This is a genomic window from Niastella sp. sgz303648, from assembly GCF_059587045.1.
In genome coordinates this window covers 1-230,686 of sequence record NZ_JCAPSW010000011.1, presented here as the reverse complement: position 1 = coordinate 230,686, position 230,686 = coordinate 1, and the positions used below count along the sequence as shown (strand labels likewise).

Below are 230,686 nucleotides of genomic sequence, written 5' to 3'. Positions count from 1 at the left end.
GGGCATTTTGGTTTTCGCTTATATAGATACAGCAGGCAAGGAAATTGTCAGATTCGATGCGAAGAAGTATTCTTCCATAGCCAATCCTACCACTAAAAAAGCGGCTTTTGCTATAACCTCATTGAAAAACTTCATTCCTTTTAGTGAAGACCTAACGCCAATAAAATCGGACGAAAAAGACAAATATGGATTTATCAATAAAGGATTAAAAGTTGTAATACCAATTGCGTATAAGGGTGTTTCTCCCTTTTCAGAAGGGCTTGCTGCTGTGCAGAATAACGACGGAAACTGGGGATATATAAATACTAATGGTGTTCTCGTAATTCCATATAGCTATTCGAGACGCCCATCCAGATTCAGCTCCGGAGTCGCAAAAGTTGAAAACAGTGAGGGATTATTTGGTTATATAAACAAATCAATTAAGGTAGTCATACCAACCCGCTATAAAATTGCCACTCATTTTTACAAGGGATATGCTCTTGTTCAGGAAAATTATGATAGCCCTGCTCAATTAATCGATACGGCAGGATCTATCATTGCAACATTTCCCAAAGGCGCCAGCTTTAAAAACAATGATAAACCTGAAGCTGGAATTTTTGGTGGAGAAAATCCGGAATATCCATTTTATATTTCTGAGACTCTTCGGCAGCTTGTTGATGAAGGGAAAGGCATTTTCGAGAAAGGCCTTTATTACGCTCTGATAGATAATAAAGGTAACATAGTACTGGATTTCAAGTACAAATACCTTTCAGATTATCATGAGGGAAAATTGTTCGCACATAAATCAGAGTATATTAATAATTCGACTCAAAATAATTATGGAGTTATTGATGAAAAAGGAGAATTTGTAATCAATATCGTTAAGCCAGAATTTTAATAATCTTCGAAATGCAAACTACTGATGCAAGCCTGACAAAAATTTTACAACAATGCTTGTTCATCATGGTATGCGGCCAAAATCACAATTATATCCTTTGACCTTGCCGGTGTGGGTGACTTAATTCATCATCATAAATTTGCTGTACAAGGCTTTTTGTTGTTTGTTGAATACTGGCCTTATGGTCAATATCTACCAAACGATTGCCTTTATCGAACACATAAATGGTATTTTTATTTGGAGCTGCTTCTATTGTGTACTTTACCGGCATTTGATTAATGATTAATGTCACTTCCCTTTTGCTTCCCCTCTTTAAAGCATCAATAATAGCCTGGTACTTATTACAATGTTCCCTTTCTTTAATTGGAAGGTGGGATAACTTTTCATCCAGATTGAAAGGAACCTCGGTTAAGCGGTTCGTTTCCGGGTGAATCATCAGCCACTTGTCTTCACCATCCCAAAACCGGCAAACGCCTTTTCCATTGACCAAATTGGCCGCTTCCATTGCGTTGATCTTTAGCTCACCATTTACATGGAATGTTTGCCTGCAACAAATAGGGTCATTGTTCAAAAGTGAATCCAGGGAAGGCCGTGCTATTGCCTCAAACTTTTCAAAATAGTACAGGTCGGTGTGAGGAATTTTTTTGAAGTGAACCACATAATGGGCACCAGGATTTTCAACATCTGCATAACGCAAATGAAACTCGGGAAGATTCAAATTGATCATTCGCTTTACGCTACCTTCCATCTCAAGAGTAAAGCCAGCTTTTTTCAATTCAGCAGATAAGTTTTGCAGGTTAAGCTGCTGAATGAGTTCCTTTTCTAAATTACCCGTTGCTCTTTGATAATAACTTACTGCGTCATTTTCGCCTCTGATTCTATCTTTAATTGCTTCAATCAGCTTTGAATAAAAAAAACGGTTGAACCATGTCGGCTTTAGACTTGCTTCTAACTTCCTGATTTGATGCCGAACATATTTTAAAGCCTGTTTCTCAGAAGGATTTTTAGATTTCCGAAATTCCATCAAAATACTCCGGTATTGATTTAACTTCAACTTTATATCAAACGTGTCTTTTGTTGTCAAAACCGGATTATTGATTTTTAATTTGGCGTCTTGCTCAGCATACAGCAAAATTGCCTCCCCTACCCGATTTTGGTTTTCGGGAATAAACTGACTTTTCAGAGATGCCATATTAAATAGATTTTGCTTTTAGCAAGTGGCGATTTTTGATGCGAAGAGATATATTTCTTCCACCATTGCGCTCGTACATTTCAAATAAAAATTCCTTTTTATCTGGTATCGTGAATTTAGGTACAACCATCACAAAATCTTTCGTAGTCTGCCCAGGTAAACAACTCAAAGTATCCACCTTTATCGGTATCAATTCCCGCTGCTGAAATGACGATCGTTTTGCTCTATTACGGTCTCTTATATAAAAATGGGTAAAATCAATATCATAATCCAGACTGGAAAAATTAGAAGCTGAGAAAGAAAAGAACAACCGATCGTTTAAAAAATAAATCCCATTCAATCGAATTTTTAATTCAAATCGCCCGGTTGATTTGGACAGGAACGGCTCTGACGCTCTCACCGTTTGCATTGACTCTTCTAACTGCGTTTCATTTAAGGATTCATCGGCAAAGGAAATATCCGCAGAATAACGCTGCAAATGCTGATCTAATCTCCGCAAGTCATATGTGGCATGAATTGGATTCTCAGCATATGTAACATTGAACGTATACAATTTACCATCCAATGTAAAAACATGCAAATTGGTAGGTTCAAAATTTCTTTTAGCAGCTTTTATTAGTAAAATATTTTCTATCTGTGGCACTTGCATTGCCATGATATCCTTATATCCCCAATAAGCTTTTTTAATGGTTCCCGGAAATGCTATAGCAGTATTGTAGTTATAACCAATTTCCAAATTAAAGGGAATTACTGTCGTTGCAGCGGGAAGATCATTGGCATTCACCTGGGCCCGTATTGAATACGAAATCGTAAAAAATAGCAATAAGAAAAATAATGGTTTCATGATACAATTTTTGAAGTGAATAAAGATGTTATAAGGATTGAACAGGTTTAAGAATGACGATGTGGCCCGCCTTTACATTGGCAGTAATCCTTTTTATTTTTTTGCTTAGGAGATTTTTAACGGTTTGAATACCAGATGCGGCTGCCTGAATACCTACTGAAGAAGTCATAGCATTTAATTGCATCTGCTGAATCATCTGGTCGATTCCCGTCTTTGTAACTTCTTCTGTAACATCACCCTGAATACTGATGCCCTCCATGCCATCTGATTGATCATGGACAAGGAACTGCACCGGAAATACCCGGTTGTTATAGGCTATTTCCTGAATTGACACTTTTACACGTGCCTCTGTAATCTGACATTTACCAAATAGAAATTGTCCTTTGGGAATTAGAATATTATCAATAAAGACATCCTGCAGGAGGCGAAACCTGATCGTTTGATTATCGTGAATCTTTTGATTTTCATGAACGGCAGCCAAAAGAATAGGTGCATTACTATTAACACCAGTAACATGTGAAGCTAAACCCCAAAAGGCATTTTCTGTGGTCATGCCGCCAAAGAAATCAGAATCCATATAAGAAGGATTACCAGTGATGTGATAGCGTAAAGTATCTGTGGCTGGATTTTGTTTCTGTATCGCCCAACGCTCTTTCACCCGCTCGGGATGCTGAATATCGAGAATCTTATCGAGCATTATTTCCAGCTGTTTCATCTCAGGACTGCCGTTACTGGTATCGCCGTTTTGCAATGCCACCAACAGTTTTTCAAAATTTTCAATTTCAGTGTTTTTTTTTATTAAAGCATTTTCTACCGATGCATTTGTACCATTGAGATTATCAGTGGAGCTGCCATTTAGGGCCGTCATTAATTTATCAATGCGGTCGTTAACTTTTTTTTCGTTGTCATCAACAGACGAATTGGGTTTGTGGTAATTTGTAACAGGAGGTAAATCTTCTTCGACTTCTACATTCCGGGAAAGTGAGGGAGCATACATTTTTTTGACGTAGGGATCGGCGTTTTCCTGTTCGCGTAGCCTGGCGGAATCCTGCTGCGCCTGCATATAAATCTCGAATTTATTGCGTCCTGAGTCTTTAATATTGGCGGCCGGCAGCTTGGCATTGAAGGCGTTTTGATTGCCTGCATCACTGGCTCCTGCTTTTCTGCCGGTATTTACCATAAGCCAAAAAACGACCATTGGTAACAGGAAAATAAATCCTAACAATAAAAGTTTTTTCTTTTTGTTTGCGATTTCCATATATTTTATTTTTCTGAGTGAATAGAGTCCCTTTGTTGTTGTGCTTTTCGCAACTTGTAGAGTTCCCGTAAATAGTCAAGATTAAGGGAGTCTGGTAGACGTACATCTTCAGGAAATATGGCGACAGGCGGCTTTAACCAGGAAGATGGATTATCTTTTTTTACGAATATTCCACGGTACAGAAAAAAGAGGGCTATTAGACCGAATCCAAAACAGAACACCATTAAAGCCTGCTTTTTTTGCTTTATAGTCAGCTTTCGTTCTTTTGTGCTCAACCAGTTGGTCCATATTACCTGTACATGCAGGAATGCCTTTGCAATCAGTGTGGCCGCTTTATCAGCTACCGGATAATGCCTCTGCTCCTGCTTTGCCTTACTATGAAAAAGTTTCAACATAGTTTAGCGTTTTTCGAATTTCAGGTCATTATTTTCAAGGATTTTCCATCCCTCAATCAGGAATCCATGTATGTTGTTATCACTGATCTGGTTCAAAATGCGGATGAAGCCTTCGGTTACAATGGACCGGGTAACTATACTGGTCGTTCGGATGACTTTGAGCTTACCGTAGTATTTGAACGAATACGGAACATGGTTAAGGTTAACAATGATGCTATCAGGATCTTCTACACGTTGTGTAACATTGGCTGCCACGAGGTTGGAATAATAGCCTCGTTCATTAAGGTTGTCATATTCTGCTTTCGCTGTTCCATCACATAAATACAAAGCTTTCGTGATCTGTTTCTTAATGACTGCATCGTCAGGGTCCAGATCGTAAAACCGGTAATGAAAGGTTTTAACATGATCACGGATTTCAACAGAAAGCGAATCGCTTCGGTTAATACCGATTGCATCCATAAGTTTACTATTGGCCAATATATAAACCCGGTTCTTGTTTTGCTGGTTATCCATCCTTGTTGTGTAGAGTACATAGAAACAGACGACACAATTGGCTACCAAAAAGAGCAGGGAAAACCAACGTATATGCTTGAAAGCGGTATCAATATTTTTGAATTGCTGAAACATAATTCACTTTTTACAGTATACTAATTAACTTCCTGTCAAATTGTTACGCTGATAGCCATTGGGATAAGGTTCTGAGTTAGCGGCATCGGCCATGCTGTACATCCTATTATCAGAGCCCTGCATGTCTCCCACCACACTTCCGGCAGCAACGCCGGCCGATCCACCCGATATTCCACCTACGGCCATAGAAGCGCCACCAACCACAATATTGTTTATTTTGCTTAAGATGGCGTTGGCCCCAGACGCATGTACAACATAATTCGCAATTGAGGGTATAGAGAAATAACCAAAAGCAGCAATAAATAAAAAGATTAGGTAAGCCATATCCGTAGGACCAAAACCGATGAGATCACCCTGTGCATTTTGATTGATATCTAATTGTAGCATGCCTTGTTGAATCCGGCCGATAAGCGCACCAAACAGATTGCTGATAGGCAGCCAAAGATAGATATTGATATACCTGCCTAACCAAACGGTGAGTGTATGTTGAAAGCCATCATACATACTCAGACATAAGACAAAGGGACCTAATATACCCAGGATCAGCATATGAAAAGTGCGCATTGTATCAATACATAGAGCTGCCGCATAATACAAAAGCTGTAGCACAAGGGAGATCAATCCTTTGAGCATGAATCCAAGCGTATTGGTAAAGAGGCTAAAGGAAAAAGCAAGTGCTTTTCCGAAACTTAATCCATTATTATCTGTTCTTCCCTCCGGGTCCTGGTATTTATACCATTCTTTATTGTCCTCATAGCCGAGTCCTCCAATTAAAGATTGCCATTCTTGTCCATCTGTAATAGATTTAGCACGTGCGGCCAACATCCGGTTGGTAGCTTCATTGGAATTTTTAACCATCCCGTTCGTAGCCAACACTATTGGTTTTAAAAGACCGTTGAACATTGTCAATATTTGCGGGTATAGCGTAATCAAAATGGCCAGTACGAACGGTTTGAACAAAGGGAAAAAATCAATCGCCTCTGCATTCGAGAGATGTTTATACACACGGTACCCGATATACCATAATGCGCCGAATGCTCCTACTGCCCGTGCCACATCAGTCAACTGGGCGCAAAGGGGAATCATTTCATTATAAAGGTTTTCGAGTACAGTATGCAGCTTCTGAATACCGGTTGATTGTGCTTGCACCAGGCATGGAAATAGCAGCCCGGCCATCATAGCCAGGATCAACTTATTATTGTACTTCATGACTAATCTTTTAATCCATAAATACGCAGAAGGTCTTTCGTTTCCTTTTTGGCTTTGATGCGTTGATAAGCCATTACCGTGGTCTTATCATTAAAATGACGCAAAAATTGCAGTTTATCCAGCATGTCCTCATGGATGCGATCCACAGATGACATTCTTTCGGCATCATTCATACGGAGTTGCCCGGACGTGGTTACCATGACCAACTCGTCAAGGTTTTTGAGGGAACGGTCTACCAGGTTATCATAAACATTGCCCACGTACCCGAGTTCTTTATTATTAAAAACGTCAATTGACAGATACTGCTTATAAGCAGCTTTGTATTCTGTTACCAGCTGGCGCTGTAAAGCAATAATGTCAAAAATTCTCTTATAATTCCGTACCGTTGGGCTAACTTCCAGCAGGCCGTCCAGAAAAACCTTGTGCAGGTCAAAATTTCCTTCGGCGAGGTCTTTAATTGTATTATATCCTTTTGTAAGTATCTGATAGCCCTTATACATATTATCCAGAATAGCCCGTAGCTGATTAAGCTTTTCAATATTTAAAATCAGCTGCTCTATTTCAGCCTGCTGTGCTTTGGCCGGCTTTATCAGGATGATAAAAAAGTTGATTGAGGCCAGTAAAAGGATTTTCAGTTTCATGGCACATAAAAATTTTGAAGTGTTTCTAAATCGTTCAATTCCGTTTGTCGCTGCCGGAGTAGCATTTGGATTTTGCTCATCAGGTCGAACAGCGAAGTATATTTTTGCGAAACCAATTCATGCAGCTGGTCAATACGTTTTAAACGCTCACTATCGTTCATCTCCAGGCGGCCAGCTGTTATTACATCCATCAATTGGTCCTTATCTTCCCCTACTTTATCAAGTATGCTTGTGAACAGCTTGTATAGAAAATCTATTTCGTTTGCAGACAGACCTTCCGCCTGTCTGAGCTTTTTTGAAATGGTTTTATATGCATCAACCATTTTGATGTACATACGAAGAATATCAGCGGACTTTTTATAGTGGCGAACTGTCGGACTTACCTGTTTCAAATGATCAAAGAACATGCTGTGCAGGTTGAGGTCCCCGGCTTTAAGATCGCTGATCACATTCATGCCGGTATTCACAATATCATATCCTTTTTTCAGGTAGCCCAGGTGAACTTGCAATTTAGCAATCTGTTCCAGCAAGTACTTCCGCTGTGTTTTGTTTTGCCTGAACCATTCGTCCCAGGTTTGGGCATTGGCTCCGAATGTGCAGACCACCCAAACCAAAACGACCACATATTTTTTTCTTTTCATTGCAACTCCTTTATGACAATTATTAAATTTGACTCACATTCCTTTTCTAAAAGAGATGCGTTTAGCATCCGGCGTCATACGCTTGACTACTGACCGCGCATGTTGCAATTGGTTCGCTTGATTCAATTCCTGAAAAATGTTTTGAAGTGTAAAAGCGGCCTCCGTAGGAAAATACTTTTTCTCGGCTGCTCCTACTCTCGCAGTCAAAGATTCCAATTGCAATGTTATCCTTACAGGATCAAACGAGTAATAAAACATACAATGCATAGAACACTGTTGACCCAGGTGAATATTGCGAGCAATGGAAACGTATTGATTTCCGGTTTCGTAAAGCTTATTTTGCAGAATGCCATCCAGCTCTCTTTCAATAAAATTGGAATCATTGGTAAAATGTGTCCTATAGTAACCAATGGCCCCTAAAAGATCTTCCTGTTCCCGTAACAGCAGCTTGACCTGTTCTTTTGGATAAATGATTTGTGCCTTACTTTCCTTTAATCCTCTGCTAAACATATTCCAAATAGCAACTGCGGACGGTAAATCGTTAAGCTCGTCCAAAGAATAGTGGATTCTCTTTTCTCTGTGATCTGCCAGCAGTGCATTCAGGATAAGCTTCTTTTCACTTTGATCTACGGCATAGAATAAACCAAAACTCAGTTCTTCGCTCCCGTTGTTAAAGAAACCTTTTGTTCTGATAACAAACTCCTGAGTCTGATTCTGATCAAAAATTTTTTTTAACAAACGAGCTTCCAGCTTTTTAAACAGAAAATTATTATGGTACGGAAAATGTGCCTTGTCCGTATAACCTTTTGCAGCCAGCAGGGTTTGGTGTTCAGCAAGCGTTTTCTCGTATAGATGGTGTACATGATTTTCTTCAATAAACGGGGCAAGCAAAACGGGCTCACTCATTTCCTGTTCCTGCACTTTTGAAAGCAGAGTTACCAGCTTATTAGCATATGGTAGTTCATGTATCCCCCGCTCAAAGTGAAACTCCCGGGAAACACCTTCCATATTCGCTTTCATGAATTTAAGATCGAATACTTTTGTGGTTGGGTCAAGTTCGTAACCGAACAAAAACCTAATCATGTTTTGCTCTTTATTAAAAAAACCAACTGCCTGTAGTTCAAACGAACGAATACTTTTCTTCAAAAACGATTCTTTCAGGTGATAGGAAATGGCTCTTTCCAACTGTTTTACAAATAAACCAGGTTCCTCCTCTGTACCCAGCCCGATGTCACTATATCCTTTTTCCCTGAGCAGGGAACAATGTTCTTCCAATATGTCGATCAGGTCAGTCATGTGTTTATTTTTTCAATCGTCGATACCATACAGTTTTTTAATACGGTTGATTTCATCCAGATTACTGGCCCTTTGCAGGCTTAACCGGGTATTCTGATCGGTGAATCTTCGCAAATCGCTGACATAAGATTCTATTTCGTCAGCAGACCGGTTCAAAAGTTCCAGTCTTTGCGCATCGGACATTTGAACTGAAAAGGATTCCAGCAGTATCAGTATTTGATCGAGGCTTTCAGCACTTTTTTCAATAATCCCGGTATAAACACTCCGGATATACTCAATTTCATTCTCTGTAAAATGATTATCGCTTCGAATTAAAGCATAGGCCCTTTTGTATTCACTAATTAGCTGCTTCTCCCTGCCAATGATTTCGGTAATCCGTTTGTAATAAGAAATAATGGATTTCACTCTCCATAATTCATCGAAGTAATCTTCATAGAGTTTTTTTTGCTTTCCTGTCCAATCTGCGATTTCCTGAAGTTTTAGCCTGGAAAGGGTATTCTCTACCTGCTTTTGAATGTTCTGCAGATCGATCGTTTTGTTTTGTAATCGCTGAATCTGCAAGTCAATGGCCTTAATTACTTTAATTACAGCCTGCCTGATCGCTTCGGTAATAGGATCCTGAGCAAAGCTCCTTGCCGGCATTATCGAAAAAACTATCATCAGCAATAAAGGCAATGAAATTTTAAGTATAATTTTCATAACGCTGATTTGTCCATGTTTTCGCGGATATGATTGGCGAGCATAGCAATACCCCGCTTTATGCTGCCGTATTTTTTAGCGTAAGCCTGCACCTTGATCTTTTCCTTTTCTTCCGTTGTATAACAGAGGTATTCCTCGAGTGAAACCTCTGTACGGTACACCTTACTGATCATTCCACCCAGGCTGATAAACACCTCCTTGTACTTCCGTTTAGGATCGTTTGCTTTATTCATGGAAAGGATCAATGCTTTTTCTTTATCTGTCAAACCGAGCAGTTCCTGTATCTGCTGGAATTTATTAGTGTATTTTGATTGATCAAGTAATATTTTGCAATCACTATTATTGATAATCGCATCTTTTATAATATTCGAATTGGTGATATCATCTACTTCCTGCGTAACTATAATTGGTTCACCATAGAATTTCCTCATTGTCTTAAAAAGGTATTTTATGTACTCAGCCATCCCTTGTTTCATGATCGCTTTCCAGGCCTCTTCAATTAGCACGATTTTCCGGACTCCTTTCAACTTACGCATTTTATTTAATACCGTTTCCATAACCGTAATGGCCACGGCACTAAAGAGAATCGCATTGTCTTTGATGTTATCCAACTCAAATACAATAAATTTCTGTTGTAACAGATCGATGTTTTTTTGTGCATTGAGCAGATAATCGTATTCGCCGCCTGTATAAAAAGGCCTTAACACATACAGGAAATTATCGACATCGAAATCTTTTTCTTTAATTCCTTCAGCCCTAAGTTTATTAACAAAAACGTCTTTTAAAAATTCATAGAACGAATTAAAACAAGGAAATATCTGTGGATTTGATTTGATGTAACTGAAATATTCCTGAAGAGCATTTGAAAGCGACACATATTCACTTCTGGAAAAGCTTTCATCGTCCTTTTTCCATAAAGCGAGCAATAAAGTTTTAATACTTTCTTTTTTCTCTATGTCCAGCTCTTCTTCATTCAGAACAAAAGGATTAAACTGAATTGGCTCTTTTTCGGAATAAGTGAAATAATAGCCATCGAGCAGTTCACAAAGTCCCCTATAGCTATGGCCCACATCTACTACCACCGCATGGCTGCCCTGCTCTACATATGAGCGAAGGAGTAAATTTGTAAAGAAGCTCTTTCCGCTGCCTGAAGGACCTAAGATGAATTTCGACCGGTTCGTACAAATTCCCCGGGCCATCGGCTCATCTGAAAGATCCACATGAACCGGGAACCCGCTGATACGATCGGCCAGCCGGATTCCCACCGGGGATAAGGAACTCCGGTAATTGGTTTCCATATTGAAAAAGCAGGTAGCTTGCTCGCAAAAAGTGTCGAAGGTTTCGTTAGCGGGCAGGTCGCCGGCGTTTCCTGGAATGCAGGACCAATAAATCTGAGCTGCACCCACAGTTTCATGCTTCGTGCGAGCATCCATCTGCGCGATTGCCGCAGAAACCTTGTTGCGGATGTCTTTAGCCTTTTCTTTATCATCGGACCACACAAAAAGATTAAAATGTGCCTTAACCGGCAGGCGTTGTTGCGAAATCGCTTCATTTAAAAATTGGTTGACTGCTTCCCTGCTGATGGCATTTTCCCTGGAATAAGAGCTTAGTGATTGCAGGCGCAGACGCCGGCTTTCCAGCTTTTTCAATGTAGCCGGTGCATCGTCAATTACAATAAACTGGTTGTAAATGTGATTGCAATCCAGCATTTGTGCCAGCGGTGTAGCAAAGCTTACACTGAATTTAGTTTTGTCTGTACTATACCGGTCATAGTTGATCCGCGGACCACATAAAGCGGGTAAATCTGATACGTCAGCAAGGGTAAACAGACTACAATAAAAATCACCAACTTTGATCGCATCCTGCGTGATACCCAGATCACGGATCACCGGCGTTTCATTCTCCTGCAACAGAAAACAATATTGCTCGATTAAGCCTGCACGCTGTTCTGTACCTGCCAGATCATCGCTTGTTAACCGGCGCAAATTTACATAGCCGCTATCCTGAAGGATTTTGGCAAATTGCCCTGCCTTGTCCACAAAGCTTTCCATAATTTTGCTATCAATCGTCTGTAGCGGTACGATAGTAGGTCGAATCAAATTGGAAAAGAGCGAATTGGGGAAACGTTTACCCTCGGATTTTTTAGTCAAAAACAGAAAACAGCGGTGATTGAGGTAAGGTCTTTCATGAAAATGGCGTTCACTGCGTTGAGACAGAAAACTTTTACTGGCTTTGGAAAAATCTGCGGAGTATTTTGCTTCAGTAAACCAATCCTGTTTGTGCACTACTGAGTTTTTAGGGAGAAGCCGGATGGCCCTGATCCAGGTATGATGAAGAGCTTCAAAATCATTTGCAGCCAGGGTAAAAATTTCCGGAAGTTCCACCTGAAAGACGATAGTTATGTCTCCGGCTTTTGACAAAATGCAATCCTGCTCTACTTTATATATCGGAAATAGCTGTTCCAATTGCTTTATCTTCTTCATATTATTTTTTACTTAGCTGAATGAATGTTTCTCTTGATCGTGACTGAATAGCTTTTGGCAAACGTCTTTGCGCAACTTTTTTCATCAGGCCATGTTCACCGTACTTGTTACTTAGATGTTGGATGGTTATAAAAAGAGCAAATCCCATTAGCAGAATGATACTGATGCACACATAACTGTTAACCCCGGCAATAAAAAGAATGGCAAACAGCAAAAGGAGAATCACCAGACCTATTGCCAAATAAATGATGTATTGTGCTTTGATGCCTTTAAATTCTAAAGCACGATTAACCCCGCGATTTATTTCGTACACACTGGCCATAAAACTGCTGAATAGGATTACCAAAAAGACGAACGGAGCGTCGCAACGAAAGCTTAATAGCGTTACCGGCCCTGACCTCATACTTTTACAACCCAAAAAACGCCCTCAACGCCGTGGCTACTACTACCAGAAACAAGCAGGCGCCGAACCAGGCAGCCGCTGTTTTATTCGCATCCTGCTCACCATGCGACATCTTGTTATACACTTTAACTGCACCTACTATCCCAACGACCCCGCCAACTGCGTATAACAACTTGAGGCCTGTACCAAAGTATTTCTTTACTAAGTCGGCGGCATCAGTAAGACCTTTTTCGCCATCTTGCGCAGATAAGGCAGAAGCTAATAACAGGCAACCAATCGTTATTAATGAAATTTTGACAATACAAATTCCAGCAGTTTTATTCTTGCGCTTCATAAAACGTTAATATTTTAAAGTAGAAGGATGGTATTGTTACAACAAATAACCTTTAAGGATAAGCGGTGGAAGATGTTTTTTAATTCCACAGATTGAGCAGTTGGTCTTTTGTCACCGACAGGCCGCAATCGCGTTCTACGCTGACTGCTATAAAACTGTTGATGGCGTCGAAGTATTCGGTATCCCTGAAAATTGTGTAGGGATTGACAATGGCCTTTAATTTTGATAATACTTCTTCAAGGTTGGGCGAATTTGAAGCCATATTATCCAGAGCATTTTGAATTTTTTCTACCACAATTTCAGCAGCCTTCAATATGAACGATTCCTGATCGTCAACAGCAACTAAATGAGATTCCAATGCAAAATCTTTATCGATTGTGATTTCGGCGGCATCAGACAATTCCAATAAAGGCCGGTCAATGAGTGCAGGCGGGAAATTTGACTCCCCGGATTGAACAATGTTAAAAGAATTGGGTTGCCCTTTAAATAATGCGGGTTGTGGCTTCTTCCGGTCCCAAACTATTACTATCGTACAAACAAGTGCAATCAGCCAACAGATTCCAAAAAGTATGACAGAATCATTGCTAAACATAAAAGTTGCTTTTGAAGTGAAAAAATCGCTAATTCATTCCTGTGAGAACAAAAATCGGATGGCGGGAAAGCGATTTTTCAGAGTGCGAGTTGAGGCTCAGGAAGATTTATTTTGTTAGTAAAGCATTATTATTAAGAAATAACGAAAGACAGCTTTAATTGAAATGTGACCGGACTGAAGTCAGGTATGCAGACCTCTGCCTATTCTATTGCTCGTGTACAGAACCTGTAGAAAACCTTTTCCTTCGTTAAAATGCTCTGGATAAGATTGTCCGTACTTGTTTACCACGTTGCACAGAGTATGATTGACGATTTTGGTGGATATATACTTATAATTATCGTATACACTGTGGTCGTAATGCTAGTTACCGATGCAGGAATCAGTTCAGGGCAGCGGTACTATTCTTAGCTTTTTCCCGCTCAATGTATTGCCCGCATTTTGGGCAAGTTCGTCTTGGATACAGTAATGTGATATATGAACACTCACTCTGAACAGTAAGCTATTCGTTTTTTCAGCTTCGGCCCGGCCTTTAATCATACCTACTTAGGATCCATACGAGTTCAGTTTCAACTGTAGTATTTGCAGGTAACAGATCATTAGCATTGCCACGAAATATTCAAAGTTGGAAGAAACTCGAAATTCGTCATTTGTCAAGCAAGATTTTTACTGGATCGCCTATCAAAGTATTCAAAAGCTTACGACAAATCTGGGTTTGAATTTATCAGCTGGAAACAGAAGGTGAACTGGGATATAACTAATGATGTAAAACGTGTCCTCACGTATGACACGCCATTGCCTATGATCGTAAACAGGAGCAGAAATGACAAGGATCAAAAGAACTATAACCATTTGCCTATTCCATGATCAGCACGGCAGCGCCCTGAATGCTTCCTTTCCGAAACTCGTTCAACGCTTTATTGGCCTGCGGCAATGGATATAAATGCGTTTCAGTATGGATTCTGGTTTTTGCCACCTGTTCAAAAAAATCCACTCCATCTTTACGGGTAAGATTGGCAACGGAGCGGATCATTCTTTCCTGCCAAAGCCATTTATAGGGAAAGGACGGGATATCACTCATATGAATACCACCACAAATTACGATGCCGCCCTTATCAGTATCCTGCAACGCTTTTGGCACCAATTCCCCTGCCGGTGCAAAGATGATAGCGGCATCCAATAGCTCAGGAGAAGCTTGTGATGAATCACCTACCCATTGAGCACCGAGTCTGGCCGCAAATTTTTGTGCATCTACATCCCCAATGCGGGTAAAGGCAAATATTTTTTTCCCCTGGGAAATGGCCAGCTGTATAAGTATATGCGCTGCTGCACCAAATCCATAAATGCCGATTTTCTCTGCATGATCCCCTATCATCCCATAAGACCGGTAACCTATCAATCCGGCGCAAAGTAAAGGAGTACTTTGCGCATTGGCATATTCCGGTGGAAGCAAAAAGCAATACCGGTGATCAGCTACCGTATATTCTGCATATCCTCCATCAATGGTGTAGCCGGTAAACCCAGCTTGTGTACACAGGTTCTCCTGCCCCTTCAAACAATAACGACACTTACCGCACGTATATCCCAGCCAGGGAATGCCTACCACATCGCCTTCCTGTAGTTTTGTTACTTCTTTGCCGGTCTTTACAACAGTCCCTATAATTTCATGCCCCGGAATAAGCGGAAGTTTGGGATGTTTAAGTTCTCCATCAAATATATGAAGATCAGTGCGACATATACCACAGGCTATAATTTTTACCAATACCTGCTGTGCTGAAGGAACAGGCAAAGGTAAAGTTCTATATAATAATGGTTGCCCGATACTTTCAAGCACCATGGCATACATGTTATTAGGCAAATTCATAAAAAGTAGTGTTACAGCATAAATTATACTTAAACATGAGTCAGTTATCATAGCCTTAGTCAAAATTGAAACATCAGGGCATATTAAAAAACGATCTTTATCATTACAGTGCATGATTAGTTTCAGGAATGCAAACATGATTAGCCATACCTTATTTGTCACATGATCAGTATCATATTTGCTGCTCATATACGTCATATCAATACCACAAAACATGAATATCTTTATGCAAACGAAAGCTAATGAACCATATAATCAATAAAATTGGCTTTTGGTCAGGCATTGCAGCATTTACGTTTACGATTGCCTACTGCATTGTCCAAATCCTGCAGCTTTATGATATTATCACTTATCCTACCGATGAAAGGCTTGTTTACGGAACATCGCTTTGCATTGTAGTCCCTTTTGTTCTGGAGATTCTTGCACTTCATTTTATCACACCAGAAAAGAAAAAGTTTTGGAGCCATGCCGCATTAATTTTTACAACATTATATGCGGTGTTCGTAAGTGCAAATTATGTTGTTCAATTAGCAACAGTAATTCCAATGACACTGAAAGGATATTTAAATGAGGTTCGTATTCTTCAACAAACGCCCCACTCATTGTTCTGGGATTTTGATGCTATAGGCTACATATTTATGGGTTTAGCCACTTTAATAGCCATACCTGCTTTCGAGAAAAAAGGCTTTCAAAAATGGGTACGCCTGGCGTTCATTGCCAATGCACTTGTAACCCCTTTGATTACTATTGTGTATTTCTATCCTACTTATTCTTATAATTTATTGCTTCTTGGTTTTCCATGGGCTATAACAGCTCCACTGTTTATGTTAATGCTTGCAATCTTGTTTAAAAAGAAGAACGGGAATAACAACATTACTCCACTCCCATAATACGTTTATCTGAAATTCCTTTATTTTTCGAACAAGCAGGATACCAGAGTGGCTTGTATCAATATTGCTTAAACAGGAGTTTTCATTTCAGGGATTAATTCTTTATTAATCGCACGGTTGCCCAATATCTTTTCCAGATCATCTTTAAATATAACCTCTTTTTGCAGCAGCAATTCAGCTACCCTCATAAGCGATTCTTTATTCTGTAAAAGAATGCTTTTTGTCTGCTGAAAAGCATTATCTACCAGTTTGCGCACTTCTTCATCGATCAGCTTACCGGTTTCTTCGCTATAGGGTTTTTGAAACCCCGAATCCCGTTGCCCCGATGAATCGTAAAAGCTAACATTTCCTATCCTTTCATTAAATCCATAATATGCAACCATCATGTAAGCTTCTTTGGTTACTTTTTCCAGGTCATCCAGTGCACCGGACGACACTTCACCGAATATTATTTCTTCTGCCGCACGGCCGCCCAATGTTGCACATAAATGTTCAAAAAAAGCTGTGCTGGTCCTTAACTGTTTTTCATCAGGTAAGTACCAGGCTGCCCCTAATGTTTTGCCTCTTGGTATAATGGAAACTTTTACAAGTGGATCAACACTTTTTAATAACCAGCTTGTTACTGCATGGCCTGCTTCGTGGTAAGCTATTATTTTCTTTTCTTCGGGAGAAATAATCTTACTTTTTCTTTCAAGACCAGCTACAATTCGATCAATAGCATCCAGGAAATCGGACCGCCCCACTTTTTCTTTTTTCCTGCGGGCTGCAATAAGAGCTGCTTCATTACATATATTGGCAATATCCGCACCCGAAAAACCGGGTGTTTGCGAAGTTAGGAAGTGAATATCAATAGTATCATCTAATACAAGTGGCCGTATATGCACCTTAAATATAGCTTCACGTTCTTTTAAGTTAGGAAGCTCCAAATATATATGCCTGTCGAACCGGCCGGGACGAAGCAATGCGGGATCAAGCATATCAGCACGGTTGGTTGCAGCCAGTACAATAACACCGGTGTTGGTTCCAAATCCATCCATTTCGGTAAGAAGTTGGTTTAATGTGCTTTCCCTTTCATCATTCGCGCCGCTAAAAAATGTATTACGGCTTCTTGATCGTCCTATTGCATCAATCTCATCTATAAAAACAATGCAGTGCGCTTTTTCTTTAGCTCTTTTGAATAAATCGCGTACCCTCGATGCGCCAACACCTACGAACATTTCAACAAATTCAGAACCCGAAATACTGAAAAAAGGTACCTGTGCCTCCCCTGCCACCGCTTTTGCAAGCAGCGTTTTACCTGTTCCCGGCGGACCGACCAATATAACCCCTTTTGGAATCTTTGCTCCCAACCGGGTGAAATCCTGCGGGCTTTTTAAGAAATCAACGATTTCTTTTACTTCCATTTCCGCTTCATCAAGGCCGGCTACATCATCGAAAGTTATTGTGCTTTTGTTTTCTTTATCAAGCAGTGTGGCGGTAGATTTACCAAAACTAAAAACCGAAGAACCACCGGTACCTCTCATACTTTTACGTAAAAGATATTGCCATATAAAAAACATCACAATAAAAGGCCATATCCAACTCATTATGTTCCGGAATCCGCTTGCTTTTTTGAAATATGTTACAGGGATGTTTTCTTTTCCAAACAACTTTTGCTCGGCTGCATTTAATTTTTGTTCAAAAGTTTCAACTGAACCAATAGTCATCGTATAATGAGGCCCGGGGTTGGGCTCTTTTCCGATCAGTGGTTTAAACGCCTTTTTAAACGAAGTATCGCTCTTAAATTCTTTTTTTATGTATATCTCAACATAATCCTGGTTTATAACCACCATTTTTTCTACAGCACCTTTACTTAAAATTTTCGTCTCAAAATCCAGCCAGCTTATGTCCTGTACAGGATTGGTTGTCCATGTAAACAACAACGGGAATAGTATTATTCCAATAAGTAGTAGCACGGCCCATAATAAAGGGATTCTTTTTGAAGAAGATTTCCGGCGGGATTTCTTTTCATTGTTATTATTAGCCGGTTGCATAAGGTGTGTTTATTGTATCAAAATTGATGTATCCCACCAGGCAAAAATATGACCGTAGTCACCAATTTGCATGATTAGCTTCAGGCAACGAAAAGGCCTTTAATCATACGTGTCGCTGAACCTTCTCATTTGAAACCGCCTGTTCGAAAAGCTAATATTGTGATGTTGTTTTGAACACTAATTTTAAAACTTTTAGTATGACACCCCAATATTTCAACAATGATTTTGCGAGGCAATTCAGGCATGATTACATTGTATACCCATGTACTGAAGAATATGAATATAAAAATCTGCTTTTAAGACAGTTTTCCGGTAACGACAAAGAAATGCCTCTCCTTGGGGAATACCTGGATGAAAAATTTCATAATGCCGGCCTGGTTTACCGAATCATTATTAAACTGGAAAATGAAGAAATACCTCATTCGCGCAGTTTATTCAACCTGGCCCGGCAAATTAACACCCAATTCAATGTTTATATGACGGAAGAATCTAATACGGCATATTATTATAAGGAGGTAATTGCTATGCTCAATTCATTTTGCGAACTGGCTGATACTTTACAGGAAGATATAAGAGAATGTTTATGCGGTAACCTTAAAAAAATTTATTGTGGTGATACTGAACAGAAAAGCTGCATCGATATCGACAGCTCATATACATATAAAGTTATAGACTCTATAGATTTTTACCTGAATGAACTACAAACCTATTACAACTATTTCAATACTACCTTGCAAAAAGAAGTAAATAATACTAATGGAATTGGGGTTACAACACATGTGGCAGAATGCCTGTTACAACTGATCGCATGCAACGAACAGGTAATCGCAGATATTGAATGTACACGGAATGTGCTGTTGGAATGGGAAACAGAAATGGATAACAAAGAACAACAGGAATTGTATAACTGATATGATATAGATCACTTTGCCAAAACCATTCAACCAATCAAATTCAGGAATTTTTTTTCATCAATAATTTTGAGTTGATCTTCTTTCCTCGCCTGTTCCAATTTCGATCCGGGGTCTTTACCTGCTACCAGATAATTCACTTTGGATGAAATATTGTCAACAGTTCGTCCACCCAAATGCTCCACGATATTTCTGGCCTCCTCACGGCTATATTTTTTCAATTCGCCCGTAAACACAAAGGTGAGCCCGGATAATTTTCCTTTAATGCTTTTCTTTTTTTTGTCATTGCAGATGTTGACGCCCGCTTTTTTTAATTGTTTGATCATTTGTACATTTTCCTTTTGGTGAAAAAATGCATGAATACTGGCAGCTACCGTTTCTCCTATATCTGGTAGTGCAGCCAGTTCTTCTTTTTTCATTTCTGCAATATCAGTAAGGCATGATACAGTATCCGCAAGCGTTCGGGCAGTTCGTTCGCCTATATAATGAATACCTAGTCCATTGATCAGGCGCGGCAGCGGTCGTTTTTTGGAAGCATCCACTGCATGCTGCAGATTGGCTGCTGATTGCCGGCCGAATCCTGGCAGTTTACTGATTTTACCAAAATCCATTTGATAAATGTCGGGAATGGAATGAATAATATGCGCTTCAAAAAGGCGATTTACCGTTTTTGAACCCATTCCCTCTATATTTATAGCATTCTTTGATGCAAAATGCTGAATGCGTCTCTTTACCTGGGCAGGGCAATTAACGTTTATGCATCGCCATATACTTTCTCCTTCCGGCCTTATCAGTTCAGCGTGGCAGCAGGGACAATTTTTGGGGAATGCTATTTTGCGGGTATTTTTCGACCGGTTTTCTATTACTGGTTTTACTACATATGGGATTACATCACCGGCCCTTTCCACAATGACAGTATCACGCAACCGAATATCCTTGTCACGTATATAATCTTCATTATGTAAAGAAGCCGAAGCAATAGTAACGCCACCTATATGAACCGGTTCAAGTTCGGCCACCGGTGTAATAGCGCCCGTTCTGCCTACCTGAAAATGTATACCTGTTAGTACGGTTGTACCTTGCCTGGCTTCAAATTTAAAAGCCATTGCCCACCGTGGATGATGGGCGGTGAAACCAAGCTTTTTGTATAGTGAAAAGTCATTTACTTTAATAACCACTCCATCGATCTCATACAAAAAATCGTCTCTTACTTTGATCCAATGATCACATATTGACAAAAGATCCTTCAGCGAGTTGGCCTTTTGCAGTTCCCCGAAGGGTGTTTTGAAACCTACCGAGTGTAGTATGTCAATCGCATTTTGCTGTTTTTTAATCCGGCTTACCATAACATCATTGCCACCTTTGTCTACTGCATAGCTTATCTGGTATAGCCATGCAATTAAATCCCGCTTTGCAACTACTTTTGGATCCTGCAGGCGTAACGATCCCGCTGCAGCATTCCTGGGGTTGGCAAACAATAGTAGGCCCTGCTTTTTTCTTAACCGGTTGAGCTCTTTGAAGCCCCCCTTTTTGATGATCACTTCCCCCCTTATTTCTACTTTATGGATATTAAACTTTGAAAAAGCAGCTTTCAGCGGAATAGATCTTAACGTTCTGAGATTACCGGTAATATCTTCTCCTATTATTCCATCACCCCTGGTAGTGCCTCTTACAAAACAATCGCCTTCGTATATTAATGAAATGCCGGTACCATCCAGTTTAGGTTCGATGGTATAAGTGACAGATGTTACTTTTGACATTTCTTTCACCCGTGTATCAAAATCTTCGAGGTCACTCTTTTTATAAGAGTTGTCGAGCGAAAGCATTGGGGTCAGATGTGCTGCTTCGGGAAACTCCCCGGTCAACTTCTCTCCTATTCGCTGCGTAGGCGATGTGGGCGTAACAAGTTCCGGCCACTTCTTTTCAATTTCCTTTAATAAATCAATGAGTTTGTCATATCCGGAATCAGAAATAACAGGATCATTCAGAACGTAGTACCGATGGTCGTGGTAAGAAATAGACTCATGTAACCGGTGAACATATTTCTGTGCATCTTTTTTGTTTTTGATACTGTTTATTGAAACAGTCAAAAGCTGATTCGTATTCTTCTCAGCAATTTTCACGGTTATTTTTATTTGGCTTCATTAAAAATCGCCCAAAATTTATCAATTCTGCATGTATATATTAATGACCTTGATCAACCGGCATAATGACAAACTGCATTCTTATACTGTCACACGATGAAATGTTCCCCAAAAAGCGGGAAAAAAGCGAATTAAAAAAAGTTGAGGTTCTGCACCGGCTTTTTGCATATTATCTGTGAATGCAGCGGCATCAGAAACAGCTTCCTTATGTTGGTCATTGAAATGCTTCACCGGAAAATTTTCAGATCACTACGTATTGAACGGCATTTCCCATAAACCTGCTTTTTTTTAGCGCTGCGGCGATCCTTTCTTATCCGTTCTATTTCGCTGTCAATGTATGATTGTGACACTCCTTCATGAGGAATAACAAAGAACCCGGTAAGGCTTACAGCGCCAATATCACAAACGGCATTTATTTTTAAAGAATACAGTGAATAATTAAAAGGCAAGATATAAATGAATATTTGCCAGGAAAATAAGGGCGAAAATCACTAACACTGCGAATGTGGTCAAAGCTCCTAATCCCAGTGCTTTCCCTACTTTTGCAGAAAGTCTCTTTTTCGTTCCCTCTGTTAGTGCATGCTTTCCAAAAACAATGGCTAAAATGCCCAGTGGAATTACCAGTAACAGCGTATAGGTTGGGATGAACAGGAAAACGACGGAAGCAATCCCCAACCATAAAGAAGCTGTGGCGTTTTTGTCGGCATTGACAGTGTTGTCTTGTAAGAGGTGCTGCCTGGATAATTTTTTCAGGTACATCCGGAGGAATATTCTTAAAAATCCTGGTCTGCCAGCATGCAGAGCAGATGCTGTCACGGAGGCCCCATCCGATCGTTCCTTTACCGCTACAGATTCCAGTGAGGAATATGCTTTAACGGACATCAGGACAATACAAATACCCATTAAAAGAGCAGAAAATCTGAAGTAGTTCATAGCTGCTTATTTGAGGTTTTATAATTACACATATATACTGTTTATAAATATGACAATTTCGATATGTGCGTATATTGGATGGTTTTGGTTTTTACAAGAAGTATTAATGCTACATAACGCTTTTTTACTAAGTCGTTTTTTTATGTAAGCGTTGTTGCTTAAGTTGTCTGAATTGCTGAACCTCTTTCCATGCACAGGTATTCAGAATATTTTCCTTTTTGCACCATCCCCGGCGGGCAACCGAAACGCCTGATTGCATAAAATCAAATTGCGACAAGGCATGCGAATCGGTGCTTATAGTGATTATAGCTCCGTTTTCAATGGCATCTTTAACCAGGTTATCCCGTAAGTCGAGCCGGTCGGGCTGGGCATTGATCTCAATAGAAGTACCGGTAAATGCCGCTTTCTCTATTAGTTTTTTCCAATCAAGTGCATATGGTTCCCTTTTGTTGATCAATCGGCCACTGGGGTGACCGATACAATTCACATACCTGTTGTCGCAGGCTTTGAGCAGTCGTTCTGTATTGTCTTTTGTGAAACCGCTGTGAATAGAAGCAACTACCCACTCAAACTGGTGCAAAATATCATCAGGCAAATCAAGCGAGCCATTGGCCAGGATATCTACTTCAACCCCTTTCTTTACGAAGTCTTTTCCCAGCTTTTTATTGACCCTATCAATCTCTTTAAATTGTTGAATAAAGTCTTCGGGCTGCAACCCATGGGCCACCCTTTCACTGGGAGAATGGTCGGTAAGAACAATGTATTCGTAGTTTGGAAATTCTTTACAAACATACCGCGCAATGGTTTCAATTTCATCGGCGCCATCGCTCCAGGTACTATGCATCTGCAAATCGCCCCTGATATCTTTTAACGCTACCAGTTTAGGCAACTGGTGTTTTCGGGCTTTTTCAATTTCACCTCTTTGTTCGCGTAATTCGGGCGGTATAAACTGCATGCCAAACAACCGGTAAATTTCATCTTCGGTAGCACCAGCCAGGCGTTTATCGCTTTCTGCGTCGAACACACCGTACTCATTCACCTTCCATCCTTTTCCTTTAGCCCAGGTGCGCAATTCGATATTGTGTTCTTTTGAACCGGTAAAATATAATAAAGCCGCCCCATATTCATAATCATGCACCAGCCGAAGGTCTACCTGTAAATTCGATTTTTTTAAAACAATAGCAGCCCTTGTTTCTCCGCTGGCCAGGGTTCTTGCTGCCTGTGGCAAGGCAATGAATTTATTAACTATCTTTTTCCAATCTTTTTTATCGGCCGTAGCAATAACATCAATATCGCCAATGGTTTCTTTTTTCCTCCGTAAACTGCCGGCCAGTTCGGCTTTTTTAACCCCCGGCATGGCCAATACTTCCTGCAATATTTCGCTTCCGGCACGCAAAGCATCCCACAACAACATTCGGGTATGCGCTTCTTTGAAAAGCTTTAACCCGCGCTTCATGTTCTCGATTTTCTTTGTGCCAAAACCTCTCAGTCCTTCCAGCTTACCTGCTTCAATGGCTTTGATCAATTGTTCCCGGTTATTGACGTGCACCTTCTGATGCAGAATTTTTACAGTGGCCGGTCCAAAGCCATTAATATCCATCAACTCTAATAAACCCTCCGGTACTTTCTTTTTAAGTTGTTCAAAGGTTTTGATCTTATTGGTATTCAGGTATTCGATTATTTTCTCACCTATACTTTCACCAATGCCATGCAATTCATGTAAAGCGTCTTTATCTTTTACGTATTCCGAAATGTCATTTTTCAGGTTACTTAGTGTACGGGTTGCCCCATCATAAGCCATAACCCTGAACCGGTGTTTAGCGCCCAGGTACCGGTAACAGGATGCCATCTGATGAAAAATAGCAGCCAGATCGGCATTGTGCTGCACCCCCGGCTTTTTAACAGTTGCTACCCTCATAAAATAATTTTATCAAATAAACATCGAAAGAGCCGGTAAATACAATGAGGGCGGTCAAAATGCAGAATGATGATGGTCAGCAGAAGACGATTTTATTTATTGAATTACATGATGCCTGTCATTGTATGCAAAGGCCGTAATGTGCTAATTTGATAATCAATAAAAAAACAATTGTTATGGCAACAGATGTCGTGAAAGGAAATGAATAGCTGAAAATGCTGGCCGACGACCTTCAGGTTCCGGATCACAAAGCATGCCGTATACTGAGGACGGTGTTGCACGCGATCCGGAACCATTTAACTGTTGAGGAATCGATACATCTGATAGCGCAATTACCTATGATGGTAAAAGCAGTGTATGTAGAACAATGGCATACACCACAACATGCACAACGCATTCATCATGTAACACAGTTTTTAGATGAAATACGCCGGTGTGATGGCGAACAGGCAGGATACGACTTTGGAAATGATGAATTGGCCGCTAAAGCAGTGAAAGGGGTATTGAGAACGCTGAATTATTATGAGTCAAACGAAGAATTTGAAGATATCATCGCTGTGTTGCCGGAGGAAATAAAAGTATTTATTCGTGGAAGCATGGGGAATGGCCGGATGGCGCTATAAAAATGACAATTCCGGCATGGCTTTAACTGACCGTTCTCATCTGTACCTATGATGGCGATCCATGGAAAATATACCTGCTTCCGTTAAATTCAATATACCATTTTTTAATAACCCAAAAAATAAAGGAGGCTTTATGAGTAGAGCATTGACAAAACGAAGCGAATTGTTCCCTTCAGTATTTGATGAATTTTTCAGGCCATGGGGCGACTGGTTTGGAAATGAAAGAACAATGACTGTACCAGCTGTGAATGTTACCGAAAATAAAGACGATTACATGATTTCGGTCGCCGCACCCGGATTGAAAAAAAATGATTTTAACATTGATGTGGAAGGCAATATGCTTACTTTAAGTTGCGAAAAGGAAGAAAGCAAAGAAGAAAAAGACGAAAAGTACTCACGTACAGAATACAATTATTCTTCGTTCAGCCGAAGTTTTACTTTGCCAGAGGAAGTTATTAAAGACAAAATTGAAGCTGTTTACGAAGATGGGATATTGCGGTTAACGCTACCTAAAACCGAACAGGCTAAAAAAGCAGCTTTGTCGAAACACATTGCTGTTAAATAATTTCATTCGGCTTTCCATGGTCCCGCTGGTGGTTGGCGGGACTATTTAACTTAAAAACTTACCCCTTATGCGTGGCGCTTATAAATTATTGAGCATCCGGGGGATTAATATATTTATTCACTGGACTTTTTTGCTACTGATTGCCTGGGTGCTGCTCGTAAATGCAAGTATGGGAAATAATATTGAGCAAATTACGTGGTCGGTATTGTTTATACTGGCAGTTTTTGCCTGTGTTACCCTGCATGAATTAGGTCATGCGTTAATGGCTGCCCGTTTTGGCATTAAGGCAAAAAACATTGTGCTGTTGCCTATTGGCGGCATAGCCAGTTTAGAAAAATTTCCTGATAATCCCCGGCAGGAGCTGGCAATTAGCATTGCCGGTCCGGCAGTGAATATCATTATAGCCGTTTTATTGTGGCTTTTATTGTTACCGCATACCAGCTTCTGGCAGGCGCCGGAAAATGCCAGTATAATGCATGGCCACGATTTTTTATATAACCTGCGTGTCTTAAATATTGGACTGGTTATATTTAATTTAATTCCGGCATTCCCAATGGACGGTGGCAGAATCCTTCGCGCCCTGCTGGGTTTTAAATTAAACTACATTCAGGCTACTGCTATTGCCGCCACCGTGGGCAAAATCATTGCCGTTATTTTTATTGCTTTAGGAATACTTTTAATAAACCCCTTTTTACCGGTCATCGGTATTTTCATCATTTTCTCTGCCGGAGTGGAAGAATATTATTTACGATTGAAATCACTGGTAAAAGGAATAAAACTAAATGAGGTATTGATGTATGATTACAACAGTTTGCAAACAAACATGACCGTGCAGGAAGCCGCCAACGTACTGATGACTAACCATAGTAAATATTTTGTGCTGATGGATGGCGTCACTCCTGTAGGCTCCATTAACCGGCTTGAAATTGTAAAAGCCATTGCCGAAATGAATTACAACGAACCACTCAAAAAACTGGTAAAGGAAGGACTGGACTACCTGAATGGCGACACAGAGGTAGAAACAGTGCTTGAAAAGCTGGCTCATAATGACGAACGCATTTACCCTGTAATGGATAATAGTCATCTTATAGGAGTCGTAAATCTCAATCACATCATTGAATACCTGCTTTTGAATAAAGTCGATACAAAAGAATATGACAGAATTAAGTCTTTGGTTGGATTATTACGATGACATTTACTCTGATTTCGATTCACGGCATTATGTAAAACGAAGAATTTCGGAAGATTTTTTGTTTGAATTGAGAAATGCCTTGAAATACAAAAAGGAAAGAGTGTACGATTTGGTGTTATTGCTTCCTGAACAAAAACGCAACGAGCATAATGAAAATATAATCATCGGTAGCCTGAAAGATTTCTTTAGAGACCAGTTCCGTATCAATGCTGATAAATGTCAAAGGAAATTAAACCATGGTGTAGTGTTGGGTATAACAGGTGTTATGATCATGATACTCAACTCAGTTATTGGTTTTTCAGGTGCACACTCTCTCCTGTTGACAGTTTTAAAGGTGATTTTGGAACCGGGTGGCTGGTTTCTGCTATGGGCCTCCCTGGATTTCCTATTTTATGACTGGAAAGAATTAAAAAAAGAAAGGGAATTTTTTAAGGAACTGGCAGAAGCAAATATTCACTTTAAATCTTCATAGGTCGCTTATCAGAAAGGCCTTAAACAAACAAGTGATCATTATTTCATGCACAAGTGACGCCCATCATAGAATCCCTGCTTTGCTTTTGTTAAATTGCCTGTAACATAATATAAACATATGAACAGAATACAATTAATGCTCTGTGTATCGTTTCTGTTCCTGCTTGCATGTTCATCTTCCCGGATCACCCATTCATGGAAATCAGAAATTACCCCGGCAAAAAAATACAACAAGATACTGGTCATTACCCTGAACGAAGAAAAACATATGGAGGCAAGACAACAAATGGAAAACCATCTTGTGGGCGATTTAAAAAACCTGGGACACAATGCAGTTTCCGCTCTGAACGAATATGGCCCGAAAGAGTTCAGGAAAATGAGTGAAGAGGCCGTTCTTGAAAAATTGCAAAATAGCGGAATAGATGCCGTTATCACAATTGTTTTACTGGATAAAACAAAGGAAAGGTATTACGTTCCCGGAAATATATACTATTCGCCATATGCTCCTTATTACAGGCATTTCTGGGGTTACTATACAACTATGTATAATCGTGTTTATGCACCCGGCTATTATGTTATTGATACCCGCTATTTCTGGGAAAGCAACTTGTTTGATATAGCCAGTAAAGAGCTGTTATATTCAGTACAAACAGAATCATTCGATCCCGCATCATCAGAAAACCTGGCACATGAATATGGACAATTGATTGTGAAAGACATGGTAAAAAAACATGTATTAAACAAGCAGGAAGTATTGGTAAAAGAGGGTAAATAAGTTAATGTCGTTTTTATACCAGTTTCCAGACAAACAATTTATGCAGGTAAAGTATTTGTTATTATTCACTGCTGTTTTGGCTGCCTCATCTGTTGTATCACAGGATGCCACATCTATTGTAAAAAAAGCAGATGAAAAAATGCGAGGCAGCACTTCACAGGCAACCATTTTAATAAAAACCATCCGGCCCGCCTGGAACCGGGAAATGGAAGTACGAACATGGATGAAAGGTAATGAACTGGCAATGATCCTTATTCAGCTTCCGGTAAAAGACAAGGGCGTTGTGTTTTTAAAACGCGGAAAAGAAGTGTGGAACTGGATGCCTGCCCTGGAAAGAACCATTAAGCTTCCGCCTTCCATGATGAGCCAGTCGTGGATGGGAACCGATTTTACCAACGATGACCTGGTGAAGGAATCTTCTGTTGTAAACGATTACACCCATAGTATTATCGGAGATACGGTAATTAATAATCGTAGTTGTTATACAATCCGAATGATTCCCAAACCCGAAGCAGCTATTGTATGGGGCAAACTAATTGTTTGTATTGACAAGAAAGATTTCATGGAACTGCACACACGTTTTTATGATGAAGATGAAAGGCTTATCAATACAATGAACGCTTTCGATGAAAAGATAATGGATGGACGTTTGATACCTACCCGTTTAGAAATGATGCCGGCTGATAAAAAGAACCAGAAAACAGTAATGATTTATAAAAGCATTCAATATAACAAACCGATCGACGATGGCTTTTTTACAACAGAACGAATGAAGGTGGCTGGCAGGTGATACATTTTAAAAATCTAAATCTGCAATTATAATGTGGCTGTTGAAATTGGCGTGGAAAAATATCTGGCGCAACCGAAACCGCACCATTATTACAATGGCAGCTATTTTCTTTGCTGTTATTCTTTCTGTTATTACGGGCAGCCTGCAGGATGGGATTTTTGACAACCTTGTTAAAAATATGGTGAGCTTTTATTCGGGTTATATACAGGTGCATAAAACGGGATATTGGGATGAACAGATATTGGACAATAGTTTTGCAAGGACCAATTCCACTGAACAAACCATTCTTCAACACGAAAATATAACCAGTGTTACCCCGCGACTTGAATCTTTTGCTTTAGCCTCATCAGAAAACCTCACAAAAGGCTGCATGGTGGTGGGCATAGACCCTGAAAAAGAAAACAGCATCACTTCCCTCAAAGATAAAATAGTAGCCGGAACCTATCTGGCAAATACAGATAAAGGTGTTTTATTATCAAAGGGACTGGCCCGGCGATTACAACTGAATACAGGCGACACCATCATATTGATTGGTCAGGGTTATCACGGCGCCACTGCAGCGGGTAAGTATCCCGTGAAAGGTATTGTTCAATTCGGTTCACCAGAGCTGAATGAAAAGGTTTTATTTATGCCATTGCCGGCCGCATGGGAGTTATACAGTGCCGAAGGAATGCTCACATCGTTTGTAGTATCACTTCGCAATCCCGATGCATTGCCGGTTACTGCTGCATCACTAAAGAAGGCGGTTGGTAATACCTTACAGGTAATGACATGGGAAGAAATGATGCCTGATGTAAAACAGCATATCCGTACCGATTCAAATAACATGAAAATCATACAAGGCATTTTATACCTGCTGATATGTTTTGGCATTTTTGGCACATTGCTGATGATGATGGTAGAAAGAAAATTTGAAATGGGTATGCTGGTAGCTATTGGTATGAAAAAAATAAAACTCATGGGTCTGTTACTGGCCGAATTGGTGTTTACTGTATTGTGCGGTTGCGTACTGGGAATCATGTTCAGTATACCGCTGGTTTTTTATCTTAACCGGCACCCGATACGAATATGTGGAGAAACGGCGGAAGTATATAAGCGGTTTGGCTTTGAACCTATCTTCCCTACTTCAACAGATACTGTTCATTTTATTAGCCAGGGGTTGATTGTGCTAATCATTGGCCTGGTATTATCCCTCTATCCCCTATACAAAACAATGCGGCTGAATGTAGTAACAGCGATGAGAAAGTAAGGTGGATGACCGATTCACCATTCACGAAAAAATAAAAAAATGCTTTTTGTAATTGCATTTCGCAACATCTGGCGCAACAGGGCGCGAAGCATAATCATTATGTCGTCGGTGGCAATTGGCCTACTGGCGGGAATAGCTGTTATGGCTTTGTATAAAGGCATGTTGCGAAGCCGTGTACGAACAGTAATAGAGGCCGAAACCGGGCACATTCAACTACATGCCATACATTTTAAAAATGATTATGAACCCTTTCTGGTTTTGCCCAACAGCAGCCAAATGTTACAACAGGTTCGTTTAATACCGGGGGTAAAACTGGCAGCCCCCCGAAGTATCACACAGGGTATGTTATCTACAGCTACCGGTAGTTCGGGCGTTCAGATCAATGGCGTTGAACCGGAAACAGAATACAGCGTTTCGCAGCTTAAAAAGAAAATACTGGAAGGAAAAGAATTTAGCGCCGGTAAAAAGAACGAAATCATCATTGGTAAAAAACTGGCAGTTAAAATGAAATTGAAACCAGGCGCCAAACTCGTGCTCACCTTTACAGATACGGCAGAAAATATTGTGGCAGGTGCTTTTCGCGTTACCGCTATTTACCAGTCGGACAATGCGCCTTTGGATGAAAAAAATGTATATGTTTTAATGAGCGACCTGAATAAATTACTGGGTATAGGATCTTCATTTCATGAAATTACTCTTTTGCTTGACAATGATGATAAATTAAAACAGGTTCAACACACACTTCAACAAAAATTTACCGGCTACGAAATTGAATCATGGAAAGAAATATCTCCTGAAACAGAATTAATGGTAAACACAATAGATGAGTATTCCTTTATAATCCTGATAATTATTATGGTGGCATTAGCCTTCGGAATAATAAATACCATGCTAATGGCAATACTTGAACGAACAAGGGAAATTGGAATGATGGTAGCGTTGGGCATGAATCGTATAAGGTTGTTTATATTGATTTTACTGGAAACGCTTTTTTTAACACTGGCGGGAGCACCTGTTGGATTGTTTACAGGCTGGGTGCTGACGCTTCACTACAATAAAAAAGGATTAGACCTTTCAGTATTGGGAAAAGAGATGCTGTCGAGTTTTGGATATAGTACGATCGTGTATCCTGAATTTCCCTGGGACCGGTTAGCAGGGGTGCTGATCATTGTAAGTGGAACTGCGTTGCTATCCTGTTTATTTCCCGCCATGAAAGCCCTGCGGCTACAGCCTGTTGAAGCATTACAAAGATAAAAGTACAAGTATGAACAACACGGTGATAGATGCACATAATGTAAGTAAGGTATACAACCCGGAAACTATCCCGGTATATGCCATCAACAATGTGCACCTGCATTTGGGAAAAGGTGAATTTACTGCACTGGTGGGACCTTCGGGTTCAGGGAAAACCACTCTGTTGAACCTGATCGGCGGATTAGATAAACCCAACAATGGCCATATCATTATTAATGGAAAAGACATCACCGGTTTACGGGCAAATGAATTAATAGATTTTCGTTTGCATAATATCGGCTTTGTATTTCAATCTTTCAACCTGATACCGGTTTTAACCGCCCGTGAAAATGTTGAGTTCATAATGCTTTTACAAAAAATAAAAAGAAAGGAAAGAGATAAACGGGTAATACAACTGTTTAAACAGATTGGCCTGGAAGATAAAATGAACAGCCGCCCTGTACAACTTTCGGGCGGGCAGCAACAACGGGTAGCCGTAGCAAGGGCGCTTGCATCGAAGCCGCAATTTGTGTTGGCAGACGAACCAACGGCTAACCTGGATTCTGTTTCAGCCTTTAACCTGCTTGATATTATGGCTAAACTGAATAAAGAAGAAAACATCACCTTCATTTTCTCAACGCATGATCAACGTGTGATTGAAAGAGCCAGGCGGGTGATTACACTGGTAGATGGTAAAATAACCGCCGATACGGCAGCCATCCCCTTAACAAACCATGAACATACAATTACCTGATAACAGTGAAAACGATATATGTCATATTTTGGATTCTCGCAGCCTTTGCAACAGCACGGGCGCAGGATAGTGCAGTAATAAAAAAGAAATGGGAACTGAACGGATATATAAAAGATATGCAATCACTCAGTTTTGATAAAAACTTTAATAACGGGGTTACCGGTAACCTGGTGCATAACCGTATTAATGTAAAATGGAAGCCTTCTGAACAATTTACAGGAGCCATTGAAGTAAGAAACCGGTTATTTTGGGGAGATGAAGTGCGAAACACACCCCGTTTTACCAGTTTTTTAAGAAATGAAAATGAATGGGTGAATGCATCGGCTGTATGGATCAGCAAAAGCAATTTTGTTTTGCATAGTAATGTAGAAAGACTCTGGGCGGAGTTCCGGCAACCAAAATGGAATGTGCGCGTAGGACGGCAGCGTATCAACTGGGGCATTACAACAACATGGAACCCCAATGATATTTTTAACACGTACAACTTTCTTGATTTCGATTATGAAGAACGTCCCGGCAGCGATGCGGTGAAATACCAGTACCAGTTTAACGATTTTTCAAACATCGAAGTAGCAGTAAGTCCATCAAATGATATCAATAAAAGCATTGCCGCTACGCGATATTTTATAAACCGCTGGGGTTACGACATACAGATGTTGGCAGGTATGTATCAACATAAATTCACGGCCGGCTTTGGATGGGCCGGGAGCCTGGGTAATTTGGGGTATAAAGGAGAAGGACAAGCGTTTATTGCTGAAAAAGATTCAGCCAACAGTTTTAACTATGCCCTGGAACTGGATTATGCATTTAAGAAAGGCTGGTATATCAGCGGATCAGTATTACATAATACACGCGGCATTGATGAACCGGTTAACGACTGGTCAAAAATAAACTTCCGGTTCTCTCCATTAAACCTGATGCCCGCACGATGGAGTTTTATTACCACTACATCAAAAGAATTTACACCTCTGTTCAGTGGTAACATGACCCTTGTTTATTCACCACAGGTAAACCTGTTTATTGTTTACCCCTCCTTTAAATATAATGTGGCAACTAATCTTGATGCGGATCTCGTATGGCAAACATTCTTCCTTGAACTGGAAAACCGGTTCCAGGCAACCAGTCAGCGTGTTTTTTTACGACTTAAATGGAGTTTCTGATGGGGAAATAATATACTAAATAACCCACCTCTTTTTTTTACATAATTGTATCAGCAAAAGCGAAATAAACGACGCAACAATCACAATCGTCCAGTCCTGCCAGCTATACATTGTTACCTCCAGCACTTTCCTGACAGGAATAATCCAATAAGAAAACATTGTTATTAATATACAGGCAGCCATTGCAATCCATACAAATTTGTTACGGAACACTTCTGTTTTAAAAAAAGATATTCCTTTTTCAAACGACATGTTAAATACATGTAGGATCTGGGAAAAAATGAGGGTATAGAAAAGTGTATTATTGCAAAGTTCAGGATTCCATCTTTCTGCACCATGCAACCATTCGTGACTGGTTAGTACCGCACTCATAGTTGTAATAGAAATAATTGCTGAATAAACAAAAATGGCTGTCCATCTTTTTTTGTCAATGATAGCGATATTGGATGAATAAGGCCTTCGCTGCATTATGTGGGGTGCAGATTTGGTTACACCGAGTGCCAATGCAGGAAGTACATCTGTAACCAGGTTGATAAACAAAATCTGCAATGGAAAAAGCTGGAAATGCAAATTCAGAACGGAAGCTGTTGCAATAATTAATAATTCACTCAGGTTGCACGACAACAAAAAGATTACAAACTTCCGAATATTATCAAAAATCGTCCTACCCTGTTTAATCGCCAGTACTATTGATGAAAAAGCATCATCTTTCAATATCATATCTGCTACTTCCTGGGCTACCTGGGTTCCTCTGAGTCCCATAGCTATTCCTATATCTGCTTTTTTTAGTGCCGGTGCATCATTTACACCATCACCAGTCATACCCACCACCATTTTCTTTTCCTGAAACAAAGTCACGAGATCTAATTTCTGCCTGGGATTTACTCGTGCAAAAACGGAAGCTTTTAACCATTCGGTTTTATCTTCTTCTGATAAGTCTTTATAGGGGTTCATCGAGTGGCCATGAATTACATCATCGTTCTGATTAGCCAACCCTAATTGCTGTGCGATATTTTGGGCAGTAGCAGGATGATCACCGGTAATCATAACTACCTTAATACCAGCTGCCTTACATTCTTCAATGGCAGCCGGTACTTCAGGTCTTGGCGGATCAATAAACCCTATCACCCCTGCTAATGTTAAGTGGTGCAGGAAATCTTTTTCTTTTTCATTGGTGGTCCTGAACGCAAAAGCCAGCATTCGTAATCCCGATTGGGCCTGGTTTTCCGCCGATATAAGCCATTGTTTCTTTTTTTCTTCAGTAAATTCAATAATATTATTTCCTTCCAACACTGATGTGCATTGTGCCAGCAATTCTTCTGCCGCGCCTTTGGCAGCTATGTAATAGTTCTGATTACTTGTACGATGCAAAGTGGCCATTACCTTTGTTTCGGATGAAAATGGAATTTCATCTACTTTAGGAAATTGATGACGATATTCTTCGACTGATTTTCCTGAAGCATATACCATTTTCAACAATCCTACTTCCAGTGGATCACCAGATTCTTTCTCAATATTATTTTCATATTGGTAAGACGCAGTATTACACAATGCAGCTACCCGGTGCAGGTGCTCAAAGGCTGCTTGGCTGGCGATACTTGCATCATCAACCCACCGTATGGAAATATTCGGTATATCTACATCAATCCTTGACGCAGCGCCATTCACCTGAATAAAAGAAGTTTGAATTTTGTTTTGTGTGAGGGTGCCGGTTTTATCAGTACAAATTACGTTTGCACCACCCAGCGTTTCAACAGATGACAGTTTCTTTACGATAACATTGTTCCTGGCCATGCGAAGCATCCCAAATGCAAGGGCCAACGTAGCTACAATAGGCAATCCTTCCGGTATAGCTGCTACTGCCAGTGCAATGGATGTTTCAAGCATAGCCACTAATTCATGACCGTTTATTAACCCCGTAATAAAAATGATGATTACCAGCGCTACGGTTACCCATATCAATTTTTTGCTGAATGATGTGATCTTTTTTTCCAGCGGCGTTGCAGTTTGTTCTGAACCTTGCACCATTTTAGCTATTGAACCCAATTCTGTCGACATGCCGGTATTGGTTACTACTGCATACCCATTCCCTTTTGATGTAAATGTCCCTTTATATAACATGTTTGCCCGTTCAGCCAATTGGGTATCTGACGGTAAAATGGATATATATTTTTCTACAGGTAGCGATTCCCCGGTAAGAGCGGATTCATCTGTTTGCAATTGTGAAGTTTTAATTAACCTTGCATCTGCAGTAATCATGTCGCCGCCTTCTGTAAATAGCATGTCGCCAGGGACCAGGTCTTCTGAAGGCACTTCCACCAGTTTTCCATTACGCATTACTCTTGCCTGAACAGAGGTGAGCTTCCTGAGCGCTTCCATTGAACGCTCAGCCTGGAATTCCATCAAAAAACCAATAACCGCATTTAAAAATATAACTATTATTATAGCGATCCCGTCCAGCCATTCTTTGAAGAAAAAAGAAAGTCCTGCGGCAATGGCCAATAACAATACAAAAGGACTTACAAATTGTTTTATCAAAATAATCAGGGGCGATACTTTTTTACCAGACTCAATTTTATTGGGGCCCGCGATATCCAGTCTTCTGGCTGCTTCAGTTGAAGACAATCCAATTTCTGCATCAGTGCATAATTTTTCTATTACACCAATGTGATCAATGGACCACGCAGCTTTCACATCTTCAATATCCGGAAAAATCATAAGTAACTAATGTTTTATAAGATGCTTTAAAACCAGTTTTGCATTGCTCTCTATTTACATTTTCATCCCTTCCATACCTGCTCCTTTTTTTAATACCCAAGCGCTGTTTAACAAATAAGCGCCATTGGTTACAATCAATTCTCCTTCTTTCAGTCCGCTGAGCACTTCTACTTCTTTTTTATTTTGAATACCCAATTTTATCAACCGGTTCTCATACATACCATCACCCGTCTTTACCCAGGCTGTAATCATGTTACCAATCAGGATGGAGGATTTGGGTATAACTAAAGTTTTCTTTTCATTTCGCTTTATGTTTACATAAGCCATCATACCCGGCTTCAATGAATGACTGCGATTGGTTAGCAGGAACCGCACCAGACTAATTTTCTGATCTGCCTCCACTGTAGGATTATCAAATACCGGAACCACAGTAAATGTTTCACCGGGATACGCATCAAACTCAACTGTAATCGAAGGTTTTTCATTCAACCATTTTAACTCGCTGGAGTACATTTGTGCCTCTATCCAAAGCTGCGATAAGTCGGCAATACGAAATAGTGGGGTGCCGACTTCCACATATTGGCCTTCGCTTACCGAAAGTTCAATCAGCGTACCTGAAACAGGGCCGTAAAAAGTAACCAGCGGAGAAGCCTCGCGGCTTTTTTCCAATACTGATATTTGTTCATTGGTAAGTCCCCACAGCAGCAATTTTTTCCTTGCCCCTTCTACCAATTGATCCACCACCTGTTTCATACTGCTGAATTGTGCCTGTTGCTGTAATACATTTAACAATTCGTTTTCATATGATAATAACTCCTCGCTGTAAATAGCATATAGTGGCTTGCCCACTGCAACCCACTGCTGTGGGTTACGAACAAATAATTTATCCAGCCTTCCCCGTATACGTGATGTAATAACCGTTATTTTTCTTTCGTCAAAACTGGTAATACCTGGAAGTGTCGTGTATTCTCCCATTGTTTTTATTTTCACGGTATCTACAAGAATGTTAGCGTATTGCTCATCCCGTTGGGTAAGAGTGATCATGTTCATAGTAGAATCAATGGCTGCAGGGGCAATATGACTTTCATGTTCCAACTTTTGGGTTGGTGCTTTTTTATCAGTGCATGCTGTTATATAAAATAAAACAGCACAACAACCGACAACAATTGTTATGATTTTATTTTTCATAATTTGCGCTGTTTTTAATATTGAATAATAGTTTCACGGTCAGCGAGGTAACCGGCATCTTTAGCTATTTTTTCATTTTGTGCCAACCCATCCAATATTTCTACATTATCGTCATTACGGTGACCAGTTTTTACCACCCTTGATTGAAAAACGGGACTGCCTTCTTTGCTAACACCAACCTGTACCCATACTATTGTCGTTTTTCCCAGGTAATAAACACTGGTTGCCGGTACCATTAATGATTTAACCGGAACAGATACAGTAGCGGTAATTAATGAATTTTGTTTAAGCACTTTAGATGTATTAGGGATATACACTCTTGCCTGTGTGAATTTTTGTTCACCCTGGTACACCTGTTCAATTACCTGAATAGAGGTATGAACCGGCCGATCGGGCAGCAGTAGTTCACTGTTTATTGTTACCGGCTGTCCTCTGTGAATATATTTTTCATTTTCTTTGGTGAATGCAATAATGCCCCAGGCTTCTTTGAAATCATTTACCCAAAAAAGGGTTTGATTGGCGCTTACATACATGCCTTCCCGGATGCTGTTGTCGGATAATACCGAGCCCTGAAAAGAAGGTGATGAATAATTTGCACCGCCCATGCCGCTACCCATATTGCCGGAAGGATTACCAGTGTTTCCCATACCTGAAGAAGCAGAAGGATTAAACAATACGTAGCCTTCAAACGGGCTATATATAGGTACGGTCAAAGATGCCTTGCCCGTTTGATCAATCTGTCGTACCTGCGCCGATGTAAGACCTAATAATATTAGTTTTTGTTTTGCCCTGTTTTGTAGTATAGTATCATTGGTTTGCTTTAGCACATAGAGATATTCTTCTATGTAAGTATTTAATTCCGGACTGTATAATTCAAGAATTTTTTCTCCTTTCCTCACATATTGGTAATTATATTTCACAAACAACCGTTCAATCCGACCACCCACTCTTATCGGTACTTTACGGTTACGACGCGTATCAAAGGCAATATATCCATTACCTGTAATTGTAAAATTCATGCTACTGAAAACAGGTTCCACTACTTTTTGACGGGCAATCACCGTACGATTAGTCGGCAATGTATTCCAGTAAGTTTCGCCTATAGTTGTATCGGGTTGCATTACATTATCAGGTGCAGCATTATGTGAACTATGACTACTGCTGTCACCTGGCATATTTATGTTTTCGTCCTCCATCTTTTTATGCGAGGTATTATTCATATCCGGCATTGAATCATGCTGCAGGCTCCTGTCTAAACTAATCGATGAACCCGGTTGATGTTTATCATGTTTTTCCTCACCCTGGTTACAGGATGTAATTATTATCATCAATACCACAATAATTAACCAGGCATTACTTGTCAATCGCTCATTGTTCCTATATGGTATTTTTTCATTCATTGCTATTTAATCTCTCTTTGATATTCATATTCAGATTGTACAGTGAAAACCTGTCCCAGTTTATCAAAGCGTTCAAGCTCTTTCATCAGCAGCATATTCCAGGCATCCAGCAATACAAAAAAGTTTCCGGTGTTCTGCCGGTAAGCCAGCAGGTTGCTTTCAAGATTCTTACGATAAAAGGGCAACACGTTGTTATCGTAATTATCCAATTGCCTTTTTTCATACATCAGCATGGTAATTTTTTCACGAATCATCTGTCCGGCCATTAATTGCATGGTGGATTTTTCTTTTTGCATAGCCTCAATTTCAAAGCTCATTGACTCTACTTCTGATTTATACATTTTCGATGACCAGGGCACAATAGGAATTGTGATCATACCCATGATGGAAAACTGGTTTGGCATTCCAAACATCTGTCCGTGTGCAAGCTGGATACCGAAATCCGGTTTAGAGCCGGTAGCCATCAAGCGTTGATTTAACTTCATGGATTGAATCTGACTCTGAACCGATAGTATGTCATTTCTCAAAATTTGAGCGTTGTCCAATGCAGGCAAGTAATCGTTGCTGTAATCTTTTAACGTTAACAGCGTGTCAATCAATAACGGGGTATTTACTTGCCGGCTCATTAATGTATTAAGGCCAATATTACTTTCTGCCACCTGGGCAAATAACATTATCTCCATATTTCCCAGTTCACCCAGGGAGGCTTCTGCTTTGAAGATTGTAGCCAGATCTGCCTGGTTATAGGCATATTTATCTTTTGCTGTTTTGATGAGCAGGCTTAATAGTTCCCGGTATTCTTTTATCAGCTTCAGTTTTTGTTCAGCAATATACTGGCGGTAATAGTAAAGCCTTGCTGTAAGATGCAGGGTATTCTTTTGCCATTCCAAATCGTTACGTTGCACATTTTCCAGGGATAAGATGTAATCTTTTTTCGCATTCAATTTTCCGGGGTTTGGAATCATTTGTTGCACCGATAACATAATGCCCGCCTGGTTATCAGGTATTTTTTCTTTTATCATCGAAACCCGATAAGGAAAACGGTCAAGGGCCAATGAAACGGTAGGCGGCATCCAGGCTTTTGCGCCTTCTGCCAGGGAGCGAACAGAAGCTATTTTAAGTTCATACAATTGCAATTGCGGATACGTTTTATCAATTACATTTAATACATCCTGTACGCTCAAACGGGTTGTATCCTGCGCATTTGCAATTATTCCCAGCAATTGCAGCATTACAAATGATATAATAAGTCTTCTTTTCATAATTTATTTACACCTATTCCTTGATTTCCAGAACCGCCAGCCAGCCGTGTTTTTTTAATTCCCATTCTTTTAAGAGATTATAAATTACCGGCAACACAATCAATACAAAGAGCGTGGACGTAATAAGGCCAAACACAAAAGGTATAGCAATGGGCTTCATAACATCACTGCCGGTACCTGTAGAAGCCAATACCGGAATTAGTCCGATTACATTAGCCAATACAGTCATCAGCAGCGGGCGCACGCGCTGGGTAGCACCAAATAAAAATGTCTCCTTCAGTTCATCATTGCTTATGTTTTGAGGGCCGTTGCCTCTTATCTCAACCAGTTTTTTTATAGAATCATTCAGATAAGCTATCATTAGAACTCCCGTTTCCACGGCTACACCAAACAGCGCAATAAACCCAACGGCAACTGCTACCGAGAAATTAACATGATAGTAATAAAGAGAATATACCCCACCCATCAGGGCAACAGGTATACTGATAAAAACAATCGCTACCGCTTTAAAAGAATGAAATGTGATGTATAAAATAAAAGCAATAACCAGCATTACAATCGGGATAATGATTTTCAACCGTTTTTGTGCCCTCACCTGGTTTTCATACTGTCCGCTCCAGTCTATATAATACCCTTGCGGTAATTGCTTAAATGTTTCTTCAATTTTTTGTTTTGCTTCATTTACCACACTGCCCATATCACGGCCACGTACATTGAATAGAACAGTACCGCGCAGCATGGCATTTTCAGAATTAATCATGGGCGGGCCTTCTGATACTTTTACATCTGACACTGCCGAAAGTGGAATAACGCCATACTTCATGGTTTGGATGGGTATGCGTTTGATCTCATCAATATCATTCCTGAATTCCTGAGCCAGCCGCAGGTTTACGCTAAAGCGTTCTCTTCCTTCCACAGTTGTCGTCAGAATCATGCCACCCAATGCACTTTCAATCACCATGTTCACATCATCAATATTTAACCCGTACCGGGCTGCATCATGGCGGCGGATTTTTATATCAAGATATTTTCCACCGGTGAGTTGTTCAACATATAAATCTTCCAGCCCTCTGATGCCTTTCAATGATGCTTCCACTTTTCTTGAAATCTCATAAATGCTGTCAAGATTTTTGCCATAAATTTTCACTCCTACATCTGTACGAATACCGGTTGAAAGCATATTGATCCGGTTAATAATAGGTTGTGTCCATCCTGTTACCACACCTGGTATCTGTACTTTTTCATTCATTTCTTTAATCAGTTTTTCTTTGGTCATACCGTCCCGCCAGTACTTTTTTTGCTTTAATACGATAATAGTTTCTATCATACTGATTGGCGCATTATCTGTGGCAGTGTATGCGCGGCCTGCTTTACCCAACACGTTTTCTACTTCAGGGAAGCCTTTAATGATTTTATCCTGCAATTGCATGATGCGTTTGGCTTCCGAGTTGGATACGTCTGGTAAGGTAACCGGCATCAATAACAAAGAACCTTCATCCAATGGCGGCATAAATTCAGTACCCAGGTTAATTACCAATGGCACACTGCCTGCTATTAAAACAAAACATACTGCGAGTACTGTTTTTCTCCATTTCAGGCAAAGCCTTGCAACCGGTTTGTAGATAGTTATAAAGAAATTGGACACAGGGTTTCTGCTTTCGGGTACCAGCTTACATTTCATAAAAGCACGCGTGAGCATGGGAGAAACGGTGATCGCCAGGATGGCTGCACCAATGAGCGAAAATGTTTTGGTAAGTACCAGCGGGGAGAACAATTTTCTTTCCTGGCCTGTCAAAAAAAGAATAGGCGCAAAAGAAATGATCATGATTATAACAGAAAAGAAAACCGACCTGCCAACTGTTCTGGAAGAATCTTCAATAATAGCAACCCTTTCATCTTCCGGAATTTCCCTGGTATGACCAATTCGTTCTTTAACTTTTATTTCTTTTTCTGCTGCCATACCCATTATTTTTTTTGAGTTTTGAGAACCCGGTTTGTCAGCGACCGGTAAGCATTTTCAGCCATTACAATGCCAGGGTCTACCACATCACCTATTGCTAATGCAATACCTCCGAGAGATAAGATATTTGCCGAAACCCCAAATAATTTCATTAACATAAATCCTATGAGTACAGAGAGAAGAATACAGAAAATAGCAACCAAACCGCTGCGAATGCTGAAAAGAAAAAGTATGACCACTATACAAACGATCAATACTTCCTGCCATAAAGCTACTTTCAATGTATCAATGGCTGCTGATATAAGGTCGCTTCTGTCATATGCTGCTTTGAATTTTACTCCCTGTGGCAATCCTTTTTCAATGTCTTTCATTTTTGCCTTTACCCTTTCAATTACATCTTTGGCATTTTCGCCAAAACGCATCACTACAATGCCTCCCACTACTTCTCCCTCTCCGTTTTCTTCTACTATACCTAAACGTAAATCAGAACCCATCTGAACTTCTGAAATATCGCTCAATGTGATGGGAATGGATTTATATGTTCCGATTGGAATTTCTTTTATGTCCTGAAGGCTGGTAATGTATCCCAAACTGCGAATAAGATACCCTGTAGCATTCATTTCATATAAACTGCCACCTACATCCCGGTTATTGGCTGCAACGGCACGGGTAACATCCATTAGGGGCACACCATAATACACCAGTTTGTGTGGATCAATCGTAACCTGGTAGCCTTTTTGGAATCCTCCAAAAGAAGCCACTTCGCTCACGCCTTCTACATTCTGAAGGGCAAATTTTACATACCAGTCCTGAAGGGCCCGAAGTTCACCAAGGTTATAATCCTTTGCATCGAGGGTGTACCAAAAAATGTGTCCCAGCCCTGTTCCATCCGGTCCCAGGCTGGGCGTTACACCCTGCGGTAAAAATTTCTGTGCATAATTAAGCCGCTCCATTACTCTTGTTCTTGCCCAATACACATCCACATCATCCCTGAATACCACGAAAATGAAGCTCATGCCAAACATCGATGCGGCGCGGATAGATTTGATACGTGGAATACCCTGCAGGTTAGATACAAGGGGATAGGTTATCTGATCTTCTATAATTTTTGGATTACGCCCCATGTATTCGGTAAAAATGATCACCTGGTTTTCAGAAAGATCAGGTAAGGCGTCCACAGGTGTTTCCCTGATTGCATAAAAACCGCCAATGGCGATCAGGATAATCCCTATCCACACAAAAAAGCGGTTATGAATTGACCAGGAAATAATTTTTTCAATCATAAAAAATCATTTAACCTCAGTTAACCCGAAACATGGTCAAATCCAACCTGATAAAATCAGCAAAAACATCCTGACAATGATTCTATGTTCTTCTTTTCCATGCACAGGCAGTAATAAATTTTTTGCCCTTCCTGTAAACGTCTTACAATACCTGCATTTTTAAGGATATTCAGATGACGGGATACCACCGGCTGTTGCAGTTGTAGCTTTTCGTAAATTGTTTTAACAGTGAGTTTTTCACCTTTTGTTTTACACAACAATTTCATTATGGCCAATCTGTGTGGGTGAGCCGCGGCTTTCAATATTTCAGCCAGATTTTGCATTTCGTTACTATCATTCGTCCTGTTGGCAATTTTCGCCATAGCATCCGTTTACCATTAAGTTCCATTAAATATCATAGAAAAATACTGATGGAGGTTGATGCTTCAACTGATTTTTGTCATATCGTTATCTGACTATACAGATATCTATATAACTCACAATGCCTGAGAATCATTAACCGCTTTAAGAATTAAGTTGGTTATCATTGAACTTCCTTCAGATCAAGCGTTTTCTTTGCATTATTCAGCATGTTGTTCAAACACCACCTGCAGTACCAATCACCCAAAAGAAAACATAGTATTTTATTAAGCACTCCCTCTGGCCGTTTATAACTAATGGATAAACAAGCGATAGTTTCATCCAAAGCCGGTTCAATATTTAAATTCATCTGAAACCATGAATAAAGGATTATACTGGCAGCACCAATGGTTTCCCATGTCTTTTCTTTGCCCCTGATCCACTTCGTTACTTCTACAGTAAAATCCAGTTTCCACCACAATACTTTCCCAGTCCAGTGATATCTTGTATGCAGACCTGTTTTATGTGTAGTCAAAAATTCCAATTCCATTTTTCCACCCATCATAGGCATTGATGATTCTGTCATGTGCATTCCGGTTACTCCTAAATCGTCAATACAATCAAAGACTGCTTCAGGGGATGCTTTGAAAGACATCATTTTTTGAATTGTTTTCATTTATTTCAATTATCCAGTTAACAATTAGATCACTTGCCTGATCAGGATTAGATAACATCCAAAACGCACCTCCGCTTACTTCCTGCAACTTTTTGTGCTTAACATTTAGCCGTGAAAAAAGGTTTCTAAAATAGGAAGGCATCAGCCCTCTGGTCGCGAGAATAAAAAATGTAGGAATAGTAAGCCTATCAATTGTGGCAGGTGGTTTTGTATTAACCAACGACATAACAGCTTTCAGAGGATAACTTTTGTCAAAGTCAGGATCATTATCATAAGCATGAACTATTCTTTGTTCTATTGCCTTGTTATTTTGATCGGTATCAATTAGTTCATGCCATGCCAAATAAGCCCTGATTGGAATGGGTAATGAAGGAAAAATATTTACCAGCCTCTTGAAAATGGGCAGCAATATAGTTCTTCGCATACCTGCTTTTCCATCTTCTTTCATTGCTTTATGGAACGCTGGTTCAGTTAAAATAGCAGGAGAATTTTCGCAGATAACACTTTTAACTTTTATACCTTGAATACACAAATAAAAAATAACAAGTCCGCCTAATCCTTCTCCATATAAGTGCAAATTATCTCCATACCTGGCTTTTAAATGATTCACGGCATCGGTATGCCTTACCATAAGTTCAGTTATGGTAAAACCTCCATGCCGAGTCATTACAAAAGCATTTAATCTCTTTTTATAAATTAAATATGCAAGCTCTGCAAACACAAAAGAATGCCCACCGGAACCAGGAGAAATCAGAATGCAAGGGGAAGTTGTATCATGCAAAAAACTTAGTAGTTCATACTGTTTTCCGGATGAATAAAAGGTTTCCCTGCTCATTGCATTCGCAATTTCCTGTGAATTGGTAATGACCGGATACCGCATCCAATAGTCAGGTTCTTTCATATTTATTTCATTTAGTGTTACCATTCAACGCTCCTTCTGGTGCATTAGTAAAATGCTATCTATGTGTACTTAAAGGTTTTTCAGGATAAATTCTACACGTTGTTCAGGAGGAAGTATGGGAACATGAACAATTGGAAAATGAAGGGAACTATACACTTCAGTAAGTAATTCATGAATCTTTTTTTATGCCGCTTCATCTTCCGTACGGGCATAATGTTTAACGAATGGAAGACAATCAAGAATAAAGATCTTCTTATACGAAACTGTACTAATTGCTTTCAATAACTTTTCATCTTCAGGAAGATTCAGAAAATGGTAGTATGCAAGTGCATCAGGAATTGCTCTGTCGAGAAACAGAAGATCATTGGGCGAAATTGATTTTTCCTGCTCAATCTGCATATCCAAAACGCCGGATTGAAATTCTTTCTGATGTTTTCTGACTTCTTCTACAGTTTGCCCGTTAATCAATTGAGTATCGAGATAATGCCTGGCATGTTCAATAGTTGTTTTATATCCTCTTGCCTTCAATAAATTGACGGTTGTGGTTTTACCGGCCCCCGGCCCGCCTGTAATGACGTACCAGTTTGTTTCTTTTCCTGACATTTTCCTTATGTTAAAAATATTTAGCCCCATTGCCAGATGCAACAGGGCTTATTTTTTTATGAATGCTGCTTTAAAAGCCAGTTCACTTTATATATTTTGTGGAAATCATCATAATTGGTCAATTCTTTATCTTCTTTAAAGGTTGCATCCAGTGCATCATGAAACGGATGATTATTGGGAAATGCCTTTTTCAGATTTTCCTTTGTAAGCGGTTGCAGTACATTGGAAGAACTGGTAGTAAAAAAATATTTGGGTGCATATTTTTCTGCTTCTTTAGGGGAATGTGCCCGGTGTACATACTTATAAATAATAATGGATTCACCCGCATTAATGACGGTGTATCCTTTTTCTTTAGTAGCTATTTTCGAAGTCACTTTTTCCTTTTGTGCTATCGAATGTTGTGTAACCAGCAGGCTACCTGCCAGTATCAGTAAAAAATATATCTTTTTCATTATTTAAATATTTTAATTGTGATGTTTTTGCCCTTTTAATATATCGAAATCAGGCAACCATTTTTCTTTGATTTGAAAAAAAGCATTTACAGGATAATATTATCCAGTCAGCATTTCATAGTAATAAAATGTCTCCCAAAATCAAATTCTGAAAGTTCTGTTGAGGAGAAAAATGGGTAGCGAAGTACTTCGTGGGGCACAATAAATGAATATTGCACTACCTAAACAGGGCCGGAAGAATAAGTCATAGGAATTCGGAAAATTCGCTTCAGTAGAGTAAATAACCTGATTATAAATGAGTGCAGCTTGGCCTGGTCGGTGATTGTCTGATTTCTGGTATTGCAGTTTATCTTTACAGCATTGCTTTGGCGTACTCAAAGGGTTACACTTGCAACCTTTCAGCTTATCAAAGCTCAGCAATGATATATTTGCCAGGCTTCCGTGACAATAATGATAATTAACAGCCACTCCAACCGCACTGCTTGAATAAATAGTAAGAAGAAATATGGCGAATAATTTGTTCACTGTGACAGTTTTAGGCTTACATAAAGCTATTTTAGCCGGCAACAGAAAAAGATGACTACCATTAGAAGTCATTATGACTTTAATCATACCTGGAAGGGAACAAATGACCGGAAAGTAGCTTGTGGCCTGAAGTATGCAGCTATCTACATTGCTTTATTTTAAACGCATTATGCTGTTTTTGCGATTTTCTCCATTATCATGTGACTATCTCCAAATTTGCACAGTGCATCGCAATGCTGTTTCAGATCAGAAAATAAAATGTATTTGATGGGAACACTATTACTCTTAATGGCTGGCCTCGTCAATTGAAGTTTGACATCTTTTTCCCGGCTACCCGGCACAATAAGGTAAAGTACTTCATCACCATCGGCTATAGTATAAGACAAATCCGTAAGGCGAAGAATACCTGAATAGATACTGGTACTTTTTTCTACTTCAAAAGCTGCTATTACGTTATTTGTTCCCTTCTGAAACCATAATACATCAATCAACTGAATCGTATTTAATACGTCCTTTTCACAGTTAACCGATGGAAAAGAAGGCAAACTGATGAAAGTGAAGCTTTGCCCATTACAGCTTTTAGACCTGTCATTGGAAGCTGCAATTACATCATAACCCAAAGCATGGCCAATTTTCAGTAAATGGTATTGCATTTCTGTATGTAAATCTTCTTCATCCTTTTCATTCTGAACTTCCTTGTGTCGTTTCTCCATTGCCTTTTCTAATTTTCTTCTTTCATCTTCAGAGAGGTATTCATCAGATCCCAATATCAATTTTTGTGAACCAATTTCAAACAACAAACCCGCAATAGCTCCCAAATCTGATGAAAGTTCCGAACGGTATTGATTGTTCGTATCAATTAATACTTCTCTTAATTTTAAATATTCGCACCAGCTACCTAATTTTTTTTTGTCTTTAAACAAAAAATTGAAGCCATTGATGATTGCCGTGTTAAAGGGTGGAATAATAGTTGGGTGCAGGAAATAAAGGATACTGGCTACCGCCGGACCAAGTCCTTTTATTTTATAACTATCCAGTCTGATTATTTCCCTAATAATCTGATCTTCTGTTTTTGCATTCAGGCAGTTTTCCAGGAATTGACCGAAAGCCTGTTTATTAGCGTCATTTTCATAAATATCCGGGATACGCAATTTCGGTTTCCAGTAAAAGGGATGGGCGGCTCCTTCAAACACCTGCTTTTGCTCTGTGATGCAGGAAAGGACAAATTCAAGAGAAGACCCTTTAAAATCATTCGGAAACCGCTTGCATTTTATGTCGTCTATTACCTGCATAACGCCTCTGCGAATAGAGCGAAACGCTTTAAGTCGATCATCGTTATTAATAAACCAGGTATTATACACTGATTCGTTGTCGGATTTGTATTGCTGAATGAGGGGTTGAAAATTGGTATTCATATTTTTGAAGGGATTGTATAACCGCTGCACAAATAAACAAAAAAGAGGCGGTTTTTAAAACCGGAAAATATCCCAACTTAATAGGACATAACAGGTAAGGGCCAATGTCAATCTATACCACGTAGCTAAGCATGACTCTCCCTTGCTCCGGAGCACTCTTTTAAATGATTGTCATCAATATTTTTAACAATGTTATTGAAACAGATATTGATGAATACCTTATCAGTTTATATACCTGCCAGATATTTTCTTTAGAGGCAATTGCTAAGTCTACTAAATAAATGGACAATGATCAAAATCAGTACCATACATACTTGTTCTCATTACCCATAATCGCATATGAGTATAGCTTCGGGCTCTTAAAGATCAAAATACTGTATGGTCAAACGTGTTCTTGCTTTATTAATACTCACTTATTTTATTTATTCTTTTCTTGTTTATTTCTACAGCAACCAATCAGAAATAAGGCCTCCGGCCGATGCATTAAAGGGTTTGGCAGTATGGCAATCTAATAACTGCCAGGAATGTCATCAATTATATGGATTGGGTGGATACATGGGGCCCGATCTTACCAATTTGATGTCTGATCCGGCTAAAAGGTCGATGTATGCTTATGCATTTATTAAAAATGGCACACAGAAAATGCCTAATCTCGGATTATCAGACAGCGACATTTCGTATATAATTGCCTTTTTAAAATGGGTTGATCAAAGTGGGAATACTAGGGTTCCCTTAGATAAAGTTACAGTCGTTGGAAACTATAAACTATAGAAAACTTAATATGGCTCTTAAATACAGGATTTTAACCGGTTTTGCTTTGACCTTGTTGTTTGTTTGCCTTCTTTTTGGTGTTATTTCAATGCTTTCATTCTGGGCCCCCGATACAGTGGGTCGTAGTTTACCCTTTCAGCAAGTGAGACCCATTCACGTTTCCGGCGGCTTATTCTGGATCATTACGGCTGCGGCTACCGGAATATATTATTACAAATCGAACTACTTTGCCAGCCAACAGAAAAATAATAAGCTGTTCTCCGGTTTCATAGTAATATGGATGATTACCATTGTAGCTATTTTCATTTCCTATTCGTTAAAAGAATTTGGTGGTCGTGAATACTGGGAGTTCCCCCCTATACTGAATATATTTTTATTGATCGCCTGGTTATTGTTAATAGCTGCTTTTTTTGGGGGCAGCCGTTTAACCGGACGGCAAACACCTGTTTACGTCTGGATGTGGTCGACGGGCATACTGTTTTTTCTTTTCACTTTCATTGAACAAAACCTATGGCATATACCCTGGTTCAGAGAATCGTTCACCAAAGAGATGACCGTACAATGGAAGTCGAACGGATCGATGGTAGGCGCCTGGAATCAGATGGTGTATGGAACAGCTATTTTTCTCATGGCGAAAATCAGTGCTAATGAAAAGATCGCTTACTCAGGGAAGGCTTATGCTTCTTATTTCCTGGGGCTCGCCAACCTTATCTTTAATTGGGGGCATCATATATACAATGTTCCTACGGCATCATGGGTGAGGGATATCGCTTATGGTATCAGCATGACAGAATGGGTGCTGGTGATCAGTATTCTCCGGAGCTTCCGCAAAAAACTGGAAGAGCACCTTAGGTTCCACCATCTCGCCACTTACAGGTTTTTATTAGCTTCTGAATGCTGGGTATTTCTAAACCTGGTGCTGGCTTTACTGATGTCAATTCCTGCCATTAACAGATATACCCATGGCACCCATGTCACCGTAGCGCATGCCATGGGAACGACCATTGGAATCAATACGATGATACTGCTGGCCAGTTTCAGTTATATGACCGGTTTATCTTTCAGGGATGATCAGCACAAGTACAATTGGTTCAATGCCGGGTACTGGATTTCGCAAGCCAGTCTGCTCATTTTCTGGGCATCACTCATTATCGCCGGATTGATTAAAGGTTTTAAAACGGCTTCTTCGGTTAAAACCTCTTTCGCCGAAATCATGGTGCCGGTTTACCCGATATTACGTGTGTTTATGTATTCAGGGTTTATATTGGCTGCTTCATTGGGTGAGATCGTGTTGATCATGTTTCTGCAAGTATGCAAGAGGCGCAAACAGGATTCGGGTATTTAACAAAACGAAAAAATATGTAAAGCACTAAAAGGAGCCGGATAGGTTTTGGCAAAACCCAGGTTGTTGGCATCGCTGGTGCTGAGGCCACTGAGTACGCCAACATAATTCTTAGTCCTAATATTTTCGAAAGTTTTCAGGCTTTAATTTTCAAAACAAATAAGGATGGAATAACCTTCAAGAGTAGGGTATAACGGTGTAGAAACATCGAAATATTGATCAAAATTATTTTGACTTTTTGATAATTATCAAATACCAATACCATTCTTTAATAATTTAAGAAAAGCAGCAAACCTGGCTAAAATAACAATAAATGGAAATACTTGGCTGAAAACAAGTGTTTTATATAACATGATGAAAATCATGTTATATAAACATATTTGGTTAAACAAAGATACGTTTTAGGCCAATTATGCAACATAATATCCCAACCAAATATCCTGACAGAGATTTGCGGAAAATTGAAGAAAGCATTCCTGCGGTTTTATTTCAATTTGCATACAACCCTCTATTTGAAATAAAATTCCAGTATGTAAGTGCCGGTATACAGCAACTACTGGAATTACCTTCGGAATGTTTATTAAAAGATGCGTCTCCATTTTTAACCCTACTGCGGCCTGGCAAATTGAAATTCTTTTGGCATACCCTGCAGTATTCTTTAGTTGATCAAACTGCCTGGTACTGGGAAGATTGTCTGGAGTTACCATCAGGAAAATATAAATGGATCTGTGGTCATGCAAAACCCTGGGTTGAAAACGGTGTAATGGTATTTCATGGTATGTTCATGGATATCACCGGGCATAAGGAAAATGAGGAAACCATAAAGAAGATCGCTATGGAAGAGGCCACCCAGGTTAAAACCCAATTCCTCTCTATTATGAGCCATGAGCTAAAAACTCCACTAAATGCGGTTATTGGGTTTGCTCACCTGTTGTTACAGAGCAATCCACGTCCTAACCAGCAGAAACATCTCAAAACTTTAGAGTATTCGGCTCAAAATCTTTTGACCCTTATTAATGATATAGTTGACTTCAGAAAAATAGAGGAAGGCAAAATAGCACTTGAAGAAGTTGAATTTAATATTAAGGACCTGTTAAAAAGTTTAACAGGGGCTTTTCTGCAAAAAGCAAACGAGAAAGGGATTCAACTAAAATTAGCAATAGATAATGATATTCCTGACTTTATAAAGGGTGATGCAGTACGTCTCGGCCAAATAATAACCAATCTGGTTAATAATGGTGTAAAGTTCACTTCGCGTGGTGAAGTGGTTATTTCGGTAAAACTTAACAAAAGGGAGAATAATACAACTATTCTTGATTTTGAAGTATCCGATACAGGTATTGGCATTCCAAAAGAAAAACAGCAATTAATTTTTGAGAGTTTTACCCAAGTCAGTTCTAATACGAACAGAAAATATGGTGGTGCCGGTTTGGGGTTAACCATTACAAAACGACTGATCGAATTACATGGAAGTACAATCTATTTGAAAAGTGAGGATGGAAAAGGGGCTGTTTTCTATTTTACACTATCGTTCAAAAATGGTTCAGAAAAAAAGGTAGATGAAATAAATCAATATCCTTATTCGGAGCAAGAAAGTTTAAGCGGCTTGAAAGCATTAATCGTTGATGATAATATATTCAACGTGGTATTAGTAAAAGAAATATTATCGCAATGGAAAGTAATTTGTGACGAAGCCGAAGATGGCGTTTCTGCCTTAGAAATGATTATGAATAATAACTATGATTTTGTATTAATGGATTTGGAGATGCCGAATATGGATGGATATTCAGCCACTGCTGAAACAAGAAAACTGGAAGGCAAAAGATTTAAACACCTTCCCATCATTGCTCTCACAGCATCAACTACAAAAGATATTAAAAACAAAGCCTTTGAAGCAGGAGTGAATGATTATTTGGATAAACCTTTTAATCAAGCTGAGTTATTTAAGAAAATTTCAGCCATTACCGGAAATAATAGGTGATAATTAGCTATGATAATGCCAATATAAACGCCTAAATATTATTTGCCGATTTGACGAACTCGTTAGCATCGGGTTATATACTCAACTCAACATATCAAACTGTTTTAAAAGTGTTTGCCATCATAGATATTTCCTAAACCTTAAACGCAAAAGAGTGGCATAAGACATTTGCAGCAGCTTTCGTTTCAGGCATAGCGCAGTGTTTCTTCCAACTTTTTGAATGCGGCCCAGAAGCACCGCTTCGGGATAACCATTAGCCGTTTGTAGTATCATATTTAACTGTTTTCCGGTACGGCTGTTTAATTGTAGTTTGAGCACGCAATTTCGGATTTTCCTCCATTCCAAGAACAACCTGCCAACTGCTTCAATTAAAGATTTTCTTTTCCTGAGCCAATAAAATGCAAATCAACTGCACCCTTCCCTGCATCTTTTAGTTTCAAATCCAACTATACCGGTTTAGGGTTATTTTTTGGAGAGGCACGTCTGTAAAATGCACTTATGTCTATAAGATGGTATGTAAGTAACCCGGAGCCGGATCGTCGCTTAATTTTGCATTGGTGGCATCACCGTATGCATCTCCCACATTGCTCATCTGGAATATAGCCGAAAAGCGGGTATCATTATAAGTGATCCCCATTCTATTTATGTAGTTTGCAGCCGCTTCAACGCGCTTACCTTTATATTCGTCACTTGCATAAGGGGTTTCACAAAAGCGAAAGAAAAAATCAACGGAACGTTCATTTTTTATCTGCAATGCACTATTCTAAATGGTTAAAGTTTGAAAATAAAAATCCCCCGCACAAAGCGGGGGACGATTTTTTTACATTTAAACCTCTCAACGTGTTTTCAATAGTTCACAGACATTGGATTAATTGATTTTCATAATTTATTTTTGATGTTGTAAAGATAGCAACATGGTGAGCCGAATAACAACTTTTTGATAAGCTATATTACCAACCTCCTTGCTTAACTTAATAGGTTATACCTAAAAACATGTAGCTATAATTGTATTTCATGGAGCATTTACTTGCAAAAATGTTTATTTAATATGTTAGTTAGAGTTATTTAACTATAATAAATATATTCCGCAATCCACTCCTTGCATCTCTCATTGAAATCAATCTATTATTGAAAAGCCATCTATATAATCACCCGCTCATGCAAACGCAAACTCCCTCTATTAATAAGCTACTGAATGCATTTATGGCTGAACTTACGATTAGCAATATCCTGAATCGTTATAGTGGCTTAACAGGTAGTATTCTTGATTCAAATGGATATCTTTTCAATGATTGATACAAATCAATTGATCAATAAACGATAATCAGATTACCCGGCTTTTTATACATACTTTCCATTAATTTCTACTTTTTAAATGTAAATAACCTTGAAGCATAAATGATAATAATGGTATAATTACACAGCATTTATAAAAGCAACGTCTCCAATTACGTACCATATCATATCTATTTACCCTAAACGAATAGTTTTTTAATTGCTTCTAATATTCCGGAGCAAATAACTACACTTAACCCCATTATTTTAATAAGTGTGATATGAAAAACCTAACCTCTAAATTATCAACTCCTGATTTTGGTAAATTATTCCAGTCAGCCCCCAATTTATACCTCGTATTGTCTCCGGAGTTAGAAATAGTTTCTGTTAGCAATGCTTACCTACGGGCCACTATGACACAGCGCGATGTCATTATGGGTAAAGGGATTTTTGAAGTGTTTCCTGATAACCCCGATGATCCTGCCGCTACCGGTGTTGGTAACCTGCGGGCATCTTTAAAAAGGGTACTTCAAAACAAAGCGTCGGATGCTATGGCGGTTCAGAAATATGATATCGCTCGCCCCGATTCGGAAGGAGGCGGTTTTGAAGAACGATACTGGAGCCCGCATAACTCCCCGGTATTGGATGCAAAGGGCGACGTTGAGTATATTATCCATCGTGTAGAAGATGTCACGGAATTTGTTCGTTTGAAAAAGCAGGGAACAGAGCAACACAAGCTCACTGAAGAATTGAAAACAAAGGCTGAACAGATGGAAACTGAGATATTTCTGCGGGCGCAACAGGTACAGGAAACCAATCAAAAGCTACGCGAAGCAGAACGTGTAAAAAATGATTTTTTTGCAAACGTATCTCATGAGTTACGTACCCCTTTGTCATTAATACTTGCTCCACTGGAATCAATTCTTTCCGGCAAATATGGAACGGTATCGCCCTTGCAATTACCCCTATTACATACTATTCACAATAACGCCATCCGGTTGTTGCAAATGGTTACAGGCCTGCTTGATTTTGCAAAATTTGAGGCCGGGAAAATGAAAGCGGACCGGGAGCCTATGCATCTTTCTTCACTCATAACTTCAGTGGTGCATGATTTTGAACCGTTGGCGAAGGAGAAAAATATTACGATCTCCTGTATGATGAATACTACTGAGCAATGGGTAATGATGGATCATTACCTGTTTGAACGAATTTTATTTAACCTCTTATCCAATGCAGTAAAATTCACTCCTTCAGCTGGGCAGGTAATGGTTGATATGAATATCAACAATGACCGGCTTTTATTGTCTGTACAGGATACCGGCATTGGCATTGCCGAAACTGATATACCTCACCTGTTTAAAAAATTTCGCCAGGTAGAAGGTTCGTCCACCCGCCGCTTTGAAGGCACCGGACTGGGGCTTGCAATGGTTAAGGAGTTTGCCGAATTATTAGGCGGTTCGGTTACGGTTGCCAGCAGCCCAGGCGAGGGAAGTACTTTTACCATTGAATGCCTGGCTCCCATTACTGAGGCTGCACCTCAAAAAAAGCATCAACCGGCAAAACCTCCTGCATTCATTCCACAATATTCCATTGCTGGTGTACATGACAGCGAATCTGAAGGCAAAGACGATAGCACCCTTTTAAAAGTGCTGGTATGTGAAGATAATGAGGAACTGGCTGCCTATATTGTTTCCTTACTGAGGGGTATTTGTCAAACCCAAATTGCAAAGAATGGCCTGGAAGGGCTTGGGTATGTAGAAACATGGTCGCCAGACCTGGTGATTTCCGATGTGATGATGCCCCAAAAAGACGGAATAGAGGTCTGCGAGGCTATTAAATCCAATCCTCAAACGGCTACCATTACCGTAGTGTTGCTTACTGCCCTCACACATCGGGAAGCAATGTTGAAAGGTTGGGAAGCAAAAGCAGATGAATATCTTTTTAAGCCTTTTCATCCTGATGAACTGGTCACCCGCGTCCGTTCATTACTATCGAATATAACAGAGCGCAGACGAGCAACTGAATTATTGGAGCAAAAAAACAAGGAACTGGCATATGCTCAGGCAGAAATGGAACAGAAAAAAAGGCTGGAAGAATATAACAGAAAACTGGAAAGTTCTAACAAACAATTGGAGGAGTTTGGTTATCTCTGTTCCCATGACATGAAATCACCCATTTCAAATCTGACTGGTATTATTAATTTAATGGACAGGCAAAAAGCCGTAAAAGAGGAATGCCTGGATTTATTTGTCCTGTTAAAAAAATCAACCTGGCAGATGCAAAAAACAAACAATGCCTTAAACCAGGTAATCGCATTCAGAAAGACACTGGAAATTCCAAAAGAGACATTAAACTTCGGGGAGGTTTTGGAAGAAGTCAAGATTGAGTTACATGAATTAATTAACACTTCGCAAGCAATTATTGAAGCGAACTTTACCGGTTGTCCATATATACGGTTCCCTTTTATTCACCTTAAAAGCATTCTTCAAAACCTGCTCACCAATGCCATTAAGTATAAAAAAGAAGGGCAGCCTCCTGTCATTGATATTCGAACGAGTCAGGAAAATCATTATTCCATTTTAATATTTAGCGACCAGGGATTGGGAATTAATATGAACACTTATAAAGATAAGCTGTTTGGATTATTTCAGCGATTTCATTCACCGCATTACTGTGAAGGCATGGGTATCGGGCTATATATAGTTCATTCAATCGTCAAATCTTACGAAGGAAAAATCATAGTCGAAAGCAAGGTTAACCAGGGAACAACTTTTAAAATCTATTTAGGCCATGCAACCCTTTAACAAAATTTTACTGGTAGATGATGATGAAGCTACCATTTATCTTTCTCAGGTTTTACTAACAGATATACAAGCTGCCAAAGAAATAGCTATAGCGGAAGATGGACTAATGGCCTGTGAGCGGTTGAGCGAAAAATGGTGTCCTGATATCATCTTTCTTGACATCCGCATGCCACGGATGGATGGTTTTGAATTTTTAGACAGCCTGGAGAAAATGAATGTCTGTAAAAAAGTAAAAATAGTAATGCTTAGTAGTTCCAGTAGGATCGAAGATAAGCAAAAAGCATTTGCTTATAAAAAGGTGATAGAATATTTTGAAAAGCCCCTGACAGAGGAAATGGTGAAGCAAGTGGCAAGGAATTATCATATAGGTGAGGCGTAAACAAAAATATAATTAACTCATTAGTTGAGTCAGGACGCTGATGAAACTTGTTCAAGAAATATATCTTGACATAGAACAATTAGGTAATAAAATTTACGCCGACTCTTTCCGTACCCTGTGATAATTTTCTATCCGTACCGGAAAATTACCGGTACTAATCTTAACCCTTTGGTGAGCAAATGGATTTCAAATCTTTCTTGACGGTATTTTACCGTGAAAAATATAGACGTTAGTGAAATCTTTAAAAGTAGTCAGATTGAAAATTATTTTAACAACAGTTCCGTTTTTATAATTTATAATTGAATTATAGTTATGAAAAACACATTAGCTGCTACCATTGCAATTGTAGATGATCATGAGTTAATACGCCAGACATTTAATTTTAGACTTACACTACTTGGATTTAAAGTGGTAATGGAGGCTGAAAATGGCAAAGTATTTCTTGCTAAAATAGCAGCATCTACCCCTCCTGACATTTGCCTGCTGGATATAAATATGCCAGTAATGGATGGATTTGAAACAGCTATACAACTGAAAAAAAACTGGCCCAACATAAAAATTTTGTTCTTTTCAATGCACATTGATCCAGCTTATATTAATAAAACTAAACAAATTGGGGCAGATGGATTTATAGCTAAAGATGCTCCTTCTGATGAAATAGTAAAAATATTATTTAAAGTTGCAAATAAAGGAATGATTACATCAAAGGGAATTCCAGGATAATCATTATATCTATTAAAATAATCCGGAACCCTGTTATAATAAACGGTGGGTGCCCATTGATTATTGGCATTGTTGCTTCTACTGAAATTAAAAACAGCCTCCGTTGCCAGATGCAAAAGGGCTGTTTTTTTATGAATGTTGTTTCAAAAGCCAGTTCACTATATACATTTTATGAAAACCATCATAAGTAATAAGTTCTTTATCTTCTTTAAAGGTAGCATCTAATGCATCGTGAAAAGGATGATTATTGGGGAATGCTTTTTCAGGTTATCTATCGTCAGAGGCTGTAATACATCAGAAGTACTGGTCGTAAAAAATACTTTGGTGCATATTTCTCCGCTTCTTTCGGTGCGTGTGCATGATGTATGTACTTATGGACAATAATGGTTTCGCCGGCATTAATGATGGAATATCCTTTGGCTTTAGTGGCTGATTTTGCATTCAGCCTGCCTTTATCCTGCGCGAAAGAAAGTTGTGTAAAGATTAACAAGCCAGCAGCCAACTAATAAAAAATATATCTTTTTCATTGTTAATTAATTTTAGTTGTGCCGATAAGTGAGTTTTTTCAGTTCACCATGTTTCCCAGTCTTTTCTCGTTCAGGATAGTTATCATTCCGTCTTTAATATCAATTAATTTTTCATTTCTAAACTCATTCAGCGTTCTTATCATTGATTCTGTAGCAGTTCCGGCAATGGCGGCAAGGTTCTGGCGACTTATATCAATACCTGCCTTATAAATTCTATATACACCGATCAACGCATCGGCTACTTTCTTGCGCAGTGAATTATAGGCCATTCCAATCAGCAGTTGTTCTTTTTGATATATATTTTGAGTAAGCATCATTGTAAATTTCTTCACAGCTTCCCGGCTGCAATTCAAGAGCTCCTGAAAATCTTCTTTTGGAATGATCGCCAGTTCAGCCTGTTCAATAGCTTCAGCCATTTCGCGGTAAACCGTGCCTTCCATTAATGGCACATAACCCAAAAAATCGCCTTCGTTATATAAGCCGGTTATCAACTGCTTTCCATCCTGGTTGGTTCTAAATGTTTTCACTTTCCCCTTTTTTATATAAAACAGGCGCAAGGGCCGGTTTCCTTCCGAATAAATGATCTGCTTCTTTTTATAAATATTGATATCCCTGTTTTCAACCAGCAATTGCATTACTTCTCTTTCATTATCGGCCCGCAGGAAGTCTGTTATATCTGTTTCGTCTGCAGAATCGTGTTTTGCCATATCTGCTTTTTTCAACCGGGTATCAATAGCATTCAGCAGTTCCGTTTCTTCAAAAGGTTTGGTTATATAATCGTCGGCGCCCAATTCCATACCCTTCCGCATTTCAGCCCTGTCTGCTTTCGCCGTTAAAAAAATAAATGGAGTATTACGTACAGCTATATTTTTTTTCAACAAATGCAATACCCCATATCCATCTAAAATCGGCATCATAATATCGCAAATGATCAAATCGGGATTTTCTTTAAAAGCAGTTTCAACGCCTGCTTTTCCGTCTCCTGCAGTGAATATTTTGTAATTTGCCAACACTAAGATTTCTGCTATATTTTCCAGCATCTGCATGTTGTCTTCGACAACCAAAATCTTTTTCATGTTTAAGAAGTTTAAGAATGAATAATTGGGTATGCCATAAGGTAAGACTGCATGGCTTCGGGGTAATAACTGAATTTAAACAGGAACGGATCCGGGAAAGATTCAACAAAGTTTATTTTTTACATTTCCTTAAAACATGATTTTTTTCAGGAGCTGATATGATTTTACCCCAAAAATTTAAATAAACAATGATAAGAGTCAATGAAGATGGCAATTGTGGTCATTTTTATAAGGGGCTCATTGCTGTACCTTCATACCAGATTTTAATACATATTAAAGTCGAGACTGGTTGACTATTTCGAAATTGTAAAAAGGTTTTGAAGTAGCATCCGGACGGAATAGCGGGGTTGAAAAATTCCGCTTTTCTTTTTTTTTACAAAATAATACAGGAGGCCCGGCCTTAAACATTAAGGCGGGAATTTCAAATAGAGAAGCCGTGTCACAAAATTATTTGATCTGAGGTAAGAAGTATGATTGTCTTACTTCTTACCTCAGACTTCCGGCTTCAGACTAAAAAGCAAAAGCTTCTTCTTCCATTACGAGGTTGTTTACCACACTGGCTACGCCTGGCGCCGACCAGGCGGCTTTTTCGGCATCTTCGCGTTCGGCAAAAGAGCGTACTGTTCCGTTGAGTGTCACTACTACCCCATCGGTTGTAACAGAAATTTTACCAGAATCTATGGTTGCACTACGTATAAATGCATCTGAAATTTTTTGTTTTATGTTACCGGGTCTTACAACCGGTTTTAATTTTATATAATTGTTTATACTTCGCACACCGGCCAGTTTTTCAACAGCACTTTCGGCTGAATTACGCTGATAATTCCATTCCACCTCCCCGTCGAGCGAAACTATACCATCTTCAACTTTTACTTTAATGGTTTGCTCAGGTATTGTGGTATTCCACTTTAATGCAAATACTACAGCTTCTGCAATTTCGGTATCTGTTTTGCGAAAGCTGGGAGAAACACCTACCTGAATATCTTCTGCAACAGCTTTTACACCGGCTACTTTTTTGGCAGCATCTTCTGCTGTAATTTTTTTTGAATAAGTATCTACTATACCCGAAAGCGTAACTATTCCGTTTTTAACAGCTACACCTATTTCCGCCGCATTTAAATCGGGTTCCCATTTAAGCTGATCAATCACATCGTTCTGAATCTGGATATCGTTTTTCATTGTGTAAATTTTTAAGGTTACAAATAAATTAGAAGCATCTTTTTTGCGAATGTTCTTCAAATGTGGAATTATAACCCAAAGCTTACAATATAGCCATGTAGAATTTATAGGGAGGGAAATATCATAATAATCGAATTTACTTAGTATGTTGAAACAAAAAAATGATCAAAATCAGCACCTGTACTGACTTTCAGAATTATGCCTTATTTACTAAGGGTTACACATTACATTCATTACACCGCATTTCAAAACCTGGTTTCTTTTAGAATTATAGCGGAATATAGTAATACCTTTTAATTTTTGACGCCAGGCTGCTTTATAAATGTGGTCAACGTCCTGTAATGTGGCCTTTTCCGGAAGGTTGATGGTTTTGGAAACAGCATTATCTGTATATTGCTGAAAAGCAACCTGATGCGCCAAATGCCATTCAGGTTTAATTTCAAGAGATGTTTTAAAAATATTTTTTACATCAGGTGATAAGTCTTTCAAATTTTTAGCAACACCTTCATTCATAACCTGTTCAATGATCCTGTCAGTATATAAATCATGTGCTTTTAAATAATTGATAAAGTGATGGTTCATTGAAACCAGGCTTTCCTCATTTAGTATGTGTTCCCTGCGATAAACCAATGCAAATAATGGTTCGATAGAAGAAGACGCATCGGCAATAATGGAAATTGTGCCTGTGGGGGCAATACTTATCAGGGTTGCGTTACGAATAGGTTTGTTTGGATAATAAATACTCCCTTCCCAGTTTTTGAAAACGCCCCGTTGCCTGGCCAGCCCGGCAGATGCTTCAAAACTTTTTTCATGTATAAAGTGTATTAATTTTCCGGCCAGTCTTATGGCTTCTTCCGTATCATAGGGAATTTCCAGCAATGCCAGCATGTCGGCCCAGCCCATTACGCCTAACCCGATCTTCCTGTTGCCCAGTACCATTGATTTTATTTCGGGAACGAAATAGTTATTGACTTCAATTACGTTGTCTAAAAACCGAATGGCAATTTTGATTACTCTTTCCATATCCGTCCAATTAACCTCATTGCCATCTTTTTGCTGTTGTACAAATTTTGGCAAATTAATTGAACCCAAATTACAAGCTTCATAAGGCAGCAATGGTACTTCACCACAGGGATTGGTGCCTTCTATCTGCCCTAAGCCTGGGGTAGGATTACAGGCATTTATAGTATCTAAAAAAATTAGTCCGGGATCTCCGCTGCCCCACGCGTTTTCAACAATAGCATCCCACAATTTCTTTGCAGGCATTACTTCTACCGTATTTTTATTAGCGGGATGCTTTAATTGCCAGTTTTCATCTTTTTCCACTGCTTTCATAAATGCATCAGTAATGCCTATTGAAATATTAAAGTTTCTTAGAACGCCTTCCTGCTGTTTACAATAAATAAATTCTTCAATATCAGGATGGTCGATATTGAGGATACCCATGTTAGCGCCTCTGCGTTTCCCACCCTGTCTGATATGTTCAGTTGCGGCATCAAAAATTTTCATAAATGAAATAGGACCGGAAGCAATGCCGCCTGTTGCCGAAACAAAATCGTTTCGCGGTCGCAGGTGTGAAAAATTAAAGCCCGTTCCTCCCCCGCTTTGTTGTATGAGAGCAGCTTGCTTCAAAGTGGTGAAAATGGCTTCCATCGAGTCCTCTACCGGCAATACAAAGCAGGCACTTAACTGTTTCAGATTTGTACCGGCATTCATCAAAGTAGGTGTATTCGGAAGAAATAAAAGCCGGCTTAATATATCGTAAAAAATATTTTCCCATTTAAATGCATCACCGGTAACATCCCAATATTTTTCTGCCCCTGCCACAGCTTTAGCAACCCTCCTGAACAAACCCGAAGGGGTTTCGGCAAATTCATCTCTATTAGTTTTTCGCAGATAGCGTTGCTGCAGCACTTTAAGTGCATTATCAGAAAGTATAATTGTATCCACTTTTTTATTATCAATTTGCATAGAAATCATTATAAAAACAATGATACCTGTTCATCCTGTATATGATTTTCATTCGTTTCGTGGCCTGTTTTTTTTAAAAAACTACGATATGAATCAAATCCCTTCATATTTTTTCAATATCTATTGTCATATGTTGTATTGATCACAGTCAGTAAAATAGGTTTGTTCATTCGATAACTTACAGGAGGGAGATGTCTGATCATTAAACCGGTTGATATAAAATGGATTAAAGCAGATTTATTTTTTTCAATAAAATTAAAAAAGAATCATTATGGCCAAGCAAATAGATTATGAACTCGATGCCCGTAAAAAATTAAAGAACGGGGTAGACAGGCTGGCAAAAGCCGTAATAATTACATTAGGCCCACGAGGAAAAAATGTGGTTTTTGAGAAAATGGATGGTTCGCCGCAAATGTCGTGCGATGGCGTAACCGTGGCCAAACAAATTGAACTTGAAGACCCCGTTGAAGAAATGGGTGTAAAGATGATACGGGATGCGGCGGTGCGTATTGCCGAAGCAGCTGGTGATGGTACAACCACCGCTACCCTATTGGCACAAACTATGATCGATGCGGGTTTGAAAAAAGTAGAAGCCGGAATTAATGCGATGGATATAAAAAAAGGTATAGATAAGGGGGTGCAACTGGTAAAATCCAAACTAAAAGAAATGGCTATTGCTGTAAGTACCGATAGTGCCCGTATTGAACAGGTGGCTACCATTTCGGCAGGTAATAACACCGAAATAGGAAAACTGATAGCCGATGCCATGCGTAAAGCCGGAAAAGAAGGAGTTATTACCATTGAAGAAGCCAAAGGTTTTGAAACCTATGTTGAAGTGGTGGAAGGAATGCAGTTTGACAGAGGTTATCTATCTCCCTATTTTATTACCAATCCCGAAAAAATGAATGTTGTTTATGAAAATCCATACATTCTTATCTACGATAAAAAAATATCGGGAATGAAAGAGATGTTACCCTTGCTGGATAAAATTTCTCAGGCCAATGAGCCATTGGTGATAATAGCCGAAGACCTGGAAGGAGAAGCATTGGCAGTACTCGTAGTAAACAAGCTCAGGGGAATTATAAAAGTGGCAGCCGTAAAAGCACCAGGGTTTGGTGAACACCGTAAAGAAATGCTGGAAGATATTGCCGTACTTACCGGAGGTACGGTAATAACCGAAGAGAAAGGCATAAAGCTCGAAAATGCCGATATCACACACCTTGGCAGATGCGCTAAAATAATTATAACAAAAGATAAAACTACTATTGTAGGAGGCGCAGGCGACAAAAAAAGTATTAACGCTGCTATTGCTATGATCAAAGAACAGTTAAAAACAACTACATCCGACTATGACAAAGAAAAATTGCATGAAAGGCTGGCAAAATTAGCAGGCGGCGTAGCGATAGTTTTTGTAGGCGCTTCTTCAGAAATTGAACTAAATATAAAAAAAGATATTGTAGATGATGCTTTAAATGCCACCAGGGCAGCTATGGAAGAAGGAATCGTACCAGGCGGCGGAGTAGCTTATTTACGCTGTTTACCCGAATTAGACAAAGCAGACTGTGCTAATGATGATGAAAGAACAGGGTTGGAAATTTTGCGCAAAGCCCTGGAAGAGCCACTGAAAAGAATTTTAATAAATGCAGAAATTGAACCCTCAGAGATCGTTCAGAAAGTGAAGTCGGGAGAAAATGATTATGGTTTTAATGCCAAAACCGAAAAATTTGAACAGTTACTTGAAACAGGTATTATTGATCCGGTAAAGGTAAGCCGCCTTGCTTTGGAATTTGCCGCTTCTGTTGCCGGCATGTTTATCACCACCGAATGTGTGATCGTAAAGAAACCCGAAAAGAAAGAAACAACGGTTATTGCAGCCACTCCCGAAATGTTGTAAAATCAGAGGAATGGTGAAGGTCAAAGGCGTTACCCCGCAATCCATCCACCATCCACCGGCATTGAATGTCCTGTAACAAATGAAGCAGCATCAGAGCATAACCATATCACCGCCTCGGCAACCTCTTGCGGATTCCCCATACGGCCTACCGGTTCCATACTGATATATTGTTTTTCTACCTCCTTATCCTTACCAGTTATACGATCGATCATATCAGTATGAATTACACCGGGACAAACAGCGTTAATGCGTATTCCCAGCTTAGCGTTTTCCAATGCAGCAGTTTTAGTTAATCCCACTACGCCGTGTTTACTCACCACGTAAGCCGGAAGACCCGGAAAACCGATAAGTCCGGCTACCGATGCGCAATTCACAATTGCCCCATTCCCTTGTTGAAGCATATGAGGAATTTCATGCTTCATACACAGCCATATTCCTTTCAGGTTAACGCCAATCGTTTTGTCCCAGTTCTCTTCAGTGCATTCCTGTGTGGTGGCGATCGCCCCTTCAATACCTGCATTGTTAAAAGCAAAATCCAGACTGCCAAATGTTTCGATCGTTTTATCTACCATCGCTTTTACATTGTTGTTTTGCGATACATCACATTGAATAAAAATTCCTTCCCCTCCCGCAGCTTTAATCAATTTTATGGTTTCATGCTCTTTATCTTCTATCTGGTCTGCAATAACTACTTTGGCTCCGCGAAGGGCAAAAGCAACCGCTGTAGCTCGTCCTATACCAAAGCTGCCACCGGTAACAATAGCAACTTTGCCGTTGAATATTTTTTCCATGATCACTCGCTTATAGGTTTATAATGACTATAAATTTACCAATAAGTAAAGAGATGAAAAACGACACCGGTCAGGCAAGTAAAACACCCAAAAGCTACCAGCTTTTCTTCTGCTGTATATATTTAACCAAATTTCCAAGCGTAGTAATTTTTCCGTAATCCTCTTCAGGTGTATCTATGCCAAAATGTTCATCCAATGCCACCACAAACTGCAATGCATCAAAAGAATCTATTTCAAGTGTATGCCTTATATCCTCATCGGGCTTTAAGTTCGCCGGTTCGGTATCCGGAGCAATCTTTTTTAATAATTCTATAACTACCTGTTTTATTTCCGTTTCTGTCATAACATATCCGGTTTTTGAAGATGATTATTTATTGCCATAAGCAACCGGCTGCCTGTTGTTCCGTCTGTTGCCCGATGATCACCAGAGAGCGTAACAGTAATTACCGGTCGAACATCGAGCATACCGTGTTCGGCCCAGGGTTGTTCTGTAATACTTCCAAAACCAACAATAGCAACCTGGGGCGGATAAATGACCCCATATACCAACTCTGCATTTCCTTCGCCAAGGCTGGTAATGGTAATTGTTGATTCGCTTAATTCAGAACTTTTCAGTTTCATAGCCCTTGCCCTGGGAATGATATCATTTAATGCTTCCATTAACTCATCCGGCGTTTTTTTATCGGTATTATGAATGGCCGGTATCATTACACCGCCTGTACGCAATGAAATGGCAAAGCCAATATTTATTTCACTTTTTTGTTGAAAACCATTTTCCCAATAGCCGTTTAATTCCGGCACTTCTGTTAATGCTTTTGCCACTGCTTTGATCAATAATACCACCGGTAACAATCGTTGTTTAACACGTCGCTGTTTATTTGCTTCACTAAGCCATACCAGCGATTTGCTCATATCTATTTTTGTTTGCAGATAATAATGTGGAATTTCCCGGTTCGATCTGCTCATGGCAGCTGCTACTGCCATGCGAATACTTTCTGTGGCTGTTGGTTTCTTTTCTGTAGTTAAAGGCCCTTTTGCTGCAATAAGCTTTTCAATATCTTCTTTTGTTATGGCGCCTCCTTCCCCGGTTCCTTTAACTGTTAGTAAATCAATTCCTTTTTCAGCCGCTATTCGCCTGGCAAGGGGTGAGGCTTTTACCGTGCGTAGTAAAGTAACCGTCGGTTGTATAGGTTGGGTAGTTTGCTCTTTTCCGTTTGCAATCAACGCCATAACAGTACCTACCGGAACTTTTTCATCTTCTTTAATCAATACCTTTTCAATGAAGCCCTCATCAAATACTTCAATATCAATTAGTCCTTTTTGCGTTTCAACAATGGCAATAATATCCCCGCGCTTCACTTTATCACCAGGCTTTACCAGCCATTCGCGAAGCGTTCCAGCTTCCATATCAGCGCCCAGGCTGGGCATGCTAAATTCTATCATGCTGCAGCATCTTTTTTACGTTACCAACAATATCTTCTTTCTGCGGCAGGGATGCATCTTCGAGATGTTTGGGATATGGCATGGGTACTTCCACTCCGCACAGCCGTTGTACCGGGGCATCCAGCTCATAAAAAATGTTTTCCATAATACGGGAGCTTACTTCTGCGGTAATATTTACCGAACCCCATGCTTCTTCCACCAGCAAGGCACGATGCGTTTTTTTAACTGAATCAAAAATTGTTTCTGCATCCAGGGGCCGAAGCACACGCAAATCAACCACTTCTGCTTCTATGCCCATCGTTGCTAATTCTATTGCCGCATCCAGGGCTTTATATACTCCGGCTCCATACGTTATAATGGAAATATCTTTTCCCTTATTTTTTATAGCGGCCTTTGAAATATTTACAATACCAGCATTGGCCTGAATTTCCTTCTCCATATTTAACATGGCTGTATATTCAAAAATAATAACCGGATCAGGGCTTTGCAATGCCATGAGCAGCATACCACGGGCATCTTCATGCGTACCGGCCGACAACACTCTAAGCCCAGGTATATGAGCAAATAAAGGCTCCCAGCTGTGAGAATGTTGCGCTGCCAGTTGCCGACCGGTGCCACAACTCATTCGTATTACAACAGGCACATTTAACTGACCGCCCGACATATGCAACAAGGTGGCCGCATTGTTTACAATCTGGTCCATGGCCAGCAAACTGAAATTCACTGTCATAACTTCCACAACAGGACGCATACCTCCAAGAGCGGCCCCTATACCGGCGCCTACAAATCCGTTTTCCGACAAAGGCACATCCATGATCCGTTCAGGACCGAACTCCTGCAGCAAACCTTTGCTAACCGCAAAAGCGCCTCCGTAGCGACCTACATCCTCGCCCATCAAAAAAACCTTTTCATCTTTTTGTAAAGCATCGCGGATACCCTGTTTAAGCGCTTCGCGATAAGTGATTTTTATAGTGCTGTTTCCATTGATCATATTGTACACTGTTTAAACAAGTGCCCTGCAAGCACAAAACATCAAAGAATTGATTCTTTATTACGCCACCGTTTTAAATACTGCAATCTGCTTACAGTCGTTTCTATTATATCTTCCGGTACTTTTTCCTTTTCCATTTGTTGAATAACATTTTCCTTCATTTTACGCCAGGTCATGCCGGGATCAGTAAATGCTCCCTGCTGGTAACAGTATTTGCAATACTCATTACTTTTTGAACCATCTTTTTCAATACCACGCAATTCAGGATCATCAAGCGGCATGCCGCAGCTCTGGCAATAATGTTTGTTTTCCATAATTTTTTATTTTTATTATGGGATATTGTTTCAATGTGCTTCTTTATCTTCCTGAAACAAACCAAAACGATTATTTTCAGTATCTGTGCATACTGCCAGCCATCCCCATCCCTGAACTGCCTGTTTTGGCCCTATGACTTTTCCGCCCATATTAATTACCCTTTTTATCATTTCATCAACAGATAAAACGCCAATAAAATTGACAATGCCGGTCTGTTGCGAATTTTCTCTTTTTGCTATTCCTCCTCCTACTCCTTTATTTCCAAACCAATCTTTTGTTTCGATCAGGTAATAATTCATGGGGCCGGGCAGCAATTGAATCTTCCATCCAAATAACGATTCATAAAACTTTTTTGCCCGTTCAGGATCATCGGCACTGATATCAAAATGAACAATTGTAGACATACATTTTCATTTTGTCTCACTATAAACAAATCTGGTTAACTCCGAAACCGGCTCCCATGTTCCGGCTTCTGCAAAATCAACAGCCCTTTGCACATCACTTTCAACTTTTTGATCAAGTTGTTTAAGATCATCTTGTGTTATCAACTGTAGTTCCATTAATTTTTTTTGCAAAGCAGGAATAGGATCTTTCTCTTTCCATTCATCTACCTCACTTTTTTCGCGGTATAGCTCAGCATCAAACATAGAGTGTGCACGAAACCGGTAGGTATTGCAAACAAGGAAAAAAGGCCGACCTGTTTTATGTATTTTTCCCACTGCCTCATGGGCAGCTTTTTCCACTTCCAGAACATCCATCCCATTTACAGCCACCGATTCGATACCATAGGCCGTTCCTTTTTTCTCAAGCTCCTTTACAGCGTGTGAATAGCGGATGGCTGTACCCATCGCATATAAATTATTTTCGCAAACCATCAGTAAGGGTACACTCCATAAAGCTGCCAGGTTCATCGTTTCATGAAACGCGCCTTCTGCAACAGCGCCATCACCAAAAATGCAGCAGGTAATATTGTTCTTATTTTGTTTTTTGGAAGCCAGGGCCATTCCAACAGCTATGGGTAGATGACCCGCCACAATCGCATTGCCCCCATAGAACTTTTTACCTGCATCGAATAAATGCATAGAACCACCCCTTCCGCGGCTACATCCTTCTACCCTTCCATACATTTCGGCCATAATTGCACCGGCATCAATACCCCGGGCAAGGGCATGACCATGTTCACGGTAGGTGCTAAAAATATTATCATCAGGTGTTAATGCCTGCATTATGCCTGCCGCTACGGCTTCTTCCCCAACATATAAATGCAGAAAGCCGCGTATTTTCATTTTGGTATATAACTCTGCAGCCTTTTCTTCAAATCGCCTGGCCAGCATCATCTGGGAAAGAAGATCCAGGCCATGCGAACGATCAATGATTGGTATAGATTGTATGGCGGATATATTTTCCATTATAGTCAGGATTGTTCAAGTGTTGAAATATCGCCTTCGGGCAAACCTAATTCTCTTGCTTTCAAAAGCCGGCGCAATATTTTACCACTTCGTGTTTTGGGTAATTCATCTGCAAAAGCAATTTCCTTAGGTGCTACAGCAGGTCCCAGTTTCTGCCGGGCATAACCAAGTATATCCAGTTGAACTTTTTCATTACCGGTGAAACCATGTTTCAGTACAATAAACGCCTTAACTATTTCGCCGATCACAGGATCGGGTTTGCCAATAACAGCTGCTTCGGCAACAGCCACATGCTCCATTAATGTGCTTTCCACTTCAAATGGGCCTACCATGTGACCGGATGTTTTAATAATGTCGTCTGAACGGCCCACAAACCAATAATAGCCATCAGCATCTTTTTTTGCCAGGTCGCCGGTGATGTACCATTCGCCCCTGAAACACTTTTTATATCGCTCCTCATCATGCAGATAGGCCCGGAACATAGAAGGCCAACCTTGTTTCAATACCAGATGCCCCTGTTTACCAGGCTCTGTAATAATGTTAATAGCTTCATCAGTCACTTCGGCAATAGCTGCTTCTGTGCCGGGTAACGGTTTACCCATCGAACCCGGCTTTACTTTCATAGATGGAAAATTGGCGATCATAATGCCCCCTGTTTCTGTTTGCCACCAGTTGTCGAGTATAGGCATGCCAAATGTTTTTTCGCCCCATAGCACAGCCTCTGCATGTAAAGGTTCTCCAACGCTGCAGATTAATTTAAGCGATTGCAGATTATAACTTTCACGTGGTTTTATATTCATACGCATCAGCCTGCGGATAGCTGTAGGAGCAGTATACCACACATTTACTTTATGTTTTTCCAAAATAGAATACCAGCGAACGGCATCAAACTCTTCTTCATCAATTATATTGGTTACACCACAAACCAATGGCGCAATAATTCCATATGAAGTTCCCGTTACCCATCCCGGATCAGCTGTACACCAAAAAATATCACCTTTTTGTAAATCGAGCACGTTTTTGCCGGTCATGTAATGCATTAGTACAGCATTATGCACATGCAGGGCGCCTTTGGGCATACCTGTGGTACCACTGGTGAAATGTAGTAATGCAGGGTCTTCAGGATCTGTAGCCGGAATAAAAAATTCATCATATGCTTCTTCCATTAACCAGGGAAGCGATAACACCTTTTTATCAATATGCCTTTCTTCATCGGTTAATAAAACAAATTGCAGGGAAGGTAATCTGAGTAGCAGTTGCTTCACCTTTTTTTCAAATAAGGCTCTGGTTGTTACCAGCACTTTTGCATCCCCCCTGCTCAACCGTTGAAATACAGGTTCAGGGCCAAACACCGAAAACAAAGGACAAAACACCGCAGTAGTCTTAAGTGTTCCCAATGCAGCAATGTACAATTCAGGAATACGTCCGGATAGTGTAAAAACCCTGTCGCTTTTTTTAATCCCTATATTCACCAACACATTCGCAAAGCGCGAGCTAAGTTGTTGTAAAGCGATATAAGAAAAATCCTGCGTGCTCAGGTCTTTGCGGATCCATCTTAGCGCAATTGTATTTGCCAGTTCATCTTTTGCATGACGTTCAACCGCTTCATAAGCTATGTTCAATCCTTTATTTTCAGGAAGGCCATTAAGATGATTTCTTTCATATTGCCAGTTAAATGAACGGCAACACGATTCATAATCCTGGAGGTTGTGTGCAATGGTACCCGGGCTGGTCAGTAATGCTGGTCCTATCATAAAAAAATTATATTCTCAATCTATCAAAATAAAAAGACAATGAAAATGATCCCTATCATAATGGCCTATGATATTTGCACATAAAACCGGTTGGGCGATCCCCGTTACCTGCTATGTAAAAAACACAAAAGGTGTATTTTAAAAAGATAGTTTCCGCCGAAGAATTTCCACTAAAATGCTTATTAATACTTTGAATTACAATTGAAACAATGGTTGTTAATAGAATCCGTAAAAAAAGAACAACGAATAATCATGATATTTTCTGTACCAACAAAAAAAGGGATCACCCTATCTTCCTGAACTTAATGCAATTTCCCTACCAGGCGGTTACTTAATGAGGTTTATCATATAGGGTAATGATGCCCATCATTGAAAGCCCCCTGTAATAGCTGGTAGCTTTGAAGAAAGCATATTATGAAAACCATTCTGGTTGCCACCGATTTTTCAGATGCTGCACATAATGCCACCTTATATGCAGCAGAGTTAGCCAAAGCATTTAATGCCCGGTTAATATTGTTCAGCGCTTATGAACAGATGCCTGTTCCGGTATCAGAAATTCCGGTGCTTACTTTGGAAGAAATGGGAATCCGGGTTCAGCGCCAACTGGAAGATGAAAAAAAGGCACTTACAGTGGGAAATGAAATATCTGTTGAAATCATTTCCAGGCCAGGTATTGCAGCCAGGTGCATTCTACAGGCCGTTAATGAAAATAAGGCCGATATCATAATTACCGGTATGAAAAAAACAGGCGCCGCTATTCGCCGTTTTTTTGGTAGTACAGTTACAGCATTGGTAAAAACGCTACCCGTTCCTTTGCTGGTAGTACCGGAAGAAACTTCATTTATCAATATATCGGCAATAGCATTGGCTAATGAAAGTGATGCAGCACCCAATAGTGATCCACATTTGCTGGATATATTACGTGAAATAGGAGAAAGATTTCATGCAAAGTTATACCTGGTGCGAATAACAAAAAACCAGTTCCAGGAAGCCTATGAAGTATTGAATCCTCCCTTTAAAATAAAAAGGATGGTACGAACACTTGACCCGGTGTATGAATGCATTGAAGGAAAAGATATACCTCAGGCATTAAATGATTTTATTGCCGGGTACAAAATAAACCTGCTGGCAATATTGCCTCACAAACATGCCTTGCTGGAAAGATGGTTTTATAAAAGTACAACCCGCTCTATGATTTTTGAAAGCCCGATCCCATTGCTGATTTTACCCGAACTGCATAAGCATACCGATAGTGACATTGAAGCCTGGTAAATCATTATAAAATTATGTATGGTATGAAAAAAGAAAAATTTACAGCAGACGAACTTCCTTTGTTACAAAAAGAAAAAGGGAATATTTGTATTTCTGTGATTGTTCCTACTCACAGACTTTCGCCCGATAGAAGAACCGATCCTTTACAACTGGAAAAAGCCTGAAGGAAGAGGGTTCAGGCTTTTGGTAGAAAAGGATCTTTCTGTTACAGGGTTTATTAAAAATAAAGATGACTATCAATTATACCTGCATCCTCCCAAAAAATCGCACCGTTTGGTGCCCGATGCAGTAAATTCCATTATAGCACTGGTACTGGAAAAAAACGGCGAAGTAGTAATAATAGAAAATGATATGTTGAAAGAATATGAACGAATGGCATTGATTACACGCTATTAATAAATAGCATCCTGAACATTACTTAACTTAATAACATCCCCATGTTTGTAAACCGAAAAGAAGCCGCTTTACAACTGGCTAAAGCGCTGGAAAAATATAAAAACAAAGAAGTGATTGTATTAGGTATTCCAAGGGGAGGCGCCGAAACTGCTTACTATATAGCCAAAAACCTGAATGCCGGATTATCGCTTTTAATTGTGCGCAAACTCGGCCACCCGTATAACACGGAGTATGCTTTCGGCGCTATTGCAGAAGATGGCTCTGTTTTTTATACCCCTTCTGCCAAATCAGAATTATCACAGGAAATGATGGATGAAATAGAGGACCAACAACGCCAGGAGATCGAGAGAAGAAAACAAACGCTCCGCAAAGGCCAGCCCCTGCCGGATATAAAAAACAAAATCGTCATTATTACAGATGATGGTATTGCCACCGGTGCTACAATTTTTGCTGCTATTAAAATGTGTAAAAAGAAAGAGGCAGCAAAAATTGTAGTGGCCGCACCGGTTGCAACTGAAAGCAAGGAAAAAGAATTGGAGCAGGAAGCCGATGAAGTGATCATTCTGGAAACACCTGCTCGTTTCTACGCTGTGTCGCAGGCATACGATTCATTCTATAATCTTACTGATAATGAAGCTCTGGATTTTTTGGAAAGATGGGAAATAGAACGAAGATTACTGAAACACTAATAAGAAGGTTCATTATTCAAACCCTTTTTGTGTATCCATTAGTTGTGTATGGTAATGTTCGGCCAGTTGCAGATAAGTATTAGCCTTTATTAGCCAGCAAGGAGTCAAACCGGTCGAGCATACCACCATGCCCCGGCAAAATAGTTCCTGAATCTTTCACATTAAGGCTTCGTTTCATAAGCGATTTGATCAAATCGCCATAAGTACCTGTAACTATTATAATTAAAACAACGACCAACCAGTTGATTGCGGATATGTTTGTAAAAAAATAAGAATCGACATAGGCAACGATAAGAGCACAAGTTAATCCGCCAAAGCTTCCTTCCCATGTTTTTTTAGGTGAAATTACGCTGAAACAAATGGTGCCTGCCAAAAGATTTTCCCGCACCTCCCAATACCACCAATGCACCATTGAGTTTTCTGAATCTAATACTGACCACCAACCCTGCAATAGCAATTATTATCGTTTTCCAATCTGTAAGGGAGGCTCTGCCCATCTCAATGCATACCGCTAAAATGATAGCAACAGAACGTTGTTTTTTAATAAGTAAATCAGCATCCCTAATAGGCCTGCACCAAAAAGTATATAAATTTCATTTATGCCAGCCAACACCAAAATGGCTGCTACAATACCTATAACGGCCAGCTCAACCGATTTGAGTGCTTTTCTGTCTAAAGAAATCATCAGCGAAACAATCACTCCAATAATGGCAGGTTTGATACCATAAACAAATGGTTCGACTTGTGGCAGTTTGCCATATTGCTGGTATAAATATGCAAACACAGCGGTAATGATAACAGCCGGAAGTATAAAGCAAATACCGGCCACTATAAGCCCTTTCATGCCCACAATGCATAGTCATTTCTGTAGAATTAGGGCCCGGGATTATATTGGTAGCTCCAACTAAATCCCAAAAATGTTCTTGTGAAAACCATTTCCGTTTTCTCACTACTTCTTCTTCCATCATGACAATGTGTACAGCCGGGCCACCGAAACCAATTGTTCCTAATTCCAGGAACAGTCGTGAATTTCGGATAGTGTTGACAACTGTATGCTTTTTTCTGTTCTACCGGACATCTATTTATTGGTAGATTTTTTAATGAACGATTTGATGATTGCCAGATATTAAATCAATAGAAAGACAGCATCGATAAGGGCGAAAACAGTGACAAATATAGCTGCATGATTAAACTTTTACAATAATAATCCAGCTGCAGGAGCATTCGTTGTTCATAACTCACTTTCCCGATGATTGATTTTCAAATCCAGTGACTTGTTTCATATAGCAGCTGTAATTTTAATAGCATTGTCATACAAATCCGTTCGGTATTCGTGCTCCATTGCCCAAAATCTTTTTCAACAGGATAGGCAGCCATTTGGTAGTGACACCAATTTATGAGCACGGCGGGATTCGAACCCGCAATTGTAGGTAACTCTTTAGCGGCACCATTCACAATGCAAACTTCCAGGGTTCTTCTTGAACGATACAATGTAGTTAAATCCGTTTTCGCATAATAAAGCTAACTCCCAATTTCGTTTTTTTTAAATCTTACCGAGCCTCAGTTTACACTCTGAGAGATTGCCCTACACTTGATTCATTTTTGTTGGGATAAATGAACAAAATATTCTAAAACCGCACACTATTGGAATGATGGACGATATTTTCGTAATTTTAATAGAATTATGAGAGTTGCAAATCACAACGAGGGCAATTTAGACAGTCAAAAGCCAAACCTCCCCAAATACCTTTTTTGGGATTGGGAATACAATGCAATTGACTGGCAAAATGGGTATCGGAGTATTATTGCCCGGGTACTTGAACGTGGCAATAAAGAAGAATGGCAGGAGATCATAAGATTTTACGGAGGTGACACAATTATTAATGCGCTGAAGACTGAAATCAAATACCTTCCTGATTATATCATTGACAAAGTGTGCGGCTATTTTAACCTTCAAGAGGGTGAATTAGCATGCTACACACGAAAACAGTCGCGAAGAGGACGCTGGATCTAATTAAAACGCTGATGTCCGATGATAAATTTCGGGATTTTAATTTGGTTGGAGGAACTGCCCTTTCTCTTCAAATTGGTCACCGCAAGTCAATTGACATTGATCTTTTCTCAATTACTTCATTCAATTCACAAGACGTTGCCGGGCATCTTGTCTTAAAATATGACGCCAAAGAGGTTCGCCATATAACAAATGCAGTTTTCTGCTTGATTGATAACATTAAAATTGACCTTATTTCTCATCAATACCCACTGGTCAATGGCATTAATATTGTCGATAACATCAGGATGATTTCTTTAGAGGACATTGGCGCAATGAAACTGAATGCTATTTATAGCAATGGTACCAGGTTAAAAGACTTTGTTGATATGTATACCTTACTGGAAAATTTTACGTTAAACCATTTGTTGCAGGCTTTTCAGAAAAAATACCCGGAAATTGATATTGAAATGGCAAAAAAGGCTTTAACATACTATGAGGATATTGATTTTGCCATGCCTATTATGTTAACGGATGCAAAATTTAGCTGGGCCGATATTTCTAAAAGGTTGAAAGCAGCCACAGAAAATCCGCATCTTTCCTTTGGAACACTTCAGGCCGCAAAAGACGTATTGAAGAAAATTGAAATGGCTAAAAGCAGAAAAAACAAAGGCCCCAGGCGATAATATTTTCCTTTCGATCGTAATGTATCATGAATATATCAACAAATTCATCTTCATAGACACATCCACAATTTTTATTTAAAAATTCAGCTTATTCAGCAACTCAATCTTACTCCCCACATCAACTTTCTTAAAAATGTTTTGCACATGCTTCTCCACAGTTCGATCAGAAATAAATAGATTAGTTCCTATGTCCTTGTAAGAACAGCCCTTTTCGATAAACTTTACAATTTCTATTTCCCGTTGAGTCAACCTGAACTGTATACAATTAAAGGTAAATCTTTCGTCAGGCGATGACTTTGGTTCAACATTGGTCTTTAAAATCCTATTTAAAAACAGTTCCTTTTTCTTGCCGGCCACATTTATAATTGATTCAATTTTTTGCATCAATTCGTTTATTGAGAATGGCTTCATAATAAAGTCTATAGCTCCCAACTTTAAGCCTTTCACTTTATCAGCCTTGTCTGATTTTGCAGTTAAAAATATAAATGGAATATGGTTATAATTCGGGTCCTTTGAAATAATTTCTCTGAACTGATACCCATCCATAGTATCCATCATAATATCACAAATAAATAATTCAGGCATTAATGTGCTTACCCTCAATTTCTTTATTGCTTCGCTTCCGTTTACGGCCACTAATACATTGTAATTTTTGCCACTTATCTTTGTCAAAAGATAGCTGAGCATATCCAGGTTATCTTCTATGATCATTATGGTTGGCTGATTATCATTAATAATTTTATCATTAACGACATTATTAATTACAACCTGATTAATACCATTCGGTTGCCTGGTGAGGGGAATTTCATTTTCTGATAAGTGTTGACTCAATAATATTTTAATTTCTGTTCCCAGAGGTATTGAAGGAACACTTAGTATTTCAATTGTACCATCTAATTCTTCAACTACATTCTTTACTATTGACAACCCTAGCCCCATTCCTTGCCTATTACTTTTATGATTCGAAATTGTGAAATATGGCTCAAATATTTTCTTTAAGCGATCAGGATGGATGCCTATACCAAAGTCTTTTACAATGAAATGAACTTTTTCATCGCACACTTGCAGAGAAACTGCTATCTTGCCATTTTCATTAGAAAATTTTATCGCATTTTCAATAAGATTATTGATTATCCTATACAAAGCCATAGGATCTGCTTTAACATAAATATCTTCATCAACGTTGTATTCCAATTCCAGTTGTCGGTTTTGGGCATACTGTTTAAATAATAGCAAACTACTTTTTAGTAATTCACTAAAGTTGGAAAGTGTACTGTGATTATAAACGTTCAGTCCTTTGTTGAATTTTTCTATGTCAAACAAATTGAGCACATCTGATGAAAGTTTGTTGAGGCTGTTTTTGACGATTAATAACTCTTCAGACCCTTCAAGCTTTGAGCTATATTCTTCAAAGTAGTTTTTCATTAATGTCACCGGAGTCTTAATCTCATGAGCCAGATTGACAAAAGCATTTGCACGCTGATCACTTATCAACTTTATTTCCCGGGTTCTTTTTTCAACCTCCATCTGAAGATTAGCGTTCCAGTTTCTTAATTGCTGCTCTGACTCGATTAGTCTTTGGTGATCAGCCCTAAAAGCTTTTATATGTCTTTTAACATGGAATGAAAAAAGAAGTAAGAATCCAAAATTTGTTATTGTTGCTTCAACAACTTGCCCCAGGCTTAACCAAACTATTGCTGGCTCAAAAACCCATGGCGTTATGCTTAAGAACATAACAGCTATTTCCTCTCTTGATTCTTTCTTACTAAAACTGTGCTGATACTTAAACCTAACAGCATTGTAGAGAGAATAGACTACCCACGGCGCATAAAATACCGGGATTATCAAAACGTAGTTTGCTGCATTCAAATCATTTGTCACGCCAAGTACAATAACAAAGAATATATAAGGTATGATTAAAAAAATATAAACGCCTCTGAAAGCATGAAACCTCATTTTTTTTAAATCAAAAGCTTTATATACATAGTAAGGAAAATAAGTGGGGGCAATGAAACCTGAAGCATAGGCAATTGACTCCTGTACAAAGAATGATCCCATTAAATTAGGATCTGGGAGCAGACCGCTTGTCAGATTGAAAATAATTAATAAAAAGATCAGTGTAATGTTCAATATCGTCGTTTTGTCTCCAGGTCTTGATAATTTATATATTACCAGATAAAAGAATAAGACAGATTCAAAACACACAAACAGAAATGTTACAATATGCATTTGAGTTCCTGGTACCAGCATTATTTACACTTTTTTTAGAAGGAATAATGTATAGCCTAAATCCAATTCGCTAAAAATTTCAAACCCGTGCTTTTTGTACCAAGGAAGATTTGTCAGAGTAGAAGTCTCTAAATAAACAGGAATATCATCATTAATAACCTGTTCTAAAATTGCAGATCCTATTCCCTGATTTTGAACATCAGGACTAACGCCTATAAACCACAAATGCTTATATGGTTGCTTTGGGTGTAATGCCTTTATTTTGGATTCTCGTTTAAGGGCCTTACTAACATTCATAATACCACAACAGAAAATCGCTAGCCTTGCATCTAATAAAATGCTTCTCAATGTGGTTTTCTTTCTATGTGGAAATAGAATCAAAACACATCCCTTCTTATCATCAGATAGTATAATAGAACCAGATAAAAGGCAGACATCAAAGGCATATTCCATTAATTTCCGGATGCGAAAGAGTCTTTTTTTGTCCTGCTTAATAATATAATTTACACTCTTATTGTCACGAAATGAGTTAGCAAGTATATCAACAACAATTTCCTTATGTTCCTGCTTTGCTTGTATCATCCTACATCTTTTTATTATTATAATAAATTAATTACAATTTGATTAAATACATTTATCAAAGTAATTCGTATTGCTACTAATAATATAGGAAGCCAAATTTTTCAATTGGTTAACTCATAAGAAAAGATGAGGAGTTGCCATAATATTGAACCGAACATTCTGAGTAACTACAGCCGGAAACACAATTAATATTTCAGTTAATTATACTACAATTTAAAAAGACACTTTTAAATAACAAAAAAATAAAGAAATAAATAAAGACTATAATATAATATATGAATACGGTTGCCATTATACGTTACCAGCAAAAAAATTAGTATTGCGGTAATTGGATCGAGCATTGCGTCACACGAACGCAAACAAGAAAAAAGCTAATACAGAAATTCGTTAATTTGTTCATCTCCTTTCCCGTGTCTCTATATCTTCTATGTATTGGATATATCGTTCTTTTAATCCATCGAGATAAATTGAATACCCCATTTTTCTGCGTAAGATCTCCTGGAAGTCTCTTGTTGGATTGGTCAACTCTACTCCAAAAACTTTTTGAAAAACATCGGTAATATCCTTTAAAGTTGCCTTTCCATGATTAAACGAACCTTTCGCTTTGAAAGCATAGATAACTTCAATCAGGGCAGTTTTAGAATCGGTCCAGGTAATTTTGGGTACCTCAGCAGTTATATCGAAGACTGTGGGACCATTATCAGTTTGAGCGATTTTCTTATTTAAGAAGTTTACTAATTTTTCATTCGACAAATAAATTGCAACCAGAAGGTCAAAACCAGTCGAAAAATCCGGATCAACCTCTCTTAAAAACCCATTATAGATTACAGTACAATTGTTATTACGAATAAAATAATGCTGATCCTGATGGCATGCCCCCGATCTGAAATAAGCATAGAAATCCCGGTTCCTGTCAAAATTTTGATTGATTCTATTAGTTTCTGATAGATAATAATCTTTTATAGCCTGATTATTACCGGTAGGCCGTTTGAGCTCAATTTCCAAAACTTCAGAGTAATAGAACAAATGGTTGTAAAACATTGGTTTGTAATGTTTAAAAAAGCTAATTTCTTCACTTGAGGTTGCGAACTGTCTGGAAATGATATATTGGCGGAGCTTCTGAATGAAAGTCTTGCAAATAAGAATTGCATCTGTCAGTTTCTGATGAATTTGCTCGCCCTGGCTTTTTGAAAGTGCTTGAGTAAATTCTTGATACAAACTGGAAATCCACTCAAGATCGATAATTTTATCTGCAGTCTCCATAATATTGGCTTTGGTTTTAACGATTAAGCATAACTTAGAGTTAAACATGTAACAATAATACTAATCATTAGCCTTGCTTAATTACGGTTACTGGTATTTGTAAAAAAGCCGCCCGAAAATAGAGGCGATAGAAGAAAATGAATCCATGATAATGAGCGTACGAATTTCAGCAATGGAAACCGAATTGACAATACGTATTATGATGTATTTATGTAAGTATTTATGCGTAATTTGAACCGATTCCCTGGCTTATCCGAATTTTAATCAAACGAAATCTCCCTGACTAACTTTTATATAGATATAGCGAAGCGCAGAAAATACGTTTGAGCATTAATGTATGTAAGTGCCATGCACACATGGAGAAAACGCCGCTATGAGGCAGCGTTTTCTATAATAATTGTTTTAGCCAAGCTTCTGTTTACCGCCTTTCGACTCCTTTTTCCCGTTATTTACTGCATCCATGACCTGAATTGTAGCCTGGGTTACTCCGCCAGTAATGCTTTCGTTACCGACCACCTGCATATTAGCCGGTTTAATACCATTCACTTGATTGACTTCCTCAACACTTTGCATGGAATGAGCTTGAGAATTCGTATACTTTATTACCTTCCCTTCACTGTTTAAAATAGCCAATCCCCCTAACTGTGGTGCAACTTCAATTGAAATTCTTTGAATTCCTCCCTTTTCCTTTGTGCTGGCCGGTATCCTTTCACCAGACTTTAAATCCCGGATCGCATTTTGCCTTTCGTTTTTATCAGACCAAATAATATTGAGCTTATCGAGCTCTCTTTCAACATCCAGTTTGGTTACCCAATCAGGGTAGCTAATAATTGGGGCTTTCCCATTGTCATCAGGATTCGAAACATCCAACCTGTACCATTTCCCCTCTTTATCCTGCGCGTCGTTTTTGAACTCACGGTACACTGGTCGACCAGAAAGAAGATTTTCCATTTCCTGAATGGAAAATCCACTTTTTTTGAAAATTTTAAAATCGGCCGAAGCTATTACATTTTTGTTGCTGTCGTGAGCGGTGGCCATTATTGAATTGAGAAAATAATAATCCCCATATTCTTCGCTTTTACTTTTTGAAAGGTTGGGCGCATACCTTACATATTCACCATTAGGTTTTGCGTTATCACCCAAAAGCTTGATGTCGGGTAAGCCCAGCTCCATTTTGGCTTTAAGCTGATCATTAAAAAAATTCCCGAAGCCAAGATTAGCGAAAGTCTCTGTCAAATACTGGTAATTTCTCTGATTGATTTCTCTGCTCATAAAATTTACATTTAATTGTGATTAGATGTTTACATGCTCACATTTGATCTTTTTGATTTACTGCTTTTGTCGATCACATTTTTTAATTCCGGATCATTTTTTATTTTGTTCATTTCAGTTTCTATAAGTTGCTTTACCTCTTTCTTTATTTTATAATAATTTTGCATAATGATGTTTTGATCAATGTTTCTAATGAGAGGCAGTTCCTGGTATTCTGCCTCTTCTTTTCTTATGGCCTCATGATCATTTATAATTTCGCAATGAAAAGCCTTCAATTTAATTTTCTGTTGAGGATCATCGGCCACTGCGCCAACAAATTCTCCGGAACTTAAATTGCTGATTCGGGAGGGAGGGATAGCCGCTTCTAACTGTGTAGATCGACTAACGGACGTATCATTGGCGTTGATAGATACGGACTCCCTTTCCTGCATGATTTTGCCAATCCGATCGCTCAAGGTTTTTGCTGTGTCACCAATGACCTGACCGGCAATTACATTTCCACTTACATTAATTATTACCTCTGCTTGTTCTTTCCCGTAATTTTGCCTCAATTGAGAAAAATCCTGAATTCCTAACGTCGTCGCCACTTTGTTACTTCTGGCGGTGGCAATGAGATTATCAATATTATTGACATAAATTGTTGGAAACTCATCAAATACAAGGCTACTTTTCATTTGCCCTTTCCGGTTCACGAGCTTTAACATGCGCTCTATATAGAGAGAAAGGACGGCACCATAAATTTGCTGCTTGGAAGGGTTATTTCCTACGCACACTAGTTTTGGGTGGTCAGGTTTATTTACATCTAATGTGAAGTCATTGCCGCTTAACACATAATATAGTTGTGGCGAAGCCAACCTGGCCAGGCAAATTTTAGCACTTGCTATTTGTCCTTCCAATTGTTCGAGCGCAGAGTTAGCAAAAGCAGAAATAAACGGATTTATTAAGACCTCGATCTCCTGCTCGAGGGAAAGGACAGGAAAAAGTTCCTTGTATTCTATCATGGCCAGTTCAATTGCATGGGGAAGTGTGCAGTACCTACCATTTTCATATTTTCTAAGATACCAGAGGATTGCTGTGAAAAAGTTGATCGGTGATTCAACAAAAAAATCTCCCGTCTTTTTTATCCATTCACGGTTTAACCCCAGCATCATTGTTCTGCTTGATTCCGCTGCATCGGTTATATCTGTCATGGATTCGGGAAACAAGGGGTTACACCGGTGTGTTCGTGAAAGATCGTCGAAATTGATAATATACAGTCGTGGAGTAATCTCGTATTTATTATAATGTTTCAGTAAAGTATTGTAGGCAATGAGTGTAAGATCCGGGAATTTAAAATCATAGATAAAAAATGAAAACCCTTTCTGAATATGTTGTGTAATAACATGTCGGATGACAAAGTAACTTTTACCCGCCCCAGGTGTTCCAAGCACTATGAACGCGCGAAACGGATTTATTATATTGATCCAACTTCTTCGCATTTTTCCCTTCAGGTTATATTGGGCAGGAAGATTAATGGAATATTCGTTGCTCAAAAACCGTTCTTCCTGGGGAAATGTTTCATTCTTCTCGTTAAATACGTCTTCTTGGAATTTTAAGTAAAGTAACCGTGAAGCCTTTGCTCCCCCATGAAGAATCGATAAATATCCAATTGAAGTTATAGTTATGTACAGTAAGCCTATGAAAATTGGTTCGAAATTGAGGTAAAGAAACAATGACGAAATAAAATATAAAATCAGTCCTATACCGATTGTAAATAAAACTGGCCCTATTCTCAGCTTTTCATCTTTTTTACCTTTCCCTCCCAGTATTGATATAAAAAGAAGCAGCAACACAAAAAGCTTCGGTTTATTAATACCGCTTAAAAAACTTATTTGATGTGATAAATTAAAGATGATTCGGTTCAATAATGGAACAGCCAAATGCCATTCCTGAAATGCAGAAAAGCAGGCAGTGTAATAATGCATGAACAGCAAAAGGATACTCCCGAATCGAATAAAGTCGAGTATTTTTTGAAGGGCTTGTATGTTTTCAGAACTTTGCATAAAATGCTTGCCGAACCGTGGAATCGGGTCGAATGATATGGCCAAATATTTTCGTTGTTAGCGCTTTTTCTTTTTCCGTTTCTTTTTTAAGAATTCAGGAGAAATGTCAGGTTGATATTGATCTGATGAAAAAAGTGTCTTTATAATGAATTGCTGAAAAGTCGAAGATTGATGCTGAGTATTCGTGTGCTGTTGTACACTATCTTTTAAATTGGTCCCCGGATTAACTTGTAGGCTTTGCAAATAATTTATCTTGGGGAGCAAATTTGAAACAGAGATTCCAAAATCATCTGCGGTAAAAATTGTTTTGCAGGAATGATCAATGAAACTAATGTCTGCAATAGAACCGTTCGTATTATATTTAATACTGCAGGCAACATCCTGAATTTTCAATCGCTGAAGAAAATCAGCTGGTGACTTAACGTGAGCCAAAGCTTTTAGAACCTTACTTTTTACCCTTTCCTTATAGAGATGCTTTGATCTCCTATTTTTTTCAAACTTCTTTTCTAATGCACTTAAGGTAGGACTTTTGTAAACGGAGCTTGCTTTTATCGGTTTGCCAATTTTGTACCCGGCTGCATCGATACGGCAATAAATCAAACCTCCCTTTTGTTGCAAGAAGCTTCCGGGTTCACCGCTATCACCTATAATATTAAATTGCCGTAATATTCCATTTAATTCTTCCAGCGATGTGAATTTATACTCATTTACTACTCGACTGACAATATTGGAAACATCTTGGGAATTGCCCAGGTATTCAGCCTTCTTTCTTCCCTCAGCTTTTACCAACCCGTGTTCTATCTCGATCGCCTTCCTGGCCGGCTCCGATTTTCGCTTGGCCAAATTGTGTAAATAAATAGGCTTGCCATTAGATTGGATGGTTGTAGTTACAATATGTAAATGAGGATGCCCGGTATCTGAATGTTTATAAACTAAAAAGGGCTGATCGACAAAGCCAATCCGTTCCATATAATCAAAAGATATTTGTTGAAGCTTTTCATCCGTCAGTTGGTCTTCAGGCGAAAAGTTTAATGACAGATGAAGCGTATTGGTCTTTGTCTTTGTGTTCAGTTGGTTCAATTTTTCGAAACGCAACACCTTCTCTGAAAATCCCATTTCATTGACATCTCTGCCAAAATGCGAAGCCATGATCAATTCGGCAGTACCCTGCCGGATTTTCTGTTCGTTGTAGCTGAGCGCACCTTGTATGTTTTTACCCAAACTCATTCGGACAACCACTTTTCTGACAATTTGGTAATGATATTAAAAACCTGGTCGATTTTTTTATTTAGACTAATGTATTGGTCAAATGCAATCTTTGCATAGAATTCCTTTCTCTTAGGTTCAGGATAGGTATTGAAAAGCCGGACGACCTGATTGATATTAATTCCTATCGCCTTTATTTCACCCCTTAGCGAAGCAAGCTCTTCCATTACTTTATCCAGGGACTGGTCATACGTAAATACTTTTATGCGACGATTTTCAAGAATGTCCCGAACCAGGCTGCTCATATCGTAATCGGGCTTCTCTTCCAGTAAGCCTTGCAGTTTGCTGAACGTTGGCTCTGAAACCCTGGTTTTTACCTCATATTTTAGAACCTTATTATTATTCAATTTCCATCGTCCCATTATTTATTGATTTTTATTCCTCCGGTACAAAGCCATAGTTGTGCACAACTATACATCTTGCTGCGGACACCCAAAGTCCGCTCAGCAGATCAGGTGATATAGACCAGCTTGTTTCAATAATCATTTTCAGAACAAATTTGCAGTAGCAAAAAGCGATTTTATCAGAGTGTGAATTGAGGCTCGGAAAGAAAATCTTGGCCTTTTACAAAGAGACCGTGTACTTTAAAAAACGTGAAAAACAGCACGGAAACTTTTTTATAATTTGGCTACTATCATAGTTTATTTCAAAGGAGTAGCCATTGTCATTTCCACTATATGGAAAATTTTTCCATTAAAACGGCTTGCAAGCAACTTTTACATGTTTTCTCGCCCGCATACGCTAATTGGCTTTAACAGGATTATCTTCCGATTTCTTCGGAATTGAATTTTTATCGGCAATGGATAATTTCAGCAGTTTATTCGGCTGAATAGTATTTACTTCAATGGCCAGTAAAATTTTATTATCTTCCAACAATGAGGAAAATAACTTTTTTAAACACTCTACTTCCGTTTTCTCTAATTGCTTGCTGGTTTGTTTAGCACCATCATAAAGAAGCCACGATTCGGAAAATTTGCATATATAATACATAACTCAAATTTTTATTTTATCAATGTATATGCCGATTAAATAATTGGGGATTGTTCCTTATTAAGGATGTAATCCATTTATAAGCAGCCATTTTCCAGCTTTTAAAAATATTGCCCTTCCTGCTTATCCAGTTCCTTGAATCATAAAAAAAATAAAATTGGTCTGCCTGGGTTTCTGAAATACCTTTTTGCAAAAAATAAATCCTTACTTGTTCAATTTTTGGCGGCATTTGATTGGAATGAAAACTTCGCCTATTCATAAAGAATTTGATGTAATTATAAGTTATTATCAATTTTTCTTTTTTTACTTTCCAGGACCTTTTCAATGTCTGCCAAATTGTAATAAATTATTCCACCGATTTTGGTAAAAGGGAGGGTGCCATTTGTTCTTAAGTTTTGAAGCGTGCCAGCGGAAATGTTCATCAGCCTTTTAACTTCATAAGATTTAAGCCACTTTTTTCCAGCCTGTCTTCCCGTATCCGAAAGCAAATTTTTTATTGATAATAACAAATCCGTTTTGAATTTTTCTAAATCGGAAATGGTAACTAACTGATCTACTGTGACAGACCGACGTTTGCCAAAATTTAAGTCTTGAAAATTATCCATCTTGAAACTTGTTTAACACAACAAATTTCAATTGGTACAATAACTAAATATGTGAGTAAGATATGAGCCTCGGAAGTTTTTTTAAGAAAGGAATTAACTTGAAGTGTTTTGTAGCTTTATTTTATTTTAGAAGGAACCATAATTGATCCCAATACCATCAACAATCCGACAATAATAAGCGCATAGGCCAGTAATTTACCAATTCCCTCAATCCACCTGGTTATCCAGGAATGCTCATAAGAACGAAAAACCTGCATACCAGTTATACTACGCCGGTAAAACCTTCTTCTTGAAATTATGTAATTCAGGATCAAACCTATTACCAACATAATAATTCCGAGGATTCTGCTGAATAAAAAAAGCTTATCCATAATCATAAATTTGATAACAGAAAATGGAGAAACGATTTAGGGGGAGCGAAATAAAAATGAATAGATTGTAATTTAAATAATTTTTTGAATATAACTAATCGAAGTATTTGTCTTTTTGTTTTATTGAGTAAACACATTTCTTTGGGTATCGTTTTCTTCTGATTTTAGAGAAATATGGCTTTGGCTCCTCCATCAGAAATTTATTCCAATCCTTGTAACGTATATAGGTAATGCTTGCATTTCTATATTTATGGCAACTGGCTTGCGCCTCGGTGGTTTTCAAAATGCCTTGTTTATCTCGATCAAGGTGCAAATTGATGGCATGATGCTTTTCCATCAGGTTTCGACTTTTATTAAAAAATGAGAGAGAATTTAGAATCAGAAAATTTGATTGCAGCTGCTCCCAATTTTTAAGTATTGTCAGAAATGAAAGAAAGCTAAAAAATCCTTCAAAAACTTCAACTGAATTAAATCCTCTTTCAATGAAAGTTATTCCCTTAGGCTTTGAACAGGATTTAAAACCAGAGTTTCTTAATTCGAAACCGCCTCCGTCATTTTTGAAGCCAATAGCATAATAAGATTTTTGATATAGGCGGTATTGCACCTCACAGCAAAAAATATTTGCCAATCTTATGGGTATATGTCGCCGTTTTAAATATCCTAATAGAGGATAAGATAAAATCGGGCCGGCTGAACAAACTACGATTTTATTTTCATCATCATCTGACCATGATGAAGAAGAATAGTTTGTTTTTATTATTTCTGAATGCTGGTGAAAAGAAACAAAATTTTCCAGTTTTTGCAAAAATTCAGAAATGGTGATATTGTGGTAAGCGATCCCAAAATCGATAATTGTACCTCCCCTGCCCTCTCCGTGATCAAACCAGACATTTTTTTTTCGATTCACATGAAATGAGGGATTTCTTTCATTTCTAAATGGCGATAAATAATAATAGTCATTTCGGCTGACCTTTTGAGGTAAAAAGCCTAATTCGGCAAGGTACCTCACAATATCTATCTCTTTTGCCTTTATACTATTCATATTCAACCGGCTTTAAAATTACCTGGTTAAGCAGGCAAGTTTTAGCGGACCCTTAAATGAACTACTTTAAGGCCGGTAAAATTTTCCTGCGTTTGTTCCTGTGTTTCTGAATTTTCAGTTTTAAGATTGCCATCCTGATCAAAGAGTTTTTCTTTTACCATAGCCATGTTTTTGCTGATCTGCTTTTTATTGGGTCGTAAATATTTTTCCGTTGTGCGAATGGATTTTTGACCAGCTATTTTACCAGTGGTTTTTATAGGAACGCCATTGTTATCCAGGACTTCATTCACCATAAAGTACCTGGCCCGATGCGTTCCCTTTCTTTTTTCAGTAAGCAGTTTAAATCCAATTTCTACTCCCATTTCTTTTAGACAACGGTTAAATTGCTGATTTGATGGAACAGGGAGCAATCGATTCTTTCGAACACAAAGGGGATGATTCTTATATTTTTCAATAATCCGCTTAACTATAGGAAGTATAGGCAGCGTTTCTTCCTGCCCTGTTTTTTGGCGATTTCGGGTAATCCATTGTTCCTTGTCCATTCCAATATAGAGATCTTCAGGCTCAGCCCGGTGAATGTCTGTATATGCATAACCTAAAAACGACATAGCAACATATACATCTCTTACCTCATTATATTTTTCTTTGGAAAAATTGAATTCTGAGAAATGTACCATATCCTCGAAAGTCATCCAGTTCATTTGAGTTTCGCCATAGCTGCATTGAAAAGTTGTGAAGATATTGGCAGTAACCCATTTGTTGGAAACCGCCCGGTCCATTACTTCTTTGATACACTGGGCATATTTGGTGGCCGTGTTTTCTTCACAGTTATGATTTACCATGACATAAGTTTTCAGTTCGTCTAAAAACTTAAACTCCAGTTTTTCTAATGGAATATCCGAAATCTGAAACCTGTAGTTCAAAAACTGGAAATACCGTTTTTTCCTCCCAATCCATTTTTCAAGAGTATTTTCTGATCGTTCCCCAGCTACGGCTAATTGGATAAAATGGAGAAGATATTCATCGATTGCCAGCATGAGGGTTTTAATCCTATCTTTCTTATCAAAAAGGCTTTGGCCTTTCTTTGCGAGGGCTTTAATTCGGTTTTTGAGCGTAGCCTTCTTATGATCGAATATCTCCGCTTTCTCAGAGCTGTCCAGGCATCTTTCGATTTCCTGTTTTCTTTTTTTGTGAAGGTCAACGTATTCTTCAATTAATGCATCCAGCTCACAACTGAACTGGAAGTTTTCATTTTTTTGTTCTCTGAGATCATTACCATTAATCGGGGTTTGATAGCATTCAATGACAGCCTGAGGAGTAGCAAGGCCATTTTTTGCCTGCACAAGATTGAAATGTCGTTCCAGATCGACCTCAACCTGATGAATACTTTTTGTTACCGTTTTATAATTGGGCGCTTCCGGAAATACTGTTTTAGCTTCCGTATCCCAATCATCAGGTCTTATTTTTATACCGGTTGAAAACTCATCCTTTAACCCATCTATCGTTACCCGGCAGTAAAGGGTGGTTTGCCCTTTTTTATTGACTTTGGAATTTTTTGGAAAAAACAAGATGGAAAGGTTTTGTTTGACATTCATACTGCTGCATTTAAGGTTTTGAAATACCCTTTTCAAATCACCTCTGGGAATGTCACCTTAAGTGGTGACCATACAAATATGGTCACCGATATGGTCACCGCAATGGTCACCATTTAGTTTGAATTCGTTTAAATTCATTCAATACCGAAAATCATTGGAAATGCAGGCGGGACGTGCGTTTTAATAGAAAAAGCCCACTCTTTGAATGGGCTATAAGTGAACCGGATTGGATTCGAACCAATGACCTGCTGCTTAGAAGGCAGCTGCTCTATCCAACTGAGCTACCGGTCCTAATATTCAATGTTCTACCCCAAATTTCTTCAGGGGAGCGCAAAAATAGCCTTTTATCGGGAAATTTTAACACAGTCGCACAAGATTTCCTGCCAAAAACGCCTCATTTTCATGAATTACCGAATTATCAACAAAAAAACGGGTTCTCTATGAAATTAAAGTAACCGGTTATATTTTTATAATCTGTTTTAACCAACAACCATTTATCCCGGCCGGGGTACCGGTACTATACCTCATTCGTGCAAATGAAACCGCTTTTTTTGTATTCAACCATTATTCTAATAATATCAGCTTGCCAAAAACCGAATAATAGGGATACCGCCCGGGTAGCTTCAGATAAGAACATCACTTCCTTTACACTGAAACAAAGCGATAATCCCGGTTTACCGGCAGATATTATTGCAGTAATCGCGCAGGATTCTATCAAACTTACCTTACCGCCGGGAACCTCAGCAAATAACCTTACCCCTGTAATAACTTTTACCGGTAAGGATATTTCCCCTGCCAGCAAAGCACCTCAAAACTTTGCCAATCCGGTAACTTATATTGTAACAGCGGATGATGGAACCCAAAAAACCTACACTGCTGTAGCAAAAATATTGGCCGATAGCGCCCGGTCCATCACATCATTCGTATTCAAAACAGCCAATAATGCCGGCCTTACCGGCGATATTGCAGGGGTGATAGGGTCTGATTCTATAAAAGTATATGTGCCTTTCGGTACCAATGTTACCAGCCTTGTTCCTGCCATAACTTTTAATGGGGTTAGTATTTCACCGGCTGCCCTAAGCGCCCAAAATTTTTCAGGAGCAGTTACGTATACGGTAACGGCTCAGGATGGAGCCACCAGAAACTATCAGGTAGTTGTATATGTACAACCGCTTGCTGCATCATTATTTATAAGCTGTGGCAACTGGAACCCATCAACCGGAACCGGCTTTACCAGGATTTACGAAATAGATGCCAATACCGGTTCGGTGAACTGGAAATATACTTCTTCCGGCGCCGGGGCCGGATCAGGTCCCGCTTTTTCAAATGGTGTTTTATATACAAACCTCTCTACTAAGATCACCGCTTTTGATACCGCTACCAAAGCTGTTAAATGGCAGTATCCTACCGGCGACGTTGACCAGTCGTTCCCTACTGTAGTGAACGGCGTTGTTTACGTTAACTGCAATGATGGTACGCTATATGCCGTGGACGCTGCTTCGGGCAATTTAAATTGGAAATATGTGCAGTTTGCTCCAAACACATATTCACCGGGCAACCATTCGAGCCCCACAGTAGTTAACGGAGTGGTGTATTTTGGCAGCCGGGATGGTTACGTTTATGCCCTGGATGCGGGCACTGGCTCTTTAAAATGGAGAACCTACGATTCTGTTGGTTTTAATGCTGGCTTTTCTGCAAGCCCCAGTGTTGTAAATGGAGTTTTATATATCGGCGATCTATACCACAATTTAATGGCCCTTAATACCCAGGATGGAAGTACAAAATGGATATACACCGGCATTGGCTTCTTTGAGTCGAGCCCTACTGTAGCAGACGGTGTAGTTTATGTGGCATCAGTTGGTTATTCTCAAGCCAATTTGTATGCAATAGACGCCGGTTCAGGTACATTAAAATGGAATTTTGTTGCCGGTTCAACCCAAATGGATGCAAGTCCGATAGTATCTGACGGTGTTGTATACATTGCAACCGATGGACAAAATTCCGGAATCATTTATGCATTGAATGCAACCGACGGATCTTCCAAATGGATGTACATAACCGACCGCGGCTTTACAAGTCCCCTTGTGTACAATGGTACTTTGTACGTAGGTTCTTATGGCACTTTATCAGCAGTAAGCACAGCTACAGGCCAACTGAAATGGAAATTTACAGCCGACACCGATATCGGATATATTGACGAGATAGAAGCCTCCTGTATTGTTGATAAATCGGGTAATGTATACGTGAATTCAGTTTCGGGTGACAAAAATTAGTATACCGGCAACATGGCGACTACTTCCGGGGGTATACACCCCCGCCCTTTTGTCTAACCCACGTTTCAATTCGTCCACTTCACCGGATTATGCTTAGCCGGTCCCTTGTTATAATAGATTTTTGCGTCATCAAATAATTCAAAACAAACTATATGATGAACTCAAAAACCGCAAAAATTATTTATTGGACTGGCATTGCATTAACCTCCCTGTGGTTTGGAACGAGCGGCGTTTGTGAATTGACCAAAAATCCCATCGTATGGGACATCACCTTGCAATTGGGTTACCCTGCGCACTTTATTTACATTCTCGGTGTGGCTAAATTATCGGGCGTAACAGTGCTGTTAACACCAAACCGGTTACTTAAATTAAAAGAATGGGTTTTTGCCGGCGTATTTTTCGATATCATATTTGCCTTCTTTTCCAAATTAAGTGTACTTGGCTTTGCGGCAACCATCGATGCTATCATTGCTTTTACCATGGTATCGGTAACCTACATACTGTTCAGAAAATTATACCCGGCAACATATACTGTTGCTGCTGCAAACTAAACCGTATTGCGGCAGACAATTATTGAATCGCTTTATTTCAGCCCCGGTGATACACTTGGGGCTTTTTTATTTCGAAAACCCGTAGCGAATCATTATTGATGGCGGTTATAATCATTTTTTTGCCTTTGGCGGTTGATAACAAGGCCATGTCTTTGACGTCGCCGCAAATGTGCAAACCGCTTTGAGCAGAAGGAACAGGGATGAAAGTTTTGCCTTTACTGCCTCTTAAAAAACAACCGTACGAAGCATCATATCGTCCGGTCATTACTTCGGTTTGATATTCATTGCCGGCCAGTAGCAGATCGGTATATCCGTCGCCATCGAGGTCATTGATCACAATGCTATTTACCGGCGCAAACTGTGCTTCAACAGGCAGCCAGTGTTTGGTAAACCGGCCATTGCCCATATTCTCAAACCAACAACTATGGGTTTCTGAACAGGTTAATTGCAGCAGGGAGTCTTTGGGTTTGTCTTTAAAAATGTCGTCGAAAGTGGCCTGCGCATACTGGGCATGATGTAAAAACTGTTTCTTAATCGCAGGCACCTGGTCGGCAAACTGTCGCCGGTTGATGGCGGGGTACAAATGCTTTTTGCCTGAGTGATCTTTTATATAGTAAAATGGTATGGGATCGATGCTGCCGTTGCCATCGAGATCGGCTGCATATAACTCCATGGGCGTGGCGGGCGTTACCTGGTAATCGCAATTCAATCCGAGATTTCCGGCTACGAGGTCGGTATCGCCATCGCCATCTATATCGGCAGCGGCCAAGCTGCGCCATATACCGTGCATATCGGTAAGACCAGTGGAAGAAGTCACTTCCTGCAAATGGCCATGGTTGTTTTTGAAGAACCGAACAGGCATCCACTCCCCTGCTATGATCAGATCGGTTTGATGGTCGTTATCAAAATCGGTCCATACCGCAGAGGTGACCATGCCGGGTCGCTGCAATGGTGCGCATACCGTGGCGGTTACATCGGTAAACCGGCCTTTGTTGTTGTGTAAAATATAACTGCGGCCGGGCAACGGATAGCGTTTACTCACCCTGCTGCCAATAAACAGATCGGGTTGTCCGTCGCCATCGTAATCGCCTGTCTGCGCACATCCTGCAATCAGGCGTACGTTGGGCGGAATGGCCTGTGGCTGTAACTGAAATTGTCCTTTGCCGTTGTTGCTGTACAGGCGTGGAGTGTTGTACTCCGAATTTTCTTCAAACTGTACGTTGCCACTGGTGACCAGCAGGTCCTGGTCGCCATCGCCATCTGCATCGAAGAACAAACAATCCTCATCTTCCTGCATTTTTATACTGTCGGTTAGCGCATGTGATTGAAACTGTCCGTTTGGTTGTTGCATAAACAGTTTGCCAGAAAAATTAAAGGCGCCTCCTGCAAAAAAATCGGTTAACCCATCGTTATTGATATCTGCCGTAGCGATGAACGGCCCGAGCTGTGAATATTTCTGCGGCAGCAATCGCTGTACACCAAAATCGTTGAAATTACTTTCTGTATGCCGGTAACCGATATTCGTTTGTTGGGTAACGTCTGAAAAAAGGGTGCTGTGGTTAAATTCCTTCTGCCACTGCCCTGCCGGTTGGGGTGTTATTATAAGCGTGGTATCAGCCGTTACATTGCGTAATACCTGATACTCATTATCGGGCCATACGGTAATTATTGAATCGATGTGTGTGGCCGTCCCTAATCCAAACACCAGTTTGGTATCTACCGATGAAAAATAGCCTCTTACGGGGTTCTGCTCCTGCAGCTGCATGTGGCCGTTGCTGTATACAAACACTTTTGCGCCAAATGCATACCGGTTTGCGCCATTTAATTTTGGTTGTATACTTATATAATGTGTGGTTAGTGGTTTGTTCTTTTGATTCGTATTGTTGATGAATACAAACGCTTCTTTATTGATGTTGTTCACTACAATGTCAAGATCGCCATCGTTATCCAGATCGGCCCAGGCAGCGCCGTTGCTCATGGAGGGTTCATCAACCCCGGCCTGTTGCGCTATATTGCTGAAGGTATAATCGCCATTGTTATGGTATAAGTAATTGCTCAGTTCAACATGGTGTAGCGATGCCAGTTTGTTGTTGATGAGCGTGCGTTGCTTTTGTATATCATTCGTGCTAGACATTACCGTAGAGCTGAACTCCAGAAAATCGGCATTGATGAAATCGCGTCCGATGCCATTGGTAATATGTATGTCTTTGTAACCATCATTATCAAAATCGGCCATCAATACGCTCCAGCTCCAGTCGGTTGATGATATGCCCGCCAGCTGTCCTATTTCGCTGAAAAAAGGGGCCTCCCCCACTCCCTCTCCTTCAGGAGAGGGCCGGGGTGAGGTGGTACCATTGTTCAACTGCAACATGTTGCGCATGTATTCCGGCTCGTAGCCATAGTTTCGTTCTGCCTGATATCGCTCGTAGTTCATTACACTCCAGGTGAGCTTTCGGCGTTCGTTGTATTCGGGCATCATATCGAGCGTTACCACATCGGGCAATCCGTCGTTATTGATATCAGCGGCATCGGCTCCCATGCTGCTGTAGCTTTGATGCTGCAGCGATCGGGCAATGCAATTGGAAAAAGTGCCATTGCGGTTATTCAGCCACAATTCATCGTTCGATAAAAAATCATTGGCCACATATATATCGGGCCAGTTGTCGTTGTTAAAATCGCTTACTACCACCCCGAGCCCATATCCATCTTCTTTGATGTTGGCAGCAAGGGTTACATCGGTAAATACAGGATGTGCTGCATTTTCAACATACCCATCGTTGCGGTATAATTTATCATTGGCTAACGACCTGCCTGTGTTATCACGCGGATAAATGGTATTGGCATTGCCGCTGCTGAGCAAATAATTGGTGAGATACATATCGAGGTCGCCATCTTTATCGTAATCGAAAAAAACAGCCTGGGTCGAATAGCTGGTATCGGCCAGTCCGTATTCGGCGGCTGATTCTTTAAACGTTAAATCATGTTGGTTGATGAATAACAAATTGGGTGCGCGCTGCAGCAGGTTCTTTCCAAAAACCGAAACGTATATATCGTCGTACCCGTCGTTATTGATATCTACAATGCTTACACCGGTTGCCCATGAGCTGGTGGTGCAGCCTGCTTTTTGAGTAATATCTTCAAACCGGTTATTGCCTTTGTTGATATACAACCGGCTGCTTACCTGATTACCGGTGAAGAAAATATCTTTTAGTCCGTCGTTATTGAAATCGCCAATGCCTACCCCGCCGCCCATGTAACCAAATTCATCGATGAACGAATGGGTTGAATCGGTTTCGCTGACGTTGTTGCTGAAATCGATGCCGGTTACAGATGCTGGTAATTGTGTAAATAAAGTATGCTGCCTGCCGGGTTTGCAGGCAGCTATAAAAAGGAAAAGGAAGAAGGATAGAATTTGCCAGGTGCGCATTATTTAATCCGGTTTATAGTTTGTTGTTTATGGTTTGTGGTTCTTTCGGTGAATCTTGCCGTGCAATTTCGATCCTGTTACAATTTTAAGGTGCGGAGAGTTAATAATGAATTTCCAAATCGCGGCAGCAACCACAAACTTCAAACCCCGTCCGACCGGGTCATCCGGGCGGGCACAAAACCACAAACAAACTAAAAAGGTGCGCCACGCATTGGCCGGCAGATCCTTTATCAACCGTGGCACACCTGTTTTTGCTTAACCCCTGCAACATATACCATACCTCGCCCCTCCGGGACAATTTAGCTTTGAGGACATACGAAAGAAATTAGAAATTAGAAATGAAGAATTAAAAATGAGAAAGTAAGAAAACCGTCGCTTGGCAGAATCTAACTTTTTCATTTCACATTTCTAATTTTTCATTTTTCATTTATTTTAATAGCCTTTATTCTGCGCGCTAATGCCACCCTCAGCGAGCTTCGGATTGTTATCTATTTCCTGTTGCGGAATAGGCAACAATTCATCGCGGTTGGCCCTGAAATACGGCAACGGATCGGTGGTGAAATAGCCTTTCTTTCTCCAGCGCAGAATATCGCGGTTGCGAATTTCTTCATCACCCAGCTCTGCTGTTTTTTCATGCATAATGGCTTTGGTGATCTCATTTTTGCTACTTACCGGATATTGCGTTGTTGGATAAGGCGGCATATCTACACCGGCACGCGCACGTATTTCGTTCAGATATTCTATCGCACCTGCCGGATTGCTGAGCTCATTCTCACATTCTGCCAGCATCAGCAACACTTCGGCATACCTGATGATGCGTTGGTTGTTGCCGCCGCCGGCGCGATCGCCTCCTTTGCCATGTTTATAGATGATCATGAATTTGCGCCAGCTTATTTTTTTCGTTACACCATTTACTACCGATGAATTGCCGTTCTGGTCATCATCGGTTAATACAGAAGCGCCGTTATTATAGGTATCGCCGGTTTGGTATACCGCCATCCCAAACCTGGGATCTGTTTTGGTTGCTCCGGTAGCAGTGTTCTCAAATTCGTTCAGGAACCGGTTCGAGGGTATCAGGTTACGCCATGCAATAGGCGAATATTCCTGGTTGCGCACGGTTCCCTGCGCCTGGCTGGGATCATCGCCGGTACCGCCCCAGTTGAACTGGTTGGGTTTGTTTTCGAAGAATACCGCCTCCCAGATCGACTCGGGATTGAATTCTGTTTCTTCGCGATAATTATTCTCATACGGAATATTGATCGTATATAAGTTAGAATTCTTTACTGCCAGCAGCGCATTTTTGGCGCCGGCATAATCGCCTTTTTGCATCAACACCCGGCCCAGCATGGCATTGGCTGCACCTTTGGTAACACGCCCTCTGTCTTCATCGCCATAATTCGGTGGCAAACCGGCTGCTGCATCTGTAAGGTCTTTTACGATCTGATCATACACTGCTGATTCCGCAGCCCGTGGCTGAAACTGGTTCGATTCAGAAACCGGTTGCAGGTACACAGGTACAGGGCCCCACATGCTCACCAGTTCAAAAAGGGCCCATCCGCGAAAGAATTTCGCTTCTGCCAGGTTGCGGTCGCGCAAGGTAGTATTATCAGTTATCTGCGGTGCATATTTAATAACGGTATTGGCCCGGTGAATAACGGTGTACAATCCATTCCATACTGAGTTCATGACCGCATTATCGGGCGTAACCGATCCGTTTAATATTTGTGCACGGGGTACTTCGAGCTGTCCGCCACCGGATGATACATCATCGCTACGCAGATCATGTATAAAGAACCATTCGCGGCCTATCAGCGAACCCGAGTGCACAATGGAATAAATGGCATTGGTACCTTTCAGCAACTCATCACTGTTGCGGAAATACGTTTCGAGCGTTGGATAACTGGGATTGCTTTTGTTCAGGTCCTTTTCACAGGCAATGATCGTTACGCCTGTGATCAGCACCAGCGCTATGCTGTATTTATAAAGATTTTTTCGTTTCATATTAAGCAATTGTATATTCAAAAAAGAACAAAGTGTCTAATCCAATGGGGTTCCTATTCACCATTGACCATTGACCATTCACCGTTAAAATCCTACCTGCACACCAAACTGAAACGAGCGGGCGGCAGGATATTGTCCGTAATCGATGCCGTTAGTCAGCGTAGTGTTCTTCGACCCTATCTCAGGGTCCCATCCTTTATAATTCGTAAACGTCAACAGGTTCTGTGAAGCAACATATACCCTGAAGCTGCTCACGGCTCCTTTGCTGAGCGATTGCAACACGGTCGACGGCACAGTATATCCTATCATGATGTTCTTTAACCGCAGGTACGAACCGTTTTCGATCCAGCGGGTCGATGGCCGTACGTTCTGGTTGGGATCTCCGCTTACCGCTCTTGGCATACTGGTATGGGTATTGGTGGGCGTCCATGCATCGAGTACTCCTGTACCGGCGCCGAATAAACGCGCCATCCCTTCACTGATAATGCGGGCTGCATTGAAAATCTGATTTCCTTTTACCCCCTGGAAAAATATCGATACATCGAAGTTTTTATAGTTACCGCCGAAATTCAAAGAATATGAAAAGTCGGGTAAATAATTACCAAGGAATGTTCTGTCGGCAGCGGTAATTACTCCGTCGGGTTTGCCATCGGGACCGCTGATATCTTTGAACTTCAAATCGCCTGCTTTTGTTTTGGAGGTCTGAAACGGACTGCTGGCTACTTCGGCATCGCTTTGAAATATTCCGTCTACCACATAGCCGTAAAACGACTGAATGGCTTCACCGGCCATGGTGCGGGTAATGGGTGTACCACCGCCAAAATCCTGATCACCACCCTGATCGATCGTTGCATTGGGTGTATTCAAACTAATCACTTTATTGCGGATGAAACTGATGTTGCCGGTTACATCCCATTTAAAATCTCCTGTTTTTTTATTATAGGCCAGTTGCAGATCAAGCCCGTTGTTTTCCATCGATCCAACATTTGCCAATACACCACTGCCATTAAATCCAAATGATCCCGGCGTAGGCACATTCAGCATCAGGTTATCGGTCTTTCTGCGATAATAGTCGGCCGATAATGTGATGCGGTTATTCAGCAAACCGAGGTCAACACCAATGTTCAGCTGTTTTGTTTTTTCCCATTCGAGATTCATATTCGAAATAGCGTTATAAAAGGAAGCATTGCCGCCTGCGGGCATGGTATTATTGAATGGATAGATAGCGCCGTTTTGCGATACCACCGCCTGCCATGGATAATCATTCGCCAGTTGCGAATTGGGCAGCTTGCCAAAAATGCCTATACCATTTAACCCGGTTTCGCCATATCCTGCCCTGATCTTTAGTTCAGAAATATTTTTTGCATTGCGCATGAAAGATTCCTGATCAACCCGCCAGCCAACTGATGCAGATGGGAAATTGGCGAACTTGTTACCAGGCGCCCAAACCGACAGCCCATCGCGACGAATTGCCGCACTGAACAAATATTTGCCGGCAAATTCATAATTCAACCGGCCTACATATGAAATGAGCAGGTTTTCGCTTTTGGTACTGAAAGCACTTACATTGGTTGCCCCAAATAATGTTTCAATATCGTTGGTGCTTTGATTACCGATCTGTTGCTCGCCATATCCTCTGGTGCCCTGCTGCTCATATACTCCGGTAACTGTAATATGGTGATCGCCGAAGGTTTTATCAAAAGTGAGCTGTTCGGTAAACAACAGTGTAGTGAGCGAAGTACGCACGTCGTTTACGGTAGCCTGTTGTTCGCTTCGGCCTTTATCGTTATAGATGGGTTTAAACTGGTGCTGAAACAGGTTCATATGATCTACTCCAAACGTTGAGCGGAACTTTAACCAGTTGGTAATATTCGCTTCGGCATAAGCAGTGCCCAGTACTTTTAATGTTTTACGAACGGCATTGCCCAGCAATACAGCATCTTCAACCGGGTTGGTTGGGTCGGCGCCGTCTACACTGTTTTCGGCATTACGGTAACCGCCTAATGTAGTGGGATCATATACAGGCAGATAAGGCAAACTGCGAATAACATTTACCAGCCGCGTGCGGTTGCCATCGGTATTATCGTACCGTTGTTTTGAATACGATAAATACAGGTTTTCGCCAAAGGTGAATACTTTGCTGATCTTATGTTCTGAATTGATGCGGTAATTGCCTCTTTCATAATATACGCCTTTCGAAATACCATCCTGTTTAAAATAGCCGGCCGATGAATAAAAACGGCTCAAATCGTTTCCGCCGCTAACGGATAAATTATGTTGTGTTAAGATGCCGCTTTTAAAATATGCATCCTGCCAGTCGGTATTTGTTGCCGAAAACGTTTGCGTAGTACCGGCATAAATAGGCTGGTTAAAGTTGTTGGGCTGTAAACGGGGCGGATGGCCCACGCCACCGGCTTCATTCAACGCAAATTCATATTTCAGGTACTGTTCGGTATTCAGCAGATCGATCTTTTTCCAGGGGCTTTGTGTACCTACATAGGAGTCGAGCTGCACCCTGAGCTTCTTTTCGCGCTTACCTTTTTTAGTGGTGATAAGTATAACACCATTGGTAGCTCTTGACCCGTAAATGGCGGCCGCACTGGCATCTTTTAAAACTTCAACCGATTCAATATCGCGGCTGTCGAAATTCACGAGGTTGCCTGTAGGAAAACCATCAATTACATATAAGGGGTCCGAAGCAAAGTTAATAGAGCTTACGCCTCTGATTCGCACAATGGGCGAAGTGCCCGGCTCACCGTTATTGGTAACCGTAAGTCCTGCTACCCTGCCCTGCAATGCCTGTTCAACACTGGCAACCGGTAATTCAGTTATAGCTTTACTGTTTATTGATGAAATGGCGCCGGTTAATGAACTTCTGCGCTGGGTACCATACCCTACAATAACCACTTCGTTCATGTTGGCGGTTTCGGTCTGCAGTTTTACGTTGATGGAACTTTCCTCACCTACTCTTACTGCAGTTACCTTATAACCTACCATGGTAAATTCAAGTATTTCGCCCACATCGGCGCTGATACTGAACAAACCATTTTCATTGGTAGAAGTACCCCGGGTTGTTCCCCGCACCAGTACCGATACACCGGCCAGCGGTTCCCCGTTTTCGTTAGTTACTTTGCCGTTGACCGTTTTCACCGGCACTTCATTGTCGAACAGGTTTTTGCGTTGATCGTCGTTTATAAAATCCGAAAGGCTGAAATCTTCGCCTTTGCGCATCAGCACAATCTGTTTGCCCGATACGAAATACAGTATATTCAATGGCTGTAATAACGTTTGCAATACATTACCCAATCGTTCATTGCGTGCCACTACCGACACTTTTTGGCGGGCAGGAATACGTTGCGGACTATATACAAATTTGATATCGGTAATCCGGCTGATCTCATTCAGTACGGTTTTTACCTCTTTGTTATCGGCAACAAGACTGATCCTCTGGTCCAGAATTTCCTGCCCTTTTACAGGATGGGCATACATAACTCCGGCAAAACCAGTGATCAATAGTATAGGCAGCAATCCTATTCTCATAAACCCGTAGATTAACTGGTTAACGAGTTCTTTTTTCATAGTTTTGTACTATTATTTGGTTAAAGCAATCCGTTTTAATCAATGGCTGTCCTGCTCCCAACAAGTGGCAGGACAAAAATTTAGAGATACCCCGATATTGCTGCGAACAATATTGGGGTTCTTTTTTACCGGTTATCAGGGGGGTAATGAAAACATTTTAAATGTGTTTATATATTATTATTGATATTGATTATTTATTTCATTCGGCCTGAAGGCCAGAGCTATAGGTTCTCTTATTCACCATTGACCATTCACCATTCACCTACTTACATCCGGGGGCTTCCACCACCACCTGCCCGTCAATCAACTCATACCGGGCGCCGATGGCGCGGCAGATCAGGTCGAGCTTCTGAAAAAACGGTTCGTTCTTCAGATCGGCGGTAACAGTACATTTTTCAAGCGCATCGCTGTCGCATACTATATTAATGCCATAGGCCTTGCTCAGGTCGTTGAACACTTTTTCGAGTGGCGCTTCATCGTATACCATTGATTGTTCGCCAGTATGCGGCATTACCATTATGGGATTGCCGAGCAATTCTTTCCTGAAATTTTGTTGCGTTTTTTCGTATACGAGTTGCTGATTGGGGGTTAGAATAATTTCACTGTTTTTGCCGGCAGCCGATGTTTGCGGCAATGCATACACGCTCACTTTACCGGTTCGAACGGTTACACTGATAGCAGTATCTTTTTCAAAGGAACGGATCGTAAAGCTGGTACCTAATACCTTGGTAACAATTTCATTGGCAAATACCCTGAATGGACGATGAGGATTTTTAGTCACTTCAAAAAATGCTTCACCCAGCAAATACACATCCCTTGTAGAATCGGCGAACATACGGGCATAGCTAACGCGACTTTGAGGCGCCAGCGTAATGCGGCTTCCATCGGGTAGTGTTATTGTTTCGGGCGTTTGCGAACCATTGGCATGCTCAATCAGGTGTTTGTAGGCTGTTAAGGAAGCATAGGCAAAAGAAGGAGTCTTCGTTACAGTTTTATTAAAATACCATACGCCGGTTGTGCACAACAGTAATACCGCTGCTGCGGCATACCACCATTTGTATTTGAGTAAACCTATTTTGCCGCGCCGGGCACCCTGCTGCGGTTGTGCACCGATGATCTGCATTAATTTACTGATCTCCTGTTCTGTTACCTGTTCACCGGGTTCGGTATGTTTAGGCTGAATACACTCCACCACCCGCCGGGCTTCGGCTATAACCAGGTGTTTATCGGGATGTGCCTTTAACCAGCCTATCCAGAATTGTTCATCTTCTTCTCTTTTTTCCTGCACCCAACGTATAAAATCTTCATCCATTACAAAATCCGATATATCGTATAGCCTGAAATCCTTCATACCTGATTGTTATACCAGTAAGTTCCCTGCACCGTGAAAATCTACTGGTGAATCGGGCATTTTGTTAAAAAAATATCAGGATTGTGATGAAAAGTATCAGTTTGAATATCGAACAGAAGAATTTTGAATGATGAATGTCGAAGTAATGGCACTTTTTAGAATATCGAACAGAAGAATTATGAATTTTGAATATCGAAGTAAAGGCACTTCGACATTTGAAATTCGACATTCAATATTCAATATTCATTATTCATGTATTCAAGGTTTCGGCTCGCCACAAACTGCGCAGCTTTTGAATGGTTTCGTGTAACAGGTTATAAACCGACTGGCGGCTGAGGTTCATGAGCTCGGCGATCTGCGCATGATCGAGGTGCTGATAAAATTTGAGGTAAATAAGTTCGTGTTGTCGTTTCGACAATTGTTCCAGTGTTTTTTTCAGAATGGCAGCCTGCTCTTCGGATAACTGCTTATCGATGATCAGTTTTTCAACCGAAAACTCCTGAAAAAATTCGTATTCGTCACCGGTTTCAATGGAAAAAGTTTTTCGTCCGTGCCGGTGCAGTGATTTTAAAACTTTGTTTTTAACTGCGCGCAGTAAATAATAACGTACCGACAAAATACCGGCGGCGTTTTGCCGTCGCTGCCACAGACTTATAAAAACTTCCTGTATGCAGTCTTTAACAAGGGCTTCGTCACTGGTTAAGCGGCTTCCATAATCGTATAATGCGGAAAAATAATTTCGCATGAGGGAGGCAAGGGCCTGTTCATCGTTTTGTTGCAATCGTTGAAGCCAGGAGGCTTCTAACTGTGTGTCATGTTTCAACATCAGCAGTGAGGATAGGTTACACCATGCACCGGGTGCATAGCAAAATGTACAATATTAGCGCATATTCATAATACGATGCAAAAAAATATTAGCAGCACATGTGAGTTATTGTTATATGTTGTTAGTAGCGAGTAATTAGCAGGAGGTTTGCAGTTTAGAGGGTACCAGTTACAGGTTACAGGATACAGGGTACAGGTTTACATATTACAGGGAATAACTGTTTCTGAAGCCCTGAAACCTGCAACTTGAAACCTGTAACATAAAGCAATTCACCATTCTCCATTGACCATTCACCATGTGGCTCTTTGCCCGAAAACAATGATATTTGCCGCCATTGTTGATACCGGTTAACAATTCGAAACAAGGGGTAACCCTTTATTGGCGAATTGACCGGTTTGTTTATTTTTATTGAAAATATTAATTATCTGTATGGATGTTCAAATAGATGATAGCTGGAAAACGGTTTTAAAACCTGAGTTTGCCAAACCTTACTTCCTGAATATCGTTACTTTTTTGAAAACCGAAAAAATGGCGGGCAAAACCATCTATCCGCCCGGCTCTTTAATTTTTAATGCCTTTAATACAACCCACTTCGATAATGTGAAAGTGGTAATAATCGGCCAGGACCCTTATCACGGCCCGGGGCAGGCGCATGGATTGTGCTTTTCGGTATCGAACGGCGTAGTTCCGCCTCCCTCGCTGGTGAATATTTTTAAAGAACTGCACAGCGATACAGGTGTTCCCATTCCCGATCACGGCAATCTTACCAAATGGGCCGAACAGGGCGTATTGCTGCTGAATGCATCCTTAACGGTTCGCGCGGCCGAGCCCATGAGCCATGCACAGATCGGCTGGGCCGAGTTTACCAATAGTGTTATCAAAAAAATATCTGAACAAAAACAGCATGTGGTGTTTTTGCTGTGGGGAAAATTTGCACAGGAAAAACAGGTGCTGATTGATGAAACCAAACACCTTGTTCTGAAATCGGCCCACCCCTCGCCTTTATCGGCCCACGCGGGTTTCTTCGGCTGCCGGCATTTTTCAAAAGCAAACGAATACCTGATCAGAAACGGAATAGATCCTGTAAACTGGGCGCTGTGACCAATAGGCAATGGTCAGTAGGCAATAGGCAGTTGATGCCGCGCTTTTACTTTACTAACTATTTTTTGCACCCTGTAACTTGTAACCTGTAACCTGTAACATGAACCCTGTAACATGTAACTTGCAACTGATTCTTGATTTTTCAGTGCTTATTTCAATTACTTAAGTAACTTTTAGATGAAATTCATCAAAGAAATCGCGGGCCGCATCTTCGCCACCTGGGCGGTGCTGATGTTTGTTGCTACCATGCTCATTATGGTGATTCCATTTCTGTTATTCAGCTATTGGGCGAAATCTCCCAAAAATACATTGCGTTTTATCAAATATTCAAGGGTATGGATGGGTATTTATCTGCCGCTCATCGGCTGTCCGCTGGTTGTACGCGGAAGAAAAAATTTCGCACCCGGCGAAACCTATGTAGTTGTATGCAACCATAATTCCCTGATGGATGTACCTATTGTAACGCCCGCTATTCCCGGAGGTAATAAAACCATTGCCAAAATAGAAATGGCTAAGATCCCGATTTTTGGTTTAATGTATAGAACCGGTTCTGTACTGGTTGACAGACATAGCGAAAAGAGCCGTAAAGATAGTTACCTCGAAATGCGTAAAGTCTTTGATATGGGGTTGCACATGTGTCTTTACCCCGAAGGCACGCGTAACAAAACCGATCAGCCGTTAAAATCTTTTCACGATGGTGCTTTTCGCCTGAGTATCGACAGCGGCAAAGCCATTATACCAGGTATTATATTTAATACCAGAAAAGTATTGCCCGCCAGCAAAACATTTTACCTGATGCCCCATAAAATGGAAATGCATTTTTTACCGCCCATCGCCCCCCAACCCGGCGATACCACGCAAACGCTGAAAGAGAGGGTGTTTAAAGTGATGTGGGATTACTACGCTGCGAATAGTAAGTAGGGAGTAGCAAATCGTGAAACGGCAAACGTGAAACGGCAATTCGCTTAGTAAACTGTAAACCCGTTAACCTTTCAACCTGTTAACTTGTCAACTTACCAACCTGTCAACATACCAACTTGTCAACCTTTCAACTTAGTCAACTAATCAACTAATTATTATAGAAATACCTCGTACGGTTAATTCTCAAATCACGCAAAATGCCCGACTTGGGACTGATGGTAAAATTGAACGTACGGTATAAACCTATCGGCGTTACATTGATGCTTAACTGCCAGCAGTGCATTTCACGACTGATATAGAAAGTAAAATTCTGAATCGACGTTGTGGTAATATCATAATAGCCGTTCATGCCGAACTTCCATTTGGGCGTAAGGTTAAAATCGCCGTTCCAGCTCATGTTTGAAGTGGTTTTTGTTTGCCACCCCGAAAAATCGCTTTTAAAACTACGCGTAAAGCTGAACGAGTACGACAAACTCAACGACCAGGGAATATTAAAGTCGGCAAATTCAGCAGGATTCGAACGCGCATAGGCCAGCTGCGCCTGTTGCTCTTCGGCCGTTAATATAGCGCCCTGGTTTAATTGGTTTTCCTTTTGTTTCGCATTCTTCTGGTCTTTTCCTTTACTACTTTGGAAAGAAGTTGAAATGGCAATATTTCCGTTCGTTATACGGCCCAGGTTAGCGGGCGAAAACTTACGCCCCTGCCACATATACTTATTGACCCTGTACCCAAAACTATCAACCTGGTAAGGGTCCATCGTGGCGCCCGCAGTAATATTGATCTTTTCGAACAACGTACTTCGCAGATATAAACTAAAGGGCGATAATTTAAATGAGTCGGCAACAAAGTTGTAACTGCTGGTAAAACCAAAACCATCAATCAGCCTGATCTTTTTTAATCCGCCATTGGCAGTATCTTTTTTCGATCGAACCTTTGCTTCAATATTATTATCAATACCAAAACTTATACCGCCGAACGTTCCCTCAGAAAAAACGCCGTAAATGCTTCCATCGTAATAAGAGAATCGGGTAGTATGGCCGAGTGTATCAATTTGCTTTGGTTTATAATAATATTTACTGGCCAGGTCGGGTTTATAACTTACCGATAAAGTAGGACGGATCACGTGCCTGATGGCCGCGATCGGACTGTTTTTTCCAAACTTATCGAACTTGCCATATAAAGCAGTTGCAAGACCTAAACTAAACGATACATCATTGGCCCTGTACAAGCCTTTGGTAATAGTAGTATCAAGCTTTCTGGTAGCGTCATTCCAATCACGCTTCATTTTCTGCGAATACCATTTTTCCTGGTAACTGATACCCGGTGATATTTGTAAAGGGCCCAGTTGCGGTAACGACAACTGAATGGGTATCGAATGCTGGGCGCCCCATTGCATAGTATCAAGAATTTTGCGAACACTAAAATCCGGCTCCAGAAAGCTTGCCTGGTTGGCCAGCGTAGAGTTTAATCCAATTCCCAGTTTGTGATACCACTTTGCTTCGCCTGCAAACTCTTTCGGCTGAAACGGATAAAATGTATTGGCCGTAAATGATATATTCGGCAAATTCAAATTAATAACCCGCGTAAGGTTGTTCTGGTTGTGGTTGGCAGTAGCCGTAAGGTTATATTTACTGCCCCAGGTTTTGGAATAGCTGATTGATGAACTCAGCGTATTTTGATAATTGAGTGTTGAATTATTTGGAACAAGCGTATTGAATTTGGTAGAGGCAATATTTACGTTTGCCGAAAAAGAAGTTCCGGGGCGCGCACGGCTATCGACCGTATGGCTCCAGTTAATACTATATGTTTTTGTATTCGTAAATTCCTGTTTGGCCGTGCTTGATAATATGCGTGAATTCTGGTACACCAGGTTCATGGTACCATTATACCGGTAACGCACGCGGTAGGTAGGCGTCAGAAATAACGAATAGCCGCCATAGGAATACAAATTTGAGCGAAGCGTTACGTCGAAATTATCATTCAGCACTTTGTAATAGCCCAGTCCTTCGAGCCCCAAACCAAATTGTTCGCTGGCTGTAAACTGGGGCGGCAGCAAACCCGAATGGCGCCCCTGCGATAATGGGAAAAAGCCGAACGGAATATAAATAGGTACAGGTACGCCTTCAAATTCAGGATGAATAGGGCCCGAAACGGCCAGCTTTTGGCTAACCATTTTTAACTTTTGCGCCCTGAACGCAAAATGCGGCGTATCGAGGTTACAGGTAGTGAACTGTGCGCGGTATGCAAAAAAATCTTTTTCAGTGATCTTTTTAACTTTTTCGCCCTGCACATACATTTCACCCTGTTGTGTAATGGTATTTTCGGTGATCCCTTTTTGGGTTTGAAAGTTATATTTAATTACGTCCGACGACATTTTACTGTCGGCCTGTATCATCACCGGCTTGCCCACCATTTTACCGGCAGTATCTCTACGATAGGTGGCGGTTACCATTTGGGCGGCCTGATCGAGCTCGATGCTGTCGGCCGAGAGGTCCATATCTTTATGTTTTACATTGGCCTTGCTGAACAGGGTGATCTTTTTATCGGGCACGTTCAGCACCATCGAATCGGATGCTTTGTAAACCACCGGCGCATCCAGCGAATCTTTTGATAATTTTAAATTGAAAGTATCGGATTTGTTTATCAGACTATCCTTTCCGGGAATAGTATCGGTTAAAGGATTTATCTTTCCGGTTGCAGCAATGGTATCAGTTTTACCAATTACCACATTTTTTGAAGGTATGGTATCTTTTTTGCGGAAAAGGCTACCTTTCGAGGTGATGGAATCTTTGCGACCTGGTTTTGTAGTATCCTGAGAATTTGCCGTTAATGATTTGTAAAAATGAGGTGGGGTGAAGTAATTCGCCCAAATATCCGACGTTAATAGCAAAAGCCATATATATAAAATCAGGGCCGAACCATCTTTTAAATTATTTTTGCGTCCGTTCATCATAATGCAGGTGGTGGCAAAAATAGTCATTAATGCATTAAGAATATGTGAAGATTAAGGTCTCCTAAATTCTTGAACAGTAAATGAATAATAAAAAATTTCAACGTTTCGTCAAAAGCATTTTTGTTGCTGGGATATTATTTTTTGCCGGAAGCATGGCACAGGCGCAACAACGACCGGTACTTGGCACTATTATAGTAGATCCCGGCCACGGCGGTATTGACCCCGGCGCAAGCGGCCAGTTCTCGACCGAAGCAGCCGTAGCCCTGTCAATTTCTTTAAAGCTCGGCAAAGCCCTGGCCGAACAATTGCCCGAAAGCAAAGTGATCTTTACCCGCACCACCGATGAACTTCCCGGAGGCCTTGATAATATTCATGAGGCATTGCGTTACCGGGCCGATATGGCCAACCAGGCAAAAGGCGACCTGTTCATAGCCATTCACTGCAATGCCAACGGCTATAGGGCCGGCGGATGGTACGCCAAACGCATTGTAGGACATAAAAACCGCACGGTGACTGTGGGCAAAGGTTCAAAAAGACACAAGAAAACAATTCGTGAACCCATATACGAAAGTTATTGGCAAAAAAACAACGAACACGGCACCGAAACCTATATATGGGCGGCCGACCGTACCGGTTATAAAGGCGAAGCCATTAACTCGACCGGCGGCGAAAGCAGTGGTGAAAACGTTGAAGACAGCACCAACGAGCTTGACCTGAACTCGCCCGAAGCCATGATACGGGCGCAGTTGTATGAAAAAAAGTTTTTCGGTAAAAGTTTATCGCTGGCCACTATGGTAGAAGATGAATTTACAAAGCAGGGCCGGTTTAGCCGCGGGGTAAAACAAAGAAATGAAAAAGGTATCTGGGTGTTGCAGGCTACCGGTATGCCCAGTATTTTAGTTGAAACCGGATTTATTACCCAAACCGAAGAAGAAGAATATATTAACAGTGAAAAAGGCCAGGACGAAATAGTGGCCGCCATTATAACGGCTATAAAAAGATATAAATCCAGTCTGGAAGGGCTCGCCCCTCCTGCCCCTTCAAAATAGGCAGTAGGCAGTTGGCAATAGGCAATGGTGAAAAGCAAGTGGGAAGTGGCAAGTAGCGAGTGGGCTGGTGAATCATGTACCTTGTTTCCTGAAATTTTTTTAACTTTTTAACCTTCTTAACCTGTCAACTTTTCAACCTTCTACTGCCTGGTACCCACTGCCCATTGCCTTATTATTTAATATTAACGAATTGATAAGCCAACTGCAGCACTATCTTTGCGTTATTCCATCATATTTGATGGAATCTTAAAGCGACGGATACATGCCGCAAAAAATCTTTTATTACTTGCTGGGGGTTAGCCTCAGCATGATCGTTTCTTCTTATAACCCCGCTTCAGCCGGACGCAATCCCTCACCAGTGGGGCCTGCCCCCCGAAAGGCAGGCATCAAAACAATTATTATCGACGCCGGTCACGGCGGCCGCGACCGTGGCGCCCGGGGTGATTATTCGTTCGAAAAGGATGTTTGTTTGGCCATTGCCCTGAAACTGGGTAAAAAAATGGAGCAACAATTCCCCGATATAAAAATATTGTATACACGTACCGGTGATACATACCCTGCCATTAAAGCCAGGGCCGATTTTGCCAATTCGCATAAAGGCGATCTGTTTATTTCGATTCACGCCAATGCAGCTCCTAAAATCAAACATTCGCAATTTGCAGGATACAAAACACAGATTTATTATACCCGCAAAGGCAAAAAAAGGATCAAACATAGCCGCCGCGTAAAAAAATACAAAGTTTATTACACCGATAATCCATCGAAAGGCACCGAAACCTACATCTGGGCAGCCGACCGCAGCAAAATAAAAGGCGAATTTGTGGGAGAGCGTATGGCCGAAGAAGTGAACGATTCAACAGAATATGCACCCGACATCAATGATCCCGAATTCAGGGCCAAATCGCTTTTATGGACAAAACGCTTTTTTAATAAAAGTTTGTTACTGGCCAATTTGGTGCAACAGCAGGTAGCAAAAGAAGGTCGTTCAAACCGCGGGGTTAAACAACGTAACGAAAAAGGCATATGGGTTTTACAAGCCACGGCCATGCCCAGTATTCTGGTCGAAACCGGGTACATCACCCATCGTGCTGATGAAGATTATCTGAACAGCAAAAAAGGCCAGGAAGCAATGGCATCTGCCATAGCAAATGCTGTTAAACAATACCGTAATGAAACGCAATCAGCGGTTGCATCCAACTCCTTCAAAAACGGTATTTCCTCACGCAAATAAGAAACAAGGCACAAGGTTCAAGGCACAAGACGTTAAATTTTTATGAACCTGTGTGAACTTTAAGACCTTGTGCCTTGTTACTTGTACCTTGTAACTTGTGCTTGTTCCTTGTTAGTCAATTTTTTATACTTTTGCTGTCAAATTGCCGTTTAACAAAGGCAGAAAAACAAAGCACAAAAAAGATAGAAGGTACAGGAGGTATAGTTTCAGTGAATCTATTTAAACCGGAAGCCCTTGTACCTTGTAACTTGAATCTTGTGCCTTAAATATAGCATTCTGATGAAAATTTCTAATGAAACAAAAGTAGGCGCACTAACCGCTGTTGCGATTACCGTGTTAATACTTGGCTTTAATTTTTTAAAAGGAAAAGATATCTCCAAGGCCGTTAAAGTATATGCAGTTTTTCCGAATGTTGAAAAATTACAGGTTTCCAATCCTGTTATTATTAACGGGTTACAGGTGGGTAAAGTAGCCAGCCTGGTGGAAAAAGATAAAAACCTCAGCGGTATAGTTGTTACCATAAACATTACCAAAGACCTTAACATTCCACGCAACTCCGTTGCTACACTCTCCAGTGAACTGTTAAGCTCAGCCCAGGTAAATATTTTTCTTGGTAACGGCACCAACTATTTACAGGATGGCGATACATTACGCACCGAAAGATCCCTGGGATTGACCGACAGACTGCAAAAAAGCATTGACCCGGCTCTTGAAAATGTTAATAAAACCCTGCTTTCGCTGGATGAGGTGATTCAAAAACTGAATACCATTCTTGATCCCAATACGCGCAACAACCTGCAGGGCATTATTGCCAATCTGGCCACTTCAAGCAAATCGCTTGAACAATTGCTGAATACCGAAACAGGTATGCTGGCCAAATCGATCGGCAACCTGAATACCATCACCACAAACTTCGCCCGTAATGGCCCTAAAATAGATAGTACATTTACGAATCTGCAAACCGCTACCGATAAATTAGCACACGCAAAAATTGCCGAAGCAATTGAAAGCGTTCAAAAAACTATGGCACGGTTAGAGGCTGGCATTGGTAAAATCGACAGCAAAGAAGGCACGCTTGGACTGCTGTTAAATGATCGCCAATTGTACGATGAGGTCCGTCGCACCAATCGCAGTTTAACTATCTTGCTCGACGATTTAAGGGTTAATCCTAAACGCTACATAAACATTTCACTCTTCGGCCCTAAGGATAAAAAAGGACCTTTAAAAGCACCGCTTGATTCACTGAAATAACAAGGAAAGCAATATAAATGATACGATATGTGGTTTCGCCGTTGATGGTAACGCTGATAGTGTTATTATCGTTTGGCAAAGTACATTCTCAGGTAATTACCAACCGGCCCGGAGCAGATACTATGAAGTTAGTACACCTCATTAATGCCGACCGGCTTAGCTATAAACGTCCCGACTCATTGACCGATTTGCAGATGCTTGCCGGTAACGTACAGCTAAAGCAGGATAATACCTTATTTTATTGCGACAGTGCCGTGTTCAATAAAAATACACGCTTTCTTGAAGCATTTGGCAATGTGCATATCATAGATAATGATACGGTAAACATAAGGTCACAGTATCTGCAGTATTTCGTAGATACCAAGATGGCCAACTTAAAAAACAACGTATCATTAACCGACAATAAAAGCACCCTGCTCACCAATGAACTGCAATATGACCTGAACCTGAAAATTGGTGAATACCACAACGGCGGAAAACTGATCAACAAAGAATCGGTGCTTACCAGTAAAGAAGGTACTTATTACGAAGAGTTGAAGGATGTATATTTTAAAAAGAACGTTGACCTTAAAGATCCCAAATATACGCTCCGTACCGATTCATTATTATACAACACAACTACCCAGATAGCTACTTTTATTGCACCCACTACCATTATCGACAGTTCAAAACGTACCATCAAAACCAGCGATGGCTTTTACGATACACGCAACCGCAAAGCGTATTTTGGGAAACGGCCTGTTTTAAATGACGGAGCAGTAAAAATTATAGCCAACAGCATTGAAAGCGATGACAGTACCGGTATCAGCAAACTCCGCGGCAATGCGGTTTACATTGATACCGCGCAGGGTGTTTCGGTGCTGGCGAATTATATCGAGGCAAAGCGCGAAGATGGCACATTCTGGGCCACGCAGCACCCGCTGATGATCATCAAACAGGACAAAGATTCAATTTATATTACTGCCGATACGTTGTACTCCGGCCACTTAAGCAAACAGCCCTGGTACAATAAAACCGACAGCCTCAAAAACGATACTACCAAACGCGTTGGACCGGCTGTTAAAAAGCACGATGTAGCCATTTTAAAAGATTCAGCCGTTAGTACTGATTCGGTTGGCGGCAAAAACTTAGCTATTAGCAAAGACTCAACGGTTGGCAAAGATTCAGTTATCGGTAAAAACTTAGCCGTTAGCAAAGATTTAACTGTTAGCAAAGATTCAGTTGCCGGCAAAAACGTAGTCATTGGCAAAGAACCAACTGTTGTTAAAGATTCGGTTGTTGACAAAAAATCAGCCGCTGACAAAGAAAAAAAATCAGCCGTTGCCAAAAAGATTAATAAACCGAAAACGGAAACCGCTAAGCCGGCTGCAGTAAAACCCACAAATAGCGCTGATAACAAAAACGACAGTACCGACAGGTTTTTTCAGGCCTGGTACCATGTTCGCATATTCTCCGATTCGATGCAGGCTGTTTCGGATAGTCTTTTTTATTCGGGCAAAGATTCGACCTTTAAATTATTCACCAATCCCGTTATGTGGGCCAGCAACAGCCAGATAACAGGAGATACCATGTATTTATATACCAAAAACAAAAACCCCGACCGCCTGTACGTTTTTGAAAATGGTTTCGCTATTAATCAAAGCGACAAGGAAATGTACAACCAGATAAAAGGGAACCGGCTGAATGGTTATTTTAAAGATGGTTCAATAAATTATATGCGCGCCCAGGGAAGCGCCGAAAGCATTTACTACGTAAAAGACGACCATAATTATCTTGTAGGCGTAAATAATGCTACCAGCGATATTATCGACATGCGGTTTAAAAATAAAGAGCTGAATAAAGTGGTATTTATTAGTGAGGTGAACGGTACCCTGTATCCTATCAGACAGGCAACTGAACAAAATAAAATATTACGCAACTTTAAATGGCTCGAAGAAAAACGCCCCAAAACCAAATTTGAATTGTTTGCCGATGATAAACCGCCGGTAATTATCGACAGCACCAAAGAGATTGACAGTACCACCCAAAACGTCGATAGCGTCAAAAACGTACTACCTCCGGTGCCTGCCGCAACTTTACCAAAGCCGGCAGCGCCACAAAATAAAAACAATAAGGTTCCGAAATCAGACATGAAATTGCCAAAATCAGAGCTCTGATTCTGAAGTCGGAAGTCGGAAATCGGAAGTCCGATTATTTCTGCTTGTAAACTTAAATAAAAGATTGGGGAAACACAGAATGTCAGCATCAAGGACTCTTCTGACTTCTGACATCAGACTTCTGACTTCGTTTCTCCAGGGTTTAACACTATATTGCAATACCGTCAAAGCGGTAGTGTATAAACCGTTTCTATGTACCATTATCGAAAATTATCCTGCCTGCTGCTCCTGTTGGTTGCATCGCTTGCATCATTAAGCCAGCAAAGCTACCCCAATACACTATTATGGCGCATTTCGGGAAAAGGAATTACACACCCCTCCTACCTGTATGGCACCATGCATCTTACCGATAAAAGATTATTTCAATTTGGCGATTCGGTGTATCGTGCCATTGAAAAAACCGAAGGACTGGCCATTGAAGTCAATCCCGATGAAATGGGCGCTTATTATATAAATAAAGCAATGGATGAAGCCGAAGGCAAAAAACTTTCTGAAATCCTGAATCAAAAAGATTATAAAAAATACAGTATCGCACTGTCGAAAAAATTTAAAAAGAAAGCATCTGAGGTAACAACCAGTGATATTGTAAAGGAAAAAAACAAATGGCTGGCCGATTACCTCGAAAACGGCGAGATGCCCACTTTTGTTGATGCATACCTGTATAATATCGCACGCCGGCAGGGAAAGTGGCTGGGAGGCGTTGAAGATTTCAGCGATCAGAAAGGCCTGATCGATGAGCTGATTGATAAATCGGATATTGATTTTATGCTCGCAGGCGATTCGTCGCTGGTTAAACAAAGCAGTAATCGCATGCTCGAAGCGATGATCGATTTATATACCAGCCAGAATATTACGGGTATTGAATCACTTGCCATAACATCGGGCGAAGAAAAAGACCTGCTGCTCATTAAGCGAAATGTAAAAATGGCGCGGCGTATCGATAGCCTCATGGCCCTTAGAACCATGTTTGTTGCGGTTGGTGCGGCCCATCTTGCAGGCGACAGCGGCGTTATACATCTTTTACAACAACGGGGTTTTACCGTAGAACCGGTTTTTTCTTCCCAAAAAATAGATCCCAAAGATTATACTTTTAAAGAAGTTCACCTTCCCTGGACAGAAGTTCAGGACGAAAAAGGATTGTACAAAGTATCGTTACCCGGCAATGCCGGTACAGTAAAGCTTTTTGGATTTGTTGAAATGAAATTCCTGTTCGACATTTTCAACCTTTCCAATTACTCAACCATGGCTATTATCAATCCTGGTAATACGTTAAATAAAGACAGCCTGTTAAATGCCATGGCGCAACGCATGTTCAGGAGTAAAAAAGTGTTGCCTGCCAAAAAAATTGTAAACAACGGCATCGAGGGCAATGAATACCTGCAACAAATACAGGGACAAAACATACGGTTACAGGCGTTTATTTTCGAAAAGGTAATATATGTTGCTTTTGTAAATGCGGTGAAAAAAGAATCACTAACCTCTGCCGACGCCAATAAATTTTTCAGTTCATTCAGTATAAATAAATCACGGCCGGTATCATCGGGCAGTTATGTTTTTACCGATTCAATTATGGGCATCAGCTTTACGTCGCCGGCCGAAATGAGCTATAACCAAAAAGTAAGCGGCGATAAAGACGAAGCCTGGCATGTAAGCGGATTTACCGGTACCGATATGGCCAGCGGTTCTATTGTAATTTTATTTTCAAAAGATGTTAAACCGGGCCATTATATTACCAGCGACACGCTTATACACAGCCAGCTTGCACAACAGTTAAAAACCCAGTACTCGAACATACGCAAACAGGATATAAATATTCAGGGATATGCAGGCGTACGGTTAAGCGGCCGCAACATCCTTCAGCCTGATTTTTACATGGAAGCATTATCTGTTGTAAAAAATAACAGGAATATCGTGATGCTCGTAGTGAGCGATTCAATGCACCTGAAATCGCCCGAAACACAAAAAATATTCAGTTCGCTGCGCTTTATTCCACCACCGACAGTAAACTGGGCATTACATACCACCACCGATTCAGTGCTATCGGCCCGCGTACCCGGCGCATTCAGAACAATCGACAATGGCACCCGGCGCATTTTGTGTTCCTTTGATACAACTACCGCCTCATCGTACTACATCATTGCCGACACCCTGAACAAATACGCCTGGTACAAACACGACACCAGTTTTTGGAAAGAACGGATCGATTATTACTCAAACGGATTTTCGGTTGAAAAAGAAAGCGACATACAATTCAACGGCACACCGGGTAAGGAATTGCTGATCAAAAAAGATATCGTGTATAAAAGAATGCGGCTGGTTTTGCACGAGAACAAAATGTACGAAGTATTGGTATCGGGCAACAAACAATTTGTATATAACAGCGATGCTACCGAATTTCTTAACAGTTTTACAATAAACGCAACGGCAAAGTATACCAACTTTATTAATCAGCCCAAAGCAGCCATGTTGCTGCACGATCTGAGTGATAAAGATTCGGCGGTTCGGGCTGAGGCTTATAAAAGCATGTCGGCTCCCCTTTTCGAAAAAAGCGATCTGCCGCTCTTACACGAAGCTTTGCTGAAACAATATCTTTCTCCTTTTTCAATGGAGCAGGCCGATGCGATCAATTTGCGCATAGCCACTGTATTAAACCAGTTAAGCGATTCAACCACCATTGCTTTTATAAAAGAAAAATATCCTTCTTTACCCGAAAAGCAATCGTTTAAAAACATTGCTTTAACGGTGCTTGCACACATGCATACCAAAGAAAGCTATGCTACACTGGCACAGTTATTAGATCAATACGGCGCCTCGGCACAATGCATGAACTACTCATGCCTGACCGCATTTAAAGACAGTCTTGCCTTAACCGCCGGCATCATTTCAAGTTTGCAAAAGCTGGCAAAAGACAGTGCGCATACCTCTTTTATTGCACAGGTATTGGTAACGCTTAAAGACAGCGGCTTTTTACAACAGGAGCAGCTGGTAGCCGCGCAGAATGATTTTATACTAACTGCCCGCAAACTACTGCCGTCGGTAAAAAGTTCTGATAATTATAATTATGGAATGTTTCATATTGTGAAGCTGCTTGGCCGGTGCAATACCGTTGATGCGAATACTGTATTAAAAAGCTACCTCGGCGTAAAGGATAAATACCTGAAAAAAGAAGCGGTAAAAGAACTGGTAAAAAATAATCAGCGAGTGCCATCGCAGGTAATAACCGGTTTGGCTGCTGCGAAAGAAATCAGGTTTGAATTATACAATGATTTAAAAGACCTGAAAAAAACAGTCCTGTTCCCCAAACAATACCTTACACAGGCATATTTTGCCGAATCGGCCATTTATCAAAATGCCAGTGATGATGAGGAGCCGGAAAAAATCACTTTTCTATCGTCACAAACCACTTCATATAATGGCAAACAGTATGTTTTTTACCTGTACCGGGTAGTGTACGATGAACAGGACGAAACACCGGGCTACCTGGGCATTGCCGGCGGATTTAAACCGGGCAACAGGAACCTTGAACCCGAAAAAGACATAACCGGTATATACTGGGAGAAAAATTTCGATGCTGCCAAAATAAACACGTTGTTTAAAGAATACCTGAATAGTTTGCGTTCAGAATAAAGGCCAAACTGTTACAGTGAAGTCCTGAGCGTAGTCGAAGGGACGATTGGTACAAACCCTGAGCGTTGTCGAAGGATGCTTGGTACAAACCCTGAGCGTAGTCGAAGGATGATTGGTGCAGCCCTGAGCGTAGTCGAAGGGATGACCGGCTCCTCCGGAGCGAAGCCTGCCCGACTGCCGGTGGCCCGAAAGAATTCGTTAAAAAACAATAGCACTACTTTAACAGTCAGTTAATCAATACCTTTGGCACTATTTTCGTTTTTACCAAACGACCTTACGCACGATACGCATCCGATGGGTTACCCGAGATATAATTAGCATTTAAGCACCCATCTGATGCGTGTATACCATCCACCCTTAGCTGTAATGAATATTTCGTCACCTGAACAATCAAAAAATTGTTTTCATGAAAAGGATCTCCATAACCCTGCCTGTTATTCTTATCAGTTTGGTTTTATGTAACCGTGCTTCGGCACAAAGCTACCGGTTTGCGGCAGGTATACGGCTGAGCAACTCATCTCCTACTTTAAATAATTCAATTTCGGGTAAATTTTTCGCTACCGATAAAACCGCAATCGAAGGACTTATTTCATTCGGCAGCCGGTTTGGCATTGGTGGTTTGCTCGAAATTCATAACCAGTTCAGCTCACCCGGATTAAGCTGGTTTTATGGCGGTGGTGTATATGTGGGGTTTCAGGATGGCAATACCTATCTTGGTCCAACCGGCATCGTAGGCCTCGACTATAAATTTCCCAATTTACCTGTTAATCTTTCCATCGACTGGAAGCCTGAGTTAGACATCATTCCCGACATCAATTTTGTACCCGATGCGTTTGCTTTTACAATACGGTATGCGCTTAAGTAAAAGGTACAAGGCACAAGATTCAAGGCACAAGGCATAGCGCGCCAGGGTACAGGCTACCAACAGGCTTGTTGCATTAACCAGAGCATTACTCGATTATCACTGATATCAGATGTATACTTCAAATGAAAAGTGATTTAAGAAACTCGTTATACAAGAGTTATAGGGAACTTATAGAGGACTTATAGTAAACTTATAGGAATGTTACTCCCTGGGTACTCCCTGGGTACTCCTTACCTACTCCCTGCCAACTCCGTATCCTTCCCACAAGTCACTCATTCATGATGGCACAGAAAAATGCAACAAGGATCAACAACTATATTGCGGGTTTTTGAGATGATATAGCCGCTTTAGATTCCTGGCGCCTTACACGAAGCACAAAACCGCAAAACACTACCTCTTTTTTGCGAGTTTACGCATAATTATGCACCTTATATCCACTTTCAATGTTCAATATGCACTTTTGTGCAACATTTCATTTTATATTTGAGATGAAACCCAACCAAACTATGCTGAAAAAAGAACGGCAGGCATACATCCTGCATCAGGTAAATCTGCATAATAAAGTACTTTCATCCCTGCTTAGTCACGAAATACGTGTATCGGAAGATACCATTCGCCGCGATCTGCAGGAGCTGGCCGAAGAAGGCAAACTCATAAAAGTACATGGAGGCGCCCTGTCGCATTCTTTTAACGAAGTAAATTATTCGGTCAACAACGTTTACTCGCAGGATCAGAAAAAGATCATTGCCCAAAAAGCAGCCGCGCTTATCGAAAACGGCATGTTTGTATTGACCAGCGGCGGAACAACCATCATTGAAATGGCCCGCGCCCTGCCGCCCATGTTGAAGGCCACTTTTGTGTCGGGCAGCATACCAGCGATTCTCGAATACATGCAGCATCCCAATATTGATGTGATCATGATCGGCGACCGGGTTTCGAAAAATTCCAAGATCACCATCGGAGCCGAAGCGATCACAAAGATCAAAGACATCAATGCCGATCTGTGCTTTTTAGGCATCAATGCCATCGATATCAAACGGGGCACTACCGAAAACGACTGGGAAATTGCGCAGCTGAAAAAAAGTATGATCGACTCATCGCAGAAAATAGTTTGCTGTACCATTTCTGAAAAAATAAATACACTGCAACCTGTTCATGTATGCGATATTCAGGACATCGATATTCTGATCACCGAATTGCCACCCGATGCGCCTGTATTGAAGCCCTATGTTGATGCGGGGATCCAGGTGTTATAGGCATCCGATAGGTTTTCCGCGGAGATTAATATACTCAATTTACCTATGGGATGCCCTGTTTAATTAAAAAAAGCCGCATTTCTGCAGCTTTCGAAGCACCGTTTAAACTTACTACTAAAATCTTTATTTGTTTTGTTTGCTTTTCATTTTTTCCATTTCTTCGGTCAATGCTTTAATTTGTTTTTGCTGCTCAATCACGTATAGAGTAAGTTCTTCTATCTTCTTTAAAAGCGTAAGCTGGTTATCGCCCAGGTTCAATCCGTCTTTCACTATTTCAGCAGCAGAAGGAACTTCGGGCAGATGATGATATTGCTGAATGTATTGCTCTACCTCACTTAAAGGCCGTAACCGGTAGCTGGTATGAAAAACATAATCCGGCGGAGTTCTGGAAGCTGAAGCAACTATTGTATACACTCTCGCGTCTCCCTCTACCTGCAATTTATATTGCGGGTTATTGGTGCCGATGCCAACGTTGCCGTTATCCATCAGCACAAGGCGATGAGTACACATGTCTGCACAACTGTTAGCCCCGTATGCCCAAAACTGTAAACTGTTACCATAAGCACCCGTCATATTATAAATAGCCCATGCACGCGCTGTTCCACCGACTAATTTTCCCGGGTGAACTAATGTTATAGAACCACCAATTTGATTATTATCCATCTGACTCGAAATCCATAGCCTTCCCTGGTTAAAATTCATATAAAAATCACCAGCCTGCTCCAGATTGAAATTAAAGCTACCGGTCTGCTTCAGTATGAAATTCATATTACCAGGTGTTTCTTTTGTCAGGTTAAAACCACTCCCGTTATCTAAGCCCATCCAAACATGTCGATTACCACCTCTTTTAAATGCCATATATTGCCAGGCGTTATCCGGACTATTAAATGTGAGTACATTATCATCCGTTTCTATAAGTGTTTTGCCGGCAATATGTACTTTTTCCTGTGGCGCACTGGTGCCCAATCCTATTCTACCCGAACTTTTTACACTCACCTGGGCATTTAATCCCAAATGAAAAATAAGTAATACGGCCGTTAGGATCTTTTTTGAACTATACATGGGTGTTACTTTTAATGGTGCTTGTTTTTTATTACAGTTTTAACCTGTTTCAATTCCTGTTTTAAGTCTTTTATTTCTTTTTGCTGCTCAATAACATACAGGGTAAGCTCTTCAATCTTCTTTAATAACAGCGCCTGGTTATCGCCTACATCCAGACCGTCTTTTTCTACTTCTTTAGCAGAGGGAACCTCAGGCAGGTGATGATATTGTTTTATGTATTGTTCAACTTCGTTTAAAGGTCGCAGCTTGTAGCTGGCATGAAAAACATAATCGGCCCAGGGATAGGGCTTTACTTTCACTTTGGTAAAAATGGCATCGCCATTTACGGCAAAACGGTAGCCCTTTGTATCATTGGTGCCGATGCCTACAAAACCATTAGGCATAATGGCTATTCCGTTGGTGAACGAATTGCAACCCATATAGGCTATTCCGGCCTGGGCACCTGCAACAAAAGTCCCCTGAATATCAGAGCCCGTAACATAGATACTTCCTCCCCATACGTCGAGCTTACCACGTGGAGAAGTTGTTCCTATCGCCACATTGTTATCTACGGTAAAGTTGCTATTGCTTATTCTGAGCCCAAGGCCATTGTCATTGAGCGGTTCGTAGGTAATATAATTATCATTCCAGTCAAAAAAACCGCCATCATCTGCAATAGCTATTCCGGCGCCTGTTCTATTGCCTTCATTCACCATAATCGTTGGATATTTTATTCTTCCATGCGAATTCCACGCAGCCCCGTCTTTGTTAATAGTTAATGGATAATTAGGAGCTGTTGAGCCAATACCTATATTTCCAAAGTTGGTTATCATCAATCGGGTTTGCAATGTATTTTCGAGGGCCCCCGGTTGTTTACTTTGCAATTCAAGGCGGCATCCATAAGCGCCATCATCAGTGGCAAGAATCCTGCCCGCAGGTAACGAGCTTCCTGCATCATATGTTGATAAATCAATTGCGCATTGGGCGCCGGGCATACCGCCTCCGGTTAACCGTATTACCGGGCCTAAACCACCCTGAACAGAGTTTTTCACTTCCAGTAGTGTAACAGGACTTTGTGTTCCAATTCCTACATTACCTGTACCGGGATACCAGTTTTGTGCACGTGCAATGCCGGTTGTTATGCTGAATGCAAACAATATAGTTGCATTAATTAATAGCTGAGATTTCATATAAATTACTTGCAGGGTTATTTAAAAAAATTAAAAGCCGTAATAATTACAGAAGTGAATTAAATAAAGCATCTTTTACCCGGTAGCATGTCCGGTTCCGGTATAACCAATATGTTGAAGGAATTGCAGTTTTTTCGGTAAGAATAATGAAGGGTCCATATTCGATAAGGTTAGTTTTTGGCGGTTGAGTTATTTTCCCGAATACAATTGTTGTGTTTTATTGTAACTGGTAATAAAACGGTTTTAAAATTAATGTTCCATACAACATCACCCAATAAATTTAATAAGCGTGTTGTTTTAGGCCATAACCGTGTTGATTAGGCAAATAAGTGTGAAAGCAGTTTTATATTTCGCAACTAAAATACCCTTCCATTATACAACCAAAGCACATACATTTTTCAAAACGCATTCATGAATATGCTGCATCAGTTCAATAAGAATGTAAAGCGCATTGCGAATCAACAACGGCAAATCTTCAGTTTTTTGCTCACCGTACTACCAGCCTTCTATTATTTCAAATCATTTACCGCACAAAACAGCAAACAGGTAACTAAAATGCGGTTAATGCAGCATTTTAGCCCAATAAAATGTCTGCTTTATGCACTTTTATGCGTTATTGACCCTATATTTGTTTGAACCCTTACTAACGGTATATGCTTAAAAAAGAGCGTCAGGCCTATATATTACACCAGGTAAACCTGCACAACAAAGTTTTATCATCGTTGTTGAGCCAGGAAATACGCGTTTCTGAGGATACAATTCGCAGAGATTTGCTGGAACTTGCCGAAGAAGGCAAGATCATTAAGGTACATGGCGGCGCCCTGAGCCATTCATTTAACGAAGTTTATTATCCCACCGACAACGTTTATTCGCAGGACCACAAAAAGATCATTGCACAAAAAGCAGCCGCGCTTATCGAAAACGGCATGTTTGTACTGACCAGTGGAGGAACCACCATCATTGAACTGGCGCGCGCATTACCTCGCCAGTTAAAGGCCACTTTCATGTCGGGCAGCATTCCGGCCATTCTCGAATACATGCAGCACCCATACATCGACGTGATCATGATTGGTGACCGTGTTTCAAAAAGCTCAAAGATCACGATTGGCGCCGAAGCCATCGGCAAAATAAAACAAATCAATGCCGACCTGTGTTTGCTCGGCATTAATGCCATCGATCTGAAATACGGAACAACCGATAACGACTGGGACGTAGTGCAATTGAAAAAAGCCATGATACAATCTTCCCAAAAAACAGTTTGCCTCACCATATCTGAAAAGATTAACACATTACAACCTATCCACATCTGTGATATACAACACATCGATGTTCTTATCACAGAATTATCGCCTGATGATCCTAAGCTGAAACCATATATCGACTTAGGCATAAAGGTATTATAAAACTGCCGGGCAGCTATTTTTTATCGGGGCCTTATGAAAAAGTTTAATGATAACAGCTATAACCAAAAGTTGTAGCTGAACAATGGCTTTTTAACAATCATTCACAGATTAATTGAACCAAAAACACTGTCATGAGAAAATTCAGCAGGCTCCTGTTAGCAGGAATCTTTCTTCTATTAAGCGTCTGTGTTACAGCCCAGGAAAAAGTAATTTCCGGCACGGTAAAAGATGCAGACGACAACACGGTATTGCCGGGTGTATCAATCACTATTAAAGGCACTAACCGTGGTACCACAACCGATGTCCACGGTTCATTTTCACTGAAAGCCCAAAAAGGAGATGTACTGGTTATTTCTTCGGTGGGTTATGAAACGAACCAGATTCGTGTAGGCGATGCAGCGGCCATTTCGGTAAAAATAAAAAGCTCACAAAAACAAATGGGCGAAGTGGTGGTAACGGCCATGGACCAAAAAAGAAACCCGCGCGAGCTGGGCTACTCGGTTCAATCCGTTAAGGGAACCGACATTCAGCAAACGCAACGCGAAAATTTCATAAACAGTCTGCAGGGACGCGTAGCGGGCTTAACGGTTACCCCTACTTCGGGTGTTGCGGGCGCTTCGTCGAGTATTGTTTTAAGAGGGTTCAACACCTTATCGGGCAGCAACCAACCGTTGTTTATAGTAGATGGCGTGCTGATAGATAATACCACCTTAAATTCGAACTCATACAGTGGCACAGGTGTAGGGCTTGCTTCGGATTTAAACAACCGCAATAATGATTACACAAACCGTATTGCCGATTTGAACCCTAACGATATTGAATCGGTTACTGTTTTAAAAGGCCCCGAAGCAACCGCTTTATATGGCAGTCAGGCAAGCTCAGGCGCTATTGTAATAACTACAAAAAAAGCAAACAGTGCGGGAAAACTAATAGTTAATTATGATAACAATTTCCGTTTACAAAAAATAACCCGTTTTGTAGAACTCGAAAGCAGGTATGGCCCCGGTGTAAATGGCGTGCCTACTGCTCCGCCGCTTTCAGGACAATTCGCCAGCTTTGGCCCGGCCTGGCCAACAGATACAAAGATTTACGATAACGTTCATCATTTTTTTGAAACAGGGTTCTCTCAAACCCACAACATCGGCGTTGAATTTGGTACAAAGAATGCAGGTTTCAGGCTCTCGGGTACTTATTTCGATAATCAGGGAACAGTACCGTTCAACTCCTACACAAAATATAATTTAAAACTTTCGAACAACACCAAAATAGGCAAATACATAACCATCACCCCTTCGATCGCCTATATTAATTCCGACAATGTAAAACCCATCAAAGGCGTTTCGGGGTATTTGCTCGATCTGTATGCATGGCCTGCCAATAATGATATCACCAACTACCAGGATGCCAAAGGCAATAAATTGTTAATGTTTAACACCAATTATAACGTTGACTACGATAATCCTCTGTGGAGTGCAAAGAATAATAAAACCGGTGATAAAAACAGCCGCTGGGTGGCAACATTCGGAATAGATATCACTCCGTTTTCATGGCTCACTTTATCGGGCCGGTTTGGATACGATACCTATAAACAGGATGGGTACCTGTTTACCCATCCCCAATCGTACCTGTTAAGCGCTTCAACCGGCGGTACACTGGATAACTATTACAGAACATACGAAGGATATAATCATACGATTACAGCTACTGCAAAGAAAAAATTTGGCGACTGGAGCACAAGATTAATGGTAGGAACCATGTGGGAAGATTTTGAAACCCGCCAGTTTGGTGTTACCGGTAATCACTTAAAAGATTCAACAAGTACCGACAGCAGCAATACCCTCGAAGGCTCCAGAACACGCCTGCTTCGTAATTATTTCGGCTTACCCAACCTGAACACATTAAGAGAACTGGCTTATTTTGGTGAGGTTTCGGTAGGCTATAAAGACCTGGTATATCTTACGTATTCACATCGTTTCGAAAACGCTTCCCCGCTTCCAAAGCAAAACAACAAGTACAATTATCCCGGGGTTAGTTTGAGCGCGATTTTATCAGATATCATTCCGGCCATAAAAGGAAATATTCTGGAGTATGCAAAAATAAGAGCATCGCTGGCCGGCACGGCAAGGCTAAATGATCCATACTCGAACCAGTCGTTTTTTGTAAACAACCTGAACAGTTCGGCTATTAACCCCAGCTACACCTATGGCTATACGAAAGCCAATCCCGATCTGAAACCCGAAAGGCAGCATACCTATGAAATTGGTACAGAATTAAGATTTTTAAATAATGCCATTACGCTCGAAGCAGCTTATTATAATACACTTTGCATTGACCAGATAGTGCAGGGCTACAGAGCCAGCTATGCAACCGGAGCGGTTTTAAATACTGCCAATGCCGCATCATTACGTAACCAGGGGCTTGAACTATCATTGAACCTTAATCCTATCAGAAAAAAAGACTTAACCTGGAATGTGAGCTTCAACTTTAACCACATGTGGAGCAACGTTATTGACCTTCCGGCTTCTATAGGAAAGGATAATGATTTTTATAATTCCGATACTTACATTGGCGCACGTGGAGGTTTGGTACGCGGACATTCAACCGGAACAATCACCGGCACCAGTTATGCCCGAAACAATGCCGGCCAGATTCTTATTTCTCCTTTAACCGGCCTACCCGAGATAAATGGCACCTTTACTATCATAGGCGATCGCACACCCGATTTTACATTGGGAACCATAAACAGTTTCAGGTATAAAAACTGGAACCTCAGCTTTTTGTGGGATTTAAAAGTAGGCGGGGATATTTACAATGCAACCGATCAGGTAAATACCGGTATTGGTAAAAGCAAAAGAACATCCGACAGAACAACGCCAAGGGTAATAAACGGAGTACTTGACGATGGTTTGCAAAATACCGGCCACCCAACGCCCAATAACATTGTAGTGGTTCCTTATTATATAACCAACTATTATGCAAGTACAAGCACCTTCGCCACTACCCTGCCGCATGAAGAATTTATTCAGCATAATGTAAACTGGCTGAAATTAAGAGATATAACGCTTAACTATATACTGCCCGAAAAAGTTACCCATGCAATAAAAGGCATGAAAGCGTTAAGTGTTTTTGTAACAGGCAATGATTTAATACTGATCACCAATTACCAGGGCGCCGACCCGGCTGTAATTGCCAGCAATCCCGGCTCGGTAGGCGTAGGCTCATATGGATTTGATTTTGGTAGTCCGGCCACACCATTAAGTGTAAGCTTTGGATTACGTGCCCGTTTTTAACCTGATACATTACAAATGCAAATTCAAAAAAATTCTTATGCGAAATAAATTCTTACTTACCATATTTACCCTAACTGCCGGCGCTATAGGCATGCAGGGGTGCAGTAAAAAAATTGATGAAGCATACCTGAATCCCAATGCTCCTATTCGTGTACCCATTGAATCGATATTACCGGGAGTAATCGGCGGCATACAATATTTCTACTCATCGGCAGGTACTACCTTTGGCCTTCAGCTCGACGCTACTTTCATAGGCCGGTATGTACAATATTTTTCAACCCAAACCGACGTGGAGAACTATGCCGAAATGGGTGGAGTAACAGGCGTAAACGATAATACAGGTTCTATCTGGGGCGCTGTTTATTATGCACACGGAAAAAATGTAAACCGCATTATTGAATGGGGTACCGAAGAGCAGAAATGGGATTATGTGGGTGCAGCCTGGGCCATCAGGGCCTGGGGCTGGCTCGAATTAACCAATGAATACAACGACGGCATATTGAAAGAAGCATTCAATGAAAATTTATCACAGTTTCATTACGATACGTCACCTGAGTTTTATGACAGTTGCCGCGCCATTTGTTTCAGGGCGCTGAGCTTTTTAAACAGAACCGATGGCAACGTAAACAAAGAAAACTTTGCCAAAGGCGATGCATACTTTTTAGGAGGTGATGTAAACAAGTGGAAAAAATTTGTGTATGGCATCCTCGCACGTTCCTATATTGATCTGAGCGCTAAAAATCTTTTCGCAGCCAACAATTATGCATACGCCGATTCTGCCATCAAATATGCCGACCTGGCAATGACAACTAACGCCGATAATCCGTATGTACAATTAGCCGGTGGGTTACAAACCGGTACGAATAATTATTATGGTCCATACCGTGCAAACATCGGTACTTACAGACAATGTGCTTATATAGCCGATCTGATGTCGGGCCGTAATTCCACTGCATTTAATGGTGTAAGCGATCCCAGAGCATGGTATATGTTGCGTGAAAATAACTCCGGCAACTTTCAGGGGTTCCTTCCCTGGAGAGGCAGCAATACACCCGGCCTTACTTCAAGCTTATATCCTTTAAATTTCTGGGGACATGCAACCTATAATGCAACAACTGCCCCCGTCGTTGATACCAGCCGGTATCTTTTCCAAAACACATCTCCCTGGCCTGTTATGACCGCTTCGGAAATGCAATTCATAAAAGCAGAAGCGCTGTACAGAAAAGGTAAAAAAGCCGAGGCGCTCACGGCCTACACCAATGGCATCAGCCTTGACTTTGATATGCTAACCACCACCTATCCGCAACATATTCCGGCAGCCAATGTAATTACACCGGTTGTTAAAGCCGCCTATCTTGCCAACCCCGCCGTTGTACCGGCATTGGCAGATGATCTTACATTAACACACATCATGCTGCAAAAATACATTGCTCTGTATGTGTGGGGAACGCACCAAACCTGGATCGACATGCGCAAATTTCATTATGACGAGGTTCTTGACGAAGCAACCGGTAAACCGGTATATGCCGACTTCACACCGCCTTCGGGTCAATACCTGGTTGCAACCAACAATGGCAAAAAAGTATACCGGTGCAAACCAAGATATAATTCAGAATACCTGTACAATGTTCCTGAATTAACAAGGATCGGTGCATTTGATGCGGATTATATCACCAAAGAATGCTGGTTTTCACAAAAATAATTCTGGTACGCTTTACAGTAACAATAAAAAATTTCAGATGAGAAATAATATTCTGGTTGTTATTGCAATAGGTTTCACAATGTTTTTCATTGCAATCTCTTCGTGCAAAAGAGAATATTCGCCTGTTGCTTCATATGATACACCTGCAGGAACTGCATACCTGCGCATCGTTCATGCAGCGCCGTCTTTTGGTAAAATTTTTAATGTGCCTGATTCGTTTAATGTATTGGTAGGAGGCACCAAAGTGTCGGCATTTTTACCCGGCAGTAATCCATATTTGAGTTATGGAACCATCTACCCTGGCAGTTCAACATTGTATGGCTATGTTACTGTGCCTGCAGGAGAACAGGAAATTAAACTTTCTTCCGGCGTTTTAAACCCCGACTCTGTTACCATAAAGCGGTTTACAAAAGTGCTTGTTCCCAATGCGTATTATTCATTAATAGTAACCGACTCGATTACCTCTGACCGGGATGCCGCGCAGATATTTGTTCGCGACACCATTAACAAGCCAACTGTTGGTTATTTCAATTTACGGTTTATACATGCTGTATGGAATGATACTACCGGCAAATCGGTTGATATATGGTCTTCAAGAAATAACCGCTATCTGGCTACCAACATTAAACCAGGATATGTTACCACATTTGCGTCGTATGGCTATAATTCGCAGCTGAACGATACATTGTCTGTACGACGTTCAGGAACCGGTTATACACTGGCTACCTTTAACAACGTTGCATTTGGCAATCAAAGAACCTATACGTTGTATTATAAAGGAGATGGTACGTTAACCACAGGCACCCGGGCAAGAGGGCTTGCTACTTATGTGCATCAGTAAGGATCAGTAAATCAGATAAAAAAAGAAAAGGTGAGTCTACTGCCAGTTGGCGAAGAAGCTCACCTTTTTTCTTATAAAGGGTGAATCGACCGTTTACGCAGTCGTTCCAAAAAAGATATAGGCCAAAGTAATTGCAGTAAGAACGCCCACTAAATCGGCCAGCAGCATAGCGCCGATGGCATAACGGGTATTTTTGATCGAAACAGAGCCAAAGTATACAGCAATAACATAAAAAGTGGTATCGGCAGCACCCTGAAAAATGCCTGAGAGGCGGCTGGCAAACGAATCAGGGCCATTGGTGATCATGGTGCTTACCATCATACCCCGGGCAGCGCCGCCGCTTAACGGGCGTATTAACGCGGTGGGCAGTCCCTCCACAAATCGGGTGTCGGCCCCCAGTAAAGCAAAAAAGCTTTTTATACCATCCATGATCACGTCGAACGTACCACTGATGCGCAGCATGCTTACCGCAACCATAATGCCTACCAGGTAGGGAATGATGCGAATGGCTGTATCAAAACCATTTTTGGCCCCGTCGATAAAAGCATCAAAAAGGTCTATCTTTTTATAAATACCTCCCAACACGATCAGCAAAAACACCAGTAATATCAACCCGTTGCTCAATACACCCGAAAAAAACTGCACGCCGTTCGCATCCAGGGTAGTAATATACCACACCAGCAGAGCAACCACTGCAGAAATGCCCAATATCCATGTGATAATAACAGGCTGAAAAAGATTTATCTTTTGGCGAAATGATACAACGAACATGGCCGTTAGCGTACCCACAAACGTCACGATCATACAAGGCAGAAAAACATCGGTAGGGTCGCTGGCATTTTGGGTAGCCCTGATGGCAATAACGCTCACCGGAATAATATTAAAACCCGCCGCATGCAAACAGAGGAACATGATCTGCGCATTGGAGGCGACCTCTTTTTTCGGATTCAGCTCCTGCAGGCTTTGCATGGCCTTTAATCCGAATGGCGTTGACGCATTATCGAGCCCCAGTAAATTAGCAGAAAAATTCATGATCATATGTCCCATGGCCGGATGTCCTTTAGGCACTTCGGGGAACAGTTTTGAGAAGAACGGTCCTATGATCCGTGCCAGCAGGTTGATGCCCCCCGCCCTTTCAGCAATATTCATAAACCCGATAAACAAGGCCATCACACCTATCAATTTAAGGCATAATTCAACGGCATCCCAACAAGTGTCGATGATCCCGTTGGCAGCCTGAACCTTAACAGCAACCACCTTACCTGCTTCCTTACGGTAAATCAGGTCGCCCTGCTTCACCCGGCCAACAGTATCCAATGCCGCCGCCAGCGAAGGTTCAGCCGCAGAAACAGGCATTTCCTTCACCTGCACCGAATCACCGCGTTTACCCACCACCATCGAGCTGAATATCTGCTTTTGACCACCGGCGAGAAATTGAATACCAGCAACTAAAATAGAAACTATGATGAAGGCACTCCATATTCTGCTTAATGCCATAAGGGAATAAGATTAAGCGTTGAAGATAAAGGAATCCGGGCATACTATAATCACCCCGTAATACCCTATCTTTGCGCGCCGAAAACACGTTTTAAGTGGTAAGTAGTAAGTTATAAGTTTTTAACCGGCAAAGGCCTGAAACTCATTTACAGCTTACAACTTTTAACCTGGATTCCGGACTTACTACTTATAACTTATAACTTACAACTTAAGATGGCTTTACAAGCAGGAATAGTAGGATTACCGAACGTAGGAAAATCAACCTTATTTAACGCAGTGAGTAACAGCGCTAAAGCGCAGGCCAGCAATTACCGGTTCTGTACCATTGAACCGAATGTGGGCCTTGTAGATGTTCCGGATCCCCGTTTAAATAAACTGGCCGAACTGGTTCATCCCGACCGTATTGTGCCTACTCAGATCGAAATTGTGGATATAGCCGGACTGGTTCGCGGGGCCAGCAAGGGCGAAGGATTGGGCAATAAGTTCCTGGCTAATATTCGCGAGGTAGATGCCATCATTCATGTGATCCGCTGTTTTGAAGATGAAAATATTTTACGTGAAGAAGGCGCCATCAATCCCGTTAGCGATAAAGAGATCATCGATATAGAGCTGCAGCTGAAAGACCTGGATAGTGTGGAAAAAAAGATCAGCCGTACCGAGAAACAGGCCCGCCTCGATCCAAAGCTGAAAGCAGAATACGAAGTATTGGTTCGTTGTAAAGAACACCTTGAAAAAGGAAAGAGCATTCGTGAGCTGGGATTGGGTAAAGATGAGCTGCCAGCTATTGCCGACCTGTTTCTGCTTACCAATAAACCAGTACTGTATGTGGCCAATGTTGATGAGGCCAGTATGCATACCGGTAATAAATTTTCTGCCGCCTTACAGGAAGCCGTTAAAAACGAAAAGGCGCAGGTAATTGTAATGAATAACAACATCGAAGCGCAGATATCGGAGATGGAAGACCCCGCCGACCGCCAGATGTTTATGGAAGAATATAAAATGGAGGAACCGGCCCTGAACCGGCTCATTCATTCAAGCTATAAATTACTCAATCTGCAAACTTATTTTACAGCCGGTGTGCAGGAAGTGCGCGCCTGGACGATCCATGAAGGCTGGAAAGCCCCGCAGGCTGCTAGTGTAATACATACTGATTTTGAAAAAGGATTCATCAAAGCCGAAGTGATCGCTTACGACGACTTTGTTAGCTATGGCTCCGAAGCCGCCTGCCGCGAAGTTGGTAAGCTGCGCATTGAAGGAAAAGAATACATTGTTAAAGATGGTGATGTAATGCACTTCAGGTTTAATGTGTAGGGTGTGGTGGACCTCAGATTTTCTTACCTTTGCATTATGGTAGAAAATTACAGAGAATTATTGCCGGCTGACTTTGCGTCGGATTCGAGGGTATGGGTATATCAAAGCAGCCGCATGTTCATGCTAAGCGAAGCACTTCATGTTGAAGATCTGTTAAAGAATTTTACTGAAAACTGGCAGTCGCATGGCGCGCCGGTTAAAGGATATGGCAATTTGTTTTTCGGTCAGTTTATTGTATTAATGGCCGATGAACGGGCTACCGGCGTGAGTGGTTGCAGTACCGACAGCTCGGTGCGACTGATCAAACAGATTGAGCAGTTGTTTAAAGTTAATATGTTCGACAGGCAAAACCTGGCCTTTATGGTAAAAGATAAAATACAGTTATTACCAATGGCCCAGTTGCAATATGCCATCGATAACAATTTTATCTCCCCCGATACTACATACTTCAACAACCTGGTTCAAACCAAAGAAGAACTGGAAAATAACTGGCTGATGCCTGTGAAGGAAAGCTGGCTGGCGAAGCGAATAAAGATGATAAGTAGCGGGCAGTAACCGCCCATCTACCCTACTTCACCTCAATTGTTCGCTCAATAGCTTCGAGTGAAGCCTCTTCACCGATATCAAGGATAGCCAGTGCAGAGTATTTACCTTTAGGAACACTATCAGGAATAGCAAGCCGTACTGTTCGCCTGCCTTCGGGAAATACAGGAAACTCAACCCTGTCTAATTTTATTTCTTTGCCCGATTCAACATTTGTGAGTTCAAGGTGTGCTTTACACTGCAACATGGTTTCACCGGTGTTTTGCATATAAAAATCATATTCATTTTTTGTGCCGGTAACCGGCTGTAAAGTAAGGGCTTTGGCACTTATATGCGTTACGGTCACAGGCGTTTGATAAATATGAATGCCAACACGTAACAGCTCTTTTATTTGTGTATTGAATTGCTTGCTGTTACGACCAGCACTATCCTGCTCAGCGGCGCTTTGCAAAAACAGCATGGCCCATTTCATCTGGCTAAATGCGTTGGGGTCATCAGGACCCTGTAACCGAACTATCAGTTCTTCACTTTTGCCCGGTTCAATTTCAATAAAATTTTTATTCAGTTTGATCCAGGATGCGCACGACCGTTGCAACGTATCGGCTTTATAATAATGATGCGCTCCGGTTGAGTCGCGCAGCCAATCGGCCAGGTAGGCTTCAAAGCTTACTTTTTTATCAGACACATTACTGATCCTTATTACCTGCGACTCGGTAACGCCGGGCATTACATGAAATTCAAGAATAGATGGTTGTATACCTACTTTCTGCGCAGAAACACTTAGCGTTGTAAAAAAGTACAACAACAAGGCAAAGAGGGCGTATTTCATCTTTTGTTTTTGAGCGATTGAGAAAAATAAAATATATTGCTATGCGTTCAATCCTGATATTGTATGATAAATACAGGAAGAAAAATATTACTGCTTTCCGTTAGTAACGCAATTATGTTACTAATTGGTATATCCGGCGCTTACTGCCAGAATAAATTTAATTATCTGCAGGTCACCGGTTTTAACACGAGCTTTAATTTATCCGGTGCATCGACACTTACAACCCAACAGATTAATACAAATGCGTTTCAGCTGGCTGCGGCATCAAAAAGTAGTAATACCTTTAGTTTATATGCAAAGGTGTCGTCTTCAACCAGTAGTTCAGGTACACCTTTACCGGCTTCTATGCTGGCAGTGAAATTAAATTCTATGACCCCTACCCTTACAGCCAGTTATAACACCATTACACTCAACACCAATGATCAGCTGCTGCAGCAAATAACTACGCCACAGCAATTCTGGAATAACAATACTTCGATAACCTTCAACTACGATTTGCAGGCGGGCCCTGTAGGATACGACTATGCACCGGGCAATTATAGCTTAACCATATTATTTACCATGACGCAACCATAATCAATGAAAAGAACCTGGTTTTATATTCTACTGCTGTTTTGCGCAGGTACTGTTAAGGTTTCGGCACAGTTTTCATTCAATGGTAATATCACTTCCTCGGTCAGCATTCAGTCTGTTATGAGTTTTTCTATTACCAATAATTCATCAACGGCCATCACCCTCACCAATTCGCAATATTCCAGCGGATACACTGCATCAAACTTCAATACCATCAACATCAACAGTAACAACCCCTGGAACCTTTCTGTATCTTCTGTTACTCCTTTTTTTTCTGCATCAGGAACCTATTCATCTTCTAATATGCCTGCTTCGGTAATTGGCCTGGCCAAAAGCGGACAATCATTTGTGCAACTATCATCAACCGCCCAATTGCTCGCTTCGGGTAGCAGAGGCAGTAATACCAAAACGGGCAATTCGTTTAATATGGACCTTAATGCAAACCCCGGGTATAACTACGGGCCCGGCATATATTCAATTTCCATACTTTATACACTCACTGCACAATAGGTGTTACTATTTACTGTTAACCATTTTAAGCTGCAACAATTGTATATACCTTCAAAATTGCAGAACTTACCAACAGCAAATATCCATATCTGTGAAAACTCATTTTTTATTATCGTTTCTTGTCTTTGGTCAATTTTTTGCCCACGCACAAAGCCTGCATCACCAGGCGCAACAGATTATCAGCCTGAAACTATCTCCGGTTTCAGTTATAAATATGCCGGCAATAAAAGAAGTTGACAAAAATCAACCGCCCAACGCTCCCACAACTACTCCTGTTCCAAAGAAATGGCGTGTACAAAAGCAAAACATGGCCATTGCCGGTACAGATAAACAAACAACTCTATTGGTTCAGGCCGGGCCCAATACCCGCCGGATGGCAGGCAAACAGCATTTCACCAATGCAAATGAGTATATAGTATATACCATCTCTGGTTTATAAATAACTCCAGATCATACTCCCCTTTTTAAACCTGGCTACACAGCAACTGGTGTAAACACCTATTGTTGCACGCATGCATTCTACTATAAATGCACTGTGTTATTATTATATATACTATCACGGTTCACATTATTCGTTTTTAATATTGCGATTATATATAAACGTTCCCGTTACAGTAATTTTTTACTTTTTGGAAAATTATTCCGGCGAATGGAACAAATGAAGTGCATGCCAATTTTGTTACTATTTGGTTTTCAATTGATTGATGTAATGGCACGGCGATTGAAAATATATACCCGTAACAAAATTTAAAACATCTCTAAACAACAAAAACAAAACATCATGAAAAAAATTACAATTATCGCCGCTGCCCTCTTCGCTGGTTTCACTGCTGCTCATGCACAATCATCAGCTTCTGCCAGCCAAACTGTAACCTTAACACTGCAAAACTCTATCGACATTGCTTTCACTGCTGCCACCGGAACCAACTTTACTTTTTCAACAACCAGTGATTATCAGAACGGACTTACAAATGCCAATGCCTCTACCCTGCAGGTTAAATCAAACCGTCCCTGGGCTGTAGCTGTAGCTTCTGCAACTGCCAATTTCAGTGGTCCTTCTGCTCCTGCTCCGGCTATGCCTTCATCTGTTTTAGGTGTACGGTTAAATGGTGGTTCTTCATTCGGCGCATTGTCAACTACCAACGCTTCTTTAACCAGCGGATCAAGAGGTACCAGCAGCTTCAGCGTTGATTACAATGCCAACCCCGGTTTCAGCTATGATGCAGGCACCTATACTATCTCTGTAGTATACACTGCCACACAGCAATAAACCCCACCATACCATTTTATAAAAATGTCTGCCTTATTGATCCCAGGCTCTATGTTAAATCAAACAAAGTGAAAACCGCTCCCGGATATTATATTATTCACTCCCTTGCTGTAATGCTGTTGCTGCTTATGCAAATGTTTGCCTCGGCACAACAGGAAAGGTTACCGGAATCGATACAGTTTCATTTTTTAAAAGATTCCATACAGGTAGAAGAAAACGATTTTTCGTTCAATAATGTAAACATTTCAAACAGCAGCAACAGCACATTACACATTCAACTGTTGATTACAGCTCCGGATATTGCAGGGATCATTACCGGGAATGTTATAGAAGCAGAGATTCGAAAAGGCAGCAACCAGATAATACCCATCAGGTTTTCGCTGGTCAAAAAAACGGCCGCTGTAGTATGGTACCCGGTTCAGGTGCAAATACGAATTAAAGAACTGAACCAGGTTATTCAAACGGGATTTTTTATAAAACCCAAAGAAAATGTAAAATGGATAGCAATATTAAAGCAACCTGCAGTTGCCTTTATAGAATCTGATAAACAGGTTGCTTTTAATATTTATCTCGAAAATACCGGCAACAGTACAAACAGTTATAGTTTTGAATTTAATACCGGTCTTACCTTAAATATTCCTAAAAAGAATTACACAGTTTCTTTACAGGCAGGCGAAAGCCAGGTGATAGCGGTACAGGCATTGCTTTCGCCCAAAGATATTCAGCAGCTGAAAAAAGAAGAAGTTACCATATTCATAAAGAACAAACAGGGCGAAACCAAAATGCTGCAGCAGCAAATAAACCGCCTCGGGTTTATTTACAATGGCAATTCGTATAGCTGGAATACGATGCCGCTTACCCTTGAATTGAATTTGCAAAATCTTTACGGAAGTCAGCCCTTTGCTTCGTTTAATGCACGCGGGTACCTGAAGCTCGGCAGTCATGAACAACTGAACGTGTTATTGCAAACCAACAACTATTACCCGCATTTTGTATCAAACACCCAAAAAGCCACTGTTGAATATGAGAATGGCCCCTGGCGGCTTACTGCAGGCAGTATTCTCGATTTTAACAATTTTCTGGTCGATGGTACAGGTGGCCGGGTACAGTATCTCGACGATCACAACAGAAGCTATGAAGTAATGGGTGTAAAAAGCCGGTTTGGCAATACACAACAATGGAATGTAAAAATCAGCCGGCCGGTTTTCAAAAAGTTCATCTGGCATGCCAATGCCTTCATGAACAACGACCGGAACAAGGAACAAACCAGCTCATTGCTGTTAAACAAACTGGATTGGAATATCAATAACAATACCCGCCTTTCGGTTGAAGGCGGCAGCGGACAGGAAAAGATCAGCAGGTCGAAACTGGATACCTCGCTTATTGCCTGGCAAGCCGGTTATCATTTTGAAACGCAACAAAAACATTTTCAGTTCAGCTCAGCTATACACTGGTACTCCGAAAACTTTCCCGGTCTTAATAAAGGCTTTCACTATCAGTTGCACGAAGCCCGTTTACTATTGAATCATTTTTTTGCAGGGCCCTACTTTGAGATCAACAAAAGAGCTTACAACAACACCGGTGATTCGCTGGTAAATTACCTGTTTAACATTAATAACCGCGATTATGGTGTGCGCTTTGGATGGCAACGTAAAAAGTTTTCGCTGGTAATATCGCCCGGTATTTTAACCCAGGTGCAGGATAGTGCAACAGCCATACAGGCAAAAATGTATAAAGTATCTGTCAACGCAAACTGGCAACTGACCGATCACTGGTGGTTATCGGTTTTTTCAAATGCAGGAACCGTTCATCTTCCCTCATGGTTACCAGGCGGCAGATTTAACAGCTTTACCAATTTTATTAATGTGCAGTCAGAACGGTATGGCCTGCAATTCCGCTACGATAAAGGGCCATACTATTATTATGAAATTAAAGAGTATATTAAAAACCCGGTGGCCTATAACCGCATACAGGTATCTCCATTTGTAGAACTACCCTGGACGAAAAAAAATATATTTTTCCGCTTACAGGCCAATTACCTGAACGAACAGCAAACCGGTACCAGCTTTTTCTTATTATATAACAATATTCAGTATTCATCGCCCAAAACCGGTATCGATCTGGGACTTACCACGCAGGTAAACGTATCAAAGAAAGAAGAACCGCTGATCAACATTACCATTCGCAAAAGATTACAGATGCCGGTGTACCGCAACAAGGCATCGCGATCGTTTAAAATTGTTTTATTTCTTGATAAAAACAATAACAACTGGCCCGATGCCGGTGAAGAATGGGTAACAAATGCCAAAGTGCTTGTAAACAACGATCCGGTGATGAGTAACGGCAAAGGAGAAATAGAATTTAAAAACACCGATGACAATACGTTCACGATCGATTTCAGCGAAGCAGCCGGTATCAGGGGCTGGATGCCCAAACATGGCTTCAGACAACAATTGAAACCAGGCAGTGATCAAAAGGTGTATTTCATTCCTTTTAACCGCAGTAATGTGCTAAGCGGAAACCTGTTATTGATACGCGACGAGCAAAGCTCCGTTACCATGCCTCTCGATGGTGTTCGAATAATTGCTGCTGGTCAGAACGGGGAAGTATACAATACCTTAACCAATGCCAATGGAGAATTTTCTTTCAATTTGCCGGCCGGTAATTATATCGTAAGTATAAACCAGGCAGTGTTTGATGAAAACTTTCACCTCACCGAAACCAGTAAAACAGCCGACCTTACCATCAACGAAAAGCTACATCTGCAATTTGAGATCAGACAAAAGAAAAGGTTAATGAATATTCATAGGGAAAATTAAAAGATTTCCTTTACAGGATTGCCCCCGTCCGACCGGGATCATCCGGGCGGGCATTCACCATTGACCATTGACCATTCACCTTAAAATTGCATTATAAACGCGGTCCCCTGCCCTTCAATCGACTGCACCTGTATATTGCCTTTATGCAGCATCATAATTTGTTTACACAGGCTTAGTCCAATACCGCTGCCGCTTTTTTTGGTACTGAAAAATGGTATGAATATTTTATCAAGAATTTCTTCGGGCATGCCGGTGCCGTTATCGGCTACTTTAATAACCGTTTTATGATTGCTGGCATGCCAGGCCGATAATATTATTCGCGGTTCTTCGCGCTCCTTTACGGCTTCCATGGCATTTACCACCAGGTTTATCAATACCTGTTCTACAAGGTTTGTATCGGCTTCAAGTTCCAGATCGGGATCTTTCAATACAATTTCCAGTTCGATGTTCTTTTGTTCAAGCGTAGGCTGCATCAGATGATGCAAAGTCTCGAACAGATCGCGCACATAAACCCTCTTCAGGTTGAGTGTGGTGATCTTATTCAGGTTGCGATAGGTTTCGGCAAACTTCAACAACCCTTCACTTCTTCTTTTAATGGTATCTATTCCCAATTCAAGATCGTCCATGGAACCAGACTCAATATCAGGTCGTATGGCAAACTGTTGTAACCGGTATTTCAATGTTTCGGCCAGCGATGAAATGGGCGCAATCGAATTCATGATCTCATGCGTCATTACGCTCAGCAGTTTTTGCCATGCTCTCGACTCTGTTTCATCCAGCGCTTCGCTTACGTTCTGAAAAGCGATCAGCTTAAACTTATTACCCTCGGTTTGAAACGCGGTAGCCGATAACAATACTTTGAACGATGATTTTTCAAGATGGGCCGTTGCAATTTTTGTTTCACCGGGTTTTAACAAAGTAAGCTGCCGGTATAATTCATTATCGCGACGCGCCAGCGAATGAATGGTTTTAAGGTATGGCAACTGCAACATGCGTTTCAGCGATTCATTCATCCATACAACCTCGCCATTATGTTCGCGGTATGATAAAATACCCGTATCTACCAGCTCCAGTATTTTTTGCAGGTACTGGTATTGGGTTTCCTTTTCCTTACTGATTACCTTAAATGTGGTGTTGATTTCGTTAAAGCCTTTTCGCAACGGCTGCAATTCTACCGGTGCATGTTTAACATCAAAATAGCGTGAAAAATCGCGGTAATGTATCGATTCAACAAACTGGTCGAGCTCAGTATGCGCCTTACGTTGAAAACGGTAAAGCTCAATAATCGCATAACTTACCAGCGGTACCATTACGATCAGGTAAACATAATATCCTTTTACTACCAGAAAAGAAGAAATGGCCAGTGTTATAAATAAAAACAACACCTGTATTATAATGCGCCATTCAAATTTTTTATAAAACAAAGTAAAGTTTTAAGTAATAAGTTCTAAGTTCAGAGCTTTGCCTATTGCCCATTGCCTATTGCCCATTGCCTATTGTTTATTGCCTACTGCCTTCTTATATATCGTACTTACTCAACCTGCGGTACAACGCCGTACGGGTAAGTCCCAGTTCTTTGGCTGCCCGGGTAATATTGCCATTGTGTTTTTCAATTACATGCAATATAGTATTCTTTTCAACCGCACTCAGGTTCAGTTCATCGGGCTCTTTATCTATAACGGAGTTCGATTCAATGGGTGAAAATATCAGATCGCTGGCCTTTAGCACGTGGCCGTCTGACATAATCACAGCCCGTTCAATGGTATATTGTAATTCGCGGATGTTACCGGGAAAATGATAACCCAATAATTTTTCCAAAGCTTTTTCGTCGAATTCGATCGCCGGCTTAAGATATTTATTACTGTACATGGTACTGAAATGCTTTGCCAGCAGCACTGTATCATTGCCCCGTTTACGCAATGGCGGCACCATAATTTCCACTGTATTGATACGATAGATAAGATCTTTTCGAAAACGGTTTTCATTGGCCAGTTCGGGCAGCGGCAAATTGGTAGCGCAAATTAATCGTATATCAATCGATAAGGGATCGTTTGTTCCCAAACGAATCACCTGCCGGTTTTGCAAAACGCTTAACAGTTTCGCCTGCTGGTGCAACGAAATATTACCTATTTCATCCAAAAAAAGCGTTCCGCCATTGGCTGCTTCAAAGCGGCCTATCCGGTCTTCACGCGCATCGGTAAAGGCCCCCTTTTTGTGACCAAATAATTCGCTTTCGAACAACGATTCGGTAAGGGCGCCTACATCAACCTTTACATATGACTTATTGGCGCGTAGCGATTGCTGGTGAATGGCTTTTGCAATCAGGTCTTTACCGGTCCCGTTCTCGCCCAGTATCAGAATATTGGCATCGGTGGGAGCAATCTTTTCTATCTTATAAAAAATATCTTCCATTATTTCCGATTCGCCCAGCAATTCGGTGCCTATAATTGAATCGCTGCTGCGAATGGGCGGCGTTGCACTTTTGCTTTCTTTTCTTTTTAAAGCATCTTTAATGGTTATGATCAGTTTTTCGTTGTGCCAGGGCTTTACCACAAAATCGGCTGCACCTTCTTTCAATGAACGCACTGCCAGATCAATATCACCATACGCCGTGATCATAATTACGGCGGCTTCAGATTTAAACTCTTTTATTTTCTTCAGCCAGAATAATCCTTCGTTTCCTGTATTAATGGAGCTATTGAAATTCATGTCGAGCAGTATCACATCAAAGGGCTGTTTCGATAACAGCCACCGAAGGTTTTCGGGATTCTTTTCAGTTACTACTTCCTTCGTTTCTGTTTTCAGCAGCAATCGAACGGCAGTCAGCACGTCGGGATCATCGTCTATCACCAGTATTGAGGCATTCTTCAGCAACATAGAATTAATATAATTGTTTCATTGTTTAATTGTTCGATGGTTGAACTGTTTGTGTTTAAACCTGATGCCTGATTGCAGGCATTCCGAAAATCAGGCACATCAACAATCAAACAATCAAGCCATCAGGCAATTTTCGTAACTACAATTATACCATAATTACAAAGGCATGGCAAACAATTTTTTATGAGCGAATACTTCTATTATGCAACTGTATCAAAACCGTACACCCGGTGTATTAGTAACGAACAGCTTCGTACATTTAACAGGTCTAAACGACTGTAAATCACAGTTCTTATATTCTGGCATATTGTTATTGGCAGATGAGCAGCCAGATTTCTCATGATTGTTCAAAAAGTCGGAAAGACGGAAAGTCAGAAAAGTCCGGAAGACGGGAAGTACGAATGACAGAAAAGATTCCTGTTACGAATGGTACTTCTTCCCTACTCACTGACTTTCCAGATTTTCGATCAGTTTAGAAAGAACTGACATACGTATTTTCTTTCGGACTTAAATTAAAAAATATATAAACCGTGGACAGAGTCATTGCTAAAAAGAAATGGACCTCAAAGAAGATTTTAACCATTGCAGGTATAACAGCTATCGCTTTTTTGATTGCTGCCAGTTATTATTTCACATCGGGTAAAAGCCGTTTGAATGTAGATACGGAAAGAATTACCATCAGTGAAGTTAAACAGGGACCGTTTCAGGTAACAATTCCAATCAACGGCATTGTATTGCCTCAAACTTCTATTTACCTCGATGCACAGGAAGGCGGTCGTGTAGAACAAAAATTTGTTGAAGACGGCACCATCATGCAGGAGGGCCAGCCGATCATTCGCTTATCGAATCCCGACCTGGAACTGAGCCTTGCCAACCAGGAAACCAGCGTGTTTAACGTACTAACCCAAATGCAGATAGCCCGTAACAATGCGCAACAAAACACCGTGAACCGGTTGAACCAGATGGCGGAAGTAGACAATGCCCTGAAGGAAGCCGAACGGGTATATAAACTGGATAAAAAACTGTACGATCAAAAGGTGATCGGGTTACAGGAATACCAGCAGGCAGAAAATACCTATCAATACCAGTTGCGCCGGAAGAAGCTTACCGAAGATATTATGCAGCAGGATTCTTCGACCAATAAAATTCAGCTGCAGCAAAATGAACAGTCGTACCTGAACATGAAAAAGGCGCTGGAACTGATGAAGAAAAAAGTAGGCGACCTGGTTGTTAAAGCGCCTATCAGTGGTCAGCTTACTTCGTTTGATGCCGAAATTGGCCAGAACATCAGCGCCGGAACACGTTTGGGACAACTGGATGTAACTACCGGCTTTAAGATCAGGGCCGATATTGACGAACACTATATTTCGAATGTTTTTACCGGTTTAATTGGCAAGTTTACCTTAGTGAATAAAGAATATAAACTGAAAATTAAAAAAGTTTACACGCAGGTGGTGAATGGCCGTTTTCAGGTTGATATGGAATTTGTGGGAGAAGTACCGCAGGGCATTCGTCGCGGACAAACCCTGCAGATATTACTGGCCCTTAGCGATGAAACGCAGGCAACGCTGGTTGCTAAAGGAGGATTTTATCAAACAACCGGCGGCAACTGGATCTTTAAAGTAAGCGATGATGGCAAAACAGCCTACAAAGCCGATATTCAGTTAGGCCGTCAGAATCCCGATTACTATGAAGTGCTCGAAGGACTAAAACCCGGAGATAAAGTGGTAACCTCCAGCTACGAAAATTATGGCAATATGCAGGAGCTGGTGCTGAAGAAAGAATAAAGCAGTTACATGTTACAAGTTACAAGTTACAAGTTGCAGGTTGCAATGGCCCTTGTAACATGTAACCTGAAACCTGTAACAGTTCAAATATAAAAGCTCATCAAATGAAAAATAATATCATCTGTTTGCTAATGGTGCTCTTTTGCTGCAGCCTTGTTGCCTCGCCGCGCCGGTGTGCGTGCAACAATGTAACCTGCATAGAAAAAAAGCAGTCGAAGGTACAGGTAACAAAAGTTAAACCGGTGCTGATGATGTTAGATGAAACAGAGTTGTTGCCCATTCACCATTACCTGAACAATTTTTAAATAACTTTTCATTTCAAACCATACACACATGATTAAGATTCGGGATCTTGAAAAAATCTATCGCACAGAAGAGGTTGAAACAGTAGCGTTGAACAAATTATCGATCGACGTTAAGGAAGGCGAATTTGTAGCAATAATGGGACCATCGGGTTGCGGCAAATCGACCCTACTGAATATTCTCGGTCTGCTCGACGACCCCGATAACGGCAGTTTTGTATTTAACGGTATTGAAGTGGCTAAATTTAACGAACGGAAGCGGGCCGATTTACGCAAGCATAATATCGGGTTCGTTTTTCAGAGTTTTAATCTTATCGACGAACTGACCGTATTTGAGAATGTTGAATTACCATTGATATATACCGGTGTAAAATCGGGCGACCGCAAAAAACGTGTGGAAGATGTGCTCGACAAAATGCAGATCATGCACCGTCGCAATCACTATCCGCAACAACTGAGCGGTGGTCAGCAACAACGTGTGGCAGTAGCCCGCGCCGTGGTTAACAACCCCAAATTGATTTTGGCGGATGAGCCTACCGGTAACCTCGACTCGAGCAATGGTAATGAAGTGATGGCCCTGTTAACCGATTTGAACGAGCAGGGAACCACCATTGTAATGGTAACCCACTCCGAACACGATGCCCGCTATAGCCACCGCATCATTCGCATGCTCGACGGACAAACAGTATTGGAAAACATCATGGTGTAACAAATTTGAAAATGGCTAAATGGTTTGATGGTTTAATTGTATGAGGGCAAGGTGCTTAATATAATAAAGCATTTGTGAACTAAAGAACCGCAAACCACAAACCAGAAACCACAAACAGTTTTTATGCTCATCAACTATATAAAAATAGCAGTCAGAAATCTGCTCAAATACCGGTTTATTTCATTTATAAACCTGTTTGGCCTTACAGTAGGGTTAACCTGTTGCCTGCTGATTTTAACTTATATTATTCATGAGCTAAGCTTTGATAAATACAATAGTAAAGCAGCCAATATTTACCGCGTTACCCGCATTTTCAAAAGCCCCGAAACAGGGGCTGTGAATTTACATCTGGGAACCGTTGCCCCCCCGTTTGGCCCTTTGCTGCAAAACGATTTTAAGGAAATTAAATCCCTTACCCGGTTATTGGGTGTAAGCGTTCTACCACTCGCCTGGCAGGAAAAAAAATTTATTGAGCGAAATGTTTATTTCGCCGATGAACATTTGTTCGATGTTTTTGATGTAAAGGTTGTAAAGGGAAACCCCGCCAATGCATTGACCGATCCTTTTTCTGTTATGCTGTCGGAAGAAATGGCGAAAAAATATTTCGGCAATGCCGATCCGGTTAATCAGGTTATTAAAATGGATACACGCAGTAACCTGAAAGTGACCGGTGTTTATAAAGCCTTTCCCTCCAATGCGCATATGCATCCGGCCATGATGATTTCGTTCAATACATTGAAAGATTCGGCCATATATGGTGAAAAAAACCTGCGCACCAACTGGGGCAACAATTCCTTTTTCACTTATATGCTGTTGCCCAACAACTATGATCCCAAAAGACTTGAAGCTCAATTCCCTGCTTTTTTAAACCGGCATATCGTTGATGGAGGAAAATATAAAACCTCACAATGGACCAGCCTCACGCTGCAAAAACTAACCGACATACACCTGCATTCGCATCTCGATTATGAAGCAGAAGAAAATGGCGATATAAAACGTGTGTATGTGTTTTCGGCAATCGCGCTGTTTATTTTGCTCATTGCCTGTATCAACTACATGAATTTGAGTACAGCCCGTTCGGCACTGCGGGCACGCGAAATAGGCATTCGTAAAGTGGTGGGCGCCCGGCGAAAAGAAATCATTGCACAGTTTTTAAGTGAATCAATATTATTGTCGGCCTTTGCTTTATTACTGGCCATTGCCTGTACGGCCATGGCCCTGCCCTGGCTCAATGAAATATCGAACCAAACTTTATCGCTGAACACTTTACTAAAATGGTACATACTGGTGCCTGTACTTTTTGTTCCGGTGGTAACAGGACTTCTTTCAGGTATTTATCCTGCCCTGTTCATGTCGTCGTTTCAGCCGGTAAAAGTGTTAAAGGGATTGTTTAAAGCGGGCAGTGGCAACATATCTTTTCGGCAGGTGCTGGTTACCGCCCAGTTTGCCATTTCAATCATACTTATTATCAGTACAGGAGTTGTGTTTAAGCAATTGCGGTATATGCAACAAAAATCACTTGGCTTTGACCGCGAACACATTGTTACCCTGCAATACAATGGTGGTCTGAACAATAAATTCGAAGCATTTCGAAACGACCTGTTAGCCAACAGCGCCATTAAAGATGTAACCCGTTCGTCGCGCATTCCTACAGGCAGGCTACTCGATGCCATGGGGTCACAAATTATCAATAACGACACGGCAGTACCCGTATCGGCCGACATAAAATATGTGGCAGCAGACCAGCAATTTCTGTCAACATATGGTGTTCGTATTGTTGCCGGCCGCGGTTTGTCGAAAGAAATCACAACAGATACTTCTTCTTTTTTGATCAATGAAGCGGCAGTAAAAGCGCTTGGTTTTACCAATAACGAAAAAGTGCTCGGTAAAACCATGACCTACGGAGGCCGTCACGGTCAGGTTGTGGGCGTTATCAATGATTTTCATTTTGAATCGATGCATCAGAAAATCGTGCCGCTGATCTTACTCATGCCCGCTGATCCCAATGAATACGGGAGAGTTTCAGTAAAAATAGCCGGCAGTGCTATTCCATCGGCATTATCGCATATTCAGCAAACCTGGAACCGGTTTTTACCCGATGTTCCCTATGAGCACACGTTCATGGATGAAAACTTCGATAAGCTATATAAGTCAGAAGAAAGACAGGCCAACCTGTTTACCACTTTTGCCTGCATTGCCATTTTTATAGCCTGCCTGGGCCTTTTCGGATTAACTACTTTCACTATAACCCAACGCATAAAGGAAATAGGCATACGAAAAGTATTAGGCGCCAGCACGGGCAGCATTGTTAGCTTATTATCAAAAGACTTTCTGAAGCTGGTGCTCATTGCAGCCATTATTGCTTTCCCTGTTGCCTGGTATGCCATGAACAACTGGCTGCAGGACTTTGCCTACCGTACCCATATACAGTGGTGGATATTTTTTACAGCACTGGCCATTGCCGCATTCATTGCACTGGCAACCATTAGCATACAGGCCATTAAAGCAGCGCTTGCCAATCCTGTTACGTCGCTGAGAAGCGAGTAGGAAGTTGAATAGTTTACAGGTTGACAAGTTGAATACTTAACAGGTTAATGAGTTGACGGGTAACCGGAAACTATACGATTTGCCGTTTGCCGATTCACGATTCACCATTGACCATACCGAACCGAATCATATGATAAAAAATTATCTAAAGATCGCCTGGCGGCATTTGAAAAAAAATAAAGGCTATGCTATACTGAATATGGCTGGCCTGGCTATGGGAATGGCCTGCGCCATCCTTATCTTACTTTGGATAAACGACGAATGGCAATACAATAAATTTCATAAGAACTATAAACAGTTATACCAGGTATACGAACATCAAACATATGATGGCAAAACGTTTACGTTTGCCGCTATGCCCGGCCCATTTGTACCCGCCATTAAAAATGAAATACCCGAAATACAATACGCGAGCCGCGCCGACTGGGGTACCCGTACTTTATTTAAGCGGGGCGAAAAAGCTATATATGAAAAGGGCATGTACGTAGATACAGATTTTGTAAAAATGTTTTCGTTTAAACTGCTTAAAGGCGATGTCGCTACATTGCTGAAAGACCCTTCCTCGATCGTGATCACCGATGTAATGGCGAAAAAATTCTTTGGCAACAACGAAGCACTGGGTCAAACGCTCATCCTCGACAATAAAAATCCATTTACTGTAAACGGTATTATTGAAGAACCGCCCACCACAAGCACCTTACAGTTTTCGTGGCTCATAAATTATCAGGTATGTGAAGATGAAAATAAATGGCTCAAAGAATGGGACAATAATTCAATTCAAACATTTGTTCAGTTGAAAGAAGGCGCCGATCCCGCACAGGTAAATAAAAAGCTGTACAATTTTATTCAGCATAAAGATACTACCGCTGTAGCTCACCCTTTTTTATTTACGATAAAAGACTGGCGTTTACGAAATCATTTCAAAGAAGGCAAACAGGATGGCGGCCGAATTGAATATGTAAGGCTTTTTGCCATCATTGCATTGCTTATCATTGTTATTGCCTGCATCAATTTTATGAACCTGGCAACAGCCCGTTCAGAACAAAGGGCGCGTGAAGTAGGCGTTCGAAAAGTAATGGGCGCCGGAAAAGGCATTTTGATCAAACAGTTTTTTGGCGAATCTATCGTAATGTGTATAGCAGCCATGTTTATGGCCCTGTTAATGGTGTGGCTTTCGTTACCCGGTTTTAATCAACTGGTTGAAAAAAAATTAATTTTCGATGTAACCAATCCTGTTTTCTGGGTGGGAATGCCGTTGCTCACTTTAATATGCGGAGTACTTGCAGGTAGCTATCCATCACTGTACCTGTCTTCTTTTAACCCCGCCACTGTTTTTCGTGGCCTGCGGGCAGTAAAAGGTTCGGCTATTACCTATATCCGTAAAGGGTTGGTTGTTACCCAGTTTGCAGTATCCATTATTCTCATCATCAGCACCATCATCATTTATAACCAGATACAACATACTAAAGAAAGGAACCTTGGTTTCAGTAAAAACAATGTACTGTACACGGAATTGAGAGATATGGGCCCGCACATGCCTGCCATACGGCAGGACCTGCTGGCGACCGGTGTTGTAGAAGAAGCAGCGGTTAGTAACAGCAGAGTATTGAATATGAACAGCAGCTCGGGTGGTTTTATGTGGCCGGGCAAGCAAACATCAAAAGACGTATTGATTGCTAAAGAAGCCATCAATTCTCATTATTTGAGTACAATGCACATGCAGCTGGCGGCAGGCAGAAATTTTTATACCGATGCGGCAGCAGATTCATCATCAGTGATCATTAATGAAACATTTGCCCGCATCATGCAAAACAAAAACCCGGTTGGTGAAATCATCCGGTGGGATAACAAACAACTGCAAATTGTAGGCGTGGTGAAAGACTTTGTGTTTAACGACATATACCGGCAACCTGAGCCGCTTATATTTTTTTGTAAGCCCGACGAAGCCGCTTACGCATTAATTCGCATAAAAGACTATCAGCATATTTCTTCGGCCATTGCGAAAATAGAAGCGGTAATAAAAAAACATAGTCCCGCCTATCCTTTTGAATATAAATTTATCGATGAAGATTTCAATACCCTGTTCAAAAGCGAAATGCTCATCGGCAGATTATCGCGGCTGTTTGCTATGCTCACTATTTTAATTTCCTGTTTGGGGTTATTCGGACTGGCCGCGTATACTGCCGAACGCCGTACCCGTGAAATCGGCATACGCAAAGTGCTGGGTGCAACATTGGGCAATGTGGTTACTCTGCTATCGAAAGATTTTCTGCAGCTGGTAGCCATTGCATCGCTGGTGGCATTTCCGTTAGCCTGGTGGCTAATGCATCAATGGTTACAGGATTTTGCCTATCGTATCAATATCGAATGGTGGGTGTTTGCAGCAGCAGGATCACTGGCCGTGTTCATTGCCTTGTTTACCGTAAGTTTTCAGGCGCTTAAAGTGGCGCTTGCAAACCCTGTGAATTCGTTGCGAAGCGAGTAGTAACTTAAAACAAAACACATGTTCAGAAATTATTTCAGGATCGCTTTTCGAAGCATGATGCGAAACAAAAGCTTTTCGACAATCAACATATTGGGGTTGTCGATCGGTATTGCCGTGTGTTTTATTATTATATTGTTTGTGCAGGACGAGCTGAGTTACGACCGCTTTAATACTAATGCGAACAATATATACCGGATTATTTTTAAAGCCAGCATCAATGGCGGCAAAATAAGCGAAAGCAATGTAATGCCACCGGTTGCACGCACATTGAAACGCGATTATCCCGAAGTAAAAGAAGTTACGCGTTTACATACCATGGGTCATCCGCGAATTGACCTGAATGGAAAACTTTTCAGCGATGCATCACTGGCATTGGTTGATTCGAACTTCTTCAATGTTTTTACTATTCCATTTATACAGGGCGATGCCAAATCCGCCTTGCTTCAGCCGAATTGCGTTGTACTTTCAAAAGCAACCGCAAAACAGCTTTTTGGCAACGAAAATCCTATTGGTAAACTGATCCATTTTAAAAAAGAGAACAATGTACCACCGTTTATAGTTACCGGCGTATTTGATAAAATTCCATCTAATTCACATTTTCATTTCGACATGTTCGGCTCTCTTACATCTGATCCCGATGAAAAAAGCAACTCATGGATGTCGTCGAATTACTTTACCTACCTGGTATTACAGGATGGATATGATTACAAAAAATTAGAAGCTCAGCTACCGGGCATGGTAGAGAAATACATGGGGCCGCAGATACAGCAAGCGATGGGATTAAGTCTGGCGCAGTTTCGTACCCAGGGCAATGAACTGGGTTTTGCCCTGCAGCCATTAACAAGTATACATCTGCACTCGAATACCATTTCAGAATTTGAAGCAGGCGGCGATATAAAATATGTATACATTTTCAGCGCTGTGGCCATGTTTATGTTGCTGATAGCGTGTATCAACTTCATCAACCTCAGTACAGCCGGCGCTGCCAAACGGGCAAAAGAAGTAGGCGTAAGAAAAGTAATGGGTTCGCGAAAAGCCGATCTTGTTAAACAATTTTTATTGGAATCGGTATGTATAACCGCTATTGCCTTAATTATTGCTGCAGTGCTTATTCAGCTGGCACTGCCGGTATTTAATGAACTGTCGGGAAAAAATTTAACCTTCAGCTTCGGTATCAAACCACTGGCCGCATTAACCGGTTTGAGCGTTATGGTGGGCATACTGGCCGGATTGTATCCTGCCTTCTTTCTGTCGTCGTTTAAACCCATTGCAGCCCTCAAAGGCAAATTCACCACCGTTAACAAAAGTTATAGTTTAAGAAGCGGACTGGTGGTTTTTCAATTCTTTATTTCAGTTTGTTTAATTACAGGTACCATCGTTGTATATGAACAAATGCATTTTATTCAAAACAAAAAGATCGGTTATGATAAAGACCAGTTACTGGTGCTGAACAATACCTGGGCGCTTGGTAAAAATGAAACAGTATTCAAAAATCAATTGCTGAACGATCCGCGTGTGATCAATGCAACCATTTCGGGTTACAAGCCTGCCGGCCCCAGCTTTAACAATAATTCACTGGCCTGGCCCGAAGGCAGGGATAATGAATTAATGAAAACACTGGAATATAAAATTGATGAGCAATATATACCCACGCTGGGAATGGAAATAACAGCCGGCAGAAATTTTTCGGCCGCTATGCCAACCGATTCGCAGGCCATGATCATTAATGAAACGGCGGCAAAAGCTTTTGGCTGGGGAAACAACGCCGTGGGAAAAAGAATAATCAGAGAGCATACTGACAGAGGGCAGAATGTACCGTATACGGTGATCGGCGTGGTAAAAGATTTTCACTTCAGATCGTTACATGAAGCCATTACGCCTTTATTGATGGTACTGAAACCCGAAACAGGTTTAATTGTAAAGATCAAAACAAAAGACGTTGCGGGTTTGCTGGCGACCATAAAACAACAATGGGCGGCCTTTAATACCGAAGAACCGTTTTCGTATACTTTCATGAACGAGCTATATAACAAAACGTATGCGGCGGAACAAAAAACCGGTCGCATTCTGAATATTTTTGCCGCTTTAACCATATTGGTTGCCTGCATGGGTTTATTTGGGTTGGCCACCTACACCGCCGAACAACGCACCAAAGAAATCGGTATACGCAAAGTGCTGGGGGCAACAGCCACCCAAATCAATGCCATGCTGTCGAAACAATTTATAAAGCTGGTACTCATCGCCTGTATACTGGCATTTCCATTATCATACTGGGCCATGCACCAATGGCTGCAGGATTTTGCCTATCGCATTCGTTTAAATGGCTGGATTTTCATTGCAGCAGGCTGCATTGCTGTATTGGTTGCGTTGTTCACGATAAGTTTTAAGTCGATCAAAGCAGCGCTGGCTAATCCGGTCAAAGCTTTACGTAGTGAGTAACCTTCTTCCCTGCCCTATGTATCAAAACCGTACACAGGCTGTACCGTTAACGAACAACTTCGTAGATCACAATATAAAACTCGTTGACATTCAATTGCCGTGAACCCGGTATGCTTTCTGGTAAACCTTTCAGGCAATGATTTAAGAACTAAGAACCAGGAACTAAGAACAATGATCAAACACTACATCAAAATAGCGATCCGCAACCTGGCGCAGCAGAAGGTACTCACGGGCATCAATATCTTCGGCCTATCGATAGGCATTGCCTGTTTCAGCCTGTTTGTGTTGTATGCCGTGCATCAATTCAGCTACGACCGGTTTCATAAAAACAGCGATCGCATTTTTCGGGTAGTTGAATGGTGGCAGGGCAACGACAGAATACCAGGAGGCAGTGGCTCCATATGCACGCCGGCCGCCCCTGCCCTGAAAAAAGATTTTGCCGATGTGGAATATGCGGTCCGTTTGAAAAAAGAAAGCTGCCTTGCCAAAGCAGATGATAAAGTATTCAAGTCTTCCGTAACATTTGCCGATCCCGCTTTTTTCCATGTTTTTTCTTTTCCATTGTTATATGGAAATGCTTTTGCTGCATTAAACAACCCACACCAGGTGGTTCTTACAAAAGAAAAAGCCCTGCAATTGTTTGGCACCACCAATGTTACCGGCAAAACGATCAACATAAAAACCGACTCGGCATTTGAGCCCTTTACCATCAGCGCAGTTGCTGAAAATATACCGGTTAATTCTTCGGTACAATTCGAAATGCTTGCCAGCTTTGAGCATATCGCCAATACCCATTTTATTGCCGCCAGTAATACCGACTGGTATATGACCATTGGCCTGGAAGCATACGTACAGCTGAAAAAAGGCAGTAACCTTGCTCATGAACCGAAAAGACTGGCATTGTTTCGAAAAAAATATTATCCCGATGAAGACAAACCAGCCAAACCTGAAGAAAAATCGCCGGTTAAGGTAAGTTACCGGTTGCAACCCCTGCGTGATATACACCTGAACCCAGCTATTGAAGGAGGAAGAGACCCTAAAAATATCTGGATACTGATAACCATTGCTGCAGGTGTATTGCTGATTGCCTGCATCAACTTTACAACTTTGGCCATTGGCAGGTCGGCCGGGCGTGCCAAAGAAGTAGGTGTACGAAAAGTAATAGGCGGCCTGCGAAAACAACTCATTTATCAGTTTCTTTCCGAATCTGTCATTCTTAGTATACTCAGCACCGTAACAGGATTATTACTCGCCTACACCCTCCTTCCCTTTTTTAACCGGCTTTCAGGTGAAACCTTGTCATTTTCATTTAAACAATTCCCCGAAATGACCTGGTTGCTGACCGGTTTAACCTTATTGGTTGGATTGCTGGCCGGCAGTTATCCGGCGCTGGTATTATCGTCATTCAAACCCATTGAAGTATTAAAAAGTAAAATACGCGTTGGAGGTGCCAACCTGTTCACCAAATCGCTTGTTACATTGCAATTTGTGCTTTCCATCGGTTTAATCATTGCTACCATTGTCATTTTGCAGCAGGTATCGTATATGCGTTCAAAAAATATCGGGTTCAATAAAGAAAACGTGTTGGTGGTAAATGCCAAAGACATAAGCACGCAAAAGATATATCCACTGTTTAAACAGGCGGTTGAATCAAAAGCAGGAATCGCCGGCGTAACTGCAGGTGTAATGGGTTTGGGATCTAACGAGGGCTTAATGGGCGGGGGTTATCAGGATTATCATGGAAAAATTGCACCGGTATTTGAATACCCCGTTGATCATAATTTTCTGCCGGTAATGGGTATGCAGCTCATAGCCGGAAGAAATTTTAATCCTGCTCTTGCATCAGATACTGCTACCTCAGTAATTGTAAACGAAGCAGTGGTGCAGGAGGTGTTAGGTACTACCGTACAGGAGGCTGTGGGAATGAGGTTAACCATGATGAAACCCGAAAACCAAACCAAAATAATTATCGGGGTAGCACGCAATTTTAATTTTGAACCACTTACCCTGCATGTACGGCCGCAATTGTTTTATCAGCCTTCATCCTTTTTGCCTTCCCGCTTTTTTATTCGGTTGCAACCGGGTGATCCTGCCAACAAGCTGGCCGGCATACAAACGATATGGAAAAAACTGGCCACCGATGAGCCTTTTGAATACAGTTTTGTAGATGAAAAATTCGATAGCTTTTACAAAGCCGAAGAACGCTGGAGCGCCATTGTGGGCTGGGCCGGCGGTATATCAATATTCCTGGCTTGTTTGGGTTTGTTTGGACTTGCCGCACTGGCAGCCGTAAACCGTACCAAAGAAATCGGCATTCGAAAAATATTGGGCGCGTCTGTAACCCAGGTGGCCGGATTATTGTCTAAAGATTTTGTAAAGCTGATCATCATTGGGATGCTTATCGCTTCGCCGATTGCCTGGTATTTTATGAACGACTGGCTTCAATCGTACACCTATCGCATTTATTTGAGCTGGTGGGTATTTGCGCTGGCGGGTTTATTTACATTATTTATTGCCGTTATTACCATAAGCTTTCAGGCTGTTAAAGCGGCACTGGCCAATCCGGTCAAAGCCTTGCGTAGCGAATGAAACTTAAAATTTATAACTTAAAAGATAGCTATGAAACAAATATCAACCTTATTCATACTGCTCATCATAACTGTTGCAGTATATGCACAATCCGGTGAAAACAAAGAACCTTATATGACCCGGTCGTTGCGTAATGAATCTATAAAAGAAGCTGTTATTAATACTTCGGGAGGCAGCATTGCCGTTACCGGTGTGGCGGCCACAGAAGCACGTATTGAAGTGTATGTGCAGGCATCTAACGGCATTTTGGGCTCATTGTCGAAAGAGGAAATTCAAAAAAGGCTGAATGAAGATTATGAACTTACCATTTCTGTTAGTAATAATCAGCTAACCGCCATTGCCAAAACAAAAAAAGGTTTCAATAACTGGAAAAGAAGTTTAAGCATTTCTTTCAAAGCATACGTTCCGCAATCGGTGAATACCGATCTAAACACCAGCGGAGGCAGTATTCATTTAATAAAGCTAACCGGCAAACAAACATTTAAAACCAGCGGCGGCAGTCTTACCGTTGAACAGGTAAACGGAACCATAAATGGCAGAACATCCGGTGGCAGCATTACCGCAAAGAACTGCAGCAATTATATCGACCTTAGCACCAGTGGAGGAAGCATCAATGCCGAAAACTGTAATGGCACTATCGATTTGTCGACATCTGGTGGCTCATTGCATCTCGATAACCTGCAGGGAACAATCAAAGCAAACACATCGGGTGGTTCGGTAAACTGCAATAGCATCCGGGGTGAATTAGCGGCACATACATCGGGCGGCAGTGTATCGCTGAACGATTTTTCGGGCAGCGTTGAAACCTCAACCAGCGGAGGAAGCATCAATGCCAACATAAAAGAACTGGGGAAATATGTAACCATCAGCAATTCGGGCGGCAATATCAATCTTACGCTGCCCGAAAACAAAGGACTTAACCTGAAATTATACGCCAATAAAATCAAAACCGAAGGATTAAAGAATTTTACCGGCAAAGCCGATGAAGATGAAATTTCAGGAACGGTAAATGGCGGTGGCATTCCTGTTACCGTAAAGGCTTCGAGTGGAAGGTTAAGTATAAAAATGTAAGCTAAGAGCATCTCTTAGCGCAACTGCATCAGCGAAGCGCGTAGCGCGAGCAACCAGGAACTTAGAACTAAGACAGAAAAGATGTACAAAAACTATTTCAAAACGGCATTCAGAGCCATTGTAAAAAACAAAATATATACAACTATTAATACGCTCGGACTGGCCGTAGGTATCGCATGCTTTTTGCTTATAGCTGCGTATTTATACAATGAGTTTAGTTACGATTGTTTTCATACCAAAGCCGATCGTATTTGCCGTATTAAAATGCTATATAGGTATGGCGATGGTGAGTTAGCAAATACAGCTGTAACGCCTACCGCTGCCGTTCCTTCGTTTCGACGGGCATTCCCCGAAATTACAGCCGGAACAAGGATAAGGAGCGCAGACGGTCCCGTAGCCGTACAGTATGGAGATAATATTTTTAACGAAAAAAAGTTTCTGTATTCCGACGCTGATTTTTTTACCATCTTTAGTTTTCCTTTGTTACAGGGCAATCCGGCTTCTGCATTAAAAGATCCCAATACGATTGTAATCACTGCATCTGCTGCAAAAAAATATTTTGGCAATGGCAATGCTATTGGCAAAACACTGCGGGTAAACAACAAGCGCGATATGCTGATCACTGGCATAGCCGCTGATGTACCTGCCAACTCACAAGTTAAATTTGATTTTGTAGCGGCTTTTTCGTCTCTGGATGCCTCTAAAACCGAAGAATGGGGCAGCGCTAATTATTTTTCATACATTCTATTGCGAAATAAAAAAGATATACCGGTTGTTCAGCAAAAAATAGACTCATATATAAAACAGGCTTTTGCCGATGAAATTAAAATTGGCGGTTATACAAGGTTTGAACTGGAACCACTAAAACGGGTTCATTTATATACCACTGCCACTGATAACCCTGAACCTACGGGCAATGGAACTTCAGTTTATATACTGGGCGTAGTGGGCATTTTATTGCTGTTGATTGCCTGTATTAATTTTATGAACCTGGCAACAGCCCGTTCTTCAGAACGCGCTCAGGAAATAGGCATACGCAAAACCATCGGAGCCGCCAAAGGGCAGTTATTCTGGCAATTCATAACAGAATCATCTGTTATTACTTTCATTGCAGTTGTACTGGGCGTTTTACTCTCTTATCTGGCGCTACCTTTTTTCAACCAGCTTACCGAACGTTCACTACACCTGAATTTTAATGGCAATACCGGCTGGCTGATTATTTTATTATTTTCTTTATTTATAACCATTACCTTTCTGGCAGGCACCTACCCTGCCCTGTTTTTGTCGGCCTTTCAGCCACTGAAGGTGCTCAAAAAAAAGTCTTCATCAACCAAAGCGGGAGGCCTGGTTTTACGTAAATCGCTGATCGTTTTTCAGTTTGTAGTTTCTTCATTTTTTATTGTATGCACCATCGTGGTCGTTAAACAACGCACCTATATACAACATAAAGACCTTGGGCTCGACCGGTCGTTTGTAATGACAATGGATGTAAACGGAAAACTGAAGAACAATCTAAACGCTTTCAAAAACAACCTGCTCACCAACACCGCCATCCGTTCTGTTAGCGCCTCCTATAGTTCGCCTATAAATACAGGAAGCGGTTATATACTGGATAAAGCAGATGGAAAACCTTCAGGTTTTACCATGAATGTTGCCGCCATACCCATCGAAAAAGATTTTATCAGCACCATGGGCATTCATCTGGTGGCCGGAACAGATTTAACCGATGCAGATATACAACAGGTGCAGCCCGCAGAGGGAGACTTACCATTTGATAAACGCTACTATCATTTTGTATTGAATGAGTCGGCGATAAAGGCGTTGGGTTGGAAAGCCGGGGAAGCGATTGGTAAAAAAATAACCATGAATGGACGTTCGGGAGAAATTAAAGCAGTAGTGAAAGATTTCAATTTTGTTTCAATGCATCAGGCCATTGCGCCGATCATTCTGTTCCCTGAATACAATTATTTTAGCAAACTGCTGGTGAAAGTGTCGGGCAATAATATAAAAACAGCTGCTGCTCATTTGCAAACAGTATGGCATTCATTCTTTCCACAGATTCCGTTTGAATATCATTTTCTGGATGAGGAATTTGAACAACTGTATCAGGCAGAAGAAAAAACCAGTATGATTTTGAATGTATTTGCCATTATAACCATTTTCATATCCTGTTTGGGACTGCTTGGTCTTTCGGCTTTTACCGCGGAACAACGTACGCGTGAAATTGGTATTCGAAAAGTGCTGGGGGCCAGCGTTAACAGTATTGTACAACTGATATCAAAAGATTTTATAAAGCTGGTTATCGTTGCCACTATTATAGCAGCGCCATTGGCCTGGTGGGCCATGGATAGTTGGCTGCACCAGTTTGCCTACAGGATTGAAATCAGCTGGTGGATGTTTATTGAAGCCGGTTTGGCAGCCCTGCTCATTGCTATGTTTACCATAAGCTTTCAGGCAATAAAAGCGGCAATCGCAAATCCGGTGAATAGTTTGAAAAGTGGGGAATGAAAAAAGACAAACTGAACTCAGACCTTAAAACATGCTTAAAAACTATTTAAAAATCGCATGGCGCAATATTGTAAACAATAAAATTTACAGCGCCATTAACACGCTGGGGCTTGCTGCAGGCATGGCCGTTACCCTGATCATTGCATTATGGGTATATAAGGAATATAGCAGCAACCGGTTTTTGCCCGGTTATCAAAACGCCTATCAGGTAAAGCTGAACCATACTATTGAAGGATCGGTGCGTACCATGAATGGCACCAGTCTGCCGCTGGCCGATCTGTTACGCAAAGACATCCCCGAAATAAAATATGTTGCCGAAACCGACTGGTGCGATAAACACGGCCTGATGGTAGGTGATGCCAGATTATTCCTTCGCGGCATGCGGGTAGGCAATGATTTTTTAAAGATACTTCAGTATCCACTATTGAAAGGCAATGCCAATGCGGTGTTGAATGCCCCCTATTCTATCGTACTCACCGAAAGCACCGCCAAAGCATTGTTTGGTAATGATGACCCGCTTAACAAAACCGTTCGCTACGAAAACAAACACGAGCTTAAAGTAACCGGTATATTGAAAGATCTTCCCGATAATTCTTTTTTAAAGTTTAAATACCTGATACCCTTTAGCTACAGAGAACAAACAACAGACTGGATAAAAGAAGCCCGTCACCAATGGGGTAACAACTCCTTTCAGTTATTTGTAGCGCTTCAAACCAATATCGCCTATGCGCAGATAGAACCGAAGATCAGGGATCTCGTGAAAAAGAACAGTAACGCCATGAAGGCTACTGAGGTTATGATGCAACCGGCCAAAGACTGGGAATTGTATAACCGATTCGAGAATGGAAAAGTTGCCGGAGGCTTAATTGAGTATGTGCGCATGTTCAGTATTATAGGCATACTGGTTTTGATTATCGCCTGCATCAATTTCACCAATCTTTCAACGGCCCGTTCAGAAAAAAGGGCGCGTGAAGTTGGAGTACGAAAGGCCATCGGTTCGCAGCGCAGGCACCTTATTTTTCAGTTCCTGACCGAATCGACCCTCATCACATTATTTGCATTTGGTTTAGCGCTGCTGTTGGTACAGGTATCATTACCCTGGTTTAGTGAACTTACCAACAGCTGGCTCATCATTCCTTATACAAGCTCCCTGTTCTGGTGTATAATGACCGGATTTATAATTTTAACCAGTTTGCTGGCTGGCAGCCGCCCCGCCTTTTATCTGTCTTCATTCAAACCAGTGAAAGTGTTAAAAGGCACGCTGCAATCAGGCCGTAAGGCTTCCTGGTCAAGAAAAACGCTGGTGGTAATACAATTCACCTGTTCTATAGCGCTGATCATAAGCACTATTATTATTTATCAGCAATTGGAACATGTTAAGAACCGCCCTACCGGTTATGATGCCGGCCAGTTATTGATGACCGATATGAGCACCGACCTGAACCGGAATTATGCGGCATTAAAAAATGAGCTGTTGCAAACCGGAGTGATAGAAAATATCGCTTTTGCCTCAAGCCCTATCACCGATGTGTATTCGCATACGGTAATTGATCACTGGCCCGGTAAAAGCGCCGGCGCCGAAGTATTACATACTGCCGCTATTGGCGTATCGGAGAATTATTTCAAAACGATTGGCATAACATTTCAATCGGGCCGCGATTTCACCAATAGCTGGAAAACAGATTCTGCAACGGTTATTGTGAATGAAGCGGCTGTTCGAAAAATGAATTTACAACAACCGTTGGGCCAGATCATAAACTGGGATGGCAACGAAAAAGCAAGAATAGTGGGCGTAGTGAAAGATGCTTTGATGGAGTCACCTTTTGCACCTGTTCCTGCCACCGTATTTGCACACGACCGGGAAGGAAAAAGCATTATGTACCGTGTGCGCCCGGGCGTTAATATGCAGGAAGCCCTGACAAAGCTGGCGCCGGTTTTTACCAAATACAATCCGGCTTACCCCTTTATTTACCAGTTTGTCGATGAAGAATATGCCACCAAGTTCGAAATAGAAGTGCTGGTCGAAAAACTCGCCGGCATATTTGCAGCGCTGGCCATTTTAATTTCCTGTTTGGGTCTTTTTGGACTGGCCGCATTTATGGCAGAGCAAAGGATCAAAGAAATAGGCATACGGAAAGTATTGGGCGCCTCAGTTTCGCAATTATGGTTATTGCTTTCAAAAGATTTTATAGTGCTGGTGCTGATCAGTTGTGTAATTGCATCGCCTGTAGCGCTGTATTTTTTGCACGACTGGCTGCAGAAATATGAATACCGCATAAACATTGGCATGCCGGTATTTATAGTTTCGGCTGTGTTGGCGATTGTTATTACAGTAATTACTATCAGTTTTCAAACCATTAAGGCAGCTATAGGAAATCCGGTCAAAGCTTTACGTAGTGAGTAGTTAAATAGCGGATGGTTTGTGGCAACAGAAAGTGGTGATGCAAAAAATAGAGCGGGCTATTCACGTTTGCCGTTTCACGTTTCACGATTAAGAACTTTGAACCAATAAATATGTTTAAAAACTATTTAAAAACCGCGTGGAGAAGTATTGTTCGGAACAAAGCTTTTTCTGTTATCAATATCACCGGACTGGCCATAGGCATTGCCGCCAGTTTAATGCTATTGATCGTGGTGCAATACGAACTGAGCTATGATACCTTTCAAAAAAATTACAAAAATATTTACCGTGTAGTTACGCAGGATAAATTCTCCGATGGCATTACCTATAACTCAGGTATACCGGTGCCTGCGCTCGATGCATTGCGCGCCGAATTTTCAAATATACAGTTCGCGGCTGTAGACCTGCTGTACGGCAGTCAGGTAACTGTTCCTTCGGCCGGTAACCAGGCTGGCAATAAATTCATTGAAGAAAACGGTATTTATTTTTGCGAACCGCAATTCTTCACCCTATTCAATTATAACTGGCTCGCAGGCGATCCGTCGGTTTTAAATGAACCCAACAGCGTAGTGCTAAGCCAGAAAACAGCAGCAAAATATTTTGGCAACTGGCAACAAGCCATGGGAAAAACGCTGTTGCTGAGCAATGCGGTATCAATAAAAGTGAACGGCATTATACAGGACCCACCGCCCAATTCTGACTTCCTTATAGCAGAACTGGTTTCAATGATCACCCTAAAAAACAATCCGGAACACTTTAGCTTTTACAACGACTGGCATAATACAAGCAGCAGCTATCAGATATTTGCCCTGTTACCCGCTGCCGTAAAAGCTGCCGATATAAATAAAGCGCTGCTTACCTTCAGTAAAACCCATTACGAATCTATAAGTCCCAATTCGGTTAAATCGAACTTTTTGCAACCATTGGCCGACATGCACTTCGATCGCCGGTTCGAAACATTCGGTGACCATATAACCAGCAAAACCACTTTATTAACGTTATCGCTCATAGGCATTTTCATTGTACTGATGGCCTGTGTGAATTTTATAAATCTATCTACCGCACTGGCAGTAAACCGGTCGAAAGAAGTAGGCATCCGCAAAGTATTAGGCGGTAACAGGCTGCAATTGTTCGCACAAATCATGAGCGAAACCGCAACTATTGTGTTCCTGTCGGTTTTGGTAGCGCTGGCAATTGTATATGTGGCCCTGCCCTATATAAAACACATCGCCTCCATTCAGGAGCAGCTTGGTGTATTTACAGCACGAACCATCAGCTCGCTGGTTATACTTGGCGTTGTGGTAACCATACTGGCCGGTATATATCCATCCTTTATAATGTCGAAGTTCAATCCCATTGGCGCATTGAAAAATAAACTGGCAAACGCAGGCGTACGTGGGGTTTCATTACGCCGGGGCCTGGTAGTGATGCAATTCAGCATTTCGCAGGTATTGATCATTGCTACAGCTGTTGCTGTAAGCCAGATGGATTTTATTCAAAAAGCCGATCTTGGATTTAATAAAGAAGCCATTCTGTTACTGAATGGTAATTCAGACAGCGCTTCACATGCCAGGCTACAGGCTTTTAAACAACAATTGCTGCAAACGCCCGGTGTACAATCGGTTAACTTCAGCAGCGACGCCCCTTCTTCCGAAAATAACTGGTCGACCAATTTCAGTTACAATCACCAGCCCGACGAAAAGTTTCAGGTGAGCTTAAAATTTGCCGATGATGATTATATAAAAACTTTCGGCCTGCAATTACTCGCAGGACGTAACTATTCAGAAAGCGATACCAGCAAAGAAGTAGTCATCAATGAAACACTGGTAAAAAAACTACAGGTAGCTAATGCAAATGATGTAATTGGTAAATCCATCCGTTTGGGCCGTGATAAATGGTGCCCTATTGTTGGCGTTGTAAAAGATTTTAAAACAAGCTCATTACGCGACCAGGTAAAGCCAATGATTATTTTGACCAATAAACAATTTTATTCTCTTACGGCCATTAAACTCAGATCGGCACAATTACAAAAAACCCGTGCAACCATTCAAAAATTGTGGGACCAATACTTTCCCGAATATGCATTCTCAGCCGATTTCTTCGACGAGAACATCAACAAATTTTATCAGCAGGAAAGCCAGTTGTCGCTGCTGTATAAAATATTTGCGGGACTGGCAATCTTTATTTCGTGCCTTGGCTTATACGGACTGGTTTCATTTATGGCTGTTCAAAAAACAAAGGAAGTAGGTATTCGTAAAGTGCTGGGCGCTTCGGTGGCCAGTCTGGTGCAATTGTTTTCGAAAGAGTTTTCCATACTCATTATAGTATCGTTCTTTATTGCGGTACCGGTAGCGTGGTATGTAATGCAAACCTGGTTAAACAATTTTGCCTACCGCATTACATTAAGCTTTGAATTTTTTGCAATCGCTATAATTTGTTCAATGCTCATAGCATGGTTGTCGGTTGGCTTTAAAGCCGTAAGGGCTGCACTTGCTAATCCGGTAAAAGCATTACGTAGTGAGTAAGAAAAAAGCAATGGACAATAGGCCTGCGTGAAGTAGGGAACAAAAAGTTGACACGTTGAAAAAGTTGATAAGTTAAAAAAGAACAGGGGGTTTTGCCGTTTCACGTTTGCCGTTTCACGATATAAATCAATTGCATGTTTAAAAACTATTTCACCATCGCCTGGCGAAATCTTGTAAAAAACAGGATTTATTCGTTCATCAACATCAGCGGACTGGCCGTAGGTATGGCTGTGGCCATGCTAATCGGATTGTGGCTGTACAATGAAGTAAACTACGACAAATACTTCCCTAACTATGAGCGCATAGCGCAGGTGATGCAAAACCAGACTTTCAATGGAGAAATAGGCACCCAGGAAGCCAACCCCGCGGTATTGGGCGAAGAAATACGTCGTGTTTATGGAAGCGATTTTAAACATGTATTGCAGGCAACCTGGAATTATGATCACACGCTTGCCTATGGCGATAAAATATTTTTTAAATCCGGTAGTGCTTTTGAGCCCGGTGTAACCGATATGCTGAGCCTGAAAATGATCAGGGGTACACGCAACGGATTAAAAGATATAAACTCCATTATGCTATCAGCATCTGTTGCCAAAGCCTATTTTGGCAACGATGATCCTGTTGGAAAAATGATAAAGGTCGATAATAAGTCAACGGTTAAAGTTACAGGCGTATATGAAGACCTGCCTGATAACACCTCATTTAATGACCTGAAGTTCATTTTGCCGTGGGCTTTTTACATAAGGGAAAATAAATGGGTGCAACAAATGAACGATCCCTGGGGCAGTAACTTTACCCGAACCTTTGCGCAGGTGGCTGATAATGCAGATATGCAAAAGGTATCAGCCAAAATCAAAAATGTAAAACTAAACAAAGTAAGCAAAGACGACCGCCGCTATAAACCAGTTGTTTTTCTGCATCCCATGAACAAATGGCATTTGTATTCGGAGTTTAAAAATGGGGTAATCATCGGCGGACGCATTGACACGGTATGGATGTTTGGCATCATAGGCATTTTTGTTTTATTGCTTGCCTGCATCAACTTCATGAACCTGAGCACGGCCCGTTCAGAAAAAAGAGCGAAAGAAGTAGGTATCAGAAAAGCCATCGGTTCATTGCGTAAACAGCTCATTTCACAGTTTTTCAGCGAAGCGGTTATAATTGCCGCCATTGCATTCCTGTTTGCTATATGTTTGGTAGTATTAATATTACCCTTTTTCAATTCAGTTGCAGAAAAAAAATTAACCCTTCCATGGAATAACGCCCTGTTTTGGTTAGCGAGTTTGTGTTTTACTGTAATAACCGGTTTAATTGCCGGCATGTACCCTGCCCTCTTCCTTTCCTCCTTCAATCCGGTAAAAGTGCTTAAAGGAACTTATCGCATCGGCCGGTATGCTTCTTTACCCAGGAAAATACTGGTTGTAGCGCAGTTCGCCATTTCGGTTATCTTAATTATTGGAACCATCGTAGTGTATAAACAAATTAATTATGCGCAAAACAGACCAGTTGGTTACAGCAAAAATGGTTTGATCAGCGTAGCTTCTACTGAAGACATTCACAAACATTATGAAACTGTCAGAACCGAATTAAAAAACAGCGGAGCTATTGCTGAAATGACAGAATCATCAAGTCCTGCCACGGCAGTATTTAACACCAATGGCGGTTTCGACTGGGAAGGCAAAGATCCCTCGCTGGGTGTTGATTTTCCGAATAACGGTGTTACGTACGAATATGGAAAAACAATGGGCTGGCATATAAAAGAAGGCCGTGATTTTTCCCGGGATTATGCTACCGACTCGGCAGCTTTTATTTTAAACGAATCGGCCGCAAAGTTTATAGGCATCAAAGACCCCATAGGAAAAATTATTAAGTGGGATAATAAACCCTATACCATTATAGGCATCGTAGACGACTTATTGGTGCAATCGCCCTACAAGCCGGTGCGGGCCGCTTTATTTCATATTTCAGCCGATCAGGAAAATGTATTCACCATCAGAATGAATCCTTCGTTAAGCGCCCGGGAAGCACTCAGCAAAATAGAACGGGTGTTTAAAAAATACAACCCCGCTATTCCATTCGTTGCCAACTTTGTTGACGAGGATTTTGCCAAAAAATTCAATAACGAAAAACGCATTGGCCAATTAGCCGCCTTCTTTGCAATACTGGCCGTTTTCATTTCATGTTTAGGATTGTTTGGTCTTGCTTCTTACGTTGCCGAACAACGCACCAAAGAAATCGGAATCCGTAAAGTATTGGGAGCAACCGTTGCGCGACTGTGGCAAATGCTGTCGATAGATTTTATCGTGCTCATATTAATAGCCTGTTTTATAGCAATTCCGGTGGCCTGGTATTGTATGCATACCTGGCTGCAACAGTTCGACTATCGTACCAATATACCATGGTGGGTGTTTTCACTAACCTGTACAGGAGCATTGGTCATTACTTTACTAACCATCAGCTTTCAGGCTATCAAAGCAGCGATGAACAACCCTGTGAGATCATTGAGAAGCGAGTAGGAAGGAGCAAGTAGGGAGCGGTCGGATGACGATTGCCGATTGCCGTTTCACGATTGACCCCGTCCGACCGGATCATCCGGGCGGCATTGACCATTCACAAGTATACCATGAAACAAACAATCCGCACAGTAGAAGACCTGCTGGCAGATGAAACATTCATTGCCTGGTATCATCAGTCAGATGAAAACGCCCTTCGTGAATGGAACGAGTGGATATTGGCCGGCATCACCAACCGGGAGCTGGTCAATGAAGCTGTAAGAGTACTGAAGTATATTTACGTTAAAGAAAAAAACATACCTGTTCAACAAATGGATGCAGCCGTTGCGCGATTGTTGCAGAATATTAAAGAGAATAATAAATAGCAGCTTATGATTGTACAGTATCTGAAATTAGCCATCAGAAATCTGCGCCGGAATACCGTTTTTTCGGTAGTGAATATATTCGGACTGGCCATTGGATTGTGTGTTTGCCTGCTTATTACCTTGTATGTAACGGATGAATTACAGTACGATAAATACAATGAAAAAGCCGACCGCATCTTTCGCATAGATGCTCATTTCAAACTGAATAATAATACATTTAATGCTGCTACGGTCCCCGCTCCCCTTGGGCCTGCACTCGTAAAGGATTACCCGCAGGTCGAAAAAATGGTTCGCCTTATACAAATCAACAATAACAACATTATTGTAAAAAAGGGAAATGAAACCATCCAGGAAAATAAAGCCGTATTCGCCGATGCAACCTTTTTCGATGTCTTCACTTTACCATTTATTGCCGGGGATCCTAAAACCGCATTGAAACTCCCCCACTCTGTTGTTATTTCTGAAAGCGCTGCCAAAAAATACTTCGGACGAACAGATGTAACCGGACAAACACTTCTTATCAATAATTCGGTCAATTACAATATCACCGGTGTAATAAAAGACATACCTCCACAGTCGCATTTTCATTTTGATTTTATAAGAGCAATGGCAGAACTTGATTTTAGCCATGACGATAATTGGATGGGCAACAACTTCATTACCTATATAGTTACCCGTAAAGGAGTAAATGAACAAATGATCAACCGGTATCTGAATGAAACCGTAAACAGGTACCTGGCCCATCAGTTACAGAAAATGTTACACAGCAGCCTTGAAGACCTTACTAAAAACGGCGATTACTTCAGTTATAAGGCAATGCCCTTAAACAATATACATTTACACTCGAACCTCAGCTTTGAAATTGAACCCAACGGAGAGTTACAGGATGTTTATATTTTTATAGTGGTGGCGATTTTCATATTGCTGGTTGCCTGTGTAAATTTTATCAATCTGAGCACCGCGCGTTTGGCCGGCCGTTCAAAAGAAGTAGGTGTAAGAAAAGTGATTGGAGCTGTTCGTAATCAACTCATCCTGCAGTTTCTTACTGAGTCTGTAATAACCACTGTAATTGCCTCATTAGTTGCTTTATTTTTCACCGCTTTGCTGCTGCTTTATTTCAACCAGTTGTCGGGCAAAGCAATCAGCATGCAATTAATACCGCTACAACTACTGGTGCCATTGCTCGCAGGTTTTATACTTGTTGTTGGTTTACTGGCAGGCAGCTATCCTGCATTGTATATGTCGACCTTTAAACCAATAAGAGTATTAAAAGGAAGAACAGCCACCGGCTTTAAAAGCGGCTGGTTAAGAAATTCACTGGTAGTATTTCAGTTTGCAACAGGTATTATTTTAATCATTGGCACTATTGTAATATATAACCAGCTGCATTTTATCAAAAGTAAGAATGTAGGTTATAATCGCGATCAGGTGCTGATATTGCAAAACACCTATTCGTTAGGCAATCACGCAACAACGTTTAAAGAGGAAGTATCAAAATTGTCTGGTATTGAAAAGGTAACCATGACCAAATGCCTGCCTACGGCTTCATCAACCGACATCACCGGGTTTATGAAAAATCCTACCCTCAAAGCCAGTGATGCGCTTATCATGGGTTACTGGCATATCGATGCCGATTATGTTGCTGCCATGGATATAAAGATGGCAGCAGGAAGGAATTTTTCACCCCTGCTTTCCACAGATTCATCCGCTGTATTGATCAATGAAACTGCTGCAAAAATGTTTGGCTTTGAAGATCCGCTGAATAAAAAGATATATCTGGATGGACATGGCGAACCTATTGCATTAACTATAATTGGTGTGGTAAAAGATTTTAATGCCGGTTCGCTGCGCAATAAAATTGAGCCAACAGTATTTAATCTGGCCGAAGAAAGAGGCGCTGTTGCGATACGGGTAAATACTAAAAACTTACCATCACTTCTACAGCAGATAAAAAATGTATATGAGGCCATACCCGGTATGGCCGGCCAGCCTTTCAATTATTCATTTATGGATAATGATTTTAACAACCTGTATCAGTCAGAACAACGAACCGGTAAAATATTCATTTCATTTGCCGGTTTAGCCATACTGATAGCCTGTTTCGGTTTATTCGGGTTAATTGGTTTCGCAGCCGAACAACGGGTTAAAGAAATAGGCATTCGCAAAGTGCTGGGTGCAACCGTAAGCAATATTGTTAACCTGCTGGCAAAAGATTTTTTAAAGCTGGTATTACTGTCGGCAATAATAGCATTTCCGGTTGCCTGGTACGGCATGAACAAATGGCTCGAAAATTTTGCCTATCGCACCCATATAAGCTGGTGGATTTTCATTGCAGCCGGCGCCCTGGCCGTGCTTATTGCTGTAATTACGGTAAGCTTTCAGGCCGTTAAAGCAGCTGTAATGAACCCTGTTAAAAGTTTGAGAACCGAATAAATTGTTTGATAACTATATTGTTTGATGGTTGGGCAGCCCAAATTTCAATTAACCTGTGCCATCCGCAACGACTAACCATCAAACAGTTTAGCCATCCAGCCATCCGGGGCGGTGTATCAAAACCGGACACTTCCTGTATCAAAAACGAACTCATTCGTATATAATCTGCTTATAGTATCTTGCAAATCATTGCTCTATAAACTGGCATGTATTGGGCGTACACAAGACTCAGAACTTATAAACCATAAAACAAATGATCGAACTGAAGCACATTTCAAAATGGTATCAGATAGGCGGAAAACCCACATTCATTTTAAAGGATATAAATCTCACGATCAAAGAAGGAGAATTTGTTTCAATTATGGGCCCCTCGGGTTCGGGCAAATCAACGTTGCTGCACATTTTAGGCATGCTCGACGATGCCTCGGAAGGTGAATATCATTTCATGGACCAGCCGGTGCATACGCTGAAAGAAAAGCAACGGTCGCTGCTATACAAACAACATATCGGTTTTGTGTTTCAGGCATATCACCTCATCGATGAGTTAACGGTATACGAGAACATCGAAACGCCGCTCATATATCAAAATATAAAATCATCCGAACGCAAAGCCATGGTGGCCGATATGATCGATCGTTTTAATATCGTAGGAAAAAAAGACCTGTTCCCTACCCAGCTTTCGGGCGGACAACAGCAACTGGTTGGCATTGCCCGCGCCCTGATTGCCAAACCCAAATTGTTACTGGCCGATGAACCTACCGGTAACCTTAATTCAAAACAGGGAGAGGAAATCATGGACCTGTTTAAACAGCTGAATAACGAAGGCGTAACCATTATACAGGTAACCCATTCAGAAAAAAATGCGGCCTACGGCTCGCATATAATAAACCTGCTCGATGGACGGGTTGAAAAAGAACCCGAAACCCAAAACTAAGAACTAAGAACACAGAACTAAAGAACTCAGAAATAAAACAGCATTCATGCGATTCAGAAAAATATTCGCCTTGTTCAGTATAGCCATGATCGTTTATTTGGATGGCCGGGCACAAAGTATAACCGGCCGTCCATTAACGTTACAGCAATGCGTGCAAACAGCTATAGAAAATAATCTTGATGTTAAGCAAAGCGACCTCAATATGCAACGGACCGGTATTAACTGGCGGCAATCAAAAGCCAACCTGTTGCCCAATATAAGCGGCGAAATTGACCACACCCTTAACCAGGGCCGAAGCATCGACCTCAGTACAAACAGTTACGTAAACCAGCAACAAACCTCTGGCAGTTATTCTTTATCGGGCAATGTAACCCTGTTCAACGGGTTACGGTTGCTGAATACGTTAAAAAGCAGTCAGTATGCCTACGAAGCCAGCAAAATGGAATTACAATGGCAAAAAGATCAGTTAATGCTGAAGGTTATACTGGCTTACCTGCAGATACTCACTAACAACGACCTGCTGCTGCAGGCGCAAAAACAAGCCGAAGTAACGCAAAAACAGGTTGAACGGCTTGAACTCATGAATGAGCAGGGTGCAATAAAACCATCTGACCTTACCGACATGAAGGGACAACTGGGCGATAATAAAGTAAGTATTATTAACAGTCAGAATAACCTTGATGCAGCACGTTTGAGCCTGTCGCAACTGATGAATGTTGCTTATAACAGAACCCTTCAGGTTGAACAGCTGAGAGCCGATCAGTTCGTTATGAACTACACGGCCACTACCGACAGCATCTTTACCATAGCATTGCAGCAGCTGGCCCCGGTAAAGGCGGCCGACCTTCGTAAAAAAAGCGCCGAAAAATCAGTGCAGGCAGCACGTGGCAACCTGTTTCCCTCAGTAGGGTTGGGAGCCGGTTTTTATACTCCCTACTCCAGCGCTTCCCGCGATTCATCTGACCGGAAAATCGAATATTACGATCAGCTTAGTAATAACTATCGCACCTATGTAGGTATAGGCATAAGCATACCCATCTTCAATAATTTTCGTTACCGCAACCAGATAGCCCTTGCAAAAATTGATTTGAAAAGCGCTGAATACACGGCTCAAACGCAGCAGATTTCACTGAAGCAGTCTATTGAACAGGATTATTTTAATATGACCGCCGCCCTGAACAGGTACCAGGCGCTGGTTGACCAGGTAGCGGCTTATGCCGAATCGTTCCGTGCTGCAGAAGCGCGTTTCAATGCAGGCGCTTCTACTTCGGTTGATTACCTCATAGCCAAAAACAACCTCGACCACGCCAATGTAAACCTCATCATTGCCCGTTACGATTATGTGCTTCGTACCAAAATTCTTGACTATTATCAAAACAAACCGTTGTGGTAAGAAAGATGCCGGTTGAATTTTTTTTATTAAATTTATAATGCGCCTTCGCTAAAGCTTGCGCCTCCGCTATAGCTTCAGCGACACGCGGACGGCGGATAAAAGCGGAAGTAGCTCAGCCGGTAGAGCATCAGCTTCCCAAGCTGAGGGTCGCGGGTTCGATTCTCGTCTTCCGCTCAAAAAAGACAATCTAACATGGGTTGTCTTTTTTTTATAATATTAAAATTTATTACCCGCCCCCTTTACCAGGTAACAGAGCCGCAACAATTAAATTATAGATCATTCATCACCGTTATCTACACAGTGATCGGCAAAAAACAACTTTACATTTTCGTGCGCTATTTCAGAGTAATTCATTAATTTCACCCAACGACATTTGTTTATAAACGTTATACAGTACACGTAGAGCGACAACCCACACACCGGCCACCGTATATGTACTGTACAAACAAACGGTCAGATTCACTGTTAAAAATCTCCCCAGGCAAAGGCAAATCTTAATTTTCGGCCCGGCTCCTTTTCGGCACAGGCTGATCTTACAACGGCATCCATTTATTTTCCTGCAGGAATACGGCATCGGCTGTAACGGCATCCGGTTGATGTTGCATATGTACATGATGCTTATTGTGAACTATAAAATATAATTATGTAGTAACACATGTAATTACCATTGAACCTTAAAGATTCTTTTCCTATTGGTCACACATTTAATCTATTAAACTTTTATTGTATGAAAAAAATGAATTACGCATTACTGCAATGTACAGTTGCTTTATTTGTTACCGGCGCCGCTTACAGCCAGGTAACTCAAACTGAAATGACTTTTCAACCCGATGCCTGCCGTGGTAAAGACGCCCATTTCCTTTATATTAATGGCATACCATCTGCCGCCACCGGAAACTATGGATCATCGGAAGAGATGGTTCCATTCGCATGGACATTTTACGCAAATGGGGGAAGCGATGGTTATTGCAGAGCTGCTATTGACTTCACCGATCTTCAGTTAATTCCCCAGGGAACAACTGTTACCTATGCTTATCTCTCTTTATATGGAAAACCATCATCACCAACTGCCCCACAGGGAAATTCAGGAGCTAATGGTTGTTATGTGCAGCGTGTTACTTCTGCCTGGGATGAAAATACGATTAACTGGAATAATCAACCCGGCAGCACAACTACCAACCAGGTGGCATTGCCCGCTTCGACCTCACAATGGAACTACGATGTGATCGATTTAAATATTACCGCTTTGATACAGGATATCATCAATCAGCCACCGGCAAGCCGTTATGGTTTACTGATCAAACTGCAAACCGAAAGCATTTACCGGGCAATCATTTTTGCTACAAGCGATTATTCTGATGCTTCAAAACACCCGAAACTCAGAATTGGTCTCAATTTCTGCGCTTCAAGCCTGGCCCGTACATCAACCAACACACCGCACATTTTTACGCCCGACCAGTTGGATGTTAACGGGAAAGTAAATACTGGTGTAGCTGCCGTGGTTAAATCCAACTTATCATCTAACCAGGTGTCGGTAGATTATGACCTGCTGAAAGATGGTAAAACCGTACTTGAAATTGTTTCGTACGATGGAACCGTTTTGAAGTCGATTGAAGTAGATGGTTCAAAAGGAAAGCACACAAAAACCCTCACTCTCGATGCGCCGCTTCAGAAAAACAAAATGGCGATACTGGTAATCAAACAGGGAAATACAAAGATCTCTAACCCCTTTTTCATTGCTCAGTAAAGTAAAATAAATATGCTTTTACCGGTTGTTGTTCAAAACAACAACCGGTTTTTATTAATCAGTTGTCTGTGCAATCCGTGGCAAATATCTGCTTCGCGAAGCTATGCATCTTTTTCCCGTGGGCAGCTAATGGTTGATGGCAAAAAACCTGCGTACCCCTGCCCTTCCGTTCTCAACAAGCCCCATGATCGTTTTCTTTGGCAGCCTGCGAACCCTGCCTGAAAGATTCATATTACTAATGGCAATGGTTCTTCGTAAAGCATTCGGTTTCGAAACTTCGGGATTGGCTTTATCGATAAGCGTATGGTATAACGCTTTTAAATAATCGCTCATGGTGTATATAGTAAACGGATATATTCCAGGCTGCTGCACATTGTATTCAATTTGCTCGGGTATTTCCATCAGCAAACCCAGTGTTTCGGGATTTTCGAAATAAGTATTTACGGTTGCGCCATTACCCTGTACATATCTCGACGAATCAAATAAAAATATGGGGTAATTGCTCAATACGCCGCCATCTACCATTACATGCAACAACTGCTTACCGTTTGGTTTTTCATAAACCTTTCCGCTATCGTCCATCAGTACCGCCCGGTAGTACAACGGAATAGATAATGAAATGCGCACCGCATCGCAAATACGCATATTGGGATACGTTTCATACGAAAAAACGCGCAGCGTTTGCCAGGTAAGGTCGGTACCCGTTATATACAGGTCTTTATATCCCTTGTCGGCGCTTTGCCGGTGCAGTTCGGCAAAGGTCATCTGGCCGTTTCCGGTTTTGGCAGCGATCAGGTCTTCTATCCATTTGGCTATTTTCTTACCTTTATACCAGCCAAACTGTTTGCTCAGCCGGCTGATGCCGCCTGCCAGCATCCAGCCGCCGTCGTTAAATTGTTTCAATGGAATATTGGAGGTTAATTCTATAATTTCACCCGAACTGTAACCAACGGCCAGCAAGGCTCCCTGAATGGCCCCTACCGATGTACCGCCCACCCGCTGAATGTTTTTCAGTATACCCATGCTGTCGAGCACCTGTAATGCACCGGCATAGGCAAACCCCTTCACCCCACCGCCTTCCATTACCAGGTTTCGGTAACGAGGCTGCGAAAAGCCTATGCTGCCTGTTAATAGCCAACCTGTTAACACGATAACTTTCTTCATAAGGATGAATGTTAAGGTTACAAGATACATGGTTCGGTTATAGGTTACCCTTCATTAACGCTTAAATTACTTATATCTCGTACATATCCCGTATATATTCCGTACATATTCCGTATATGTCCCGTTCTTATTAAATACGGGATATCATCGACATACCTACGTTACACAAACGAGTTAATTGGGCGAAAAAGGCTATGTAAGTATCATCTATAGGTTGTCATCCTCCCTAAATGGAGTTCGCCCTACCCGGCAAACTGCCCCCCTTGCCTCCCGCCACCGCAGCCCCTGCTCAACACCTGCTCAATGCCAGCGAGGTAGAACCTGTATTTAACCGACCGTTGAAAATAACGGGGCGGATGATGCAAAGGCCTGGCGTTCCATTGAATATGTTTATCCCGGCGCCTCCGTTTTCGGAGGTAAATTTGCCGCTTGCCGTTTCACTTTTGCCGTTTCTTCCTCTGTCAACCTGTCATTTTTACCCTTTTTTGGCTATCTTTGCCATCCTAAAAAAAATCTGAATTGTAGATGTTAGAGCCGACGACACATAAGATGCATGAGGAAAGCAAGCAGGGAGAGGCTTTTGCCCCTTTTGTAAATGACCCGAATGCGTATAATAAAAAGTTTTATATAGAAAGCTACGGCTGTCAGATGAATTTTTCCGACAGCGAAATCGTGGCATCCATTCTTAATGAAAATGGTTTTGGCGCTACCCGCAATTTTGAAGAAGCCGACCTGATCCTGATCAATACCTGCTCCATTCGCGAAAAGGCCGAACAAACGGTACGCAAACGCTTAAACGACCTGGGAACGGTTAAAAAAACCAATCCCGGCGCCCTTATCGGCGTTTTGGGCTGCATGGCCGAACGGTTAAAGGCCAAATTTCTTGAAGAAGAAAAGCTGGTTGATATTGTGGTGGGGCCTGATGCCTACCGCAGCTTGCCCGGATTGATCATTGAAGCCGAAACCGGCCAGAAAGCCGTAAATGTGCTGCTGAGCCGTGAAGAAACCTATGCCGATATAGCCCCCGTTCGCTTAGACAGCAATGGCGTTACCGCTTTTGTAAGCATTATGCGGGGTTGCAACAATATGTGCTCATTTTGCGTAGTGCCTTTCACCCGTGGCCGCGAACGCAGCCGCGATGCGCACTCTATCGTTAATGAATGTATCGACTTATTCAACAGAGGGTATAAAGAAGTTACGCTATTAGGGCAAAACGTAGACAGTTACTACTGGGTGTCAGAAAATTTAGAGGGTATAAAAATAAACGGAGTATCACCCACTTCCTCCCCCACCGGGGGAGGCCAGGAGGGGGCCGCCGCCGTTACCTTCGCCAACCTGCTCGAAATGGTTGCGCTCATCGATCCGTCGTTACGTGTTCGCTTCTCTACTTCCCATCCCAAAGACATCACCGACGATGTGCTTTACACCATGGCGAAGTACGAGAACATTTGCAAATACATACACCTGCCCGTTCAAAGCGGATCAACCCGCGTACTGCAGCTCATGAACCGTACCTATACCCGCGAATGGTACATGGCAAAAGTTGACCGCATTCGCGAAATAATGCCCGATTGCGGTATCAGCTCCGATATCATTGCCGGATTTTGTACCGAAACCGAAGAAGACCATCGCGATACGCTCAGCATCATGGAACATAGCCGGTACGACATGAGCTATATGTTTTTTTATAGCGAGCGCCCCGGTACACTGGCCGCCCGCCGCTATACCGATGATGTGCCTGAAGAAGTGAAGAAAAAAAGACTCGATGAAATTGTGAAGCTGCAAAACAGGCTGAGCCGCGAAAGCAATCAGCTCGATGTAGGCAAAACCTTTAAGGTGCTGATCGAAGGCGACAGTAAAAAAAGCGATAAAGACTGGATGGGAAGGAACAGCCAGAACAAAGTTGTTGTTTTTCCGAAAGAACAATATGCATTGAACAAAGGCAACTATGTAATGGTTAAAGTGTATGACTGTACCGGAGCTACATTATTGGGGAAAATTGAAGCATAAAATACATCGATACCGGTTACCGGTTCCCTGGTACCCGGAAACCGGTAACCGGAGACCATCTTACAACCCGGCAACCGGCCGCCCCATTACTTCATGGGTCTTATACAGATATAAATAACGGGCTATAGCCCTGATTAAAATAATCCGGATCACCTTTCAGGCGTTTGTATCAGCTATGACCGCAGAAGGTATCTGAAAAAATTAGTAGTAAAGTGGATATTCAAAGTATTAAAAACAGGTTCGGCATTATCGGTAATTCGCCTGCGTTGAATTATGCCCTTCAGGTAGGTGCACAGGTAGCCAATACCGATCTAACGGTGCTGATCACCGGAGAAAGCGGGGTGGGTAAAGAAGCGTTTTCAATGATCATTCATGCTTTATCGGCCCGCAAACACAATCCTTTTATTGCCGTTAACTGTGGCGCTATTCCCGAAGGTACTATCGACTCGGAATTGTTTGGTCACGAAAAAGGGTCTTTTACAGGTGCAGTAGATGCCCGTAAAGGTTATTTTGAAACGGTAAACGGAGGAACCATCTTTCTTGATGAAATTGGCGAAATGCCGATCGGCACCCAGGCCCGTTTACTGCGTGTGCTCGAAACCGGCGAATTTATTCGCGTGGGTTCTTCCAAAGTGCAAAAAACCGATGTGCGCGTAATTGCCGCCACCAATAAAGACCTCCTCACCTTCACACAAAACGGAAAGTTCAGGGAAGATTTGTATTACCGCCTGAGTACGGTGCCCATCCGCGTTCCGGCATTGCGCGACCGCCCTGAAGATATTCCCCTGCTGTTCAGAAGATTTAGTGTTGATTTTGCAGAGCGGTATAAAACCACACCGGTTCAGCTCGATGATGAGGCAAAAGATGTGTTAATTAATTATCCCTGGCCCGGTAATGTGCGCGAATTGAAGAATATTGCAGAGCAAATTTCAGTACTGGCCACCGATAAACTGATTTCGGCCCGGGAGCTTGGGCGCTTTTTGCCCCAGCGCGCCGATCTCAACCGGCTTCCCGTACTGGCAAGCGGTAATCCTGTAGCCAACGGGCACGAGTTTGCCAATGAACGCGAAATATTGTACAAGCTCTTTTTTGATATGAAGAAAGATGTGACCGAGCTGAAAAAGATGTTTGTTGATATATTGCAGACCCCCGGTACCAACGTACAGAATCAGGCATTACTGAATGAACTGAAGAATAAAGAATTATTGCCGGCGGCCTATATGCAGCCTGTTGTAGCTGGTCCGCCGCAGCCGGTTATGCTCCATCACGACAACGACGATATTCACCACCACGAGGAAGTTGATGAGTCGCTGAACATCATGGACAAAGAAAAAGAGTTGATTGTTAAAGCACTAAAAAAACATAAAGGCAAACGTAAGGATGCAGCCCTTGATCTGGGCATCAGTGAAAGGACCCTTTACAGAAAACTTAAAGAGTATGATATTAAGGAGTAAAAAATACCAGTTACCAGTTACCAGTTACCAGTTGCCAGTTACCGGAAACCGGAAACCGGTAACCGGTAACCTTGCAAGGTTCATTGCCTGGTGCTTATTGCCTATTGCCCTTTTCTTCAGCGGCTGCTATTCATTCAAGGATGTAAGCACTATTCCTAAAGAAGTAAAAACCTTCAGGGTAAATTATATCGAAAACAGGGCGCGGTATATCAATCCGCAGTTAAGCCCGCAGTTAACAGATAAATTACGGCAGAAAATTACCGGGCAAACAAGGTTAAACGGTGTGCAAACCGATGACGCGCATTACGATATCAGCGGACAAATTACCGGTTACAATGTAACCACCTCGGCAATTTCGGACCAGAAAGCGGCAGCTCAGCGGCTTGCTGTAACAGTTCATATAAATTTTAAAAACACATTAGACCCTTCGAAGAATTTTGAAGCCGATGTTTCCCGTAACTTCGATTTCTCGGCCAATCTGACCTTAACAGCGGCAGAAGCCCAGTTAACCGATAACATCGTTAAGCAAATGGTGGATGAAATTTTCAATCGTATTTTTTCAAACTGGTAAACTGTTCCATGCAATATCACCACATTCAAACACTGGTAAAACACCTTTTTGATAAGGATTCTTTTGAGCAGGTTTCTGTACAGGAACTGAAACAGTTTACTGATGACTATCCGTTTGCTGCCGTAGGCCAGTTTTTATACGCAAAAAAATTAAAAGACGCCGGCTCTTATAATCACTATGAACAAAGTGAACAGGCCTCTTTATATTTTCATAACGCATTATGGCTTCGCTGGTTATTAAATCAGAAAGAAGAAGTGATACCCGTTGCTGCCCGTGCCGAAGAAGCCGCCCAGCAGCCCGGTTTTCGTATTGTGGTACAAATGCCCAAAACTGCTTCGGAGCCTCAACCGACTGAAAGAAGAAAAGAGCCGGTATTCAATGATGCCGACGATTATAATACCAATGAACCTGTAACGGAACAGGCCGCCGCTACCCCACCTGTTGAATCAGCAACAGAAATAGCAGCGGCGCCTGAAACAAACGGTGTTCATAAAGAAGAGATACCCGTTCAGGAAGAAATACCGGCTGTTGCAGAAAAAGCGATAGAGGAGGTACAACCAGCCGTTTCAGCAACAGCTGCCGTGGCTGAAAACACAACTGCAGCAGCAGAAGAAACCAATACGGTTTCAGCAGTCACCGAAGAAAATACAGTAGCTGCCACTGAAGGAACCGAAGTAGCTTCGGCCGTTGCCATTGCCGAAATCAGTCAGCTGGCTGAAGAAAGTAAGACAGAGGCTGCAGTAAACGCGGTTAGCATTACCGAAGAAGCGTTAACCCCGGTTGCCGCCCCGGCCGAAGCCGTGGTAGCGGAAGGTAATGCTGTTGCCGCCCAAACAACAACCGAACCAACCGCCATTGCCGAACAAACGGTCGCTGAAAATATTGTGCAGGTTGAACCCGTTAACCAGGTTACCGAACAGGCAACCCTGGCTATCGAACAGGCTCCGGTGATTGAAGAATCCGTTCAAACCGCTCCTCCGGCACAAGAAACTACTCAAACCGTTCAACCGGTTGAAGCTGCATCTGCTGTTACCGAAGTCACAGCACAGCCTGAGCAGGCGCCTGTGGCAGAACCCGTAGCGCAGGTTGAACAGCCTGTTAGCGAAACGCCCTCCGCAACGGAAGAAAAACAACCACAGCCTGTTGTTTTCACTCAGGCCAGTCAGGAGGTAAAATCCGCTGTTGATTTGGGCGAACCGATATTTGAATCGTACCATACCATCGATTATTTTGCTTCGCAGGGCATCAAACTGACGCAGGATGATTTTAAAGACCAGCTGGGTAAGCAGTTAAAAAGCTTTACCGACTGGTTGCGCAGTATGAAACGCATCGGGCCTATCGAAACCAATACATCGTTAGATGAAGTAACCAATCAATCGATACAACGTATAGCCGAACATTCGGTCGAAGAAAAAGAAGTATTGACCGAGGCGATGGCCGAAGTATGGGCCAAGCAGGGCCATACCCAAAAGGCCATTAGGATATACGAGAAATTAAGTTTGCTTAATCCCGCCAAAAGCCCTTATTTTGCGGGCAGAATTGAACAATTAAAAGCATTGTGACATGATTATCCTGTTCCTGGCACTTATTATCATTGCTTCTGTGGCCATTGGTTTATTTATACTGATTCAAAACCCTAAAGGTGGTGGCCTGGCAGGAAGCATTGCCGGTTTCAATACCCAGTTTATGGGCGTTAAACAAACTACCGATGTACTGGAAAAAGGTACCTGGGTTATGGCCATTGCCATTGCGCTGCTGTGTTTGTTTTCGGCATTTTTCATTCCCAAAGAAACAACCGGCAAAAGAGAAGTAAATGCCAAACCGCAGCAAACTGCTCCGGCTCCTGCAGGTGGCAATCCTTTGCAGCCAGTCCCCGCTCCAAAACGCTAACAAATAATTTAAATTAAAATAGCTCAACCCTGTCTTCTTTACGGCAGGGTTTTTTATTTATTTTGCTTCGTGCCCCCCGGGGACGGAAGTCTGAAGTCGGAGGCCGGAAGTCTGGTAGGAATGAAGTGATTGCAATCAGGGAGGAAAGATAAAATCGCGGCAGCAACAACAAACAACAAACTACAAACCCGAAACTGCCTGCTGGGGCATAGTTCTTGCACAATAACAACCTGCAATGCAGCAACAGATGATAATTTTTTAATCTATAACCTATGTTCAGAAAACTGGTAATAAGCGTACTGATTATAGCGGTGATGGCGGCCACTTACGCCGGCTGGCAGTTTTTTACTGAAAATACTGCTTTTAAAGAAAAGTCAAAATACCTGTACATACGTACCGGCCATGCCAACTGGCCCGAGGTTATTCAAACCTTTCGCGACAGCAACCTGGTAAACAATCCCGCAGCACTCGAATTTCTGGGCAGCAGGATCGGGGTACCGGAAAAAATCAAAGCCGGGAGGTACGAGCTGAAAAAAGGAATGAGTCTTATGGCTATCGCTCGCCTGTTGCGCAACAATACCCAGGCGCCCGTAAAGCTCATCATTACCAAACTGCGCACCAAAGAAAACCTGGCCGGCTTTCTGGGCCGTAAAATGGAAATTGATTCAGCTACAGTAATAGCTTATTTGTCGAATATCGATTCGCTGCAGCCTTATGGTTTCGATACCAATACCGTAATGGCTATGATTTATCCCAATACCTATATGTATAACTGGAACGCGCCCCTGAATAGCATATTCGATAAATTTTACGCTGAATATAAAAAAGTGTGGACCGAAGAGCGACGTCAGCGGGCACGTGAGCACGGACTTACCCCCGTTACAGCCTATACGCTCGCTTCAATTGTTGAAGAAGAAACCAATGCCCTCGACGAAAAAGATACCATCGCCAGTGTATACCTGAACCGGTTGAACAAAGGCATGAAACTGCAGGCCGATCCAACCGTAAAATTTGCCATGCGCGATTTTGGCCTGAAACGCATTTACCTGAAATATCTTACCGTTGAGTCGCCTTATAACACGTATATGAACACCGGTCTGCCGCCCGGCCCCATTTGTACCCCTTCGCTGCAAACCATTGATGCAGTTTTACAATCACCACAAACAAATTATCTTTATTTTGTAGCGAAAAGTGATTTTTCAGGACACCATGTGTTTAGCGAAACATACGAGCAGCACCTCATAAATGCCGCAGCATTTCAAAAAGCACAGGATGTTGAACAACAGAAAAGAATGGAGGCACACGGCGATACTCAAAAACCCTAAATGAACGTTGAACGTATTATATCAAACTCACCCCCTGTTCGCTTTTTATCCCAAAAAAGTAAAAAGATCATTTTGCCCGGATTTGATGGTGTGCCCCTTTACGATGTGATTATTTTTTTTAAAGAGCAGGTTCGCCGGGTTGGCTTAACCGAAAGGGCTTCGGCTATTTCGTACAACTTCATTATGTCGATCCCCCCTTCCTGTTTGTTTTTATTTACATTAATACCACAGTTGCCCTTTATCCGGTCAAGATCGGTACAACGGCAATTGCACGATATTATCAGGGATATAATACCGGCCAGCACCTACAATAAGGGCATTATAAGTTTTATAGATAGTTTTTTCATTCGCGATCATATAGCGCTGTTGTCGTTCGGTTTTTTACTGCTGATATTTTTTGCATCGAATGGCATGATGGGCCTGATGCGCTCGTTCAATAAAAATTATATAGGGTTCGAAAAACGAACGGGACTCGATACCCGCCTGGTGGCCATAAAGCTTACGGTCATTATAATGGGGCTAATCCTCGCCTGTTTGCTTTTACTGATCGCTCAGGGGGCCGTGTTAAAATGGCTCGGTATTAAAAGCGCCTTTGTACTTGAGTTCATCGGCATCATCAGGTGGTTGTTCATCATCAGCCTGATATTTTATGCCATTGCATTCATTTATAAGTATGCGCCGGCTATACAAAAACGATGGAAACTGGTTTCGCCGGGAGCCATTTTAGCCACCTCATTAAGCATATTAACCACTCTGGGCTTTTCGCTATTTGTAAACAACTTCGGAAAATACAATGCGCTGTACGGCTCAATAGGCACCATCATTGTATTGATGATTATTATATATATCAACTCGTTAGTGCTGCTTATCGGTTATGAGCTCAATGTAAGCATCCACTCGCTCAAAGCCATGGCCCTCGAACGCGAAAAACAGGTGCACAGCAACACCAGCGATGATTTAATTTTTCATGATCGCGTTTGAGGTGGTGAATGTCAATCGTAAAACGTAAAACGGAAAGGAACTCTGTTCTTTTTAACCTGTAAACTTTGTCAACCTGTTAACTTATCAACTTGTCAACCCGTTAACTTGCCGACTTCCTGCCCCCGTCACTCGCCATTCACATTAATTTTTTTTGCAATTTTTTAATAAAATTTTAAAACCGGTTAACAAGAAACCTGTAGGTAAAACCATCATTTTTTAGTAAACTTTGTAAAGCAATCAGCCATTAAAATTGTCAATGTAATATGAAAAAAGCTATCATTACCCTGTTGGTATTGCCGGCAATATTGTTGCTGGCCTTTACAGTAAGTGATCCGCTTCCGTTAGGATCTGCTATTCCGAAAGCAGATAATAAGTTAAAAGATATTTCCGGCAAAGAGGTTTCATTAAAAAGTGCCTTGAAAGAAAATGGTTTGCTGGTAATGTTTAGTTGCAATACGTGCCCTGTAGTAATCAATAATCAGGCCCGTACTAAGGAAATATGTCAGTTTGCTAACACAAAAAACATTGGTGTGGTTTTGTTAAATTCTAATGAAGCTAACCGGAAAAATTCAGAATCATTGACAGCCATGCAGGAATATGGAAAAGAGCAGGGTTATAGTTGGATTTACGCCGAAGACAAAAATAATGAACTGGCTGATGCATTTGGCGCCACCCGCACACCCGAATGCTACCTGTTCGATAAAAACGGTAAATTAGTGTACCATGGCGCTATTGATGATAATCCTTCTGATGCGGCCAGTGTTACCCGTAAGCATTTAAAAGAAGCGATAAATGAAGTGCTGGCAGGTAAAGAAGTATCGGTTAAACAATCCCGATCGGTTGGTTGTAGTATTAAGAGAATTTCATAACACCAATAAGTCCCGTTTTTAAAATCTGTACAATCCCGCCACCGGCGGGATTTTTTATTGCCCCCTATTCCTTGTTTCTGGTTTATGCCCGCCCGGATGACCCGGTCGGACGGGGTTTGAGGTTTGTGGTTGCTGCCGCGCTTTGGAAAAATCATTATTACCTCTCCGCACCTTAAAATTTTAACGGGATCAAATTCGCACAGTATGATTCATCGAAAGAACCACAAACTTCAAACCTCAAAACCACAAACAAATTTGCCTGTTGAAATAAATCCCCACCCCACTCACAGGTGCATTTATATATCCTTAACAGCATGCGATTTAGTGCTGCCCGTGCGGCAAGGCACAAAAATTTCTGCATTATTATCAACGATTTATAAAACCGACCATGCCGAAGACCGGCGCTAACCTGGTAATCGGAACTTTTCTTTTATCGCTGACCGGCCGTCTGAAATCAGCCGGCAAAAAAGAGTTCTTTAAAAACACAAAATTATTTCAGATGAAAACAACAATCTTTTCTTCGTTTGCATTGGGAGCATTGGTTTCATTGTTTGCATGTCAGGGTCCATCAGGCGAAAAAACCGCCACTGATTCTACCGGAGCTATAAGGAAAGGACCTGCTCCTGCTACAACTGAATCAGGTCGCGATATGTCGCGCGATACGGCCATGTCGGCAAAAGGTACGTTAGATGAACGCACTCGCTCATTTATGAATGATGCAGCTATGGGTGGTATGGCCGAAGTTGAATTGGGCAAACTGGCTCAGGAAAATGCGATGAGCCAGCGTGTAAAGAATTTTGGTGAAATGATGGTGCGTGATCATTCAGCTGCCAACGACGATTTAAAATCTATTGCCAGTAAAAAGAATGTAATGTTACCCGACAACCTCGGAAAACATCAGCATCATAAAGATGAACTAAGCAAAAAGAAAGGAGCTGATTTTGATAAAGCCTATATGAAAATGATGGTTGATGACCATAAAGAAGATATTGAGGCATTTGAAAAAACAGCCAACAATGCAACCGATCCCGATGTAAAAACTTTTGCATCGCAGAAATTGCCAACGCTCAGAAAGCACCTCGATTCGGCCAAAGCCATTAATGAGAGCCTGAGCAAAATGAATAAAAAATATTAAAACAAAACAGTTAGCAGGTGGCAGTTAGCAGTAGTTCCTTAAGGAACTGTTAACTGCTACCTTGCTTAATACCAATTTTTATCCGATGTTAGCTTTTGTATATTTCACTCTGTTAACGATCCTGTTTTGGTATATATCTGTTGTCATTACAAAGAATATACCGCCGGAAGAACGGTGATCAATTGGCAACGGGCAATCGACAATAAGCAACTATTAGCAAGATTGCAGTTCTATTACTTATTGCTTATTGCCTATTTTTTCAACCCCGTTAACCTTCCTACCTCCAGTTCAATCTGTCTGTCGGTCATAGGACGCCCGAAAAATTTACGGTATCCCATTTTGCTGTTAACCAGTAAAGTTGAGGGAAGAGTGCCATCCCATTTGGCATCTACCTTCGGACAAAAATAATCGGCATTGGTTTCATTTAACCACAGGAAAGTAGCATCGAAGTTTTTCTTCTTTATAAGATCCAGTATTTTGTTGGGATAGGATGATGCAAAGTCAAGACTCACCAGTATCAGTTCAACTTTTTGTTCGCTGTACCGTTTTACGGTTGCCATAAAATCGGGTATCTCTGCCACACAGGGCGCGCACCAGGTAGCCCAGAAATTGATCACTACCGGATGATCGCTGTTTTTAATATATTCTTCCACATCGGTGATCTTCACCTTTTTTATGCTCTGCTGGCAAAAAGCCACAGAGGTAAGAAGCATGAAGAAAGAAGTAAGAATAATAATTTTCATGTTACAATTTATTTAATATCGAATGTAAAATGTTGAATGTCGAAGTAAAAGCACTTCTACATTCATAATTCGTTATTCAATATTCATTATTCATTTGCTTCCTGCTCAAATCCCCAATGCTGCAACAGCTCATTCAGCTGTTGTTGTGGCAACCGGCAGGTATCATAATGACCGGCCAGTTGTTTTTGCCGCTGTGCTTCGTATAACGTAACCGCACAGGCAACTGAAATGTTCAGCGAGCGAATGATGCCTACCTGCGGAATAATAAAATTACCATCGGCCATGGCACGTATTTCATCGCTCACCCCCGAATGCTCGTTGCCAAATATCAACGCAATGCGGCCTGTAAAATCAATATCGTACAAATTAACGGCATCACTACTAAGATGGGTCGTTAAAATCCTGTCATATTTTGAACGCAGCGCTTTAAAGCATTCCTGCGCATCGGTAAACTGGTGCACGGTAAGCCATTTGGCGGCGCTGCTGCTGCTTTTGGCGCCCCACTTTTTGTGTCTTGGTATTTTGTTGTTCAGCACAAATACTTCCTGAATGCCTACAGCATCACAGGTGCGCATAACAGCCGAAATATTATGCGGGTCAAATACATTTTCCAATACCACCGTTAAATCGGGCTGCCGTTTGTTTAGCACCGACAGCAGGCGGGTACGTCTTTCAGGAGTCATAGTATATTTTGTTACATGTTACAAGTTACAGGTTTCAGGTTACAGGGTTTCGGGGGCGCAGGTTATCGGTTGCCGGTTACCGGGTTCCGGATTCCGGGTTCCAGTTACCGGGTGCCGGGAAACAGGGAACCGGTAACCGGTAACAAAAATATTCCCTGTAACTTGCAACCTGCAACTTGTAACCTGCTTCTTGTACCATGTTGCTTTTTAAATTATCTTCACATCCGATAAATGCAAGTAAACCAATTACCTATGGTTAAAAAAATCGCAAAAATAACTGGTATTTCCCTCGCTGTGTTGATTGTTATTCTGTTTGTGGCCCCATTTATTTTCAAAGGAAAAATAATGGCCATTGCCAAAGAACAGATCAATAAAAACATAAATGCGAATGTAGATTTTAAAGATCTCAGCCTTTCTTTTTTCCGCCATTTTCCAAGAGTATCGCTCGCCCTTGAAGAATTACAGGTTGTTGGCACCAACGAGTTCGCCAAAGACACGCTGATCAGCGCCAAAGAAATTGACGTGGCCGTGAACCTGTTCAGCGTAATCGGCGGCAAGAATATGAAAATTTATTCGGTTAATATCGATGAACCACGTATTCATGCCATTGTAAATAAAGATGGAAAAGCCAACTGGGATATTGCCAAACCCGATACCGCAACAGCTACCACTGCCGATACCGCAGCCTCACCGTTTCAGATGAACCTGCAGCACTATGCCATTAAAAATGCATACATCAGCTACGATGATGCCGGCAGTGGCATGAGCACCGAACTGGTTAATTTAACCCATGAGGGCAGCGGAGATTTTACTTCAGACCTGTTTACCCTGCAAACCGAAACCAAAGCCGACCAGGTAACCTTTATCTATGGCGGCATACCCTATCTCGCTAAAACCAAAACAGCGATTGATCTGGATATTCAGGTCGATAATAAAAACAGTAAATATTCTTTTAAAACCGATGAAATAGCGCTGAACGATCTGAAGCTGGCCACAGAAGGCTTTTTTCAGCTGGTGAACGACAGCACCTACAATATGGATATCAGCTTTAAGGCGCCCTCAACCGACTTTAAAAGCATTTTGTCGTTAATACCTTCAGTGTATCAGCAGGACTTTGCAAAGATCAAAACAAGCGGCAAAGCCCTATTCAACGGTTTTGTAAAAGGCACCTACAGCCCTACACAAATTCCGGCCTATAATTTCAACCTCGATGTGCAGGATGGATTTTTCCAGTACCCCGATCTGCCCCAACCGGTTAAAAATATTAATGTTCAGGTTAAAGTAAATAACCCCGATGGTGTTACCGACCACACGGTATTGGATATTCCCAAAGGACATATTGAATTTGGCAACGATCCGTTCGATTTTCGGGTATTGCTGCAAAAACCCATGACCGACCGCTATATTGATGCGGCCGCCAAAGGTAAGCTCGATCTGGCCGGGGTTACCCAATTCGTAAAGCTGGAGCCCGGTACCAAACTGGCAGGAACAGTAAATGCCGATATTCAGGCAAAAGGCAACCTGAGTGTAGTACAGCAGCAAAAACCCGGTGAGTTCAGCGCCAAAGGTTTTGTTGATATCAATAAGTTGTACTATGCGTCAAAAGCTTTTCCGCAGCCCGTTCAAAACACCAGTGCAAAAATCAATATCGAAAGTCCCGATGGCATAACCGATCACATTGTGGTACAGGTGCCTGCTGCCCACGTTGAAGTAGGACAGGATGCAGCCGATTTAACTTTGTTGCTGAAAACACTGGCTTCGGACCCTAATTTCGATGGAACAGCCAAAGGTTCTTTTAATCTCGGCAATGTAAGTCAGTTTTATGCTTTTGAACCGGGTACGGCGCTGGCCGGTGTGGTGAAAGCAGACGTTTCTTTCAAAGGCAAAAAATCGTTTATTGATAAAAGTCAGTACGATGCCGTGCAAACAGCCGGTACCGTACAGGCTTCCAACGTAAGTTATAAATCGAAAGATTACCCCGACGGCGTAACGGTTAAAAACACCCAACTCACTTTTAACCCTAAGAACGTAACCGTGAACGATGTAACCGGCAATTACATGGGCACCAATTTCAACGCCAACGGTACCTTCGATAACCTCATCGGGTATGCGTTAAAAGATGAAGCGCTGACCGGTACCTTAAATGTTTCGGCCGATAAGGTAGACCTGAACAAGCTGATGGGCACCCCGGCCACCGGTACAACCGGTTCAGGCACCACGCCCGCAGCAAAAGATACAGTTGCAGCATCAACCACCAGCGGACCATTTGCGGTTCCCAAAAACATCAATTTAACGCTGAATGCCAAAGCCGGCCAGGTTAAATACGATAAAGTAGATTATAATAATATTTCCGGTACCCTGCAGCTGAAAGATGAAACGGTTACCATGAAAGATGTGAAGATGCAGGCACTCGATGGCAACATTGCGCTTGGTGGCTCCTACTCTACCAAAGTTTCAAAAAAGAAACCCGATGTATCGCTTACTTATGATGTACAGAACCTGGATGTGCAAAAAACATTCATGGCTTACAACACCGTACAAAAGCTGATGCCGATCGGACAATTTATTGCCGGAAAGTTAACTTCCAAATTAACGCTCAACGGCAAACTGGGCGAAACCATGATGCCCGACCTCAGCACGCTTACCGGTGAAGGATCGCTGCTGATTTTAGAAGGCCTGCTTAAAAAATTTGCCCCGCTCGATAAACTGGCTTCTACGCTCAACATAAACAGTTTGAAAGAAGTGTCGCTGAAAGATGTAAAAAGCTATTTTGAGTTTGCCAACGGTAAAGTGTTTGTAAAACCTTTCAATGTTAAACTGGGTGATATTAATATGGAAATCGGCGGCAAGCATGGGCTCGATCAGTCGATCGATTATGCCATTAACATGAAAGTACCGCGCGAAAAACTGGGCTCTGCCGCCAATTCGCTGGTGAATAATCTGGCCAGCCAGGCCAACAGCAAAGGCATACCGGTGAAAGTAAGCGACGTGATCAGCCTGAAAGTAAATATGGGGGGCACTATCACCAACCCTACCATCAAAACCGATATGGCTGGCGCCGGCAACAGTCTGGCCGACGATATGAAAGACCAGGCGAAAGAACTGGCCGCCGCTAAAAAAGCCGCTGCCGACAGTGCCATTGCAGCCGCCAAAAGCGCCGCAAAAGACACACTAAAATCAGTAAAGAACCAGGCAGTTCAGGCAGCCAAAGACCAGATCACCAAACAGATCTTTGGACAAAAAGATACAACAGCCGCCGGCAATGCCAATCCGCAGGACGCCAAAAAGAATGCGGTTGAATCGGTGAAAGGATTGCTGAATGGCTTTAAGAAGAAGAAATCAGAATAAAAAGTTATAAGTTTTAAGTAATATAAAATCCCTGACCGGCAACACGGCCAGGGATTTTTTTAATCCTATTATGCCCCACTTAAAAATCACACCTGCTCACCACACTCACCCCCCTAATTAAGAACTTAAAACCTGCAACTTAAAACTTACAACTCCCGCCCAAACCCACAACAGTTTTAATTCTGCCCGTTTTCCCCTATTTTTGCCCTCCTTAAAAATTCGCGAAAAGGAATCACACTATGGACAATCTGTTCTATCTCGTCCCCATCATGGGTGTCATTGGCTTGCTGTATACCTTCATCAAATTTAAATGGGTTGCTAAGCAGGATGCGGGTACCGACCGCATGAAAGAGATCAGTACGTATATTGCACAGGGCGCTATGGCCTTTTTACGTGCCGAGTGGAAAATTCTCGGATACTTCGTTGTAATTGTAGCCCTGTTACTGGGCGTAATGGCCAGCGCCAATCCCCATTCACACTGGGCTATTGCAGTGGCTTTCGTTTTTGGCGCCGTGTTCAGCGCCACAGCCGGTTATATCGGAATGCGTGTGGCCACCAAAGCCAATGTACGCACAGCCCATGCAGCCCGTACCAGTTTAAGCAAAGCCCTGGCGGTTTCTTTCACCGGTGGCTCTGTAATGGGTTTGGGCGTAGCAGGTTTGGCTGTAATTGGATTAAGCGGCTTGTTCATCATACTCAAAACCATATTTGCTCCTGATGCGGCTGTAAACTCCGAAGAAATGGTGCGCACCATTGAAGTGCTTACCGGTTTTTCACTGGGTGCTGAATCAATTGCCCTGTTTGCCCGTGTAGGCGGCGGAATTTATACCAAAGCTGCCGACGTAGGCGCCGACCTCGTAGGTAAAGTTGAAGCTGGTATTCCTGAAGATGATCCGCGTAACCCGGCTACCATTGCCGATAACGTGGGCGATAACGTAGGCGACGTAGCTGGTATGGGAGCCGACCTGTTCGGTTCATATGTAGCCACAGTATTAGCTACGATGGTATTAGGACAGGAAGCCGTAGTGCAGGACCGTTTTGGCGGTTTATCATTGATATTATTACCTATGCTGATTGCCGGCGCAGGTATTTTGTTTTCTATAATAGGAACCTTTTTTGTACGCATCAGCGAATCGGCCGGTGTTAACACCAATACCGTTCAAAGAGCGCTGAACATGGGTAACTGGGGTTCAATTATTCTTACTGCCATCGCTTCTGCCGGTTTGGTATTCTGGATTTTGCCCGAAGGCGATTTTCACCTCTTGCGCGACACTGTAGGCGGTTCACTGATCGAAGGCGCCAAAACCTTCACCCGTGAAGGTATTCTGGGAGCCATTGTGGTGGGCCTGGTAGTAGGAACCTTAATGAGTATCATTACCGAATATTATACAGCTATGGGTAAACGCCCGGTGCTTAGCATCGTGCGTCAATCCGGTACCGGCCATGCTACCAACGTAATCGGCGGTTTGGCTGTAGGTATGGAATCAACTTTATTACCAATTCTGGTGCTTGCCGGTGGTATCTGGGGCTCCTACCAATGCGCCGGTTTATACGGTGTTGGTATTGCCGCTGCCGGTATGATGGCTACAACTGCTATGCAGCTGGCTATCGACGCATTTGGTCCTATCGCCGATAACGCCGGTGGTATTGCCGAAATGAGCGAATTACCCAAAGAAGTACGTGAAAAAACCGACGTGCTCGATGCAGTAGGTAACACAACAGCCGCTACCGGTAAAGGATTTGCCATTGCTTCGGCAGCCTTAACCGCCCTGGCCCTGTTTGCCGCATTTGTAGGCGTTGCAAAGATCCCCGGTATCAACATCTATAAAGCCGATGTACTGGCCGCTTTATTTGTAGGTGGTATGATCCCCTTCATCTTCTCTTCGCTCGCTATTCGCGCTGTAGGACAGGCTGCGATGGCAATGGTTGAAGAAGTGCGTCGTCAGTTCCGTACTATTCCCGGCATTATGGAAGGAAAAGGCAAACCCGAGTATGATAAATGCGTAGCCATTTCTACCGATGCTTCTATTAAAAAAATGATGCTACCCGGCGCTATTGCCATTGTTGCTCCCCTGATCATTGGTTTTGTTTTAGGGCCCGAAGCATTGGGTGGCTTTTTGGCCGGCGCTACAGTAAGCGGCGTGTTAATGGGTATGTTCCAGAACAATGCCGGTGGTGCATGGGATAACGCCAAGAAATCGTTCGAAAAAGGCGTTGAGATCAACGGTGAGATTTACTATAAAAAGAGCGAACCGCATAAAGCATCTGTAACCGGTGATACCGTAGGTGATCCGTTTAAAGATACTTCAGGTCCTTCTATGAATATTCTTATCAAACTGATGTCGATTGTATCGCTGGTGATCGCTCCTACCCTGGCGCAGATCTATAGTAACGGTGATACCCATACTGTTCGCGCCAAAAAAGATAAGACAATCAGTAATCATAACCGTGATATAACAAATACTTACGTAATAGAAAAAAAAGTCAACTGATTTTTCTAAAAAATTATTAGATAATTCGAACAACGACATTATCTTTGTTAGTAACAACTTAAGGCACTATATCATACCAAATACCAACGTCCCCATGTTTCTACATCGGGGACCCTTTTTTTTATATACCCCCATCCCCTAAAGGGGGAGTGCACCTTAAGAAGTTCCTTCTACATGTTTTCTCTTATCAACATTTCACATTCCTGATTCTTACTTCTTATATCCTACTTCTTACTTCCTGCTGCCATTGTATTCCCATTTTCAAATTTTCAAATTTGCTCATTTTTAAATTTTATTACTGCATCATCGCAAACCACGGCGCTTTCACAAACGACCCCGTAAACCGAACACGAAGGTTACTGTATACTGTAAGCGAAATATTGTTCACGTCATACACCGTTCGCGGAAACCAGGTGAAGCGGGCTTCTATGGTGCCAAAGATCAGGTTCTCATTGCGGGTCCTCATGCCGCCGCCCAAAGCAGGAAAGATATCTCCGTTTAATAAACCCGTATGAGCGGGTGTCATCATGGTGGCTTTTGCAAAAGCAAAAAAACCGATCTTAAACCCCAGTATCTGTAAGCGTGTATACATGTTCGTTTCAGTGCCCATTGATACCCGTTGTACCCCCCGAAGGCTATCGGTACTAAACTGTTCCAACCCATACTCATTATTTATGTACAGGGGTTCGTATACATGCAGTTTATAAATTCCCGAATAACTGATATTGACAAACTGCCTTAGTTTGAGTGTACTATTCATGGTATATAAACGGCTGAACCAGCTTACATTTAAAAAAGCGGTGTTATCCTGCAATTGGCTTTTGTACAAATTGGTGCCCAGGGCTACGGTATAATTCCAATAATTTTGCTTTTTATCAACCAGCAGGTGATCAAACTCCCATCCTGCATACACCCGCGGCAAACTGTCTGTACGCACGGGGCCGATGGTGACCCTGCGCGTCATGCCAACGGGTATATCTTCGGTTCTTCCAAAACCATAAATATAATTAGTGCGGTAAAAATTTATTTTGTACCAGGTGAATTGACCCAGCGCGTAACGCTTATCAACATACCGCGGATCAAAACTATTCAGCTTAGGCTTTTGAGTAAAATGCTGATCAAAATAACGTACCGATACAAACAGCCGGCGGCGGCTGTCTTCGTTATCGGCTTGCTGTTTAAAAACGCCAATGTTGTAACCAATCCAGGCATCGCCTAACTGGTACTTATAGTTGCTGAACTCCGAAACAGGCTTTTCAAATACATTGGTACTACGGTTCCGGCTCAGCTCAAGCCCGCCGGCAATACGGGCATTCGGGGTATACAAAGGGCGATCGAGTTTCAGGTAATAAGCGGTTTCATTTTCACGGCCCAGCGAGGCGCCCTGGTTAATGGTGGTGTAGGCCGCGCTTACATTTACAAAAGAACCGGCAATACTGGTTTTGCGATATAATATTTCTGACCCGAACGGTGGTCGTCGTGTACGATCATACAACAGGGTATACTGCAGCTTTTGCGCCATTCCCAGTAAATTGGCATCATAAATCGAGGCTTTAAAGTCGTTGACACCCGAGGCATTTACTTCGGCACCCCAGCTAAATACATCGCGTAACCGAACAGTAAGGTCAACCGAATCGGCGCTGCCCGGCACAGGCCGCACCACAATACGGGCGTCTTTAATAAAATTCTGATCGCGCAGGAACCGTTCATTATCTGCCAGCAGGTAAGGATCGAGCAACTGTCCTTTTTTTACAAACAGCAATTCCCGAATTATATAATCTTTGGTATTGGTTTGAAGTTTATCGGCAAATCTGCTAATGGTGCTAATAAAATCTGTAGCGGTGTCTGTTACATTTTCGCCGAATGATAAGTTGCGAATGTAAACGTTCCGTATCACCATACCGGCATAGGGTCGGTAGTTTTCCTCACTTTTTTGAAAGAATACCGAATCGTGCGTTAGGCTTTCTACTTTAAAAAAACTGCGATATACGTCTTTTGCCAGGGCGCCTACCGACAGTTTCTTCTTCGTACTGTCTTGCCCATGTACAATAGCATTGATTCCCAACAAACAACAAATACAAATTATATGGCGAATTTCCGGGCGCATCATCCAACAATTTAACCATCGAACAATCAATACAATGTAATTATAAAACAATCGACACTAATGATAATTAACATTTTATGCCAGCTATATGCCGGTTAATTCCAACTGTGGTACACAATTTATTTATGACACAATAAATAAAATACCTATATAAAAACAACATATTATAAACCAAACCGTTAAACATATCATTTTTTTTACCGGAAAAACAGCAAGGCTGCTTTTCGCCCCTTTCAACCCAAAAAACCCAACCAGGCTCTATGAGAACCAAAATCGGCTCATTGCTCTTTTGCATTTTCACAGGTTGTATAGCACAGGCACAGGTTGCCATTAATACCACAGGCGCCAATCCCGACAATTCGGCCATGTTAGACATTTCGAGCACCATCAAAGGCTTACTGGTGCCCCGCATGACCACCGCAGAACGTACGGCGATTGCCTCCCCTGCCACCGGTTTACTGGTATACGACAATACGTTATCGCTTTTTTATTATTACGACGGCGCCAGTTGGACACCTCTTTCCACACCAGGCTCCGGCTGGTCGATCACAGGCAATAGTGGTACCACTTCGGGCACTCATTTTATAGGAACTACCGATAACCAGGGCCTTGATTTTCGCACCAATAATATATTGCGCGCCCGCATACGAACTACCGGGCAAATAGAAGTATTTAATACTGGCCAATCTTTGTTTCTGGGAGAAGGTGCCGGCATCAACGACGACCTGAACAACCGGGCGAATGTAGGCATCGGTTATTATACATTGAATGTTAACACAACTGGCGTCGCCAATACAGCTATAGGCTATCAGGCCCTGCAACTTGATAATACAGGCTATAACAATACGGCAGTAGGTTATCAGGCGTTGCAGAACACCACTACCGGCGCCGATAACTCCGCATGCGGTTATGCAGCGTTACGGGCAAATACGACCGGTATCTGGAACTCGGCCCTTGGATTATCGGCATTGCTCAACAATACTACCGGTAACCACAATACAGCTGTAGGCGGACGGGCATTGAGAAACAACACTACAGGCAGTAATAACGTATCTGTTGGCTCACAGGCCCTGTTTAATGGCACAGCCAGCAATAACGTAGCAATAGGTTACCAGGCAATGGTGAACAATTCGAACAGTGCTAATAACGTAGCCGTGGGCTTCCAGGCTTTGAACAATATTTCTACCGGTACCAACAATGTGGCGGTTGGCCTTTCGGCCCTGACTTCAATTACCACCGGCTCAGGCAATACAGCGATAGGTTACGGAGCCGATGTTGCGTCCAATAACCTTTCCAATGCTACAGCCATCGGGTATTATGCCAATGTGGGCCAAAGCAACAGCATGGTGCTGGGCGGCACAGGTGCAAATGCCATTAATGTGGGTATAGGCACTACAACCCCAAACACATCTGCCCTTCTTGACCTCACCAGCACAACACAAGGTATTCTGGTACCGCGTATGACAACAGCCCAACGCACAGCGATCACTTCGCCGGCAACCGGCCTGATGGTGTATGATATTGATCTGTCGGCCTTTTATTACTACAACAGCGCTGCGTGGACAGCCATTGCCTCGGGCAGTGTGGGTTGGACATTGGGCGGCAACAGCGGTACCGTGGCAGGAACCAATTTTATAGGCACTACCGATAACCAGTCTCTTGATATAAGAACGAATAATACGTTGCACACCCGTATACGAACTACCGGACAAATAGAAGTGTTCAATACAGGGGGGTCAACTTACCTCGGTCAGGGTACCGGCGCTAATGACGACCTGAACAACCATGCCAATACCGGTATTGGCTACGCTACTCTTACGAGCAACACCGCTGATTACAATACGGCCGTAGGTTATGGGGCATTGTACAGCAATACTACCGGGGCATGGAATTCAGTTTTTGGAACGCTTGCATTGCAGTATAACACAACGGGCACCTACAATACGGCTTTTGGCGCACAAGCCATGCGCGACAACACTACAGGCGAGCGTAATACTGCCATAGGCTGGAACTCGCTCATAAATAATAGTACCGGTGGTTACAATGTAGCGGTAGGTCAGGAAACATTGAACAGTAATACCACCGGAATCGGTAATACATCAATTGGCTATTCGGCCAATGTTACCAGCGGTAATCTTACCAATGCTACGGCCATTGGATATTATGCGAATGTGTCGCAAAGCAATAGCATGATTTTGGGAGGAACCGGAGCCAATGCAGTTAGCGTTGGTATTGGAAATACGGCACCCGACGCCACTGCCCTGCTCGACATGACCAGCACGTCAAAAGGCATATTGATACCCCGCATGACAACAGCGCAACGTACAGCTATAACATCACCGGCAACCGGCCTGATGGTTTATGACACCAATCTGTCGCTCTTTTATTACTACAACAGCACTGCATGGACGGCATTATCTTCAGGCAGTTCAGGTTGGTCATTGAGTGGCAACAGCGGCACTGTTTCGGGTACTGATTTTATTGGCACTACCGATAATCAGCATTTTGATGTAAGAACCAATAACACCATACATACCCGCATACGTACAACGGGGCAGATAGAAGAATTGAATACAGGCTTTTCTACGTACCTGGGTGAAGGTGCCGGTACCAATGACGATCTCAACAACCGTCGCAATGTAGCCATTGGCTATTATGCATTGAATACGAATGCGAATGCAGGCACTAATACCGCTGTAGGGTATGCAGCGCTGCAATATAATACGGCCGGGAACAATACAGGTATGGGGTATCTGGCATTGCAAAACAATACTACCGGTTCATGGAATGCTGCCATTGGCGCAAATGCATTGCAGAATAATACCACCGGTACCTACAATACGGCTTTGGGTGCAAGAGCATTGAAAGCAAATAGTACAGGCGAACGTAACGTTGCTATTGGCTGGAGCGCCCTGATAAACAATTCTACAGGTACTTATAATGTTGCTATAGGCCAGGAAACGTTGAACAGTAATACCACCGGTAACGGCAATACCGCCATAGGCTATTGGGCCAATGTTGCTACGGGCAATTTGACTAATGCTACTGCCATTGGATATAGTTCATCAGTATCGCAAAGCAATAGCATGGTACTGGGCGGAACAGGTGCCAATGCAGTAAGCGTTGGTATTGGAACCACTGCGCCTGCCTCTACCCTCGATGTTGTGGGATCAGTAGGTATGCAGGTAAAAAGCAGCCAGGTGGCCGGCACCAATGATCCCGATAACACAGCCAGCATCTGGATCTATAATTCGGGTGCGGGAACGATCAATTTGCCTTCGGCCTCTTCCTGCACCAACAGAATGTACGTGATCGTAAACAAAACAGGAGCTACTGTAAACATAACATCCTATAATGATTTAACAGATACACCGCAAACCACATTAACAACAGCTACTTCCATAACAATTGTTTCAGATGGTACCAACTGGCAGCAGATACGGTAATCCATCACTTAAAAAACAAGTAGTATGACAAAAAAATTTTTGTTACTGGTTTGCGTTAGTGCAGGCTTTTATAATCTGAAGGCTCAAATGGTACTATCTTCCGGAAATAATTTTGTACAAACCGGAGGTTATGTGGTATTGCAGGACGCCAGCCTTGTAAACAACGGCACCTTTAACCCATCGGCAGGAACCGTGCGGTTCAGCGGCACCGGTAACAACAGTATCAGCGGAACCACTGCCCCTTCCTTTCAGATATTGGAGATCAATAAAAGCATCGGAAGTCAGCTAACGCTTCAGAATAATATTTCAGTAAATAACAACATCAATTTTTTATCGGGCCTCATTGAGCTGAACACCAAAAATATTGTTTTAAACGGTTCGGCATACCTGAACAATGAAAGTGAAACCAGCCGCATTACGGGTATTACCGGTGGTTATGTACAGTCCACAGCCACATTGAATGCACCAGCATCCGAAAATCCCGGTAACCTGGGCATTATTATCACCAGTGCACAAAACCCGGGTGTTACGGTGATCAGGCGCGGACATGTGTCGCAACAAAACTCGTTAAGCACCGGCAGCAGCATTTACCGGTATTATGATATTTTACCGGCCACCCCACCCTCTTCGCTGACTTTACGATTGAATTATTTTGATGCAGAACTGAATGGCCTGAACGAAAGCAACCTCGCCATCTGGAAAAGCAACGATACCCTGCACTGGAGCCTTCAGGGCTATACCAGCCGCGATGCATCGGCCAATTATGTTGAATACAATAGCATCAGCAGTTTCACCCAGCGATGGACACTCAGCACCATAGATAACGTGCTGCCACTTACGCTGCTTTCTTTTGGAGTAAAATGTCAGACTAATTCCGTTAACCTGAAATGGACAACGGCCACCGGTATCAACAGTTCGGTGTTTGAAGTGCAGCGAAGCACCGATGGCATACAATGGCAATCCATCGCAACGATACCGGCCGGAACGGGCAATGAGTATAGCTATACCGACCTGATGGGCAAATCAGCATCATTATATCGTTTGAAGCTATCCGGTACCGACAATCACGTTACCTATAGCAGTATAAAATCCTCCGGTTGCGCATTGACCAGCAGCAATACGATCATTTATCCGGTTCCTGCAACCAGTTATCTGGTGTTACAACTGAACAATATGCCGGATAAAGAGCTGTTGCTTACGTTATATGCCAACAACGGACAAGTGATGATGACGAAAAACATCCGTATTACGGGAAATGTCGACACCTATACGTTATCGCTATCAGGTTTGCCGGCAGGTGTTTATCATGTTTCTGTACAATCACCCACCTACAAAAAGACACTTTCGTTCACAAAAGAATAAATACCCTGGTATTAAAAAAAACGATCCGCCGGCCGGTGGATCGTTTTTTTTATGGCATTATAAGCTTGCAGGCGCAGACCGGTTTTCCGGTTGAAGAAAAAATCTTAATTTGTAGCTAAGAGGTTATAAGAGTAAAAAGAGATAAAAGAGAACCCTTTTATCGAAATTCCAGTGTTGTAGAAAGCAGCCGGCAACTTAAAATAATCAAGAGCTCTTTTTTCTCCTTTTTCTCTTTCAAGCTCTTAGCATAAAACGCTTGCCTATGGCCCCTGAGATCCTATACTTTGCCATACCCGGTTTTGTGGTATTGCTGCTGCTCGAAGCATGGTTTTCATGGAAGGAGCATAAGCATTTTTATGAGGCGAAAGATACCTTCAGCAGTCTGGCCATGGGCATTGGCAATGTAATTTCGGGCCTGCTGTCAAAAATAGTTGTACTGGCCGCTTTTACGCTCGTATACAAATACCGCCTTTTTACCCTTCCCTTTACCTGGTGGATGTGGGTGCTTGCTTTTTTCGCCGACGACTTTTCGTATTACTGGTTCCATTATGTGTCGCACAATATGCGCTGGTTCTGGGCTTCGCATGTGGTGCATCATTCTTCGCAACGATATAATTTGTCGACCGCCCTTCGCCAAACCTGGACGGGCAACCTTACCGGCAGTTTTATTTTCTGGATGTGGATGCCGCTGGTTGGCTTTCATCCCATTGTAGTAATGCTGATGCAGCAGATCAGTCTTATTTATCAATTCTGGATACATACCGAAGCCATCAATAAACTCCCCCGCCCCATCGAATATATTTTTAATACCCCTTCGCACCATCGCGTACACCATGGCAGCAATATCAAATACCTCGATAAAAATCACGGAGGCGTATTAATTATCTGGGACAGGTTGTTCAGAACTTTTCAACCCGAAGAAGAACGGCCGGTGTACGGACTTACCAAAAATATCAGCACCTATAATCCTGTTCATATTGCCTTTAAGGAATGGAAGGATATGTTTGCTCAGGCCCTGAAATCGCATTCGGTTCGAAATGGCATCAATTATATCATTCGCCCACCCGGCTGGAGCCACGACGGCACCAGTAAAACCACCATGGAAATGAGAAATGAGAAAGTAAAACCAGAATAAATATTGAATATCGAATGTTAAATACCGAATGATGAAGTGCTTTTACTTCGATATTCTTCGGTTCATTATTCAATATTCATTATTTCCCAGGCCAAGCAGTTCACTGCACCTTACCAAAAACCAGTTGCCGGTTGCCTGTTACCGGTCGCCAGTTACCATTGCCGGGCCGGGAAACAGGTAACAGGAAACAGGTAACCGCTAACCCGAACCCCTGAAACCTGCAACTTGTAACCTGCTCCACTGCACCCTGCTCCCCGCCTGTACAGTTATACTCCCATTCATCGACTTTCACATCCACGAAAAATTTCGTGTATTTATATTGTATTAACAAATCATTACGAAATTTGTCGTATTTTTAGACAAATGTTGTTCCAATATGGCCACAATAAAAACTATAAAACCCACAGAAAGCGAGCTGGAGATTTTGCAGATTTTATGGAAAAAGGGAAATGCCAGCGTGCGTGAAGTGCATGAAGAATTGCTTCAAACCAAAGAAGCAGGCTATACCACTACCCTGAAACTGATGCAGATCATGCACGAAAAAGGATTGGTGAAGCGCGACGATTCAATCAAAACCCATATTTACCAGGCAGCAGTTAGTAAGGAAAAAACACAAAAACATTTGCTGAATAAAATGATCGATAGCCTGTTTGGCGGTTCATCCGGTGAACTGGTTATGCAGGCACTTGGTAACCACAAAGCATCTGCCGAAGAATTGGAAGAGATTCAGAAGATGCTTGACAATTTGAAAAAACAATAAAGTAACCAATGAATTTGATCCAATCTGCTTTTCTTAAAGCGTTGGGATGGTCATTACTGGACAGCTTATGGCAAATGGCTTTGTTATGGCTGGTGTATATAGGGCTCACGGCGAACGGAAGAAAATTACTATCCCGTCAACGACATACAATTGCCCTGTTATCGCTTGCCGCAGGTTCAATGTGGTTTTTAATTACCCTCATTGTTAACTTTTACAAAGCCGCCAAAGGTGTGCCCGTTGTAACTTTATATGTAACGGATACTGATACTACCTATATTTCGGCTTCGTGGCCCGATGCAATTATCCGTTGGTTCGAGCCTGCCCTGCCCTTTTTATCGATGGCTTATTTGCTGGCAGCCGCTTTCCTGTTCATTCGTTTTTATATTCAATACCGCCAAACACAATTATTATTTACTACCGGCTTACAAAAAGCCGACCCTGAGTGGAGAGCTTTTCTGCAACAGGTGGCAGGCCGTATGGGCATTAAAAAGAAAGTGCAGATATGGTTATCGTCATTGGTTGATACACCGGTTACACTGGGCTTCTGGAAACCGGTTATTTTATTGCCTGTAGCTGCGGTTAATCACCTTACATTGAAACAGGCCGAAGCAATTATTCTGCACGAACTGAACCATATTCGCCGCAACGATTACTTAGTGAATTTACTGATCGCCTGTGTTGATGTGGTGCTGTTCTTTAATCCTTTTGCAAAGCTGCTTACAAAGATCATTCGCAACGAACGCGAAAACTGTTGCGACGACCTGGTGCTGCAGTTTTGCTACGAACCGCAAAGCTATGCACGTGCCCTGCTTTCGTTGGAACAAAATCGCGTTGCCACCAATGCTTTGGTACTGGCGGCAACGGGTAAAGACAAATATTTTTTATTAAACAGGGTTAAACGCATACTTGGAAAAGAACCGGTACGCCGCAATCCACTGAACCAAAAGCTGGCAGCCTGGTTGCTGTCGTCGATGCTTATAGCATTTATAGGATGGTACAATCCCGGCAACATTATTATAAAAAAGATAGATGAGGTGCGGCTGCAAACGGCGCCAACCGAAACCGGAATTTCATTTGCCACACCTGCCGTACAAAATATTCCTATCGAAGAGGAGCCGGAGGTAGCTGATTGTAAAGAAACTCCTTCGAAAAAAAATAAAAAAGACGCCTGCCCCGATAGTAAAGATCCCTTTAAAAAACTTGAACAGATTATTGAATTAACGACCGATGCCAAACTGGCCGCACTCAGCAAACAGTTTGATAAAGTGCAGGTGCAATTGCAGGAACCAATGGCCGGTTTTGTAAATAATGTTGAAATAACTGATTATTCAATGCCTGAAACGAATCCTGTGGCCCCTGCTCCACCAGCCCGGGATATTTATCCTTATGTTCCAGGCAACAGCTTCTTATGTCAACCGGTAGAAGACACAGCGCTTCCGAAAAAATACATCATGACGTATAACGATGTAAAAGCAAAGGAAGCCATGGATAAAGCGCTGAAAGCACTGCAGCAGATCGACTGGAAAAAACTGGAATCCGATATAAAGTCGCAGTCGAAGAAAGTTGATATGATGCAGATACAGCGCGAAATTGAAAAAGCCATGCAACAGCTCGACTGGAAGAAGATCAACGACGAATCACAGCAGCCCCTTGATGAAGCCAACACCCAGATACAAAAGTTGCAGAACGATTACGTGGTGCAGTTAGGCAATTATCAAAGGGAGCGCGCCCTGAAACAGGAAAAATTGAAACAGGCCCAGCAACTGATACTGATGGACCGTTTACAGCAGCGCGAAGAGCTGAAGAAACTGGAAGAAGAGAAGAAAAAAGAATGCACTACGGTAAAAAAGAAGAAGAAAATAGTTCAGATCTAAATAAAGGCACAAGGCACAAGGTTCAAGGAACAAGGTACCCAGGGGTTAATTACAGCCCCTACAAGTAAATGATACCCCCCCGGATCTTTGGCAATTGCTTATCGCCAATTGCCAATTGACTATTGGCTATTGACTTTGTTTCTTTACCTCCTTCAACATCCACTCATATATCACTGGCTTTTCGTACAGGTACTGTATGCCATGTCCCTCATTTTCCAAACGGGTAAATTGAACGTTTCCTCCACATTGTCGCAGCCTGTTTACCAGCCGTTCAGTTTCGTTTATATCAATCAGGTTATCGGCTGTGCCGTGAAAAGTCCATACAGGCACACGCCTGATCCTGCATATTTGGGTTGAATCATTACAACCACCACATAAAGGAACAATGGCCGCAAACGTAGTGGGATGATCCATAGCCACCTGCCAGGTGCCAAAACCTCCTATGCTAATACCGGTTACATAAACGCGGTTGTTTGGTTTTCCCGGGTCTTGTTACCTTGTTTTTGTTCAAAACTACTAAATTCACATCCGCAACAACACAATGCACATTTTCACAATACATCAGTAGTTCCATCGCTGATTTTTGATGAAAATTATCGACATGAGAAAAACATTTTTCCTTTTACTCCTCTTTTCCTGTATCATCATTCAGGAAACTTTTTCGCAAATCAGATTAAGCACCGATTGGAGCATCGATTCAATACGGGGTAATGTGACCTGGTATTCAACTAATTTTCCGGGCAAAATAAGCGACTCTGTTCCCCTGCTGATGACAGCCATACCTGATAATGGCATTGTGAACGCCGGCGATATGGATATGAATACCCCTTTGGATATAACGTTCGAAGGATCGTTATACAGGTTCAGATCAACGCTGTTAGATCACGCCAACAAATTATATACCTACGATTCTTCTGAAGTTTATTTTATAACGCCGCGCATATATAGGAATAATGCTGCTGATTATGAATACCGGGTTACATTAAATGCCAAAACTATAATTACTCCCTGGACCGCCATTACCCGTTTTTCCGACAATACTGAAAATACCTTCAAAAAAGGGGTTGCTTACCTCGGTGGCTACAAAACCACCTGGGGCAACTATATCATTGTTGAATTAAGAAAAAAGGGAACTGATACCAGCTTCACATCATCTGTTGTTTACTGGAAGGAAACCAAACCCAAAGTTCGTTCCATATATACAACAAAAAATTTAAACGACTTTTTTAACCTCCTTAAAAATCCGTACAACAGCAGTGTAAAATCCGGTATTTCGCCCCTGCATGCAGAATTTCCATCTACTGAAAATTCCATCATCTATTATCTGTCGGCAGATATTAATAAAAAAGAAGAAGTGGAATACCAGCTGATGCAGGATGGAAGAATAATCAACGAGTGGAAGCCGAACGATTACGACAATAATTTCATCTGGTTGAAAGATCTGAAGCCCGGCAAATACCAGTTGCAGATACGGTACAGCAGGCAGCGCCACAACGTATCGACCTACGATTTTGAAATAAAACCGGCCTGGCACCAAACATCTGCATTCAAAATAACTGCAGGCAGCTTAATCGCTGCCTTTTTTGGTTTTATTGTTTTATTGTTCAGGTTAAGGACCATTCGCAGGAAAATTGAAAAAGAACGGTTGACAAAAGAAAAATTAAAGCTTGAATTAAAATCGGTATATGCCCAGTTGAACCCCCATTTTATTTTTAACGCCCTCAGCTCAATACAGGCCCTCGTTAATAAAAACGATCCCGACACAGCCAATCAATATCTTTCTGAGTTTGGTAGCCTGTTACGGAATGCACTCGCCAATGCCAATAAAGACTTCAATACCCTCGATAACGAAATCGCCACAATGGATAGATACCTGAAGCTGGAACAACTGCGTTTTGGTTTTTTGTATCAGATTCAGGTTGATGCGGCTATCAATGCCGTTGAAACAATCATCCCTTCCCTGCTGTTACAGCCCCTGCTCGAAAATGCCGTTAAACATGGGGTGGCGGGCATGCACCAACAGGGAAATATTCAACTGCATTTTATTAAACAAAAAAATGATATGCAGGTAGCGGTTTGCGACAACGGAAAAGGCTTCGTGGCCGGCGACAAACCTGTAAACGGACATGGCTTACAACTGACCCGCGAACGAATCAGACTGCTGAACGAAATGCCTGGCAATGGCAGTATAACACTGATTATTTCAGAAAATGGAACTTCGGGCAGCCGAATAGTAATTGATTTCAAAAACTGGTTACAATGACAATAAAGGCCGTTTTGATCGATGATGAAATAAATAACCTCCAAAACCTGCAGCAATTATTGAGCAGGCATTGCCCCGAAATGCAGGTGCTCGCCACCGCCCTTTCGGCCGATGAAGGACGGCAGATCATTCTTCAACACCAGCCCGATGTGGTTTTCCTCGATATTCAAATGCCCGGTAAAAACGGGTTCGACCTGCTGCGGTCGCTGTCGAACCATGAATTTGATGTCATTTTTGTTACGGCTTTCGATCAGTACGGCATTCAGGCGGTAAAATTTGCCGCCATCGATTACCTGTTAAAACCCATTAATACCGAAGAACTGCAAACAGCGGTTAGCCGGGTTGTAGCCAAAAGCCGCAATAAAAAACAAAACCTGCAGCTGGAGAACTTAATCAATCTTTTCAGGCAACAAAAAGAAGATCAGCGCATAGCATTGCCCACCCAAAAAGAAACCCGGTTTATTGCCACCGGGCAAATCATCCGGTGCGAATCGTCGAATAACTACACCAGCTTTTATTTATCGAACGAAGAAAAGATCATTGTTTCGAAACCCATTTATGAATACGAAGAGCTGTTGGCTGGTTACGGATTTATCCGCTGTCACCAGTCACACCTGGTAAATAAAAAATATATAAAAAGTCTGATAAAGGAAGATGGCGGTTACCTGTTACTCGAAAACGGTACCCAGGTTCCGGTGGCCCGGAATAAAAAAGAGATGGTTATTGAAGCGATGAAGAATGTTGGGCAATAGAGTGGTGAATGGTCAATGGTCAATGGTGAAACAGCAAACGACAACACGTTCTGTTTCCCTGTCAACCCTTTCAACTTGGTAACCTTTCAACGTTTCAACTAATCAACCTGTCAACTTCTTACTTCCGACTTCAGGCTTCGGACTTCAGACTTCAGTTTTCCCAAAGCCGCCGCAAACAGGTCTGTTTGGGCAGACCTGTGCAGGCAGCAGATTAACGGGAGTTTCATGCCAACCGGGATAAGTTCCGGAAGTTATGGTTGCGTTCACTCCATTGTCATCTGGTACAATGATTATTGACAACAAATCACGTGTCAAATTTACGAAGTGAAAAATACTATTCCTGATCCAATTGATATTCGTGCACTTTTTACGATAAGTGTGCAGATTTGGGTATTAAGCGTGCAGGAAAAAATCGGCTCCCAGCCTGAAAATATTTGAAAAAACCTTCAACTATTCATTCAATAAAAATTATTAATATAATGACTATCTGACAGAAAGAGGGTAATTGACCTTCGCATTCTCTTAATTACTTTATGCATGATTTTTTTCGATAAAATCCAAAACAACGTTTAAACACCATATTCCTTCACCCCAATCACATAATTTTTATTTTGAATATTTAATTTCTACCATATATCTAAAAAATCAAAAATATCCACAGCATTTTTGCCGATCCTTCGAACCCTTTTTTTAGCTGTTTGGTCAGCCGGATTTTGTTTAGATGAACCCGATTTTGTTTTTTGGATCAGCCCAATTTTTGAAGCCAGCATCCCTCAAAACACCCTTCTCCTGCCTGCCCATTTTTCAAAACACATTAAACATTTAGAGATATGCTTTCGGATTTCTTATCACTTCAATGTCCCGGGATCATAAAATCTAATTTCAAAATAATACAACATCGTTGCATACCGGTGAGTTACTTTTAAGACTTTTGGAAGCCCTTTTCCAGGCATTTTTTTAACCGGAAAATCGCTCCGGATTAAAAAACAAAATCCCGCCTTTGGCGGGATTTGTTGTTCGCAGTTGGTATTGGTTACGCAGACATTACCAAAAAAGATCGGGCATGCCCCTTTAAAAATTTATTAGAAAACCTACCCAAATTTATAGGTTGGTTCCTGTATTATTGATAAGCCGATTCGGAATAATTATCTGGATGTCGAAAAGCCGAGCCTGTAAAAACCATAACCTCAGTACAATTTCCTTATTCGTTTTCATCATTTAAAAAACACCAGATCGTTGGTAGGGTACAAACTAATATTCTGCATAGACAGCGAAACATACAAAGTAGCTGCAACAATTTTTTAAAACAGATAAACAAAATAAAAAAACCATCAGATTCCCGCAGTTCATGATAACCAACCGGTTATTACTTTGAATCTTTTTCCCATTTCCGTATTTGGGAAACAGTTACAAATCAGATAGCATTTACTCCTTCGCAGCCAGCTTTCCGGCGGCATTTTTTCCTTCGCAAAACAACAGGTCTAAAACCGACAGATGAGGAATAAATCCAATGCGTTCTTCAAAAACCTGGTGGTAATAAACCGGCCTGGGAAAGTCTGAATTGATCGATTTTGGCATCAGCCGGTTCCTGAAATCTTCAAGGTTCGGGTCGTCATAAACCGGCTCAAAAGAATGTGTACAAATTACATTAATCTGCATTCCTAACTTTCCCAACACCCACTCAAAACAGAGCCGGTTCCAGTCAACCAGATACTCAACCTGCTGCACGTACAACCCCTCCAGCTCATGTCCAAAAAAGTCGAACCAGGGCGACCGGTTGTAACACGAAGTGATGGTTTTCCAGTGTTGCCCCTGCCAGGGCTTCCGGTTGTCGATCACTACCTCCTTCATCGATTTTTTCTGCTCCCGGCCTTCCAACACCGGAATGCTCAGGTTGATCGGTCCGTTCGCTCCGGCAACCACGCAACGGTTCCTGAAACTCATTTTTCGCCACGGTTCATATATGTCAAATTTTATATCTGAAAACTGTATTGACTTTTTGAATAAGGTAACAGGTGGAAAATATTGACTATCAACTAATAATTCCATTTTATATAGTTTTGACCAAATTTTGTTTAAGATTGACTCAAAAACTGTGTAAACAATTCATTTTTAGTACTAAAAATTTGACATTTTAATTTCAATAAACTTCCATAAAATATCTGATAATTAAAATTTTACTTTAATTAAGTCTTACTAAAAATTATGGCACTCATTTTTTGGTGATTTTGACCGTTTTATGCTTATCTAAATCTAAAGTTATTAGCAAAGAAAAACCTAAAATACGTCGCCTTTTTTGGCCGGAGAAATTTATCCGTTACATTGTGCCTTAAAAATCACATACATGCGAAAAATGCTTTTTTGGATGGCCCTACCCCTGCTGGCAGTTGGGTGTGCAAAGCCGACCGGGTTCGATTACCTGGGGGTGAAAAATTTTAAGGTGCTAAGCTTTGGTTTGAAGGAGTCGACCGTGGCAGCGGATGTGGAATATTATAATCCGAACAGGTACCCGGTGACCATGAAAGGGGCGGCAGTGGATGTGTATGTGAACAATAATTTTTTCGGAAAAAGCACGCTCGACTCAACGGTTAATATTCCAAAAAAAGATACTTTTTTATTGCCGGTGGTTTTAAAAGTCGACATGAATAATACTGCGATGGGGATACTTCAGGCCCTGACTTCGGGGCGCGATAGTGTGCTGATCAAACTCGATGGAAAGGCAAAACTCGGTCGTGGAGGGATATATATAAACTGGCCGATCAGGTACGAAGGAAATCAAAAAATCAGGTTCTAAACCCGAGCGTAGTCGAAGGGCGAATGCCGAACGGCAAGTCCTGAGCCTGGTCGAAGGACATTCCATTTTTTGGAATTTAGGTTTTTTGAAATTTTTGCCTCCCACCCTTTTTCCAAAATCAGGAACTCAGTTTTTATGCAGGCAGCTCCAAAAATTTCTTCCCGAAATCAAAAAAAATTTTTGAAAAAAGTTGAAAGCAACGGCAGGTAACCAGGCAAAATGATGTTGAAGTGGATGTCGGAAAATGACGTTTTTGACGCCCCGGTAATTTTGAAGAAATTGTTTTTTTATTGACCGGTTCCGTGAAAAGTACAACCGGTGATCGTGAATCGGCAATCGGCAATCGTGAAAAATTTCCCGATTTTCAAACACGCCAACTATCGATTACCGACTGTCGGTTCACCATTCAGGATTCACGATTACAGTTCGTCGTTTGCCGATTTACGATTCACGACTGCCGATTGCCGACAAAAAAATCCCGCCGGATAAGGCGGGATTTTTTTATAAAAATGAGGTCAAAAAATTAAATTATTGATGCTCTCCCATGCCGCCGCCGTCTTCGGTTTTCTTGCAACATTTGGGTAATTTTTTATATGCTTCGGCATCGGCTTTTACATCATCGGCATCGTAACCGGCATTCGCAATGGCCGCTTTAATGTTTTCGATATTCGTGCGATCGGTTATAAAAGTGACTTTGGTAACATGCTTTTTAAAATCCACATTCGACTTTACTACCCCGTCTTCGGCTTTCAGATATTCTTCAATTCTTTTTTTACAGCTTTCGCATTGAACAGTTGGGGTTTGAATTGTTACGGTTTGATTTGTTTTTTTTGCCTGGGCCGACGAAAAAGTTGTGATTCCGATAACGGCAATGGCCAGTAAGATTAGTTTCTTCATACCACTTGTTTTTTCAAATTTAAACATTCCGTCACATCCCTGTTAGTTAATTTTTACCCGTGGCAACGCAAATGAATAGGTAGTTTTTGAAGTAAAAAACAGGTCAATCTGTCAGTTTTTTTGTTGGCCCAATTCACCAAAAAACAGGAAACCGGAGTGAAAATTTGCGCGATTTCTTACTTCTAATTTCATATTTCTTACATCTTATTTTCCTGCTTCAAACTTCTGACCTCCGGTTTCTGACTTCAACTTCCGATCTCAATCTCACACGCGCCCGGTAACAAATGGGAAATCCCCTGCTTATTTTCCCGTCCAGTTTCCCGGATCTTTACGCCAGTCCATAAGTATATTTTGCTGGTCGGCCGACACCATTCCTTTTTCAACAGCCAGCTCAATCAGGGTCGAATAATTGGTTAAAGAGATATAAGGCACCCCGGCTTTTTCAAAAGCTTCGGTGGCTACCGGGAATCCATAAGTAAAAATCGATACCATTCCAAGCACTTCCAGGCCGGCCGCTTTCACAACATCTACTACCTGCAGACTGCTTTTTCCGGTCGAAATCAGGTCTTCGATAACCACTACTTTTTGACCGGGGGTATAGTATCCCTCAATCTGGTTACCCAAACCATGCTCCTTGGGTTTCGGTCGAACGTATATATAAGGTAGTTTCAACTGGTCGGCCGCCATGGCTCCCCAGGCAATACCCGCGGTGGCAACTCCGGCCAACAATTCGGCTTCGGCAAATTGCTGAAACACCACATTGCACATTTCTGATTTTATAAACTCCCTAATAAAAGGAAATGATAACACCCTACGGTTATCGCAATAAATGGGGCTTTTCCATCCCGATGCCCAGGTAAAGGGTTGTGCAGGATTTAATTTAATAGCATTACTTTGTAATAACTTTTCGGCTACAGCCTTTTCGTTCGAAGACATATTAATTGAGTTAAATTCTTTTGAAGAACGGTTATAAAATTCGGTAAAACTTGTCGGAAGACGCCGGAACGCACCCTTCGGCTTAGCTCAGGGCTGCTGCGAAAATAAGGCACCCACTCCGAAGCGAAGTTGAAGACCGCCTTCCCGTGCAGTTTTAGCAGCGGCGAAATTGACTTTTGATACCTGAAAACTGAAAATAAGTTATGCACATAAAGATATACTTTAACGACAAACCGCTGTTCCTTACAGATGCCCTGAATGCCGATATTGAACCGTACAGGCACCACGATGATGCCGTGTTTATTGATGAATTTTCGCACGGTGGCATCAATTCCATGATCCATGAAATGCGCCAGGAAAAGGTGCATGCCGGAATTTATTTTCATAATAATGTAGAAGAACTGAGAAAAGCTTTCTGGAAGAAATTTATGCTGGTAAAGGCGGCCGGCGGATTAGTTTTGAACGAAGATGGAAAAATATTATTCATTTTCAGACGTGGAAAATGGGACCTGCCCAAAGGAAAGCTCGATGAAGGTGAAACGCTCGAAACCTGCGCCGTACGGGAGGTTCAGGAAGAAACCGGTTTGAAGAACGTACAACTAAAAAAACACCTTGTTACTACCTGGCATACCTACGACGAAAGCGGTCATCATATATTAAAAGAAACCTGGTGGTACCTGCTTTCTGCCTCCAAAAAAGAACCGCTGGTTCCGCAAACCATAGAACAGATCACCCAAATTGAATGGGTCGATCCGCAAAACCTCGAAAAATACGTTTCGAATACCTATCCGTCGATCATCGATGTGTTGAAAGCAGGAGGGTTCTGAGCGAAGTCGAAGAATCGCCGGTGAAATCCTGAGCGTAGTCGAAGGATTTATGGGTAGAAGGGAATTGTATTAGTTTTTTTGTTTCAAAAGCGAAGTTTTAGGTTTGAAAGCCCCTGCTCCATATCAGGGTCGTATCTGATTCGATTTTTGTCCGATAATTAACCGTCATTTTTCCGTGATTTGTCCGACCTATAGTCGGACGAAAGTCGGACCAAACCCGGACAAAAGTCGGACGAAATACGAAGCTGTTATGAATCAAAACCGAATTTAAACCGGTGGTTCACGCTGAAAACGGTGTTAACGGGAAGGTCTGCAACCTGCCGGCTGGTCGAAGGATTTATGGGTGCGATTCACCCCTTATTTCTTTAAAATAGCCACCGTTAACCGGCTTACACATACCAGTTTTTCGCGTTCGTCGTGAATTTTAATATCCCAAACATGGGTGGTGTTGCCAAGATGCAAAGGTGTTACCGTGCCGGTGACCCATCCTTCGCGCACACCACGAATGTGATTGGCATTTATTTCAATACCTACGCAAATAAAGTGGCCGGGATCGATGACAAGCGCCGATGCCACACTGCCCAGCGTTTCGGCCAGAACACAGGAAGCACCGCCGTGCAATAATCCGTATGGTTGCCGGGTTCTTTCATCTACCGGCATACGTGCTTTCAAATAATCGGGCCCCAGCTCAGTAAATTCAATACTTACATGCTCAACCATAGTGCCTTTGGTCATCATGCCGGTTATATCCGGTATCTGTAAATCTTTTTTAAACCAGATCATACGTTTAGTTTAAGCGTAACGCTCAACGCTTAACGCGAAACGCCCGGCAAAGATACCCAGCTTTCAGCGTTCAGCATTATGCGTTCAGCGTTCAGCCTTCAGCGTTCAGCGTTATGCATCAGGCGTTAAATGTCCTTCGCCACTATTTCGGGCAAAAACTGCTTTGCATTGCCACCGTTGCGCAATACGTCCCTTACCAGGGTTGAAGCTACAGAAGTGTATTGAGGCAAACAGGTAAGAAAAACGGTTTCGATGTTGTTATCCAGGCTGCGGTTCATATCGGCAATAGCCTTTTCATATTCAAAGTCGTTCACATATCGTATGCCGCGCACGATGAAATTAGCGCCAACACGACGGCAGCATTCTACTGTAAGACCTTCATATATCACCACACTAACAGAAGGGCTATCGCGGAAGATATCTTTTATCCATTGCATTCGCTGCTCTTCCGAAAACATAGCAGTTTTATTGGCATTTCGCCCGATACCGATGATCAGCCGGTCGAACAAAGGAAGTGCCCGGTGAATGATATCGAGGTGACCAATAGTAATAGGGTCAAAAGTTCCGGGAAATAAAGCAATGCGTTGCATGTGTGTAGATTAAAGCACCAAGATACGGAAATGAAAAATTAGAAATCAGTAATGAAAAATTAGAAAGTGAACCTTATAAATCGGTATTCTTTACTTTTCATTTAACATTCTTCATTTATTATTTTTCATTAACAGTTTCCCTGCCGCCCGATAACAGGTACAGCACCGCCATACGAACTGCAACGCCGTTTTCGACCTGCTGCAGAATGATGCTCTGGTTGCTGTCGGCTGCATCGCTATCCAACTCCACGCCTCTGTTGATGGGCCCGGGGTGCATAATGACTATTTTTTTATCGAGACTGTCGAGTAAGCGTTTGTTTATACCGTAAGCCAGACTGTACTCGCGCAACGAGGAAAACAATACCTGGTTCTGGCGTTCGAGCTGAATACGCAGCACATTGGCCACATCGCACCACTCAAGCGCTTTCTTCAGGTTGTACTCAACCCGTATGTCGAAGGCTTCCTGAATATATTTGGGAATAAGTGTAGGCGGACCGGCCACAGTTACTTCGGCGCCCATTTTTTTAAGCAGATAAATATTGCTCATGGCCACCCTTGAGTGCATGATATCGCCAATAATGGCCACTTTCAGGCCTTCGAGCCGGCCGAGTTTTTCGCGCATCGAAAAGGCATCGAGCAGCCCCTGTGTGGGATGTTCATTTATGCCATCGCCGGCATTTACAATGGCTGCCGGTATATGCTTCGCCAGAAAATGGGGAGCGCCGCTGGCACTATGCCGCATCACCACCATATCCACTTTCATCGACAAAATATTATTAACCGTATCCAGCAGGGATTCACCTTTCGAAACCGAAGAAGCGCTGGCAGTAAAATTTATAGTATCTGCACTCAGTCGTTTTTCAGCCAGTTCAAATGAAATTCTTGTACGCGTTGAATTTTCAAAAAACAAATTCACGATAGTTACATCCCGTAGGGAAGGAACTTTTTTAATAGGCCGCTGTAAAACTTCTTTGAATTGAGTGGCAGTATCTAAAATAGTCTGTATGTCGTGCCGGGTGAGATCCCTTATGCCGAGCAGATGTTTAACTGAAAGTTGCATTCTAAGATGCGAAATTAAGGGTTTAAGGTACAAGAAACAAGGCACAAGACTTTAAATTTGAGCATTCAAATTTTTCCCGGCCTTTCCTAATGTGCTGTACCTGAATCATGTTACTTTTATTTGTTGCCCGTAATCAACTGCAAAAGTCACGCGCATAGTTGAAGACACGGGCTTCCCGTTCATTTGACATAATCTTGTTTTTTAAGAATTACGCTTCCAACCTGAGCCTTGAACCTTTTACAAAAGAACCACTTCATCCTTCCCATCTCTTTGTTTCCAGAAAACCTTTACTTTCTGCGATACAATTGAATCGATGGAGCGGCCGGTATAATCGGGTTGAATGGGCAACTCACGGCTGAAGCGCCGGTCGATGAGAACGCATAATTCTACTTTGGCCGGACGGCCGAAATCGAGCAATGCGTCAAGGGCAGCCCTGATGGTGCGGCCTGTATACAGCACATCATCGATCAATACTACATTTTTATTTTCGATGCTGAAGGGAATATCGGTATGATTGGGTACATGCAGCTGGTTACGGATATCATCGCGGTAAAAAGTAATATCCAGCAGGCCATATTGCACTTTATCGGGTGGCGCCAGTTGCCTGATCACCTGTATCATTTGGTCTGATAAAAAAGTGCCACGCGGCTGAATGCCGATAAAAACAGTATTATCGAGGTTAATATTATTTTCCAGTATCTGGTGACTGAGCCGGCGAATCGTAATGGCCAGTTGCTGTTCATTTAGGATCGTCTTCAAGAAAATTTTTGATAAAAATAAACGCAAACCGGCAAATTAGGAAATAAGAAGTCAGATGCCGGCCCGAAGTGGAGAGTCAGATACCCGAAGCCGGAGGTCGAAATCAGAAGTCAGAAGTTGACAGGTTGAAAAGTTGCCAGGTTAACAAGTTGAAAGGGTTGACAGGGAAACTGAGCGTGTTACCGTTTGCCGTTTCACGTTTCGCCGTTTCACGGCCCCCACTCTCCTATGCCCCCTGTACCTGTTGCTTTGCGGTAATATTTAATTTCTTAAAAATCTTCCATTCCTTAAGGCCCCATTGAATCCAAACGATACCTACGGCAGGCAGTGCAATAAACGACATCATATTATAGGCATACGCTTCTTCCCAATCGAAATGGATGAGGTGCATACAACCACGTGTAAGACCACAGGCGGGGCATTCAATGTGAGCTAATAATTGCGATAAACAAATTGATTCGCCATTATCAAAAAAAGTAGCGGGTAAAATCAATAAAATGATCGGAGTAATTATAATGAAAGCCAGTTTGGCTATAGTAAAATAGTAACGGAATTTCATAACGAAAAGGAGTAAAAAAGGTTTCGATGAAAACATCGAAACCTTTAAGTAAAATAAATTAGAAGGTAGTTTCATATTCGCCATCTTTGGGTTTCAATGTACCCATCAGAATACGAATGAAGTCAATGAGTGACCAGATACCGCATCCTCCTAAAGTAAGGAATTGTACAATACCTTGCCAGATATAACCAAGGTAAAAACGGTGAATACCCAGGCCACCAATTAAGCCGCAAAGAATAGCAGCTACGATTTGAGATTTGCCACCTGAAAAGGGAGCAGAAGAAGCAGCCACTACTTTAGAAGAAATCTTTTTGCCAAAAACTTTCAGGGCAATTTTCTCCTTAAGGGTCAGCTTGCTACCCTGCAGATCTTCTACAATGGCTTTCATCTCCTTGTAAGAAACCTTGCCATCAGCGGCAGCTTTGTCAAGCGCTAATGAAGCCTGTTGCACTTTTTCTGCAGAAGGCTTTTCAGCAGAGTTTCCTGAAGGAACAGCGGACGTGAGAATAACAAAGGAGGCAGTGAGGACCGAGAGCAAAGTCAACTTTTTCAGACTTTTCATCGTTGTAAATGATTAAAGGGTTTTGGTGCCTACTCTTAGGATTTTCAGCAATACTCCGCCTGACATTTTGGATTTCGGCGTTTTTCCATATAGGTTAAGGCATTAACAAATTTATAACAGGATCTTTGATAATCAAAATACTAAGGCAGATGAATTGCTATTTTTTTATTGTGAATTGCTAATTTTTGTTAGTCCATATGTTATAACCCGTTATTATTTTTCTTAATTCCAGAGCCCTTTGTTAAGAATCTAAGCCGAAAACATTAATTATAAAAAAATATAATATAATTAAATCATCCATTTCCCTGCCAATTTTCGACCGATTCTTTCCTGTTAGCCCCCTCCAAACATGTAAATCGCACATATTTTATTAATACTCATCTTTAATGTTGTTCATACACAACAAAAAAGGCCCTATGGGCAATATTTTATTGTATTTAATCAATAAAATATTTTTTATACGTAACACAATAATAAATAGGCATCATATACTTTACTTTTTATGTCCATACCATTACTTTTGGCCCCGTTAAAAATCTATTACAACCTGTTAGAAACTAAAAACTAAAACATGAAAATGAAAAAAGTATTATTTGCCTCGTTCTTACTGTTTAGCTCGTACGCAATGAATGCCCAGATCAACCAGGGTCAGTGGCTTGTAGGTGGTAATGCCGGCTTTGATTCAGAAAAGCAGGGTGATGCCAAATCAACCACTGTTATGGTTAGTCCTAATGTAGGTTATTTCTTTATCAACAACCTGGCCGGTGGTTTACGGGTAAACTGGTGGACCAATAAGGTAAAAGGTGCTGATGATGCCTCATCCTTCTTTTCTGTGGCTCCGTTTGCCAGGTATTACTTTTTACCGGCTGCACAAAAAATAAACGTATTTGCTGATGCGTCTTATGGTTTTGGCAAAGGCGGTTATTCAACTAAAGAAAGTTTGAATGAGCTTACTATCATGGCAGGGCCTGCCATATTTCTTTCGCCTAACACGGCACTGGAACTTGCTTTATATTATAAATCACTTGGCGGCAAATACTATGAAAATGTAGCCGGTGATAAAGAAAATCATTTTGGTTTGAATATCGGCTTCCAGGTTCACCTGGGTGGCGGTAAAAAATAAAAACACAGGCCAAAAGACATAAGCCAAAAGGCACAAGAAAAAAGGCACAGGGTACAAGAGCTATCGCATCTTACACCTTGTGCCTTATTTTTTGTATTTATTTCCTGTATGAGGTTGATCAGTTAACCAGTTAACCAGTTAACATGTTAACTGGTTAACTTACTAACTGGTTAACCCTACTCCTCCATCATAAACGGATACCGGTAATCAACCGGCGCATTAAAAGTTTCCTTGATGGTTCGGGCGCTGAGCCAGCGATACAGGTTCAGTATCGATCCGGCTTTATCGTTGGTTCCGCTGGCGCGGGCGCCACCGAAAGGCTGCTGGCCCACAACAGCACCCGTTGGCTTATCATTGATATAAAAATTACCGGCAGCATGACGCAGCTTTGCGGTGGCCTGTTCAATAGCCATTCGGTCCTGCGCTATGATAGAACCGGTTAATGCATACGGAGAGGTTTTATTTACCAGCTCCATCGTTTCTTCAAACTTTTCGGCATTGTATACATAAACGGTTAATACCGGACCGAAAATCTCTTCACACATCGTAACATACAACGGGTCTTTGGCTTCAATGACCGTAGGCTGAATAAAATACCCTTCGGTTTTGTCGCATTTGCCGCCGGCCCATAATACGGCCTTGGGATCATTCTTTGCCTTTTCGATATAAGCTTCAATTTTATCGAAGCTCTTTTCATCGATCACGGCATTTATAAAGTTTTTGAAATTCTCTACCGTACCCATGCTGAAGCTTTCGATACCTGCCACCAGCTTCTTTTTCACTTCTTCGGCCAAATTTGAGGGTATATATGCCCGTGAGGCAGCCGAACACTTCTGGCCCTGGTATTCAAAGGCGCCGCGCAATAAAGCAGTCACCAGCAGATCGGCATCGGCGCTTTTATGTGCCAGCACAAAATCTTTACCACCTGTTTCACCCACAATGCGCGGATATGATTTGTACGAAGGCATGTTCGCTCCGATGGTTTCCCACATGTTATTGAAAACACCGGTTGAACCGGTAAAATGCACGCCGGCAAAATCGGGATGGCTGAAACAAACTTTACCCAGTACTGGTCCGTCAACATAAACCAGGTTGATCACGCCATCGGGTAAACCGGCTTCTTTTAAAATGCGCATGAACATTTGCGCTGAATACACCTGTGTATGGGCCGGTTTCCAAACCACCACATTACCGCACATAGCGGCCGATGTGGGCAGGTTACCGCCGATGGCCGTAAAGTTAAACGGGGTAACAGCCAGTACAAAACCTTCGAGCGGACGATACTCCATACGGTTATGAATACCTGCGGCGCTTACGGGCTGCTGGCGATATATTTCACTGAGGAAATGCACATTGAAACGCAAAAAGTCGATGAGTTCGCAGGCGCTGTCGATTTCGGCCTGGTAGGCGTTTTTGCTTTGGCCCAACATGGTCGTTGCGTTCATGTATGGCCGGTATTTGGTAGCAATAAGGTCGGCTGCTTTTAAAAAAATATGGGCCCGGCCTTCCCAACTCATATTAGCCCAGCTTTCGCGGGCAGCCAATGCCGCTTCTATAGCCTGCTTTACATGTTTTTCTTCACCGGTATGATAGTGCCCCAGCACATGTTTAATTTCATGCGGCGGATGCATGGATGCTTTTTTATTGGTACGTACTTCTATACCACCAATATACATTGGCACATCAACAGTTTCCTGCTTTAATTCGGTCAGCACTTCCTTTAAACGTTTTCGTTCGGGCGAGCCCGGCGCATACGATAAAACAGGTTCATTTAACGGCAGTGGATAGTGAAAATAGCCCAATTCCATAATCATGTTTTGTTTGAGGCTGCGAAGGTACTTACCTGCTTCAGAATTAACAAAAACACGGATTTAGACCAAAACACTGACAAACAAATTTTTATATATCTTAATCATAATACACTTCACCAGTTATCCACAGGGTGTAAACATTTATTTTTTCGGGTTATGCAATAAATTAAATTTGGAAGATATTACCCTCAAAACGTAACCCTCTAACGTGATCATATCTGGTAAGTCAAGGCTCTCTGATAGTAGCAGGTATCATATGCCTGATCTGTCGAATATTGTCGTTAAAGACATGCGCGAATACGGCGTGGAACAGGCTGGTACCTATAAAGGTGGTGTTGAAGCCTATAAAGGCCTGCTGAACAAAATTCGCAGCGGTTCCATCCTTTCTGAACAGGATTCGCTTCGTTTACTTCCCAAAACCGAAGAGACCCGGCAAAGGATCCAGAAGCAAATCGACGCGCTGCTCGAAAAATTTTATGAAGCCCGCAGCAAAGCCGATGAAATTCACAATAGTCGTGATATTACGAAAGGACTGGTGCCTGCCAAGCAATCGGAGATCAATCTCCTTAAAAATCAATTAGATGAAATAAGCACCAATCGTATATCTACGAATCAGGCCCAATACAACACTTTCAGCCGGGGCACTTTTTTATTTTTATTGTTCCTTTTAGTTGCACTTTCGTTCTACTTGTTATACTTTTACATGAGTGTTGCTGATTTTGCGTTGAACGGTGTAGATCCATTGACCCTTTTCCAGGAAGGAAGGCTAAACATACAATTGTTACCCAGCCTTCGAAGACTGGTCTATCTTATAATTAATTACCCCCCCCTGATCGTATTCCCCACTATTTTCTTTGCTCTGGGAACATCCATTCATTTGTTCTCAGAAAAAGGTGCGCATTTTAAGAAAGTTGTTTGGGGATTGCTTAGCCTGGTTTTCATTGGTGACATTTTACTGGCTCTTCAGGTTCATTCTGCCGTTAATGAAATATTAATTAAAATGAACCGCGATGAGTTTAAATCGCTGATAGTGCCGGTATTCGCCGATTCACGGTTTTACCTGGTGCTTTTTCTCGGTTTTGGCGTATTCGCAATCTGGAGCTCGGTGTACTATCTGATGCAAATGGAATGGAACAAACGCAATCAGTTGAAACTGCGTTACAAACGTATAAGCCGTTTACAGGATGAAATTTTACAGCTTGAAGAAAAACGGATGTTATACGAGAACGAATTGCAACAGATAACACAGCGTGCCGAAGACCTGAACAAGGAAAAAGACCGGCTCGTTTTACCTGTAGATTCAATCGAAAAGAACATTAATTATTTCCGCGACGGGTGGAACGGGTATCTGGCAACCTTGTATGGCCGGGAAAAAGGTGAGGAGCAAATAAAGCTCATCAATGAAAAAACAGATGCTTATATAAAAGAATTAAAAGAGTTTCAGGAATCATACTTTAAATAAACATTCAGGAATCTTATTTAAATAATTTTTTTATAAGTTTTCTTTATCCTTGAGTTATGGCACGCTACCTCACTATTTTAATTATGTTTTGCGCCTGCGCATTCGCCGGCTGCAATGAAATCGAAGAGGCTGTGAAGGATGCAAAGAAAGATGGATCCGCACCGCCCAAAGACAATTACATTATGTTGCTTGACTTAAGCGACCGGATACTTTTCAATAACCAGCAGCAGGTTCCCAAGGACATTCAGGTTATACAGAGTATCTACGCCGCTTTTAAGTCGAAATTAAACGCCAAAGATCCTACCAGACTATACTTTACCGTAAACGATAAGCTGAAATTAATGGTGGCTCCCCAGCGCACCACAGCACCGGAAGTATATGATATGGCAGGCAATCTGCGCGTGACACTGGCTGCGGCCCAGCCCGAACAAAAGGCAAAAATGCTTGAAGAAACTGAAAAGAACTTCAGCAACCTGTTGCCTAAGTTGTACCGCAAAGCAGTGATCAGCAACAACAGCACTTCCTACGCAGGCGCCGATATCTGGAAGTATTTCAATGAAGACCTGCAGGATGACCTCGAAAAAGACGCTCAGAACACCTTATTTATTATTACCGACGGGTATATGGATTTTGAAAGTCTGCAGGGTCGCTCATCACGCAATAACCGCTACACTTCCTGCGCCCAGATCATCAATAACCTGAAAAAAGCGCCCGACTGGAACAGCCGGTTTAAAGAAGGCGATTATGGCTTATTGCCCGTTAATAAACGTTTCCCCAACTTAAAGGTGATAGTACTGGAACTGAACCCGAAAGACGAGTGGACGGGCGAATACAACCTGTTAACCACCATCTGGAGCAAGTGGTTTAACGAAATGGGCATTAAATCGTATGCCTTTATTAAAGACGATAATATTAATGAGATAAACGAGTCGATCGAAAAACTACTAAAAGTAAAATTACCATCATCTGCTAATATCAGCTCAATTTCATGGACTCCGGTTACCGATACCGATCCCGAAATTGCCAAAGCTGCGAAAAATCGCACCACGATGAGTGCAACTCCGCCCGATCCTCCATCGGTGCCTGAGGTAACCCGGGAAGTGACAAAAAGTCCTAAAACCGGAAATTCTTACAGTTCCTACAGCTCTTATGCCTACGAAGCACCCCCGGTTCATGAAAAAAAGAAAGAAATTGTTAAAGAAACAGAATATTTTCATCCAAACGCCGTTAAAAGTCAACAGGATACCGTAGGTGTCCAATTAAGAACCAATCCGAAAAAGCCAATTAGTAAACCAAAAGAGCAGGTTACCTTTGGTCCTGCTTATTAAAAAACCTTTACTCTTATGCTTCGTAGCCTATTAATCTTGGTTACCGCAGGCATGACAATGTTCATGGCCTCTTGTGCCAGCAACAGGGTCCAAAGCCTGACGAAAACCACCCAGGAAACTCTGGAACTCGTTAAGAAAGAAGCTCAGCGCGCCATCGCACTGACTGTTGAAAAAGTTAAGAATTATGAAGTGGATCCCGACATCGGTAAAGAAATCATCCACAACCTGAAAGAGGCCGAAAAGAAGATCGACACCCAATTGGCCCAGGCAGCTGTGCTTGAAAAAACCGGTAACCGGGAAGCGATCCTGAAATTCGCTGAACGTACGAATGTAATCATTCAAAGTGCGTTGACCGACCTGAAATCGCTGAATGACCTGTACGACATTTCCACGTTCTCTTCATTCGAAACCGCTACCTTCTTCCCTGCAGGTACGTTTGGTATTCCTCCTGAAAAACAGGATGAGGCCAAGAAGTCGATTGAGCCCATCGTACAGCGGATCATCAAATTCTTTGGCGACCACCCGCGGCAAAGATTTGTGGCTGTAATTGTATGTTATGGTTTTTCTGACGAAACGCCGATAGCCAAGGAATCGCCCTTGTATGCGCCGCTCCTCGCCAAAATGAAAACCAATAACCCAACCCGCCAGGAACTGAATGTTAAGTTATCTGAACTCAGGGCAAAATCAATTGCCAACCTGCTGGTTGACCTGATCAAAATAAATGAGGGTTTAATTCCGAATCCGAAACTCATCAACTACGACATCAAGTGGATGGGTAAAGGTGAAGAATTACCTTATCCTGATAGGGTTAAAGACTATAAAGCGGATGACAAACGCCGTCGTATGGTATCTTTGATCTGGAACGTATTACCTGGCTCATTGTATGCTCAGGGTCTGAGCAACGATACTGCCATGAGGTAATAAAAGAAGTATAAACACGAGTAATGCCGGATTGGTTTCTGTATTAACCGGGCAATATTAATTGGTGTATTCATATTTTGCCTGCAGACATAGTTGCAACTATGAAACTGCAGGCAAAATCCTTGTTCTGAGTTCTCAGTTTTGAGTTCTGGGTTCTCAGTGCTGAGATACACAAAACAACAAAAAGAGAGTGCTACTTTCCAAAGGGGTAGCACTCTTTTTTTTGTTTGTAGTTTATGGTTTCTGGTTCTTCCCGTTTCGGCAGTTTTTGCCGATATAAACAGGCCCAAATAAAAAAGAGCGCCTCTGCAGGCACTCCTTTTATAAAAATTAGAATGATATTATTTACACGGCTTTTCCAAAACTGAACGATAACCACAAACAACAAACCTCAAACCAGAAACTATAATTCCGCTTCTTTCTCCATCATCAGATACGCCTTTATAAATCCATCCAGCTCACCATCCATTACGGGTTGTACGTTCCCTACCTCAAAATCGGTACGATGGTCTTTGATCATTTTGTAAGGATGAAACACATAGCTGCGGATCTGGCTCCCCCACTCGATTTTCTTTTTCGAGGCATTGGTGGCATTTTTCAGCGCTTCGCGCCGGCGCAGTTCTTCTTCATACAGGCGGCTTTTAAGCATTTGAAGCGCCATTTCGCGGTTTTCGCCCTGAGTACGGGCTTTCTGGCATTCTACCACAATACCGCTGGGCAGGTGCTTTAAACGCACGGCTGTTTCAACCTTGTTTACGTTCTGTCCGCCCTTACCACCGCTTCGGTAAAACTCCCATTCCAGGTCGGCAGGGTTCACAGCCACTTCTATGCTGTCATCTACCAACGGATAGGCAAATACCGACGCAAACGACGTATGGCGGCGGGCATTGCTGTCGAACGGCGAAATACGCACCAACCGGTGCACCCCGCTCTCGGCCTTTAAAAAGCCGTAGGCAAAGGGTCCTTCGAATTGCAGAGTAGCGCTTTTAATACCGGCGCCATCACCTTCCTGCCAGTCGAGCTCGGTAACCTGCCAGCCCTGTTTTTCACCGTACATGCGGTACATGCGGGCAAGCATTTCGGCCCAGTCCTGGCTTTCGGTGCCGCCGGCGCCGCTGTTGATCTGCAATACGCCGGGCAGCTCATCTTCGGGCTGATTCAGCGTACTCTTGAACTCGGCCTCATCGATCTGCTGCAGGGCTTTTTCGTATGCCTGTTTGGTTTCATCTTCGGTGGCTTCACCGGCTTTCCAGAAATCAAACAATACAACAAAATCCTCTACGGCCGCTTTCGACTGGTCGTACAGCTTAATCCAGAACTCGTTTAACTTAATACTTTTGAGAATTTCAGTAGCCCGTTTGTTGTCGTCCCAGAAACCGGGCGAAAGGGAGAGTTGTTTTTCTTCATCGACTTTAAACTGACGGTTGTCAACGTCAAAGAAACCTCCTCAGTCCACCAAGGCGGGACCTCATATCGTTTATTTTTTCCTGTGTCATAGGGGGCAAATATAGTTGATTAGTTGAAAAGTTGTTGATTGGTTGACAAGTTGATTAGTTGACAAGTTTACGGGTTGACTTGTTTATCAGTTAACCTGCATATGTAATATTATCATCAATTAGCTTACTAACTTATTAACCTGTTAACTTTTTAACTTGTTAACCTATTAACCTGTTAACTCGTTAACCTATTAACCTTTCAACCTGCCATAACCCCATGATAACGCCTAAACGCCTGCGACACCCCTTTTTATTGGTGTTTTTTGCACTGATTGCCGGTTGGGTGAGCGCCCAGAGCATCACCTTAACAGATGGCCGTGAAACTTCGGCATGCGCCGAATGCAGCAAACTGTTACAGCAAAAGCCCAAAGAAGTATTATTTGGTATAAACGTAAACCGTGATGGAGATATTTATTTTTCCATGTCGAACAAAGACTGGTTTTACAAAATATTTACAGGTCCCCGGGATGGTATTACAACCGATCTGGTTGCCAAGGATCTGTACAACTGCACTGTTCCATTACCCGATAGCCGACGCCTGCTTAAAGGCAAATTGATACCGCCGGTTTACCTGGCCGATCTGAAAAAAAATATAAAAGATATCGGTGAAGGGCATTTTGTAATTAAAATCGGCCACGTGCCAGACTATCTTGCCCAAAAAGAACTCGAGGGAAACCTGATCATAATAAAAAATGGGGTTATTTGCTATTATACATATTTTGTAAATATTGACCGCAGTTCATGGGATCTGTTACCGATGGGATTGTATACCGATACCCTGCTGAATTATGAACCGGGTATCGATACCTCAAAGGCTAATGCCATCTTCTATACCAAAAAACTACAGTTCACTATTCCTTTTTTAAAGAACAAATCCACGTATAATACCTCCGATATAAAACCACTGTATGATTCTTTACAGCTTACCGGTTACAGCATTAAAAATATAACTATCCGTGCCTATAGTTCTGTAGAAGGATCCGAGCCGGTAAATAATATGCTGCAACGGCAACGAGCCCAATCGATCGTAAAGGCACTGCAACATTTTCAATCGCCCGAAATAAAAACAAATATCAGCACCGGAGAAAACTGGATAGAATTTTATAATGATATCGGCAGGTCGCCTTTTAATGAACTCGCCCGGCTTGGCAAACCCGAAGTGAAAGAGAAGCTGCTCGACAAAGTTTTACTTGAACAGGTAGAACCTTACCTCACCCATCACCGCAAAGCCGTAGTGACTATTTACCTGAACCGTAAAACAGGGTTTGAAAAAACAAGATCCGATTCACTGATTGTGCAGTTTAACGATGCTATTGCCCGAAGAAACATAGCAAAAGCTTCGATCATTCAGGATGCTATTTTTGAACGGGTGGCCGATGGTAAATTACCGGATGAATATATTTATAAGCTCGAAATTCCCAACGAAAAAGATTTTAGTTCCCTCAAAAATAATCAGGTAACGTACAAATTCATGCTGCATTTAACCTATGAAGAGGAAGCGCTTGAAGAATTGCGGGAAATTGAAAAACTGTCGCCCGAAAATGGCAAAGTCAAATACAATATCTGTGTATTAACTTTCAATTTATGGCGATACGACAGCAGCTTTGCACAACCGGCTTCATTTCTAAATTATATAAATGCGTTGGCCGGGTCAGGCATTAACCCCTCACTGATAAAAAGAATGCTGGTGAATTATTACATTGTTATGAGTCAGCTGTATATGCAGCGGTACGATTATGATGCCAAAGACCGCGCATTGGAATATATCCGTAACAACTACACCGCTTTACAGCTAACTGATGAAGACATGCTGGCCCTTGCCAAATATCTGTGTTATTATTCGCAAAAAAATTGGGCTGAAGCATTAATCGCAAACCGGGTGAATAAAATTGATGTAGATGAAAATCTGTTATTTTATTACATCAACATAAAGCTGTTCGATCCATACAGCTTTACCCTGCCTGATGTTAAAAAAGCAGCATTGAATGCTATAAACATAAACCGGAAAAGATTTTGCCGCTTTTTTAATTCCACAGAAAAAGGCGGCGCCAGTTTTCAGTTGCTCGACAGCGAGGCGCTCAGGAAGTTATATTGTGAAAATTGTGCGCCATGAGGCAGTAAATAAGTTAACCAGTTAACTTGTTAACTTGTCAACCGGTTAACTCGTTAACTTTCCATCTCCATGCATAGTAAAAAACCAAATATTGAAAACCATTATACCCGCAATAATCTATTTAATACCATTATGCAGGCGTTGGAAAAAGCAGGCATTCAGGGCAACAACGTTACCCGTGCTGCCATTGCTCCTGTAGATGCATTTCATGTTCGGGGCATAGAAGTATCGCGTGAGCTGGCTGTACAGGCTGTCCTGCAACCGGGCATGCGTGTATTGGATATAGGCTGCGGCCTGGGTGGTACCTGTCGCATGCTGGCCGATGAGTTTGGCTGCGAGGTAACGGGTATCGACATCACCGGTGAATATATTTATACTGCGCAGCAGTTATCGGCATTAACAGGCCTGCAACACGCAACCCGTTTTATTCAGGGCGATGCCCTTCATCTTCCTTTTACCGATCATTCATTTGATATTGTGTTAACCGAACATGTGCAAATGAACATTGCCGATAAGCCATCATTTTATGCCAGCGTGCAACGCGTGCTTGCTCCCAACGGTCGCTTTATTTACTATGATGTGCTCAGCAAAAATCATTCATCATTACATTTTCCGGTTCCCTGGGCATCCGATGCCTCGCTCAGCTTTTTAATTCCTTCGGATGAGTTGCATAAGCTGTTACAACACGCCGGTTTGCAACGCATACAGGTTACCGATGAAACCCCAAAAGGGATCGATTTTTTCAGGCACCTGCTCAATCGCATTGCACAAAAGGGATTACCAGCCGCAGGTGTTCATTTGTTAATGGGCAACGATGCTGTTGAAAAGCTAACAAACTTTCACCGCAATCTTGTTGAAAAAAAGATTGTGCTCGAAAGCGGCATTTATCTTAAATGATGGTTGAATGGTTTGATTGTTTGATGGCTATCGCCTCTATTGTTACCTGTTGCCTATATGCTGAGCCCCTCCTCCCTGAACCCTTGTACCTTGTGCCTTGTATCTTATGCCTTGTACCTTGTGTCTTGTACCTTGTACCTTGCGCCTTGTATCGTGTGCCTTGTACCACATGTCTTGTAGCTTCCGAACTTTTTCCGAACTTCATGGTTAACCATTCATTACAAAATTTCAATACCATGAAACTGTCAAACTTCTTCGGCATTTCATTTACCGCAACCGTTTTGCTGGCTGCCTGTAATAATGAATCTAATACTAAAACCAATCCCGAACCTGAGGTTAAACAGGAAGCCAGGCAACCGGGTATTAAAGAAGAAAACATTACCTACACGGGCGACAGCATAACCATGAGTGGATTTGTAGCATACGATACAGGTTCTGCCGCCAAACGCCCGGCTGTACTGATTATACACGAATGGTGGGGCCTGAACGATTATCCTAAAATGCGTGCCCGTGAACTGGCGAAACTGGGTTATATCGCCTTTGCGATGGACATGTATGGCAACGGCCAAACCGCCGATAACCCCGATGCAGCCGGTAAAATGGCGATGCAGTTTTACACCAATCCGCAAAAAGCAAAGGCACGCATCGATGCGGCCCTTGCTGCTTTAAAAAAATACAGCGAAACAGATACGGGTAAAATAGCTGCTATTGGTTATTGCTTTGGTGGCGGCATGGTGTTGAATGCAGCCCGGCTGGGCGAAAATTTTAAAGGCGTGGTAAGCTTTCACGGATCACTGATAGGTACACCGGCCAATAAAGACCTGCTGAAAGCAAAAATACTGGTATGCCATGGGGCCGACGATAAGTTTGTGAAAAAAGATGAAGTAGATCGGTTTAAGAAACAAATGGATTCAATAAAAGCAGATTATACCTTTAAAGCCTATCCCGGCGCTACACATGCCTTTACTAATCCGAATGCAACTGAAGTTGGAAAGAAATTCAATATACCCATCGCCTATAACGCTGCAGCCGATACCGCTTCGTGGAAGGATATGCAGCTATTTTTCAACACTATCTTTAAGTGATCAATCTGATTGTTTGATGGCTTGATTGTTTGATGGTTTTGTTTGCTGCGCTTTTCAATCTTCATACCGGGGTAATGTAACAGTAAAGATACTGCCTTTACCGGGCTGGCTTTGTACGGCTATGCGGCCCCCGTTCTTTTCGAGAAAATCTTTACACAGCTTTAAACCCAAACCGGTGCCGGTTTCTTCATTGGTGCCTTTGGTGGTGTAAAACATATCGCCAAAAAGCTGTTGCTGGCGTTCAGGGCTTATGCCAACGCCATCGTCCTGAACAAATATTTCAATAGCGCCTGTGTGTTCTTTGGCCCCTACAAGCACATGTCCTTTTTCGGGAGTGAATTTTATAGCATTCGATAACAGGTTTCGCAAAACCAGTTTCACCATTTCTTTATCGGCATAACAAAACACCGGCTCATTCACCTGCGCTTCAAGATGTATTTGTTTATTGCTGGCCTGCCAGTGCAATAACATCAGCACATTGCTGATCATGTATTCTATATCCACCATTTCGGGTTGCACCGCCGAGTTCTGCATTTGCGATTTGGCCCACAACAGCAGGTTCTCCATCAGGTTGGTGGTATAGTTCATTTCACTTACGATGCCGGGCAGCAATATTTTCAGATCTTCGGCCGGCAATTCGCTTGTATGCATGTTGTTGAACAGATTGCGCAATGCATACATAGGTGTTTTAAGATCGTGCGCTATTACCGAAAACAATTTGTTCTTAAGCTGATTCAATTCGGTAAGCCTGGACGTTTGCAGTTCGAGCAACTGTGCCTTTTGCGATATCTCCAGCCTTTGTTGCTCTACTTCGGTGTTGCGGCGATGCAGTTCATCTGATTTATTTTCCAGGTTCACCTGATAGCCTGTATTCTCCTGCTTTATCAGGTATAATGCGTAGAAAATAAAAGTAAGCGCGGTAAGGTGATTGAAAACGTAAAAATAATAGTTCTTTGTAACGAGCCTGAAATAATAATCATGAGGCACAATAAATCCTACATAATAACAGGCAACCGACAAAGAAAAAGCAAATATGATATGAATGATCTGTTTTAAAAAGAAAACCGATAATACGCCGTATAAAATAAAAAACAGCTCTACCCCCACATCCACTTTACCCAAATAAACAAGACTGGTGGCAAACGGATACAAACTGAAATATATCAATCGTGCATGTTCGTAATACCGTTCGTGGTTCAGCCATAGAACGATAACGCTTATGGCCAGTGGAGACCCTGCCATAAACCAGGCCAGGGGCGGCAGATGATCATTGAATAAAACAGCAATAAGGGGAACAATTATACCGGTAACAATGCCGAGGAAATTAAGCTGGTTGAAGATGCTCATTTTCCGCTTCTCATACTCCTCCATGTGAGGCGTGACCCCAATGGATTTTATGGATAACCAATAACGCAATAAATCCAGGCGCAACGTGTGCATACAGCTTGGTCGTGTTATTTCTAAGGAAATTGAACGTTTATAAAACGTAAATAATATAATATTTATTTCCGATACTCACTCTAACGAACCTCACCGCGCAACATTAAGTAAAATATCTCACTTCTCAAACTTATGAAATTTTTACGTTATACGATACTATCTGCCACTTAAAAGTTTAAACCTGCAATGAGGGCGTTTGGGTGTTTAAAGCCTTACGTGTTTTATGGTATATCGCTATAAGAGTTTGCCTGTATAGTTAACCAATTGCTAATAGCCAATTGGCGATTGACAAGGATCAATACTTTCAACGGCCCTTTGCCCTTTACCTATTGCCTGTTGCCTATTGCCTGTTGCCTGTTGCCTGTTGTCTGTTGATCAATCTTCGGTGGCTAAATTAAAATACTGCTCCATGGTACGCCAGTACTTATCTCTGCGTATAAAAAACAATATCTCCATTTCGGTTTCCTTATTTTCAACATACTGGTTTAACAGGAACGAAGTGGTTATGTATTCACTTACATAAAAGTATATGTTGCGGCAGTTATCGTAGATTTTATTGCCGGCAAAAATGGTTTTATCGTTCGGTAACAGTTTTATCATTTCTTCTTCCAGCTGCTGCAGTTCTATCATTTGCGGTTCCAGGGGAAAGCCGTCTTCATCACCGGTGAAGTTGATATTCACCTGCAGTAACCATGAGTAGGCAGGCTTCATTTCCCAATACCGGCAATCGTTGTTAATGGTGATCAGTATCAGTTTGCCATCCTTGTCTTCGGCTTCGAGAATATGATAGGTATCGGGCTTTTCAGATGGCACCGATTCATATTTTTCAATAAACTCTTTTTCGCGCCAGTTTAAATAATCGGCCAGCTTTGAAATGGGAATGGTTTCAATTTGCGCACCGGTGTCGGGCATAGGGCCGGTTTCGTAATGATCAATTTTGGTAGCGGTGTTAACCTCACCCAGTCCATTTTCGAGATAGATCATGCCCCCTGCCTGAAAATGATCTTCCAGTTCATCGGAATAATCTGAATGCGTAAGCACAATGCTTACCTCATCGGGATAATTTTCCTGAATAATGGGATAAAAGCTGGTGGTAGCGGCACTGAATTCGAGCCCATACAAATCGATGCTGATGCCTTCGAAACCCAGTGCCGGTTTATGTGCAGTGAAAACCCAATTGTTGATTACAGGCGCGGCGGCTATCAGTTCCTCTACTTTACAAAACAAGGCAATATCGCCATCGGCGGTTATGATCAGTTCGTAGCTTTCGCTGTTATAAGGACCAGCCAATGCTTTCAGCCACGGGTTAAAGGGTTGCATTTGCTGAATAAGCTCTTCAAGAAAAGACAATGCCTGATCCGAATCATTTTTTTCAAGCGCCCTGAACCGGTATTCATTGTCAGCAAACCATTGCCAGAAAGCCGTTGCGGCCGATTGCAGCTCACCCGATTGTCTGTAATATTTGCTTATACCAGCCATGGCTATTTATTTGTACAAAAATGTATATGCAATAATAATCAATTCTTTCAGGTGTTAACGGTTTTATCCTAACTGTTACAGGCAACCTGTAATAAATTGATTTACGGCATATTTTTTCAAACAATGGTAACCTGTTATGGTTATATCTGGCCTTTTAATTGCATGTAATGCAACAATCTGTAATTTTCCTCCATATATTTGTTTACCAAAATTGATAATATGAAAAAGTTCACTACCCAATTCCTGACCTTGCTGTTGATGGTATCTGTTTCGGCTTCCCCTGTAATGGCTGCTTCTATGCCTTCTGTTGACCCTGCTGCCAATACTACCAAAACCGAACCAGCTCCTGAAGCAGTGAAATCGGCCGTTGATGAATTTAAAAACCTGTCGAGGCACGATCGGAAAAACCGCATTAAAGACGCCAAACAATTATTGAAAGACTACAAGGCCGACAAACGCGCCGGACGTGATACAGAAACCGATCAGGTATTGCTGGCTATTCTGGCCATCTTATTACCACCGCTCGCTGTTTACCTGAAAGAAGGAGAAGTTAACACCAAATTCTGGATCAGCTTAATTCTTACATTATTGTTCTGGATCCCCGGTGTAATATTTGCATTGCTCGTTGTGTTTGATGCTATATAATCATCGCTAAATTATTTTTTGCAAAAGGCTGCCGTTGTTAAACGGTGGCCTTTTTTGTTGTGCGCCTGGCATGATCATAGACTTGAAGGTGCAAGTCCTTTACGGGCCCTGATAGTGGGAACCGTTAGCCAAAGGCAAGGGTGTCTTCCGCGAGGGAGAATCTGAAGGAAGCCGGCGGCAAAATCCCGGTTCGACGAACAGAAACTGCATATGAGGCAATAAGTGATGGACGAGGCTGCAACACAAGTCAAAGTCCGAAACTATCCGAGATCACGATTTGTAAATGCAGCGAACACATGGGATGAAGGTATATGATCTTACCCGGGGAGATCTGTAAAACTGCTGCCGGAGGGAGACGCGCGTCCTGAAGGAGCAATGGATTGCAGAGATGCCAATACAGGTTTTACAGAAGTCAGCTCTGGCAGTAGTAGCTGTAGCCCAAAACAGTGAAGGGCCAGACATTAGAAGCTAAGGAGTAAATCCGGAACTGGAAGCGTTACAACGAAAGCAGAAAACTTGCCTATAGGTAAGGCTATATTAAGAGCATAGGGCTGGAAGCCTGAACGTATTAATAAGCGCTGAGCAACGTTTTTGAAAGAAGGGAAGAAACAAAGTGGACAGAGAAAAAAAAATGCAGATGGAACTACTGGAATGTATACTGGATAGCCGAAACGTACGCCGGGCCTATGAACAGGTGATGGCGAACAAAGGCAGTGGCGGCGTAGATGGGATAGAAATCGAAGGATTTAAATCTCATGTACAAGCCGTATGGCCAGAGGTGAAAGCAGCAATACAGGAAGGGAAGTATCAACCATCAGCAGTAAGGAAAGTTGAGATACCGAAACCGGGAGGAGGAAGCAGGATGTTGGGCATCCCCACCTTACTGGACCGGATGATCCAACAGGCCATAGGGCAGCAGCTAATGATCATCTATGATGGAACATTTAGTAAAAGCAGCTATGGGTTCAGGGCAGGGCGCAATGCACAACAGGCATTATTACAGGCACGTGAATATGTAAATGCAGGGTACAGCCATGTAGTAGATATCGACATGGCGAAGTTCTTTGACCGGGTAAACCATGACTATCTGATGAACCTGTTAAGCGAACGGATAAAGGATAAGCGTGTATTAAAGCTGATCCACCGTTATCTGAAAGCAGGAGCAATGATAGATGGGATAACAACGGTAAACAGAGAGGGCACACCACAAGGCGGCCCAGTAGCTTTACGTACACACCCACAAACATTGAGTTTTTCAGGAAG

The 230,686-nt window shown here is 41.7% G+C and carries 181 protein-coding genes, 2 tRNA genes and 3 pseudogenes (1 of these 186 cut by a window edge); 96 read left to right on the top strand and 90 right to left on the bottom strand.

The window, feature by feature from the left end; genetic code table 11:
- A protein-coding gene (locus tag AC59IL_RS27940; RefSeq protein WP_496555520.1) for a WG repeat-containing protein crosses the window boundary here: on the top strand, positions 1-877 show its 3' portion. The gene continues 374 nt to the left of window position 1, outside the view; 877 of the gene's 1,251 nt are visible here — the last part of the coding sequence; its start codon lies off the left edge, out of view; its stop codon occupies positions 875-877.
- A gap of 88 nt (positions 878-965) precedes the next feature.
- On the opposite strand, the gene AC59IL_RS27935 is transcribed toward AC59IL_RS27940, so the two are convergent.
- The 15 genes from AC59IL_RS27935 to AC59IL_RS27865 all read right to left on the bottom strand — a co-directional run bounded on the left by AC59IL_RS27935 (position 966) and on the right by AC59IL_RS27865 (position 15,352).
- The gene (locus AC59IL_RS27935; RefSeq protein ID WP_496555519.1) at positions 966-2,069 is read right to left on the bottom strand and encodes a hypothetical protein; all 1,104 of its coding nucleotides are present in this window, start codon (positions 2,067-2,069) and stop codon (positions 966-968) included.
- Between the two features lies 1 nt (position 2,070).
- Positions 2,071-2,913, bottom strand: coding sequence for a conjugative transposon protein TraN (gene traN / locus AC59IL_RS27930; RefSeq protein ID WP_496555518.1), 843 nt, complete (start codon positions 2,911-2,913; stop codon positions 2,071-2,073).
- A 28-nt stretch (positions 2,914-2,941) separates the two neighbouring features.
- On the bottom strand, positions 2,942-3,976 hold the full coding sequence (traM, locus tag AC59IL_RS27925; RefSeq protein ID WP_496555517.1) for a conjugative transposon protein TraM: 1,035 nt from the start codon (positions 3,974-3,976) through the stop codon (positions 2,942-2,944).
- Positions 3,977-4,176: 200 nt separating this feature from the next.
- The gene (locus AC59IL_RS27920) at positions 4,177-4,566 is read right to left on the bottom strand and encodes a hypothetical protein (RefSeq protein ID WP_496555516.1); all 390 of its coding nucleotides are present in this window, start codon (positions 4,564-4,566) and stop codon (positions 4,177-4,179) included.
- A gap of 3 nt (positions 4,567-4,569) precedes the next feature.
- A complete protein-coding gene (traK, locus tag AC59IL_RS27915; protein WP_496555515.1) occupies positions 4,570-5,193 on the bottom strand; it encodes a conjugative transposon protein TraK in 624 nt (207 codons plus the stop codon).
- A gap of 24 nt (positions 5,194-5,217) precedes the next feature.
- Entirely contained in the window at positions 5,218-6,402 is a 1,185-nt protein-coding gene (traJ, locus tag AC59IL_RS27910) for a conjugative transposon protein TraJ (protein ID WP_496555514.1), read from the bottom strand.
- Between the two features lie 2 nt (positions 6,403-6,404).
- Positions 6,405-7,043: a TerB family tellurite resistance protein gene (locus tag AC59IL_RS27905; protein ID WP_496555513.1), complete on the bottom strand. Its 639-nt coding sequence runs from the start codon at positions 7,041-7,043 to the stop codon at positions 6,405-6,407.
- Positions 7,040-7,684, bottom strand: a complete 645-nt coding sequence (locus AC59IL_RS27900; RefSeq protein ID WP_496555512.1) for a hypothetical protein — start codon at positions 7,682-7,684, stop codon at positions 7,040-7,042. The genes AC59IL_RS27905 and AC59IL_RS27900 overlap by 4 nt, the downstream gene beginning before the upstream one ends.
- Before the next feature lie 33 nt (positions 7,685-7,717).
- Positions 7,718-8,980, bottom strand: a complete 1,263-nt coding sequence (locus AC59IL_RS27895; protein ID WP_496555511.1) for a hypothetical protein — start codon at positions 8,978-8,980, stop codon at positions 7,718-7,720.
- Between the two features lie 12 nt (positions 8,981-8,992).
- Positions 8,993-9,679: a conjugal transfer protein TraI gene (locus AC59IL_RS27890; protein WP_496555510.1), complete on the bottom strand. Its 687-nt coding sequence runs from the start codon at positions 9,677-9,679 to the stop codon at positions 8,993-8,995.
- On the bottom strand, positions 9,676-12,162 hold the full coding sequence (locus tag AC59IL_RS27885) for a TraG family conjugative transposon ATPase (protein WP_496555509.1): 2,487 nt from the start codon (positions 12,160-12,162) through the stop codon (positions 9,676-9,678). The genes AC59IL_RS27890 and AC59IL_RS27885 overlap by 4 nt, the downstream gene beginning before the upstream one ends.
- 1 nt (position 12,163) lies before the next feature.
- The gene (locus AC59IL_RS27880) at positions 12,164-12,484 is read right to left on the bottom strand and encodes a DUF4133 domain-containing protein (protein WP_496555508.1); all 321 of its coding nucleotides are present in this window, start codon (positions 12,482-12,484) and stop codon (positions 12,164-12,166) included.
- An 85-nt stretch (positions 12,485-12,569) separates the two neighbouring features.
- The gene (locus tag AC59IL_RS27875; RefSeq protein WP_496555507.1) at positions 12,570-12,899 is read right to left on the bottom strand and encodes a DUF4134 domain-containing protein; all 330 of its coding nucleotides are present in this window, start codon (positions 12,897-12,899) and stop codon (positions 12,570-12,572) included.
- Between the two features lie 79 nt (positions 12,900-12,978).
- Positions 12,979-13,491: a hypothetical protein gene (locus AC59IL_RS27870; protein WP_496555506.1), complete on the bottom strand. Its 513-nt coding sequence runs from the start codon at positions 13,489-13,491 to the stop codon at positions 12,979-12,981.
- Positions 13,492-14,344: 853 nt separating this feature from the next.
- A complete protein-coding gene (locus AC59IL_RS27865; protein ID WP_496555505.1) occupies positions 14,345-15,352 on the bottom strand; it encodes a zinc-dependent alcohol dehydrogenase family protein in 1,008 nt (335 codons plus the stop codon).
- Positions 15,353-15,594: 242 nt separating this feature from the next.
- On the opposite strand from AC59IL_RS27865, the gene AC59IL_RS27860 reads away from it, so the two are divergent.
- A complete protein-coding gene (locus AC59IL_RS27860) occupies positions 15,595-16,242 on the top strand; it encodes a hypothetical protein (protein ID WP_496555504.1) in 648 nt (215 codons plus the stop codon).
- Between the two features lie 68 nt (positions 16,243-16,310).
- Here the strand turns inward: AC59IL_RS27860 and ftsH are convergent, their stop codons facing one another.
- Complete coding sequence (gene ftsH, locus AC59IL_RS27855; protein WP_496555503.1) at positions 16,311-18,275, bottom strand: ATP-dependent zinc metalloprotease FtsH; 1,965 nt, start codon at positions 18,273-18,275, stop codon at positions 16,311-16,313.
- A gap of 197 nt (positions 18,276-18,472) precedes the next feature.
- On the opposite strand from ftsH, the gene AC59IL_RS27850 reads away from it, so the two are divergent.
- A complete protein-coding gene (locus AC59IL_RS27850) occupies positions 18,473-19,186 on the top strand; it encodes a hypothetical protein (RefSeq protein ID WP_496555502.1) in 714 nt (237 codons plus the stop codon).
- A 29-nt stretch (positions 19,187-19,215) separates the two neighbouring features.
- Here the strand turns inward: AC59IL_RS27850 and ligA are convergent, their stop codons facing one another.
- From ligA to polX, 4 genes are all read right to left on the bottom strand, one after another.
- The gene (ligA, locus tag AC59IL_RS27845; RefSeq protein ID WP_496555501.1) at positions 19,216-21,309 is read right to left on the bottom strand and encodes an NAD-dependent DNA ligase LigA; all 2,094 of its coding nucleotides are present in this window, start codon (positions 21,307-21,309) and stop codon (positions 19,216-19,218) included.
- Positions 21,310-21,411: 102 nt separating this feature from the next.
- The gene (locus AC59IL_RS27840) at positions 21,412-21,561 is read right to left on the bottom strand and encodes a hypothetical protein (RefSeq protein WP_496555500.1); all 150 of its coding nucleotides are present in this window, start codon (positions 21,559-21,561) and stop codon (positions 21,412-21,414) included.
- Between the two features lie 207 nt (positions 21,562-21,768).
- On the bottom strand, positions 21,769-22,263 hold the full coding sequence (locus AC59IL_RS27835) for a hypothetical protein (protein WP_496555499.1): 495 nt from the start codon (positions 22,261-22,263) through the stop codon (positions 21,769-21,771).
- Positions 22,264-22,390: 127 nt separating this feature from the next.
- Positions 22,391-24,181 (bottom strand): DNA polymerase/3'-5' exonuclease PolX, encoded by a 1,791-nt coding sequence (polX, locus tag AC59IL_RS27830; RefSeq protein ID WP_496555498.1) that lies wholly within the window; start codon positions 24,179-24,181, stop codon positions 22,391-22,393.
- A 215-nt stretch (positions 24,182-24,396) separates the two neighbouring features.
- On the opposite strand from polX, the gene AC59IL_RS27825 reads away from it, so the two are divergent.
- From AC59IL_RS27825 to AC59IL_RS27775, 11 genes and pseudogenes are all read left to right on the top strand, one after another.
- On the top strand, positions 24,397-24,804 hold the full coding sequence (locus AC59IL_RS27825) for a DUF2267 domain-containing protein (RefSeq protein WP_496555497.1): 408 nt from the start codon (positions 24,397-24,399) through the stop codon (positions 24,802-24,804).
- A gap of 133 nt (positions 24,805-24,937) precedes the next feature.
- Positions 24,938-25,369, top strand: coding sequence for an Hsp20/alpha crystallin family protein (locus AC59IL_RS27820; protein WP_496555496.1), 432 nt, complete (start codon positions 24,938-24,940; stop codon positions 25,367-25,369).
- A 67-nt stretch (positions 25,370-25,436) separates the two neighbouring features.
- Positions 25,437-25,739 (top strand): annotated as a pseudogene (locus AC59IL_RS27815) (site-2 protease family protein); the annotation flags it as partial.
- A gap of 102 nt (positions 25,740-25,841) precedes the next feature.
- Positions 25,842-26,561, top strand: a complete 720-nt coding sequence (locus tag AC59IL_RS27810) for a CBS domain-containing protein (RefSeq protein WP_496555548.1) — start codon at positions 25,842-25,844, stop codon at positions 26,559-26,561.
- A 79-nt stretch (positions 26,562-26,640) separates the two neighbouring features.
- Positions 26,641-27,033, top strand: a complete 393-nt coding sequence (locus tag AC59IL_RS27805; RefSeq protein ID WP_496555495.1) for a hypothetical protein — start codon at positions 26,641-26,643, stop codon at positions 27,031-27,033.
- A gap of 117 nt (positions 27,034-27,150) precedes the next feature.
- Positions 27,151-27,807: a hypothetical protein gene (locus AC59IL_RS27800; protein ID WP_496555494.1), complete on the top strand. Its 657-nt coding sequence runs from the start codon at positions 27,151-27,153 to the stop codon at positions 27,805-27,807.
- Between the two features lie 4 nt (positions 27,808-27,811).
- Positions 27,812-28,597, top strand: a complete 786-nt coding sequence (locus AC59IL_RS27795) for an outer membrane lipoprotein-sorting protein (RefSeq protein WP_496555493.1) — start codon at positions 27,812-27,814, stop codon at positions 28,595-28,597.
- 31 nt (positions 28,598-28,628) lie between these two features.
- Positions 28,629-29,846 carry an ABC transporter permease gene (locus AC59IL_RS27790; protein WP_496555492.1) on the top strand — a complete coding sequence of 406 codons (1,218 nt, stop codon included), beginning with the start codon at positions 28,629-28,631 and terminating at the stop codon, positions 29,844-29,846.
- 39 nt (positions 29,847-29,885) lie between these two features.
- Complete coding sequence (locus AC59IL_RS27785) at positions 29,886-31,100, top strand: ABC transporter permease (RefSeq protein WP_496555491.1); 1,215 nt, start codon at positions 29,886-29,888, stop codon at positions 31,098-31,100.
- A 10-nt stretch (positions 31,101-31,110) separates the two neighbouring features.
- On the top strand, positions 31,111-31,833 hold the full coding sequence (locus AC59IL_RS27780) for an ABC transporter ATP-binding protein (protein ID WP_496555490.1): 723 nt from the start codon (positions 31,111-31,113) through the stop codon (positions 31,831-31,833).
- 5 nt (positions 31,834-31,838) lie between these two features.
- Positions 31,839-32,993 carry a hypothetical protein gene (locus AC59IL_RS27775; RefSeq protein WP_496555489.1) on the top strand — a complete coding sequence of 385 codons (1,155 nt, stop codon included), beginning with the start codon at positions 31,839-31,841 and terminating at the stop codon, positions 32,991-32,993.
- Between the two features lie 15 nt (positions 32,994-33,008).
- Here AC59IL_RS27775 and AC59IL_RS27770 read toward each other — a convergent pair whose 3' ends face one another.
- From AC59IL_RS27770 to AC59IL_RS27710, 13 genes are all read right to left on the bottom strand, one after another.
- On the bottom strand, positions 33,009-35,711 hold the full coding sequence (locus tag AC59IL_RS27770) for a cation-translocating P-type ATPase (RefSeq protein WP_496555488.1): 2,703 nt from the start codon (positions 35,709-35,711) through the stop codon (positions 33,009-33,011).
- 54 nt (positions 35,712-35,765) lie between these two features.
- On the bottom strand, positions 35,766-36,899 hold the full coding sequence (locus AC59IL_RS27765) for an efflux RND transporter periplasmic adaptor subunit (protein WP_496555487.1): 1,134 nt from the start codon (positions 36,897-36,899) through the stop codon (positions 35,766-35,768).
- 14 nt (positions 36,900-36,913) lie between these two features.
- Positions 36,914-38,299: a hypothetical protein gene (locus tag AC59IL_RS27760; RefSeq protein WP_496555486.1), complete on the bottom strand. Its 1,386-nt coding sequence runs from the start codon at positions 38,297-38,299 to the stop codon at positions 36,914-36,916.
- Between the two features lie 2 nt (positions 38,300-38,301).
- A complete protein-coding gene (locus tag AC59IL_RS27755; protein WP_496555485.1) occupies positions 38,302-39,561 on the bottom strand; it encodes a TolC family protein in 1,260 nt (419 codons plus the stop codon).
- Between the two features lie 13 nt (positions 39,562-39,574).
- On the bottom strand, positions 39,575-41,521 hold the full coding sequence (locus AC59IL_RS27750) for an efflux RND transporter permease subunit (RefSeq protein WP_496555484.1): 1,947 nt from the start codon (positions 41,519-41,521) through the stop codon (positions 39,575-39,577).
- 5 nt (positions 41,522-41,526) lie between these two features.
- Positions 41,527-42,804, bottom strand: coding sequence for an efflux RND transporter permease subunit (locus AC59IL_RS27745; RefSeq protein WP_496555483.1), 1,278 nt, complete (start codon positions 42,802-42,804; stop codon positions 41,527-41,529).
- A 56-nt stretch (positions 42,805-42,860) separates the two neighbouring features.
- Positions 42,861-43,166, bottom strand: a complete 306-nt coding sequence (locus tag AC59IL_RS27740) for an ArsR/SmtB family transcription factor (RefSeq protein WP_496555482.1) — start codon at positions 43,164-43,166, stop codon at positions 42,861-42,863.
- 161 nt (positions 43,167-43,327) lie between these two features.
- Complete coding sequence (locus AC59IL_RS27735; RefSeq protein ID WP_496555481.1) at positions 43,328-43,819, bottom strand: hypothetical protein; 492 nt, start codon at positions 43,817-43,819, stop codon at positions 43,328-43,330.
- On the bottom strand, positions 43,776-44,720 hold the full coding sequence (locus AC59IL_RS27730; protein WP_496555480.1) for an alpha/beta fold hydrolase: 945 nt from the start codon (positions 44,718-44,720) through the stop codon (positions 43,776-43,778). Before AC59IL_RS27730 ends, AC59IL_RS27735 begins: the two co-directional genes overlap by 44 nt.
- Before the next feature lie 183 nt (positions 44,721-44,903).
- Positions 44,904-45,323: an AAA family ATPase gene (locus tag AC59IL_RS27725; RefSeq protein ID WP_496555479.1), complete on the bottom strand. Its 420-nt coding sequence runs from the start codon at positions 45,321-45,323 to the stop codon at positions 44,904-44,906.
- Positions 45,324-45,379: 56 nt separating this feature from the next.
- Positions 45,380-45,775, bottom strand: a complete 396-nt coding sequence (locus AC59IL_RS27720) for a hypothetical protein (RefSeq protein WP_496555478.1) — start codon at positions 45,773-45,775, stop codon at positions 45,380-45,382.
- Between the two features lie 141 nt (positions 45,776-45,916).
- Entirely contained in the window at positions 45,917-46,372 is a 456-nt protein-coding gene (locus AC59IL_RS27715; RefSeq protein WP_496555547.1) for an HYC_CC_PP family protein, read from the bottom strand.
- A 95-nt stretch (positions 46,373-46,467) separates the two neighbouring features.
- Positions 46,468-47,715, bottom strand: coding sequence for a type II restriction enzyme NmeDI-related protein (locus tag AC59IL_RS27710; protein WP_496555477.1), 1,248 nt, complete (start codon positions 47,713-47,715; stop codon positions 46,468-46,470).
- Positions 47,716-48,093: 378 nt separating this feature from the next.
- Between AC59IL_RS27710 and AC59IL_RS27705 the strand changes: the two genes are divergently transcribed.
- The 3 genes from AC59IL_RS27705 to AC59IL_RS27695 all read left to right on the top strand — a co-directional run bounded on the left by AC59IL_RS27705 (position 48,094) and on the right by AC59IL_RS27695 (position 51,809).
- Positions 48,094-48,486: a c-type cytochrome gene (locus AC59IL_RS27705; protein ID WP_496555476.1), complete on the top strand. Its 393-nt coding sequence runs from the start codon at positions 48,094-48,096 to the stop codon at positions 48,484-48,486.
- 10 nt (positions 48,487-48,496) lie between these two features.
- Positions 48,497-49,831, top strand: a complete 1,335-nt coding sequence (locus AC59IL_RS27700; protein ID WP_496555475.1) for a cbb3-type cytochrome c oxidase subunit I — start codon at positions 48,497-48,499, stop codon at positions 49,829-49,831.
- 409 nt (positions 49,832-50,240) lie between these two features.
- Positions 50,241-51,809 (top strand): ATP-binding protein, encoded by a 1,569-nt coding sequence (locus AC59IL_RS27695; protein WP_496555474.1) that lies wholly within the window; start codon positions 50,241-50,243, stop codon positions 51,807-51,809.
- A gap of 502 nt (positions 51,810-52,311) precedes the next feature.
- On the opposite strand, the gene AC59IL_RS27690 is transcribed toward AC59IL_RS27695, so the two are convergent.
- Positions 52,312-52,446 (bottom strand): hypothetical protein, encoded by a 135-nt coding sequence (locus AC59IL_RS27690; RefSeq protein ID WP_496555473.1) that lies wholly within the window; start codon positions 52,444-52,446, stop codon positions 52,312-52,314.
- A 919-nt stretch (positions 52,447-53,365) separates the two neighbouring features.
- On the opposite strand from AC59IL_RS27690, the gene AC59IL_RS27685 reads away from it, so the two are divergent.
- The 3 genes from AC59IL_RS27685 (at position 53,366) to AC59IL_RS27675 (ending at position 56,990) form a co-directional block, all read left to right on the top strand.
- Entirely contained in the window at positions 53,366-55,888 is a 2,523-nt protein-coding gene (locus AC59IL_RS27685; protein ID WP_496555472.1) for an ATP-binding protein, read from the top strand.
- Positions 55,875-56,267, top strand: coding sequence for a response regulator (locus tag AC59IL_RS27680; protein WP_496555471.1), 393 nt, complete (start codon positions 55,875-55,877; stop codon positions 56,265-56,267). The genes AC59IL_RS27685 and AC59IL_RS27680 overlap by 14 nt, the downstream gene beginning before the upstream one ends.
- Before the next feature lie 312 nt (positions 56,268-56,579).
- Positions 56,580-56,990, top strand: a complete 411-nt coding sequence (locus AC59IL_RS27675) for a response regulator (protein ID WP_496555470.1) — start codon at positions 56,580-56,582, stop codon at positions 56,988-56,990.
- A gap of 565 nt (positions 56,991-57,555) precedes the next feature.
- On the opposite strand, the gene AC59IL_RS27670 is transcribed toward AC59IL_RS27675, so the two are convergent.
- From AC59IL_RS27670 to AC59IL_RS27660, 3 genes are all read right to left on the bottom strand, one after another.
- Complete coding sequence (locus AC59IL_RS27670; RefSeq protein WP_496555469.1) at positions 57,556-58,593, bottom strand: response regulator; 1,038 nt, start codon at positions 58,591-58,593, stop codon at positions 57,556-57,558.
- A 510-nt stretch (positions 58,594-59,103) separates the two neighbouring features.
- Positions 59,104-59,772: a BON domain-containing protein gene (locus tag AC59IL_RS27665; protein ID WP_496555468.1), complete on the bottom strand. Its 669-nt coding sequence runs from the start codon at positions 59,770-59,772 to the stop codon at positions 59,104-59,106.
- Between the two features lie 210 nt (positions 59,773-59,982).
- A complete protein-coding gene (locus tag AC59IL_RS27660) occupies positions 59,983-61,743 on the bottom strand; it encodes an adenosylcobalamin-dependent ribonucleoside-diphosphate reductase (RefSeq protein WP_496555467.1) in 1,761 nt (586 codons plus the stop codon).
- A gap of 271 nt (positions 61,744-62,014) precedes the next feature.
- On the opposite strand from AC59IL_RS27660, the gene groL reads away from it, so the two are divergent.
- Positions 62,015-63,637, top strand: a complete 1,623-nt coding sequence (gene groL / locus AC59IL_RS27655) for a chaperonin GroEL (protein WP_496555466.1) — start codon at positions 62,015-62,017, stop codon at positions 63,635-63,637.
- Positions 63,638-63,666: 29 nt separating this feature from the next.
- Here groL and AC59IL_RS27650 read toward each other — a convergent pair whose 3' ends face one another.
- The 8 genes from AC59IL_RS27650 to acsA form a co-directional block, all read right to left on the bottom strand.
- The gene (locus AC59IL_RS27650; protein WP_496555465.1) at positions 63,667-64,428 is read right to left on the bottom strand and encodes an SDR family oxidoreductase; all 762 of its coding nucleotides are present in this window, start codon (positions 64,426-64,428) and stop codon (positions 63,667-63,669) included.
- 94 nt (positions 64,429-64,522) lie between these two features.
- Positions 64,523-64,771: an acyl carrier protein gene (locus AC59IL_RS27645; protein WP_496555464.1), complete on the bottom strand. Its 249-nt coding sequence runs from the start codon at positions 64,769-64,771 to the stop codon at positions 64,523-64,525.
- Entirely contained in the window at positions 64,768-65,871 is a 1,104-nt protein-coding gene (locus AC59IL_RS27640) for a dihydrolipoamide acetyltransferase family protein (RefSeq protein ID WP_496555463.1), read from the bottom strand. The genes AC59IL_RS27645 and AC59IL_RS27640 overlap by 4 nt, the downstream gene beginning before the upstream one ends.
- Positions 65,858-66,862, bottom strand: a complete 1,005-nt coding sequence (locus AC59IL_RS27635; RefSeq protein ID WP_496555462.1) for an alpha-ketoacid dehydrogenase subunit beta — start codon at positions 66,860-66,862, stop codon at positions 65,858-65,860. The genes AC59IL_RS27640 and AC59IL_RS27635 overlap by 14 nt, the downstream gene beginning before the upstream one ends.
- 41 nt (positions 66,863-66,903) lie before the next feature.
- On the bottom strand, positions 66,904-67,176 hold the full coding sequence (locus AC59IL_RS27630; protein ID WP_496555461.1) for a zinc ribbon domain-containing protein: 273 nt from the start codon (positions 67,174-67,176) through the stop codon (positions 66,904-66,906).
- A 30-nt stretch (positions 67,177-67,206) separates the two neighbouring features.
- Positions 67,207-67,581 (bottom strand): VOC family protein, encoded by a 375-nt coding sequence (locus tag AC59IL_RS27625; protein ID WP_496555460.1) that lies wholly within the window; start codon positions 67,579-67,581, stop codon positions 67,207-67,209.
- 6 nt (positions 67,582-67,587) lie between these two features.
- Positions 67,588-68,586, bottom strand: coding sequence for a pyruvate dehydrogenase (acetyl-transferring) E1 component subunit alpha (pdhA, locus tag AC59IL_RS27620; RefSeq protein WP_496555459.1), 999 nt, complete (start codon positions 68,584-68,586; stop codon positions 67,588-67,590).
- 5 nt (positions 68,587-68,591) lie between these two features.
- Complete coding sequence (acsA, locus tag AC59IL_RS27615) at positions 68,592-70,340, bottom strand: acetate--CoA ligase (RefSeq protein WP_496555458.1); 1,749 nt, start codon at positions 70,338-70,340, stop codon at positions 68,592-68,594.
- Between the two features lie 414 nt (positions 70,341-70,754).
- Between acsA and AC59IL_RS27610 the strand changes: the two genes are divergently transcribed.
- The 4 genes from AC59IL_RS27610 to AC59IL_RS27595 are packed head-to-tail and all read left to right on the top strand — an operon-like array spanning position 70,755 to position 72,697.
- A complete protein-coding gene (locus tag AC59IL_RS27610; protein ID WP_496555457.1) occupies positions 70,755-71,612 on the top strand; it encodes a universal stress protein in 858 nt (285 codons plus the stop codon).
- A 23-nt stretch (positions 71,613-71,635) separates the two neighbouring features.
- The gene (locus AC59IL_RS27605) at positions 71,636-71,776 is read left to right on the top strand and encodes a hypothetical protein (protein WP_496555456.1); all 141 of its coding nucleotides are present in this window, start codon (positions 71,636-71,638) and stop codon (positions 71,774-71,776) included.
- A gap of 19 nt (positions 71,777-71,795) precedes the next feature.
- Positions 71,796-72,008: a hypothetical protein gene (locus AC59IL_RS27600; protein ID WP_496555455.1), complete on the top strand. Its 213-nt coding sequence runs from the start codon at positions 71,796-71,798 to the stop codon at positions 72,006-72,008.
- Between the two features lie 41 nt (positions 72,009-72,049).
- Entirely contained in the window at positions 72,050-72,697 is a 648-nt protein-coding gene (locus AC59IL_RS27595) for a phosphoribosyltransferase (RefSeq protein WP_496555454.1), read from the top strand.
- 79 nt (positions 72,698-72,776) lie between these two features.
- Here the strand turns inward: AC59IL_RS27595 and AC59IL_RS27590 are convergent, their stop codons facing one another.
- Both AC59IL_RS27590 and AC59IL_RS27585 read right to left on the bottom strand, forming a co-directional pair.
- The gene (locus AC59IL_RS27590) at positions 72,777-73,109 is read right to left on the bottom strand and encodes a phosphatidate cytidylyltransferase (RefSeq protein ID WP_496555546.1); all 333 of its coding nucleotides are present in this window, start codon (positions 73,107-73,109) and stop codon (positions 72,777-72,779) included.
- A gap of 99 nt (positions 73,110-73,208) precedes the next feature.
- Positions 73,209-73,662: pseudogene (locus tag AC59IL_RS27585) on the bottom strand (chromate transporter).
- A gap of 719 nt (positions 73,663-74,381) precedes the next feature.
- Here AC59IL_RS27585 and AC59IL_RS27580 point away from each other — a divergent pair.
- Both AC59IL_RS27580 and AC59IL_RS27575 read left to right on the top strand, forming a co-directional pair.
- Positions 74,382-74,711 carry a DUF6922 domain-containing protein gene (locus tag AC59IL_RS27580; protein WP_496555453.1) on the top strand — a complete coding sequence of 110 codons (330 nt, stop codon included), beginning with the start codon at positions 74,382-74,384 and terminating at the stop codon, positions 74,709-74,711.
- Between the two features lie 11 nt (positions 74,712-74,722).
- A complete protein-coding gene (locus tag AC59IL_RS27575) occupies positions 74,723-75,373 on the top strand; it encodes a nucleotidyl transferase AbiEii/AbiGii toxin family protein (RefSeq protein ID WP_496555452.1) in 651 nt (216 codons plus the stop codon).
- A 75-nt stretch (positions 75,374-75,448) separates the two neighbouring features.
- Here the strand turns inward: AC59IL_RS27575 and AC59IL_RS27570 are convergent, their stop codons facing one another.
- From AC59IL_RS27570 to AC59IL_RS27515, 12 genes are all read right to left on the bottom strand, one after another.
- Positions 75,449-77,503, bottom strand: a complete 2,055-nt coding sequence (locus AC59IL_RS27570; protein ID WP_496555451.1) for an ATP-binding response regulator — start codon at positions 77,501-77,503, stop codon at positions 75,449-75,451.
- 123 nt (positions 77,504-77,626) lie between these two features.
- On the bottom strand, positions 77,627-78,184 hold the full coding sequence (locus AC59IL_RS27565) for a GNAT family N-acetyltransferase (RefSeq protein WP_496555450.1): 558 nt from the start codon (positions 78,182-78,184) through the stop codon (positions 77,627-77,629).
- 396 nt (positions 78,185-78,580) lie between these two features.
- Complete coding sequence (locus AC59IL_RS27560; protein WP_496555449.1) at positions 78,581-79,447, bottom strand: RteC domain-containing protein; 867 nt, start codon at positions 79,445-79,447, stop codon at positions 78,581-78,583.
- Between the two features lie 402 nt (positions 79,448-79,849).
- A complete protein-coding gene (locus tag AC59IL_RS27555) occupies positions 79,850-80,719 on the bottom strand; it encodes a hypothetical protein (RefSeq protein WP_496555448.1) in 870 nt (289 codons plus the stop codon).
- A 29-nt stretch (positions 80,720-80,748) separates the two neighbouring features.
- Positions 80,749-82,806: a conjugal transfer protein MobC gene (mobC, locus tag AC59IL_RS27550; protein ID WP_496555447.1), complete on the bottom strand. Its 2,058-nt coding sequence runs from the start codon at positions 82,804-82,806 to the stop codon at positions 80,749-80,751.
- A gap of 12 nt (positions 82,807-82,818) precedes the next feature.
- A complete protein-coding gene (locus AC59IL_RS27545) occupies positions 82,819-83,988 on the bottom strand; it encodes a relaxase/mobilization nuclease domain-containing protein (RefSeq protein ID WP_496555446.1) in 1,170 nt (389 codons plus the stop codon).
- Positions 83,985-84,389: a plasmid mobilization protein gene (locus AC59IL_RS27540; protein WP_496555445.1), complete on the bottom strand. Its 405-nt coding sequence runs from the start codon at positions 84,387-84,389 to the stop codon at positions 83,985-83,987. Before AC59IL_RS27540 ends, AC59IL_RS27545 begins: the two co-directional genes overlap by 4 nt.
- Positions 84,390-84,768: 379 nt before the next feature.
- Complete coding sequence (locus AC59IL_RS27535; RefSeq protein ID WP_496555444.1) at positions 84,769-85,017, bottom strand: hypothetical protein; 249 nt, start codon at positions 85,015-85,017, stop codon at positions 84,769-84,771.
- Positions 85,018-85,292: 275 nt separating this feature from the next.
- Entirely contained in the window at positions 85,293-85,622 is a 330-nt protein-coding gene (locus tag AC59IL_RS27530; RefSeq protein WP_496555443.1) for a helix-turn-helix domain-containing protein, read from the bottom strand.
- A gap of 465 nt (positions 85,623-86,087) precedes the next feature.
- Positions 86,088-87,035: a DUF8464 domain-containing protein gene (locus AC59IL_RS27525; RefSeq protein ID WP_496555442.1), complete on the bottom strand. Its 948-nt coding sequence runs from the start codon at positions 87,033-87,035 to the stop codon at positions 86,088-86,090.
- Between the two features lie 41 nt (positions 87,036-87,076).
- Complete coding sequence (locus AC59IL_RS27520; protein WP_496555441.1) at positions 87,077-88,630, bottom strand: phage integrase SAM-like domain-containing protein; 1,554 nt, start codon at positions 88,628-88,630, stop codon at positions 87,077-87,079.
- A 217-nt stretch (positions 88,631-88,847) separates the two neighbouring features.
- Positions 88,848-88,921 (bottom strand) — tRNA-Arg (locus AC59IL_RS27515).
- Between the two features lie 245 nt (positions 88,922-89,166).
- On the opposite strand from AC59IL_RS27515, the gene AC59IL_RS27510 reads away from it, so the two are divergent.
- Positions 89,167-90,903 carry an outer membrane protein assembly factor BamB family protein gene (locus AC59IL_RS27510; protein ID WP_496555440.1) on the top strand — a complete coding sequence of 579 codons (1,737 nt, stop codon included), beginning with the start codon at positions 89,167-89,169 and terminating at the stop codon, positions 90,901-90,903.
- Positions 90,904-91,055: 152 nt separating this feature from the next.
- Complete coding sequence (locus AC59IL_RS27505) at positions 91,056-91,454, top strand: DoxX family protein (protein WP_496555439.1); 399 nt, start codon at positions 91,056-91,058, stop codon at positions 91,452-91,454.
- Between the two features lie 37 nt (positions 91,455-91,491).
- Here the strand turns inward: AC59IL_RS27505 and AC59IL_RS27500 are convergent, their stop codons facing one another.
- The 5 genes from AC59IL_RS27500 to AC59IL_RS27480 form a co-directional block, all read right to left on the bottom strand.
- Entirely contained in the window at positions 91,492-94,881 is a 3,390-nt protein-coding gene (locus tag AC59IL_RS27500) for a VCBS repeat-containing protein (RefSeq protein WP_496555438.1), read from the bottom strand.
- Positions 94,882-95,313: 432 nt separating this feature from the next.
- Positions 95,314-96,882 carry a RagB/SusD family nutrient uptake outer membrane protein gene (locus AC59IL_RS27495; protein ID WP_496555437.1) on the bottom strand — a complete coding sequence of 523 codons (1,569 nt, stop codon included), beginning with the start codon at positions 96,880-96,882 and terminating at the stop codon, positions 95,314-95,316.
- A gap of 84 nt (positions 96,883-96,966) precedes the next feature.
- Positions 96,967-100,461, bottom strand: coding sequence for a TonB-dependent receptor (locus tag AC59IL_RS27490; protein WP_496555436.1), 3,495 nt, complete (start codon positions 100,459-100,461; stop codon positions 96,967-96,969).
- A 262-nt stretch (positions 100,462-100,723) separates the two neighbouring features.
- Positions 100,724-101,812, bottom strand: a complete 1,089-nt coding sequence (locus AC59IL_RS27485; protein ID WP_496555435.1) for a FecR family protein — start codon at positions 101,810-101,812, stop codon at positions 100,724-100,726.
- Between the two features lie 250 nt (positions 101,813-102,062).
- Positions 102,063-102,638: an RNA polymerase sigma factor gene (locus tag AC59IL_RS27480; protein WP_496555434.1), complete on the bottom strand. Its 576-nt coding sequence runs from the start codon at positions 102,636-102,638 to the stop codon at positions 102,063-102,065.
- Positions 102,639-103,067: 429 nt separating this feature from the next.
- Between AC59IL_RS27480 and ung the strand changes: the two genes are divergently transcribed.
- Together ung and AC59IL_RS27470 are read left to right on the top strand one after the other, a co-directional pair.
- Entirely contained in the window at positions 103,068-103,739 is a 672-nt protein-coding gene (gene ung / locus AC59IL_RS27475; protein ID WP_496555433.1) for a uracil-DNA glycosylase, read from the top strand.
- A gap of 177 nt (positions 103,740-103,916) precedes the next feature.
- Positions 103,917-104,660: a lysophospholipid acyltransferase family protein gene (locus AC59IL_RS27470; RefSeq protein ID WP_496555432.1), complete on the top strand. Its 744-nt coding sequence runs from the start codon at positions 103,917-103,919 to the stop codon at positions 104,658-104,660.
- Positions 104,661-104,808: 148 nt separating this feature from the next.
- Here AC59IL_RS27470 and AC59IL_RS27465 read toward each other — a convergent pair whose 3' ends face one another.
- Positions 104,809-107,640 carry a putative LPS assembly protein LptD gene (locus AC59IL_RS27465; RefSeq protein WP_496555431.1) on the bottom strand — a complete coding sequence of 944 codons (2,832 nt, stop codon included), beginning with the start codon at positions 107,638-107,640 and terminating at the stop codon, positions 104,809-104,811.
- A gap of 53 nt (positions 107,641-107,693) precedes the next feature.
- Here AC59IL_RS27465 and AC59IL_RS27460 point away from each other — a divergent pair, with 53 nt between their 5' ends.
- From AC59IL_RS27460 to AC59IL_RS27430, 7 genes are all read left to right on the top strand, one after another.
- The gene (locus AC59IL_RS27460) at positions 107,694-108,662 is read left to right on the top strand and encodes an N-acetylmuramoyl-L-alanine amidase family protein (RefSeq protein WP_496555430.1); all 969 of its coding nucleotides are present in this window, start codon (positions 107,694-107,696) and stop codon (positions 108,660-108,662) included.
- Between the two features lie 262 nt (positions 108,663-108,924).
- A complete protein-coding gene (locus AC59IL_RS27455; RefSeq protein WP_496555429.1) occupies positions 108,925-109,893 on the top strand; it encodes an N-acetylmuramoyl-L-alanine amidase family protein in 969 nt (322 codons plus the stop codon).
- Positions 109,894-110,172: 279 nt separating this feature from the next.
- The gene (locus AC59IL_RS27450; protein ID WP_496555428.1) at positions 110,173-111,144 is read left to right on the top strand and encodes an MlaD family protein; all 972 of its coding nucleotides are present in this window, start codon (positions 110,173-110,175) and stop codon (positions 111,142-111,144) included.
- A gap of 17 nt (positions 111,145-111,161) precedes the next feature.
- Positions 111,162-113,300 carry an OstA-like protein gene (locus tag AC59IL_RS27445; protein WP_496555427.1) on the top strand — a complete coding sequence of 713 codons (2,139 nt, stop codon included), beginning with the start codon at positions 111,162-111,164 and terminating at the stop codon, positions 113,298-113,300.
- A gap of 192 nt (positions 113,301-113,492) precedes the next feature.
- The gene (locus tag AC59IL_RS27440; protein ID WP_496555426.1) at positions 113,493-116,927 is read left to right on the top strand and encodes a TraB/GumN family protein; all 3,435 of its coding nucleotides are present in this window, start codon (positions 113,493-113,495) and stop codon (positions 116,925-116,927) included.
- 406 nt (positions 116,928-117,333) lie between these two features.
- Positions 117,334-117,792 (top strand): hypothetical protein, encoded by a 459-nt coding sequence (locus AC59IL_RS27435; RefSeq protein ID WP_496555425.1) that lies wholly within the window; start codon positions 117,334-117,336, stop codon positions 117,790-117,792.
- A gap of 506 nt (positions 117,793-118,298) precedes the next feature.
- Entirely contained in the window at positions 118,299-119,048 is a 750-nt protein-coding gene (locus tag AC59IL_RS27430) for a DeoR/GlpR family DNA-binding transcription regulator (protein ID WP_496555424.1), read from the top strand.
- A gap of 123 nt (positions 119,049-119,171) precedes the next feature.
- Here the strand turns inward: AC59IL_RS27430 and AC59IL_RS27425 are convergent, their stop codons facing one another.
- Both AC59IL_RS27425 and AC59IL_RS27420 read right to left on the bottom strand, forming a co-directional pair.
- Positions 119,172-120,110: a hypothetical protein gene (locus AC59IL_RS27425; RefSeq protein WP_496555423.1), complete on the bottom strand. Its 939-nt coding sequence runs from the start codon at positions 120,108-120,110 to the stop codon at positions 119,172-119,174.
- An 11-nt stretch (positions 120,111-120,121) separates the two neighbouring features.
- Entirely contained in the window at positions 120,122-121,279 is a 1,158-nt protein-coding gene (locus AC59IL_RS27420; protein ID WP_496555422.1) for a hypothetical protein, read from the bottom strand.
- Positions 121,280-121,932: 653 nt separating this feature from the next.
- Here AC59IL_RS27420 and AC59IL_RS27415 point away from each other — a divergent pair.
- From AC59IL_RS27415 to AC59IL_RS27400, 4 genes are all read left to right on the top strand, one after another.
- Positions 121,933-122,682 (top strand): DeoR/GlpR family DNA-binding transcription regulator, encoded by a 750-nt coding sequence (locus AC59IL_RS27415; RefSeq protein WP_496555421.1) that lies wholly within the window; start codon positions 121,933-121,935, stop codon positions 122,680-122,682.
- Positions 122,683-122,813: 131 nt separating this feature from the next.
- A complete protein-coding gene (locus tag AC59IL_RS27410; protein ID WP_496555420.1) occupies positions 122,814-125,972 on the top strand; it encodes a SusC/RagA family TonB-linked outer membrane protein in 3,159 nt (1,052 codons plus the stop codon).
- 37 nt (positions 125,973-126,009) lie between these two features.
- Positions 126,010-127,674 (top strand): SusD/RagB family nutrient-binding outer membrane lipoprotein, encoded by a 1,665-nt coding sequence (locus AC59IL_RS27405; protein WP_496555419.1) that lies wholly within the window; start codon positions 126,010-126,012, stop codon positions 127,672-127,674.
- A 37-nt stretch (positions 127,675-127,711) separates the two neighbouring features.
- Complete coding sequence (locus AC59IL_RS27400) at positions 127,712-128,515, top strand: DUF4397 domain-containing protein (RefSeq protein WP_496555418.1); 804 nt, start codon at positions 127,712-127,714, stop codon at positions 128,513-128,515.
- A gap of 93 nt (positions 128,516-128,608) precedes the next feature.
- Here AC59IL_RS27400 and AC59IL_RS27395 read toward each other — a convergent pair whose 3' ends face one another.
- A complete protein-coding gene (locus tag AC59IL_RS27395; protein ID WP_496555417.1) occupies positions 128,609-130,012 on the bottom strand; it encodes a nucleoside recognition domain-containing protein in 1,404 nt (467 codons plus the stop codon).
- Positions 130,013-130,225: 213 nt separating this feature from the next.
- Between AC59IL_RS27395 and ychF the strand changes: the two genes are divergently transcribed.
- Both ychF and AC59IL_RS27385 read left to right on the top strand, forming a co-directional pair.
- Positions 130,226-131,323 (top strand): redox-regulated ATPase YchF, encoded by a 1,098-nt coding sequence (ychF, locus tag AC59IL_RS27390; protein ID WP_496555416.1) that lies wholly within the window; start codon positions 130,226-130,228, stop codon positions 131,321-131,323.
- A 36-nt stretch (positions 131,324-131,359) separates the two neighbouring features.
- Positions 131,360-131,878, top strand: a complete 519-nt coding sequence (locus AC59IL_RS27385; protein WP_496555415.1) for a hypothetical protein — start codon at positions 131,360-131,362, stop codon at positions 131,876-131,878.
- Positions 131,879-131,891: 13 nt separating this feature from the next.
- Here AC59IL_RS27385 and AC59IL_RS27380 read toward each other — a convergent pair whose 3' ends face one another.
- A complete protein-coding gene (locus tag AC59IL_RS27380; RefSeq protein WP_496555414.1) occupies positions 131,892-132,695 on the bottom strand; it encodes a hypothetical protein in 804 nt (267 codons plus the stop codon).
- Positions 132,696-132,758: 63 nt separating this feature from the next.
- Between AC59IL_RS27380 and AC59IL_RS27375 the strand changes: the two genes are divergently transcribed.
- From AC59IL_RS27375 to AC59IL_RS27355, 5 genes are all read left to right on the top strand, one after another.
- Complete coding sequence (locus tag AC59IL_RS27375; RefSeq protein ID WP_496555413.1) at positions 132,759-133,271, top strand: hypothetical protein; 513 nt, start codon at positions 132,759-132,761, stop codon at positions 133,269-133,271.
- A gap of 3 nt (positions 133,272-133,274) precedes the next feature.
- Positions 133,275-133,778, top strand: a complete 504-nt coding sequence (locus AC59IL_RS27370) for a hypothetical protein (RefSeq protein ID WP_496555412.1) — start codon at positions 133,275-133,277, stop codon at positions 133,776-133,778.
- 91 nt (positions 133,779-133,869) lie between these two features.
- Entirely contained in the window at positions 133,870-134,217 is a 348-nt protein-coding gene (locus tag AC59IL_RS27365) for a hypothetical protein (protein WP_496555411.1), read from the top strand.
- A 342-nt stretch (positions 134,218-134,559) separates the two neighbouring features.
- The gene (locus AC59IL_RS27360; protein ID WP_496555410.1) at positions 134,560-135,048 is read left to right on the top strand and encodes a hypothetical protein; all 489 of its coding nucleotides are present in this window, start codon (positions 134,560-134,562) and stop codon (positions 135,046-135,048) included.
- Positions 135,049-135,116: 68 nt separating this feature from the next.
- Positions 135,117-137,867: an MSCRAMM family protein gene (locus tag AC59IL_RS27355; protein ID WP_496555409.1), complete on the top strand. Its 2,751-nt coding sequence runs from the start codon at positions 135,117-135,119 to the stop codon at positions 137,865-137,867.
- A gap of 80 nt (positions 137,868-137,947) precedes the next feature.
- Here AC59IL_RS27355 and AC59IL_RS27350 read toward each other — a convergent pair whose 3' ends face one another.
- Complete coding sequence (locus tag AC59IL_RS27350) at positions 137,948-139,291, bottom strand: sensor histidine kinase (protein WP_496555408.1); 1,344 nt, start codon at positions 139,289-139,291, stop codon at positions 137,948-137,950.
- Positions 139,292-139,385: 94 nt separating this feature from the next.
- Positions 139,386-140,744 carry a sigma-54-dependent transcriptional regulator gene (locus AC59IL_RS27345; RefSeq protein WP_496555407.1) on the bottom strand — a complete coding sequence of 453 codons (1,359 nt, stop codon included), beginning with the start codon at positions 140,742-140,744 and terminating at the stop codon, positions 139,386-139,388.
- Positions 140,745-141,274: 530 nt separating this feature from the next.
- On the opposite strand from AC59IL_RS27345, the gene AC59IL_RS27340 reads away from it, so the two are divergent.
- The 18 genes from AC59IL_RS27340 to AC59IL_RS27255 all read left to right on the top strand — a co-directional run bounded on the left by AC59IL_RS27340 (position 141,275) and on the right by AC59IL_RS27255 (position 171,492).
- Positions 141,275-142,531 carry an efflux RND transporter periplasmic adaptor subunit gene (locus AC59IL_RS27340; RefSeq protein WP_496555406.1) on the top strand — a complete coding sequence of 419 codons (1,257 nt, stop codon included), beginning with the start codon at positions 141,275-141,277 and terminating at the stop codon, positions 142,529-142,531.
- A gap of 104 nt (positions 142,532-142,635) precedes the next feature.
- Positions 142,636-142,836, top strand: coding sequence for a hypothetical protein (locus tag AC59IL_RS27335; RefSeq protein ID WP_496555405.1), 201 nt, complete (start codon positions 142,636-142,638; stop codon positions 142,834-142,836).
- A gap of 28 nt (positions 142,837-142,864) precedes the next feature.
- Complete coding sequence (locus AC59IL_RS27330) at positions 142,865-143,542, top strand: ABC transporter ATP-binding protein (protein WP_496555404.1); 678 nt, start codon at positions 142,865-142,867, stop codon at positions 143,540-143,542.
- 123 nt (positions 143,543-143,665) lie between these two features.
- Positions 143,666-146,089: an ABC transporter permease gene (locus tag AC59IL_RS27325; RefSeq protein ID WP_496555403.1), complete on the top strand. Its 2,424-nt coding sequence runs from the start codon at positions 143,666-143,668 to the stop codon at positions 146,087-146,089.
- Between the two features lie 130 nt (positions 146,090-146,219).
- Positions 146,220-148,574 (top strand): ABC transporter permease, encoded by a 2,355-nt coding sequence (locus AC59IL_RS27320; protein ID WP_496555402.1) that lies wholly within the window; start codon positions 146,220-146,222, stop codon positions 148,572-148,574.
- Positions 148,575-148,592: 18 nt separating this feature from the next.
- Positions 148,593-151,013, top strand: coding sequence for an ABC transporter permease (locus AC59IL_RS27315; protein ID WP_496555401.1), 2,421 nt, complete (start codon positions 148,593-148,595; stop codon positions 151,011-151,013).
- A gap of 171 nt (positions 151,014-151,184) precedes the next feature.
- Entirely contained in the window at positions 151,185-153,602 is a 2,418-nt protein-coding gene (locus AC59IL_RS27310; RefSeq protein WP_496555400.1) for an ABC transporter permease, read from the top strand.
- 30 nt (positions 153,603-153,632) lie between these two features.
- Positions 153,633-154,673: a DUF4097 family beta strand repeat-containing protein gene (locus AC59IL_RS27305; protein ID WP_496555399.1), complete on the top strand. Its 1,041-nt coding sequence runs from the start codon at positions 153,633-153,635 to the stop codon at positions 154,671-154,673.
- A gap of 81 nt (positions 154,674-154,754) precedes the next feature.
- Positions 154,755-157,181: an FtsX-like permease family protein gene (locus AC59IL_RS27300; RefSeq protein WP_496555398.1), complete on the top strand. Its 2,427-nt coding sequence runs from the start codon at positions 154,755-154,757 to the stop codon at positions 157,179-157,181.
- A 31-nt stretch (positions 157,182-157,212) separates the two neighbouring features.
- Complete coding sequence (locus AC59IL_RS27295; RefSeq protein WP_496555397.1) at positions 157,213-159,585, top strand: ABC transporter permease; 2,373 nt, start codon at positions 157,213-157,215, stop codon at positions 159,583-159,585.
- Between the two features lie 110 nt (positions 159,586-159,695).
- The gene (locus tag AC59IL_RS27290) at positions 159,696-162,107 is read left to right on the top strand and encodes an ABC transporter permease (protein WP_496555396.1); all 2,412 of its coding nucleotides are present in this window, start codon (positions 159,696-159,698) and stop codon (positions 162,105-162,107) included.
- 134 nt (positions 162,108-162,241) lie between these two features.
- Entirely contained in the window at positions 162,242-164,623 is a 2,382-nt protein-coding gene (locus AC59IL_RS27285; RefSeq protein WP_496555395.1) for an ABC transporter permease, read from the top strand.
- A 107-nt stretch (positions 164,624-164,730) separates the two neighbouring features.
- A complete protein-coding gene (locus tag AC59IL_RS27280) occupies positions 164,731-164,985 on the top strand; it encodes a hypothetical protein (RefSeq protein WP_496555394.1) in 255 nt (84 codons plus the stop codon).
- A 6-nt stretch (positions 164,986-164,991) separates the two neighbouring features.
- Positions 164,992-167,418 (top strand): ABC transporter permease, encoded by a 2,427-nt coding sequence (locus tag AC59IL_RS27275; protein WP_496555393.1) that lies wholly within the window; start codon positions 164,992-164,994, stop codon positions 167,416-167,418.
- A gap of 253 nt (positions 167,419-167,671) precedes the next feature.
- On the top strand, positions 167,672-168,352 hold the full coding sequence (locus tag AC59IL_RS27270) for an ABC transporter ATP-binding protein (RefSeq protein ID WP_496555392.1): 681 nt from the start codon (positions 167,672-167,674) through the stop codon (positions 168,350-168,352).
- Positions 168,353-168,398: 46 nt separating this feature from the next.
- Positions 168,399-169,745 carry a TolC family protein gene (locus tag AC59IL_RS27265; RefSeq protein ID WP_496555391.1) on the top strand — a complete coding sequence of 449 codons (1,347 nt, stop codon included), beginning with the start codon at positions 168,399-168,401 and terminating at the stop codon, positions 169,743-169,745.
- A gap of 101 nt (positions 169,746-169,846) precedes the next feature.
- A tRNA-Gly gene (locus tag AC59IL_RS27260) sits at positions 169,847-169,919 on the top strand.
- A 553-nt stretch (positions 169,920-170,472) separates the two neighbouring features.
- Complete coding sequence (locus AC59IL_RS27255) at positions 170,473-171,492, top strand: DNRLRE domain-containing protein (protein WP_496555390.1); 1,020 nt, start codon at positions 170,473-170,475, stop codon at positions 171,490-171,492.
- Positions 171,493-171,618: 126 nt separating this feature from the next.
- Here AC59IL_RS27255 and AC59IL_RS27250 read toward each other — a convergent pair whose 3' ends face one another.
- Entirely contained in the window at positions 171,619-172,656 is a 1,038-nt protein-coding gene (locus AC59IL_RS27250) for a patatin-like phospholipase family protein (RefSeq protein WP_496555389.1), read from the bottom strand.
- Positions 172,657-173,181: 525 nt separating this feature from the next.
- On the opposite strand from AC59IL_RS27250, the gene AC59IL_RS27245 reads away from it, so the two are divergent.
- The 9 genes from AC59IL_RS27245 to AC59IL_RS27205 all read left to right on the top strand — a co-directional run bounded on the left by AC59IL_RS27245 (position 173,182) and on the right by AC59IL_RS27205 (position 182,891).
- On the top strand, positions 173,182-174,666 hold the full coding sequence (locus tag AC59IL_RS27245; RefSeq protein ID WP_496555388.1) for a MiaB/RimO family radical SAM methylthiotransferase: 1,485 nt from the start codon (positions 173,182-173,184) through the stop codon (positions 174,664-174,666).
- A 212-nt stretch (positions 174,667-174,878) separates the two neighbouring features.
- Positions 174,879-176,120, top strand: coding sequence for a sigma-54 interaction domain-containing protein (locus AC59IL_RS27240; protein WP_496555387.1), 1,242 nt, complete (start codon positions 174,879-174,881; stop codon positions 176,118-176,120).
- Positions 176,104-176,691, top strand: a complete 588-nt coding sequence (locus AC59IL_RS27235; protein WP_496555386.1) for an LptE family protein — start codon at positions 176,104-176,106, stop codon at positions 176,689-176,691. The genes AC59IL_RS27240 and AC59IL_RS27235 overlap by 17 nt, the downstream gene beginning before the upstream one ends.
- 8 nt (positions 176,692-176,699) lie before the next feature.
- Positions 176,700-178,253, top strand: a complete 1,554-nt coding sequence (locus tag AC59IL_RS27230; protein WP_496555385.1) for a DUF8458 domain-containing protein — start codon at positions 176,700-176,702, stop codon at positions 178,251-178,253.
- 1 nt (position 178,254) lies between these two features.
- Entirely contained in the window at positions 178,255-178,581 is a 327-nt protein-coding gene (gene secG, locus AC59IL_RS27225; protein ID WP_496555384.1) for a preprotein translocase subunit SecG, read from the top strand.
- A 272-nt stretch (positions 178,582-178,853) separates the two neighbouring features.
- Complete coding sequence (gene mltG, locus AC59IL_RS27220) at positions 178,854-179,906, top strand: endolytic transglycosylase MltG (RefSeq protein WP_496555383.1); 1,053 nt, start codon at positions 178,854-178,856, stop codon at positions 179,904-179,906.
- A complete protein-coding gene (locus tag AC59IL_RS27215; protein ID WP_496555382.1) occupies positions 179,907-180,887 on the top strand; it encodes a YihY/virulence factor BrkB family protein in 981 nt (326 codons plus the stop codon).
- A gap of 263 nt (positions 180,888-181,150) precedes the next feature.
- Positions 181,151-181,756 carry a thioredoxin family protein gene (locus AC59IL_RS27210; RefSeq protein ID WP_496555381.1) on the top strand — a complete coding sequence of 202 codons (606 nt, stop codon included), beginning with the start codon at positions 181,151-181,153 and terminating at the stop codon, positions 181,754-181,756.
- 388 nt (positions 181,757-182,144) lie between these two features.
- Complete coding sequence (locus AC59IL_RS27205) at positions 182,145-182,891, top strand: DUF4142 domain-containing protein (RefSeq protein ID WP_496555380.1); 747 nt, start codon at positions 182,145-182,147, stop codon at positions 182,889-182,891.
- A 251-nt stretch (positions 182,892-183,142) separates the two neighbouring features.
- On the opposite strand, the gene AC59IL_RS27200 is transcribed toward AC59IL_RS27205, so the two are convergent.
- The gene (locus AC59IL_RS27200) at positions 183,143-183,634 is read right to left on the bottom strand and encodes a TlpA disulfide reductase family protein (RefSeq protein ID WP_496555379.1); all 492 of its coding nucleotides are present in this window, start codon (positions 183,632-183,634) and stop codon (positions 183,143-183,145) included.
- Between the two features lie 86 nt (positions 183,635-183,720).
- The gene (locus tag AC59IL_RS27195) at positions 183,721-184,317 is read right to left on the bottom strand and encodes a TrmH family RNA methyltransferase (protein WP_496555378.1); all 597 of its coding nucleotides are present in this window, start codon (positions 184,315-184,317) and stop codon (positions 183,721-183,723) included.
- Between the two features lie 252 nt (positions 184,318-184,569).
- On the opposite strand from AC59IL_RS27195, the gene AC59IL_RS27190 reads away from it, so the two are divergent.
- Positions 184,570-187,665 carry a hypothetical protein gene (locus AC59IL_RS27190; RefSeq protein WP_496555377.1) on the top strand — a complete coding sequence of 1,032 codons (3,096 nt, stop codon included), beginning with the start codon at positions 184,570-184,572 and terminating at the stop codon, positions 187,663-187,665.
- A 239-nt stretch (positions 187,666-187,904) separates the two neighbouring features.
- The gene (locus AC59IL_RS27185; RefSeq protein WP_496555376.1) at positions 187,905-190,157 is read left to right on the top strand and encodes a sodium-translocating pyrophosphatase; all 2,253 of its coding nucleotides are present in this window, start codon (positions 187,905-187,907) and stop codon (positions 190,155-190,157) included.
- Positions 190,158-190,452: 295 nt separating this feature from the next.
- Here the strand turns inward: AC59IL_RS27185 and AC59IL_RS27180 are convergent, their stop codons facing one another.
- Positions 190,453-192,225: a hypothetical protein gene (locus AC59IL_RS27180; RefSeq protein ID WP_496555375.1), complete on the bottom strand. Its 1,773-nt coding sequence runs from the start codon at positions 192,223-192,225 to the stop codon at positions 190,453-190,455.
- A gap of 299 nt (positions 192,226-192,524) precedes the next feature.
- Between AC59IL_RS27180 and AC59IL_RS27175 the strand changes: the two genes are divergently transcribed.
- From AC59IL_RS27175 to AC59IL_RS27165, 3 genes are all read left to right on the top strand, one after another.
- Positions 192,525-195,710 carry a beta strand repeat-containing protein gene (locus AC59IL_RS27175; RefSeq protein ID WP_496555374.1) on the top strand — a complete coding sequence of 1,062 codons (3,186 nt, stop codon included), beginning with the start codon at positions 192,525-192,527 and terminating at the stop codon, positions 195,708-195,710.
- A gap of 24 nt (positions 195,711-195,734) precedes the next feature.
- Positions 195,735-197,072 carry a T9SS type A sorting domain-containing protein gene (locus AC59IL_RS27170; RefSeq protein WP_496555373.1) on the top strand — a complete coding sequence of 446 codons (1,338 nt, stop codon included), beginning with the start codon at positions 195,735-195,737 and terminating at the stop codon, positions 197,070-197,072.
- 262 nt (positions 197,073-197,334) lie between these two features.
- A complete protein-coding gene (locus AC59IL_RS27165) occupies positions 197,335-198,207 on the top strand; it encodes a sterol desaturase family protein (protein ID WP_496555372.1) in 873 nt (290 codons plus the stop codon).
- Between the two features lie 100 nt (positions 198,208-198,307).
- On the opposite strand, the gene AC59IL_RS27160 is transcribed toward AC59IL_RS27165, so the two are convergent.
- Positions 198,308-198,499, bottom strand: a complete 192-nt coding sequence (locus tag AC59IL_RS27160; protein WP_496555371.1) for a hypothetical protein — start codon at positions 198,497-198,499, stop codon at positions 198,308-198,310.
- 84 nt (positions 198,500-198,583) lie between these two features.
- On the opposite strand from AC59IL_RS27160, the gene AC59IL_RS27155 reads away from it, so the two are divergent.
- Positions 198,584-198,967, top strand: coding sequence for a BlaI/MecI/CopY family transcriptional regulator (locus tag AC59IL_RS27155; protein WP_496555370.1), 384 nt, complete (start codon positions 198,584-198,586; stop codon positions 198,965-198,967).
- Positions 198,968-198,975: 8 nt separating this feature from the next.
- Positions 198,976-200,841 carry a M56 family metallopeptidase gene (locus AC59IL_RS27150; RefSeq protein WP_496555369.1) on the top strand — a complete coding sequence of 622 codons (1,866 nt, stop codon included), beginning with the start codon at positions 198,976-198,978 and terminating at the stop codon, positions 200,839-200,841.
- A gap of 126 nt (positions 200,842-200,967) precedes the next feature.
- On the opposite strand, the pseudogene AC59IL_RS27145 reads toward AC59IL_RS27150, so the two are convergent.
- Positions 200,968-201,315 (bottom strand): annotated as a pseudogene (locus AC59IL_RS27145) (carboxylesterase family protein); the annotation flags it as partial.
- 127 nt (positions 201,316-201,442) lie between these two features.
- Here AC59IL_RS27145 and AC59IL_RS27140 point away from each other — a divergent pair.
- Entirely contained in the window at positions 201,443-203,104 is a 1,662-nt protein-coding gene (locus AC59IL_RS27140) for a sensor histidine kinase (RefSeq protein WP_496555368.1), read from the top strand.
- Positions 203,101-203,856, top strand: a complete 756-nt coding sequence (locus AC59IL_RS27135; protein ID WP_496555367.1) for a LytR/AlgR family response regulator transcription factor — start codon at positions 203,101-203,103, stop codon at positions 203,854-203,856. Before AC59IL_RS27140 ends, AC59IL_RS27135 begins: the two co-directional genes overlap by 4 nt.
- Positions 203,857-205,281: 1,425 nt before the next feature.
- Here AC59IL_RS27135 and AC59IL_RS27130 read toward each other — a convergent pair.
- Positions 205,282-205,905 carry a WbqC family protein gene (locus AC59IL_RS27130; RefSeq protein ID WP_496555366.1) on the bottom strand — a complete coding sequence of 208 codons (624 nt, stop codon included), beginning with the start codon at positions 205,903-205,905 and terminating at the stop codon, positions 205,282-205,284.
- Between the two features lie 295 nt (positions 205,906-206,200).
- Here AC59IL_RS27130 and AC59IL_RS27125 point away from each other — a divergent pair, with 295 nt between their 5' ends.
- Positions 206,201-206,650, top strand: a complete 450-nt coding sequence (locus AC59IL_RS27125; RefSeq protein WP_496555365.1) for an LEA/WHy family protein — start codon at positions 206,201-206,203, stop codon at positions 206,648-206,650.
- Positions 206,651-207,178: 528 nt separating this feature from the next.
- On the opposite strand, the gene AC59IL_RS27120 is transcribed toward AC59IL_RS27125, so the two are convergent.
- Positions 207,179-207,547 (bottom strand): heavy-metal-associated domain-containing protein, encoded by a 369-nt coding sequence (locus AC59IL_RS27120; RefSeq protein WP_496555364.1) that lies wholly within the window; start codon positions 207,545-207,547, stop codon positions 207,179-207,181.
- A 300-nt stretch (positions 207,548-207,847) separates the two neighbouring features.
- Positions 207,848-208,483 (bottom strand): orotate phosphoribosyltransferase, encoded by a 636-nt coding sequence (gene pyrE, locus AC59IL_RS27115; protein ID WP_496555363.1) that lies wholly within the window; start codon positions 208,481-208,483, stop codon positions 207,848-207,850.
- 203 nt (positions 208,484-208,686) lie between these two features.
- Here pyrE and AC59IL_RS27110 point away from each other — a divergent pair, with 203 nt between their 5' ends.
- Positions 208,687-209,310: an NUDIX hydrolase gene (locus AC59IL_RS27110; protein WP_496555362.1), complete on the top strand. Its 624-nt coding sequence runs from the start codon at positions 208,687-208,689 to the stop codon at positions 209,308-209,310.
- 357 nt (positions 209,311-209,667) lie between these two features.
- Here the strand turns inward: AC59IL_RS27110 and AC59IL_RS27105 are convergent, their stop codons facing one another.
- The 6 genes from AC59IL_RS27105 to AC59IL_RS27080 all read right to left on the bottom strand — a co-directional run bounded on the left by AC59IL_RS27105 (position 209,668) and on the right by AC59IL_RS27080 (position 213,623).
- On the bottom strand, positions 209,668-210,093 hold the full coding sequence (locus AC59IL_RS27105; protein WP_496555361.1) for a hotdog fold thioesterase: 426 nt from the start codon (positions 210,091-210,093) through the stop codon (positions 209,668-209,670).
- A gap of 125 nt (positions 210,094-210,218) precedes the next feature.
- Complete coding sequence (gene coaD, locus AC59IL_RS27100; protein ID WP_496555360.1) at positions 210,219-210,683, bottom strand: pantetheine-phosphate adenylyltransferase; 465 nt, start codon at positions 210,681-210,683, stop codon at positions 210,219-210,221.
- A gap of 118 nt (positions 210,684-210,801) precedes the next feature.
- Entirely contained in the window at positions 210,802-211,743 is a 942-nt protein-coding gene (locus AC59IL_RS27095; RefSeq protein ID WP_496555359.1) for an aspartate carbamoyltransferase catalytic subunit, read from the bottom strand.
- A 237-nt stretch (positions 211,744-211,980) separates the two neighbouring features.
- Positions 211,981-212,502: a bifunctional pyr operon transcriptional regulator/uracil phosphoribosyltransferase PyrR gene (gene pyrR / locus AC59IL_RS27090; protein WP_496555358.1), complete on the bottom strand. Its 522-nt coding sequence runs from the start codon at positions 212,500-212,502 to the stop codon at positions 211,981-211,983.
- A gap of 226 nt (positions 212,503-212,728) precedes the next feature.
- On the bottom strand, positions 212,729-213,061 hold the full coding sequence (locus AC59IL_RS27085) for a DUF2752 domain-containing protein (protein WP_496555357.1): 333 nt from the start codon (positions 213,059-213,061) through the stop codon (positions 212,729-212,731).
- Positions 213,062-213,119: 58 nt separating this feature from the next.
- Positions 213,120-213,623 (bottom strand): TM2 domain-containing protein, encoded by a 504-nt coding sequence (locus AC59IL_RS27080; protein ID WP_496555356.1) that lies wholly within the window; start codon positions 213,621-213,623, stop codon positions 213,120-213,122.
- Positions 213,624-214,200: 577 nt separating this feature from the next.
- Here AC59IL_RS27080 and AC59IL_RS27075 point away from each other — a divergent pair.
- Positions 214,201-214,746: a hypothetical protein gene (locus tag AC59IL_RS27075; RefSeq protein ID WP_496555355.1), complete on the top strand. Its 546-nt coding sequence runs from the start codon at positions 214,201-214,203 to the stop codon at positions 214,744-214,746.
- Positions 214,747-214,922: 176 nt separating this feature from the next.
- Here the strand turns inward: AC59IL_RS27075 and pruA are convergent, their stop codons facing one another.
- Positions 214,923-216,554, bottom strand: a complete 1,632-nt coding sequence (gene pruA / locus AC59IL_RS27070; RefSeq protein WP_496555354.1) for an L-glutamate gamma-semialdehyde dehydrogenase — start codon at positions 216,552-216,554, stop codon at positions 214,923-214,925.
- Between the two features lie 211 nt (positions 216,555-216,765).
- On the opposite strand from pruA, the gene AC59IL_RS27065 reads away from it, so the two are divergent.
- Genes AC59IL_RS27065 through AC59IL_RS27055 form a run of 3 tightly spaced genes read left to right on the top strand, consistent with a single transcriptional unit; the run spans position 216,766 to position 220,268 of the window.
- Positions 216,766-218,019: a hypothetical protein gene (locus tag AC59IL_RS27065; protein WP_496555353.1), complete on the top strand. Its 1,254-nt coding sequence runs from the start codon at positions 216,766-216,768 to the stop codon at positions 218,017-218,019.
- Between the two features lie 56 nt (positions 218,020-218,075).
- Positions 218,076-219,347, top strand: coding sequence for a hypothetical protein (locus AC59IL_RS27060; protein WP_496555352.1), 1,272 nt, complete (start codon positions 218,076-218,078; stop codon positions 219,345-219,347).
- A 15-nt stretch (positions 219,348-219,362) separates the two neighbouring features.
- Positions 219,363-220,268 carry an OmpA family protein gene (locus tag AC59IL_RS27055; RefSeq protein WP_496555351.1) on the top strand — a complete coding sequence of 302 codons (906 nt, stop codon included), beginning with the start codon at positions 219,363-219,365 and terminating at the stop codon, positions 220,266-220,268.
- A 403-nt stretch (positions 220,269-220,671) separates the two neighbouring features.
- Here the strand turns inward: AC59IL_RS27055 and prfB are convergent.
- Positions 220,672-221,764 (bottom strand): peptide chain release factor 2 gene (gene prfB, locus AC59IL_RS27050; protein ID WP_496555350.1). Its coding sequence is split into 2 segments (ribosomal slippage): positions 220,672-221,703 and positions 221,705-221,764, totalling 1,092 coding nucleotides; the frame shifts between segments, so codons are not numbered across the junction.
- Positions 221,765-221,981: 217 nt separating this feature from the next.
- On the opposite strand from prfB, the gene AC59IL_RS27045 reads away from it, so the two are divergent.
- The 3 genes from AC59IL_RS27045 to AC59IL_RS27035 all read left to right on the top strand — a co-directional run bounded on the left by AC59IL_RS27045 (position 221,982) and on the right by AC59IL_RS27035 (position 225,859).
- Positions 221,982-223,877 carry a hypothetical protein gene (locus AC59IL_RS27045; protein ID WP_496555349.1) on the top strand — a complete coding sequence of 632 codons (1,896 nt, stop codon included), beginning with the start codon at positions 221,982-221,984 and terminating at the stop codon, positions 223,875-223,877.
- Between the two features lie 69 nt (positions 223,878-223,946).
- Positions 223,947-224,774: a class I SAM-dependent methyltransferase gene (locus AC59IL_RS27040; RefSeq protein ID WP_496555348.1), complete on the top strand. Its 828-nt coding sequence runs from the start codon at positions 223,947-223,949 to the stop codon at positions 224,772-224,774.
- A gap of 236 nt (positions 224,775-225,010) precedes the next feature.
- Positions 225,011-225,859 (top strand): dienelactone hydrolase family protein, encoded by an 849-nt coding sequence (locus tag AC59IL_RS27035; RefSeq protein ID WP_496555347.1) that lies wholly within the window; start codon positions 225,011-225,013, stop codon positions 225,857-225,859.
- Positions 225,860-225,913: 54 nt separating this feature from the next.
- Here AC59IL_RS27035 and AC59IL_RS27030 read toward each other — a convergent pair whose 3' ends face one another.
- Both AC59IL_RS27030 and AC59IL_RS27025 read right to left on the bottom strand, forming a co-directional pair.
- A complete protein-coding gene (locus AC59IL_RS27030; RefSeq protein WP_496555346.1) occupies positions 225,914-227,299 on the bottom strand; it encodes a sensor histidine kinase in 1,386 nt (461 codons plus the stop codon).
- Positions 227,300-227,674: 375 nt separating this feature from the next.
- Entirely contained in the window at positions 227,675-228,778 is a 1,104-nt protein-coding gene (locus tag AC59IL_RS27025) for a DUF695 domain-containing protein (RefSeq protein ID WP_496555345.1), read from the bottom strand.
- A gap of 219 nt (positions 228,779-228,997) precedes the next feature.
- On the opposite strand from AC59IL_RS27025, the gene AC59IL_RS27020 reads away from it, so the two are divergent.
- Positions 228,998-229,423 (top strand): YqaE/Pmp3 family membrane protein, encoded by a 426-nt coding sequence (locus tag AC59IL_RS27020; RefSeq protein WP_496555344.1) that lies wholly within the window; start codon positions 228,998-229,000, stop codon positions 229,421-229,423.
- Between the two features lie 637 nt (positions 229,424-230,060).
- The coding region (locus tag AC59IL_RS27015; protein WP_496555343.1) for a reverse transcriptase domain-containing protein at positions 230,061-230,686 on the top strand (626 nt) is incomplete at its 3' end.

Coding starts and splice junctions, on each gene's coding strand:
- AC59IL_RS27935 (WP_496555519.1), bottom strand. CDS start 2,069: ATGGCATCTCTGAAAAGTCAGTTTATTCCCGAAAACCAAAATCGGGTA.
- traN (WP_496555518.1), bottom strand. CDS start 2,913: ATGAAACCATTATTTTTCTTATTGCTATTTTTTACGATTTCGTATTCA.
- traM (WP_496555517.1), bottom strand. CDS start 3,976: ATGCAGGCGCAGCAGGATTCCGCCAGGCTACGCGAACAGGAAAACGCC.
- AC59IL_RS27920 (WP_496555516.1), bottom strand. CDS start 4,566: ATGTTGAAACTTTTTCATAGTAAGGCAAAGCAGGAGCAGAGGCATTAT.
- traK (WP_496555515.1), bottom strand. CDS start 5,193: ATGTTTCAGCAATTCAAAAATATTGATACCGCTTTCAAGCATATACGT.
- traJ (WP_496555514.1), bottom strand. CDS start 6,402: ATGAAGTACAATAATAAGTTGATCCTGGCTATGATGGCCGGGCTGCTA.
- AC59IL_RS27905 (WP_496555513.1), bottom strand. CDS start 7,043: ATGAAACTGAAAATCCTTTTACTGGCCTCAATCAACTTTTTTATCATC.
- AC59IL_RS27900 (WP_496555512.1), bottom strand. CDS start 7,684: ATGAAAAGAAAAAAATATGTGGTCGTTTTGGTTTGGGTGGTCTGCACA.
- AC59IL_RS27895 (WP_496555511.1), bottom strand. CDS start 8,980: ATGACTGACCTGATCGACATATTGGAAGAACATTGTTCCCTGCTCAGG.
- AC59IL_RS27890 (WP_496555510.1), bottom strand. CDS start 9,679: ATGAAAATTATACTTAAAATTTCATTGCCTTTATTGCTGATGATAGTT.
- AC59IL_RS27885 (WP_496555509.1), bottom strand. CDS start 12,162: ATGAAGAAGATAAAGCAATTGGAACAGCTATTTCCGATATATAAAGTA.
- AC59IL_RS27880 (WP_496555508.1), bottom strand. CDS start 12,484: ATGGCCAGTGTGTACGAAATAAATCGCGGGGTTAATCGTGCTTTAGAA.
- AC59IL_RS27875 (WP_496555507.1), bottom strand. CDS start 12,899: ATGAAGCGCAAGAATAAAACTGCTGGAATTTGTATTGTCAAAATTTCA.
- AC59IL_RS27870 (WP_496555506.1), bottom strand. CDS start 13,491: ATGTTTAGCAATGATTCTGTCATACTTTTTGGAATCTGTTGGCTGATT.
- AC59IL_RS27865 (WP_496555505.1), bottom strand. CDS start 15,352: ATGAATTTGCCTAATAACATGTATGCCATGGTGCTTGAAAGTATCGGG.
- AC59IL_RS27860 (WP_496555504.1), top strand. CDS start 15,595: ATGAACCATATAATCAATAAAATTGGCTTTTGGTCAGGCATTGCAGCA.
- ftsH (WP_496555503.1), bottom strand. CDS start 18,275: ATGCAACCGGCTAATAATAACAATGAAAAGAAATCCCGCCGGAAATCT.
- AC59IL_RS27850 (WP_496555502.1), top strand. CDS start 18,473: ATGACACCCCAATATTTCAACAATGATTTTGCGAGGCAATTCAGGCAT.
- AC59IL_RS27835 (WP_496555499.1), bottom strand. CDS start 22,263: ATGAACTACTTCAGATTTTCTGCTCTTTTAATGGGTATTTGTATTGTC.
- polX (WP_496555498.1), bottom strand. CDS start 24,181: ATGAGGGTAGCAACTGTTAAAAAGCCGGGGGTGCAGCACAATGCCGAT.
- AC59IL_RS27825 (WP_496555497.1), top strand. CDS start 24,397: ATGCTGGCCGACGACCTTCAGGTTCCGGATCACAAAGCATGCCGTATA.
- AC59IL_RS27820 (WP_496555496.1), top strand. CDS start 24,938: ATGAGTAGAGCATTGACAAAACGAAGCGAATTGTTCCCTTCAGTATTT.
- AC59IL_RS27810 (WP_496555548.1), top strand. CDS start 25,842: ATGCATGGCCACGATTTTTTATATAACCTGCGTGTCTTAAATATTGGA.
- AC59IL_RS27800 (WP_496555494.1), top strand. CDS start 27,151: ATGAACAGAATACAATTAATGCTCTGTGTATCGTTTCTGTTCCTGCTT.
- AC59IL_RS27795 (WP_496555493.1), top strand. CDS start 27,812: ATGTCGTTTTTATACCAGTTTCCAGACAAACAATTTATGCAGGTAAAG.
- AC59IL_RS27790 (WP_496555492.1), top strand. CDS start 28,629: ATGTGGCTGTTGAAATTGGCGTGGAAAAATATCTGGCGCAACCGAAAC.
- AC59IL_RS27785 (WP_496555491.1), top strand. CDS start 29,886: ATGCTTTTTGTAATTGCATTTCGCAACATCTGGCGCAACAGGGCGCGA.
- AC59IL_RS27780 (WP_496555490.1), top strand. CDS start 31,111: ATGAACAACACGGTGATAGATGCACATAATGTAAGTAAGGTATACAAC.
- AC59IL_RS27770 (WP_496555488.1), bottom strand. CDS start 35,711: ATGATTTTTCCGGATATTGAAGATGTGAAAGCTGCGTGGTCCATTGAT.
- AC59IL_RS27765 (WP_496555487.1), bottom strand. CDS start 36,899: ATGAAAAATAAAATCATAACAATTGTTGTCGGTTGTTGTGCTGTTTTA.
- AC59IL_RS27760 (WP_496555486.1), bottom strand. CDS start 38,299: ATGAATGAAAAAATACCATATAGGAACAATGAGCGATTGACAAGTAAT.
- AC59IL_RS27755 (WP_496555485.1), bottom strand. CDS start 39,561: ATGAAAAGAAGACTTATTATATCATTTGTAATGCTGCAATTGCTGGGA.
- AC59IL_RS27750 (WP_496555484.1), bottom strand. CDS start 41,521: ATGGCAGCAGAAAAAGAAATAAAAGTTAAAGAACGAATTGGTCATACC.
- AC59IL_RS27745 (WP_496555483.1), bottom strand. CDS start 42,804: ATGATTGAAAAAATTATTTCCTGGTCAATTCATAACCGCTTTTTTGTG.
- AC59IL_RS27740 (WP_496555482.1), bottom strand. CDS start 43,166: ATGGCGAAAATTGCCAACAGGACGAATGATAGTAACGAAATGCAAAAT.
- AC59IL_RS27735 (WP_496555481.1), bottom strand. CDS start 43,819: ATGAAAACAATTCAAAAAATGATGTCTTTCAAAGCATCCCCTGAAGCA.
- AC59IL_RS27730 (WP_496555480.1), bottom strand. CDS start 44,720: ATGAAAGAACCTGACTATTGGATGCGGTATCCGGTCATTACCAATTCA.
- AC59IL_RS27725 (WP_496555479.1), bottom strand. CDS start 45,323: ATGTCAGGAAAAGAAACAAACTGGTACGTCATTACAGGCGGGCCGGGG.
- AC59IL_RS27720 (WP_496555478.1), bottom strand. CDS start 45,775: ATGAAAAAGATATATTTTTTACTGATACTGGCAGGTAGCCTGCTGGTT.
- AC59IL_RS27715 (WP_496555547.1), bottom strand. CDS start 46,372: ATGACTTCTAATGGTAGTCATCTTTTTCTGTTGCCGGCTAAAATAGCT.
- AC59IL_RS27710 (WP_496555477.1), bottom strand. CDS start 47,715: ATGAATACCAATTTTCAACCCCTCATTCAGCAATACAAATCCGACAAC.
- AC59IL_RS27705 (WP_496555476.1), top strand. CDS start 48,094: ATGGTCAAACGTGTTCTTGCTTTATTAATACTCACTTATTTTATTTAT.
- AC59IL_RS27700 (WP_496555475.1), top strand. CDS start 48,497: ATGGCTCTTAAATACAGGATTTTAACCGGTTTTGCTTTGACCTTGTTG.
- AC59IL_RS27695 (WP_496555474.1), top strand. CDS start 50,241: ATGCAACATAATATCCCAACCAAATATCCTGACAGAGATTTGCGGAAA.
- AC59IL_RS27690 (WP_496555473.1), bottom strand. CDS start 52,446: ATGGGGATCACTTATAATGATACCCGCTTTTCGGCTATATTCCAGATG.
- AC59IL_RS27685 (WP_496555472.1), top strand. CDS start 53,366: ATGAAAAACCTAACCTCTAAATTATCAACTCCTGATTTTGGTAAATTA.
- AC59IL_RS27680 (WP_496555471.1), top strand. CDS start 55,875: ATGCAACCCTTTAACAAAATTTTACTGGTAGATGATGATGAAGCTACC.
- AC59IL_RS27675 (WP_496555470.1), top strand. CDS start 56,580: ATGAAAAACACATTAGCTGCTACCATTGCAATTGTAGATGATCATGAG.
- AC59IL_RS27670 (WP_496555469.1), bottom strand. CDS start 58,593: ATGAAAAAGATTTTGGTTGTCGAAGACAACATGCAGATGCTGGAAAAT.
- AC59IL_RS27665 (WP_496555468.1), bottom strand. CDS start 59,772: ATGAAAAACGATATCCAGATTCAGAACGATGTGATTGATCAGCTTAAA.
- AC59IL_RS27660 (WP_496555467.1), bottom strand. CDS start 61,743: ATGCAAATTGATAATAAAAAAGTGGATACAATTATACTTTCTGATAAT.
- groL (WP_496555466.1), top strand. CDS start 62,015: ATGGCCAAGCAAATAGATTATGAACTCGATGCCCGTAAAAAATTAAAG.
- AC59IL_RS27650 (WP_496555465.1), bottom strand. CDS start 64,428: ATGGAAAAAATATTCAACGGCAAAGTTGCTATTGTTACCGGTGGCAGC.
- AC59IL_RS27645 (WP_496555464.1), bottom strand. CDS start 64,771: ATGACAGAAACGGAAATAAAACAGGTAGTTATAGAATTATTAAAAAAG.
- AC59IL_RS27640 (WP_496555463.1), bottom strand. CDS start 65,871: ATGATAGAATTTAGCATGCCCAGCCTGGGCGCTGATATGGAAGCTGGA.
- AC59IL_RS27635 (WP_496555462.1), bottom strand. CDS start 66,862: ATGATCAATGGAAACAGCACTATAAAAATCACTTATCGCGAAGCGCTT.
- AC59IL_RS27630 (WP_496555461.1), bottom strand. CDS start 67,176: ATGGAAAACAAACATTATTGCCAGAGCTGCGGCATGCCGCTTGATGAT.
- AC59IL_RS27625 (WP_496555460.1), bottom strand. CDS start 67,581: ATGTCTACAATTGTTCATTTTGATATCAGTGCCGATGATCCTGAACGG.
- pdhA (WP_496555459.1), bottom strand. CDS start 68,586: ATGGAAAATATATCCGCCATACAATCTATACCAATCATTGATCGTTCG.
- acsA (WP_496555458.1), bottom strand. CDS start 70,340: ATGATAGGACCAGCATTACTGACCAGCCCGGGTACCATTGCACACAAC.
- AC59IL_RS27610 (WP_496555457.1), top strand. CDS start 70,755: ATGAAAACCATTCTGGTTGCCACCGATTTTTCAGATGCTGCACATAAT.
- AC59IL_RS27605 (WP_496555456.1), top strand. CDS start 71,636: ATGAAAAAAGAAAAATTTACAGCAGACGAACTTCCTTTGTTACAAAAA.
- AC59IL_RS27595 (WP_496555454.1), top strand. CDS start 72,050: ATGTTTGTAAACCGAAAAGAAGCCGCTTTACAACTGGCTAAAGCGCTG.
- AC59IL_RS27590 (WP_496555546.1), bottom strand. CDS start 73,109: ATGGTGCATTGGTGGTATTGGGAGGTGCGGGAAAATCTTTTGGCAGGC.
- AC59IL_RS27580 (WP_496555453.1), top strand. CDS start 74,382: ATGAGAGTTGCAAATCACAACGAGGGCAATTTAGACAGTCAAAAGCCA.
- AC59IL_RS27575 (WP_496555452.1), top strand. CDS start 74,723: ATGTCCGATGATAAATTTCGGGATTTTAATTTGGTTGGAGGAACTGCC.
- AC59IL_RS27565 (WP_496555450.1), bottom strand. CDS start 78,184: ATGATACAAGCAAAGCAGGAACATAAGGAAATTGTTGTTGATATACTT.
- AC59IL_RS27560 (WP_496555449.1), bottom strand. CDS start 79,447: ATGGAGACTGCAGATAAAATTATCGATCTTGAGTGGATTTCCAGTTTG.
- AC59IL_RS27555 (WP_496555448.1), bottom strand. CDS start 80,719: ATGAGCAGAGAAATCAATCAGAGAAATTACCAGTATTTGACAGAGACT.
- AC59IL_RS27545 (WP_496555446.1), bottom strand. CDS start 83,988: ATGAGTTTGGGTAAAAACATACAAGGTGCGCTCAGCTACAACGAACAG.
- AC59IL_RS27540 (WP_496555445.1), bottom strand. CDS start 84,389: ATGGGACGATGGAAATTGAATAATAATAAGGTTCTAAAATATGAGGTA.
- AC59IL_RS27535 (WP_496555444.1), bottom strand. CDS start 85,017: ATGTATTATATATGCAAATTTTCCGAATCGTGGCTTCTTTATGATGGT.
- AC59IL_RS27530 (WP_496555443.1), bottom strand. CDS start 85,622: ATGGATAATTTTCAAGACTTAAATTTTGGCAAACGTCGGTCTGTCACA.
- AC59IL_RS27525 (WP_496555442.1), bottom strand. CDS start 87,035: ATGAATAGTATAAAGGCAAAAGAGATAGATATTGTGAGGTACCTTGCC.
- AC59IL_RS27520 (WP_496555441.1), bottom strand. CDS start 88,630: ATGAATGTCAAACAAAACCTTTCCATCTTGTTTTTTCCAAAAAATTCC.
- AC59IL_RS27510 (WP_496555440.1), top strand. CDS start 89,167: ATGAAACCGCTTTTTTTGTATTCAACCATTATTCTAATAATATCAGCT.
- AC59IL_RS27505 (WP_496555439.1), top strand. CDS start 91,056: ATGATGAACTCAAAAACCGCAAAAATTATTTATTGGACTGGCATTGCA.
- AC59IL_RS27500 (WP_496555438.1), bottom strand. CDS start 94,881: ATGCGCACCTGGCAAATTCTATCCTTCTTCCTTTTCCTTTTTATAGCT.
- AC59IL_RS27495 (WP_496555437.1), bottom strand. CDS start 96,882: ATGAAACGAAAAAATCTTTATAAATACAGCATAGCGCTGGTGCTGATC.
- AC59IL_RS27490 (WP_496555436.1), bottom strand. CDS start 100,461: ATGAAAAAAGAACTCGTTAACCAGTTAATCTACGGGTTTATGAGAATA.
- AC59IL_RS27485 (WP_496555435.1), bottom strand. CDS start 101,812: ATGAAGGATTTCAGGCTATACGATATATCGGATTTTGTAATGGATGAA.
- AC59IL_RS27480 (WP_496555434.1), bottom strand. CDS start 102,638: ATGTTGAAACATGACACACAGTTAGAAGCCTCCTGGCTTCAACGATTG.
- ung (WP_496555433.1), top strand. CDS start 103,068: ATGGATGTTCAAATAGATGATAGCTGGAAAACGGTTTTAAAACCTGAG.
- AC59IL_RS27470 (WP_496555432.1), top strand. CDS start 103,917: ATGAAATTCATCAAAGAAATCGCGGGCCGCATCTTCGCCACCTGGGCG.
- AC59IL_RS27465 (WP_496555431.1), bottom strand. CDS start 107,640: ATGACTATTTTTGCCACCACCTGCATTATGATGAACGGACGCAAAAAT.
- AC59IL_RS27460 (WP_496555430.1), top strand. CDS start 107,694: ATGAATAATAAAAAATTTCAACGTTTCGTCAAAAGCATTTTTGTTGCT.
- AC59IL_RS27455 (WP_496555429.1), top strand. CDS start 108,925: ATGCCGCAAAAAATCTTTTATTACTTGCTGGGGGTTAGCCTCAGCATG.
- AC59IL_RS27450 (WP_496555428.1), top strand. CDS start 110,173: ATGAAAATTTCTAATGAAACAAAAGTAGGCGCACTAACCGCTGTTGCG.
- AC59IL_RS27445 (WP_496555427.1), top strand. CDS start 111,162: ATGATACGATATGTGGTTTCGCCGTTGATGGTAACGCTGATAGTGTTA.
- AC59IL_RS27440 (WP_496555426.1), top strand. CDS start 113,493: ATGTACCATTATCGAAAATTATCCTGCCTGCTGCTCCTGTTGGTTGCA.
- AC59IL_RS27435 (WP_496555425.1), top strand. CDS start 117,334: ATGAAAAGGATCTCCATAACCCTGCCTGTTATTCTTATCAGTTTGGTT.
- AC59IL_RS27430 (WP_496555424.1), top strand. CDS start 118,299: ATGCTGAAAAAAGAACGGCAGGCATACATCCTGCATCAGGTAAATCTG.
- AC59IL_RS27425 (WP_496555423.1), bottom strand. CDS start 120,110: ATGTATAGTTCAAAAAAGATCCTAACGGCCGTATTACTTATTTTTCAT.
- AC59IL_RS27420 (WP_496555422.1), bottom strand. CDS start 121,279: ATGAAATCTCAGCTATTAATTAATGCAACTATATTGTTTGCATTCAGC.
- AC59IL_RS27415 (WP_496555421.1), top strand. CDS start 121,933: ATGCTTAAAAAAGAGCGTCAGGCCTATATATTACACCAGGTAAACCTG.
- AC59IL_RS27410 (WP_496555420.1), top strand. CDS start 122,814: ATGAGAAAATTCAGCAGGCTCCTGTTAGCAGGAATCTTTCTTCTATTA.
- AC59IL_RS27405 (WP_496555419.1), top strand. CDS start 126,010: ATGCGAAATAAATTCTTACTTACCATATTTACCCTAACTGCCGGCGCT.
- AC59IL_RS27400 (WP_496555418.1), top strand. CDS start 127,712: ATGAGAAATAATATTCTGGTTGTTATTGCAATAGGTTTCACAATGTTT.
- AC59IL_RS27395 (WP_496555417.1), bottom strand. CDS start 130,012: ATGGCATTAAGCAGAATATGGAGTGCCTTCATCATAGTTTCTATTTTA.
- ychF (WP_496555416.1), top strand. CDS start 130,226: ATGGCTTTACAAGCAGGAATAGTAGGATTACCGAACGTAGGAAAATCA.
- AC59IL_RS27385 (WP_496555415.1), top strand. CDS start 131,360: ATGGTAGAAAATTACAGAGAATTATTGCCGGCTGACTTTGCGTCGGAT.
- AC59IL_RS27380 (WP_496555414.1), bottom strand. CDS start 132,695: ATGAAATACGCCCTCTTTGCCTTGTTGTTGTACTTTTTTACAACGCTA.
- AC59IL_RS27375 (WP_496555413.1), top strand. CDS start 132,759: ATGATAAATACAGGAAGAAAAATATTACTGCTTTCCGTTAGTAACGCA.
- AC59IL_RS27370 (WP_496555412.1), top strand. CDS start 133,275: ATGAAAAGAACCTGGTTTTATATTCTACTGCTGTTTTGCGCAGGTACT.
- AC59IL_RS27360 (WP_496555410.1), top strand. CDS start 134,560: ATGAAAAAAATTACAATTATCGCCGCTGCCCTCTTCGCTGGTTTCACT.
- AC59IL_RS27345 (WP_496555407.1), bottom strand. CDS start 140,744: ATGTTGCTGAAGAATGCCTCAATACTGGTGATAGACGATGATCCCGAC.
- AC59IL_RS27335 (WP_496555405.1), top strand. CDS start 142,636: ATGAAAAATAATATCATCTGTTTGCTAATGGTGCTCTTTTGCTGCAGC.
- AC59IL_RS27330 (WP_496555404.1), top strand. CDS start 142,865: ATGATTAAGATTCGGGATCTTGAAAAAATCTATCGCACAGAAGAGGTT.
- AC59IL_RS27325 (WP_496555403.1), top strand. CDS start 143,666: ATGCTCATCAACTATATAAAAATAGCAGTCAGAAATCTGCTCAAATAC.
- AC59IL_RS27320 (WP_496555402.1), top strand. CDS start 146,220: ATGATAAAAAATTATCTAAAGATCGCCTGGCGGCATTTGAAAAAAAAT.
- AC59IL_RS27315 (WP_496555401.1), top strand. CDS start 148,593: ATGTTCAGAAATTATTTCAGGATCGCTTTTCGAAGCATGATGCGAAAC.
- AC59IL_RS27310 (WP_496555400.1), top strand. CDS start 151,185: ATGATCAAACACTACATCAAAATAGCGATCCGCAACCTGGCGCAGCAG.
- AC59IL_RS27305 (WP_496555399.1), top strand. CDS start 153,633: ATGAAACAAATATCAACCTTATTCATACTGCTCATCATAACTGTTGCA.
- AC59IL_RS27300 (WP_496555398.1), top strand. CDS start 154,755: ATGTACAAAAACTATTTCAAAACGGCATTCAGAGCCATTGTAAAAAAC.
- AC59IL_RS27295 (WP_496555397.1), top strand. CDS start 157,213: ATGCTTAAAAACTATTTAAAAATCGCATGGCGCAATATTGTAAACAAT.
- AC59IL_RS27290 (WP_496555396.1), top strand. CDS start 159,696: ATGTTTAAAAACTATTTAAAAACCGCGTGGAGAAGTATTGTTCGGAAC.
- AC59IL_RS27285 (WP_496555395.1), top strand. CDS start 162,242: ATGTTTAAAAACTATTTCACCATCGCCTGGCGAAATCTTGTAAAAAAC.
- AC59IL_RS27280 (WP_496555394.1), top strand. CDS start 164,731: ATGAAACAAACAATCCGCACAGTAGAAGACCTGCTGGCAGATGAAACA.
- AC59IL_RS27275 (WP_496555393.1), top strand. CDS start 164,992: ATGATTGTACAGTATCTGAAATTAGCCATCAGAAATCTGCGCCGGAAT.
- AC59IL_RS27270 (WP_496555392.1), top strand. CDS start 167,672: ATGATCGAACTGAAGCACATTTCAAAATGGTATCAGATAGGCGGAAAA.
- AC59IL_RS27265 (WP_496555391.1), top strand. CDS start 168,399: ATGCGATTCAGAAAAATATTCGCCTTGTTCAGTATAGCCATGATCGTT.
- AC59IL_RS27255 (WP_496555390.1), top strand. CDS start 170,473: ATGAAAAAAATGAATTACGCATTACTGCAATGTACAGTTGCTTTATTT.
- AC59IL_RS27250 (WP_496555389.1), bottom strand. CDS start 172,656: ATGAAGAAAGTTATCGTGTTAACAGGTTGGCTATTAACAGGCAGCATA.
- AC59IL_RS27245 (WP_496555388.1), top strand. CDS start 173,182: ATGTTAGAGCCGACGACACATAAGATGCATGAGGAAAGCAAGCAGGGA.
- AC59IL_RS27235 (WP_496555386.1), top strand. CDS start 176,104: ATGATATTAAGGAGTAAAAAATACCAGTTACCAGTTACCAGTTACCAG.
- AC59IL_RS27230 (WP_496555385.1), top strand. CDS start 176,700: ATGCAATATCACCACATTCAAACACTGGTAAAACACCTTTTTGATAAG.
- secG (WP_496555384.1), top strand. CDS start 178,255: ATGATTATCCTGTTCCTGGCACTTATTATCATTGCTTCTGTGGCCATT.
- mltG (WP_496555383.1), top strand. CDS start 178,854: ATGTTCAGAAAACTGGTAATAAGCGTACTGATTATAGCGGTGATGGCG.
- AC59IL_RS27215 (WP_496555382.1), top strand. CDS start 179,907: ATGAACGTTGAACGTATTATATCAAACTCACCCCCTGTTCGCTTTTTA.
- AC59IL_RS27210 (WP_496555381.1), top strand. CDS start 181,151: ATGAAAAAAGCTATCATTACCCTGTTGGTATTGCCGGCAATATTGTTG.
- AC59IL_RS27205 (WP_496555380.1), top strand. CDS start 182,145: ATGCCGAAGACCGGCGCTAACCTGGTAATCGGAACTTTTCTTTTATCG.
- AC59IL_RS27200 (WP_496555379.1), bottom strand. CDS start 183,634: ATGAAAATTATTATTCTTACTTCTTTCTTCATGCTTCTTACCTCTGTG.
- AC59IL_RS27195 (WP_496555378.1), bottom strand. CDS start 184,317: ATGACTCCTGAAAGACGTACCCGCCTGCTGTCGGTGCTAAACAAACGG.
- AC59IL_RS27190 (WP_496555377.1), top strand. CDS start 184,570: ATGGTTAAAAAAATCGCAAAAATAACTGGTATTTCCCTCGCTGTGTTG.
- AC59IL_RS27185 (WP_496555376.1), top strand. CDS start 187,905: ATGGACAATCTGTTCTATCTCGTCCCCATCATGGGTGTCATTGGCTTG.
- AC59IL_RS27175 (WP_496555374.1), top strand. CDS start 192,525: ATGAGAACCAAAATCGGCTCATTGCTCTTTTGCATTTTCACAGGTTGT.
- AC59IL_RS27170 (WP_496555373.1), top strand. CDS start 195,735: ATGACAAAAAAATTTTTGTTACTGGTTTGCGTTAGTGCAGGCTTTTAT.
- AC59IL_RS27165 (WP_496555372.1), top strand. CDS start 197,335: ATGGCCCCTGAGATCCTATACTTTGCCATACCCGGTTTTGTGGTATTG.
- AC59IL_RS27155 (WP_496555370.1), top strand. CDS start 198,584: ATGGCCACAATAAAAACTATAAAACCCACAGAAAGCGAGCTGGAGATT.
- AC59IL_RS27150 (WP_496555369.1), top strand. CDS start 198,976: ATGAATTTGATCCAATCTGCTTTTCTTAAAGCGTTGGGATGGTCATTA.
- AC59IL_RS27140 (WP_496555368.1), top strand. CDS start 201,443: ATGAGAAAAACATTTTTCCTTTTACTCCTCTTTTCCTGTATCATCATT.
- AC59IL_RS27135 (WP_496555367.1), top strand. CDS start 203,101: ATGACAATAAAGGCCGTTTTGATCGATGATGAAATAAATAACCTCCAA.
- AC59IL_RS27130 (WP_496555366.1), bottom strand. CDS start 205,905: ATGGAATTATTAGTTGATAGTCAATATTTTCCACCTGTTACCTTATTC.
- AC59IL_RS27125 (WP_496555365.1), top strand. CDS start 206,201: ATGCGAAAAATGCTTTTTTGGATGGCCCTACCCCTGCTGGCAGTTGGG.
- AC59IL_RS27120 (WP_496555364.1), bottom strand. CDS start 207,547: ATGAAGAAACTAATCTTACTGGCCATTGCCGTTATCGGAATCACAACT.
- pyrE (WP_496555363.1), bottom strand. CDS start 208,483: ATGTCTTCGAACGAAAAGGCTGTAGCCGAAAAGTTATTACAAAGTAAT.
- AC59IL_RS27110 (WP_496555362.1), top strand. CDS start 208,687: ATGCACATAAAGATATACTTTAACGACAAACCGCTGTTCCTTACAGAT.
- AC59IL_RS27105 (WP_496555361.1), bottom strand. CDS start 210,093: ATGATCTGGTTTAAAAAAGATTTACAGATACCGGATATAACCGGCATG.
- coaD (WP_496555360.1), bottom strand. CDS start 210,683: ATGCAACGCATTGCTTTATTTCCCGGAACTTTTGACCCTATTACTATT.
- AC59IL_RS27095 (WP_496555359.1), bottom strand. CDS start 211,743: ATGCAACTTTCAGTTAAACATCTGCTCGGCATAAGGGATCTCACCCGG.
- AC59IL_RS27085 (WP_496555357.1), bottom strand. CDS start 213,061: ATGAAATTCCGTTACTATTTTACTATAGCCAAACTGGCTTTCATTATA.
- AC59IL_RS27080 (WP_496555356.1), bottom strand. CDS start 213,623: ATGAAAAGTCTGAAAAAGTTGACTTTGCTCTCGGTCCTCACTGCCTCC.
- AC59IL_RS27075 (WP_496555355.1), top strand. CDS start 214,201: ATGAAAAAAGTATTATTTGCCTCGTTCTTACTGTTTAGCTCGTACGCA.
- pruA (WP_496555354.1), bottom strand. CDS start 216,554: ATGGAATTGGGCTATTTTCACTATCCACTGCCGTTAAATGAACCTGTT.
- AC59IL_RS27060 (WP_496555352.1), top strand. CDS start 218,076: ATGGCACGCTACCTCACTATTTTAATTATGTTTTGCGCCTGCGCATTC.
- AC59IL_RS27055 (WP_496555351.1), top strand. CDS start 219,363: ATGCTTCGTAGCCTATTAATCTTGGTTACCGCAGGCATGACAATGTTC.
- AC59IL_RS27045 (WP_496555349.1), top strand. CDS start 221,982: ATGATAACGCCTAAACGCCTGCGACACCCCTTTTTATTGGTGTTTTTT.
- AC59IL_RS27040 (WP_496555348.1), top strand. CDS start 223,947: ATGCATAGTAAAAAACCAAATATTGAAAACCATTATACCCGCAATAAT.
- AC59IL_RS27035 (WP_496555347.1), top strand. CDS start 225,011: ATGAAACTGTCAAACTTCTTCGGCATTTCATTTACCGCAACCGTTTTG.
- AC59IL_RS27030 (WP_496555346.1), bottom strand. CDS start 227,299: ATGCACACGTTGCGCCTGGATTTATTGCGTTATTGGTTATCCATAAAA.
- AC59IL_RS27025 (WP_496555345.1), bottom strand. CDS start 228,778: ATGGCTGGTATAAGCAAATATTACAGACAATCGGGTGAGCTGCAATCG.
- AC59IL_RS27020 (WP_496555344.1), top strand. CDS start 228,998: ATGAAAAAGTTCACTACCCAATTCCTGACCTTGCTGTTGATGGTATCT.